The organism is Bacillus sp. RK1064, assembly GCF_051488405.1.
Taxonomy (GTDB): Bacteria; Bacillota; Bacilli; order Bacillales; family Bacillaceae; genus Bacillus.
The window spans coordinates 1-229576 of record NZ_JBPSCZ010000001.1 but is presented as its reverse complement, the minus strand read 5'-3'; the positions used below and the strand labels follow the sequence as shown (position 1 = coordinate 229576).

The 229576-nt window shown below is 41.9% G+C and carries 259 protein-coding genes, 1 tRNA gene, 2 pseudogenes, 3 riboswitches and 1 other annotated feature (1 of these 266 cut by a window edge); of the genes and pseudogenes, 47 read left to right on the top strand and 215 right to left on the bottom strand.

Annotation, left to right across the window (positions count from 1 at the left end; all coding sequences use genetic code 11):
- The 12 genes from ACSSTM_RS01310 to ACSSTM_RS01255 all read right to left on the bottom strand — a co-directional run.
- A protein-coding gene (locus ACSSTM_RS01310) for an ATP-binding protein (RefSeq protein WP_309415601.1) crosses the window boundary here: on the bottom strand, positions 1-1769 show its 5' portion. Its footprint begins 13 nt before the window's first position; the window shows 1769 of its 1782 coding nt (coding positions 1-1769); it begins with the start codon at positions 1767-1769; the stop codon falls past the left edge of the window.
- Positions 1766-2488 carry a response regulator transcription factor gene (locus ACSSTM_RS01305; protein ID WP_003215596.1) on the bottom strand — a complete coding sequence of 241 codons (723 nt, stop codon included), beginning with the start codon at positions 2486-2488 and terminating at the stop codon, positions 1766-1768. The genes ACSSTM_RS01310 and ACSSTM_RS01305 overlap by 4 nt, the downstream gene beginning before the upstream one ends.
- Before the next feature lie 87 nt (positions 2489-2575).
- Positions 2576-3754, bottom strand: a complete 1179-nt coding sequence (gene ccsB, locus ACSSTM_RS01300) for a c-type cytochrome biogenesis protein CcsB (protein WP_034661119.1) — start codon at positions 3752-3754, stop codon at positions 2576-2578.
- Positions 3738-5417, bottom strand: a complete 1680-nt coding sequence (gene resB / locus ACSSTM_RS01295; RefSeq protein ID WP_034661120.1) for a cytochrome c biogenesis protein ResB — start codon at positions 5415-5417, stop codon at positions 3738-3740. The genes ccsB and resB overlap by 17 nt, the downstream gene beginning before the upstream one ends.
- A gap of 1 nt (position 5418) precedes the next feature.
- Positions 5419-5949, bottom strand: a complete 531-nt coding sequence (gene resA, locus ACSSTM_RS01290; protein ID WP_034661121.1) for a thiol-disulfide oxidoreductase ResA — start codon at positions 5947-5949, stop codon at positions 5419-5421.
- 90 nt (positions 5950-6039) lie between these two features.
- Positions 6040-6774 (bottom strand): 23S rRNA pseudouridine(2605) synthase RluB, encoded by a 735-nt coding sequence (gene rluB / locus ACSSTM_RS01285; RefSeq protein ID WP_034661122.1) that lies wholly within the window; start codon positions 6772-6774, stop codon positions 6040-6042.
- Positions 6775-6909: 135 nt separating this feature from the next.
- Positions 6910-7446 carry a spore maturation protein gene (locus tag ACSSTM_RS01280; protein WP_106037950.1) on the bottom strand — a complete coding sequence of 179 codons (537 nt, stop codon included), beginning with the start codon at positions 7444-7446 and terminating at the stop codon, positions 6910-6912.
- Positions 7447-7450: 4 nt separating this feature from the next.
- On the bottom strand, positions 7451-8038 hold the full coding sequence (locus ACSSTM_RS01275; protein WP_106037951.1) for a nucleoside recognition domain-containing protein: 588 nt from the start codon (positions 8036-8038) through the stop codon (positions 7451-7453).
- Complete coding sequence (locus ACSSTM_RS01270; protein WP_309415602.1) at positions 8026-9177, bottom strand: D-alanyl-D-alanine carboxypeptidase family protein; 1152 nt, start codon at positions 9175-9177, stop codon at positions 8026-8028. Before ACSSTM_RS01270 ends, ACSSTM_RS01275 begins: the two co-directional genes overlap by 13 nt.
- A gap of 112 nt (positions 9178-9289) precedes the next feature.
- A complete protein-coding gene (locus ACSSTM_RS01265) occupies positions 9290-9769 on the bottom strand; it encodes a YpuI family protein (protein ID WP_309415603.1) in 480 nt (159 codons plus the stop codon).
- A gap of 113 nt (positions 9770-9882) precedes the next feature.
- A complete protein-coding gene (gene scpB / locus ACSSTM_RS01260; RefSeq protein WP_095285351.1) occupies positions 9883-10476 on the bottom strand; it encodes an SMC-Scp complex subunit ScpB in 594 nt (197 codons plus the stop codon).
- A complete protein-coding gene (locus ACSSTM_RS01255) occupies positions 10466-11224 on the bottom strand; it encodes a segregation/condensation protein A (protein ID WP_034661986.1) in 759 nt (252 codons plus the stop codon). The genes scpB and ACSSTM_RS01255 overlap by 11 nt, the downstream gene beginning before the upstream one ends.
- A 209-nt stretch (positions 11225-11433) precedes the next feature.
- On the opposite strand from ACSSTM_RS01255, the gene ACSSTM_RS01250 reads away from it, so the two are divergent.
- Positions 11434-11526, top strand: coding sequence for a YjcZ family sporulation protein (locus ACSSTM_RS01250; RefSeq protein WP_012010430.1), 93 nt, complete (start codon positions 11434-11436; stop codon positions 11524-11526).
- An 87-nt stretch (positions 11527-11613) separates the two neighbouring features.
- Positions 11614-12138 carry a DUF309 domain-containing protein gene (locus tag ACSSTM_RS01245; protein WP_034661127.1) on the top strand — a complete coding sequence of 175 codons (525 nt, stop codon included), beginning with the start codon at positions 11614-11616 and terminating at the stop codon, positions 12136-12138.
- Between the two features lie 24 nt (positions 12139-12162).
- Here the strand turns inward: ACSSTM_RS01245 and ACSSTM_RS01240 are convergent, their stop codons facing one another.
- The 7 genes and pseudogenes from ACSSTM_RS01240 to ACSSTM_RS01210 form a co-directional block, all read right to left on the bottom strand.
- A complete protein-coding gene (locus ACSSTM_RS01240) occupies positions 12163-12516 on the bottom strand; it encodes a GNAT family N-acetyltransferase (RefSeq protein ID WP_003215830.1) in 354 nt (117 codons plus the stop codon).
- 113 nt (positions 12517-12629) lie between these two features.
- Positions 12630-13094: a 6,7-dimethyl-8-ribityllumazine synthase gene (gene ribH / locus ACSSTM_RS01235; protein ID WP_060596841.1), complete on the bottom strand. Its 465-nt coding sequence runs from the start codon at positions 13092-13094 to the stop codon at positions 12630-12632.
- A 47-nt stretch (positions 13095-13141) separates the two neighbouring features.
- A pseudogene (gene ribB, locus ACSSTM_RS01230) lies at positions 13142-13747 on the bottom strand (3,4-dihydroxy-2-butanone-4-phosphate synthase); the annotation flags it as partial.
- Between the two features lie 11 nt (positions 13748-13758).
- A complete protein-coding gene (ribE, locus tag ACSSTM_RS01225) occupies positions 13759-14409 on the bottom strand; it encodes a riboflavin synthase (RefSeq protein ID WP_034661128.1) in 651 nt (216 codons plus the stop codon).
- Positions 14410-14663: 254 nt separating this feature from the next.
- Positions 14664-14805, bottom strand: a riboswitch (FMN riboswitch).
- A gap of 104 nt (positions 14806-14909) precedes the next feature.
- Positions 14910-15254 carry a hypothetical protein gene (locus tag ACSSTM_RS01220; protein ID WP_034318777.1) on the bottom strand — a complete coding sequence of 115 codons (345 nt, stop codon included), beginning with the start codon at positions 15252-15254 and terminating at the stop codon, positions 14910-14912.
- A 224-nt stretch (positions 15255-15478) separates the two neighbouring features.
- On the bottom strand, positions 15479-15712 hold the full coding sequence (locus ACSSTM_RS01215; protein WP_003215556.1) for a DUF2164 domain-containing protein: 234 nt from the start codon (positions 15710-15712) through the stop codon (positions 15479-15481).
- A gap of 220 nt (positions 15713-15932) precedes the next feature.
- Positions 15933-16514 carry a TetR/AcrR family transcriptional regulator gene (locus tag ACSSTM_RS01210; RefSeq protein ID WP_106037954.1) on the bottom strand — a complete coding sequence of 194 codons (582 nt, stop codon included), beginning with the start codon at positions 16512-16514 and terminating at the stop codon, positions 15933-15935.
- 269 nt (positions 16515-16783) lie between these two features.
- Between ACSSTM_RS01210 and ACSSTM_RS01205 the strand changes: the two genes are divergently transcribed.
- The gene (locus ACSSTM_RS01205; protein ID WP_106037955.1) at positions 16784-18046 is read left to right on the top strand and encodes an MFS transporter; all 1263 of its coding nucleotides are present in this window, start codon (positions 16784-16786) and stop codon (positions 18044-18046) included.
- A 30-nt stretch (positions 18047-18076) separates the two neighbouring features.
- On the opposite strand, the gene ACSSTM_RS01200 is transcribed toward ACSSTM_RS01205, so the two are convergent.
- Positions 18077-18514 carry a peptidylprolyl isomerase gene (locus tag ACSSTM_RS01200; RefSeq protein WP_008359679.1) on the bottom strand — a complete coding sequence of 146 codons (438 nt, stop codon included), beginning with the start codon at positions 18512-18514 and terminating at the stop codon, positions 18077-18079.
- 320 nt (positions 18515-18834) lie between these two features.
- Here ACSSTM_RS01200 and ACSSTM_RS01195 point away from each other — a divergent pair, with 320 nt between their 5' ends.
- Positions 18835-19719, top strand: a complete 885-nt coding sequence (locus ACSSTM_RS01195; protein ID WP_034661133.1) for a DUF1002 domain-containing protein — start codon at positions 18835-18837, stop codon at positions 19717-19719.
- Between the two features lie 38 nt (positions 19720-19757).
- Here ACSSTM_RS01195 and lysA read toward each other — a convergent pair whose 3' ends face one another.
- From lysA to ACSSTM_RS01080, 23 genes are all read right to left on the bottom strand, one after another.
- Positions 19758-21083, bottom strand: a complete 1326-nt coding sequence (gene lysA / locus ACSSTM_RS01190; protein ID WP_095285352.1) for a diaminopimelate decarboxylase — start codon at positions 21081-21083, stop codon at positions 19758-19760.
- Positions 21084-21198: 115 nt separating this feature from the next.
- Complete coding sequence (locus tag ACSSTM_RS01185) at positions 21199-22671, bottom strand: spore germination protein (RefSeq protein WP_034661136.1); 1473 nt, start codon at positions 22669-22671, stop codon at positions 21199-21201.
- Positions 22625-23233 (bottom strand): stage V sporulation protein AE, encoded by a 609-nt coding sequence (locus ACSSTM_RS01180; protein ID WP_034661137.1) that lies wholly within the window; start codon positions 23231-23233, stop codon positions 22625-22627. The genes ACSSTM_RS01185 and ACSSTM_RS01180 overlap by 47 nt, the downstream gene beginning before the upstream one ends.
- Before the next feature lie 6 nt (positions 23234-23239).
- The gene (gene spoVAE, locus ACSSTM_RS01175; RefSeq protein ID WP_007501045.1) at positions 23240-23590 is read right to left on the bottom strand and encodes a stage V sporulation protein AE; all 351 of its coding nucleotides are present in this window, start codon (positions 23588-23590) and stop codon (positions 23240-23242) included.
- Positions 23590-24606: a stage V sporulation protein AD gene (spoVAD, locus tag ACSSTM_RS01170; protein ID WP_095285354.1), complete on the bottom strand. Its 1017-nt coding sequence runs from the start codon at positions 24604-24606 to the stop codon at positions 23590-23592. The genes spoVAE and spoVAD overlap by 1 nt, the downstream gene beginning before the upstream one ends.
- Before the next feature lie 12 nt (positions 24607-24618).
- Positions 24619-25071 (bottom strand): stage V sporulation protein AC, encoded by a 453-nt coding sequence (gene spoVAC, locus ACSSTM_RS01165; protein ID WP_034661140.1) that lies wholly within the window; start codon positions 25069-25071, stop codon positions 24619-24621.
- Between the two features lie 20 nt (positions 25072-25091).
- Positions 25092-25508 (bottom strand): stage V sporulation protein AB, encoded by a 417-nt coding sequence (locus ACSSTM_RS01160; RefSeq protein ID WP_034661142.1) that lies wholly within the window; start codon positions 25506-25508, stop codon positions 25092-25094.
- The gene (locus tag ACSSTM_RS01155; protein ID WP_034661143.1) at positions 25498-26118 is read right to left on the bottom strand and encodes a stage V sporulation protein AA; all 621 of its coding nucleotides are present in this window, start codon (positions 26116-26118) and stop codon (positions 25498-25500) included. Before ACSSTM_RS01155 ends, ACSSTM_RS01160 begins: the two co-directional genes overlap by 11 nt.
- Positions 26119-26231: 113 nt before the next feature.
- A complete protein-coding gene (gene sigF / locus ACSSTM_RS01150; protein WP_024422864.1) occupies positions 26232-26999 on the bottom strand; it encodes an RNA polymerase sporulation sigma factor SigF in 768 nt (255 codons plus the stop codon).
- A 13-nt stretch (positions 27000-27012) separates the two neighbouring features.
- Complete coding sequence (gene spoIIAB / locus ACSSTM_RS01145; RefSeq protein ID WP_034661145.1) at positions 27013-27453, bottom strand: anti-sigma F factor; 441 nt, start codon at positions 27451-27453, stop codon at positions 27013-27015.
- Positions 27450-27803 carry an anti-sigma F factor antagonist gene (gene spoIIAA / locus ACSSTM_RS01140; protein ID WP_034661146.1) on the bottom strand — a complete coding sequence of 118 codons (354 nt, stop codon included), beginning with the start codon at positions 27801-27803 and terminating at the stop codon, positions 27450-27452. The genes spoIIAB and spoIIAA overlap by 4 nt, the downstream gene beginning before the upstream one ends.
- 165 nt (positions 27804-27968) lie before the next feature.
- Complete coding sequence (locus ACSSTM_RS01135; protein WP_376745181.1) at positions 27969-29123, bottom strand: D-alanyl-D-alanine carboxypeptidase family protein; 1155 nt, start codon at positions 29121-29123, stop codon at positions 27969-27971.
- A 157-nt stretch (positions 29124-29280) separates the two neighbouring features.
- Positions 29281-30093: a purine-nucleoside phosphorylase gene (locus ACSSTM_RS01130; protein WP_095285355.1), complete on the bottom strand. Its 813-nt coding sequence runs from the start codon at positions 30091-30093 to the stop codon at positions 29281-29283.
- 11 nt (positions 30094-30104) lie between these two features.
- A complete protein-coding gene (deoB, locus tag ACSSTM_RS01125) occupies positions 30105-31289 on the bottom strand; it encodes a phosphopentomutase (RefSeq protein ID WP_095285356.1) in 1185 nt (394 codons plus the stop codon).
- 151 nt (positions 31290-31440) lie between these two features.
- Positions 31441-32331 carry a site-specific tyrosine recombinase XerD gene (xerD, locus tag ACSSTM_RS01120; protein ID WP_060596771.1) on the bottom strand — a complete coding sequence of 297 codons (891 nt, stop codon included), beginning with the start codon at positions 32329-32331 and terminating at the stop codon, positions 31441-31443.
- A gap of 6 nt (positions 32332-32337) precedes the next feature.
- Positions 32338-32565 carry a YqzK family protein gene (locus ACSSTM_RS01115; RefSeq protein WP_024428058.1) on the bottom strand — a complete coding sequence of 76 codons (228 nt, stop codon included), beginning with the start codon at positions 32563-32565 and terminating at the stop codon, positions 32338-32340.
- A 118-nt stretch (positions 32566-32683) separates the two neighbouring features.
- On the bottom strand, positions 32684-33136 hold the full coding sequence (gene fur / locus ACSSTM_RS01110; protein WP_003215577.1) for a ferric iron uptake transcriptional regulator: 453 nt from the start codon (positions 33134-33136) through the stop codon (positions 32684-32686).
- Between the two features lie 118 nt (positions 33137-33254).
- Complete coding sequence (gene spoIIM / locus ACSSTM_RS01105; protein ID WP_034661156.1) at positions 33255-33902, bottom strand: stage II sporulation protein M; 648 nt, start codon at positions 33900-33902, stop codon at positions 33255-33257.
- Between the two features lie 116 nt (positions 33903-34018).
- Positions 34019-35149, bottom strand: coding sequence for a S8 family peptidase (locus tag ACSSTM_RS01100; protein ID WP_081311399.1), 1131 nt, complete (start codon positions 35147-35149; stop codon positions 34019-34021).
- Positions 35150-35258: 109 nt separating this feature from the next.
- Entirely contained in the window at positions 35259-35480 is a 222-nt protein-coding gene (locus ACSSTM_RS01095) for a hypothetical protein (RefSeq protein WP_003215884.1), read from the bottom strand.
- A 68-nt stretch (positions 35481-35548) separates the two neighbouring features.
- Positions 35549-36001 carry a GNAT family N-acetyltransferase gene (locus ACSSTM_RS01090; RefSeq protein ID WP_034661163.1) on the bottom strand — a complete coding sequence of 151 codons (453 nt, stop codon included), beginning with the start codon at positions 35999-36001 and terminating at the stop codon, positions 35549-35551.
- Positions 35988-37169, bottom strand: coding sequence for a TIGR00375 family protein (locus tag ACSSTM_RS01085; protein ID WP_095285358.1), 1182 nt, complete (start codon positions 37167-37169; stop codon positions 35988-35990). The genes ACSSTM_RS01090 and ACSSTM_RS01085 overlap by 14 nt, the downstream gene beginning before the upstream one ends.
- On the bottom strand, positions 37166-37723 hold the full coding sequence (locus ACSSTM_RS01080; RefSeq protein WP_060596775.1) for an NUDIX hydrolase: 558 nt from the start codon (positions 37721-37723) through the stop codon (positions 37166-37168). The genes ACSSTM_RS01085 and ACSSTM_RS01080 overlap by 4 nt, the downstream gene beginning before the upstream one ends.
- Before the next feature lie 167 nt (positions 37724-37890).
- Here ACSSTM_RS01080 and ACSSTM_RS01075 point away from each other — a divergent pair, with 167 nt between their 5' ends.
- The gene (locus ACSSTM_RS01075; protein WP_437403959.1) at positions 37891-38814 is read left to right on the top strand and encodes an aldo/keto reductase; all 924 of its coding nucleotides are present in this window, start codon (positions 37891-37893) and stop codon (positions 38812-38814) included.
- Positions 38815-38900: 86 nt separating this feature from the next.
- On the opposite strand, the gene ACSSTM_RS01070 is transcribed toward ACSSTM_RS01075, so the two are convergent.
- Together ACSSTM_RS01070 and ACSSTM_RS01065 are read right to left on the bottom strand one after the other, a co-directional pair.
- Complete coding sequence (locus ACSSTM_RS01070) at positions 38901-39185, bottom strand: LCI fold-containing protein (RefSeq protein ID WP_034661170.1); 285 nt, start codon at positions 39183-39185, stop codon at positions 38901-38903.
- 322 nt (positions 39186-39507) lie between these two features.
- Positions 39508-39732: a YqkE family protein gene (locus ACSSTM_RS01065; protein ID WP_034661172.1), complete on the bottom strand. Its 225-nt coding sequence runs from the start codon at positions 39730-39732 to the stop codon at positions 39508-39510.
- A gap of 124 nt (positions 39733-39856) precedes the next feature.
- Between ACSSTM_RS01065 and ACSSTM_RS01060 the strand changes: the two genes are divergently transcribed.
- The gene (locus ACSSTM_RS01060) at positions 39857-40789 is read left to right on the top strand and encodes an alpha/beta hydrolase (protein ID WP_034661174.1); all 933 of its coding nucleotides are present in this window, start codon (positions 39857-39859) and stop codon (positions 40787-40789) included.
- A 26-nt stretch (positions 40790-40815) separates the two neighbouring features.
- Here ACSSTM_RS01060 and ACSSTM_RS01055 read toward each other — a convergent pair whose 3' ends face one another.
- The 3 genes from ACSSTM_RS01055 to ACSSTM_RS01045 form a co-directional block, all read right to left on the bottom strand.
- Positions 40816-42078: a tetratricopeptide repeat protein gene (locus tag ACSSTM_RS01055; protein ID WP_034661176.1), complete on the bottom strand. Its 1263-nt coding sequence runs from the start codon at positions 42076-42078 to the stop codon at positions 40816-40818.
- A 305-nt stretch (positions 42079-42383) separates the two neighbouring features.
- Positions 42384-42623, bottom strand: coding sequence for a YqkC family protein (locus tag ACSSTM_RS01050; protein WP_003215790.1), 240 nt, complete (start codon positions 42621-42623; stop codon positions 42384-42386).
- A gap of 12 nt (positions 42624-42635) precedes the next feature.
- Positions 42636-42962: an iron-sulfur cluster biosynthesis family protein gene (locus ACSSTM_RS01045; protein ID WP_034661177.1), complete on the bottom strand. Its 327-nt coding sequence runs from the start codon at positions 42960-42962 to the stop codon at positions 42636-42638.
- Between the two features lie 257 nt (positions 42963-43219).
- Between ACSSTM_RS01045 and ACSSTM_RS01040 the strand changes: the two genes are divergently transcribed.
- The gene (locus tag ACSSTM_RS01040) at positions 43220-43882 is read left to right on the top strand and encodes an expansin EXLX1 family cellulose-binding protein (RefSeq protein ID WP_223249902.1); all 663 of its coding nucleotides are present in this window, start codon (positions 43220-43222) and stop codon (positions 43880-43882) included.
- Between the two features lie 17 nt (positions 43883-43899).
- On the opposite strand, the gene ACSSTM_RS01035 is transcribed toward ACSSTM_RS01040, so the two are convergent.
- Both ACSSTM_RS01035 and ACSSTM_RS01030 read right to left on the bottom strand, forming a co-directional pair.
- A complete protein-coding gene (locus ACSSTM_RS01035) occupies positions 43900-44874 on the bottom strand; it encodes a GNAT family N-acetyltransferase (protein ID WP_034661182.1) in 975 nt (324 codons plus the stop codon).
- The gene (locus tag ACSSTM_RS01030; protein WP_034661184.1) at positions 44871-45350 is read right to left on the bottom strand and encodes a GNAT family N-acetyltransferase; all 480 of its coding nucleotides are present in this window, start codon (positions 45348-45350) and stop codon (positions 44871-44873) included. Before ACSSTM_RS01030 ends, ACSSTM_RS01035 begins: the two co-directional genes overlap by 4 nt.
- Positions 45351-45627: 277 nt before the next feature.
- On the opposite strand from ACSSTM_RS01030, the gene ACSSTM_RS01025 reads away from it, so the two are divergent.
- The 4 genes from ACSSTM_RS01025 (at position 45628) to ACSSTM_RS01010 (ending at position 49243) form a co-directional block, all read left to right on the top strand.
- Positions 45628-46077 (top strand): YfmQ family protein, encoded by a 450-nt coding sequence (locus tag ACSSTM_RS01025; protein WP_034661187.1) that lies wholly within the window; start codon positions 45628-45630, stop codon positions 46075-46077.
- A gap of 149 nt (positions 46078-46226) precedes the next feature.
- Positions 46227-47459, top strand: a complete 1233-nt coding sequence (locus tag ACSSTM_RS01020) for a DNA polymerase IV (RefSeq protein ID WP_034661188.1) — start codon at positions 46227-46229, stop codon at positions 47457-47459.
- 15 nt (positions 47460-47474) lie between these two features.
- Positions 47475-47819: a YolD-like family protein gene (locus ACSSTM_RS01015; protein WP_034661189.1), complete on the top strand. Its 345-nt coding sequence runs from the start codon at positions 47475-47477 to the stop codon at positions 47817-47819.
- Positions 47820-48007: 188 nt separating this feature from the next.
- On the top strand, positions 48008-49243 hold the full coding sequence (locus ACSSTM_RS01010) for an MDR family MFS transporter (RefSeq protein WP_034661190.1): 1236 nt from the start codon (positions 48008-48010) through the stop codon (positions 49241-49243).
- 30 nt (positions 49244-49273) lie between these two features.
- On the opposite strand, the gene coaA is transcribed toward ACSSTM_RS01010, so the two are convergent.
- Positions 49274-50233, bottom strand: a complete 960-nt coding sequence (gene coaA / locus ACSSTM_RS01005; protein WP_034661193.1) for a type I pantothenate kinase — start codon at positions 50231-50233, stop codon at positions 49274-49276.
- 187 nt (positions 50234-50420) lie between these two features.
- On the opposite strand from coaA, the gene ACSSTM_RS01000 reads away from it, so the two are divergent.
- On the top strand, positions 50421-51749 hold the full coding sequence (locus ACSSTM_RS01000) for a CoA-disulfide reductase (protein WP_420734875.1): 1329 nt from the start codon (positions 50421-50423) through the stop codon (positions 51747-51749).
- Between the two features lie 64 nt (positions 51750-51813).
- On the opposite strand, the gene ACSSTM_RS00995 is transcribed toward ACSSTM_RS01000, so the two are convergent.
- On the bottom strand, positions 51814-52590 hold the full coding sequence (locus ACSSTM_RS00995) for an SDR family NAD(P)-dependent oxidoreductase (RefSeq protein WP_106037960.1): 777 nt from the start codon (positions 52588-52590) through the stop codon (positions 51814-51816).
- A gap of 12 nt (positions 52591-52602) precedes the next feature.
- Positions 52603-53553 (bottom strand): MBL fold metallo-hydrolase, encoded by a 951-nt coding sequence (locus ACSSTM_RS00990; RefSeq protein ID WP_034661196.1) that lies wholly within the window; start codon positions 53551-53553, stop codon positions 52603-52605.
- A 169-nt stretch (positions 53554-53722) separates the two neighbouring features.
- Positions 53723-53934, top strand: a binding site (T-box leader).
- 41 nt (positions 53935-53975) lie between these two features.
- Between ACSSTM_RS00990 and proC the strand changes: the two genes are divergently transcribed.
- Positions 53976-54803: a pyrroline-5-carboxylate reductase gene (proC, locus tag ACSSTM_RS00985; protein ID WP_034661197.1), complete on the top strand. Its 828-nt coding sequence runs from the start codon at positions 53976-53978 to the stop codon at positions 54801-54803.
- Between the two features lie 46 nt (positions 54804-54849).
- Here proC and ACSSTM_RS00980 read toward each other — a convergent pair whose 3' ends face one another.
- Positions 54850-55332, bottom strand: a complete 483-nt coding sequence (locus ACSSTM_RS00980) for a DinB family protein (protein ID WP_034661198.1) — start codon at positions 55330-55332, stop codon at positions 54850-54852.
- Between the two features lie 128 nt (positions 55333-55460).
- A complete protein-coding gene (locus tag ACSSTM_RS00975; RefSeq protein WP_187703956.1) occupies positions 55461-57074 on the bottom strand; it encodes a M20/M25/M40 family metallo-hydrolase in 1614 nt (537 codons plus the stop codon).
- Between the two features lie 140 nt (positions 57075-57214).
- Between ACSSTM_RS00975 and namA the strand changes: the two genes are divergently transcribed.
- Positions 57215-58231 carry an NADPH dehydrogenase NamA gene (gene namA / locus ACSSTM_RS00970; protein WP_095285364.1) on the top strand — a complete coding sequence of 339 codons (1017 nt, stop codon included), beginning with the start codon at positions 57215-57217 and terminating at the stop codon, positions 58229-58231.
- A gap of 120 nt (positions 58232-58351) precedes the next feature.
- Positions 58352-59116 carry an alpha/beta fold hydrolase gene (locus tag ACSSTM_RS00965; protein WP_034661201.1) on the top strand — a complete coding sequence of 255 codons (765 nt, stop codon included), beginning with the start codon at positions 58352-58354 and terminating at the stop codon, positions 59114-59116.
- Between the two features lie 47 nt (positions 59117-59163).
- Here the strand turns inward: ACSSTM_RS00965 and ACSSTM_RS00960 are convergent, their stop codons facing one another.
- Both ACSSTM_RS00960 and rnz read right to left on the bottom strand, forming a co-directional pair.
- Positions 59164-60471 (bottom strand): aminotransferase class I/II-fold pyridoxal phosphate-dependent enzyme, encoded by a 1308-nt coding sequence (locus ACSSTM_RS00960; protein WP_095285365.1) that lies wholly within the window; start codon positions 60469-60471, stop codon positions 59164-59166.
- Between the two features lie 139 nt (positions 60472-60610).
- Complete coding sequence (gene rnz / locus ACSSTM_RS00955) at positions 60611-61540, bottom strand: ribonuclease Z (protein ID WP_095285366.1); 930 nt, start codon at positions 61538-61540, stop codon at positions 60611-60613.
- 221 nt (positions 61541-61761) lie between these two features.
- On the opposite strand from rnz, the gene zwf reads away from it, so the two are divergent.
- On the top strand, positions 61762-63237 hold the full coding sequence (gene zwf, locus ACSSTM_RS00950) for a glucose-6-phosphate dehydrogenase (protein ID WP_106037965.1): 1476 nt from the start codon (positions 61762-61764) through the stop codon (positions 63235-63237).
- Positions 63238-63283: 46 nt separating this feature from the next.
- Here the strand turns inward: zwf and ACSSTM_RS00945 are convergent, their stop codons facing one another.
- From ACSSTM_RS00945 to ACSSTM_RS00905, 9 genes are all read right to left on the bottom strand, one after another.
- A complete protein-coding gene (locus ACSSTM_RS00945) occupies positions 63284-64006 on the bottom strand; it encodes a GntR family transcriptional regulator (RefSeq protein WP_034661205.1) in 723 nt (240 codons plus the stop codon).
- A gap of 153 nt (positions 64007-64159) precedes the next feature.
- Positions 64160-65566: a glycoside hydrolase family 1 protein gene (locus ACSSTM_RS00940; protein ID WP_034661206.1), complete on the bottom strand. Its 1407-nt coding sequence runs from the start codon at positions 65564-65566 to the stop codon at positions 64160-64162.
- On the bottom strand, positions 65550-66896 hold the full coding sequence (gene celB, locus ACSSTM_RS00935; RefSeq protein WP_034661207.1) for a PTS cellobiose transporter subunit IIC: 1347 nt from the start codon (positions 66894-66896) through the stop codon (positions 65550-65552). The genes ACSSTM_RS00940 and celB overlap by 17 nt, the downstream gene beginning before the upstream one ends.
- A 25-nt stretch (positions 66897-66921) precedes the next feature.
- Positions 66922-67254, bottom strand: coding sequence for a PTS lactose/cellobiose transporter subunit IIA (locus ACSSTM_RS00930; protein ID WP_034661208.1), 333 nt, complete (start codon positions 67252-67254; stop codon positions 66922-66924).
- Positions 67255-67257: 3 nt separating this feature from the next.
- The gene (locus tag ACSSTM_RS00925) at positions 67258-67569 is read right to left on the bottom strand and encodes a PTS sugar transporter subunit IIB (protein WP_003215713.1); all 312 of its coding nucleotides are present in this window, start codon (positions 67567-67569) and stop codon (positions 67258-67260) included.
- Positions 67570-67712: 143 nt separating this feature from the next.
- Positions 67713-68498: an SDR family oxidoreductase gene (locus tag ACSSTM_RS00920; RefSeq protein ID WP_034661209.1), complete on the bottom strand. Its 786-nt coding sequence runs from the start codon at positions 68496-68498 to the stop codon at positions 67713-67715.
- Between the two features lie 12 nt (positions 68499-68510).
- Positions 68511-69359 carry a GRP family sugar transporter gene (locus ACSSTM_RS00915; protein WP_034661991.1) on the bottom strand — a complete coding sequence of 283 codons (849 nt, stop codon included), beginning with the start codon at positions 69357-69359 and terminating at the stop codon, positions 68511-68513.
- A gap of 122 nt (positions 69360-69481) precedes the next feature.
- On the bottom strand, positions 69482-70891 hold the full coding sequence (gene gndA / locus ACSSTM_RS00910) for an NADP-dependent phosphogluconate dehydrogenase (RefSeq protein ID WP_034661210.1): 1410 nt from the start codon (positions 70889-70891) through the stop codon (positions 69482-69484).
- A gap of 98 nt (positions 70892-70989) precedes the next feature.
- Positions 70990-72246 (bottom strand): DNA polymerase IV, encoded by a 1257-nt coding sequence (locus tag ACSSTM_RS00905; RefSeq protein ID WP_034661211.1) that lies wholly within the window; start codon positions 72244-72246, stop codon positions 70990-70992.
- Positions 72247-72352: 106 nt separating this feature from the next.
- Between ACSSTM_RS00905 and ACSSTM_RS00900 the strand changes: the two genes are divergently transcribed.
- A complete protein-coding gene (locus tag ACSSTM_RS00900; protein ID WP_034661212.1) occupies positions 72353-72634 on the top strand; it encodes a hypothetical protein in 282 nt (93 codons plus the stop codon).
- 27 nt (positions 72635-72661) lie between these two features.
- A complete protein-coding gene (locus ACSSTM_RS00895) occupies positions 72662-73480 on the top strand; it encodes a membrane protein insertase YidC (protein ID WP_095285371.1) in 819 nt (272 codons plus the stop codon).
- 36 nt (positions 73481-73516) lie between these two features.
- On the opposite strand, the gene ACSSTM_RS00890 is transcribed toward ACSSTM_RS00895, so the two are convergent.
- Genes ACSSTM_RS00890 through mce form a run of 4 tightly spaced genes read right to left on the bottom strand, consistent with a single transcriptional unit; the run spans position 73517 to position 77012 of the window.
- Positions 73517-73981 (bottom strand): chemotaxis protein CheW, encoded by a 465-nt coding sequence (locus ACSSTM_RS00890; protein WP_034661215.1) that lies wholly within the window; start codon positions 73979-73981, stop codon positions 73517-73519.
- A 14-nt stretch (positions 73982-73995) separates the two neighbouring features.
- A complete protein-coding gene (locus ACSSTM_RS00885) occupies positions 73996-75117 on the bottom strand; it encodes a M20/M25/M40 family metallo-hydrolase (RefSeq protein WP_034661216.1) in 1122 nt (373 codons plus the stop codon).
- Positions 75118-75133: 16 nt separating this feature from the next.
- The gene (locus tag ACSSTM_RS00880; RefSeq protein WP_170938394.1) at positions 75134-76603 is read right to left on the bottom strand and encodes an acyl-CoA carboxylase subunit beta; all 1470 of its coding nucleotides are present in this window, start codon (positions 76601-76603) and stop codon (positions 75134-75136) included.
- Positions 76590-77012, bottom strand: coding sequence for a methylmalonyl-CoA epimerase (gene mce, locus ACSSTM_RS00875; protein WP_034661218.1), 423 nt, complete (start codon positions 77010-77012; stop codon positions 76590-76592). Before mce ends, ACSSTM_RS00880 begins: the two co-directional genes overlap by 14 nt.
- A 102-nt stretch (positions 77013-77114) precedes the next feature.
- On the opposite strand from mce, the gene prli42 reads away from it, so the two are divergent.
- Positions 77115-77207 (top strand): stressosome-associated protein Prli42, encoded by a 93-nt coding sequence (gene prli42 / locus ACSSTM_RS00870; RefSeq protein WP_149865350.1) that lies wholly within the window; start codon positions 77115-77117, stop codon positions 77205-77207.
- Between the two features lie 38 nt (positions 77208-77245).
- Here prli42 and ACSSTM_RS00865 read toward each other — a convergent pair whose 3' ends face one another.
- The 6 genes from ACSSTM_RS00865 to ACSSTM_RS00840 all read right to left on the bottom strand — a co-directional run bounded on the left by ACSSTM_RS00865 (position 77246) and on the right by ACSSTM_RS00840 (position 81778).
- Entirely contained in the window at positions 77246-77755 is a 510-nt protein-coding gene (locus tag ACSSTM_RS00865) for a L,D-transpeptidase (RefSeq protein ID WP_034661220.1), read from the bottom strand.
- A 53-nt stretch (positions 77756-77808) separates the two neighbouring features.
- Positions 77809-78762, bottom strand: a complete 954-nt coding sequence (locus ACSSTM_RS00860; protein WP_034661221.1) for an aromatic acid exporter family protein — start codon at positions 78760-78762, stop codon at positions 77809-77811.
- 120 nt (positions 78763-78882) lie between these two features.
- Complete coding sequence (locus tag ACSSTM_RS00855; protein WP_034661222.1) at positions 78883-79605, bottom strand: amino acid ABC transporter ATP-binding protein; 723 nt, start codon at positions 79603-79605, stop codon at positions 78883-78885.
- Positions 79598-80254: an amino acid ABC transporter permease gene (locus tag ACSSTM_RS00850; protein ID WP_003215691.1), complete on the bottom strand. Its 657-nt coding sequence runs from the start codon at positions 80252-80254 to the stop codon at positions 79598-79600. Before ACSSTM_RS00850 ends, ACSSTM_RS00855 begins: the two co-directional genes overlap by 8 nt.
- A gap of 126 nt (positions 80255-80380) precedes the next feature.
- Positions 80381-81145 carry a transporter substrate-binding domain-containing protein gene (locus ACSSTM_RS00845; RefSeq protein WP_095285372.1) on the bottom strand — a complete coding sequence of 255 codons (765 nt, stop codon included), beginning with the start codon at positions 81143-81145 and terminating at the stop codon, positions 80381-80383.
- A 195-nt stretch (positions 81146-81340) separates the two neighbouring features.
- Entirely contained in the window at positions 81341-81778 is a 438-nt protein-coding gene (locus ACSSTM_RS00840) for a BrxA/BrxB family bacilliredoxin (protein ID WP_034661224.1), read from the bottom strand.
- A gap of 170 nt (positions 81779-81948) precedes the next feature.
- Here ACSSTM_RS00840 and ACSSTM_RS00835 point away from each other — a divergent pair, with 170 nt between their 5' ends.
- Positions 81949-82842 carry a YegS/Rv2252/BmrU family lipid kinase gene (locus tag ACSSTM_RS00835; RefSeq protein ID WP_034661225.1) on the top strand — a complete coding sequence of 298 codons (894 nt, stop codon included), beginning with the start codon at positions 81949-81951 and terminating at the stop codon, positions 82840-82842.
- Positions 82843-82857: 15 nt separating this feature from the next.
- On the opposite strand, the gene ACSSTM_RS00830 is transcribed toward ACSSTM_RS00835, so the two are convergent.
- From ACSSTM_RS00830 to ACSSTM_RS00790, 9 genes are all read right to left on the bottom strand, one after another.
- Complete coding sequence (locus tag ACSSTM_RS00830) at positions 82858-83151, bottom strand: YesK family protein (RefSeq protein WP_034661226.1); 294 nt, start codon at positions 83149-83151, stop codon at positions 82858-82860.
- A gap of 65 nt (positions 83152-83216) precedes the next feature.
- Positions 83217-84473: a dihydrolipoamide acetyltransferase family protein gene (locus ACSSTM_RS00825; RefSeq protein ID WP_420734871.1), complete on the bottom strand. Its 1257-nt coding sequence runs from the start codon at positions 84471-84473 to the stop codon at positions 83217-83219.
- Positions 84474-84491: 18 nt separating this feature from the next.
- The gene (locus ACSSTM_RS00820; protein WP_034661229.1) at positions 84492-85475 is read right to left on the bottom strand and encodes an alpha-ketoacid dehydrogenase subunit beta; all 984 of its coding nucleotides are present in this window, start codon (positions 85473-85475) and stop codon (positions 84492-84494) included.
- Positions 85476-85487: 12 nt separating this feature from the next.
- Positions 85488-86480 (bottom strand): thiamine pyrophosphate-dependent dehydrogenase E1 component subunit alpha, encoded by a 993-nt coding sequence (locus ACSSTM_RS00815; RefSeq protein WP_060596813.1) that lies wholly within the window; start codon positions 86478-86480, stop codon positions 85488-85490.
- A 17-nt stretch (positions 86481-86497) separates the two neighbouring features.
- Positions 86498-87922: a dihydrolipoyl dehydrogenase gene (gene lpdA, locus ACSSTM_RS00810; protein WP_106031016.1), complete on the bottom strand. Its 1425-nt coding sequence runs from the start codon at positions 87920-87922 to the stop codon at positions 86498-86500.
- On the bottom strand, positions 87912-89033 hold the full coding sequence (gene buk, locus ACSSTM_RS00805; RefSeq protein ID WP_034661235.1) for a butyrate kinase: 1122 nt from the start codon (positions 89031-89033) through the stop codon (positions 87912-87914). Before buk ends, lpdA begins: the two co-directional genes overlap by 11 nt.
- Positions 89034-89066: 33 nt before the next feature.
- A complete protein-coding gene (gene bcd / locus ACSSTM_RS00800; protein WP_309415609.1) occupies positions 89067-90161 on the bottom strand; it encodes a branched-chain amino acid dehydrogenase in 1095 nt (364 codons plus the stop codon).
- Positions 90162-90186: 25 nt separating this feature from the next.
- Positions 90187-91080 (bottom strand): phosphate butyryltransferase, encoded by an 894-nt coding sequence (yqiS, locus tag ACSSTM_RS00795; RefSeq protein ID WP_309415610.1) that lies wholly within the window; start codon positions 91078-91080, stop codon positions 90187-90189.
- 125 nt (positions 91081-91205) lie between these two features.
- A complete protein-coding gene (locus tag ACSSTM_RS00790; RefSeq protein ID WP_034661239.1) occupies positions 91206-93278 on the bottom strand; it encodes a sigma-54 interaction domain-containing protein in 2073 nt (690 codons plus the stop codon).
- 149 nt (positions 93279-93427) lie between these two features.
- Here ACSSTM_RS00790 and ACSSTM_RS00785 point away from each other — a divergent pair, with 149 nt between their 5' ends.
- Positions 93428-93664: a DUF2627 domain-containing protein gene (locus tag ACSSTM_RS00785; RefSeq protein ID WP_309415611.1), complete on the top strand. Its 237-nt coding sequence runs from the start codon at positions 93428-93430 to the stop codon at positions 93662-93664.
- Between the two features lie 34 nt (positions 93665-93698).
- Here the strand turns inward: ACSSTM_RS00785 and ACSSTM_RS00780 are convergent, their stop codons facing one another.
- The 29 genes from ACSSTM_RS00780 to ACSSTM_RS00640 form a co-directional block, all read right to left on the bottom strand.
- A complete protein-coding gene (locus tag ACSSTM_RS00780; protein ID WP_034661241.1) occupies positions 93699-94436 on the bottom strand; it encodes a glycerophosphodiester phosphodiesterase in 738 nt (245 codons plus the stop codon).
- 226 nt (positions 94437-94662) lie between these two features.
- Positions 94663-95763: a Rap family tetratricopeptide repeat protein gene (locus ACSSTM_RS00775; RefSeq protein ID WP_066030680.1), complete on the bottom strand. Its 1101-nt coding sequence runs from the start codon at positions 95761-95763 to the stop codon at positions 94663-94665.
- A 444-nt stretch (positions 95764-96207) separates the two neighbouring features.
- Positions 96208-97011, bottom strand: coding sequence for a sporulation transcription factor Spo0A (gene spo0A, locus ACSSTM_RS00770; RefSeq protein WP_012010520.1), 804 nt, complete (start codon positions 97009-97011; stop codon positions 96208-96210).
- A gap of 285 nt (positions 97012-97296) precedes the next feature.
- On the bottom strand, positions 97297-98574 hold the full coding sequence (gene spoIVB, locus ACSSTM_RS00765; protein ID WP_034661244.1) for a SpoIVB peptidase: 1278 nt from the start codon (positions 98572-98574) through the stop codon (positions 97297-97299).
- Between the two features lie 198 nt (positions 98575-98772).
- The gene (gene recN / locus ACSSTM_RS00760; RefSeq protein WP_106037972.1) at positions 98773-100506 is read right to left on the bottom strand and encodes a DNA repair protein RecN; all 1734 of its coding nucleotides are present in this window, start codon (positions 100504-100506) and stop codon (positions 98773-98775) included.
- Positions 100507-100539: 33 nt separating this feature from the next.
- Positions 100540-100989 (bottom strand): transcriptional regulator AhrC/ArgR, encoded by a 450-nt coding sequence (ahrC, locus tag ACSSTM_RS00755; RefSeq protein WP_034661246.1) that lies wholly within the window; start codon positions 100987-100989, stop codon positions 100540-100542.
- A 162-nt stretch (positions 100990-101151) separates the two neighbouring features.
- Entirely contained in the window at positions 101152-102006 is an 855-nt protein-coding gene (locus ACSSTM_RS00750; protein ID WP_034661248.1) for a TlyA family RNA methyltransferase, read from the bottom strand.
- Positions 102003-103904, bottom strand: coding sequence for a 1-deoxy-D-xylulose-5-phosphate synthase (dxs, locus tag ACSSTM_RS00745; protein ID WP_034661250.1), 1902 nt, complete (start codon positions 103902-103904; stop codon positions 102003-102005). Before dxs ends, ACSSTM_RS00750 begins: the two co-directional genes overlap by 4 nt.
- 150 nt (positions 103905-104054) lie before the next feature.
- The gene (locus ACSSTM_RS00740; RefSeq protein WP_370876251.1) at positions 104055-104951 is read right to left on the bottom strand and encodes a polyprenyl synthetase family protein; all 897 of its coding nucleotides are present in this window, start codon (positions 104949-104951) and stop codon (positions 104055-104057) included.
- The gene (locus ACSSTM_RS00735; RefSeq protein WP_003215880.1) at positions 104935-105195 is read right to left on the bottom strand and encodes an exodeoxyribonuclease VII small subunit; all 261 of its coding nucleotides are present in this window, start codon (positions 105193-105195) and stop codon (positions 104935-104937) included. Before ACSSTM_RS00735 ends, ACSSTM_RS00740 begins: the two co-directional genes overlap by 17 nt.
- Complete coding sequence (xseA, locus tag ACSSTM_RS00730; RefSeq protein WP_034661252.1) at positions 105192-106538, bottom strand: exodeoxyribonuclease VII large subunit; 1347 nt, start codon at positions 106536-106538, stop codon at positions 105192-105194. Before xseA ends, ACSSTM_RS00735 begins: the two co-directional genes overlap by 4 nt.
- 70 nt (positions 106539-106608) lie before the next feature.
- Positions 106609-107460 carry a bifunctional methylenetetrahydrofolate dehydrogenase/methenyltetrahydrofolate cyclohydrolase FolD gene (gene folD / locus ACSSTM_RS00725; RefSeq protein ID WP_034661254.1) on the bottom strand — a complete coding sequence of 284 codons (852 nt, stop codon included), beginning with the start codon at positions 107458-107460 and terminating at the stop codon, positions 106609-106611.
- Positions 107461-107471: 11 nt separating this feature from the next.
- Positions 107472-107867, bottom strand: a complete 396-nt coding sequence (gene nusB, locus ACSSTM_RS00720) for a transcription antitermination factor NusB (RefSeq protein ID WP_034661255.1) — start codon at positions 107865-107867, stop codon at positions 107472-107474.
- A 211-nt stretch (positions 107868-108078) separates the two neighbouring features.
- Positions 108079-108486 (bottom strand): Asp23/Gls24 family envelope stress response protein, encoded by a 408-nt coding sequence (locus tag ACSSTM_RS00715; RefSeq protein WP_034661256.1) that lies wholly within the window; start codon positions 108484-108486, stop codon positions 108079-108081.
- A gap of 25 nt (positions 108487-108511) precedes the next feature.
- A complete protein-coding gene (gene accC / locus ACSSTM_RS00710) occupies positions 108512-109861 on the bottom strand; it encodes an acetyl-CoA carboxylase biotin carboxylase subunit (protein WP_034661258.1) in 1350 nt (449 codons plus the stop codon).
- 11 nt (positions 109862-109872) lie between these two features.
- On the bottom strand, positions 109873-110349 hold the full coding sequence (accB, locus tag ACSSTM_RS00705; RefSeq protein ID WP_034661259.1) for an acetyl-CoA carboxylase biotin carboxyl carrier protein: 477 nt from the start codon (positions 110347-110349) through the stop codon (positions 109873-109875).
- A 195-nt stretch (positions 110350-110544) separates the two neighbouring features.
- Complete coding sequence (locus ACSSTM_RS00700; protein ID WP_034661997.1) at positions 110545-111177, bottom strand: SpoIIIAH-like family protein; 633 nt, start codon at positions 111175-111177, stop codon at positions 110545-110547.
- Positions 111177-111848, bottom strand: coding sequence for a stage III sporulation protein AG (spoIIIAG, locus tag ACSSTM_RS00695; protein WP_034661260.1), 672 nt, complete (start codon positions 111846-111848; stop codon positions 111177-111179). The genes ACSSTM_RS00700 and spoIIIAG overlap by 1 nt, the downstream gene beginning before the upstream one ends.
- Complete coding sequence (gene spoIIIAF / locus ACSSTM_RS00690) at positions 111841-112473, bottom strand: stage III sporulation protein AF (RefSeq protein ID WP_034661262.1); 633 nt, start codon at positions 112471-112473, stop codon at positions 111841-111843. The genes spoIIIAG and spoIIIAF overlap by 8 nt, the downstream gene beginning before the upstream one ends.
- 13 nt (positions 112474-112486) lie before the next feature.
- Entirely contained in the window at positions 112487-113680 is a 1194-nt protein-coding gene (spoIIIAE, locus tag ACSSTM_RS00685; RefSeq protein ID WP_034661263.1) for a stage III sporulation protein AE, read from the bottom strand.
- Positions 113681-113699: 19 nt separating this feature from the next.
- Positions 113700-114113, bottom strand: coding sequence for a stage III sporulation protein AD (spoIIIAD, locus tag ACSSTM_RS00680; protein ID WP_087978339.1), 414 nt, complete (start codon positions 114111-114113; stop codon positions 113700-113702).
- Complete coding sequence (gene spoIIIAC, locus ACSSTM_RS00675) at positions 114110-114316, bottom strand: stage III sporulation protein AC (protein WP_003153142.1); 207 nt, start codon at positions 114314-114316, stop codon at positions 114110-114112. The genes spoIIIAD and spoIIIAC overlap by 4 nt, the downstream gene beginning before the upstream one ends.
- Before the next feature lie 19 nt (positions 114317-114335).
- Complete coding sequence (gene spoIIIAB / locus ACSSTM_RS00670) at positions 114336-114851, bottom strand: stage III sporulation protein SpoIIIAB (protein WP_437403958.1); 516 nt, start codon at positions 114849-114851, stop codon at positions 114336-114338.
- Positions 114845-115768, bottom strand: a complete 924-nt coding sequence (gene spoIIIAA, locus ACSSTM_RS00665; RefSeq protein ID WP_437403957.1) for a stage III sporulation protein AA — start codon at positions 115766-115768, stop codon at positions 114845-114847. The genes spoIIIAB and spoIIIAA overlap by 7 nt, the downstream gene beginning before the upstream one ends.
- A gap of 66 nt (positions 115769-115834) precedes the next feature.
- On the bottom strand, positions 115835-116116 hold the full coding sequence (locus ACSSTM_RS00660) for a YqhV family protein (RefSeq protein WP_017367580.1): 282 nt from the start codon (positions 116114-116116) through the stop codon (positions 115835-115837).
- Positions 116117-116498: 382 nt separating this feature from the next.
- Entirely contained in the window at positions 116499-117056 is a 558-nt protein-coding gene (efp, locus tag ACSSTM_RS00655) for an elongation factor P (RefSeq protein ID WP_012010541.1), read from the bottom strand.
- 25 nt (positions 117057-117081) lie between these two features.
- Positions 117082-118143: a M24 family metallopeptidase gene (locus ACSSTM_RS00650; RefSeq protein WP_034661267.1), complete on the bottom strand. Its 1062-nt coding sequence runs from the start codon at positions 118141-118143 to the stop codon at positions 117082-117084.
- Complete coding sequence (gene aroQ, locus ACSSTM_RS00645; protein ID WP_003215787.1) at positions 118140-118583, bottom strand: type II 3-dehydroquinate dehydratase; 444 nt, start codon at positions 118581-118583, stop codon at positions 118140-118142. Before aroQ ends, ACSSTM_RS00650 begins: the two co-directional genes overlap by 4 nt.
- A gap of 108 nt (positions 118584-118691) precedes the next feature.
- Positions 118692-119219 (bottom strand): YqhR family membrane protein, encoded by a 528-nt coding sequence (locus ACSSTM_RS00640; RefSeq protein ID WP_034661269.1) that lies wholly within the window; start codon positions 119217-119219, stop codon positions 118692-118694.
- Between the two features lie 222 nt (positions 119220-119441).
- Here ACSSTM_RS00640 and ACSSTM_RS00635 point away from each other — a divergent pair, with 222 nt between their 5' ends.
- Together ACSSTM_RS00635 and ACSSTM_RS00630 are read left to right on the top strand one after the other, a co-directional pair.
- On the top strand, positions 119442-120398 hold the full coding sequence (locus tag ACSSTM_RS00635; protein WP_060596827.1) for a DUF1385 domain-containing protein: 957 nt from the start codon (positions 119442-119444) through the stop codon (positions 120396-120398).
- A 38-nt stretch (positions 120399-120436) separates the two neighbouring features.
- The gene (locus tag ACSSTM_RS00630) at positions 120437-120832 is read left to right on the top strand and encodes an SA1362 family protein (RefSeq protein ID WP_437403956.1); all 396 of its coding nucleotides are present in this window, start codon (positions 120437-120439) and stop codon (positions 120830-120832) included.
- On the opposite strand, the gene ACSSTM_RS00625 is transcribed toward ACSSTM_RS00630, so the two are convergent.
- The 3 genes from ACSSTM_RS00625 to ACSSTM_RS00615 all read right to left on the bottom strand — a co-directional run bounded on the left by ACSSTM_RS00625 (position 120829) and on the right by ACSSTM_RS00615 (position 123373).
- Positions 120829-121704 (bottom strand): patatin-like phospholipase family protein, encoded by an 876-nt coding sequence (locus ACSSTM_RS00625; protein ID WP_034661272.1) that lies wholly within the window; start codon positions 121702-121704, stop codon positions 120829-120831. The two genes, ACSSTM_RS00630 and ACSSTM_RS00625, sit on opposite strands and share 4 nt — an antisense overlap.
- A 312-nt stretch (positions 121705-122016) precedes the next feature.
- Positions 122017-122451 carry a transcriptional regulator MntR gene (mntR, locus tag ACSSTM_RS00620; protein WP_003215946.1) on the bottom strand — a complete coding sequence of 145 codons (435 nt, stop codon included), beginning with the start codon at positions 122449-122451 and terminating at the stop codon, positions 122017-122019.
- Positions 122452-122536: 85 nt separating this feature from the next.
- Positions 122537-123373 (bottom strand): lipoate--protein ligase family protein, encoded by an 837-nt coding sequence (locus ACSSTM_RS00615; protein ID WP_003216009.1) that lies wholly within the window; start codon positions 123371-123373, stop codon positions 122537-122539.
- A gap of 220 nt (positions 123374-123593) precedes the next feature.
- Between ACSSTM_RS00615 and ACSSTM_RS00610 the strand changes: the two genes are divergently transcribed.
- Entirely contained in the window at positions 123594-123974 is a 381-nt protein-coding gene (locus ACSSTM_RS00610) for a rhodanese-like domain-containing protein (protein WP_024718853.1), read from the top strand.
- Between the two features lie 44 nt (positions 123975-124018).
- Here the strand turns inward: ACSSTM_RS00610 and gcvPB are convergent, their stop codons facing one another.
- From gcvPB to gcvT, 3 genes are read right to left on the bottom strand one after another with little or no spacing between them, the layout of a single operon-like run.
- Positions 124019-125476: an aminomethyl-transferring glycine dehydrogenase subunit GcvPB gene (gene gcvPB / locus ACSSTM_RS00605; protein WP_034661274.1), complete on the bottom strand. Its 1458-nt coding sequence runs from the start codon at positions 125474-125476 to the stop codon at positions 124019-124021.
- Positions 125469-126815, bottom strand: a complete 1347-nt coding sequence (gcvPA, locus tag ACSSTM_RS00600; protein WP_034661275.1) for an aminomethyl-transferring glycine dehydrogenase subunit GcvPA — start codon at positions 126813-126815, stop codon at positions 125469-125471. Before gcvPA ends, gcvPB begins: the two co-directional genes overlap by 8 nt.
- A 16-nt stretch (positions 126816-126831) precedes the next feature.
- The gene (gene gcvT, locus ACSSTM_RS00595; protein ID WP_095285384.1) at positions 126832-127929 is read right to left on the bottom strand and encodes a glycine cleavage system aminomethyltransferase GcvT; all 1098 of its coding nucleotides are present in this window, start codon (positions 127927-127929) and stop codon (positions 126832-126834) included.
- A 104-nt stretch (positions 127930-128033) separates the two neighbouring features.
- A riboswitch (glycine riboswitch) is annotated at positions 128034-128129 on the bottom strand.
- 3 nt (positions 128130-128132) lie between these two features.
- Positions 128133-128240: riboswitch (glycine riboswitch) on the bottom strand.
- 250 nt (positions 128241-128490) lie between these two features.
- On the opposite strand from gcvT, the gene ACSSTM_RS00590 reads away from it, so the two are divergent.
- The 4 genes from ACSSTM_RS00590 to sinR all read left to right on the top strand — a co-directional run bounded on the left by ACSSTM_RS00590 (position 128491) and on the right by sinR (position 131689).
- The gene (locus tag ACSSTM_RS00590) at positions 128491-130161 is read left to right on the top strand and encodes a DEAD/DEAH box helicase (RefSeq protein WP_034661278.1); all 1671 of its coding nucleotides are present in this window, start codon (positions 128491-128493) and stop codon (positions 130159-130161) included.
- Positions 130162-130175: 14 nt separating this feature from the next.
- Positions 130176-130973, top strand: a complete 798-nt coding sequence (locus tag ACSSTM_RS00585; RefSeq protein WP_437403955.1) for a YqhG family protein — start codon at positions 130176-130178, stop codon at positions 130971-130973.
- A gap of 182 nt (positions 130974-131155) precedes the next feature.
- A complete protein-coding gene (locus ACSSTM_RS00580; protein WP_003217357.1) occupies positions 131156-131320 on the top strand; it encodes an anti-repressor SinI family protein in 165 nt (54 codons plus the stop codon).
- Positions 131321-131353: 33 nt separating this feature from the next.
- Entirely contained in the window at positions 131354-131689 is a 336-nt protein-coding gene (gene sinR, locus ACSSTM_RS00575) for a transcriptional regulator SinR (protein ID WP_095285385.1), read from the top strand.
- A 67-nt stretch (positions 131690-131756) separates the two neighbouring features.
- On the opposite strand, the gene tasA is transcribed toward sinR, so the two are convergent.
- Genes tasA through tapA form a run of 3 tightly spaced genes read right to left on the bottom strand, consistent with a single transcriptional unit; the run spans position 131757 to position 133766 of the window.
- On the bottom strand, positions 131757-132557 hold the full coding sequence (gene tasA / locus ACSSTM_RS00570; protein ID WP_034661283.1) for a biofilm matrix protein TasA: 801 nt from the start codon (positions 132555-132557) through the stop codon (positions 131757-131759).
- Positions 132558-132614: 57 nt separating this feature from the next.
- On the bottom strand, positions 132615-133187 hold the full coding sequence (gene sipW, locus ACSSTM_RS00565) for a signal peptidase I SipW (RefSeq protein WP_095285409.1): 573 nt from the start codon (positions 133185-133187) through the stop codon (positions 132615-132617).
- A 51-nt stretch (positions 133188-133238) separates the two neighbouring features.
- Positions 133239-133766, bottom strand: coding sequence for an amyloid fiber anchoring/assembly protein TapA (tapA, locus tag ACSSTM_RS00560; RefSeq protein WP_034661284.1), 528 nt, complete (start codon positions 133764-133766; stop codon positions 133239-133241).
- Between the two features lie 299 nt (positions 133767-134065).
- On the opposite strand from tapA, the gene ACSSTM_RS00555 reads away from it, so the two are divergent.
- Positions 134066-134344: a DUF3889 domain-containing protein gene (locus ACSSTM_RS00555; protein ID WP_223249903.1), complete on the top strand. Its 279-nt coding sequence runs from the start codon at positions 134066-134068 to the stop codon at positions 134342-134344.
- A gap of 33 nt (positions 134345-134377) precedes the next feature.
- Here the strand turns inward: ACSSTM_RS00555 and ACSSTM_RS00550 are convergent, their stop codons facing one another.
- The 9 genes from ACSSTM_RS00550 to ACSSTM_RS00510 form a co-directional block, all read right to left on the bottom strand.
- Positions 134378-134572, bottom strand: a complete 195-nt coding sequence (locus ACSSTM_RS00550; protein WP_024718846.1) for a YqzE family protein — start codon at positions 134570-134572, stop codon at positions 134378-134380.
- Between the two features lie 58 nt (positions 134573-134630).
- Complete coding sequence (locus tag ACSSTM_RS00545; protein WP_095285386.1) at positions 134631-135014, bottom strand: competence type IV pilus minor pilin ComGG; 384 nt, start codon at positions 135012-135014, stop codon at positions 134631-134633.
- Positions 135011-135511 carry a competence type IV pilus minor pilin ComGF gene (gene comGF / locus ACSSTM_RS00540; RefSeq protein ID WP_095285387.1) on the bottom strand — a complete coding sequence of 167 codons (501 nt, stop codon included), beginning with the start codon at positions 135509-135511 and terminating at the stop codon, positions 135011-135013. Before comGF ends, ACSSTM_RS00545 begins: the two co-directional genes overlap by 4 nt.
- Entirely contained in the window at positions 135450-135767 is a 318-nt protein-coding gene (gene comGE, locus ACSSTM_RS00535; RefSeq protein ID WP_420734870.1) for a competence type IV pilus minor pilin ComGE, read from the bottom strand. The genes comGF and comGE overlap by 62 nt, the downstream gene beginning before the upstream one ends.
- Entirely contained in the window at positions 135751-136197 is a 447-nt protein-coding gene (comGD, locus tag ACSSTM_RS00530) for a competence type IV pilus minor pilin ComGD (protein WP_437403954.1), read from the bottom strand. Before comGD ends, comGE begins: the two co-directional genes overlap by 17 nt.
- Positions 136190-136483: a competence type IV pilus major pilin ComGC gene (gene comGC, locus ACSSTM_RS00525; protein WP_003217322.1), complete on the bottom strand. Its 294-nt coding sequence runs from the start codon at positions 136481-136483 to the stop codon at positions 136190-136192. The genes comGD and comGC overlap by 8 nt, the downstream gene beginning before the upstream one ends.
- 16 nt (positions 136484-136499) lie before the next feature.
- The gene (gene comGB / locus ACSSTM_RS00520; protein WP_034661294.1) at positions 136500-137540 is read right to left on the bottom strand and encodes a competence type IV pilus assembly protein ComGB; all 1041 of its coding nucleotides are present in this window, start codon (positions 137538-137540) and stop codon (positions 136500-136502) included.
- The gene (gene comGA, locus ACSSTM_RS00515; protein ID WP_034661296.1) at positions 137521-138591 is read right to left on the bottom strand and encodes a competence type IV pilus ATPase ComGA; all 1071 of its coding nucleotides are present in this window, start codon (positions 138589-138591) and stop codon (positions 137521-137523) included. Before comGA ends, comGB begins: the two co-directional genes overlap by 20 nt.
- A 177-nt stretch (positions 138592-138768) precedes the next feature.
- The gene (locus ACSSTM_RS00510; protein WP_034661297.1) at positions 138769-139641 is read right to left on the bottom strand and encodes an STAS domain-containing protein; all 873 of its coding nucleotides are present in this window, start codon (positions 139639-139641) and stop codon (positions 138769-138771) included.
- Between the two features lie 98 nt (positions 139642-139739).
- On the opposite strand from ACSSTM_RS00510, the gene ACSSTM_RS00505 reads away from it, so the two are divergent.
- Positions 139740-139810: transfer RNA gene (locus tag ACSSTM_RS00505), tRNA-Gln, on the top strand.
- Positions 139811-139865: 55 nt separating this feature from the next.
- On the opposite strand, the gene ACSSTM_RS00500 is transcribed toward ACSSTM_RS00505, so the two are convergent.
- Entirely contained in the window at positions 139866-140246 is a 381-nt protein-coding gene (locus ACSSTM_RS00500; protein WP_034661298.1) for a Spx/MgsR family RNA polymerase-binding regulatory protein, read from the bottom strand.
- A 213-nt stretch (positions 140247-140459) separates the two neighbouring features.
- Here ACSSTM_RS00500 and ACSSTM_RS00495 point away from each other — a divergent pair, with 213 nt between their 5' ends.
- Entirely contained in the window at positions 140460-140702 is a 243-nt protein-coding gene (locus ACSSTM_RS00495) for a DUF2626 domain-containing protein (RefSeq protein WP_003217440.1), read from the top strand.
- 48 nt (positions 140703-140750) lie between these two features.
- Here the strand turns inward: ACSSTM_RS00495 and ACSSTM_RS00490 are convergent, their stop codons facing one another.
- Entirely contained in the window at positions 140751-141389 is a 639-nt protein-coding gene (locus ACSSTM_RS00490) for an MBL fold metallo-hydrolase (RefSeq protein WP_420734869.1), read from the bottom strand.
- Positions 141390-141546: 157 nt separating this feature from the next.
- On the opposite strand from ACSSTM_RS00490, the gene ACSSTM_RS00485 reads away from it, so the two are divergent.
- A complete protein-coding gene (locus ACSSTM_RS00485) occupies positions 141547-141720 on the top strand; it encodes a DUF2759 domain-containing protein (protein ID WP_003217333.1) in 174 nt (57 codons plus the stop codon).
- Between the two features lie 24 nt (positions 141721-141744).
- On the opposite strand, the gene ACSSTM_RS00480 is transcribed toward ACSSTM_RS00485, so the two are convergent.
- The 10 genes from ACSSTM_RS00480 to rpmG all read right to left on the bottom strand — a co-directional run bounded on the left by ACSSTM_RS00480 (position 141745) and on the right by rpmG (position 151062).
- Positions 141745-142059, bottom strand: a complete 315-nt coding sequence (locus ACSSTM_RS00480) for an MTH1187 family thiamine-binding protein (RefSeq protein ID WP_034662003.1) — start codon at positions 142057-142059, stop codon at positions 141745-141747.
- A gap of 77 nt (positions 142060-142136) precedes the next feature.
- A complete protein-coding gene (locus ACSSTM_RS00475; RefSeq protein WP_080869494.1) occupies positions 142137-143390 on the bottom strand; it encodes an MFS transporter in 1254 nt (417 codons plus the stop codon).
- A 155-nt stretch (positions 143391-143545) separates the two neighbouring features.
- Positions 143546-144670, bottom strand: coding sequence for a M14 family metallopeptidase (locus ACSSTM_RS00470; protein ID WP_106037988.1), 1125 nt, complete (start codon positions 144668-144670; stop codon positions 143546-143548).
- 86 nt (positions 144671-144756) lie between these two features.
- Positions 144757-146676, bottom strand: a complete 1920-nt coding sequence (locus tag ACSSTM_RS00465; protein WP_034661301.1) for an LTA synthase family protein — start codon at positions 146674-146676, stop codon at positions 144757-144759.
- A 214-nt stretch (positions 146677-146890) separates the two neighbouring features.
- The gene (locus tag ACSSTM_RS00460; RefSeq protein WP_342689109.1) at positions 146891-147844 is read right to left on the bottom strand and encodes an ROK family glucokinase; all 954 of its coding nucleotides are present in this window, start codon (positions 147842-147844) and stop codon (positions 146891-146893) included.
- Between the two features lie 13 nt (positions 147845-147857).
- On the bottom strand, positions 147858-148061 hold the full coding sequence (locus ACSSTM_RS00455) for a YqgQ family protein (RefSeq protein WP_008342322.1): 204 nt from the start codon (positions 148059-148061) through the stop codon (positions 147858-147860).
- A 70-nt stretch (positions 148062-148131) separates the two neighbouring features.
- The gene (locus ACSSTM_RS00450; RefSeq protein ID WP_437403953.1) at positions 148132-149670 is read right to left on the bottom strand and encodes a rhomboid family intramembrane serine protease; all 1539 of its coding nucleotides are present in this window, start codon (positions 149668-149670) and stop codon (positions 148132-148134) included.
- Between the two features lie 87 nt (positions 149671-149757).
- Entirely contained in the window at positions 149758-149931 is a 174-nt protein-coding gene (locus tag ACSSTM_RS00445) for a hypothetical protein (RefSeq protein ID WP_017367602.1), read from the bottom strand.
- A 372-nt stretch (positions 149932-150303) separates the two neighbouring features.
- The gene (locus tag ACSSTM_RS00440) at positions 150304-150864 is read right to left on the bottom strand and encodes a 5-formyltetrahydrofolate cyclo-ligase (RefSeq protein WP_034661305.1); all 561 of its coding nucleotides are present in this window, start codon (positions 150862-150864) and stop codon (positions 150304-150306) included.
- Positions 150865-150912: 48 nt separating this feature from the next.
- Positions 150913-151062 carry a 50S ribosomal protein L33 gene (gene rpmG, locus ACSSTM_RS00435; protein WP_008360061.1) on the bottom strand — a complete coding sequence of 50 codons (150 nt, stop codon included), beginning with the start codon at positions 151060-151062 and terminating at the stop codon, positions 150913-150915.
- A gap of 420 nt (positions 151063-151482) precedes the next feature.
- Between rpmG and ACSSTM_RS00430 the strand changes: the two genes are divergently transcribed.
- The gene (locus ACSSTM_RS00430; protein WP_003217285.1) at positions 151483-151830 is read left to right on the top strand and encodes a hypothetical protein; all 348 of its coding nucleotides are present in this window, start codon (positions 151483-151485) and stop codon (positions 151828-151830) included.
- A complete protein-coding gene (locus tag ACSSTM_RS00425; RefSeq protein WP_034661306.1) occupies positions 151827-152318 on the top strand; it encodes an endolytic transglycosylase MltG in 492 nt (163 codons plus the stop codon). The genes ACSSTM_RS00430 and ACSSTM_RS00425 overlap by 4 nt, the downstream gene beginning before the upstream one ends.
- 43 nt (positions 152319-152361) lie before the next feature.
- On the opposite strand, the gene pstB (ACSSTM_RS00420) is transcribed toward ACSSTM_RS00425, so the two are convergent.
- The 9 genes from pstB (ACSSTM_RS00420) to ACSSTM_RS00380 all read right to left on the bottom strand — a co-directional run bounded on the left by pstB (ACSSTM_RS00420) (position 152362) and on the right by ACSSTM_RS00380 (position 161965).
- Positions 152362-153144, bottom strand: a complete 783-nt coding sequence (gene pstB, locus ACSSTM_RS00420; RefSeq protein ID WP_034661307.1) for a phosphate ABC transporter ATP-binding protein PstB — start codon at positions 153142-153144, stop codon at positions 152362-152364.
- Between the two features lie 14 nt (positions 153145-153158).
- A complete protein-coding gene (pstB, locus tag ACSSTM_RS00415; RefSeq protein WP_034661308.1) occupies positions 153159-153971 on the bottom strand; it encodes a phosphate ABC transporter ATP-binding protein PstB in 813 nt (270 codons plus the stop codon).
- 23 nt (positions 153972-153994) lie between these two features.
- On the bottom strand, positions 153995-154879 hold the full coding sequence (gene pstA, locus ACSSTM_RS00410; protein ID WP_034661309.1) for a phosphate ABC transporter permease PstA: 885 nt from the start codon (positions 154877-154879) through the stop codon (positions 153995-153997).
- The gene (gene pstC, locus ACSSTM_RS00405) at positions 154879-155805 is read right to left on the bottom strand and encodes a phosphate ABC transporter permease subunit PstC (RefSeq protein WP_003217329.1); all 927 of its coding nucleotides are present in this window, start codon (positions 155803-155805) and stop codon (positions 154879-154881) included. Before pstC ends, pstA begins: the two co-directional genes overlap by 1 nt.
- A gap of 79 nt (positions 155806-155884) precedes the next feature.
- Positions 155885-156802, bottom strand: coding sequence for a phosphate ABC transporter substrate-binding protein (locus ACSSTM_RS00400; RefSeq protein WP_034661310.1), 918 nt, complete (start codon positions 156800-156802; stop codon positions 155885-155887).
- 214 nt (positions 156803-157016) lie between these two features.
- Positions 157017-159152: a peptidoglycan D,D-transpeptidase FtsI family protein gene (locus ACSSTM_RS00395; protein ID WP_034661311.1), complete on the bottom strand. Its 2136-nt coding sequence runs from the start codon at positions 159150-159152 to the stop codon at positions 157017-157019.
- Positions 159153-159274: 122 nt separating this feature from the next.
- Positions 159275-160561, bottom strand: coding sequence for an MFS transporter (locus ACSSTM_RS00390; RefSeq protein ID WP_034661312.1), 1287 nt, complete (start codon positions 160559-160561; stop codon positions 159275-159277).
- A gap of 122 nt (positions 160562-160683) precedes the next feature.
- A complete protein-coding gene (sodA, locus tag ACSSTM_RS00385) occupies positions 160684-161292 on the bottom strand; it encodes a superoxide dismutase SodA (protein WP_007501264.1) in 609 nt (202 codons plus the stop codon).
- Positions 161293-161479: 187 nt separating this feature from the next.
- Positions 161480-161965 (bottom strand): DUF456 domain-containing protein, encoded by a 486-nt coding sequence (locus tag ACSSTM_RS00380; RefSeq protein WP_437403952.1) that lies wholly within the window; start codon positions 161963-161965, stop codon positions 161480-161482.
- A 143-nt stretch (positions 161966-162108) separates the two neighbouring features.
- Here ACSSTM_RS00380 and ACSSTM_RS00375 point away from each other — a divergent pair, with 143 nt between their 5' ends.
- Positions 162109-162879 (top strand): DUF1189 domain-containing protein, encoded by a 771-nt coding sequence (locus ACSSTM_RS00375; RefSeq protein ID WP_034661315.1) that lies wholly within the window; start codon positions 162109-162111, stop codon positions 162877-162879.
- Between the two features lie 54 nt (positions 162880-162933).
- On the opposite strand, the gene ACSSTM_RS00370 is transcribed toward ACSSTM_RS00375, so the two are convergent.
- Positions 162934-163479, bottom strand: a complete 546-nt coding sequence (locus ACSSTM_RS00370; RefSeq protein WP_034661316.1) for a GNAT family N-acetyltransferase — start codon at positions 163477-163479, stop codon at positions 162934-162936.
- A 189-nt stretch (positions 163480-163668) separates the two neighbouring features.
- Here ACSSTM_RS00370 and ACSSTM_RS00365 point away from each other — a divergent pair, with 189 nt between their 5' ends.
- Positions 163669-163971 carry a hypothetical protein gene (locus tag ACSSTM_RS00365; protein WP_034661318.1) on the top strand — a complete coding sequence of 101 codons (303 nt, stop codon included), beginning with the start codon at positions 163669-163671 and terminating at the stop codon, positions 163969-163971.
- Positions 163972-164076: 105 nt separating this feature from the next.
- Positions 164077-165189: a flavodoxin-dependent (E)-4-hydroxy-3-methylbut-2-enyl-diphosphate synthase gene (ispG, locus tag ACSSTM_RS00360; RefSeq protein WP_034661319.1), complete on the top strand. Its 1113-nt coding sequence runs from the start codon at positions 164077-164079 to the stop codon at positions 165187-165189.
- A 43-nt stretch (positions 165190-165232) separates the two neighbouring features.
- Here ispG and ACSSTM_RS00355 read toward each other — a convergent pair whose 3' ends face one another.
- Positions 165233-165595: a cell division protein CrgA gene (locus ACSSTM_RS00355; RefSeq protein ID WP_437403951.1), complete on the bottom strand. Its 363-nt coding sequence runs from the start codon at positions 165593-165595 to the stop codon at positions 165233-165235.
- A 139-nt stretch (positions 165596-165734) separates the two neighbouring features.
- On the opposite strand from ACSSTM_RS00355, the gene ACSSTM_RS00350 reads away from it, so the two are divergent.
- Entirely contained in the window at positions 165735-166313 is a 579-nt protein-coding gene (locus ACSSTM_RS00350; protein WP_034661321.1) for a 5' nucleotidase, NT5C type, read from the top strand.
- A gap of 106 nt (positions 166314-166419) precedes the next feature.
- Here ACSSTM_RS00350 and ACSSTM_RS00345 read toward each other — a convergent pair whose 3' ends face one another.
- From ACSSTM_RS00345 to ACSSTM_RS00325, 5 genes are all read right to left on the bottom strand, one after another.
- A complete protein-coding gene (locus tag ACSSTM_RS00345; RefSeq protein ID WP_437403950.1) occupies positions 166420-167337 on the bottom strand; it encodes an ROK family protein in 918 nt (305 codons plus the stop codon).
- 134 nt (positions 167338-167471) lie between these two features.
- Positions 167472-167900 (bottom strand): Fur family transcriptional regulator, encoded by a 429-nt coding sequence (locus tag ACSSTM_RS00340; RefSeq protein WP_012010595.1) that lies wholly within the window; start codon positions 167898-167900, stop codon positions 167472-167474.
- Positions 167878-168738: a metal ABC transporter permease gene (locus ACSSTM_RS00335; protein WP_060596671.1), complete on the bottom strand. Its 861-nt coding sequence runs from the start codon at positions 168736-168738 to the stop codon at positions 167878-167880. The genes ACSSTM_RS00340 and ACSSTM_RS00335 overlap by 23 nt, the downstream gene beginning before the upstream one ends.
- Positions 168738-169514, bottom strand: coding sequence for a metal ABC transporter ATP-binding protein (locus ACSSTM_RS00330; protein ID WP_095285396.1), 777 nt, complete (start codon positions 169512-169514; stop codon positions 168738-168740). Before ACSSTM_RS00330 ends, ACSSTM_RS00335 begins: the two co-directional genes overlap by 1 nt.
- Positions 169515-169649: 135 nt before the next feature.
- Positions 169650-170531 carry a YitT family protein gene (locus tag ACSSTM_RS00325; RefSeq protein WP_034661326.1) on the bottom strand — a complete coding sequence of 294 codons (882 nt, stop codon included), beginning with the start codon at positions 170529-170531 and terminating at the stop codon, positions 169650-169652.
- Positions 170532-170671: 140 nt separating this feature from the next.
- On the opposite strand from ACSSTM_RS00325, the gene ACSSTM_RS00320 reads away from it, so the two are divergent.
- A complete protein-coding gene (locus tag ACSSTM_RS00320) occupies positions 170672-170926 on the top strand; it encodes a DUF2624 domain-containing protein (protein WP_034661327.1) in 255 nt (84 codons plus the stop codon).
- A gap of 48 nt (positions 170927-170974) precedes the next feature.
- On the opposite strand, the gene ACSSTM_RS00315 is transcribed toward ACSSTM_RS00320, so the two are convergent.
- Positions 170975-171868, bottom strand: coding sequence for a deoxyribonuclease IV (locus tag ACSSTM_RS00315; protein ID WP_034661328.1), 894 nt, complete (start codon positions 171866-171868; stop codon positions 170975-170977).
- A gap of 9 nt (positions 171869-171877) precedes the next feature.
- Positions 171878-173197, bottom strand: a complete 1320-nt coding sequence (locus ACSSTM_RS00310) for a DEAD/DEAH box helicase (RefSeq protein WP_034661331.1) — start codon at positions 173195-173197, stop codon at positions 171878-171880.
- Between the two features lie 155 nt (positions 173198-173352).
- On the opposite strand from ACSSTM_RS00310, the gene vrrA reads away from it, so the two are divergent.
- Positions 173353-174051: a VrrA/YqfQ family protein gene (gene vrrA / locus ACSSTM_RS00305; protein ID WP_034661332.1), complete on the top strand. Its 699-nt coding sequence runs from the start codon at positions 173353-173355 to the stop codon at positions 174049-174051.
- Between the two features lie 157 nt (positions 174052-174208).
- Positions 174209-175153, top strand: coding sequence for a 4-hydroxy-3-methylbut-2-enyl diphosphate reductase (locus ACSSTM_RS00300; RefSeq protein WP_034661333.1), 945 nt, complete (start codon positions 174209-174211; stop codon positions 175151-175153).
- 39 nt (positions 175154-175192) lie between these two features.
- Here the strand turns inward: ACSSTM_RS00300 and ACSSTM_RS00295 are convergent.
- From ACSSTM_RS00295 to rpsU, 25 genes and pseudogenes are all read right to left on the bottom strand, one after another.
- A pseudogene (locus ACSSTM_RS00295) lies at positions 175193-176315 on the bottom strand (Nif3-like dinuclear metal center hexameric protein).
- Positions 176308-177024 (bottom strand): tRNA (adenine(22)-N(1))-methyltransferase, encoded by a 717-nt coding sequence (locus ACSSTM_RS00290; RefSeq protein ID WP_309415623.1) that lies wholly within the window; start codon positions 177022-177024, stop codon positions 176308-176310. Before ACSSTM_RS00290 ends, ACSSTM_RS00295 begins: the two are co-directional and overlap by 8 nt.
- 120 nt (positions 177025-177144) lie before the next feature.
- The gene (gene cccA / locus ACSSTM_RS00285) at positions 177145-177504 is read right to left on the bottom strand and encodes a cytochrome c550 (RefSeq protein ID WP_003217503.1); all 360 of its coding nucleotides are present in this window, start codon (positions 177502-177504) and stop codon (positions 177145-177147) included.
- Between the two features lie 302 nt (positions 177505-177806).
- Positions 177807-178928 (bottom strand): RNA polymerase sigma factor RpoD, encoded by a 1122-nt coding sequence (rpoD, locus tag ACSSTM_RS00280; RefSeq protein ID WP_008342392.1) that lies wholly within the window; start codon positions 178926-178928, stop codon positions 177807-177809.
- 201 nt (positions 178929-179129) lie between these two features.
- A complete protein-coding gene (dnaG, locus tag ACSSTM_RS00275) occupies positions 179130-180959 on the bottom strand; it encodes a DNA primase (protein ID WP_437403949.1) in 1830 nt (609 codons plus the stop codon).
- Between the two features lie 32 nt (positions 180960-180991).
- Complete coding sequence (locus tag ACSSTM_RS00270; protein WP_034661340.1) at positions 180992-181492, bottom strand: YaiI/YqxD family protein; 501 nt, start codon at positions 181490-181492, stop codon at positions 180992-180994.
- Between the two features lie 261 nt (positions 181493-181753).
- Positions 181754-182575 (bottom strand): pyruvate, water dikinase regulatory protein, encoded by an 822-nt coding sequence (locus ACSSTM_RS00265; RefSeq protein WP_008342399.1) that lies wholly within the window; start codon positions 182573-182575, stop codon positions 181754-181756.
- A 25-nt stretch (positions 182576-182600) separates the two neighbouring features.
- Entirely contained in the window at positions 182601-183239 is a 639-nt protein-coding gene (locus tag ACSSTM_RS00260; protein ID WP_024423017.1) for a helix-turn-helix transcriptional regulator, read from the bottom strand.
- Positions 183240-183405: 166 nt separating this feature from the next.
- Complete coding sequence (glyS, locus tag ACSSTM_RS00255) at positions 183406-185451, bottom strand: glycine--tRNA ligase subunit beta (protein WP_034661343.1); 2046 nt, start codon at positions 185449-185451, stop codon at positions 183406-183408.
- Entirely contained in the window at positions 185444-186331 is an 888-nt protein-coding gene (glyQ, locus tag ACSSTM_RS00250; RefSeq protein WP_012010611.1) for a glycine--tRNA ligase subunit alpha, read from the bottom strand. The genes glyS and glyQ overlap by 8 nt, the downstream gene beginning before the upstream one ends.
- Before the next feature lie 332 nt (positions 186332-186663).
- Positions 186664-187434, bottom strand: coding sequence for a DNA repair protein RecO (recO, locus tag ACSSTM_RS00245; protein WP_420734866.1), 771 nt, complete (start codon positions 187432-187434; stop codon positions 186664-186666).
- A gap of 35 nt (positions 187435-187469) precedes the next feature.
- Positions 187470-187613 carry a YqzL family protein gene (locus ACSSTM_RS00240; protein WP_003217288.1) on the bottom strand — a complete coding sequence of 48 codons (144 nt, stop codon included), beginning with the start codon at positions 187611-187613 and terminating at the stop codon, positions 187470-187472.
- Positions 187614-187761: 148 nt separating this feature from the next.
- Entirely contained in the window at positions 187762-188667 is a 906-nt protein-coding gene (gene era / locus ACSSTM_RS00235; protein WP_099726610.1) for a GTPase Era, read from the bottom strand.
- Positions 188660-189058, bottom strand: coding sequence for a cytidine deaminase (locus tag ACSSTM_RS00230; protein ID WP_034661347.1), 399 nt, complete (start codon positions 189056-189058; stop codon positions 188660-188662). Before ACSSTM_RS00230 ends, era begins: the two co-directional genes overlap by 8 nt.
- Positions 189059-189171: 113 nt before the next feature.
- A complete protein-coding gene (locus tag ACSSTM_RS00225; protein WP_437403948.1) occupies positions 189172-189558 on the bottom strand; it encodes a diacylglycerol kinase family protein in 387 nt (128 codons plus the stop codon).
- Positions 189536-190015, bottom strand: a complete 480-nt coding sequence (gene ybeY / locus ACSSTM_RS00220; protein WP_012010615.1) for an rRNA maturation RNase YbeY — start codon at positions 190013-190015, stop codon at positions 189536-189538. Before ybeY ends, ACSSTM_RS00225 begins: the two co-directional genes overlap by 23 nt.
- Positions 190016-192127, bottom strand: a complete 2112-nt coding sequence (locus ACSSTM_RS00215) for an HD family phosphohydrolase (RefSeq protein ID WP_370876313.1) — start codon at positions 192125-192127, stop codon at positions 190016-190018. It abuts the gene before it with no gap.
- Between the two features lie 114 nt (positions 192128-192241).
- Positions 192242-193201: a PhoH family protein gene (locus ACSSTM_RS00210; protein WP_060596660.1), complete on the bottom strand. Its 960-nt coding sequence runs from the start codon at positions 193199-193201 to the stop codon at positions 192242-192244.
- 3 nt (positions 193202-193204) lie between these two features.
- Complete coding sequence (yqfD, locus tag ACSSTM_RS00205) at positions 193205-194395, bottom strand: sporulation protein YqfD (RefSeq protein WP_106030980.1); 1191 nt, start codon at positions 194393-194395, stop codon at positions 193205-193207.
- Between the two features lie 18 nt (positions 194396-194413).
- On the bottom strand, positions 194414-194695 hold the full coding sequence (yqfC, locus tag ACSSTM_RS00200) for a sporulation protein YqfC (RefSeq protein ID WP_012010618.1): 282 nt from the start codon (positions 194693-194695) through the stop codon (positions 194414-194416).
- A 206-nt stretch (positions 194696-194901) separates the two neighbouring features.
- Entirely contained in the window at positions 194902-195399 is a 498-nt protein-coding gene (locus ACSSTM_RS00195; RefSeq protein ID WP_106036874.1) for a hypothetical protein, read from the bottom strand.
- 31 nt (positions 195400-195430) lie between these two features.
- Entirely contained in the window at positions 195431-196423 is a 993-nt protein-coding gene (gene floA, locus ACSSTM_RS00190) for a flotillin-like protein FloA (RefSeq protein WP_034661354.1), read from the bottom strand.
- 26 nt (positions 196424-196449) lie between these two features.
- Positions 196450-197763 carry an NfeD family protein gene (locus tag ACSSTM_RS00185; protein ID WP_106036875.1) on the bottom strand — a complete coding sequence of 438 codons (1314 nt, stop codon included), beginning with the start codon at positions 197761-197763 and terminating at the stop codon, positions 196450-196452.
- Between the two features lie 141 nt (positions 197764-197904).
- Positions 197905-198354 carry a GatB/YqeY domain-containing protein gene (locus ACSSTM_RS00180; RefSeq protein ID WP_060596656.1) on the bottom strand — a complete coding sequence of 150 codons (450 nt, stop codon included), beginning with the start codon at positions 198352-198354 and terminating at the stop codon, positions 197905-197907.
- A 14-nt stretch (positions 198355-198368) separates the two neighbouring features.
- Positions 198369-198542, bottom strand: coding sequence for a 30S ribosomal protein S21 (rpsU, locus tag ACSSTM_RS00175; protein WP_003152957.1), 174 nt, complete (start codon positions 198540-198542; stop codon positions 198369-198371).
- Positions 198543-198724: 182 nt separating this feature from the next.
- Between rpsU and ACSSTM_RS00170 the strand changes: the two genes are divergently transcribed.
- Positions 198725-199654, top strand: a complete 930-nt coding sequence (locus ACSSTM_RS00170; RefSeq protein ID WP_437403947.1) for a Na/Pi symporter — start codon at positions 198725-198727, stop codon at positions 199652-199654.
- A 40-nt stretch (positions 199655-199694) separates the two neighbouring features.
- Here ACSSTM_RS00170 and mtaB read toward each other — a convergent pair whose 3' ends face one another.
- The 12 genes from mtaB to gpr all read right to left on the bottom strand — a co-directional run bounded on the left by mtaB (position 199695) and on the right by gpr (position 213665).
- Positions 199695-201053: a tRNA (N(6)-L-threonylcarbamoyladenosine(37)-C(2))-methylthiotransferase MtaB gene (gene mtaB / locus ACSSTM_RS00165; protein ID WP_268495776.1), complete on the bottom strand. Its 1359-nt coding sequence runs from the start codon at positions 201051-201053 to the stop codon at positions 199695-199697.
- Positions 201053-201823 carry a 16S rRNA (uracil(1498)-N(3))-methyltransferase gene (locus ACSSTM_RS00160; protein WP_342689111.1) on the bottom strand — a complete coding sequence of 257 codons (771 nt, stop codon included), beginning with the start codon at positions 201821-201823 and terminating at the stop codon, positions 201053-201055. Before ACSSTM_RS00160 ends, mtaB begins: the two co-directional genes overlap by 1 nt.
- A gap of 23 nt (positions 201824-201846) precedes the next feature.
- Complete coding sequence (gene prmA / locus ACSSTM_RS00155; RefSeq protein WP_003217481.1) at positions 201847-202782, bottom strand: 50S ribosomal protein L11 methyltransferase; 936 nt, start codon at positions 202780-202782, stop codon at positions 201847-201849.
- 22 nt (positions 202783-202804) lie between these two features.
- Positions 202805-203938, bottom strand: coding sequence for a molecular chaperone DnaJ (gene dnaJ, locus ACSSTM_RS00150; protein ID WP_003217525.1), 1134 nt, complete (start codon positions 203936-203938; stop codon positions 202805-202807).
- Between the two features lie 165 nt (positions 203939-204103).
- On the bottom strand, positions 204104-205945 hold the full coding sequence (gene dnaK, locus ACSSTM_RS00145) for a molecular chaperone DnaK (protein ID WP_437403946.1): 1842 nt from the start codon (positions 205943-205945) through the stop codon (positions 204104-204106).
- A gap of 24 nt (positions 205946-205969) precedes the next feature.
- Positions 205970-206527, bottom strand: a complete 558-nt coding sequence (gene grpE / locus ACSSTM_RS00140; RefSeq protein WP_034661362.1) for a nucleotide exchange factor GrpE — start codon at positions 206525-206527, stop codon at positions 205970-205972.
- 63 nt (positions 206528-206590) lie between these two features.
- A complete protein-coding gene (hrcA, locus tag ACSSTM_RS00135; protein WP_034661363.1) occupies positions 206591-207622 on the bottom strand; it encodes a heat-inducible transcriptional repressor HrcA in 1032 nt (343 codons plus the stop codon).
- Positions 207623-207703: 81 nt separating this feature from the next.
- On the bottom strand, positions 207704-208843 hold the full coding sequence (gene hemW / locus ACSSTM_RS00130) for a radical SAM family heme chaperone HemW (protein ID WP_034661364.1): 1140 nt from the start codon (positions 208841-208843) through the stop codon (positions 207704-207706).
- A gap of 114 nt (positions 208844-208957) precedes the next feature.
- Positions 208958-210796: a translation elongation factor 4 gene (lepA, locus tag ACSSTM_RS00125; protein WP_024423038.1), complete on the bottom strand. Its 1839-nt coding sequence runs from the start codon at positions 210794-210796 to the stop codon at positions 208958-208960.
- A gap of 131 nt (positions 210797-210927) precedes the next feature.
- Entirely contained in the window at positions 210928-211260 is a 333-nt protein-coding gene (locus ACSSTM_RS00120) for a YqxA family protein (protein WP_034661365.1), read from the bottom strand.
- 14 nt (positions 211261-211274) lie between these two features.
- Positions 211275-212483, bottom strand: coding sequence for a stage II sporulation protein P (locus ACSSTM_RS00115; protein ID WP_437403945.1), 1209 nt, complete (start codon positions 212481-212483; stop codon positions 211275-211277).
- A 66-nt stretch (positions 212484-212549) separates the two neighbouring features.
- Positions 212550-213665, bottom strand: coding sequence for a GPR endopeptidase (gene gpr, locus ACSSTM_RS00110; protein WP_034661368.1), 1116 nt, complete (start codon positions 213663-213665; stop codon positions 212550-212552).
- A 198-nt stretch (positions 213666-213863) separates the two neighbouring features.
- Between gpr and rpsT the strand changes: the two genes are divergently transcribed.
- Positions 213864-214130: a 30S ribosomal protein S20 gene (rpsT, locus tag ACSSTM_RS00105; protein ID WP_008342485.1), complete on the top strand. Its 267-nt coding sequence runs from the start codon at positions 213864-213866 to the stop codon at positions 214128-214130.
- Positions 214131-214265: 135 nt separating this feature from the next.
- On the opposite strand, the gene holA is transcribed toward rpsT, so the two are convergent.
- A complete protein-coding gene (gene holA, locus ACSSTM_RS00100) occupies positions 214266-215285 on the bottom strand; it encodes a DNA polymerase III subunit delta (protein ID WP_034661369.1) in 1020 nt (339 codons plus the stop codon).
- A 237-nt stretch (positions 215286-215522) separates the two neighbouring features.
- Here holA and ACSSTM_RS00095 point away from each other — a divergent pair, with 237 nt between their 5' ends.
- Positions 215523-215657, top strand: a complete 135-nt coding sequence (locus tag ACSSTM_RS00095) for a YqzM family protein (protein ID WP_012010638.1) — start codon at positions 215523-215525, stop codon at positions 215655-215657.
- Positions 215658-215696: 39 nt separating this feature from the next.
- Here ACSSTM_RS00095 and ACSSTM_RS00090 read toward each other — a convergent pair whose 3' ends face one another.
- The 3 genes from ACSSTM_RS00090 to ACSSTM_RS00080 form a co-directional block, all read right to left on the bottom strand.
- Entirely contained in the window at positions 215697-218024 is a 2328-nt protein-coding gene (locus ACSSTM_RS00090; RefSeq protein WP_437404284.1) for a DNA internalization-related competence protein ComEC/Rec2, read from the bottom strand.
- Positions 218017-218586, bottom strand: coding sequence for a ComE operon protein 2 (locus ACSSTM_RS00085; RefSeq protein WP_034661371.1), 570 nt, complete (start codon positions 218584-218586; stop codon positions 218017-218019). Before ACSSTM_RS00085 ends, ACSSTM_RS00090 begins: the two co-directional genes overlap by 8 nt.
- A 65-nt stretch (positions 218587-218651) precedes the next feature.
- Positions 218652-219281 (bottom strand): helix-hairpin-helix domain-containing protein, encoded by a 630-nt coding sequence (locus tag ACSSTM_RS00080; RefSeq protein ID WP_034661372.1) that lies wholly within the window; start codon positions 219279-219281, stop codon positions 218652-218654.
- A gap of 90 nt (positions 219282-219371) precedes the next feature.
- Between ACSSTM_RS00080 and comER the strand changes: the two genes are divergently transcribed.
- Positions 219372-220220 (top strand): late competence protein ComER, encoded by an 849-nt coding sequence (comER, locus tag ACSSTM_RS00075; protein ID WP_034661373.1) that lies wholly within the window; start codon positions 219372-219374, stop codon positions 220218-220220.
- A 48-nt stretch (positions 220221-220268) separates the two neighbouring features.
- Here comER and ACSSTM_RS00070 read toward each other — a convergent pair whose 3' ends face one another.
- Genes ACSSTM_RS00070 through ACSSTM_RS00035 form a run of 8 tightly spaced genes read right to left on the bottom strand, consistent with a single transcriptional unit; the run spans position 220269 to position 225286 of the window.
- Entirely contained in the window at positions 220269-221012 is a 744-nt protein-coding gene (locus ACSSTM_RS00070) for a class I SAM-dependent DNA methyltransferase (protein WP_437403944.1), read from the bottom strand.
- Complete coding sequence (gene rsfS, locus ACSSTM_RS00065; RefSeq protein WP_003217467.1) at positions 221009-221365, bottom strand: ribosome silencing factor; 357 nt, start codon at positions 221363-221365, stop codon at positions 221009-221011. The genes ACSSTM_RS00070 and rsfS overlap by 4 nt, the downstream gene beginning before the upstream one ends.
- Positions 221366-221377: 12 nt before the next feature.
- Positions 221378-221941, bottom strand: a complete 564-nt coding sequence (gene yqeK / locus ACSSTM_RS00060) for a bis(5'-nucleosyl)-tetraphosphatase (symmetrical) YqeK (RefSeq protein WP_034661375.1) — start codon at positions 221939-221941, stop codon at positions 221378-221380.
- On the bottom strand, positions 221931-222500 hold the full coding sequence (locus ACSSTM_RS00055) for a nicotinate-nucleotide adenylyltransferase (RefSeq protein ID WP_034661376.1): 570 nt from the start codon (positions 222498-222500) through the stop codon (positions 221931-221933). Before ACSSTM_RS00055 ends, yqeK begins: the two co-directional genes overlap by 11 nt.
- A 13-nt stretch (positions 222501-222513) precedes the next feature.
- A complete protein-coding gene (yhbY, locus tag ACSSTM_RS00050) occupies positions 222514-222804 on the bottom strand; it encodes a ribosome assembly RNA-binding protein YhbY (RefSeq protein ID WP_034661378.1) in 291 nt (96 codons plus the stop codon).
- Positions 222798-223640 carry a shikimate dehydrogenase gene (aroE, locus tag ACSSTM_RS00045; RefSeq protein WP_034661380.1) on the bottom strand — a complete coding sequence of 281 codons (843 nt, stop codon included), beginning with the start codon at positions 223638-223640 and terminating at the stop codon, positions 222798-222800. Before aroE ends, yhbY begins: the two co-directional genes overlap by 7 nt.
- Before the next feature lie 21 nt (positions 223641-223661).
- Positions 223662-224762 carry a ribosome biogenesis GTPase YqeH gene (yqeH, locus tag ACSSTM_RS00040; RefSeq protein WP_034661381.1) on the bottom strand — a complete coding sequence of 367 codons (1101 nt, stop codon included), beginning with the start codon at positions 224760-224762 and terminating at the stop codon, positions 223662-223664.
- 2 nt (positions 224763-224764) lie between these two features.
- A complete protein-coding gene (locus ACSSTM_RS00035) occupies positions 224765-225286 on the bottom strand; it encodes a YqeG family HAD IIIA-type phosphatase (protein ID WP_034662006.1) in 522 nt (173 codons plus the stop codon).
- 362 nt (positions 225287-225648) lie between these two features.
- On the opposite strand from ACSSTM_RS00035, the gene ACSSTM_RS00030 reads away from it, so the two are divergent.
- Positions 225649-225789, top strand: a complete 141-nt coding sequence (locus ACSSTM_RS00030) for a sporulation histidine kinase inhibitor Sda (protein ID WP_003217327.1) — start codon at positions 225649-225651, stop codon at positions 225787-225789.
- 135 nt (positions 225790-225924) lie between these two features.
- Here the strand turns inward: ACSSTM_RS00030 and ACSSTM_RS00025 are convergent, their stop codons facing one another.
- The 4 genes from ACSSTM_RS00025 to ACSSTM_RS00010 form a co-directional block, all read right to left on the bottom strand.
- Positions 225925-226074, bottom strand: coding sequence for a hypothetical protein (locus ACSSTM_RS00025; protein ID WP_003217499.1), 150 nt, complete (start codon positions 226072-226074; stop codon positions 225925-225927).
- 78 nt (positions 226075-226152) lie between these two features.
- Complete coding sequence (locus ACSSTM_RS00020) at positions 226153-226881, bottom strand: SGNH/GDSL hydrolase family protein (RefSeq protein WP_223249890.1); 729 nt, start codon at positions 226879-226881, stop codon at positions 226153-226155.
- Between the two features lie 84 nt (positions 226882-226965).
- Complete coding sequence (locus tag ACSSTM_RS00015; protein WP_095285408.1) at positions 226966-227706, bottom strand: polysaccharide deacetylase family protein; 741 nt, start codon at positions 227704-227706, stop codon at positions 226966-226968.
- Between the two features lie 177 nt (positions 227707-227883).
- Entirely contained in the window at positions 227884-229005 is a 1122-nt protein-coding gene (locus ACSSTM_RS00010) for a Rap family tetratricopeptide repeat protein (RefSeq protein ID WP_034661385.1), read from the bottom strand.
- A gap of 234 nt (positions 229006-229239) precedes the next feature.
- On the opposite strand from ACSSTM_RS00010, the gene ACSSTM_RS00005 reads away from it, so the two are divergent.
- The coding region (locus ACSSTM_RS00005) for a sigma-70 family RNA polymerase sigma factor (protein ID WP_141227722.1) at positions 229240-229576 on the top strand (337 nt) is incomplete at its 3' end.

The window sequence follows — 229576 nt, the reverse complement described above, 5'->3', positions numbered from 1 at the left end:
TGCTTTTTTCTCGGAATATAAAAGGTAAAGTGTGTACCTGTACCCGCTTTGCTATGTGCATGAATGGAGCCTTGATGCGCCTCTACGATGTTCTTCACAATCGCAAGACCAAGTCCAGTACCAGAACGCCCTCTTGTTCTTGCCTTATCCGCTTTATAGAAGCGTTCGAAAATAAATGGCAGATCCTCTTCCGGGATTCCGCTTCCTGAATCTTTTACATCCATTTTCAGACCGCTTTCCACCGATTGAACCGAGAAGTGAACCTCTCCGCCCTCTGGTGTATGACGAATGGCGTTATCAATGAGATTCGTAAACACCTGCTCAATCTTATCCGGATCGAATACAAAGTCCGGTTCATCCACTTGAATGTCATATGTGAGATCAATTTGTTTTTCTTTCGCAATACCGAGAAACTTGCGGTAAATCTTCTCGGTCAGCTCTTCTGTATCTGTCGATTCAAGATTAAGTGTAATATGGCCAGCTTCCATTCTCGCTAGGTCTAGAAGGTCATTCACAAGACGTCCCATTCGAAGTGATTCGTCGTAGATAATTTGCGCAATCTCTTTCTTTTCCTCTTCTGAGCCTGCAATATCATCTACAATCGCCTCACTATACCCTTGCAGCATGGCAATTGGAGTACGAAGTTCATGACTGACATTGGCAATGAAGTCTTTTCTCAGCTTATCAAGTCTTCGTTCCTCTGTCATATCACGAAGGACCGCAACTGCTCCCCTGACATCCTGCTGATTATAAAGCGGAGACATGAGAAGAACCCAAGTACGTCCTTGCAGCGTGACTTCGATCATTTGCTCTTTTTCTGTGCTGACGGCTGTATGAAACAGTTCTCGCGCTTCTGGCGGCAGTTCATCTCCATCTTTGATCTTCATATTTTGCTCGTAATACCATGCCTGCAAGAATCGTTCTGCAGGAGGATTCGTCATGAGAATCGTTCCATCAATATTGATGGTGATGACACCATCGGCCATACTGCTTAAAATGTTGGACAAATGTTCTTTTTCTTGATTTAAGGCTGTGATATGGAATTTAAGCTGCTTGCCCATTTGATTAAAGGCGATGGCCAGTTCTCCAATTTCGTCTTGCGTTAATATAGGAATCTTGGTATCAAATTTCCCTTTCGCCAGATCCTGTGCCCCCTCTCTCATCTTTCTGAGAGGATAGGTGACACGTGTTGATAAGAAGAAAGCGAAGATAGTGGTCAGAATAATGGCAATTCCGGCTGCTAGGAAGATATAACGCGTCGTATGTTTCGTTGTTTGTTCTACAGCGAGTAATGATTGAGAAAGAAAGACCATGCCTTTTTTTCCGTTTGCCTCAAATGGAACACCGACGACAATTCGTTCATCTTTCTGATTGCCTGCATTTGGTTCTGCACGTTTACTGATTTTTTTACGATCTTTTAGTGCTTGATTTAAATCACTGTCCGCTTCAATTTGTTTCTTTGTAATCGCAGGAAGCTTCCCGTCTTTTTCAGACGAATACCACTCTAGCCCGTCCTCTTGGATAATCGCAATACTCGTCAATTTGTCAGCAAGCTCTGATGTAATCGACCTTGCGAGCGATTGATCCTCATGGCTTTCTAAAATGACCGCTACTTTGTTTGCCATTTGAGTTAAATCTGACTTTGCTTCTTCTACATGGTAATTCTCAATGAACTCTAAAAGAAGCACGGTTAAAATAGATAAAACGATCAGGACGAGGAAGAGAATGGTTAACCATAGCTTTCCAACGACACTTTTCCACAGTTTCATTCAGCGCCGACCTCAAATTTGTACCCGACACCCCATACCGTCACGATTTTTTTCGCAGCTTCTGGTGACACTTTATTCAGCTTTTCGCGAAGTCGTTTGACGTGGGTATCGACTGTTCTCAAGTCTCCAAAGAATTCATACTGCCATACTTCTTTTAACAGCTTCTCTCTGTCATAAACCTTATCCGGTGTTTTCGCAAGGAAATATAAAAGCTCATATTCCTTCGGCGTGAGACTGACTTCTTTGCCATCAGCCGTCACTCTATGCGCATCGTGGTCAATTGAAAGATGAGAAAACACAAGTACATCTTTTGTTGTTGTCCCAGTATTGAGATAAGACGTTTGAGAAGATCTTCTGAGCAATGCCTTCACACGTAAAACAACTTCACGCGGGCTAAAAGGTTTTACGATATAGTCATCCGTTCCTGCCTCAAACCCTTGGACGCGGTTGGCTTCTTCTCCTTTTGCCGTCAGCATAATGATTGGAGTCGCTTTTTTGTCTCGAATTTGATTACACACTTCGATTCCATCTGTCCCAGGCATCATTAAATCGAGTAAAATGAGGTCATAATCTGTTTGGAGTCCTTTTTGAATCGCCTCATCTCCATTTTCTGCTTCATCGATTTCATAATTTTCACGTTCTAAGTACATTTTTAAAAGGCGGCGAATTCTTGCCTCATCATCTACGACTAATATTTTCGTTTGAGTTGTGTGTTCCATTAGACAATCCTCCTGCTTTCTCCGTTGTTACATTCATTTTAACAAAAAGCCAAATCGATTCATAAAAAGTTGGCCTTTTTCATGTGATTAAGCGTAAGAATGAAGCCCTGCAATCACAAGATTGACAAAGATGAGATTAAACATAATGATGGCGAATCCGATGACAGCTAGCCAAGCGGACTTTTCGCCATGCCAGCCCCTGGATAAGCGAAGGTGAAGGTAGGCTGCATAAAAGAGAAACGTAATCAATGCCCATACTTCCTTCGGGTCCCAGCCCCAGAACCGAGTCCAGGCAATTTGCGCCCAGATCATTGCAAAAATCAGCCCGCCTAACGCAAATACAGGGAAACCAATGGAAACAGCCCTGTATCCAATTTCATCGACTAAATCTAGGTTCACCTGCTTCACAAGCGGTTGAAGCAGAGCGCTGAGTCGTTTGCGAATGATCAACCGAATCAGTCCATACAAGATCAGCCCCGTGCCGAATGACCATAACACCGTATTGACCTTTCTTCCTGAAAAAACAGGCGGCAAATCAACAAATGGTTCCAAACGATCTTGCGTCACAAGCTCTCCTTTATGAGGTCCAACTAGAGCTGGCAGCTCATAGACCATCACACTTTCCTCTTTATTTTTATCGACCCAATTAAATTTTGCCTCGTACCCTGTCATTCTAAAGATGGACGTGACAGCGATAAATGCAAGTGTAACAACAATCATAAACATGACGAGCTCTAAACCAAATGTCTTCTTCCCTGGCTTTGTTTGATCGACATGCTTTAATAGGAAGATGACACCTGCCACAAAGCTGATCGCTAAAATGGCTTGCCCAAGTGCTGCTGTTGTCACGTGAATATAAAGCCAATTACTTTGTAGTGAAGGAATCAGCGGTGAAATATCTGATGGGAACATACTTGCATAGGCAATAATCAATAAAGCGATTGGAAGTGTAAATAAACCAAGTACAGACACTTGATACACAAAATATAAAATGATGAATGCGAGCACAAGCATCATGCCAAAAGCGGTTGTGAATTCAAACAAATTACTGACTGGTGCATGACCAGACGCCATCCACCTTGAAATAAAATAGCCAAATTGGCTTAAAAAACCGATGATGGTGAGCGTAATGCCGATAAGTGCTGCCTTATTCCTGCGCGGTCCATCAACTTGCTTTTTTCCTTTAATGGCACCACCAAAAAAAGGAACTGCCGCTAAATACAATAGAAAAGCTGCAAATAACAGGTTTTCACTGACTGCTGCCATCTAATCCTTCCCCCTTGCTTTTGCTGATACTTGTTGTATCAGGCAGTTCTTTTTGATCAACTGGCTGTTTGATGCCACTGTCACTTAGTAACACGTTGAGATCAGACTTTAAGCCGAACCAGTTTTTGTTTGTGTGTCCTGCCACAAATACTTTTCCATCCTTTGCAGACAGCCAAATTCTTCTATGCTGCCAATACATCCCCTGCACGACACCAATCATGAAGATAATCCCGCCTACGATGAGCACCCCGAGAGTTAAATCTTTTCTAACCGTCAATCCCGTGACGTTTTTCGTTTCCACTCGATCAAACTTCATTTTATATATGTTGTTATCAGAGCCTTCTACTGTCTCTTGAATCGCCACAAAGCTTTTTTCACCTTTAGGCTTTTCAGGAGAAATCATTTCAAACACGAAAGCAGGATTATTTGGATTCCTTGTTTTCGTACTCGGCGTTCCATCATCGTCAAAATAAAAATCAGGGAGATAGCTCATCACTTTGACTTTGTAACCGCTACCAAGATCATATTCTGACTTAGGCTCCAGCAGATTAATCTTCACTGTTCCGAAAGATTTTTCTGTATCTTTACGAATCAGTTGAAAGACCATTTGATCGAGTTCATTTTGTTTAAAATCCACTTGATATAATGAGAAATGATCAAACTTGAGCGGTTCGTTCACTTTGATATCGTGTTCTGTTACCTGCTTCAGCTTGGGCTTTTCACCAAACACAACTTCCCCTTCACGTTTGTATAAAGTGGCATCGGTTTTATAACTTTTCACCACTTGACCGTCGCCAGCTCTTTCAATCGCATTCTCAAACACTTCTTTTTCATTTCCAGTTTCATAGCGGTCAATTGAAAACGCATTATTTTTCAAGAAGTATTGACCATCTGTGCCTGGGATTGGGGCCGTTTCACCTTCTCTGACCCAGAGCGTTTCATCCACGTACATGCCTGGGACAAATCGGAGCATCGATCCAATGAGAAAGATGATTAATCCAATGTGATTGACGTAAGGCCCCCAGCGTGAAAAGCGGCCTTTTTCAGCTAAAATATGTCCGTTTTCTTCTCGCACGCGGTAACGCTTTTGTTTCATTGCTCTTATGATGCCTTCATATGTATGCTGATCTAACGTTTTGTCTGTTTCACTGAACAGACGCTGTCTTCTCATAAAGCCTTCTTTTTTGATAACCCCTTGGTTCTTAAGTGCCCGATAAAGAGGAATGACCCGGTCGAGACTGCAAATGACAAGGGAGATTCCGATTGATGCGACTAAAGCTAAAAACCACCAAGAATTATAAAGATCATGGAATCCGAGTATGTAATACAGTTTACCAAACGACCCATATTGCTCTTCATAATAGGTGGAAGCAGATGCACCTGGCGGAATAAACCGCTCCTGCGGAAAAATGGTTCCTAGTGAGGAAGCAAGCAGTGTAATAATTATCAGCCACACACCCACTTTAACGGAAGAAAAAAAGTTCCATACTTTATCAACAATCGTTTTGTTGTATGTTTGCGAGCGTCTTGCACTGCCGTCATATCTCATATCAAGCAGCTTTGAAGAGTTTTTCTCTATAGCTGCAATTGGATTCCCGCATGATTCACATAAAACAGTACCGATTGGATTAATATGTCCACACTCGCACTTTACCTCTTTCATTCTATGACCCCTTTGGTTTAATCAAATTCATATATTCATAGACATTACGTTCTGTCATGGTTCCCTTTATGACTTTGATTACCTTGCCTTCAGGATTAATTAAAAATGTGGTTGGCAGCGGCGTAATATCATATGCCTCTGTCACTTGACGATCTTTGTCCATCGCAACAGGAAAATTCACGCCATAGGATTCCATAAAATTTTTCACGGCAATATTGGATTCCCCAACATTGACTGCAACAATTTCCACACCGCGATCCTTGAATACTTCATATTGATTTGCCATGTAAGGAAATTCTTGTTTACACGGACCACACCAAGTCCCCCAAAAATTAAGGAAGACGCCTTTTCCTTTTAATTCCTTTAATTCAATCCGTTCCCCATCCACTGATTGAAGGACAAAGTTTGGCGCAATAGATCCTTCTTTGACTTGATCTTGTTTGGCAAATACTGAGTTATACATGGTATAACATAGTGCAGCAAGCATCACGAGGAGAATGCCCGTCCGTATGAAAAACCGTCTTTTCTTCATCTGAAGTACCCCTTCCCCATAGACATTCAGGTAAATTATAGCATTCTCCTTCTTTTGATGCTTCTTCATTTTTTGAAGTTTATGTGAAAATTAAAAAGCGCTTTTCCCATGATCTGCAATCGCTCTCAGGCGCTTGACTTCATGCGGAGACAATTCTCTGCGGTCTCCCGGTCTCATGCCTTCAATATGAAGGAACGCATATTGCTCTCTTTTTAGCTTTAACACATCATGACCGATCGCTTCAAACATGCGGCGCACTTGTCTGTTTCTGCCTTCATGAATGGTTAATTGAACGATAGATGTCTGCTTTCGTTTATCGATAGAAAGCATTTTGGCACGAGCACGTGCTGTCTTTTTATGATCTAACATGATCCCTTTTTCTAGCTTTCTAAGCAATTCCTTTGATGGGATGCCTTTTAGCTTCGCTGCATACGTTTTATCAATTTCATATTTCGGATGCATGAGCTTATGGGCAAATTCCCCGTCATTTGTAATTAAAATCAAACCGCTCGTATCATAATCTAAGCGGCCGATTGGATAAAGGCGCTGCGGGACGTCATCAAAGAAATCTGTGACGACCTTACGTCCTTTATCATCCTCAGCAGCTGAAATGACGCCGCGCGGTTTATAAAGCATAAAGTAAACCGGTTCTTCTCTTTCAAGCTTTAATCCGTTGACTTCAATTTTATCTGAAGAGCCCACTTTTACTCCGAGCTCTGTCACTGTCTGGCCATTAACGGTAACTCGTCCTTCTTTAATTAATTCTTCTGCCTTTCGTCTAGAAGCGACGCCGGCATGTGCAATTACTTTCTGTAAACGTTCCATTTGTCTTTCACCTCATGTACTATCTTACTTGCTTGACTTAAAACAAACAAGCATTCGTGGAAAAATAAGCGATTCGTCTGTCTAATTTCAGCTAAAAAGCGATTTTCCATCCACGAAATACAAAAAAGCGCCTCATTAGGCGCCGCTAAATAACAAACTGACGATGATGACAGATGCAATGATTCCAATGAGGTCCGCTAACAGTCCTACTTTCAGCGCATCCCCCATCTTTTTAATACCGACTGCTCCAAAATAGACCGTTAAAATGTATAGAGTGGTGTCAGTTGACCCTTGCATGACAGCTGCGAGCTGTCCGATAAAAGAATCTGGTCCATATGTCGCAATGAGGTCTGATGTCATCCCGAGTGCGGCCGTGCCAGATATCGGACGAATAAACGCAAGCGGCACCACTTCTGCCGGGAAGCCGATCGCTGTAAACACGGGTTTTAACAGTCCCATGACAAAATCAAGCGCACCAGACGCGCGGAATATCGTAATAGCCACGAGCATGCCGACTAAATAAGGAATGATTGAAAAGGCAATTTGAATACCCTCTTTCCCGCCCTCGACAAATGTTTCATAGGTCGGTACCTTCTTAACGGTTCCCGCAATTAAAATTCCTGCGATGATCAGTGGGATCAAAGCCAGAGAAAGCCAGTTAATAAATGACACGAGATCACCCCCGCCTGCTTCTGCGATAGTGGAAATAGCGATCAATGAGAATGGCACCAATGCCTGAAATGAGTGTCGCCAAAATGGTTGGGCCTACAATGTCTGTTGGCTGATCTGCACCATAGGTCATTCTAATCGCAATGACGGTTGTTGGCACGAGTGTGATAGAGGATGTGTTGACCGCTAAAAATGTAATCATGGACCGGCTTGCTTCATTTTTCCCGCCGTTTAATGCTTTCATCTGCTCCATTGCCTTAATCCCAAGCGGTGTAGCGGCATTCCCGAGACCAAAGAAATTCGCCATCAGATTGGACAAAATATATCCCATCGCAGGATGGTTAGGCGGAATTTCCGGAAATAGCTTTGAAATAAAGGGACGGCACAATTTACTAAAGAAATTTAACAAACCTGCCTCTTCTGCAATCTTCATCAGTCCGAGCCAAAAAACGAGGACACTAATCAGACCAATTGAAATCGTAACTGCTTCTTTTGAGCCCTTAAATACAGCTTCGTTTACTTCCTCCATCGTTCCGTTGAACATCGCATACACAAGACCGATGACAGTGAGGAATACCCAAATTAGATTGACCATGAAGATCCGCCTATAGATGTCTGAAAGACAGACTTAAACATTTCTTGAAAGCTTTTTTGTGGCATTCGATTTCGTTTATTTTCATAAAAAATCGGTACTTGCTCGATCACCTGACCATCTAGTAAAAACGTCATTTTCCCTACAACATCCGGGATGGCTTCGGCGTTTTTTTTCCACTTTTTTTGAGGAGTAAGCATTTCCGTTTCAATTTCCACTAGCTTTTTCTCATCTTCATTTAAAAAATAGTCCACATCACGCTTGATAAATGCTTTTTTTTCGTAAAAGGTTCCTTTTAACGAAGCGAGTCTTCCTTTTTCAGCAAGTACGTACGTTTTATAGTGATCAAATGCATATTCAAACATAGAGATATGATCCTTCCAATCATCTGGCGCATTAATGGTCACAGCGATCAGCGCCGCATCCCCTTTTGCAGCTGTAGAGACAAGTGTGCGTTTTGCAAGCTTCGTATATCCCGTTTTCCCCCCAGTTGAATATTGATATAAACCAGTGAGGAGCTTGTTTTTATTTTTCCAATAGCCTTCCATCGTTTTCGCTTTATAGAAAGTCGTGCCCGCAATTTTTTGATATTGTTTATGCTCCATGGCATATTTTGTTAAAATGGCCATGTCATAGGCTGATGAATAATGATGTTTATGATCATCGAGTCCATGCGGATTTTGAAAATTTGTATTCTCCATTCCTAGTTCAGACGCTTTTTGATTCATCATAAAAATAAATCCTTCTAAGCTGCCGCCCACATGCTCTGCAATGGCAACAGCTGCATCATTTCCAGAACGCAGCATAAGCCCGTACGTCAAGTCTTCTAAACTCACCTTCTGCCCTTCTTTTAAATAGAGCGATGAGCCCTCTGCTTGAATCGCGCGTTTTGATACCTTGACGGTGTCTTTCATTTTTCCTGATTCAATGGCTAATACCGCCGTCATAATTTTCGTAATACTGGCGATTCTCCTTTTTTCATGCTCGTCCTTTCCAAATAGGACTCTGCCTGACTGTCCATCTATTAAAATGGCGCTTCTTGCACTCACCGATAATGACATATCTGCTTTGGCATGTGAGGAAAAGGGCAGTAAGAGTGTAAATAGAAGAAGGACTGCTGTTCCAATTTTTAAATAGGGCATGTTCATTCACGTCCTTGTCCGTTTTGTACAAGTGTATGCACGCCTGAAAAAGTTATGATGCCTCGTCCACAAAAAAAAGCGTCTCTATATGTAGAGTCGCTTTTTCCTCTTGCTATACCATTTTCATTTGCTGATGAGATGTCGTATATTCTAGCTCTTCTCTCATCGCTAAAAAATCTTTTTCTAATGAAGAAAATAATCGTTTGATCTCAGCGGATACTTCATGGTGGAAAACAATGCTGCTCTTTCCTGTATACGCGGAACGGCTGTCTTCATACCATGTATCCTTTTTCGGCGTGAAAAACTCTTCAATACATTGATTATAAATACGGTGAAGCGTCTGCTGCGCGGCTTGCTGCGGGAATGTCTGCTGCTGGCTGATTTTCCTGCAAACTGCCGCTGCATCCTCGCTGTACACTGCAAGCTTCCGTAATGTATTCAATATGTCACAATAATAGGCTTCCGCTTCAGGGTTTAATCGTTTCATACTTGATAAGGTAGCTTCATTCAGAAAACCATTCATTTCAGTTGCAACCTTTGATAAAAAGACGCCTGCTTGATCAACTTGAGCCTTTACATTCATATGTGCCATTTGTTTCGTGTTTACCTTCCCCTCATGGCTTTATTACCATTTTATCTGACATCAATAGATGTTAGACCTAAAATCTTTTTTATATTTTATCATACATTTTTCATTCTTTTGAACTATTTTATCTCTTCGAATGTTTGATTGAAGTTTTCAAAAAATAGATCAGCCTCTTCTTGTACACCATCTGCTTCCACATTCTCTGGCAGCGGCGGTAATTCATCCAATGCCTTTAAGCCAAACTGCTCTAAAAAAGTAGGTGTTGTCCCATAAAGAATTGCTCGCCCAGGGCCCTCGGCACGTCCAACTTCACAGAGCAGCGCTTTGGCTACTAAACTATGAAGCACCCGCTCTGATTTGACTCCTCTAATTTCTTCTACCTCACTGCGTGTGATCGGCTGTTTATAAGAAACGATTGCGAGTACTTCAAGCGCTGCCTGTGACAAACCTTTGGATGGGGTCTCGACTAATTTTTTCAAATAAATGCTGTATTCTTTTTTCGTCAGCAGCATATAAGAATCTGCATATTCAATGAGCTCAATTCCTCGTTCTTGTTTTTGATATTCTTCCTTTACGGCAGACATCATGTCGAGTAACGCTGCCTCTTCTACTTCAAGAACAGACATGAGCTGTTTTTTTGTTAAGCCTTCGTCACCTGCTGCATAAAGCAGCGCTTCTATGATGGCTTTCCAATTCACGATATCAAGCGTCATGAATCGTTTCACTCCCTATTATATAAATGTCTTCAAAGTTTCCTTCCTGCTCTAACATGATTTGATGACTTTTCATCAATTCAAGAACAGCAAGAAACGTCACGACAAGGTGCTCCTTTTGATCATGTTGAAATAGAGTCATGAAATTGGTCCGCTTTTTCGTTTTCCTTAAATGGTTCATAATCTCATTCATTTTGTCTTCAATCGGGATTTCTTGTCTTGTAATCTTAGATGGTGCTGGTTTCGTTATTTTTTTTCGGTTCAATACCTTTTGGAACGCACCTAACATATCATACACCGTGACATGTAAGTTTGTGTCCTTCACTTCCGATTCTTTTGCAAATTCGCTTAAATCACTCGGAGGTTTTGTAAAGGCATTTTGCCTTTCTTCCTCGCGTTCCTTTAGTTCTTGTGCTGCATTTTTATACTTGCGGTATTCAATCAATTTGCCAATCAGCTCTTCTCGAGGGTCCTCTTCCTCTTCGAGCAGGTCTTCATCAAATAGCTCTTCCTCTTGTTTCGGAAGGAGCATTCTGCTTTTAATACTCAGGAGGGTTGCAGCCATCACCAAATATTCACTTGCCACATCAAGTTCAAGCTCCCTCATTGTGTGGACATATAATAAATACTGCTCCGTAATTTTAGCAACGGGAATATCATAAATATCGATTTCCAACCGGTTGATTAAATGTAAAAGTAAGTCCAAAGGACCTTCAAACGAATCTATTTTCACCTGATATTCCAGCATTTTTTTCTCACCATTTCTACTGTCTTCTAAGTACCGTTTCACCGGCTAACCTTTAGTATAAGACAGGATAAAGCTCTCGTCCAATATAATTTCGACCATGATGTCCTAGGCAAAACAAGAAAAACAGTGGTTTCGCCCATACCACTCAGGGCATTTATACATAGAATACCATTGTAAACAGAACTGATGAAAAAGGAGGCCGTATCATTATGGGAGATGGCTATAACTTTGGCGGAGGTTTCGCGCTTATTGTCGTGCTTTTCATCTTGCTGATCATCGTTGGCGCGGCTTGGGTTTATTAAAGAAACAGAGCGTCCTTTCACGAAGGGCGCTCTTTCTTCTTTTCTTTTCAATATGTTAGACTGAGAGTGGAAAAGGAGATGACCACTGTGTATCCTGAAGCGTACGTGGCTTTTTTACATGAATTTCATACGACAAGAGATTATTTTGAGTGTCATGAAATTCTTGAGGAATATTGGAAGGAAGACCCGCCTGAGCAGCGCAAAGAATATTGGGTTGGTTTCATTCAGCTTGCCGTTGCTTTGTATCATCAAAGACGGGGAAATGGAAAAGGGGCAAAACGGCTCATTTCAAACAGCCTCCACTTGCTGGAAGCAAACCGGCCCGTATTAGCGAACCTCGGTCTAGATGATGAGGCGTTTCTCATACTTCTGAGAACGCTAAAGAAGAAAATGAATGAAGACATGCCCTACGAAAGTGTGTTGCTCCCGATCAAAGATCAAGCGCTTCTTTCTTTATGCCAAGAAATGGCTCAAAAAGAAGGACTGACCTTTGGACAGGAGAGCAACTTATCCCACACATTTTTGATCGAAAAACATAGACTGCGTGACCGGACAGATGTATTGCTTGAACGAAAAAAGCAGATCGAACGTAAAAAAAGCAGAGGACTGTAGCCTCTGCTTTTACATGTGTGATATTTAATTTGTTTCGCTGTGACACTTATGAAAGAAGCCTTGCGTTAATTCATTTGGAATGAGTGTTTTGGTTTTGAATACCTCTTCCACGGCTAAAACCATTTCCTTGCCGATTCCTTGATCTCGATGGGATGGATTCACACTAATATGCTCGATTTGTACTTGGTCGTCTGTTTTCAACACACCAATGGCACCTACGATATCCTCGCCATCTTTCCAAAGGAACAGCTGCCGATTTTCATCCATTTCATATGACTTCATCGTCTGCTGAAGCTGTTTGACGTCTTTCTCACCCGGCATGAAGGAGAGTAGCCCCATGGCAATTTTTTCAAAAGACCTCTTATAACGAATTAACATATATACCCCTCAATATTCAAATTATCCTAATGTCCAGCAAATGTCTCACGAATCATTTGCTCATCACACATTATAAACATTTTTATACCGTTTTTAAACTCTTTTTCACTAAATTAACGAAAGGTTCGATTGAGATTCGCCATTTCAATGGCAGCTGCAGCCGATTCGCTGCCTTTATTTCCAGCTTTTGTGCCGGCTCTTTCGATGGCTTGTTCAATGGATTCTGTTGTTAGTACACCAAAGATAATCGGTACCCCTGTTGACATGGCACTTTGAGCAATTCCTTTAGCGGCTTCATTACAAACATAATCGTAGTGAGTTGTTGCGCCCCGGATTACGGTTCCTAGTGTAATGACGGCATCGTATTTCTTTGTTTCAGCTAGTTTTTTTGCCATGTACGGAATTTCAAAAGCACCCGGTACCCACACGACATCAATATCGTCACCGTTTGCTCCGTGTCTGAGCAATGTATCTTCTGCTCCGTCAAGCAGTTTACTTGTAATAAAGTCATTAAATCTCGCGACGACGATTGCAAATTTTAGTCCTTCTGCTACTACATGCCCTTGTATTGTATTCATATGTGGATCATCCTTTTTTGTGATTTTTATTTTGTTTCGATAGTTGCTGTTTCGTTATTGTTTAAATAGGTCTGCAATGCTTCGATTGTCAGCATCTTTAAACCGTGCTGTTTTTGGATCTCTTTTAGTTCAGGGACGCGCGCCATTGTGCCATCTACATTCATAATTTCACATATGACACCCGCTGGCTCTGAACCTGCCAGTTTCGCAAGATCTACCGCCGCCTCTGTATGACCTGGTCTTTCTAGTACACCGCCCTCTTTTGCAATGAGCGGGAACACATGACCTGGGCGGGCAAATTCTTCTGGTGTTGCGTCTTTATTTAACATGGCAAGCATGGTCGCAGAGCGCTCAAAAGCACTAATACCAGTCGTCGTTGTCACATGATCAATGCTCACTGTAAATGCTGTATGGTGTGCATCTGTATTTTGTTCTACCATTGGATGCAGGTTCAGGTGTTTGGCGATCGACGTATGGACCGGTGTACAAATGAGGCCTCTTCCATGTAAAGCCATGAAGTTAATGGCTTCAGGCGTGGCATGCTCAGCAAGTGCCACAAAATCTCCTTCGTTTTCTCTGTCTTCATCATCCACTACGATAATGATTTCTCCTTGCTTAAGAGCATTTACTGCTTCTTCTACTGAATGATACATACAATCGCCTCCTAGAATCCGTGCTCTTTTAAAAATGATGGGGTCAATCGGGATGGCTGCTTATCGCCTTGTTCTTTTGTTAAAAAGCGATAAATGTATTTGCCGATCATGTCACACTCTATATTCACGATCTCTCCCATAGATTTAGTCAGGAAAATAGTTCCTTCAAGTGTATGAGGAATAATAGAGACTGTGACGTGTGAATCTTGCAAATCGAAAATGGTTAAGCTGACACCATCTATTGCGATCGAACCCTTTTGCGTGAGCATATCTGTGAGGGTCTTGTCCATCTCTAAATCATAGTAAATGGCATTACTTTTCTTTTCTATTCGGGTAATGACTGCCGTCCCGTCAACATGACCTGAGACAAAATGGCCGCCGAATCGTCCATTCGAGGACATGGCCCGCTCTAAATTCACTGGACTGCCTGATGTCAGCTGATCCAGTGATGTCGCTTTGACCGTCTCTGGCATCACATCTGCTGCGAACTGTGCTTTTGTAAAGCTTGTGACTGTAAGACATACACCATTGATCGCAATACTGTCTCCGAGGTGAACATCTTCTAGCACACGGCTGCACTTTATGACAATTTCCATGGCATCTGCTGACTTTTTACTTAATGACTGTACGGTGCCAACTTCTTCAATTATCCCCGTAAACATGTGATCCTCCCTTTCTTTTCATTTGTATTTCTCACTTTATAAAAAAGCGATGTTAGGGACATGTGATCGATTGAGCACCTTCGTCGCTTTTTAAGGTCCATACAAGGTAGATGAGGGATCACCTAATAAACACTGCATGCCGGTCTATTAACTACATGTACATACAGAAAGCCCCGGAAAAAATTCCGGGGCTTTGGCTTTTTTGCATCAGAAATAAAACTATGATCAACAAATATTTTTCGTTCATAGCTTTCTTTATCCTTCTCCCATCCAGACTTTCACTGTCGGCTTCAGCTTTTCACTGAATCAACCGTTAATAAATTAACGGGTCACGGGCTGTAAAGCATTTGCTTTATTACCGTCGGTCGGGATTTTCACCCTGCCCCGAAGGATACAATCGATATTTAGCTGTCCTTAGGGGCTATTATAGCGATCCTTGTTGTCAAATGCAACAATCAAGATTTCTCACAAAAAAGTCTCCTTATAGGAAAGGAGACTTGTTAATTAACGACTTTTACTACTTTTATAAGACCATCTATTCTTTTTTCATTACTAAAGTAGGCTTTAATACGATCGCCTTTCTTCAAGTCGGCCACATCATCTTCGAATTTCTTTCCATTAAAAATGATTTTTGTGCCGTTTTTTGCTTGACCGTAATATTCATCTCCATCAATTTTCGTAATGGTATATTCATAGATGGTATAATCTTTATCATTATTTGTTAAGCTTTCACCAATGGCTGTTGGCACATCTTCAATTTTCATGCCATTCATGTATAAATAACCTGCGCCTAAACAAAGCAGTAAAACAAATAAGACGGCAATTTTCAATTTAATTTTCCCCATATTTAGAACCTCCATCATCTGCACTTCGCCTATTTGTATGTTTTATTCCTTCTTTTGATGAAATAAAACCAAAAAAGCTGATTTCCATTAATGGTTACTTATATAACGATTGAGTTGGACCTTTGGTTCCACCTTTTCATCATTACATATGATACGAATATGCGTTCTTTATTAAGGGGGTCTCTTTCCTCTTTATCCGTTAGTAGGGCGCACACCATTGATGATCATCTTTTTTCGAGTGCGAATAGATCTTCCTCTAACAATTGCGATCTCTGAACAGCAATGTTCCGGCTGTCACGAACCCCTTGATTATAATAGTAACTTCCAAGATTTTTTGTGATAAATTCTAGTATATTAATGGCTGCTAATTCACCAATCTCTTCTTCTCGTTCTTCGGCAAAGTAACGCTGAATAGCAATCATCATTTGATTTTTTTCTTCTTTTGTTAATGGTTTCAAATTATCTCCTGCTTTCTTTCAGCATGAAACACGCTTTTTTAATTTGCATTGACATCTGTTTTTCAGTTGAATGTGGCGACACCCACAAATGCGAATATTTGTTCTCTTATCATATCACAAAATCGAGTTCTGTCCATAACTGTCCTAAAAGAAAAAGCGTGTTTTGATAGCTTGATCAAAATACGCTTTCCCTATATTGACTGTTTTCCACGTAGACTGTTTATTTCAATATGGAAAGTATCGTCGCTACAGAATGATCTACAAATGAACGCTCTGGACGAGATTTCATGAGGACGGTAAGTCCAATGAAAGAAACGACCAGTGTCTGTGCTAAAGCTTTAGCATTCAGACTGCTTTCGAGCTCACCCGAGCGAATACCTTGAACAATCCTTTCTTCAAAAATGACCGAAAGATACATCTGATGCTCTCTTGTAAGAATTTCAAATTTCTCTTCGTGTGGCGCAAGTTCCACTATTGTATTGATGCAAAAACATCCTTTACTCGGACCATCTCTATATTCCTCTTCTACTAAATCTGCAAATAATGCATGAAATGCTTTCTTTGCAGAAAGATTGCTTTGAAGTTTTGTTCGAATATGGCCAGCATGCTGCTTTGTATATTTGCGTAATGCGGCCTCAAATAATTCCTCTTTATCTCCAAAAGCTGAGTATAAGCTTGGCCGCTGTATTCCCATTTTTGCAGTCAAATCGCTTAATGTAGTGGCCCTATACCCCTTTTCCCAAAAAAGCACCATTGCCTCATCCAACGCTTTTTCCTTATCAAATTCCCGTTGTCGAACCATCAGCAATTCCTCATTTCAACAATAAAATTTCTTCACAAAGTCAGCCATCTATTTCTTGATATTATTCTCTATTTGGTTACCAATCGGTACATTATAATTTTATTTTATTGACGTACTAATGTCAAATTGCCTTACCCTTTCAAGATCAGCATCAATTAACTGTATCAAAGTCTTGACTTTAAAACGTTTTGTTGGTTATCCTTAACATGAATCATAATATACCAAACAGTATATTATACTTTTTAGTACAAAAGGAGACGATGAAATGCATGGTGAAAGAAAAAATCACTTCCATTGAACATCTTGATATGGAAACGACTCATTTACCAATCAAACCGAGATCAACGATGACTCGCTATATGGCACTGCTGTTTGCGATAGCCTGCGGGATGGCAGTTGCAAACATATACTTTGCACAACCGTTATTAGACTCCCTCGCATCCGAGTTTGGTATCACCTATTCATCCATTGGCATGGTCATTACGATTACTCAGCTTTGTTATGCGCTGGGGCTGCTACTGATAGTACCACTTGGTGATCTATTGAATAGACGCCGGCTCATCATTGGTCAGATGCTTTTATCCGTGTTGTCTCTCATTCTAGTCGGCATCGCTCCTATCGTCACCGTCCTCTTTATAGGATTAGCTGTGGTCGGACTGCTTGCTGTGGTCACTCAAGTACTCGTAGCGTTCGCAGCGACTTGGGCCGCTCCAGAAGAGCGCGGTCGTATTGTTGGCTTGGTGCAAAGTGGAATCGTGATCGGGATTCTTCTCGCACGAACGTTTGCTGGTGTACTAACCGATCTCGCCGGCTGGAGGTCAGTCTACCTAGTTTCTGCCATTATGATGCTTATCATAACTGGCGTGTTGTTCCGAATTCTCCCGGGTGATGACAGCGAAAGAGAGTCATTATCCTATGCAAACCTGCTTCGTTCAATGTTTACATTGTTCAGACAAGAACGAATCCTGCGCATCCGTGGAATTCTGGCTCTTCTTATTTTTATTGTGTTTGGTACGTTATGGACTTCGCTCGTGCTGCCCCTCAGTACCACGCCATACAATCTTTCACATACGGCGATTGGTGCACTTGGTCTTGCTGGAGTTGCCGGAGCATTAGGCGCTGCTCGGGCTGGAAGCCTTGCTGATCGGGGCTTAGGACAGTTAACAACTTGTATAGCCCTTGTCCTATTAATCGTTTCATGGTTTTTTATCTTTTTCACTGAATATTCACTTATTTTATTGATCATCGGTATTATCATTCTTGACCTATCTGTGCAGGCCGTACACGTGACCAATCAGAGTATGATTTTCACTGTGCGGCCTGAGGCGAGAAGCCGGCTTACTGCTGCTTATATGATTTTTTACTCCATCGGCAGTGCGACTGGTTCTATTGTTTCAACCAGCATATACGCAAACGATGGCTGGATCGGGGTATGTTTATTTGGTGCCTCTGTCAGTGCCATTGCCCTTTTGTATTGGATCATCACCTACCGCCTCACGGAACAAATAACCGTAAAATCAGATTTAACATAAAAAAACACCGCGATTAAGCGGTGTTTTGGATTAAGCATCGACAACTTCGACTTTTTCCATACCTTGGCCTTGTTCCATATCTAGAACAGCCTCGATACCAGATGTTACTTTGCCAAAAACAGTGTGAACACCGTTTAAATGCGGCTGAGGGTCATGTACGATAAAGAATTGGCTGCCGCCTGTATCTTTACCAGCATGCGCCATTGATAATGAACCTCTTTCGTGTTGATGTGGATTCCCTTCTGTTTCACATTTAATTGTGTAACCAGGACCACCAGTTCCATTACCGTTTGGATCGCCGCCTTGGCTTACGAAGCCTGGGATGACGCGGTGGAATTTCAATCCATCGTAGAAGCCTTCATTCGCTAATTTTTCAAAGTTTGCTACTGTACCTGGAGCAGCCTCTGGGTATAGTTCAAACTCAATTTTCTTACCATTCGTTAGTTGTATGTATCCTTTTTTCGCCATTTTTCACATTCTCCTTTCAGGTTAAACAACGCTCATTATAGCACATTTTCGGTGATGTTAAACATCCCCTGCTCTTTGATTGTGATTTACCTCTTTTCTTAGGATTGATACAATAGAAGAGCTTGATCCTTTTTTCCTATTAAATTGATGACAGACTGTGCAACATGTCTTCATTTATTAGAAAAGGAAAACATCTTAAAAAGAAAATTGAAACGTCGAATCGATTTGTTACGTCTATATGATGGAGTGCATTTCTTTACGTGTGCTCAAAAGATGAGTTTCTCTAAAAGAGGAACCCTTTCGACTTGAAGGAGGTCAACATGTTTAAAAAATCAATGCTTGGTATGATGGCAGCGCTCCTTTTCCTCATTGGTGCGCCAAAAGTCAGCTTAGCGGATGCAGCTGTCGGCGATGTCATCGTCACACTTGGGCAAGACTTAACTCCGGCTGATCGCCAGAAGGTGCTTGACGAGTTGAATCCACCTGAAAATGCGACAAAAATTGAAGTAACCAATAAAGAAGAGCATGAATATTTAGGAAAGTATATCCCTCGTTCTTCTATCGGGACGAGAGCATTATCATCTTCATCTATCACCATTGAAAAATCAGGTACTGGTCTGACTGTGGATACACATAACATCAAGACCATTACAGATGAGATGTATTTAAATGCTTTAATGACAGCCGGTGTCAAGGATGCCAAGGTTGTCGTGACTGCGCCGTTTGAAGTTTCTGGTACAGCCGCACTGACGGGTCTATTAAAAGCCTATGAAGTGTCAAGCGACAAAGCCATTCCAGAAGATGTGAAACAGGTAGCAAACGAAGAGCTTGTGACAACTTCTAAATTGGGTGACTCCATCGGGAAAGACAATGCTTCTGCCCTTATTGCAAAAATCAAGGATGACATTGCGAAAAATGGTGTCCCTAAAACAACAAAAGAAGTCGAAGAAAAAGTGGATCAGGCTGCTTCTGATTTAAACTTAAATCTAACGCAAGATCAAAAGGATCAGCTTGTTTCACTATTCGATAAAATGAAGAACATCAATATCGATTGGAGCCAAGTAGGATCTCAAATCGATAAAGCAAAAGACAAGATTACGAAATTCATAGAATCAGATGAAGGGAAAAACCTTCTTCAAAAGATTTGGGATTTCTTTGTCTCCATTTGGAACGCAATCGTCTCTGTATTTACTGGAGGAAAATAAGTCATCATAAAAAGCTGCCTGTACATCAGGCAGCTTTTTTACGTAGATGATTTCACTTTTGATTGATACGGTAAATCAAGTTTGACAATATCGGCATATGTTTCGCGTTCAACGACAAGCTGCGCTTCCCCGTCTTCTACAAATACAACAGCCGGGCGCGGGATGCGGTTATAGTTGTTTGACATACTGTAGCCGTAAGCTCCGGTACAAAAGACAGCTAATAAATCTCCTTGTGATAACTCTGGCAAATCGATATCCCAAATGAGCATATCTCCGCTTTCACAGCATTTCCCTGCAATGGAAACCGTTTGATCATGCGTTTGGCTCATTTTGTTGGCACTTGCCGCTTCATATTTCGCTTGATATAAAGCTGGACGAATGTTGTCACTCATTCCCCCATCTACCGCAATATAATCGCGAATGCCAGGTACATGTTTTGATGAGCCGATCGTATAAAGCGTTGTCCCTGCATCTCCAACGAGAGAGCGGCCTGGCTCAATCCAAATTTCCGGCATATCAAACTCATAGCGGGCTACGTTCTCTTTTACAGCTTGGATAATTTTCTCGACGTATTCTGTCGCAGGAAGTGGTTCATCTTCTTCTGTATAACGGATACCAAAGCCGCCGCCTAAGTTTAACACGGTCGAAATAAAACCAAATGATTCTCTCCATTCATCTAGCTTCAAAAAGATTTTATCTGCTGCAAGGACAAAACCAGCCGTATCAAAAATTTGTGAACCGATATGGCAATGAACGCCTAAAAGCTCGATCACTTCTGATCCAAGCACTTGTTTCACCGCTTCATCTGCTTGTCCATTGTGAAGGTCAAAGCCAAATTTGGAATCCTCTTGGCCTGTTGTAATGTAATCATGTGTATGCGCTTCGACACCTGGTGTAATACGGAGCAGCACTTTCACCTGTTTTGACAGCTCTTGACCAAGCTCTTCAATGAGCTTCATTTCGTAGAAATTATCTACGACAATACAGCCGATCTCGTGCTCTAACGCCATTTTCAATTCTTCCCTGCTTTTATTGTTGCCATGGAAATGAATTTTTTCTACCGGAAACCCGGCGCAAATGGCTGTGTGAAGCTCCCCTCCTGATACGACATCAAGAGATAATCCTTCTTCCTTGGCAAGCTGAAACATGGCGATGGAGGAAAATGCTTTACTCGCATATGCTACCTGCGCTGTTAACTCTTCTTCTATAAATGCTTTTTGAAAGCTTTTTGCACGCTCCCGTATTAAAGCCACATCATATACATAAAGTGGTGTCCCATACGTTTCAGCTAAAGAAACGGCATCAACACCACCAATTTCTAAATGACCGAGTTCATTTTGTCTGCAAGTGCCGTGTAAATACAATGTCATTCCCTCTTTCTCCGCCTCGGCTGAAAAAAGACAGCTGCGTGAGCTGCCTTTTGCCGTTTCTCAAAGTTAAAAATACAATATCACAATCTTCAGCCACTTTCAATGAGCGTTAAGAATTTGGCGGAATTTTTGATCTGTTTTGAGGGTGAACGATGCTTGGCCTTACTTTTGAGCCAGGAACAGACGTCCGAATTAACACTTGCCATAAAGCTTTCCCATTAAAAGGAAGAAACGGCCACATATAAGGCGTCTGCAATGAACGTATGGATGTTAAATATATGATTAACAACGTAAAACCAATGATGAGTCCATTCAGCTTAAAGATCGCAACGAGTGCTAGTATGATGAGTCGTACAATCTTATTGGCGACACTCAGCTCATAGCTTGGCGTTGTAAATGTCCCGATAGCCGCTAGTGAGACGTATAAGATGACCTCTGGCGTAAATAAACCGACATCAATGGCGATTTGTCCAATTAAAACAGCCGCAATCAGCCCCATGGCGGTCGACAAAGCGGTTGGCGTATGAATCGCTGCCATCCTTAAAAATTCCACCCCAAAATCAGCAAGGAATACTTGTAATATGACCGGGATATGAGAAGGTTTATTAAAGCCAATATAGCTTAAATGATCCGGCAGAAGACTTGGTTCGAGGATAAACAGAAACCAAATCGGTAAAAGAAACGTTGAACATAAAATGCCTAAAAAGCGTACCCATCTTAGGAACGTACCAACTGCAGGTGCCTGGCGGTATTCTTCTGCGTGCTGAACGTGGTGAAAAATGGTGGTTGGCGTAATGATGACACTAGGAGATGTATCCGTAATGATGATGACATGACCTTCTAGTATATGGTTAGCGGCGACATCTGGACGCTCGGTGTAGCGTACAAGGGGAAAGGGATTGTATCCTTGTTTAATAATGAATTCTTCAATCGTTTTATCAGACATCGTCAGCCCATCGACTTTGATTCCTGATACTTCTTTCTCTATAATATCGACAAGATCTGGGTCCGCAATATCTTCAATGTAGCAAACACATACATCCGCTTTCGAACGTTCGCCTACTTTGAGCATTTTGTATCTCAGTTTTTCATCTCGCACCCGTCTTCGTATGAGCGCTGTATTGACAATAATGTTTTCAACAAAGCCGTCTCTTGCGCCCCGGACAACCTTTTCTGTATCCGGCTCCTCTGGCATTCTGCCAGGATAGCTTCTGACATCAATGATAAATGCGTAGTTTTCACCTTCTACTACAACTGCCACAAGCCCCGACAGTACTTGGTCTACCGCTTCATCGAGCGTTTCAACCTTTGAGACCTGCTGATTGACTAGACGGTTCTCGACCACACGTGCCAGATCATCTGATTCAGGTTCGTTGTCATTGATTTCAATTAGCTCTTTTAATAAGTAGATGACATACTGTGTATCACACAGTCCGTTTACATAGTAAAGTTGGATTTCCTGATCGTGTATATAAATTTTCCGCACGCCAAGGTCAAAGCTGAGACCCATTCCGACATTTTCCTTGAAGTAATCTTCATTTTTCTTCGGGTCTCGGTACACGTTTACCTTGTCTTTCTTCATGGAAACCACTCCTTTCTAAAATTAATTCAACTGCTTTCATTGTGATCGGAGATCCCTTGCTCAGATCATCTTTACGTCCCATTTTGCCAATATCTCCAATCCCAACAACAAACGGAAGATGGAGCGAGTCAAGACAATACACTGTATCCCCGCTCATTTTATGAGGCTCCATTTCAGGAAGACCATGCTTGTCGACACCGTATTCTGTCAGTTCACCCTCCCGGTCAATGGAAACATGAACTTTTGTCCATTCAGCTTGATGCGTTTTGGATGCAACGGCGATCGCTCCTATGACTTCAATTTCAGGGTGACGTGCCACATGCTTCATCGCCGTCTCCCCTGTTCCTTCACCTGTCAGGCCAGAGTCATCAAACATGACAAACACTGGATCATACGGCGTTTTTAAAATCATCTGTACAAGTTCAGGCCCTGTCCGTTTGCTTGGATTTCCTTTTGAGCTGGAAATACATCGTCCACCGACTTTTTTAGCAGCAAGCTCAATGGTTTTGGCAGCATATATATCTCCGTCTGTCACTAAAATGACTTTCCGTCTTTGCCCCATATTAGGTTATCCTTTCGGTTTAAAGATAAGAGCGATAATAAATGAGAATAAAATCGCAGCTGATATTCCAGCAGAAGTTAATTCAAAAATACCGATCCCGATTCCGATGAACCCGTGTACATCTGCCTGATGCATCGCCCCATGAAGCAAGCTATGACCAAAGCTGACGATTGGTACGGTTGCGCCCGCACCAGCAAATTCAATAAATTTATCATAAATACCGAAACCGTCTAATATGGTACCCGCCACAACAAAGGTGGTCATGACATGTGCAGGCGTAAGTTTGAGTACGTCTAGTAAAAGCTGGCCAATGACGCAAATAAGTCCGCCTGCAACAAAAGCGATAAGATAATCCATTAGCTCTCTCCTCCTGCACGCTCAAATACGACACCGTGCGCAATGGTTGGAATGGTCTCTTTTTGCTGGACCATCGTCGGGCTGAGAAGTGCCCCGGTTGCGACAACCAGTACTCTTTGCAAATTCCCTGCCTTCATTTCTTGAAAGATGTGACTGAATGTCACAACAGCTGAACACGCACAGCCGCTGCCTCCAGCGAACACGTTTTGATCGGGTGTATAGATGATTAATCCGCAATCATCGTGCTTTCGGCCGAGCTGAATGCCGTCTTCTTTGAGCAGATCCTTTAAGATCGGTGAGCCAATGCCAGATAGATCACCTGTTAAAATAAGATCGTAATCGTCAACCGTTCTCCCTAGATCTTCTAAATGCTGCTTGATGGTATCTGCTGCTGCCGGTGCCATTGCCGACCCCATGTCAAATGGGTCTGTAATCCCAAGATCCATAACTCGTCCCACAGTTGCGCTTGTAATTTGAATTTGGGAGGGCTCTTGGCTGATAATAACGGCCCCGCTCCCAGTCACTGTACTTGTCGCTGTATCTGGTTTTTGTCCGCCGTATTCTGTCGGATTACGAAATTGGCGTTCTGCCGTCGCATTATGACTGCTTGTCGCAGCAATGGCTCTTTTTGCAAAACCACCATCTACTAATGCCGAAGCAATGGCGACCGATTCCATTGATGTGGAGCATGCTCCAAATAAACAAAGAAACGGGATTTTAAGTTCTCTTGCCACATAGTTTGCTGTGACGTTTTGATTCAGTAAGTCTCCTGCCAGCAAAAGATCAACATCGCTTTTTTGCAAATTTGCTTTTGATAAAGCGGTTGATATCGCATCATCCATGAGCTGCCTTTCAGCCATTTCCCAGTTCTTTTGATAACAATGCATTTCGTCGTATGTTTTATCAATTAGATGACCGATCGGGCCTTCTTTTTCTTTCGGTCCTGCAGCTGTTCCTTCTGCATTGACATAAAGCTTGTGCTCAAATACCCAAGATTGTTTACCTGTTAGTTTCACGTTTCATTCCTCCTACGAAAACGCCTTTTCCAAGATGTATCGAATGATCCCTACGACATATGCCGAGACGACACCAAAAACAATGACGTTCCCAGCAAGCTTAAACATGTTCGTGGCTACACCTAACACAAGCCCTTCACTTCTATGTTCAAGAGCAGCACTTGTCATGCTGTTTGCAAACCCTGTCACCGGGACAGCGGATCCCGCTCCAGCAAACTGGCCGATTCTATCGTAAATACCGATACCAGTTAATATAGAAGAAATTAAAATGAGGGTCGCTACGGTTGGGTTCCCTGCTGTCTTTTCATTAAAATCAAAAAAGTGAATATAGAAATTTTGCAGCCCCTCACCTATGGCACAGATCAATCCACCAACAAGAAAAGCCTTGATGCAGTTGAGGACATAAGGAGGTTTAGGCTGATACGTTTTCACCTTAGATGGATAGTTCTCTTTTAAACTCGACACGTGTTGTTCCCTCCAAATTCTTAAATATAAATCAGCCAATGAAATAGTGAACCAAATACCTTTCCTAAGACAATGGCCATGAGAAGCAAAACAATTTTCCCGTCCATTCCAATTCTTTTCGTTAATATAGGAAGTACATTTAATACTTCAGTCAGCGCAGCTGCAAGCATGCCGACGAAGATGCCCGCTAAAAGACCGATCGGAAGTGCCAGCCATTTGGATAAATGCAAATGTATTGGACTTAAGGTTGCCCAGCCGCCAACGACCGCCCCGCTGATGACAGCCGCCTCGTACCCTTGTATGAAGCGCTGCGTTTTGGTTAATTGCATTAAACGAGGGATGATGCCCAGCACTGTGAGAAATGCCACAAATCCTGCTCCTACCGTTAAACCGCCGCCAAGTCCAACAAGCACGACAAAAAGCCACTTACCGATCATGAATGTCTTTCATTGTCTCTTTATTTTCTTTGAGGGCGACATAATGATCGAGATCGAGCTGATATTTAAACATTTCCACTTCAAGCGGACTTGGTTCTTCATTTAAACGCTTTTTAAATACATGATTGAAAAATAAAATCATGCCGAAGCCTAGTCCGAAGCTATATGGAATTTGCAATAAATAAGGATGCTCAACCGTTTTTCCTGTGATCATTTCATATAGGCGGATATGAACGAGCCGCATACTGACATCCTCGTGAAAATTCATAATGGCAAGCGCCGCTCCGACAAATAACAGGAGCCATACAAACACAAATAAAACGGGAGAAAGCTGGCGTTTGCCTGTATCAATTTCGACAATGGCCTCAGCGCCTCCAACGGTTTGAATGTCGATATCTGGCCATGTTTTTTTGATCGTTTTGACCACATGCATGATATCAAGAACGGCGATGTGACGATCCTTTTTACTGACATGATATATCGGCATTTTGCTAAGCTTTTGCACAGCAAACTCATCACCAGTGATTTGGGCGATATCTTCTAAATAAATGAGCTGATCATTACCGGTCTTGATTCGATGGCGCAGCCGAAGAAAGATTTGTCCGTCCATCCAAGTCACTTCCTAAACGATGGGTTAAAAATAGTATGTGGTGAAAAATGGTTCTCATACGATAGAACTTGATTTACCGGTAATTACCACACAAAAAAAGCCAGCCGAATTGGCTAGCTGTCTTTTTGATCCATTTGCATTTGGATTTGTTTTAAAATTTTCTTTTCAAGCCGCGAGACTTGGACTTGTGAAATACCGAGCCTCTCCGCTACCTCAGATTGTGTTTGGTCTTTATAATATCTTAAGTACACAATGAGTTTTTCTCGTTCTTCTAATTCCTTGATCGCTTCTTTCAGGGCGATTTTATCAAACCATCTTTCTTCTGAATGATCCGCAATTTGATCAAGCAATGTAATCGGGTCTCCGTCATTTTCATACACGGTTTCATGAATCGATGACGGTGAGCGGACCGCTTCTTGGGCGAGGACGACATCCTCTGGTGTGATATCAAGATATTCGGCTATTTCCTGGACAGTCGGCATTCTTCCGTGAGACTTAGACAATTCATCTCTTGCCCGCCGAATTTTATTTCCAAGTTCTTTTAGTGACCGGCTCACTTTGACTGTTCCATCATCACGAATGAATCGCTGGATTTCACCAATGATCATTGGAACAGCATAGGTGGAAAACTTCACATCATATGACAAATCAAATTTATCAACAGATTTCAGCAGTCCAATACAGCCAATCTGAAACAAATCATCTGGTTCATATCCTCTATTTAAAAAGCGCTGAACAACGGACCAAACAAGACGCATGTTTTTTTCTACGAGGAGGTCTCTTGCTTGCTGATCACCGTCTTGGCTTTTTTTGATGAGCTCTTTGACTTCATCATTTGACAGCTGGGCTTTTTTTGCTTGCTTTTTTACCTCCACATCCATATGAGCAGCTCCTTTAATTACAAAGCGCTTTGCTTTTTGATAGATGCTTTGTTAAACGGATGGTCGTGCCCATTTCTGGAGATGAGTCTATCATGACATCATCCATAAAATTCTCCATGATGGTAAAGCCCATTCCAGAGCGTTCTAAGTCTGGTTTTGTGGTGAATAGCGGCTGTCTTGCTTCTTCAAGGTCTGTAATGCCCATGCCTTCGTCACGGATGGTGAGGTACACAACATGGTCATCAAGTGTGACATGGATATGCACCTTGCCATCTGGATTTCCATCATAGCCATGGATAATGGAGTTTGTCACCGCCTCTGACACAACGGTTTTGATTTCTGTTAATTCATCTAATGTCGGATCAAGCTGGGCGATAAACGCTGCGACTGTCACCCTTGCAAAGGATTCATTTTGACTTAAAGCAGAGAAGGTCAGGTTCATTTCATTCCTCATGATGCCACCCCCAATGTTTGCAATGCCGTTTGCTCTGAAGGCTCCATACGGATGATTTTAAATAAGCCAGACATATCAAATAATCGGTTCACTGCTGGCGAGATAGCACAGACGACCATTTCTCCGCCAAGCTGCTTAATTTCTTTATATCTTCCTAAAATCACTCCGAGACCTGAGCTGTCCATAAACGTTAAATCAGCCAAATTCAGCACGATGTGGCGAATGTCCTCTGTTTCCAAATAATTCGTCACCTTTTGTCTCAATGTTTCTGCGGAGTGATGATCAAGCTCTCCTGTTAACCGAATGCAAAGTACGCTCTCTTTTACTTGAAAATCAATTTCAAGGCTCATCTTTTTATTCCTCCTTGCTCTAATTTCGGATAAAGATTGTTTCTCTTTTTTATCAAGTAAATCCTTCACCATGACAAAACTAGTGACCATTCGTCACATTTAGATGTTCTTTTCTTCTTACTCATAGCAAAAAGACTGCCAATTACAGCAGCCTTTCACATTTTTTTATTTCCATTTCACAAATTCCGCCATCGCTCGTTTCAAGAAAGTCCAAACGCCTGCTTTTTCCATTCCTTCTTTAGCTTCTACAGGGCTTTCATGCAGCACTTTTCCGTCTTTTTTCAAGACAATTGTACCTAGTTCCGTTCCTTTTGAGAATGGGGCCGTGACATCCTGAGACAATTTGATTTCTTTTTTAATCTGATCCACATTTTCGCCTTTTTTCGTTAAAAGGGAGATTGGCTCAGAGGTGACAAGCTGAATTTTTTTCTTTTTCCCTTTGCTTACCTTGATCTCCGCTACGTCTTGTCCTCGTTTGTAAAGCGGGTGAGTGGTGTATTGACTAAATGCATAGTCTAACATTTTGACCACTTGAGCGTTTCTGTCTTTCGGTGTACTTGCGCCGAAGACAACTGCAATCACGCGCATGTTGCCTTTTTTAGCGGATGCAGTTAAACAGTATTTGGCTTCGCCTGTAAAACCTGTTTTCAACCCATCGACACCTGGATAAAATTTAATCAATCGGTTCGTATTCACAAGCCAGAATTTTTTATCCGTGTTTTGACGGAGATAGTCTTCGTAGACCCCTGTGAATTTAGTGATTTGTTCATATTTCAACAGCTCTTTTGCCATTTTTGCCATATCATGAGCTGTACTGTAATGGTCTTTTTCAGGAAGTCCTGTTGGGTTTTGAAAGACCGTAGAGGTGAGGCCGAGTTCTTTTGCTTTTTTGTTCATTTGCTCCACAAACTGTTCTTCAGACCCTGCAATATGCTCTGCCATGGCAACTGAAGCATCATTTCCTGACGCAATCGCAATGCCTTTCAGCATTTCTTTCACGGTCATTTCTTCTCCAGGTTCAAGGAAGATTTGTGACCCTCCCATTGATGCTGCATAATCACTTGTTCTAACCTTATCAGTCATTTTCAGTTTTCCTTGATCAATGGCTTCCATGATGAGAAGCATCGTCATGATTTTGGTCATACTTGCGGGTGCAAGCTTTTCATCGCTGTTTTTGTTGTAAAGCACTTTTCCCGTGTCACGTTCTATTAAGATCGCTGATTTGGCTTCGTGCACCAATTCTGATGTTTGTTTTTCTCCTGGTTTTTCAATCTTTTCTTTTGCTATCGCTGATGGTGAAACCATTGAGATAAGGATCATTAAAATAAACAATGCACATATATGACGTTTCAAGTGGCAGACCTCCATTATCGTAATCCTTTCTATTTTTTCCTCATACAGGCTGTTTTATTCAGAGATCGTATGATTGCCATAAAAAAACCTTCTGTCGATAAAACAGAAGGCTTCTTGAAACATGCTATGAGAGTTGTTTGACTACATCTTTTACTAAATCAAGGAAACTCGCTTTCACTTTTTCCGTTACTTCAATGACTTCATCATGGGACAGCGGCTGATCTAAAATACCTGATGCCGCATTAGAAATGCATGAAATACCAAGCACTTTGATTCCTGCATGACGCGCAACAATCACCTCTGGAACAGTTGACATGCCTACAGCATCTGCTCCAAGTGTTCTGAGGAAACGAACTTCAGCCGGAGTTTCATATGAAGGACCTGTCATCCCTGCATAAACACCATGCTGTACAGATATACCTAAGCGCTGAGCTGTTTCTTCTGCAAGTGCCAGCAAACCTTTATCGTATGGGGCAGACATATCAGGGAAACGAACACCTTGACTGTCATTTGGTCCAATTAATGGATTGGTCCCCATCATATTGATATGATCTGTAATCAGCATGAGATCGCCTGGATGGAAGGATGTATTCACACCGCCGGCTGCATTTGTCACAATGCATGTCTCAATGCCAATTTCTTTCATCACACGGACTGGAAACGTCACTTGCTTCATATCATATCCTTCATAGAAGTGAAAACGTCCTTGCATAGCACATACGACAGTGCCTTTCAGCGTCCCGATGACGAGCTGTCCTGCATGACCCTCTACTGTTGAAACAGGGAATCCAGGAATATCTTCATATTTCAATTTGATTGGATTTTCAATCTCATCTGCTAAAATGCCAAGCCCTGAACCTAAGATCAATCCAACTGTTGGTACGTTTGTCGATGCTTGTTTAATGTATGCCGCCGCTTCTGAAAACTGTGCTCCCACGAGATTTCCCCCTATTTGAGTTTAGATAAAAAGCTTGTGCCGTATTTTGGCATCGTTGACTTGAAATTGTCTGCGACTGTTGCTCCAAGATCAGCAAAGGTTTTTGCTGTTGGCAGTTCATTTGCTCCCTGATGCTTTTTGCTGTAAGCAATGAGCGGAACGTATTCTCTTGTATGATCTGTTCCGTGATGAACCGGGTCATTTCCATGATCTGCTGTGATCACAAGGAGATCATCCTCTTTCAACAGGTCAAACACTTCAGGAAGTCGTGCGTCAAATTCCTCTAGTGCTTTTCCGTAGCCCTCTGGGTCTCTTCTATGTCCGTAAAGAGCGTCAAAATCAACAAGGTTTAAAAAGCTGAGTCCTGTAAAGTCTGTTTTAAGTGTATCGACCAGCTTGTCCATTCCATCCATGTTCGATTTTGTTCTAAGAGAAGATGTGATTCCTTCACCATCATAAATATCAGAGATTTTGCCGATCGCAATCACATCGAGCCCATCATCTTTCAGCTCATTCATGACTGTACGGTCAAATGGTTTTAAAGCATAGTCGTGACGGTTTGGTGTTCTGACAAATGCGCCAGGCTCCCCGACAAACGGGCGAGCGATAATGCGTCCAACCATATATTTTTCATCTAATGTGAGTTCACGTGCAATTTCACAAATACGGTAAAGTTCATCTAATGGCACCACTTCTTCGTGCGCAGCAATTTGCAGCACAGAATCCGCAGATGTATAGACGATTAGATCGCCTGTTTTCATGTGCTCTTCGCCAAGCTCGTCTAAAATTTCAGTACCAGACGCAGGTTTATTTCCAATAATGCCTCTGCCTGTTTTTTCTTTTAGTTCATTTAATAGTTCATCTGGGAATCCGTCTGGAAAGACTTTGAACGGTGTGTCTATGTAAAGACCCATTATTTCCCAGTGTCCTGTCATTGTGTCTTTACCATTTGATGCTTCTTGCATTTTTCCATAATACGCAAGCGGTTTTTCATCCGCTGGAATTCCTTTGATTTCTTTAATATGACTCAGCCCAAGCTTCGCCATATTCGGCATATGAAGCCCGTTCATTTTTTCAGCAATATGTCCTAGTGTATCTGCACCTACATCATTAAAATCAGCAGCATCGGGTGCTTCCCCAATTCCTACTGAATCCATTACGACGAGGAAAATGCGTTTATACTGATAATCAGGCATTAAAAAGCGCCTCCTTCAATATTCTTGTCTTTTGACCTTTCAAAAAGAGAGGTCTGACATCTCAAGTATAAACCGTTTACAAGCCGGTTGACAACCATAAACGGCGCAAACATGAAAAAGCATGACACACGTTCACTGTGTCATGCTTTACTTATGCCCTTGGATGGAATTTGTGATACACATCTTTCAGTCTTGTTTTCGTCACATGTGTATAAATTTGTGTTGTTGAGATATCGGCATGTCCGAGCATCTCCTGCACGGCTCTTAGGTCTGCACCGTTTTCAAGCAGATGTGTTGCAAATGAATGCCTGAGTGTATGGGGTGTGAGTTCCTTTTGAATCCCTGCTTCGATGGTTCTTTTTTTCAAATTCTTCCAGAAACCTTGCCGCGACATTTTTTTTCCGTGATGATTGAGAAATAAGGCATCTGCCGGCTGTTTTTTTAACAGCTTGCTTCTTCCCTTTTCGATATATTCTTCAATCGCACTTGCAGCAGCTTCACCAATTGGCACAATCCGCTCTTTTCTTCCTTTTCCAAAACAACGGATAAAGCCCATTGTGAGGTGAACATCAGCAAGAGTCAGATCCAGCATTTCACTGACGCGAATGCCTGTTGCATATAAGAGCTCGAGCATCGCTTTGTCACGGTAGTCAAAGGGAGTGTGCTGATTTGGTGTATCAAGCAGCTTTTCGACTTCCCCTAGTGATAGAACTTTCGGTAGTTTCCGCTCTGTTTTTTGCGTTTCAATGTTCCATGACGGATCATCTGTTGTCACTTTTTCCCGGAGCAGAAATTGATGGAAGGAACGGATCGAGGATAGATGCCGCACTGACGTTTTGCTCGATTTCCCTTCCTCCTTTAGCTGCTTTAAATAATGAATGATATGCAGGCGCGTGACATCTTTGATATCCGTCAGCTGCTCATGTGTCATTAAAAAAGACAAGTAGTTCTGTAAATCTCGTTTATAAGAAACAATGGTATTTTCAGAGAGTCCTCTCTCTACTGTCATAAAATGAATAAAGTCGGATAATTGATCGTTCAATGATTTCTACTCCCCGTTTTGATAAAAATAAATCAATCGGTCTTGCCAGTTGTCTTGATTCGGCTGATCCATTTCCATCACTTTAATTGCTGCACCCTCTGGTTTATCATAACGATGGTAGCTTTCATATTCTGAATTTATCCATATCATAGCATAATAGAACAAGACGGTAAAACCAGTGAACAAGATGAATACTTTTATCACTTCACCTGTTGTTTTGAGCCATTTTCGCATGATTTTCATGTCCTTTCTCAAGCTTCTCATTACTTCAGCATATGCCAGGTGGGACAAGGAATATACAGCGAAAATGCAAAAAACCTCTTCATCTTAAATGAAAAGGTTCCAATTCGGATTATTTGCCGGATTCATCATCATGACACCGGTGGCAAATACCATGGAATGTCAATCTATGATCCTTAATTTTAAATTTCCAGTCACGTTCAATAATCTCTTCAACGTCTTCTAATAAATCATCTTCTATCTCATCGACTGTCCCGCATTCCATGCAGACAAGATGATGATGGAAGTGAGCGGCTCCTTCTTTGCGAAGATCATATCGCGAAACGCCGTCTCCAAAGTTAATTTTATCAACAACTTTCAGTTCAGTTAGCAATTCTAACGTTCGATAAACAGTAGCAAGACCAATTTCAGGAGACTTCTCTTTTACGAGGAGGTATACATCTTCTGCACTTAAATGGTCTTCTTCATTCTCAAGCAGTACTCTTACTGTTGCTTCACGCTGTGGCGTGAGCTTATAGCTGGAAGAATGAAGCTGTTTCTTAATTCGATCAATCCGATTTTCCATTGACTTTCCCTCCTACGCCACATTACTTGATCATTATATCAAATGATGTGCTGAGAGCCAACTATAATCATTTTAAATTGATAAATAAATTGATTATTATTTAATAACGATTATAAAATTATGAAAAAAGAACACCTGCCAGCTTTTTCATGAGCATGAAAGATACGTAAGATTCAAAAAAGGACGAAAGTGCAGCAAGCGCTAAAATCATCAGCAAAACAGATGCATACCGGGCGAACCACTGAACAGGTGCTTGACTGATGGTTTTTTTCATGAACAGCTGCCCAATGAGACGGATGGAAAACGCAATCGCACATGTACCAATCACTAAATAGGCTGGAATAAGCAATATGTTTTGCGGAAGAACCGATACGAACGAAAGGAAAAAACCACTCAGCCCCATTTGATTTACTAGAAAACCAACTGTAAACCCAACGACAATTCCTTTTAAAAAAATCATGAGAAAGATGAGCGGCAGGCCAATGATAGATATTCCTAGTATCCACATAAGACCTAAATATTTCATATGATGCAAAAAGCTTTGCAAAAACATTTCTTTTGATTCTGCTGCTTTCTCATTCGTCAGCTGACCAAAAAATTGATTTAAATAATAGAATAAATCCTCTTTCTGACTAATTGTCATACTATTAACGATGATGGCCCCAAAGATCACGCCCATTAAAAAGAGTACAGAGACAAACAAATAAATCGATAGATGGTCTTTTACGTGCTGAAGAAGATGTTCCTTCCAAGACTTTTTCCGCATGCGTCTTCCTCCCAAATAGTAAAGGTTACTAGATTCTATGAGAGAGATTACGAAACATGACAGTTTTATTGAAAGAAAAAAGAGAAAGCAGCCTAAACACTGCTCCCTCTTATCATTTATCGGGCGGCTTTTTGTACGTTCACAAGCCCGGCACCATAATAAAAAGGATCTCCAAGCTTTGCAGCCGTTTTTGAAAGTCTCTCGCGCACTTCATCGTTTGTCAAATTCGGATGTTTTGATAGAATGACAGCCGCAGCGCCCGCTACATGCGGTGATGCCATGGATGTTCCACTCTTATAGCCATATTCATTATGAGGAATGGTGCTGAGCGTTGAAACGCCCGGTGCTGAGACTTCCACTTCTTCGCCGACAGATGAATCAAAGGCTCTTTGTTTTCTTTCGTCAACAGAGGCAACCGCCATCACTGAGGCGTACTTAGCTGGATAGTCAACCGTGTTGAGAGAGCCATAACTTCCTGCATTCCCAGCAGAAGCCACAATGAGAATCCCTTTGTCGTATGCTCGATCTACCGCTTCTTTCAGCGCTTCAGATTCACTTGCTCCTCCCATACTAATATTGATGACATCCATGTCATTCTCAATGGCCCATTCAATTCCTTTAATGATCCAGCTATAGTAGCCGTCACCATTTTCATCTGCCACCTTGACCGCATAGATAGAAGCCTTTGGCGCAACACCAACGACACCTACCTTATTATCTAACGCTGCAATTGTGCCTGCCACATGCGTTCCGTGTTCATGCGGGTCAACAAGCGGATCTGACTTTGTTGGAACAAAGCTGACTCCGCCGGTGACATGTAAATCTTCATGTTTGCCATCGATGCCGCTGTCAAGAACGGCTACTTTGACATTCTGTCCGGCGTATCCCCGTTTATGTACCTTTTGTGCTTTGATGCTTTTGATGCCATATGGGATCGTTTGACCGCTTGTTTTTGCCTTTTGGTCCTCCTCAATGAAGGTCACTTCTTTTGCCTGATTCAGTTTCTCTTTCGATGCCTCATTCAAGGAAACTTTCATCATATCTATTTGCTCTATGGATTCTTTTACATGCCCACCAGCTTCTTCGACAAGCTGTTTTTGTGTATGATCTTGAACGGAAGAAGAAAAGCCGATCATGTACTCTTTTTTTGCTTGCTCCTTTGCAGAAATATGTGAGGCGCCGAACGTGACCGATGCCAGCATCATACTTGCCATACAAAGCCTTGCTCCAATTGACTTGACGTTCACAATACTCACTCTCCCTTTCATCTTTTTATCATTTAACTACATTTTCAGACAAAAAGAAACGACCGTTTGTCCTATTTTTTAAAATTTTTCCATTTATTTGAACTAGTTGTCACAAAAAAGCAAAATAAAAATGCTTATGATCCTCTTGATAGTGGTCATAAGCATTCCTTCTTTTATGTTTTTTCATCATGTGCTGCAAGGCTTCTTGTTTTGTTTTTGTCTTTCTTTCATGTGTGCTAAAGTGCGGCATGTTTCCTCTCGACAGTTCCGGGTTTCGGCTGTGCTGCCTTTCAATATGTTCTCGTTTTTTCTTTGCATTGCTTTTTCCCATTTGGCAAAACCCCTTTCGTTGACGTTATGATACACGATGTGACATAAAAAAGATAGACGTATACACGCCTATCTTTCTGTTTTCACCATATCAAGATGCGGAATTCCATCTTCATCATAACAATCTGAAACGGCCTTAAAACCAAATGATTCGTAAAACGACTTCAAGTAGGCCTGCGCCTGAATTTTGACACTTGTTTCACCTAATTCACTCAGCTTTTCCAAAGCCTTGCTGAGCAGCATTTTTCCATAGCCTTTTTTTCGGCCTGCCTGCGTCACAAGAACGCGGCCAATGGACGCCTCTTCGTACATGATTCCGCTTTGAAAAATTCGGCAATAAGCCACAATCGTGCCGTCCTCTTTTGCAGACAGATGAAGCGCTTCTTGGTCCCGGTGATCAATTTCAGGGTAAGGGCATGTTTGTTCAACAACAAACACATTGACTCTTTCCATTAAAATCAGGTAAAGATCCTCTTTTGTTAATTGGTCAAACGTTTGACATGTCCAGTTAACTTGATTCATGATTGATATCCACCTTACCGTACACTCCGCCCCCGCCAGCGATCAGTTCGACTTCACCTTTTCTTGCTTTGATGATGTAATTGGCTGTTTTTTCTGGCAGGACAGCTTTTAGTTCTTGTTCTGTTGCTTGATGAAGGATATTCATCTCTGTGTGAAACACGGCTTTTAGCTTCTCCAGCGTTTTGGCTCCGACACCCGGAATAAATTGAAGCGGGAGCTGATGAACATAAGGAGGTCTTGTTCCTTTGTCACTTTCTTGGTCAGCAAGCTCCTTTAAACGCTCACTCACCCCTTTTGTCATCCGGGTATGTCCGCATGCGTGGCACTTTTCTTGATCTAGCGCGCGAGGTCTTACTCCGCACTTCTCGCAGGTTGTATGATAGTACTTCCCAAGCCGCGGAGCGAGTCCATAATTTCCTGTAATGGCTCTTCCCTCTTTCCCTTCAAGGGCTAGTTTGAATTCGGCAAAAGAGGCATGATCCATTCGGATTTTTGTATATTCTCGCGCAATTTTCCCTAAAGAATGAGCGTCTGAATTCGTTAAAAAGGGATAACGATTCAGTTCACTTATCTGGGACGCCATTGACGTATCGCAGCTAAGTCCTAGTTCAACAGCATCAATGAGGTCTGGGTCGAATACTTCCGTTAAAGACGTGTTGACTCCTTTGCCAAATAAGCTTTTATGCGGCGTGAAAATATGAGCAGGAATAAACAAGCCTCCTAGCTCCTTGACCTTGCGCTGAAGTGTTTTCCCATCAACATAGAGGCGCTGTGAACTCAAATGCACATTTTTCATATGAAGCGCGAGCCATGCGGAGAACTCAGACATTTTGTGAAGTGTGGGCATAAATGCAAGCACGTGAATTGGACCTTTTGAATGGTCATCGTTAATTTCTAATTCACTGCCTAAAAGCAGCACGGTCTGTCCAAATGATAGACCGCCATCATTTAGTTCAGTGTACTTGCCTTCCTCTACACCCTCTATTAATTCTTCTAGGACTTCTGGAGATTGTGCATCAATCACACCAATCATCCCCATCCCTTTACTTTGCGTTGCTTCAATGAGAATTTGGTCAATTGTCAGTGACCTTGCACCTGTAATTTTAACAGCTCTGCCTGTTCTGGTTCTGCCAATATGAATATGGATGTCTGCAAAAAACTCCCTCATTTTGTTGACTTAAGTACCTCTTGCAATTGTAAGTACTGAATGGCATAGGCTGTTTTTGCATCATAAATGTGCTGCTTTTCAATGAGGTGCAAGGCTTCTTCTAATGAAACTTCCATCACTTCAACAAATTCATCTTCATCCAGCTCTCTTTTTTCTTCAAGCGGAACCAGCTGATCTGCAAGATAAATGTGGACGATTTCATCTGCGAAACCAGGTGATGTATAAAAGGCCGTCAGCTTTTGGAGCTGCTGAGTGGTGTACCCTGTTTCTTCTTCTAATTCTCGCAGTGCTGTATGTGCCGGCTCTTCTCCTGGCTCTAATTTTCCAGCCGGAATTTCAACGATGGCTCTCTCTAGTGCTTTACGGTATTGCTTGACCAAGATGATTTTATTTTCGTCTGTACGAGCAATGACGGCTACTGCACCAGGATGTTTGATGATTTCGCGTTTGCCTTGTTTTCCGTTTGGCAATTCTACATCTTCAAGAACCAAATCAATGATTTTTCCGTTATATAATTCTTTAGTCGATAATGTTTTTTCTTCAAAGTCCTTCAATTTTGTCAGCTCCTCGTTCTACTTTCACTTTTTACTTCATTCATTTTAACATAGATGATTTAGGAGAAGCGAAATGCGAACGCTTGCTTCAATGCGCCACTTGAAATCACCTAGCTTGAATTCCAGATTTTTTTCACTTAATGTGAAGGGATAGGAGTGTGATGGAATTGAAAAAAAGACGAATTGGTACCTCGGATCTTTTGGTGAGCGAGGCAGCACTAGGATGTATGTCCCTTGGAACGGAAAAAGGAAAAGCGCTCTCTTTATTAGATGAGGCTATTGATCATGGAATTAACTATTTGGATACAGCCGATTTATATGATTTTGGGACAAATGAAGAAATTGTCGGGGAAGCGATTAAAAACAGGCGGCAAGATTTGATTTTGGCCACAAAAGGCGGCAACCGCTTTGAAAAAGGCAAATCTGGCTGGGACTGGGACCCTTCAAAGGCGTACATAAAAAAGGCCGTGAAACAAAGCCTCAAGCGGCTGCAAACAGATTATATTGATTTATACCAACTGCACGGAGGCACGATAGATGATCCTATCGATGAGACGATTGAGGCTTTTGAAGAATTAGTGGAAGAAGGCGTTATTCGCTATTATGGCATCTCTTCTATCCGTCCAAACGTCATTAAAGAATACGCCAAAAAATCCAACATCGTCAGTGTGATGATGCAATATAGTTTACTCGACCGCCGTCCAGAGGAATGGTTCTCTCTTCTTGAAGAACAAGGCATTAGTGTCGTCGCAAGAGGACCTTTAGCAAAAGGGCTTTTAACTGAAAAACCACTTTCGCAAGCAAGTGCAGCGATTCAAAAAAACGGCTATCTTCAATATTCATTTGACGAGCTCCAGCAGGTCAATCCTTCTTTAAAGAAAGTCGCTTATGACCTATCATTCACAGAGCTGTCCATTCAATATTTGCTTAAGCATTCTGCGGTCAGTTCCGTTGTATTTGGCGCAAGCTCGGTGGAACAACTAAAAGAAAATGTAGCAGCGGCAAATGCACGTTCTTTAAGTGACCAAGAAGTAAAAGCATTGACTTACTATACAAAACCATCTGTGTATGAGGCGCACCGATTTAAATAACATAAAAAGAGATCGCTTTATGTGATCTCTTTTTTATCGTGTTTTTCTCTATTAAAAATGAGAAGGGGCTAAAAGCCCCTGTACTCTTATCTATTTGCACTTTCATAATACGCATAATTTCCGGCTTTGCCTTTAAGGTGAAATGTAGTACCAAAACGTTGAAAATTATTTGCAAATACGCCATTATCTGAATGCATACATAATCGATTACCTCCACCTTTAAAAGGAGTTACAGAACAATCAACAATTGTAGTCACCGACGTACGAAAATCCGCTTCCTTTGAATCATTTGTAGCAAGAGCTTGTCCAGAAACAGGTAAAAGCAATCCTAAAGATAAAGCAACTCCAGTCATTGTTCTTCTCAATTTCATGTGAATCATCTCCATTTCCAAATTTTTCAATTCATCTTCATTATAAGAAGAATGCTCCTCTATTAAAAGGGTCTTAATTACTATATTTGTAATAAAAAGGAATTTTAATAAATCAATACTCCCGTTTCTTCTATTTTGATCACGTATAAAATAGGTGATGGGATTTAGTTTTAAATCATATTTTCACGAAGCTGAAATGAAGTGAAATTCGAAGGAGTCAGAAGAGTCTGCTCTCAAATCACCTATGTTTTGAACAAGTTCATTTCGTGTTGATCAATCTCAATGATGACATGAAAAAAAGGAGCATCAGAGCTCCCTTTTTTTAGCTTTTATATTTTCTCCAGTCCAAATGACTTTCATCTAGCAGCTCGGAGAAGCTTTTATTTTTTTCTTTTTCTTTCTGCTGCCTAAGGAGGTCTTGTCGTTTTTGTTCTTCTCTTTTTTCTGTCTGGGCGGCAAGGTTCTGCTTCATTTGAAGAAGCTGCTGTTTGAGATCCTCGTTTATACCGTCCTTTAATTTCGCTTGTTCTTGATTGGTCTTTTTCATCGTGCCTCTCTCCTTTTGTCCTAAGTGTATCATCCGTTTTATTTGCTGAGCAAGAGTCACGCCAATCTCCCAACATGTGGTATGATCGTCATAGGAAAAACTTCGGAAAGGAAGAATCAGCTGGATGAAGAAATGGATCGCTATACTTGCCTTGATATTATGTCCGCTCGCTGCAATCGGTATTTTTTTCACCAATAAAATGATGTATATTCGAAAATTAACAGATGAAGAGCTCATCAAAAGAGAATCAGATGAAGGACACTATCATCACGAAGAGTTTCAACAGCTTAAAAAAGAGAAAGTGTGTATTCCTTCAGCATTTGGTTATGATCTTCATGGCTATTTTGTGCCGCACCCACATCCACATACAACACGCACCATCGTACTTTGTCATGGCGTCACAGTCAGTTTGATTAATTCCGTTAAGTATATGAAATTATTCCAAAAGCTCGGATGGAATGTGATGCTTTATGATCATAGAAGACATGGAATGAGCGGCGGGAAAACCACGAGTTATGGATACTACGAAAAAGAAGATTTAGCGCAGGTCGTGAAGTGGCTCAGACAAAGACTCGGGGAAAATGCCATTATCGGCATACATGGAGAATCAATGGGTGCAGTCACGACTTTGTTATATGCTGCAAAGCCGGAAGCAAGCGCCAATTTTTACATAGCTGACTGTCCTTTTGCTTCTTTTGAGGATCAGCTTCTCTATCGATTAAAAACAGATTTTCGTCTTTCAGGCCAATGGATTCTTCCACTAAGTGATCGAGTGTTAAAATGGCGGGATGGATACAGCATTCGGCAAGTTTCACCGCTGGATGTGATCGATCAGGTGAAAGAACCTGTGCTTTTTATCCATAGTCTTCATGATGACTATATTCCATGCGAGCAGAGTCAGCAGCTATATGCTCGAAAAAAAGGTGATAAACAGCTATTTATAGCGCCGCACGGGGCACATGCGATGTCTTTTAGCGAAAATAAGGCAGCTTATGAACAAGAAGTTCAAGGATTTCTTCAACAATTTGAATCGAATGAAGATAAAAGAGGAGAATGAACAGCGGTTCGTCTCCTCTTTTTGAGCTAACTTATGCGATAGTCACCACTGTTGTATGATGTCTGCCCGCCAGCTCCATATGACTCTCTTCCGATTGCTGCTGACTCATGACCGATAATCCTGCAGTTGCTGCCAATAAAAGAACTATCAAACTCGTTTTCATATAAATGACCCCCATTTTGAATTTTTGATATGGCTTGAATCTTCCTTTCGTAAAACCGTGTAGATGCTTCATACAGTCCAAGCTCATTGTAATAATGAGCCGCATCAAGTGCCAATTCCTCAATATCTGGGTATAAGCGCTTGTCCTCGAGCAGGTCTAATGTATCGTCTATGATCGTTATTTCTGCATCAACGTATAATGCTTTTAAGAACTGAAATTTGCAGATGTAAATTTCATCTTCTAATTCACAGGCTTTCATAATACCTTGTTGATAGAGAGTTAACGACTCTTCTATTTGTTTTTGTTTAAACAGGATTTGGGTCAGCATAAATAGTGGGTCTAGAGAGCGATTAAGATGGGTTAAATTCTCCTTTTCAAACACTTCAAGAGAGTCTTTCAGATAACGGCTTGCTTCCGCAAGATCGTTCATTTGGTAATAACAGTTACCTAAGTTGAAAAGGGCCGAACCTATGACTCGAGGGTTTCCAATTGAGCGTGCTCGATTTAGAGCATTTTTAAAGTAGGGTAATGCATGTTCATAGCATTTCAAATCATCATAGTTTGCACCGATGACAAATTCACAGTGGATGATTCTCAGCGTGTACGTTCTGTAGGCAGAGTACGTATCTAACGCTTGCAAGGCATAGTGCATCGAAAAGTGGGTTTGTTTCATGTGGTAGTATATTTCAGCTAATTTAAAGTAAAATTCTGCTCTTTCTATATCATCTGATATAAGATTGAGCTTTTTTTCTGCTGAACGGTAATAAGCAATGGCACTTAAATAGTTTTGCTGTTCAAACTCAAACATTCCTGTGAAAAAATGAACATAGTATTCAAGCATGTCCGTTAATTTCGTTTGCGAATGTTCGATCGTTTCTAGCAGGTTCTTAATTTCTTCATCATTTGAGGCTTTCTTTGCCGGTTCAAAATATTCAAGCATCACCTTATGGCGAAAATCCATCAGCTGGTAAAACAGCAACAAGTTTTGATCCTGTTCCATCTCCAGAATTTCCTGCTCGATCTCGGCCTTCAGCTTCTCTGCTTTCATGACATGAAATCCGCAAATCTGCCTATACCATTCGTTTATTTTGATTCCAACCTGAGGCGATGACAGCTTGAGCTTCAATTCACTTTAGCACCTCCCTTCTCATATACGATACATGTTGTATTCTATCACATTCCCTCGAATGGAAGAAATATGAAATGTCATTTTTCGCAAAGTTTTCGGTATCCCGCAATAAACGCTTTCATTGCCTATTTTTCGGCATTTATAACCACGGTTTTTTCATTTCTATTTTTCTCATTTTGTCGAATTGGTTGTTATAAAACGGTTTTTTTGCGTTTTAAAAGATCATTTTTCAGATTAGACATCCCTGCTGTTTGATGAGATGATGAAGGCACGAAAAAAACCCTTTTGTCAAAAAAGGGCTTTTATAATACATCTGTTACCTGTTCCATATTCTCTTTGATCCAATTGACAGCTAATTCGAGCGTTGGAAATTCTTCCGTTTCAAATGTGACTTCATCTTGAAGAAGCCAAACGTCCTTTTTCACCGAATCCATTCCACCTATTGACCAGTGCAAAAGGGTATAGGGATGATTGTTATTTAAAAACGACACCCATGTTTTATTTTGTGCCGTGTTTTGTATCACTCTAAGCTTCTGATCCACTACGTTTCCACCTTACTTTACAAGTATGCCCATTCTTGGACTGAGTATTTGCTGAGGACTTTTCAGCATCAATGTATTAGCTTTTTCATTAAAATCGATGGTCATTTCCTCATCAAAAAATACCTTCTGTGCAATGTGTATATATAGTTTTAAATGTTGGCTATTATTCAGTTGTTCCCATTCACCTGTTCTTTCACTTGTTAACCAAAGCATTGGTACGCCACTCACTGCACAGCCACAACCTTCTGAATCGTAGCGAAGCAGTAATTCCTTAGTTTCGTTTCCTATTTGCTGTTTTTCTATATATGTTTTAGCCAGTTCTGTGATGTGAATATACATGGCGAACATCCTTTTTAAATTGATGCTTACATTGTAACACATAAAACACCATAAAACATGACACACGACTAAATCCGAAAGTCATATTCTTTGAAATACACGCTCTTCTCACTAGGATTATATCTATCTATTGGCTCTTTTCGCTTCTTGTTTTTTAGAATTATACTTATGACGCTACCAATTTTAAAAGAATAAACAGGAGGTTTTAGATCGTGAAAAAAAGATTATCTCTCTGCTTCATCGGGGCACTGATATTTATGTTGAGTTTCGCTGTGCCAAACATGAAAGCGGCATCTGTCCTTGATGAAGTACGAGAAAGCTATGCGACTTATACGGGATCTGGTTACTCAGGGGGCTCCGCATTATTAGATCCTATTCCATCTGACATGAAAATTACGGCTTTAAATCCTCATGACTATAACTATAAAGGGGTAAATGCGGCTCTTGCAGGTGCTTACCTTGAAGTAAAGGGTCCAAAAGGAAAAACCGTTGTGTATGTAACCGATAAATATCCAGAAGGAGCAAAAGGAGCTCTTGATCTTTCTCCTAATGCCTTTGCCAAAATCGGTAATATGGCAGATGGAAAAATCCCAATTAGTTGGAAAATTGTAAAAGCACCGATTAGCGGAAATGTAGCTTACAGAATAAAAGAAGGCAGCAGTGAGTGGTGGGCTGCGATTCAAGTGCGCAATCATAAATATCCGATTATGAAAATGGAATATTACAAAGATGGACAATGGGTGAACATGGAAAAGACAGACTACAACCATTTCCTTGGATTTAATATGGGGTCTAAATCTCTTCCTGTTCGAATCACAGATATCCGCGGGGTCATAGTAAAGGATAAATTACCCGCTCTTCCATCTACTGCTGCTTCACAGGCCTATATTGTAAAAGGCAATGTTCAGCTTCCTAATTAACGAGGAAAAGAGGTAGCTTATTTAAGAGCTTCCTCTCTTCCTTCTCTATCCCAGTGATATGCCTCATTTTCTATTTCTTTTATGATTTCATTCTTTCCTGCCATATAGCTTTGTATATCTTCCGGATACTGATTTGCTAATTGTTCCTTGACAGACGCATACGCTACAGCTCGTTCTGGATGGGCCCTTAAGTAATCTCGAAACAATAAATGCCTTTTCACATCAGGGTGATTTCTCTCATAAACATGGACATGATGCGTACGATTCAAGCCACCCTTTTGAAAAAAACGTCTCCCTTTTATGCCATTTTCACCTAGCGCTTGATATCCAAGATGTTCAAAGCTCTCTCTTTTTCTATCGATCTCTTTTATATGACTTACTTCTATTAAGATATCAATAATTGGTTTGGCAACAAGCCCTTCAACTGACGTACTACCAATATGATGTCCTTCTATCCAGTTCTTTTGAATGATTTGCTTGAGTTGCTGCTTTTCTTGATGGAATTCTTCATGCCACTCTTTTTTGAATTCGACAACCTCAACCTTTCGCCTTGGTCTCCATTTCATTTTTGATAAGGTGAGCTCTTTTGCAACATGAATCACATCTGTTTCAAGAAATCCTAACTTTTCGTATAGCCTTTTTGCAGGGGTATTTTTTTGCCCTGTGGTCAGTTCTATAGGGACATTTTTCTCCATAATTGTGGACATAAGTTTTGTTCCAATACCCTGCTTTAGCGCTTTTGGATGTACAGCCAATCGACTAATGATCAAATAATCTTTCTGCTCTTCATAAGAGGCAACGCCTAGTAAGATTCCCTTTTGCTCAAAACCAATAAATTGCTCTTTTGCTTTCATTACATCTTGAATGGTCTCTTTTAATGGTGGGAGATCGGCATAGCCAATTTGTTCAGCTTCTTGTTGGTATGCAGCTAGTTGAATATGTAAGATCTGCTTTGCTACATCACTTATTGTTTGATCTAAATTGATAATCATTGCATTGCCTCTAATTTTTTCACAAATAAAACACGATCTTCATTTATTCCATCATAGTCTGAAAACACGGAGATTCCTTCTACAGTTTTGTCCCCTTTTTCAATTTGAAAGCCCAATTTTGCATGATAGGCAATCGATACTTTATTTACAGGTGCTGTTACCGCTTTAATGGTTGTTCTTCCTTCCTGTTTTGCCACATCATAAAAGGCTTGATATAGGATTTTTCCTATCTTTAATTTCCGATGGTCTGGATGTACACCTACAAAATGAATATACGCTTCATCTGAATGAGATTGCGATAAAAAACCGACTAAAAAGCCAATCAGTTCACCTTTTTCAACGACGACAAAACTTGTTTGCTGAAAATGTTCAAAAAATAGCTTCGGCAATTTTGCGCGCAAATCTCTGCCTCCCCACCAGCTTTGGATGACGGATGTGACGGCGTAAAAATCTGACGGCTTCACTTGACGTATCATGATGACCTCGCCCCTTTTCATTTTTGGCTTACCGCTCTTTTTTTTAAAAAAACTGTTGTTTCAATAGTCTACCTGTCCGATTAATTGTTTGTAAAGATCACGTGTCAGCCTTTTTTCCTTTCAGCTTTGTTGATTCTTCGTTCTTTCGCCGTCATCTCCTTTTAAATCTTCACACTTATTTCAAAAAGTTCACTTTTTGTGCGAAAGTTTCATTCTTTTGGTATGTTAAGATGGTTCATATAGGAAATGTAACAAATGTTTATTGGAGATGATGATATTGGTTTGGATTGTTACTTCACTTGTTGTGTTTAGTCTTTTAAAGCTTCTTGTCACTTCGCTGCCTTCTGGTGTTGTGGAACGCCTTTTTAGTCGTTATGCGGTGCATGCAAAAGTAACAAGTGATCAAACAACGATCATGTTTGAAGATCGTCCGCTCAATGATCAGCAAGTATCTGAAATTATTCAACATTTTAATGATGCGATCTTTATTGAACGCTATTATATTTATCCTGGTGATGAAGAGCGTTTTCTTCATCCGCAGGAAGGGCCGGCACCGCTTACCATGCAAACAAAGCTTGGCAAACATGATGTGACCCTTTATCTGTATCATTACGATGACCACGTGGATGTGGTGCGGCAGTTTACACATAAGCCTAAGAAAAAATTGACGGCCTATCGTTTGCGTTCTGAGCCGCTCCAAACATCCCACAACTTGGCACATGCTTAAAATATGTTGCATCAAATGAGACGAAGTGGAAGACACTTCGTCTTTTTTGTATGGATTTACGCTCTTTTCTTTGAATGATTTACCAGTATCAATTTCGCCTCCTGACGGTTACAATATAAACGGAACATATGTTCTAAGAGGTGAAAATAATGAATGAACGAGCCATTCTGCTTGTGGATATGCAATCGTTTTATGCGTCAGTCGAAAAAGTGGAGGCTCCCCACTTGAAGGATGTGCCGCTCATCGTCTCTGGAGATCCTGAGCGGCGGAGCGGGGTCGTACTTGCCGCCTGCCCGCTCGCTAAAAAACGAGGCGTACAAAATGCATCAAGATTATGGGAAGCGCAGGAGAAATGCCCCGAAGCTGTCGTCGTACGCCCCCGTATGCAGCGCTATCTTGATATCTCTGTCATGATAACAGAGCTGCTCGAACAATACACAGATCTTGTCGAACCCTATTCAATTGATGAACAATTTCTTGATATTACAGGCAGTCTGACACTACTCGGTTCTCCCCGCGAGATCGCTCAAAATATACAAACAACCATTATGAACCAGACTGGCATTTACGCACGTGTTGGCATCGGTCCTAATAAAGTGCTCGCTAAAATGGCCTGTGACCATTTTGCTAAAAAAAACACATCTGGTATCTATGAACTTCGTACAGACAGTGTTGCGGCTGATTTATGGCCGCTTCCGATTGGAAAATTATTTGGCGTCGGCAAACGAATGGAGCACCATTTAAAACGAATGGGCATCAGTACCATTGGGACGCTTGCTGCTTATCCGTTAGACCGGCTTAAAAAACGCTGGGGAATCAACGGAGAGCTTTTGCAGCGAACAGCTTTAGGGCATGATCCCTCTCCGGTCACCATTCACACACATGATCAGCAAAAAGCGGTTGGACATCATATGACTCTTCCCCATGATTATGCGTCTTTTGAGGATATCAAAGTCGCTCTTCTTGAATTGAGTGAAGAAGTGGCAAGACGTGCACGCTTTAAGCATTATCTTGGGCAAACAGTGTCTGTTGGCGTGAGAGGCGCTGATTTTTCTCATCCGACTGGATTTCATAGACAAATCAAGCTTCATTCACCTACACAGTACGGGACAGATATTGCAGACGCAGCCATTCAGCTATGCAAGCAGCACTGGGATGGCCAGCCCATTCGCAGTGTGGGTATTACTCTCTCACAGCTGCAGTCTGACAGCCAATATCAGCTGACTTTATTTGATCACCATGTTCAAAAAGACAAACTCAGCAAAGTATTTGATGCGATCCACATGAAGTATGGACCTGCTGCCCTGCTGCACGCTTCGTCACTGACAAGCGCAGGGCAGGCGTATCACCGCGCCGAAAAAATTGGCGGACATTACAAATAACGGAGGCGAACAGCCATGAATCCCAATAAATTAACACCTGGATACAACCTCATGTGGGAATCAAGCCGAATGATGCTTCCAGAGCACCGGGAGCAGCTGCTTGCTCAAAAACGGAAGAAAAAAGAGTACACCCCTCCCCCGCTGAGCACCGATCAACTGGAGGAAATGAATTTTTTGATCACACAGTCGATTACCGAGGATCAAGCGATTTACGTGACATATGCCGCAGCAGGTATGAAAGAGCAGTTTTGGGGCTGGGTAAAAGCCATTCATTATGAAACGCAGCGCATAAAAATCGTCAATGATGAGGATGTTCTCAACCTGTCCTTGCAGCAAATCGTCGCGATCGACCTTGATTAAATTTTCGCCAAATGACCGCGCGAATCAGTGACATAGAAGCACTGGCAGCAAAAAGCAAACCTCCAAATGGCGAGCCAATCTTGCTTCTTTGCCATATGGCAGATGTCTCCTCCATCAAATTGTGTATTTAATTTGCACAATTTTTCATGTATGATTGGAACATCTTACAAACTCAGGGGAGAAACAGCATGAAAAATAACTTACGTACGTTACATCCGCTTAGTTGGACGATCATCATCGGCACCATATTTGGCCGAATGGCGACGTCCATGAGCATTCCTTTTTTGGCCGTTTATTTGACACAAGTCAAAGGCGCCTCAGCGTCTTCTGCTGGATTAATCATTGCCGTTAGCTCTCTGATTGGGATCGTTGCGAGTTTTTACGGCGGATATATTTCTGATCGTATCGGCAGAAAAAAGGTCATGCTTCTATCGATCTTCGGTTGGTCACTTGTCTTTGTTGGCTTTGCATTTGCAGATGCCATTTGGGTCTTCTTTATCATGAACGCTTTAAACGGACTGTGCCGGGCACTGTTTGAACCAACATCTAAGGCGCTCTTATCTGATGTCACCCCATCAAGTATTCGGTTGTTTGTGTTTAATTTACGGTATACAGCCATTAACATAGGGGTCATCTTCGGTCCTCTGCTTGGCTTATATCTCGGGTCATCGAAAACAACGTTCCCATTTCTCGTTGCTGCCTTCATTTACTTGTTATACGGATTAACGCTGGTCTGGCAATTTCAGAAACATCCAGTTGCTGCTCCAGAAAGCACGAAACAAATTGGTGTCAAAAAAGCCCTTTCCATTATCCAAAAAGATACGGTCTTTAGCATTATCCTCATCGGCGTGACCTTATGTTCGTTCGGGTATTCGCATTTGAGCTCAACGCTGCCTCAATATTTATCCGCTTCACCTATGATTGAGGATGGTCCGAAACTGTTTGGATACCTTTTATCTTTAAATGCAGTTGTTGTCATTGTCGTACAATATCCGCTCATCATGATCGCCAAGCGCTACTCCACCATTTTGTCGCTGACCACTGGGAATATTCTTCTTGCCGGCAGTTTGTTTGCTATTGCTTTTTCACAGAGTCTCGGCATGCTTGCTTTCATCATTGTCGTGTTTACAATTGGAGAGGTTCTGCTGTTTGCGATGATGGATCTTTTTGTAGACAATGTGGCAAAGCCAGAAGTAAAGGGATCGTACTTTGGTGCGATGGGATTTTCTCAGCTCGGCAGCGTCATCGGACCATTTGTCGGCGGACTGTGCATTGACTATTTTGGCGCAGCCCATCCCTTCTCCATTTTTTCAGTCTTGTCGATGGTCACCATCGCAGGTGTCCCGTTCTTACTCATTGGATACTACCGCCTGAAAAAGCGATCCGCAGCTGCGGTCGCTGTTAAAGTCAGTGGAGATCATTAAAAAAACCGCTCTCGTTTGAGCGGTTTTTCTTTATACTCGGCGGATAGCAATCTCTTCCACCTTATGCTGATCACCTTTTTTCAAAATGAGATCGGCTCGATATTTTGTCGGTAAAATATTTTGATATAAATTAGGGCGATTGACGGTATTCCAAATCGTGCTTGCCATGTGATCTGCCTCTTCATCCGTCAAATCTTTGTATTGATGAAAGAAGGATTCAGGGTCTTGGAAAGCTGTTTCCCTTAGCAAACGGAACCGTTCTTTATACCATGATTGAATTTGCGTTTCAGCAGCATCTACATAAATTGAAAAATCAAAGAAATCTGATACAAACACACGCGGTTCATCCTTCAGATCATCCAGCGCTGGGGATTGCAGCACATTGATTCCTTCAATGATGACAATATCGGCATCCTCCACTGTTTCATACACCCCTTCAAGCCGGTCATAGGTCAGATGCGAATATACCGGTGCATGAACAGTTTGTTTGCCCGATTTTAATTCGTTTAAAAAAGACAACAAGGCTTTGACATCATAGCTTTCCGGGAAGCCTTTCTTTTCCATGAGTCCTCGATCCTTTAATTCTTTTTGAGGATACAAAAAGCCATCTGTTGTCACAAGACTCACTTTCAGCCCATCTCCAAGCCTCGATAAAAGCGTTTCAATGATACGAGCCGTTGTACTTTTCCCGACAGCCACACTTCCAGCAATCCCAATTAAAAAAGGGATTTTCGCATGATGCGGGTAGTTTAAAAAGGCATTTACATGCTGATTTTTTTGTTTTTCTGCAAAGACATGCAATGTCAGAAAACGAATAAGTGGTATGTAAATATCTTGAACTTCTTCAAGCGATAAATAGTCATTTAATCCTTGAAGTGCTCTCGCTTCCTCTTCTGAAACAGATACCGGCATATATTCCCCAAGAGCAGACCAAGCCTCTCTTGTATGGCGTGTATATAAAGTATTAAAATCTAGTCGCGTGTCACTCAAAGTCTTTCCCACCAATCTTCACTAAACTCGTAACCAAAAAGACGATAATCCGATTGTAGCTTAAAATGAAGGCGCTGTCTTTATTTTTCAACTAAAGTTTGCTTCTTTTGCGAAAAAAAGCATTAAAAAAAGGAAAATGAGGGTAAATAAGAGTATTCAGTTCGATAGATAGAAGGGAGCACACCAAATGAAATATGTGATGATTGGCGGAGATGCAGCAGGAATGAGCTGTGCTATGCAAATATATAGAGAGGATCCAGAGGCACATATTGTCGCTTTTGAAAAAGGAGAGATTTTCTCATATGGACAGTGCGGCCTTCCCTACTTGATCGGCGGTCTCATTGATCATCACAGCAAGCTGATTGCACGCAGCGCTGAAACCTTTCGCGACAAATATGGAATTGATGCTAGATGCTTACACGAAGTGACCTCCATTGACCCAAAGCAAAAAACGGTGTCAGGTCATCATACGAAAACAAAAGAACAATTTACCGAAAGCTATGACCGCCTCTTAATTGCGACAGGAGCAAGCCCCGTCACACTGGGTTTAGACAATCAGCCGCTAGAAGGCGTACACGTATTAAAAACCATTCCGCATGCGCTGTCCATTTTAGACCATTTAAAACAAAATATCACACATGTCACCATCATTGGCGGCGGGTATATCGGCTTAGAAATGGCTGAAAATTCAAAAGCGCTGGGAAAAAAAGTACATATCATTCAGCGGGGTTCAACACTAGGTCCGGGCTTTGACCCCGATATGGCAAAGCATCTGAAAGAAGAGGCGGATGCCCAAGGTATTCACGTGACACTCGGGGAAACCGTGCAGACATTAGAGGGCGAGTCACATGTAACAGCTGTTCAAACAGACAAACAAACCATTAAAACGGATATGGTCATCATGGCCATCGGCGTCACACCGCAAACATCCTTTTTAGACAAAACAGGAATCAAGCGGCTTCCAAATGGCGCCATTGTTGTAAACGAATACATGAAAACCAATGTAAAAGACATCTATGCTGCCGGGGATTGCGCAGCAACTTATCACCGCATCAAACAATCACTAGATTATATTCCGCTCGGCACAACGGCGAATAAACAAGGAAGAATCGCTGGTTTTCATATGACGGGAACAAACCGGGCGTTTCAAGGCGTGACTGGAACAGCAGTCATGAAATTTATGAGCATGACAGCGGGACGAACGGGCTTATCAGAAAAGGAAGCACAAGCAGCTGACATTCCTTATTCCACCATCACCATTGACAGTACGGATCACGCTGGATATTTTCCAGATGCGCAGAAAATGAAAGTCAAACTGATTTACAGAAGTGATGACTACACCTTGCTCGGTGCCCAAATCATCGGAAGAAACGGTGTAGATAAACGGATCGATGTGATGGCAACAGCCCTTTACCAACAGCTGACCATAACAGATCTAGAAGATTTAGATATTAGCTATGCCCCGCCTTTTAACAGTGTGTGGGACCCGCTTCAGCAAGCGGCAAGGCGGAGATAAAAAGACGGTCACAATGGCGTCTTATCTCAAAAAAAGAAACCAGCTCACGACCGGTTTCTTTTTGTTATTTTTTCATCATCGCTTTGCGTGCTGCTTTTTCAAATAAAAACGGGAATAATTGATACAATTTACTGCCAGCGTTCATCCATCCAGGCAGATTAATCTCTCTTTTTTTCGTCATCATGGCGGATACGACCTTCCCAGCCACCTTGTCCGCACTAAGCATCATGAATTCAACATTCTTCACATATTCACCGCTGCGATCGGCGATGGTAAAAAAGTCAGTGGCGATCGGTCCTGGATTCACCGTGGTGACGTGAATGCCGAGGTCTGCCAGCTCCATTCTGAGGCTGTTTGAAAATCCAAGGACGGCATGCTTTGATGCCGAATAAATGGCTGATTTCGGGGTGGCAATCTTTCCTGCTTGGGAGGCAATATTGATAATATGTCCATGTCCTCTTTGTTTCATCTCTGGAATGACCTTTTTCGTGCAGGCGATTAAGCCAAACACGTTTACTTCAAACATCGACACCATTTCCTCAATGGACGCATCTTCAACGAGATCAAACGCACCAAAACCGGCATTGTTAACCAAAATATCAACAGCCCCCACTTCTTGATATGCGCGATCAACGTCCTCAAGGTGACTGACATCTAGCTGAGCGATGTGACACACCCCGCCAGCACTCATAATCTTTTCTTTTACACCCGTCAGCTTTTCGATTCGTCTTGCTGAAATAATGATTTCTGCGCCTTCTTCTGCTGCCAAGTACGCCATTTTTTCACCAATGCCCCCAGATGCGCCTGTAATCCATATCCTCTTTCCTGTTAATCTCCCCATGCGTTTCACTCCTTAGTTTGCCCTGTAATAGAGAATTCCGTCTTTTTGCACTTCTTCAATTTGCCCGGCTTCTAAGAGGACATCCAGCTGCCCAACTGTCTCCGACATCGTTAAAAATAAGGCCTCTTCATACAGCACTGGAAATAGCTTGCGGCAAAGATGAAAGGCAGTCATTTCTTTTCGTTTGAGCAGCTGATACATCGTATTTGCCCGTTTTTCTTGTTTCTTAAATCTTTCTTCGATCAATTCATGATGAGACGTGATGAGCTCACCGTGTCCTGGATAAATCGTCTTGATTGGCAGATGCAATAATCGATTGAGTGATGCTTTATATTGAAGCAGCGATTTTTGGCGTTCCTCCCCTTCAAACGGCGCTTCCATTAACGGGTTTGAGGAAATGGTCGTCAAAAGCAGGTCTCCACCAATGAAATGGCCCGTTGTTTCATCTAGAAAGGAAAGATGAGATTGTGCATGTCCCGGTGTTTCCATCACGAAGAAGTGTTCATGCCCTTTCAACCGATCGCCTTCTTTGATGACGTCATCTACATGTGCAGTACAGGAATATGTATAAGATTGCTTCACGATTCTTTCACACTCACCTTGACGAAGCGGCACACCTAACTGCTGAAAAAAGCGTTCCATAAAAGCAATTTGACGCTCTTTAAACACAGGGTCCTGGCTAATATACGGCTCATTTAACTCGTGTCCGATCACACGGACATGAGGTTTCATCAGATTTAAAAGACCGACATGATCTGCATGATGATGGGTCAACACCACTTGATCAATATCGTCTATCGATAAACGATGCTCTTGTAATTGCGCGACAAAGGCGTGCTCCGCCTCTTCTGTCATCGGCCCGCAGTCCACTAAGGTCACGGCTTCTCCTTTTAATATATATGCATGTACATCCCCAACAGCAAACGGTGTAGGGATGGATAATTGAATGATGTCTTCTTTCACTTTTATATGTCATCTCCTGCTTTTTGACTCATGGTTCATTGTAACTCTGTCTTCTTTATTCATTGTATCTTGCAAAAGGCAGACTGTCATGCGGTTTAGGCGGTCAATTTTTTTATCTGTCCCTATTGACACAAACTTGTTCATCGTTGCATAATGAACAACAAATATAAGATGCGCGATGACAAGGATTAGTAAGCAAAATAATGATGAAAGAGAGTGAGGTCCGCCGGCTGTAAGGCCTCACCGTCCTCTTATTTGCTGAACCTGCCCTTTGAGCTGTTAGGCAAACCTAAACGTTTCCCGCGTTAAGGGACTAGAGCTGAGTATGCATGTCTGCATGCTAATTGAGGGTGGTACCGCGAAAAACCTTTCGTCCTTTTCAGGCGAGAGGTTTTTTTATTTTCTACAAGGAGGAGCAGCTTATGAGTAAAATTGGATTTATTGGTGCAGGCTCGATGGCAGAGTCGATGATAAAAGGTTTATTAAAAAGCGGCATCATGTCAAATGAAGATATTATTGTCACAAACAAAACGAATGAAAAACGTCTAGAAGAATTAAAGGTGCGTTATGGGGTCAAAACGGATTTCTCTCGTTCTTTTATTTATGAAGAAGCGGATATTCTCGTATTTGCTTTAAAACCGAAAGATGCGGAAAGCGGGATATCTGATGTGCGGCCTCATTTACATGGGCAGCTGATCATTTCGATTTTAGCTGGCATCTCCATTGAAACGATTCAGCACTATGCCGGCGAGAAGACTGCGGTGGTTCGCGCGATGCCAAATACATCAGCGGCCATTCAGCAATCAGCAACAGGCATTGCCGTAAGTCAAGAAGTGACAGAGGATCAAAAGAATAAAGCAATCGAGCTGTTTGAAACGATCGGTCATGTGACGGTATTGGATGAATCACAGCTGAATGCTGTTACAGCTATTGCAGGAAGCGGCCCTGCCTTCATTTATCATTTGATTGAAGGAATGGAGCGGGGCGCCTCGGAACTTGGGATGGACCAAGCAACAGCGAAGTTACTCATTTGCCAGATGATTGCGGGCGCCGCTAACATGCTTCAAGGCAGCGGTAAAGAACCTGCTGAACTGCGCAAAGAAATCACCAGTGAAGGCGGAACGACAGAAGCCGGCCTAAACACACTTGCTGCCTATCAATTTGAAGAGGCTGTTGTCGATTGTGTTAAATCGGCAACAAAACGCGCAGCAGAATTAAACGAAATGTTTTCAGCAAGCACGTATAAATGATAGAGAAAAGCACCTGTTTTGATGACAGGTGCTTTTTTACATACTGCTAACGTTCACTCTTTGACATAATGGCTTTAATTTGATCCAGATGATGTTGTTCATGTAAAGCGATGGTTTCAGCTAATATCTGCACTGTCATCATCCCTTCTTCAGGATGCAGACCCGATTGCTCCCATGTATCCTTTTCTAATAGATGAAGTGTCTTGCTTCTTCTCTCTTTCAATCGTTTAATCAGTGCTTTGATCTCCTGCTCGTTATACCTTTCATAGCCTCTTTCCTTCACATATATTTCAGGATCATACGATTGAAAAGGCATCTGCTCATCTGATATCGCCTGCTCTATCCGCTCTGACCAGACTTCTTCTGTATCATACAAATGCCCTGCGATTTGCTTGATCGACCACTTGCCCTCTCCCAAAGATTGATCTAGCGTGTGCTCATCACATGTTTCCACTAGCTTTACTAGTTCACGAATACTTTCCTGAAGCGATGTAATGATGTCTGTTTTTGTTAATTTTCCAGTTTCCATTTCATCCTTACAATCTCCCTTCAAATAAATGTAAGTCTTATTCTTTATCATACTCTATCTAAGTCGATGGATCGTCTATTTAAAAATAAAAGCCCTATCATCACAATAGGGCTCTTCATCACATATACTTAATGTTTCTCTAATAAAGCATGAATCGCTGATTCTAGTAATTCTGGCAAAATGCCGAATGAGAACGGGATGTGCAGCCGCTCTGTCCATTTGTGCGGGTCCTTTCCTAATGGCCCCACGTTGATAACTGGAACGTAAAGTGCTCCCTTTTCTCCTTCCGGTAAAGAATAGCCTTTTTGATAAAGCGGCATATTGGTCGTGTAATGACCTACGTCCTGTTTTTCGAGCTGTAAGTAACTTAAATCAGACAATCCAGGGAAATATTTCACTTCTTCTATTTCAAGTCCATAACTCTTTTTTGCCTCTATTTGAATCCTCTTTAAAGTTGTTTGGATATGCGGATCTTCCGTTGAGGAAACCGCAGGATAAAATGGCGGACTATAAAATAGAACAATCAGCGGCCCTTCTTCCTTACAAAGCGTCGTCAGCTCAGAGACGATTTTGGTTGAAAAATCACGATCTCCAAGCTCACCTCGATTGGCGAAAGCATAGTTAACAATGCGTTCAACCTCCTGTTTACCTGAGCGTTCTGCAGCTTTTTGATACAGCTCATGATACGTGAGAACCGTAATCTTCGTATCAATCGGTGTAAAAGGTTTAAAGCGCTGAAACTCAGCTGTTTTCTGTTTGAGATTGGCCTCGATTTCGTCTGCTGCTTGTTTCGCAGTGTCATAGAGAAGCCCGTGCAGTTCTTCACTTGAACGATTCATCATCAGCACATTAAATAAAGAAACTGCTGTGTGAGGTGTTTGAACGGAATAGGCTTCTTTTAAGTCCTTTTGCATCAAGTTGGTTGGCGGCGGCGTGACTTCTCCGTCTACTTCCTCACAATAATCACTATTCAGCTCTAACAGCCGGTTTAATTCAGATACCATAAAATTCGCATTTAAGCCTGAGAATGGCTCTCCTACATGTGTTTCAATTCCTTTGCAGAAAAATCCGGCAAGCACCTTCCCTATACTGCCTGTATACATATAATGGTGTTCATCACCTGGATACTTTTCAAACATGGGCTCACTGTTTAAGCACGCGGTATAGTGAAGGTCATGCTTTTCCTTAAGCTCCTTTAGTTTCGGAACAGCTTCAAGCATTCCTTGAGAATTCACTTCTTCATCAGGGACTGTGACGAGCAGGACATTTCCATGAAAGGTTTCTGTCATCGCTCTTTCCAGCATAGAAAGCTGTACAGTAAGACCTGCTTTCATATCCATGGCACCTCTTCCAAACAACCAGTCACCTGAAGCTAGATCTTCTCTTGCTCTTTTTGGGAGAAGCGCACTTTTTTGAGAAAATGACGCCATTAACTCTTCTGGCTTGCATGCCATGTTTTGAAATTCACCGTAATCTTCTGTATCGACGACATCGAAATGACTAAGCAGTAACACGGTACGAGAAAGCGAACTGCGCTTTACAAGCGCCGTTAAATAATACCGGCCATCTTTCATCGGATGCAAAGCCAAATGATCAGGGTTCTGCTTGAAATAAGGCCGCTCCCTCAGCAAATAATATAAATATTCAGCTAACGCGACTTCTCCAGTTGTACCCGATATGCTTTCATACTGCATAAGAGCTGTGAGCAGTTCCTTTAGTTCACTCTCTGTTTGCCATTTCATCCCTTTTCCCCCTTTGTTGTCTCTATCTCTCCATTATACAAAAACGCGTATAAAAGCTATATTCTTTGAGCACCTTTTATGACGAAAGTTTGAATGGCTGTTATAATCGGCTATACAATGCCATGAGGAGGCGAAGGTATTTGGAAACAAAACTCTTTTCACCTTGGACATTAAAAGGTGTTACACTGAAAAACCGCATCGTGATGTCCCCGATGTGTATGTATTCATCCTATGACCATGATGGGAAATTACAGCCTTTCCACTTTACACATTATATTTCCCGTGCCCAAGGTCAGGCTGGCCTGATCATGGTGGAGGCAAGTGCTGTTTCTCCCGAGGGAAGAATTAGTGATCAAGACCTCGGTATTTGGAGTGATGAGCACATTGAAGGATTTGCTTCATTAAACGAACAAATCAAAGCATACGGAACCAAGACAGCTATCCAGCTGGCTCATGCAGGGCGTAAGGCTGAACTAGGTGGTGACATCCTGGCACCATCAAGCATTCCATTTGATGAACAGTCTAAAACCCCTGCCGAGATGTCTATCGATCAAATCAAAGATACCGTTCAGGCGTTTCAGGATGCAGCTGTCCGAGCAAAAAAGGCTGGCTTTGACATCATTGAAATTCATGGGGCGCATGGCTATTTGATCAATGAATTTCTTTCACCGCTGGCAAATCATCGAACAGATGACTATGGCGGTTCACCAGAGAACCGTTATCGTTTCTTAAGAGAAGTCATCGATGCAGTCAATGAAGTATGGGACGGACCATTATTTGTCCGTGTGTCTGCTTCTGATTACACGACAAAAGGACTTGATATTGCAGATTACATTGGCATTGCTACATGGCTGAAGGAACAAGGTGTCGACTTAATCGATGTCAGCTCAGGCGCTGTCGTACAGGCGAAAATCAACACATTCCCTGGCTACCAAGTGACCTTCGCAGAAAAAATAAAAGAAGGTGCCGGTATTCAAACAGGGGCAGTCGGTCTGATCACATCTGGTGTACAGGCAGAGGAAATTTTACGAAATCAGCGTGCAGACTTAATCTTTATAGGCAGAGAATTTTTACGGGATCCATACTTTCCAAAAACAGCTGCTCAAGAACTTCGTACATCTATCGAAGGCCCGCGTCAATATGACCGCGCTTGGTAAAAGCTCATAGAAAAAAAGGTGTCTATTTTTTGAAATAGGCATCTTTTTTGTTTTTAAGAGAAACATATCAGCCTTTTGTGCCGTCTTTTAGCTAAAGAACCACTTAGAGGAGATGGAAGAATGAACTCGGCAATGATTGAAAGAATGTATCATATAGATGGACATCATTTTTATACAAAACATCGTCAAGGCAAAAGGCAAGCCACCATTATCTTTGAAGCAGGCTACGGCATTTCGGGTGATACGTGGTCGAATATGGCCCGCGATATTGATCCTGAGCTTGGGGTTTTCTTATACGATCGATTAGGAAATGGAAAGAGCAGTGACAGCAGTGAAGGAAGAACATTGCATGATCTTGCAGATGATTTAGATGCGCTGCTAGAAGAAGCCAATATTCAGCCGCCCTTTATCATTGTGGCTCACTCATTTGGCTCTCTTGTCAGCCGGTTATGGGCAAGCCGCAGAGGAGATGACGTCATTGGCATGGTGATGTTAGACCCAGCAAGTGAGGAGCAAGAACAGGTCATCCTGCCGCTTTTATCAAAGGAAGAACGCACCTTATATATGGCGCAATTCAAAGGAGAATGTACGCATGAGGACTTTCAGCAAATGCTAAGTACAATGAAAGAGGAGCAAACCCATTATGGGATGATGCCGCTCCTTGTCATTTCATCAGGTAAGAGCCGATTGTTTCATCCAGCGCATGAAGCTTGGCTCAGACTTCATAAACGGATGCTGTCTTTGTCATCCCAAAGCGGATGGATTCAGGCGCAGAACAGCTCGCACTATATTCATCATGATGAACCGCATATTGTGCAGCTTGCGATCTATGATGTATGGTGCGCAGCCAAACAACCTGTTTCCTATTATCAAACAGCCAATTAAAAACAAAAACTCCTTGACTAGTTATCAGTCAAGGAGTTTTCTTTTCTTTATGCCGTTGGAGCAGACTGACTTTTTTTAGAAAGCAGCTTTTCAATGCTGACAAGCTGAACACATAATGTAAAGATGTCAATCGCTTGCTCTAGCTCTTCAAGTGTTGGGAACGTTGGCGCAATGCGAATGTTACGATCAAGCGGGTCTTTTCCATAAGGATATGTCGCGCCTGCACCTGTCATTGTAACACCTGCTTCTTTTGCCTTTTGCACAACAGCTTTTGCACAATGATCGAGCGTATTTAAACTAATGAAATATCCGCCATTTGGCTTGTGCCATTCAGCGATGTCTTTCCCGCCAAGTGTTTCATCAAGAATGGAAAGAACGAGGTCAAACTTTGGCTTAATGATCGCTGCATGTTTTTTCATATGTTCCTTCAAGCCTTCTGGATTCTTGAAGAAACGAAGATGTCTTAATTGATTGATTTTGTCTGGTCCGATCGTTTGAATTGATAATTGCTTTTGAGTGAAGCTCACATTGTCCGGGCTAGACGCCATCAGTGCAATACCTGAGCCTGGGAATGTAATTTTAGAAGTAGACGCAAACATAAACACACGATTTGGGTGCCCTGCTTCCTCTACTGCTTGAAAGATATCTTTTAACGTATCAGGCGTATCAGTTAGATGATGGACTGCGTATGCATCATCCCAAAAAATGCGGAAGTCGTCTGCTTTTGTTTTCATAGAAGCGAGGCGGTCAACAACCTCATCTGAATACGTAATGCCATCTGGGTTGCTATATTTTGGCACACACCAAATGCCTTTAATCGCTTCATCTTCTGCGACCAATTTTTCTACCTGATCCATATCAGGTCCATCAGCCTCCATATCGACTGTGATCATCTCTATGTTAAATAGCTCACAAATGGCAAAGTGACGGTCATATCCTGGGCTTGGTGCAAGGAATTTTACTTTTGGCAGCTTTCCCCAAGGTGTTTTGCTGTCATATACGCCGTGAGTCATGGCACGGGCAATGGTATCGTGCATCATATTAAGGCTGGAATTACCGCCGATGATGATTTGTTCTGGCTTCAGATTGAGTACATCTGCAAAAAATGTCTTCGTTTCAGGAAGCCCTGTCAAGCCGCCATAGTTTCGCACATCTGTGCCATCTTCAGCAGTCATCGCATCCTTTGATGTCACAACATCGAGCATGCCCATAGACAAATCGAGCTGTTTTGGTGAAGGTTTTCCTCTAGACATGTCTAAGTGTAAGTTTTTACTTTTATAAGTTTCGTACTCATTTTGTAGTGCTGCATATAGGTCATTTAATTCTGCTTCACTTAACGCTGTAAAACCGCTCATCTTTGATTGTGCCTCCCGTATTCTTCATAGTTTCATTCGTCATTTGTTTTTTCTTCACCATTTTACCACTACCTGAAAAAGAGAGTCATTATAAATATCAAAAAAATCACACAACTTTTTTTGACGATTCATCCAATTTTTACAGCGTGCGGTCAATGGAAAAAGAAAAGAAATCATGTGCAGCTTCTGTCAGCGGGAATATATCGCGGGCTTCTTTCAATAGTTGTTTCAGTGCCTCTTCTCCTTGGTAACGTGCACTAATATGGGTCAAAATTAATCTTTTTGCGCCTGCTTCCTGCGCCGTTTTCGCTGCTTGTTCTGTCGTGCTGTGATAATAATTGTAGGCTAGATCAGCATCTTCTTTACCGAATGTTGCTTCATGGACTAACACATCCGCATCTTTGGCAAGCCTTGTTATATTCTCGCATAAACGGGTATCTCCTGAAAATGCAACGATTCTCCCTTTTTTAGGGGGTTCCAAATAATCGGTTCCATCAATGATTCTTCCATCTTCGAGTGTCACGGTTTCCCCATTTTTTAACTTCTGATACAAAGGTCCAGGTTTTACACCGATTTCTTTTAGGTCTTCGGCTTTTAATGCACCTGGTACATCTTTTTCCATTACCCGATAGCCGTAAGCTGGAATACCGTGAGATACTCGTCTTGCTTCTACTTGAAAGGTATCATCTTCAAATATGATCCCTTCATCTATCTCTATGATATGCAGCGGATATGTCAAATGCGTTTGTGTAGCTGAAAGTGCTGCGTTCACAAACGCTTTGATGCCCTTAGGCCCATAGATCGTTAGTTCATCCTCTCCGCCTTGAAAGGATCTGCTGCCAAGCAGTCCTGGGAGACCGTATACATGATCACCATGCATATGAGTGATAAATATTTTCTCGATCTTTCTCGGTTTAATCGTTGTATGTAATATTTGATGCTGCGTCGCTTCTCCGCAATCAAAAAGCCACACTGCTTTTCTTTCTTCTAAAAGCTTTAGCGCAGTGCAAGTGACGTTTCTAGTTTTTGCAGGAATGCCTGCACCTGTTCCTAAAAAGAGCAGTTCCATTACTTTTCCTCCTAAAGCCGGTATACAATATCTTCATTCATATAGAATACATGAAGACAAGGTAAATGTGAATTCAGCGGAATTTTCGAAAAAAGTCAAACGAGAGCAGAAAAAGTCGAATCAAATGTTTGCTTTACGAACAATGAACCTTTAAAATAAAGAAAATGTACATACAATCTCGGTTTTTACAACAATGCTACGAATAAAGTGAGGTACTTTTCGTGAATACAGAAACTAACAATCCAAAAGCAGTCATTGTCATTTTTGGCGCAACAGGAGATCTTGCCAAACGCAAGCTCTACCCTTCTATACATAGACTTTTTCATAGCGGAAAGCTTGGTGATCAATTCGCCGTCGTCGGTGTTGGACGCCGTCCGTGGTCTCATGAGGATCTCAGAGCTGTGGTGAAAGAATCTGTTTCTTCTGATGATGCAGAAGCGAAAATAGAGGAATTCAGTTCGCATTTTTATTATCACGACTTTGACGTATCAAGCCCTGCTTCCTATCAATCGCTTAACACACTTTTAGCAGGCCTTGAAGATACGTACAGTATCCCAAATAACCGGATGTTCTATTTAGCGATGGCACCGGAATTCTTCGGAACGATTGCGAAGTTCCTAAAAAGTGAAGGCGTATCAAAAACAACCGGCTGGTCAAGACTTGTCATCGAAAAACCATTTGGCCATGACCTGCCAAGTGCCAAAACATTAAATGAAGAAATTCGAGATGCATTCTCTGAAGATCAAATTTATCGTATTGACCACTATCTCGGTAAACAAATGGTTCAAAACATTGAGGTCATCCGTTTTGCGAATGCCATCTTTGAACCACTTTGGACAAACCGATATATCTCAAACATTCAAATTACATCTAGTGAATCATTAGGGGTTGAAGACCGGGCTCGCTATTACGAAAGTTCAGGTGCACTAAGAGATATGGTCCAAAACCATATGCTTCAAATGGTGGCACTTTTAGCAATGGAGCCGCCAATTAAGCTGAATACAGAGGAGATCCGCAGCGAAAAACGGAAAGCATTACGCGCTCTTCGTCCTTTCTCTAAAGATGAGGTCGATCAATTCTTTGTCCGCGGACAGTATGATGCTGGTACGGTTGATGGCCGCATGGTTCCTTCCTATCTTGAAGAGCAAAATGTAGACCCGAACTCAAACACAGAAACATTCGTTGCAGGGAAGCTGCTCATTGATAACTTTAGATGGGCCGGGGTGCCATTTTACATTCGTACAGGAAAACGATTAGAAAAGAAATCTACTCAAATCGTTGTTCAATTTAAAGACATTCCAATGAACCTGTACTATGGAAACGGAAATTCCATGCATCCAAACTTACTCGTCATTCACATTCAGCCAGATGAAGGCATTACCCTTCACCTGAACGCTCGCAAGCTTGATGGCGGTACGTATGCGAAACCGATTAAGCTCGACTACCAAACAAACTATAACGACATCATGAATACACCAGAAGCATATGAAAAGCTGATTCATGACTGCTTGCTAGGCGATGCAACGAACTTTGCTCACTGGGATGAAGTGGCGCTTTCTTGGAACTTTGTTGATCCGATTTCTGAAAAATGGGCAGAAAACAAAACATTAAAACCAAATTATCCTGCTGGTTCAATGGGACCAAAAGAAGCCGATCAGCTTCTAGAAAAAGACGGATATCATTGGTGGAATATATAAAATGAAATAAAAAAGAGCAGTCTCCCTCGGGGGTTCTGCTCTTTTTTTAACGTCCTGTTTTCGTAATTTCAACCGTTGAAAAGTCGAACTTATCATAGCGGTGATGACTAAAGGAGTACTCAAACGGCCGGCCTGTGTTTAAATAAGCAACCTGCTCGACTTCGAGCACAGGATCCGTTGGATCACAGCCTAAATATTGCTGGTCCAGCTCATCTGATTTAGCCGCTCTAATTTTCTTATGCGCTCCTGCCACTTTTAAATGGAGTTCATTTGATATGTAGCCATAGATCGATCCCAATAAAACCTCTTCATCTATGCCCTTAATGACATTGACCGGCATAAACGTTTTTTCTAATACATATGGCTCCTCATCCACGAGGCGGAGCCGGATGATGTCATAAACGGGTGTGGTTAAGTCAATGGATAGGTGGGCTGCCACTTCTTCGCTTGGAAAATGGACATCAAAGCGAATGATTTGGCTCGTGACGTTTTTGTCCGCCATGACTTTCGTGAATCCTTTATTTTCATGACCAGATACATTGATAGCCCCTTGGTTTAACGCTGCCTTCACAATAAATGTGCCGTGTCCTCTTTTTCTAAAGAGCAGACCTTCTGCTACGAGAAGATCGAGCGCACGCTTCATCGTCATTCGGCTGCATTGAAATTCAGCGGCAAGCGAGTTCTCATCTGGAATGGGTTGATCTTCTGGATAATATGCTGTTCCTATTCGTTTTCTGATTTCTTCTGAAATGAGTTCGTACTTTTTCATCTCACACCACCAACTGACTTGTTTTTTCATAGCTTCCTCTCATTCTACACTAAGCCTAGTGAGCTTAAAAGGTACCAGCCATTTTTGTTTCATCCACTTACCGTCACATAAGAAAAATACTTGCCCTTTTCAAGGAAAGAGCAAGTATCTTGATTAAAAACCGTTATTCTCTGATACCGATTGAAACCAGTATCCGCTTTTCTTGATGGTTCGTTTCCCGTCTTCTTGAAGATCAACTGAGACAAATCCATAACGATTTTTATAGGCATTCGACCATGACCAGTTATCCATAAACGTCCACAGATGATAGCCTTTTACATTACTTCCTTCTTGAATGGCTTGATGCACCCATTTGAGATGCTCAGAAATAAAGTCAATGCGGTAATCGTCATGAATCATTCCTTCTTCATCCTTAAACCGCTCTTCTCCTTCGACACCCATTCCATTTTCAGAAATAAAGCATTCAATATTATCATAGTCTGTTTGAACTTTTTTCAATATATCATAAATACCTTTTTCATAGATTTCCCAGCCTCGATACACATTCATTTTTCTTCCCGGCATTTCAAACGCATCAAAATAATGATTTGGCATAAATGGTGCTTTCGGATGCGGCATATGCTCTTTCGCTTTTACTCTTCTTGGCTGATAATAGTTGATCCCAAGGAGGTCGACGGTATTCTCTTGAATGAGCTCAAGGTCTCCTTCTTCAATACTTGGCATAAAGCCTTCTTTCTTTAAGACCTCTACTAGTTTTTCTGGGAATTGTCCCTTCACCGCAGGATCTAGGAAGGAACGGTTAAAGAAAGCATCAGCCATCTCTGCTGCTTCTACATCGCACGGATTCTGGCTTCTCGGATAAGATGGGGTTAGATTTAGGATGATGCCGATCTTCCCGCCTTGCTGCAGCTTTTTATAAGCCGCAATCGCCTTAGCATTTGATAAAAGTTCATGAAAACCGACCTGTACAGCCTTTTGGAAATCGACTTCGTTTGGATAATGAAAGCTATACATATACCCGCCCTCTACAGGAACTATCGGTTCATTATGGGTAAACCATTTTTTCACCCGGTCGCCAAATAATTGAAAGCACAATTCCGCATAGCTGACATAATCATCTACTACCTGTCTGTTCACCCATCCGCCTTTTTCCTGCAGCGCCATTGGCATATCGAAATGGTACAGGTTCACAAACGGCTCAATATCATGTGCAATCAGTTCATTGATCACATCATTGTAAAAAGATACTGCTTCTTCATTGACCACACCTTTCCCTTCAGGTAAAAGACGTGACCATGAAATGGACAGCCGAAATGAATTGTGCCCAATTTCTTTCATCAGACGGATATCCTCTTTATATTTTCGATAAAATTGGGATGTCACGTTTGGGCCTACACCATCAAAAAAACGAGTCGGCTCTTGTTCAAACCAATGATCCCAAATATTCGGTCCCTTACCATCTCCAGGGACACTGCCTTCTGTTTGCGTGGCAGAGGCAGAAGATCCCCACCAGAAACCTTCTGGAAATGTATATGATTGCTTGTTATTTTCCATCGACATGTATTGAGTCTCCTTCGCCTTTGATGTTTGTTGTCTTCGTTTTTTCCGTTGGGGTTATTTTTTCATTCTTCACATTCATACGGTCAATAAACTTCAGGAACGGGAACCAAATGACAAACACAATCATCAGATTAAACAGCTGAAGCAGACCGCCCGCTAGTGAATTTGTTGCCATTATTCCGCTAATAAAGATCGGCACCGTCCATGGAATATTCACGCCTGTCGGCGGCGGTACAATGCCTGTTGCCATCGCAAAATAAGAAATACATGTAATGACCATTGGCGCCAAAATCCATGGAATGAGAATAAGTGGATTCATGACAATCGGTAAACCGAAAATAATCGGTTCATTGACGTTAAATAATCCTGGTCCTAAGCCGAGCTTTGCTACTTGTTTTAATTGCTTACTTTTCAGGAAAATTAAAATCGTAAACACAACAGCCAGCGTCATACCGGTTCCGCCCATGCCAACCGTATAGATTTCGATAAACTGCTTGCTGATGATATTCGGAACCTCACCAGTTTTTGTGTAGCTCTCTAGATTTTGAATGGACAATGTATTCCAAATCGGGTCCATGACAGAGTTGATAATAATTTGGCCGTGGAGCCCAAAGAACCAAAGAATTTGTATAAAGAAAACAGCGATCAAGGTCGGTATGATACCGCTTCCAAGTCCAACAAGCGGCGCCTGAATGGCATGATAAATCAGGTCATGCATGTTTGTTTTGAAGCCTTGTGTAATGATGATATTGATCAGTAAAAAGGTTGTGAGTGTCAAAGTAGCCGGGATCAGTGCAGCAAAAGACTTTGAAACAGCTGGCGGAACCCCTTGCGGCATATTGATGACAAATTTCTTTTGGACAAAATAACGATAAATTTCAGCAGACAAAAAGCCTGTGATCATTCCTAGGAACATCCCCTTTGCTCCTAAACGATCGACTGGGATCACACCTGCAATAGATGCACCGCCTTCTTGTTCTAGTAAAAATGGCGTCAGAAGCAAGAAAGAAGCTAAAGCAATCACGCCGCCAAATACAGCTTCCACATCATAGCTTTTCGATAAATAGTAGCCAATCCCAAATACAACAAACACGCTCATAATGCTGATGGTCGCACTTGGCGCGATATTCAGTGCAGACTGGACTCCTTCCAGTGCGGTTTGACTCATGATTTTATCTAAAAATGGCAAATTCATTAGCACAACCATAATGGAACCAAAAATGGTGAGCGGGAACGCAAGCATAAAAGCATCCCGTAATACACCTAAATAGCGGTTGTTGTTCAATCTCCCAGCAATCGGAACCAAAATGGCACTTATTTTATCAAACATTGGTTTCCCCCCTTGTTTACACCCTTTATTGTTTAAGCGATTGGAAAATCGGCAGGAGCTCTCCCACAAGCTCCTTGATCGTAATGGTGGACATTAAGTGATCTTCGGCGTGCATGAGCAATAAGGAGAAAGGTGTTTTCTCCCCGCCTGCCTCTTGCTGCACGAGTTGAAAATGGATGCCATGTGCATGACGTAAATCTTCTTCTGCTTCTTTCATGAGACTAAATGCCTCACCTTCTTGACCTTCTCGAAATTGTTTAAGAGATTGAAGCAATTTGCTGCGTGCATTTCCACTGTGTAAGATCAATTGAAAACTGACTTGTTCCTCCGTGAGCCCTTCGAGTGTTTTCTTTTCCATTCTTTACGATTCCTCCATCAATGTAACGGCTTGTTCATACGCTTTTTGTCCATCGGCAAGCCCGTACGCCTGCATATCTATGACCTCTACTGCAATCCCGTATTTTGTTGCTTCTTTTTGAAGATCCCCTTTTAAAAAGCTCATTTGCGGTCCAATTAACACAACATCCGCATTCGCCATTTCTTTTCTCGCTTGATCTTGCCCAACTGCCCAAATTTCTGCCTCGTCCCCTATTGAGTCGGCATGAGCCTTCATCTTTGTAACTAGTAAACTCGTAGACATTCCTGAACTGCATGCTAATAAAATACGTTTCATTTCTCTCACCCCATTGTTGTAATAAAAGCGCTTCCATTTAATATTATATATTTTTATTTTTAAATGTCTAGACATTTCATTTTATTTGTCTGTATTTTATATAAAAAAAGAGCGTCATGTGTGTACGCTCTTTGACTTTCTCCCTATCCTTTTCCTGCCTGGAAGCCAGGATACTTTGTCATGCCGCCGTCCACATAGAGCGTCAGGCCTGTGACATAGCTTGCCTCTTTTGACGCCAGCCAGACAGCACATGCTGCCACTTCTTCCGGCTTTCCAATATAACCAATGGGGATCAATTCAATCACGCCTTTTTTCAATGCGGGATCATCGAATTTTTCCGCATTGATCGGGGTATCGATGGCGCCTGGTGCAATGCTGTTTACACGGATTTTTTTAGGGGCGTATTCTAGTGCCAGCGTTTCTGTCAGCAGCTTGGCGCCCCCTTTACTTGCTGCATAATGGACGAAATGAGGCCAAGGGATTTGCTGGTGAACCGACGACATATTGATGATCGATCCTTCTATCCCGTGATCTGTCATATACTTCAGTGCATCACGGCAGCCGAGAAACATACCTGTTAAATTGGTCGACATTACTTTGTTCCAATTATCCAGCGTCATTTCTGTGGAAGGCACTTCGTTTTCAATACCTGCGTTATTGATCATGACATCAAGGCTGCCGTACGTATGAATGGCTTTATCAATCATTGCCCGCATATCCTCTTCCTTTGATACATCTCCCTTGATTTTCACAGCCTGGCCGCCATTTTTTTGAATATCCGCAATGGTGTCATCCGGATTTTCTTGATCTGAGAAATAATTGATCACCACATTGGCTTTTTCTTGTCCAAACCGGCGCGCCATCGCTTGCCCTATTCCTGTGCCGGCTCCTGTAATCAGGACTGTTTTTCCTTCTAAATCTGGATACATTCGTTTACCCTCCTATTTTGTAAAGCCTAGCAGCACGCCGCCTGCAATGATCATCAAGCAGCCTGCAATGACAAAGCTTGTTCTGGATGCTTTCTCTTTTAATAAGTAAATGCCGCCTAATGTTGAGATGACAATCCCTGTCTGTGACATCGAAAAACTTACGGCTACGCCAATGAGCGGAATGGCCAAAAGAAGTCCGAGATTTCCTGTCGACCAAACCAAACCGGCAATGATATTTTTAAACGTATATTTACTAAACGGGTTCTGCTTTAGACTAATCGCCAAGGATGAAAGCAGCATACCGACCGATTGCGGAACGAGGGCAGACCACCCATCAATATGAAACCATCTTAAAATGACGACATATCCGACATAGCCAACCGTTGAGATGAGCAGAATAATGATCCCTTTTTTGAAATTGCCTCCACCGTTCCCGCCGCCATTCTTCTTTTGACCGAGCGATGTCATCACAACACCTGCAATAATCAGTAAAATGGCGCAAGAACCAATGAGTATGACCGTCATCGTTTGCCATTCTTTAAAAACCATGACACCAAATAAAGTAGTGCTCACAAGCTGCATGCCTGTTGACAAAGGAACCGCCTTCGAGACTCCGAGAAACGCAACACTTGAAAGCTGATTCATTTGTCCAATGCTCCAAAAGATGCCTGAAATCACAGAAACCGCAAAAATAAGCGGTGTCAGCTCTGGCATTTTGATGAAGAAGGCTGCAATTGAAAATAAAAATGCGCCAAGCGTAATGCCGAGCGTTTGCTGGTATGCATTCCCGCCAAGTTTGACACTGATCAGAACAATACTTCCCCAAAATATTGCTGGGAGAAGTGCATATAAGATGCCCACTTCTATCCCTACTTTCTTTTCTTTTTTACATAGCATCCCTCTTTTTCGCATTTTTAGCCGAAAAGATGCAAACACAAAAAAACCTTACCAATCCAATGGTAAGGTTTTTCTGACGTTCTATTTTATTTCATCCATTCCGTATGGAAGACGCCTTCTTTATCTGTGCGCTCATACGTATGTGCACCGAAATAGTCACGCTGCGCTTGAATTAAGTTCGCTGGCAGGACAGCTGTGCGATAGCTATCAAAGTAAGCAAGTGCACTTGAGAATGAAGGAACAGGAACTCCTTGCTCCACTGCAAGTGAAATGACTTTACGAAGTGATGATTGATAGCTTTGAGCAATATCCTTAAAGTAAGGATCAAGCAATAGGTTTTTCAGTTCAGGGTTACGGTCATATGCTTCTTTAATTTGTTGTAAGAAGGCTGCACGAATGATACATCCACCGCGGAAGATCATCGCAATTTCACCGTATTTTAAATCCCAGTTATATTCATCAGATGCTGCTTTCATTTGCGCAAAACCTTGAGCATACGAGCAGATTTTACTCATGAATAGGGCTTTTCTAACAGCTTCGATCAGCTCTTGTTTATTCTCTGCTGATTGCGCTGGCTTAGGACCTTCGATTAATTGGCTTGCTTCTACACGCTCATCTTTCATTGCTGAAATATAGCGCGCAAAAACAGACTCAGTAATGATTGGAAGCGGGACACCTAGATCAAGAGAACTTTGGCTCGTCCATTTTCCAGTTCCTTTTTGTCCAGCTTTATCTAAGATGACATCCACAAGCGGCTGGTTTGTTTCTTCATCCACTTTTGTGAAAATATCCGCTGTAATTTCGATTAAATAGCTGTCAAGCTCGCCTTTATTCCACTCTGAGAATACTTCATGAAGCTCCTCTGCTGACAAGCCAGCCACATGCTTCAAGATAAAGTATGATTCAGAGATCAATTGCATGTCTCCGTACTCGATGCCGTTATGGACCATTTTGACATAATGTCCTGCTCCATCTGGGCCGATATACGTTGTACATGGCTCGCCATCTACTTTCGCAGAGATCGCTTCTAAAATTGGTTTCACTAGCTCATGCGCTTCTTTTTGACCGCCTGGCATGATAGATGGACCTTTTAGTGCACCTTCTTCACCGCCAGAAACACCTGTACCAATGAAGTGGATACCACTTTCCGCAAGCTCTTGATTACGTCTTTGCGTATCCTTGTAATATGTATTTCCACCATCAATTAAGATGTCACCTTTCTCTAGGTGAGGAAGTAATGATTGAATGGTTGCATCCGTTGCTGCACCAGCTTTTACCATTAAAAGAATTTTACGCGGTGTTTCAAGCGACTGAACAAATTCTTCAATGCTGTATGTGCCTACAACGTTTTTTCCTTTTGATTCTTCGAGAAACTCTTCTGTTTTGCTGCTAGATCTGTTATAAACGGACACGGAGAAACCGCGGCTTTCAATATTAAGGGCAAGGTTTTTCCCCATAACGGCTAGTCCAACCACACCGATTTGTTGTTTTGACATAATTCTGACGTCCCTTCTAACACACTATATTGATTACTGCTAAAATGATGTACCCTTTGAAATTACCACAACACCACCTCTTTTATCAAGTTTTCAGGCTAGTCATTTCCTTTTTCGTCCTGAAAAAAGTCTTTATTAAAACTTGTTCCGCTTGTTTTGCTCTCTTTTTCCTTGATGGTCATTCCTCTTTGAACGAGTGATTTGCCATATTTTTCTTTCAGCCCTTCTAAAACGGTTTGGAGAGGCTCTTCTTTTGCATCTTCTGTATAGGAAAATAAATCAAGCTGTTTAACAGCTGCTTTTCGTTCTACAAGGTCTGTCCCCGTCACACCTAAGAGCCTCACGGGCTGGTCATTCCAATGTTTAAGGAATAATTGCTTTGCTGCCTCAAATAAGTCTTCCTTTCGATCCGTTGGATTCGTGAGTGTGACACTTCGCGTGATATTTTTCCAGCTTGCGTACCGTATCATGATGAGAAGCCGATTTGCCATCACTTCTTTTCTCCTTAATCTTGCACTCACAGATTGTGACAGCTTATCAATTAACGTGACAAGTTCATCTGGATCGTCAGAATCATGAGGAAGGGTTGACGAATTACCGACAGATTTAAATTCGTATATCCTTTCTGGGTCCACGATACCGTCATGTTCACCATTCGCCTTTTGTTTTAATCTCGGTCCATTGATGCCCAGTAATTCCTTTAGCGTATACTCATTTGCTTTCGCTAAATCTTCAATGGTATGAATGCCAATCGTTTTCAATTTATCTGCCGTTTTCTGTCCAACTCCGTGCATGTCACCCGCTGGCAGCGGCCAGAGCATTTGGGGCACATCTCGTTTACGTAAAATGGTGATGCCCATTGGTTTTTTCCAATTAGACGCCATTTTCGCTAAAAATTTATTCGGTGCAATGCCAATACTTGAAGGAAGCATGAGCTCCTCTACAAGCCTCGTTTGAATATCATGAGCCGTTTTCACCGCGTGCTCGGCATAGGGCGTATGCGTTAAATCAATATAGCCCTCATCAATGGATACGGGTTCGACTAAATCGCTGTATTCTCTTAGTATCGTAAACATCTCTTGTGAGGAGCTGCGGTACCGGTCAAAGTTTGGTGTACGGACAATCAGCCCCGGACAAAGCCGCTTCGCTTCCCATAACGGCATCGGGGGCTTTACACCTAGTGCTCTTGCCTCGTAGCTGCACGTCACAACAATCCCTTTACGCTCTTTCGCATTTCCGCTAATGGCTAAAGGTTTCCCTCTCAAAGAAGGATCATACGCCATTTCGACAGATGCATAAAAACTATTCATATCAATATGAAAAATAATTCGACCCTTCCTTTGAGAATCACCCATTTGCCTGCCTCCTACATTTATTGACTCTTGTTACTTCATGTTTGTTCCAATAGACATTTCATATAGTGTATAGTACACTGTGAGTAATGAAATGGATGTGATAATCATGATTATTGATACATTCAATGAAGTCTTTTTCCTTGTTGAATTCTTTACGATTATTCTTCCAGCGCTGACGGCTATCGGCATTGCGTTTTTATTAAAAGACTGCCGTATGAACGAACACCTCGGTGGACATCGTTTGGAAGAGTTTGACGCATCTTTATTGAACCGAACAGACTTTCTGTTTATCATATATGATCGCATTACAACTTGGATTAGTAAAGTCATTCGAATGAAACGATCATCAAATGATGATGAAGACCATTCGCTTCCTCTCTCTAATTAATTTTTTAAAAAATGAGGAGGAAACGAATTGAAACGTTTATTGACGATTTGTACGACTTTATGTTTAATGATGATTGCCTCACCTGCTTTTGCAGCGAGTGGGCAAACGAATGCGAGCTCTGATGGGTTTTTCCATCACTATTTTGTCCAGCCTTTTTCGGAGCTGATCATTTGGCTTGCGAACTTCTTCCATGATGATTATGGTTTATCGATTATGTTCGTGACCTTGATAGTCCGCCTGCTGATTTTCCCTCTTTTTGCGAACCAATTTAAGAAACAAAGAGTCATGCAGGAGAAAATGGCACTGGTGAAGCCTCAAATTGACCAAATTCAAAGCAAATTGAAGAAAACGAAAGAACCTGAAAAACAAAAAGAGCTACAAATGGAAATGATGAAAGTATACAAAGAGAACAATGTGAACCCGCTGGCAATGGGCTGTCTGCCTATGCTGATTCAAATTCCAATTGTTCTTGGCTTTTACTCAGCGATCCGCTCAACACCTGAGATCGCAACACATTCGTTCCTATGGTTTAACTTAGGACAAACCGATCTATTGGTCGCGATCTTTGCAGGCGCCATGTATTTCTTGCAATTTTATGTTACGCAAAGATTTGCGAAGCAATCAGGCACCCAGACAGAAGCTGCGCTGAAGCAAGCCAAAGTCATGGGCATGATTTTCCCAATCATGATGCTGTTTATTTCAATCAATGCACCCGCTGCCCTTCCTTTATACTGGATGACAAGCGGATTACTACTCACAATCCAAACAATTATTTTGAATGTCATGTACCAAAAATCAAAAACGAAAGCTGAGGCAAACAACCAAGCTAGCCCAGCTGCTGAATAAAAATAATCCCCTTATCATCAGATAGGGGGATTTTCTTTATGCCAACTCTTCTTTTAACCGCTCTGGCAGTTGATCGAGGTCATCAATTCTCCCAAGGAACTTATTAGGGTCCACTTGTAAAATCATCTTGTTCTCTCTCTCCACAACGCCGAAGAAATATTCGGAGGCTTTCGTGTTCATATGAAATGGCTTGATCTCGCTTAGCTCGATATCGATAATATCTTTTGCATCTGAGACAAGACAGCCAATCATTTGATCGTTTAATTCAAATAGCAACACCTTGGACTGTTCGTTCACATCAAGAGGCTTTCCGTGAAGCATCACGCCTGTGTCACTGACAGGGATGACTTCTCCTCTTAATGACATCAGTCCTTTAATTTCTTTTGGAAGGTTCGATACTTCTTGTAAATAAGGGACCTTCTCAATCGAACGAATATGCTCTACACTGATGCCAAAATCCTCTTGCCCCACTTGGAAAATAATGATCTTTTGCGTGCTCACAGAGTCTCCTGCCTTTACGATGGATTTGTCGTTTCTTCGATAATGGCGAGAACCATTTCAGCTGTTTTGACTAATTCTTCAATCGGCATTTTCTCATTTTTCGTATGAATATCTTCATATCCAACAGCTAGGTTGACAGTTGGGACGCCGTTTCCTGCAATGACGTTTGCATCACTGCCTCCGCCGCTCGTCTGTAGTTCTGATGGACGGCCAATTTTCGCAGCCGCTTTTTTCGCCACTTCTACGACTTGATCGCCGTGAGAGAATTTGAAGCCTGGATACATGATATCAATTTGTACATCGGCACTTCCGCCCATTTCTTTAGCGGTTTTTTCAAAGGCTTCTTTCATCTTCGCTACTTGTGCTTCCATTTTTGCAGGTTCTAAAGAGCGTGCTTCAGCAAGGATATCGACTTGATCGCACACAATATTCGTTTGCGTTCCACCTTCAAAACGCCCGATATTCGCCGTTGTTTCTTCATCAATTCGGCCAAGCGGCATGCTGGCAATGGCTTTTGATGCAATGGTAATCGCAGACACGCCTTTTTCAGGTGCCACACCTGCGTGAGCTGTTTTTCCGTAAATGGTTGCGCGTACTTTCGCCTGTGTTGGCGCAGCTACGATAATTGTCCCGACCTTGCCATCTGAATCAAGGGCATAGCCGTATGCTGCTGTCATCAATTTTGGATCTAACGCTTTTGCTCCAACAAGTCCTGATTCCTCACCTGCTGTGATGACAAATTCAATCGTTCCATGCGGTAAATTCTTCTCTTTCAGCACGCGGATGGCTTCAAACATAGCCGCAAGCCCTGTTTTATCGTCAGCACCAAGAATGGTTGTTCCATCTGTCTTCACATAGCCGTCTTCAATGACTGGTTTTACGCCATTGCCGGGAACAACTGTGTCCATATGAGAAGTGAAATAGATAGTATCAGCCTCTTGATTGCCTTCCAGTGTACAGATGAGGTTGCCTGCACCGTGGCCAGTTTTCGCTTTTGAGTCGTCTTCCACCACTTTAAGACCAAGCTGCGAGAATTTTTCTTTTAAGACTTCCACAATTTTCTCTTCGTGTTTTGTTTCCGAATCGATCTGAACCAGTTCTAAAAATTCGTCTAGTAAACGTTTTTCATTGATCATGATGATGCTCCTCCTCTTATAGCGGCATGTTGCCATGCTTTTTTAACGGTCTATCTTCTTCCTTCCTGCGAAGCAAATCAAACGAGCGAATCAATCGCTCTCTCGTTTCAGCCGGCATGAAAATATCGTCTATCAGCCCTGCCTGAGCCGCTTTTAATACACTTGGCTCCGTCTCAACCTCACGCGAAGCAGGATGAACGATTTCGTCTGCGAACGTTTTCCCCATGACATCAATTTCTGCCGCTGGCCATGCATAAACAAAGTCAGCGCCTAAGCCCTTGCTATTCATCGCGACATATGCACCGCCAAACGCCTTTCTTAAAATCACCGTGATTTTTGGAACGGTCGCTTCAGCGTACGCATATAAAAGCTTTGCGCCGTGACGGATAATTCCCGCATGCTCGGCTTTCTCCCCTGGTAAAAAACCAGGGACGTCGACAAGCGTTAAGATCGGAATATGAAACGCATCGCAAAATCGAATAAACCTGGCCGCTTTATCGGCAGCGTCAAGGTCAAGGCTTCCTGCCAGCACCTTTGGCTGATTGGCAACTACACCAATTGGAGCCCCTTTTAATCTGGCAAACCCTGTGACGATATTTTTTGAGAAACAAGGCTGGGTCTCAAAGAATGAGCCTGGATCGATGATCGCTGTCACCACTTGTTTGACATCATAGGTGCGTGATGGATCCTTTGGCAAGATTTTGCCTGGATCAACGGCGTCATGCTTTTGCACTTCAGTGTGCATGTCAGGCTGTTTAGTCGTTGGTATGTACGTTAAAAGTGTTCGAACCGCCTTTAACACGTCCTGCTCATCTTTCCCAGTATAGTGCACATTCCCGCTTGTCTGATGCTGAACACTTGCACCGCCAAGACGGTCAGGACAGACCGTTTCTCCTGTTGCCTTTTCTATTACTTTCGGACCTGTTAAAAACATATGAGCTGTTTGTTCTGTCATGAAGACAAAATCAGTCAAAGCAGGAGAATAGACTGCACCTCCAGCACATGAGCCTAAAATAACGGATATTTGCGGGATTTGACCAGAGTACAGCACATTCCGTTTAAAAATCTGTCCGTATCCTTCTAATGATACCACACCCTCTTGAATTCTCGCACCACCTGAGTCTTTTAGACCGATGACCGGCATCTGATTTTTAGCAGCGAGATCCATTAGTGAAGCAATTTTTTTGGCATGTATCTCGCCTAAAGAGCCCCCATGCACTGTTGCATCTTGTGCATAAACACATACTGGCTTTCCATGAATAAGTCCCGTTCCAATGACGACGCCATCACCGACATGCTCTGACATGCGGCCTGTTGCAAACCTCTGAATTTCCATGAAACTGCCCCCGTCAAGAAGTTCATGCAGCCGCTGGCGAACCGATAGCTTTCCTTTGTTTCTGTGCGCGGCTGCTCGTTTTTCACCGCCGCCCATTAATGCTTTTTCCCGCCATTTAGACAAGTCATTGAACGATTCATTCATTGCCATGTTTTTCTCCTTTCAAGGGCTCGCACAATTCGAATAACACACCAGACGTTTCTTTAGGTGAAATAAATGCAATCTGCTTGCCGCTTGCGCCCTTCTGTGCTGATTTTTGGAGAAGCTGCACGCCAAGGTGATCAAGATGGTTAAGATCTGCATGAATGTCACCTGACTTTAACGCAATATGATGGAGCCCCTCTCCTCTTTTTGTTAAAAAGGTATGTAGTTTACTGCTGTCTGACATTGGTTCAATTAATTCAATGTGCACATGATCAAGTGAAGCGAAGGACGCTTTAATCTCCTGCTCAGGAACCTCTTGTATGTCTGAAAAATGCCAGTTAAACAGCTGATGAAGGAGTTGAGATGTTTGTTTAATAGAAAAGACCGCAATGGCAATATGATCGATTTGATTCATCCGTTCACTTCCTTTGTTGATCACTTGTCGCATTTGAAAAAACCAGCTAGAATAAAGAAAGGTGCGTTCGTCGCAAAAAATCTTCGGTTATAGGGGTGCGATATGTCTCAGAAATTTATGAAATTCATGGTATTGCTCATGATTAGCCTGCTGTTAATTTCTTCACTTTTAGCAGGAGCAGCAACCTTTTTATAAGGTTTCAATAAAAGCAGACAAGCAGGTGATTCGTTCAATCAACGAATGGCCTGTTTGTCTTTGGCAAGCTTTTCAAATGAATCGCTTGATGTTGTAATCCATACTTTTGTTCCAATCGGAAGCTGGTCAAATAGAAGCTCTACATCTTGATTATGAAGTCTCACACAGCCTGCCGTGATAAATTTCCCAATCGATGTTTCGTCACTCGTCCCATGAATTCCGTACGTTCTGCCATCTGTTCCTCGTGCATCAAATCCAATCCACCTTCGGCCAAGAGGGTTATTCTTCGCACCGCCTTCAATATTCTTTTTTCTGTAATAGGGATCTTTCGCTTTGATCATAATGGTAAATTCCCCTTCTGGTGTTAAATCGGCTGTTTTCCCTGTAGAAGCAGGATATATTTTTTGGATTTGTCCTTGATCAATATAGGCAAGTTCATTTGTTTGTTTATTAATAATGACATACGGGTCTCCTGGAAGCGGGTTTTGTCCGAGCGGCCAGATAGGTGAAAGGGACATGGTCAATACGGTATAAAATAAAAGACGCATAGGCTCCTCCTTTTTTCATTAGATTGACCAATGAAGGAGGAACTCATGCGTCTCTATTCTTTCATCCCTTTAAAATAGCTTTTCAATACTAAATATTGTTCCATTTCTCCGAGGAAATGAAAAAGTGCAGCTCTTGCCTCAAACTCTTCTCGTGTTTGCGGCAGCGGAAGCTTATCGAACTCTTCTTTCATATCAATGAGACGTCTTAAAAACTTATGCGCCGTGTTCCCTGGGTGAATATGTTCGCGTAAGTCTCTGACGTATTCGGCAATCATTTGCCCATGCTCTGTTGTGATGGAAATGGACGTGATTTTCGGAAGCACACGCTCAATGATTTCGAATTGCTTTTGCCTCATATTAAAATAATGATAATACAGGTTTTCATGTCTTAGGACATGGTTTTCAACATCACGATATGCGAGAGCTTTCGCTTCTTTGATCAATTGATGTGTCTCTGGTATTTCTTTTCCTGTCCAGTCTTGTTTCCCTGTCATTAAGTATTGCTCGATTTCCTCAAAGATTTTTGCAAAGTTGGCTTCAATCTGTTCGCTGTAGCGTTTGAGCTTTTTATCGACACTTGGCATATACAAGTTCATGATAAGTGCTACGCCAACACCAATTGTTATCAGCAGCAGCTCATTCCAAATGAGGTGAAGGGTAATCCCGCCGGACATGTATAAATGGAGAATGATGACTGAACTTGTGACAATCCCTTCTTTAATGCGGAGCAAAACGGTTGTCGGAATAAAGACAAGCAGCATCAGACCAATCACAAAAGGATGATACCCAATCAGATCGAAAAATAGATAAGAAAATAAAATGGCAAGACTGCAAGCTGCAAAGCGGGCGCCTGATGCGAGGAGCGACCGTTTCTTCGTCACCTGAATACACAGGATCGTAATAATCCCGGCAGCGGAATAATTTTGAAGGCCGAGCAGTTGTGCAATATAAATGGCGATCGCTGTTCCTAGTGCTGTTTTCAGCGTTCGGTAGCCGATTTTAAACATGATGTGATTCACTCTTTTCTGTCTTGTTTCCATTCACTATTGTGAAATGATGAACTTTTTTTACTTTCCCCATTATAATCAAAAAAAGAAGGAGATGTTAAGTCGCCTTCTCTTTTTTCTTTATAATATTTTTTGTAAGAAGTCTTGCGCGCGCTGTGACGACGGCGATTCAAAGAATTGCACAGGGTTTGCATCCTCTACAATTTTCCCATCATCCATAAAGATCACGCGGTCAGCCACTTCTTTTGCAAAGCCCATTTCATGTGTGACGATCACAAGTGTCATTCCAGATTGAGCAAGCTCTTTCATGACCTCTAGGACTTCCTTGACCATTTCTGGATCTAGTGCAGAAGTTGGTTCGTCAAACAGCATGATGTCTGGAGTCATCGCAAGCGCACGTGCAATTGCCACACGCTGCTTTTGACCGCCTGACAAACGGTTCGGAAAATCATCTTTTTTCTCTAAAAGCCCTACCTTTTTCAGCAGATCTTCAGCTTGTTTGATGCTGTCTTCCTTCGATTGATTCTTCACATTCATTGGCGCATACGTGATATTTTCCAGCACGGTTTTATGCGGGAACAGGTGGAAATGCTGAAACACCATTCCGATGTTCTCACGCACTTTGAGTGCATTGGTTTTTGGGTTTGTGATTTCAGTATCCTGAATTGTAATGACACCAGAAGTCGGCTTTTCAAGCAAGTTGATGCAGCGAAGAAACGTCGATTTTCCTGAACCAGATGGTCCAATGACTGCCACAACTTCCCCTTCTTTAATGGTGGTGTCGATCCCCTTTAATACTTCATTTTTGCCAAAAGATTTTGTGAGTTTCTCTATGTTAATCATTTGATTTTAACTTCCTTTCCACCGATTTGCCGACAAAGGTGAGAACAAGCACGATGACATAATAGATAAGACCCGCAAAAATTAGCGGTTCAAGATAATTATACGTGACGGCACCTGCTTGGTAGGCTCGTCTCATGACATCTCCCAGTCCAATAACTGTCACAATAGCTGATTCTTTTGTCAGTGTAATCGTTTCATTCACAAGTGCAGGTGAAATATTTTTAAATGCCTGCGGAAGCAATAAGTCCTTCATCATTTTAGCATAAGGGATGCCTAAAGCAACGGCTGCTTCTTTTTGACCTTTATCAATCGCATTAATACCAGCACGAATAATTTCAGATACGTATGCCGCAGAGTTTAGTGAAAATGCGGCTACAGCAGCCCAGTATTGATCGATTTGAAACCCGAGAAGCTGAGGCAGACCAAAATAAATAATGAGCAATTGAAGCACAAGCGGTGTGCCTCGGAAGATGGATGTATAAAAATCTGCAAGCCAAATGAGCGGCTTAAATACACTAATTTTGCAAAGCGTTAATAAAATCCCTAAGATAAATCCAAGAAAAAGTGATACCACAACAATAGAAAGTGTGACCTTAAGCCCTTCTAAAATAAAGGGCATTTGAGGTATTACATCTTTAAAATCTAACATGACAGTCTCCTTTTTTATGCCTTCATACGAAATCAAAAAATAAAACAGGAAAAAAGTTCAACATAAGTTGAACTTTTCAGCGCTTTCTACTGAATTTTCATGAATGACGCTGATCCTTTTCCTGACTTATTTTTCATCAGCAAACCATTTTTTAATTAATTTATCAAGTTCGCCATTGTCTTGCATTTCTTTTAATGATTGATTAAATTTGGCTGTTAAGTCGCTATTTTTCTTGAATGCAATGGCTGAACCTTCGTTTGAACTATTCAATCCAAATGCTTGGAAGTCTTTTTCTTTTTTCAAATAACCAGCAGCTACTTTATCTTCAATAATGGCTGCATCAAAACGACCTGCTTTGATTTCTTGAATGATATCAGAGATTTTATTACGGTCTTCCACTTTTAAGTTATATTTCTTTTGCAAACCGTTTGCTTCATCCTGCTGGATTGAACCTAATTGAACGCCGACTGTTTTATCTTTTAAGTCTTTCTCTGTTTTCATTCCGCTAGATTTCTTTGAGACAACTAAGTTTTTAGCATTGTAATAAACATCAGAGAAATCTAATTGTTTTTTTCGTTTTTCTGTAGGGGTCATGCCTGCAAGGACGATATCAGCTTTATTTGTTTTAAGCGCTGATACAAGGCTTGCAAAATCCATATCTTGAATTTCTAGCTTGTAGCCGTTCTTTTTCGCTAGTGCTGTTGCAAGATCCACATCAAAACCGACAATTTCATCTCCGTCTTTTGATTCAAATGGCGGATAATCTGCTGATGTCGCCATCACGAGTGTTTTGTCATCTCCTGATGCGTTTGAATTATTAGAAGAAGTTCCGCAAGCTGCGAGTGCAGCTGCAAGACCAGCTGTCATAAGTAATAATAACCACTTTTTCATAAGATAATGCCTCCTAGTATTTAAAATCATGTATTGTTTTGAATATTTATTCACTACAATGTATTTTAAACACTTTCTTTTTAAGATGCAATAGTATTTTGCTAAAATTATTTTGATTCAATGGTCTTATAAAATAAAAAGCAGACCGATCTAAAGACCGGACTGCTTTTTATTTCATCATTCAAACGTCACACATTAAATTTCTTCGCAATGCTCATCGAATGCAGCTTGAAGCTTTGACACGACTTCCATTGGCTCGTGTCCTTCAATTTCATGACGTTCGACCATTTTAATGATCTTTCCATCTTTTAATAATGCAAAGGATGGTGAAGATGGCGGGAAGCCTTCAAAGTATTCACGGGCTCTTGCTGTTGCCTCTTTGTCTTGTCCAGCAAACACTGTCAGCAATTGATCTGGACGCTTATCGTAATGAACAGAATAGCCTGCAGCTGGTCTTGCAATACCGCCAGCACATCCGCATACTGAATTCACCATCACAAGTGCTGTGCCTTTTTTAGACAGTGCTTCATCTACCTCTTCAGATGATGTAAGCTCAGTATAGCCTGCCTGTTTGATCTCTTCTCTCGCTTGTTTCACAATATCATTCATAAATAAATTAAAATCAATATTCATTGTCCGTCCACTCCTTTAGCATGCCAAAACCATTTTAACAACATCATATCAAGGAAAACGCCTGCGGGCAAATGTGTTGTCTTTTCATTCCCCACTTTTTCTGAACATCGTTTATACGCCGCAAAATTGGGGAAAAGTGATGATAAAGAGATGAAAGGGAGAACTGCGTGATGGCACAATTCAAAAAAGCGATGCTCATTTATAATGGAAATGCTGGACAAAAAAACATGGAAAAAATTCTCGGTCAAACAGTACCTCTTCTTTCTCTACATATTGATGAACTCATTCTTAAACCAACAAAACAGCCAAATGATGCTTATCAATTCTGTCGTGCAATTGATGAGACGATAGAATTGCTTATCATATTAGGCGGAGATGGAACCGTGCATGAATGCATGAATGGCATCGGCGGTTTAGAAAAAAGGCCGGCTGTAGCGATATTACCAGGCGGGACATGCAATGACTTTTCTCGAACGCTTGGTATTCCGCAACAAATGCAAAAAGCCGCTCAAATAATTGTAGACGGCATAGAAAAGAAGGTCGACTTAATCAAAGCAGGAGATCGATACTTGTTAAACTTTTGGGGCATCGGGCTGATTGCAGACACATCCAACAATATTAATGACAAGGAAAAAGCTGTACTCGGCAAAATCAGCTACTTCACAAGTGCCCTGCGCACCTTGCAGCAAACAGATCCTTTTCACGTACGAATTGAAACAGAGGAGGAAAGCTGGGAAGAAGAAGCCGTCATCGTTCTTGTGATGAATGGACATTTCATCGGGACAAATAAAATTGATTTGGCCAATGCAGCAATAGATGATGGAAAAGCGGAAATCTTCATTTGCAGAAATACGAGCTTCTCTGCTCTAAAAGAAATCTTTTCTATGAACCGGGAGGAGCTGGAGGATTTCACCGGCGATCTCTCCCTCATTCAAGCGTCCAGTATTCGGATCCACACAAAAGAGGAAATGGATGCCGATACGGATGGCGAAGTGTACATGACAGCCCCTGCTTCTTTAGAAGTGTTAAAACAGCATTTGACCTTTATTGTTCCAGCAGAATAAAGAAAACGCCCGAAATCATTCTTTTTCGGGCGTTTTTTTGATATAGCGTCTGTATAAATATTCAAGTGCATAGCCAAGCAGAGTCCCGGCAAGAAGAGAAATTCCTAAAAGGCTATTCGCTGCTCCTTTAAATCCACCGACAATCAGCAAGCAATACACAATTTGAATCATTGAAACGATTGATATGATGAGTAGTAATCTTTCAGGATGATTGCGTGATTTAGAAATATATCGAAGAAAAGCGAACGCAATTGCTGTGATAAACATGAGTCCAACCGTTAAAAACGCAAAAAAGTCTAATCCAGACATATCACCGCTCCTTTCTCATTATATAGAAATCCCCCTCTCCATACCGGGAGGGGGACATTCTTGTTTTAGTAAACAGATGTCTGCTCGTCAATGCCTTCAAGGATTTGTTTTATTCGTTGAAGGAATCTGCCGCATACAAGACCATCAAGTACTCTGTGATCTAATGAAAGACAAAGGTTGACCATGTCTCTTGCTGCAATCATGCCATTTACAATCATTGGACGCTTCACGATCGATTCTACTTGTAAAATCGCCGCTTGCGGGTAATTAATGATTCCCATGGATTGTATAGAACCAAATGATCCCGTGTTGTTTACAGTAAAGGTGCCGCCTTCCATGTCACTTTGCTTCAGTGTTCCTTGTCTCACCTTGGAAGCAAGCTCATGAATTTCTTTGGCGATGCCCTTAATCGTTTTTTCATCCGCATCCTTAATGACTGGAACAAAAAGAGCGTCATCAGTCGCAACAGCAATCGAGACATTGATTGCTTTCTTTTGCACAATTTTATCTCCAGCCCACATGCTGTTCATTTCTGGGAATTCCTTTAATGCTTGTGCCACTGCTTTGACAAAGAACGCAAAGAACGTCAAATTAAAGCCTTCTTTTGCTTTAAATTGGTCCTTGAGCTGATTTCTTCTTGTCACAAGGTTTGTCACATCGACTTCCATCATCGTCCATGCGTGCGGAATTTCATGTTTGCTTCTCAGCATATTTGCCGCAATCGCCTGCCTAATTGGCGTGACTGGCAGTTCAACATCACCAGGCATTGTAGAGACGGAAGGCGCCGCTTTTGGTTTTGATGGCTGCGCAGGCTCCGGCTTTGCCGCCTGTTCATTAACAGGTGCTGCCTTCTCTTGTACGCCGCCGTTTTCAATGTGCTGAAGTAAATCTTTTCTTGTGATTCGTCCGCCTGCTCCGGTTCCTTGAACAGCCGCTAAATCAATGCTGTGCTCATCTGCTAAACGAAGGACTGCTGGAGAGTAGCGTTTCTTTTGACTTTGATTCTCTTTTGTTTGATCTGCTTCAGGTGCTTCACTTTGCTCAGGTGCCGCTTCTTCTTTCGCACTCTGCTGCGAGCTGCCCTCTACTTCAATTTCACAGAACACTTCTCCTACTTGCAGCGTATCGCCTTCTTCAGCCGATAGCTTTGTAATCGTTCCTGTAAAAGATGACGGGACTTCTGCGTTCACTTTATCCGTCATGACTTCCGCAATCGGATCGTATTTATTCACATGATCGCCAGGTGAAACAAGCCATTTGCTAATGGTTCCTTCTGTTACACTTTCACCTAGCTGAGGCATTTTCATTTGTTCAATTGCCACTTGAAACCCTCCTCTTTCTTAAAACGCCGCTAGCTCTCTCATTTCAGCTTCTACCTTATCTGGATTGACCATGAAGAATTTTTCCATTGGCGGCGCATAAGGCATTGCCGGGATTTCTGGTCCGGCTAGACGTTTGATTGGTGCGTCTAAATCAAATAAGCAATGCTCTGATATGATCGCCGCTACCTCACTCATGATGCTGCCCTCTTTTGTATCTTCCGTTAGAAGAAGCACTTTGCCTGTTTTTGATGCCGCTTCAATAATGGCTTCCTGATCGAGCGGGTACACTGTTCTCAAATCGAGAATATGCGCAGAAATGCCGTCTTTCGCAAGGCGGTCTGCTGCTTGCAGCGCAAAATGGACACAGAGGCCATATGTAATGACCGTGATATCATCGCCTTCACGTTTCACATCTGCTTTTCCAATAGGGAGTGTGTAATCCTCCTCAGGTACTTCTCCTTTGATGAGACGGTAGGCACGTTTGTGTTCAAAGAACAATACAGGATCTGGATCACGCACCGCAGCCTTTAAAAGACCTTTTACATCATAAGGTGTAGAAGGCATGACAATCTTCAAACCAGGCTGATTGGCAAAAATCGCTTCAACCGATTGTGAATGATAAAGCGCCCCGTGTACACCGCCCCCGTAAGGTGCGCGGATGACCATTGGACAGCTCCAATCGTTATTTGAGCGGTATCTGATTTTCGCAGCCTCTGAAATGATTTGGTTGATTGCAGGCATAATGAAATCCGCAAATTGCATCTCCGCAATTGGGCGCATTCCATACATCGCTGCCCCAATACCTACACCAGCAATGGCTGATTCTGCAAGAGGTGTATCCATGACGCGCGCCTCTCCGAATTGCTCATAAAGACCCGCTGTCGCTTTAAATACGCCGCCCTTTTTCCCGACATCCTCTCCGAGCACAAACACTTTTGGATCTCGTTCCATTTCTTCTTTCATCGCCAGTGTAATGGCGTCTATATATGACATAACAGGCATTTTTCTTCCCCCTTACTCCGCATACACGTAACGAAGTGCGCTTTCTGCATCAGCATAAGCAGCGTTTTCCGCTTCATCAGTCGCTTCGTTTACGATTTGCATGATTTCTTTTGTCATCTCTTCTTTCATTTCAGAAGTCATGACGTTTCCTTCGATTAAATACGTTTCATATTGGATGAGCGGATCTTTCTTTCTCGCTTCGAGCACTTCTTCTTTTTCTCGATAGCTTGAATCATCATCATCACTTGAATGCGCAGTTAAACGGTAAGAGATCGTTTCAATCAACGTTGGCCCTTCGCCTCTTGCCGCACGGTCTCTCGCTTCTTTGACAGCGGCATATACTTCAAGCGGATCATTGCCATCAACGGTTACACCAGGCATTCCGTACCCAATTGCACGATCTGAAATGCGTTCACATGCCACTTGTTTGTCATACGGCACGGAAATCGCGTACTTATTGTTTTCACACATGAAAATAACAGGCAGCTTATGCACAGCAGCGAAGTTAGCGCCTTCGTGGAAATCACCTTGGTTTGAAGAGCCCTCACCGAACGTGACAAAGCTGACAAAGTTTTTCTGCTCCAGACGTCCAGCAAGTGCAATCCCCACTGCATGAGGAACCTGCGTTGTGACAGGTGAAGATCCCGTCACAATTCGATTTGATTTTTGTCCAAAATGACCTGGCATCTGTCTTCCGCCCGAGTTTGGATCGTCTTGTTTTGCGAAACCAGACATCATTAAATCTTTGGCTGTCATCCCAAATGCGAGGACAACCCCCATATCACGGTAGTAAGGTAAGACGTAATCCTCTTCTCTATTGAGAGCAAAAGCAGCACCGACTTGCTGCGCTTCCTGCCCTTGACAAGAAATCACGAATGGAATTTTACCAGAACGGTTTAAAAGCCACATCCGTTCATCAATTTTCCTTGCTAGAAGCATTGTTCTATATATATCAATTGCTTGTTCATCTGATAATCCTAATTCCTGATGACGCATGTTACTCATCTTATTTCCCTCCTTGATTAAAAATGGATCGCCTTCCCGTCAACAGCAAGAGCTGCCTCACCAATCGCCTCTGATAAGGTTGGATGCGGGTGGATCGTTTGCCCCACTTCCCACGGCGTTGCATCAAGTACTTTGGCTAATCCAGCTTCAGATATCATATCTGTGACATGAGGACCAATCATATGAATCCCTAAAATATCATCTGTCTTTTGATCGGCAATGATTTTGACGAATCCATCAGATTCCCCGTACACAAGCGCTTTACCGATCGCCATAAATGGAAATTTCCCCATTTTCACTTCGAAGCCTTGCTCTTTTGCCGCCTGTTCAGTGAGTCCAACACTAGCGGTTTCTGGGTGAGAGTAGACACATTTAGATACGAGCGTTTCATCGAGCGGCTTTGGATCTTTCCCAGCCATATGTTCCACAGCAATCATGCCTTCGTGTGAAGCCACATGTGCCAGCTGAAGCCCGCCAATGACATCTCCTATTGCGTAAATATGCGATTCTTTTGTTTGATAATGTTCATTCACGACAATGCCTTGTTTTTCTGTTTGGATGTCCGTGTTTTCAAGACCAATGCCTTCAATATTTGGTACTCTGCCGACTGAAAGAAGAAGTTTTTCCGCTTCAAACGTCTGAATGTCTCCATCCTTTTCTGCTTGAATCGTCACGAGATTCTCCTGCTTTTTGACGGTATCTGGCAGTACTTTCGCATTTTTCACAAAGGTGATGCCTTTTTTAGATAAAAGCTTTTCCATTTCTTTAGAAATGTCATGATCCTCTGTTGGCAATATGCGATCTGCAAATTCAATCACAGTCACCTTCACACCAAAATCATTGAGCATGGAAGCCCACTCAATTCCGATCACCCCGCCGCCGACAATGAGCATTGATTGTGGAAGCTCTGGCAGTTCAAGTGCATCATCTGATGAAAGAATGTGCGTCCCATCTGCTTCAAGCCCAGGCAGCACCCGCGGTCTTGAACCTGTCGCAATAATGACCTGCTTTGGAATGAGCATTTCATTTTCATCTCCATTTGCCATTTCTACGGAGATGGTTCCTGGCATTGGCGAAAAGATAGATGGACCAAGGATACGGCCGATCCCTTCATAGACATCAATTTTTCCTTGTTTCATTAAGTGTTTGACGCCGCCTGCTAGTTTCTCTACAATCTCTGTTTTTCTTTTCTGCACATTGGCAAATTGCAAGGCAATGCCGTTTGCCTCAACGCCAAAATCAGCAGCACGTTTGACGGTTTGATAGACTTCTGCACTTCTAAGCAGCGCTTTAGACGGAATGCATCCTTTATGCAGACATGTTCCGCCAAGCTTTTCTTTTTCTACAACTGCTGTTTTCAATCCAAGCTGTGAGGCACGGATGGCCGCTACATAGCCGCCTGTGCCTCCACCAAGAATGACGAGGTCATATTCAGTTGCCATGACTTGTCACTCCTTTCTTCATTCGTTGATCATTTGGGTATTCTTTCGGTGATTCTTCTTCTTTTAAAATACGAAGTGCACCTTCTGCTAATGATTGCAGTTCATTTTCGCCTGGATACACGACAACATCTGAAATCCAGTCAATGTATCCTCTAATACTTGATGTAATTTGTTTGCTGTACGCAAGTCCGCCTGTTAACACAATGACGTCAACTGCTCCTTTTAAGACAGCACTAGCCGCACCGATTTCCTTGGCAATTTGATAGCACATCGCTTCATAAATCAGCGCCGCCCGTTCATCGCCTGCTTCGATCATGCGCTCCACTTTCACAGCATCTGTCGTGCCAAGGTAGCCCGCAAGTCCGCCTTCACCAATAATGCGTTTCAGCATTTCCTCTTGGCTGTACTCACCAGAAAAGCAAAGATTGACGAGGTCACCTGTTGGCAGGGTCCCCGCTCGCTCCGGGCTGAAAGGTCCTTCGCCATGCAGTCCGTTATTGACATCAATGACTTTTCCTTTTTCATGTACACCAATGGTGACGCCGCCGCCCATATGCGTAATAATCATGTTCAAATCTTCGTAGCGCTTCCCAAAGGAAGCAGCTGTTTTTCTTGCGACTGCTTTTTGATTTAATGCATGGAAGATGCTTTTTCTTTCAATCGTTGGCAGCCCTGAAATACGAGCAATTGGTTTTAGCTCATCCACCACAACTGGATCGACAATAAAAGCTGGGATGTTCAGGCCAAGTGCAATTTCTCGTGCAATGATACCGCCAAGATTTGATGCATGCTGGCCGGCATATCCTTCTTTGAGGTCTTGGGCCATTTGCTCATTGACTTCATATGTGCCTCCTTCGATAGGCCGGAGAAGGCCGCCGCGTGCGCACACTGCATCAAACTTTGAGATGTTCATCCCTTGTTCATGCAGCGTTTTCAGGATTGTTTCTTTACGAAATGAAAATTGATCAATGATATGTGGGAATTGCTTTAATTCCTCATCTGTATGTCTGAGTGTCGTTTCAAAAATAGATCGTTCATTGTGAAACACACCGATTTTTGTTGAAGTAGAGCCAGGATTGATTGTGAGAATACGCCATTCTTTTGTCAGCAAAAACAAAACCTCCGTTTCAACTCATTCTTCAAATTAGCGACGACTTAAAATATGTTGACCATTTTGCAGGAATTGGCTTCTTGATTTGCGCATTCTTTCAATTCGCTCCTCTGCCAATCGGTCTGCCGCTTTATAAGTTGGAATGGCATCACGGTTTGAAACTTCAATGACACTTTCAATATTTTGGTAAATACCTTCCACTTTTTTCATCGCACGATCTGCATTATAGCCATAAAGCTCATCAGCAACGTTAATCACGCCGCCTGCATTGATCACATAATCAGGTGCATAGACAATGCCCATTTCATGGATAAGATCGCCGTGATGCGTTTCTCTCAGCTGGTTATTGGCTGCACCTGCGATGACCTTTGCTTTCAACTTAGGAATCGTTACATCGTTAATCGTTGCACCAAGTGCACATGGTGCATAAATATCACATGCTTGATCATAAATATCGTCAGGGTCTACTGCTTTTGCACCAAAGTCTTCTACAGCTCGTTTTATAGAGTCTTTGTTGATATCTGTGACAATCAGCTGTGCGCCTTCTTCGTGCAGGTGTTTACACAGATTGTAGGCCACATTCCCAACACCTTGGACAGCAATTGTTTTTCCTTCTAATGAATCGGTCCCAAATGCAGCTTTGGCAGCAGCTTTCATCCCTTTATATACACCGTAAGCCGTAACAGGAGACGGATTTCCGGAAGAACCAAATGCAGGAGAAATACCTGTCACAAAGTCTGTTTCTTCATGAATAAGATCCATGTCTTCTACCGTTGTACCGACATCCTCCGCTGTGATATAGCGGCCATTCAATCCTTGAATGTAGCGTCCAAACGCACGGAACATTTCTTCATTTTTATCTTTTCTCGGGTCACCGATGATGACTGTTTTCCCGCCGCCAAGATTCAGGCCTGCTGCTGCGTTTTTATAAGTCATCCCTCTTGCTAGACGTAACGCATCTTCGATCGCTGCTTCTTCGTTTTCATACGTCCACATTCTCGTCCCGCCTAGTGCTGGCCCAAGTGTTGTATCATGAATAGCAATAATGGCTTTTAAGCCAGACTGTTCATCCTGACAAAATACAAGCTGCTCATAATCGTATCGTTCCATATATTTAAAAAGTTCCATTGTTTATTCCTCCTATGACTTCCGCTTAATTTGATGTACAGATGGCAAGTGCAATTGAATAAAGCTTACTTTCGGCTGTATCCGACCGGCTTGTTAAGGCAATCGGCGCCTTCGCTCCTGCCACCACAGCTCCCACCTTTGCATGTGCAAAGTAGATGAGAGATTTATAAAGAATGTTCCCTGCTTCAATCGTTGGCACAAGCAAAATATCTGCATGACCGGCGACATCACTCGTAATATTTTTATGAGAAGCTGCCGTTTGAGAAATGGCATTGTCTAAAGCAAGAGGCCCGTCAATGAGGCAGCCAGAAATTTGACCTCGCCTATTCATTTGTGCCAGACTTGCCGCTGTCAAAGTTGAATCCATTGCCGGGTTCACGACCTCTACCGCAGATAACACTGCCACCTTTGGCATGTCGTTTCCGACAGCTTGTGCTACTTGAACAGCATTGATCGTGATCTCTTTGAGCATATTTAAATCGGGCGCGATGTTCATCGCAGAATCCGTGACATAAATAAAACGATCAAAGCCCGGCACTTCGAATGCCGCGACATGTGATAGGACACTCGCTGTCCGCAGCCCGTACTCTTTATTCAGTACCGCTTTTAAAAGAACGGCTGTCGGGACATGCCCCTTCATCAATATATCTGCATGCTTCTCACTCACTGCCTGCACGGCAATTTTGGCTGATTCTTCAGGAGAATCCGAATGAATAATATCTATCCAGTCGTCATTGATCTCATGCTGTTTCACCAGCTCCTTCAGGTTGCGTTTGTTCCCAACCAGCAGGAAGCGAGCGACCTTTCGTTCAATTGCCATCTTGATGGCATGAAGCACTTCTTCGTCTTCTGCATGAGCCACAGCAGCAGTTTTATTTTGCAGCTGGGCGGCTTTCATAATCAGATCGTCAAGCTTCATATATGTCCACCTTTCCTTATGCTCGGTTCATGGTTTTCATATGCAAGTTCTGTGCCAGCTTGAAATGCAGCGACATAAGACATTTCGCATGAAATACATGCAATTTTTTGCAGGTAACATGCATTTTATTGCATGCTATCTTTTGCAAGTTGATATTTATCCATTTTATAGTAAAGGTTTCGAATGCTAATCCCTAACGTTTTCGCTGTTTTCGTGCGGTTGAATTGATGCTTTTCAAGGGTTTGTTTAATCAGCTGCGCTTCAAATGCCTCAACAGCATCCGAAAGTGTCTCTCCCTCAAATTGACTGACAGCCAGTTCCTGCTGCTCTTTTTCTTCCTGCTCTTCTGACTCCATGAAGGAAATATGATCTTCATCGATCCATTCTTCTTGCGGGTTCAAAAAGATCATGGCTCGTCCAAGGACATTTTCCAGTTCTCTTACGTTTCCAGGCCAGCTGTAGGATCGAAGTCTATCGAGCGCCCCTTCCGTTAAGCCGCTCACATTTCGTCCATAGTCTAAATTGATCTTCTGGATGAGACGTTTGCTTAAGGAGTCAATATCTTCAAGGCGCTGCCTTAGCGGCGGAATAGAGATCGGATATCTGTTCATGCGATAATATAAGTCCTCTCTGAATTTTCCTTCCGCCATCGCTTTTTCAATATTGACATTTGTTGCGGTGATCACACGTACATCAACAGGGATGGCTTTAGTTCCGCCTACTCTGACAATTTCTTTCTCCTGCATGACGCGTAATAATTTCGCTTGTGTACTTGGCGTCATTTCACCAATTTCATCCAAAAAAATACTGCCGTGATTTGCCTCTTCAAACAGCCCTTTTTTACCGCCGCGCCTTGCACCAGAAAACGCTCCTTCCTCGTAGCCAAAAAGCTCTGACTCTAAAAGGGTTTCCGATAAGGCCGCACAGTTGACTCTTACAAAGCGATTATATTTCCGGTCACTTTCATTGTGTATAGCGTGCGCGAACAGCTCTTTCCCAGTACCTGATTCTCCCCTGAGTAAAATGGTGGCTGGTGTTTTTGCCCCTAGCTTTGCCTGCTCAAGTGCCACAAGCATTTGCTCACTTTCTCCAATAATGTCTTCAAAAGTGTACTTTGCTTCAAGTGTACGGATGAGCTGTCTTGCTTTATTCAATTCATTGGTGAGTGATTGAATTTCTGATACGTCATGAATGACGCCGACACTGCCTTTTAGAATGCCATCAACGATCACTGGCGCTACGTTGACGATCACATCCTTCTTATTTGGTCCGACTTTCATTCTAACGCCTCGAACCGGCCTTCTCGTTTCAAGCACCTTCAAATGCATGCTTTCGCCTTCAGAAATATCCGCACCTGCTGGTTTGCCCACAACTTCTTTGTCTGTTAACCCCGTCATTTTCGTGTAAGCTCGGTTGATTAAAATTCCTTTCCCCTGCTCATCTACGACGGATATCGCTTCATCCGATGATTGAATAATGGCCTCAAGCATTGTCCGCACTTCTTTGAGGTTTGTGACTTCCTCCGCAAGCTCCACCGCATCTGTAATATCTTTGAAGATCGATAAAGCGCCCAGCATTCTTCCTGCGTCATCAATAATTGGCAAACGCGTTGTGACAATTTGTATTTGCTGATTCAGAAATTGTTTTTGATTAAATTCAGGCTCCCTCGATCTTAAAATATCGGGAAGCTTTGTGTTTGGAATGACTTCACGTATGTGACGGCCAATCGCATCTTTTTGCGAACATCCAACCATTTTGGCAGCCGACCGATTAAATAGGACGACTTCTTCATCCATATTAATAAAAATCATGCCATCGTTCGTTGCATTAAAAATGCGGTCATGTTTATAGGTTTGTTCCTTTAATATTTGAATGAGCTGATGCTTTTCTGACATTAATTCTGATATGACGTATGCCATCGAACTCGGAACAATGACAGCATGCTCTCGTTTTTCTTTCATCAGTTCTTTAAGCACAGCTGAACTGCCCGTTGTTTCAATGATGATATCAATGTCATCTTTTATGTATTCTTTCCAATCCGTTGTCGTATCGATTCCATTCTTTTTCGCTTCTACCATCCCCGGTGCCCCAAGATCAAGGTCGGCGATCGCAACGATTTGAATCATATTTGTTTTCAGCAATGTTTCAAGCAATATTGATCCACCGTGTCCTGCACCGACAATCAAGACTCTCTGCATCCCGTTACCCCTTTATATGAAAAAATTTGCACACCATATTTTTCCGTTGCAAAAAATTGCACAACTCTTATATTACCACGTTTTCCTTTCTTGACAAAATATTTTTTGAATTAGACAATGGAAGTAAATGACGTTTAAGGGGACATTTGATGGGGAGAATACTTGCATTAATGATTATTTTAATACCTGGCGCGCTTGCTGCACTTGGGATTAAGCTGCTGCGTGACACGGTTTTCGGCATCATCATTGCACCATTTCCATTTTTATGGCTGCAAGGAATTGCAGGGTTATTATTTTTAGGAGGAGGTCTTTATGTAGTCGCTGGCTTTATTTTATATAGAGACCGCAAACGCAATAAAGTGACCACCCGCTTTAAGCAGAGATAGACATGAAAAAAGACCCGCTTCTGATAGCAGGTCTTTATTTCATTTCTTCTCTTATTTTGACGGCTCTGTCAGGAAAATCAGTGAAAATTCCATCGACACCTAAGGAAAACATGCTTTTCATCTGCTTTTCACTGTTTACCGTAAACGGCCTGATCACTTGCTGAGCGGCACGGAGAGCCGACACGACTTCTTTTGTCACCCCTGCGCCCTTTATATTCGGATGATAACCTCTTGCAGGCACTGTTTTTAAGTACATCTCCGGCTGATGAATCACATCCATTGTGAGAACAGCAAGCTCAACATGCGGCATCAGCTTGTGAAAAAGAGCTAAACTCCCATGATGAAACGATGAGACAAGTACACGATCTTCTATTTGAAAGTGTTCAATTTGCTCCTTTACTTTCTCTTCAATACCAGGATATCGATAAATGGAATTTTTCAGTTCAATATTGATGATGAGTGATGATTGCTGCGTCACTAGCTCCAATACTTCGTCTAAAAGAGGAATGGATACAGCACCAGTTTCTTCATAGAAAGAATGACTCGCATCTCCTGCTTTTAACTCTTCATATGTATGGTCTTTCACTAATCCCTTCATATTCGTTGTTCTGTTCAGCTTCTCATCGTGAATGACAGCAAGCTTGCCATCTTTCGTCAGCTGAACATCGAGCTCAATTCCGTCAGCTCCAGAATGGAGTGCTTGCTCAAAGGCTATCATGGTATTTTCAGGGTAGATTCCTTTAAAACCTCTGTGTGCAAAAATTTTCGTCATAGGTCACCTCTAAGTATGATGCTTCCTTTCATTATGACGTGTCTCTTTTCATTTTTCCAGTTTGAGCACATAAAAAAACCTCTTCTGATTAGTACGAAGAGGCTCACAGATAAATTCGATCACGTAATCGCTCTGATGGCTTGCTCTGTCGTCTCTGCGTCAAGAGCAAAAAGGGAAGAAACAACTGCGACTGCTGTAACGACGGTTACACCTAACAACAACTTTTTCATAAGATAACCTCCACTTTCTTTTGAAGTATTTGTGCATCGAATTTCTTTTCAAGAAAACGAATGGCGTTTTGATAGTCATTTCGTTCCTTGAAGTATTTCGATATTTGTTCAGACAAATCCTCAAGCTCCACATATAATCTATTTTTTTCTATGTAGTCTAATTTTTCAGAGAATACGTCTGCTGCTCCACTATTTTCGCACATCAAATCCAAAATTTCAAATTTTACTATATATTCATTATTTTGGATATCGCAGCTATACTGAATACCCTCTTTAATATATTCCTTCGCCTCTTGATCTCCTAGATGAACTAAGGCATTTGCCAGAACATATAAAGATTGGATGTAATAATGGCTATTGTCACGGTGAATTTGAATGCCCATCCCTTTTTTGGCATATTGTGCGCTTTTTTCATAATCAGGCTTCGCATAATAAAGAACGGCTAAATTGTGATAGCATTTCCCAATCAGCACTTCATTGTTAATGCGTTTACTTTTCTCAAGTGCTTCTTGGTATTTTTCCTCTGCCTCTTCAAATTGAAACAAATCAATACAATTACTTGCATGTAAAATCAAACTGTCAATCGCCTGCGCTGTATACTCTTCATGCGCTTTGAACGTATCGATGGCTTTTTTGATATGATTAATGGATATGAAATTTTGTTTCAGTTCGTAATAGATTGAAGCAACCTTATGGTGAAAAGTGCCTACTTCAAGGTCTTCATTCACACGTTTTAGGCGCTGTTCTGCAATTTTGTAAAAACTGATGGCTTCATCATACTTTTTCACATATGCAGCATATTGGCCTTTGTAAAAGTAAAAATAAAAATTAATAATGTCATCTGCTTTCTCATCGAGCGTTCCGACACTCTTCATAATGTGATTGGCTTTTTCAATATTTCCAAGTAACATTTCATGTCTGCCATTAACAAGCTGATAATAAAGGAGAACTTCACGGTCTTCATCTGTATTTTTTAGCAAATTCTGAATTTTCTCTTTATAGACAGCAGATTTTTCTAGGTCATTCTGAGAAATGACCCTCGTCCACTTGCTAATTTCGTTCGCTACCTCAGCAGAGTGGATTTTCAGCTTTCCCATAACCTCACCCTCTTCTTCTCATTATTATAGCATAGTAAAAGAATGTGAAAATTATTAAATTCGACAATGGGAATATTCAGTTCAAATGGCACAATCTCTAAGAAGCCAGTGACTTTAAAACGCCAACCAATCAGGTCAATAGAAATAGAACTTTCGATCTCATTTGCTTTATTTACCAAATCCATCAGACCTTTTTCTCTCATCCTTTTCCTTACGAATGAGCTTTTTCTTCTTCTATTTGAAGACCAAACAATTGATTGGCGTAGCTGATTATCACTAATTTATGTCATCCCCATTTCTTTCATGCTTTATTTTTCATTTTATTCCGAAAATAAAGCAAGCCGAGTTTGTCCAAATGATTGTATCAATACGACCAATTTTTGACAATGTTTTTTCAAAATAAAAAAACGCCTCTTTGAAGAAACGTTTTTTTATGAAAATGAACTAGCTAGCTCTATGCTCTAAGCGCAGACGATCAGCTACCATCGCGATAAATTCAGAATTGGTTGGTTTCGCTTTAGACATGCTGACTGTATAACCAAAGAGTGAAGAAATGGAATCGATGTTTCCTCTGCTCCAAGCAACTTCAATCGCATGGCGAATCGCTCGTTCTACCCTGCTGGCAGTCGTGTTAAATTTCTTCGCGATGTCTGGGTACAACACTTTTGTGATGCTTCCGAGAAGCTCAATGTCATTGTACACCATCGAAATCGCTTCTCTTAAGTATAAATATCCTTTAATATGAGCGGGTACGCCAATCTCATGAATAATCGTCGTAATGCTCGCATCTAAGTTTTTACGTTTCGGTTCAGGTTTGTTCCGAAGGACACTGTTTTGGATAGATGAAGATCGATGGGTGACTTGTGTGCCGTTTCCACTGACTTGACGAATATGACCGACTAGGTTTTCCATATCAAATGGCTTTAAGATGAAATAGGATGCGCCCAAATCAACTGCTTTTTTCGTGACATCTTCTTGACCGAACGCCGTTAGCATAATCACACTTGGCTGTTTGGTCATGTCATTGTTTTCACGGAGGCGTTCCAGTACAGCAAGACCGTCTAAATGAGGCATGATAATATCTAAGAGGAGAACGTCGGGCTCTTTATCTTTAAATAATGTCAGACATTCCTGGCCATTATACGCCACGCCAAGTACTTCCATATCTTCCTGTCCCTCAATATACTCTGTCAAAAGGCCAACAAGCTCTCGATTGTCATCAGCTACACACACTTTAATTTTCTCCACGTTCTTTCCTCCCCAATGTCGATTCCTTTAGTCTTTTGCATTTCTCTTCTGAGTGTTCAATTCGACAAAACCATGCTATCCCCTTTAAAAAACTTTAATTTTCCGAATAATAGAGCATTATCTAGCTTTTTCTACGTTTTTCTTAACGAATCGACGATTATTGCAATTTGACAACATACTATTTTCCATTTTGTCGAAAAATCTCTTTTTCCTTATTTTATAACATGATGGCAGAGAAAGAAAGGGGAGAAAAAAACTGCCGGGAGATTCGCGGCAGTTTGATGATCAGCTTGCTTTTTTGTTTTTTTGATAAAGATCGATTCCTGCTTCTGACAGCATCCATTCAATGTGTACGCCGTACCCGCTTGTCGGATCATTGACAAATACGTGTGTGACCGCTCCAATGACCTTTCCGTTTTGGATGATGGGGCTTCCGCTCATGCCTTGGACGATACCGCCCGTTTTACTTAAAAGACGTTCATCTGTTATCTTCAATACCATCCCTTTTGTTGCCGGGAATTTCTGCGGTGTCGTGCTGACGATTTTAATATCAAACTTCTCCACTTTATCATGATCCACAACGGTTAAAATTTCTGCTGGACCTTCTTTTACTTCATTTGATAAAGCGACTGGAAGCGGTTTGTCTGATACATGATTTTCAAGCTTTTCGGTTAACGTACCAAAGATACCAAATGGGCTGTTGCGGGAGATATCCCCTATCGTTTTTCGTTCGGAAGAGAATCTCGCCAATTTTTCTCCAGGATTGCCTCCTGTGCCTTTTTCAATTGATGTCACGGTTGATCTGACAATTTCACCATTGTTGACAACGATTGGTTTTTTTGTATCCATGTCAGAAATCACATGCCCAAGGGCACCATATTTTTTAGAAGATGGTTCAAAGAAGGTCATCGTGCCGATTCCTGCTGCGGAATCTCGAATGTAAAGACCAATTCGATAGGTGCCTTCACTTGCATCTTTTGCGGGTGTTAATGTTGTTTGAAAGGTTTTATGGTCTCTTTTTATGAGTAAACGAAGCGTTTCACCTGTTTTTCCTGCTTTCTGGATAAATGGGGTGAGGTCATTCATTTTCTCCATCTTTTGACCATTGATTTCAATGATCATATCCCCTGATTGAATGCCTGCGGCTTCGCCTGGTGATTTTTTGCCGTCTGCTGTTGTGATTTGATGAAAACCTACAACGAGAACTCCTACTGAGTGGAGCTTGACGCCAATGGATTGTCCTCCAGGAACGACTTTTAATTCAGGGAGAACGTCGACTTTTGTTTTCTTAATAGGAAATCCTTTAAAATCATAAACAATTTCGGCTTTTCCCGCCTTTTGTCCTGTCACTTCAAGCTGATTCTTTTTCTCTGAAAGACTAAAGGCTTGTGAAGAAGCATTGGCTGACGCTTCTATTGATGTGTCAATTGAGTGCTTCTGTTTTTCAAATACAGCAACATTTGTTGGAATGCTGATGTATTCCTTCACTATGCTCATAAACCCTGTACTTATTAAAGAAACAAGGAGAATCACACCAATGGCTTTTCTCATCTTTTCGGGCATTCATTTTTCACTCTCCTCGCTCCTTACCCACACCAGAACACTCATGTTTTGGCTACATCTTTACTTTTGCCTTCTTCGCTAGGATTTATAACCGGCACCTATAGAAAATGATTGGATAAATTGATAAAAGAAAAAGACGATTTCACGGGTATATACAGCGATTTTGACACAATATAAAAAAGGCAGCTGGTTTTTCAGCTACCCTGTTGTTTTGACATCATTTGCTTGATGCAGCAATTCTTTTGCGTGCTGTTTTGTCAGCTCAGTGACTTCCACACCCGCAATCATCCTGCCAATTTCACTCACTTTTTCTTCATGACTTAATGGTTTGACGCTCGTCAGTGTTCTGCCAGCTTTAGAGCGTTTAGAAATGAAGAGATGCGTGTCAGCCATTGCTGCTACTTGCGGGAGGTGCGTAATGCAGAGCACTTGTGAGCCAGCTGCTACTTTGTAAATTTTTTCGGCAATCGCCTGTGCCACTCTGCCGCTTACGCCCGTATCCACCTCATCGAAAATAATGGACGTGACTTCTTGTTTGGCTGAGAAAATACTTTTCACGGCGAGCATGACACGTGAAATTTCTCCACCCGAGGCTACTTTTGATAAAGATTTCATCGGTTCGCCTGTATTTGTAGAAATAACAAATTGTGCTTGGTCGATTCCGTTTTTTCCGAGCTGGACGGGCTTTCCATCTAGCAGCGGATAGTCCGTACTGCCAAAAGGCGCATACCGAATGGAAAAAGCTGTGTCAAACGATGACTTCTCCATATACAAATCCTTTAGTTCCGTTTGAATTTGCTTCGCTAGCTTTGTGGCCCATTTTTTACGAAGCTCCGAAACGTTGAGAGCTTCCAGCAGGGCATCACGGCTCATTGCATCCAGTTTGTTTTTAAGCGTCTGCAGGTGGCTATCTCGATTTTGAATTTGATCTATTTCTTCTTCTATCTTCGCCGCATACTCCAAAATTTCCTCAACCGTTGTCCCATATTTTCGTTTTAACTGCTTCATTTCATTCAGCCTAGATTCAATAAAATCAAGACGTGCTGGGTCGAACTCTAATTGATCCAACATGCTTCGCATTTGGAACGTCGAATCCTCTAATAAGTAATAGGAGTTCGACACTTGTTCGGATAGCTTTTTCAGATCGTCGTTGATCTCAGAAACCTGCTCGAGCTCGCTTGATGACATGCCAACCCAATCAAGTCCTCCCTGCTCATTGCGCAAGGCATTATATGCGTTTTGGAGTGAGGAAAAGATTTTTTCGTAGTTGCTGATCTGATGGCGCTCTTCTTGAAGCTTCTCATCTTCTCCCGGCTCTAATTGTGCCGCTTCAATCTCCTCTAGCTGAAATTGCAGTAAATCTAACCGGTGCACCATCTCTTGCTCATTCTCAGAGAGCTGTTTTAGCTTTTGGGCTGTCTTTGTATATTGCTCATATGCTTCTTGATATTGTGACAAAGCAGGTGCAATTTCTTCTGCTCCAAATTGATCGAGCAAATGCAGATGATTTTCATCCTCCATCAATAACTGGTTATCGTGCTGCCCATGTATATCGAGCAAAAGGCGTCCTACTTCGCGTAAAAGTGAGATCGTGACAAGTTTGCCATTGATGCGGCAGATGCTTTTTCCGTTATTGTTAATATCACGGCGAAGAATCATCATTTCATCCGATGCGTCAATTCCCTGCTCTTCGCATAAAGCAAATACAGGGTGATCGGCTGGCACAAGAAAAAGCCCCTCCAGTTCTGCCTTTTTTTCACCATAACGAACAAATTCAGACGACCCTCTCCCTCCTACAAGAAGTGAGACTGCGTCAATCATGATGGATTTTCCAGCACCTGTTTCCCCTGTTAGGACTGTGAGTCCTTTTTCAAACGAAACCGTTAACTCTTCAATGATTGCAAAGTTTTTAATGGTTAGTTCTGCTAACACTCATTTGACACCTCTTTTTGTAAACCTGATTCTTTATAGCAGTTCTAAAATTTTGCTCGAAACTGTCTCCGTATCATCTGGTGTGCGGCAAATGATCAAAATGGTATCATCTCCGCAAATGGTTCCCATGATTTCTTCCCAATCTAAATTATCCATTAAAGCCCCAATGGCCTGAGCATTACCGGGCATGGTTTTGAGGACGATTAAATGACTGGCAGCATCCATTTTGATAAATGCATCCATTAAGGATCGCTTCAGTTTAGACAGCGGGTTAAACCGCTGATCCGCAGGAAGACTGTATTTATATGTTCCATTGTTCGTCGGCACTTTCACTAAATGCAATTCTTTAATATCTCTTGAAACGGTCGCTTGTGTGATGTTATATCCATCGGCTTTTAAAATATCGACTAGTTCATCCTGTGTTTCAATCTCTTGGCCCGCAATGATTTCTCTAATCTTAATATGTCTTTGACCTTTATTCATGTTTGACCCCCCTAGGCGTTTGATCTCAGTTTGTCTTTACGTTCTATGTTATATGAACCACAGTTCAAAAAACAAGCATTACGTGAGAAACGGTCAATTCTCGTCTTTTGACCATGTAAAAAGGAATAATAGCGAGCTATTATTCCTTTTGTTTCGATGATCTCATGTGTCAGCCGGCTCAGGGCTGTTTTTCTTTTCTTTCAATACCGAATGGGCTTCCTTGACGACCTTTTCAAGCTCTGAAGCCGGAAGTGCCGCATTCTCTTCTTGATCGGGATGAAGCACTAAATGAAGAAGGAACTCAATATTCCCGTCTCCACCAGTAATAGGCGAAAATGATACATCCTTTACATCATAGCCTTCTTTTGCAGCAAATTGATTCATCTCTTCGAGTACACCAAGGTGGACAGACGGATCTCGCACAATGCCTTTTTTCCCAACAAGCTCTCTGCCTGCTTCAAATTGAGGCTTGACGAGTGCAATACAGTCTCCGCCCGGGACAAGAATGTGCTTTAAAGCCGGCAGGATGAGTTTAAGTGAAATAAAAGAGACATCAATTGATGCTACTTCTGGCAACCCTTCAGTAAAATCTGCTGGGACGGAGTGACGGAAATTGGTGCGCTCCATGACGATTACCCTGTCATCCTGCCTTAATTTCCACGCAAGCTGATTGTAGCCAACATCAACAGCATATGATTTGACCGCTCCATTTTGAAGAGCACAATCTGTAAATCCGCCTGTTGATGAACCAATATCAATTAGCAATTTCCCTTCAACGGTTAAGTCGAATTCTTTTAGTGCTTTTTCGAGCTTTAACCCGCCGCGGCTCACATATTTCAGAGGGTTCCCCTTCACAGTGAGCGGAGTATCACGAGCGATTTTCTCACCTGGTTTATCCAAACGGTTTTCATTTGAGTAAACGATTCCTGCCATGATGGCACGCTTTGCTTTCTCTCTCGTTTCCATTAGTCCTTGTTCGACTAATAAAACGTCAAGTCGTTCTTTCTTTGATGTCATGATCCAATTCCTTTTCTTGGTGCTGCGGGAAGCAGGTCACGTAAAGTGTCAGCAACCTGTGCCTTCGTCAGACCAATTTCTTCAAGCAGGGCATCAACACTTCCATGCTCAATAAATTCATCTGGAATGCCCATACGTTCTACTTTGATATGTGAAGCTTTCTTATCGTGTATATATTCTAAGACGCTGCTGCCAAATCCGCCTTGGAGCACTGCTTCTTCAATCGTTAAAATCGGAATGCCTTCAGAAAGGATGTCATTTAACATCGCTTCATCAAGGGGCTTAATAAACCGAGCGTTGACGACACGAATCGATTTCCCTTCTTTTTGAAGTTCTTCTGCTGCTTGGAGCGCCATTTTAATCGTCGTACCAAATGTTAAAATCACGGCATCCTTCCCTGGACGAAGAACCTCCCAGGACCCAATCGGAATGGTTTTCAGCTGTTCATCCATTTTGACACCCAGCCCATTACCGCGCGGGAAGCGCATAGCAATAGGACCGTCATCGTACTGAATGGCTGTATTGACCATGTGCTGTCCTTCATTTTCATCTTTTGGCATCATAAGTACCATATTCGGCATATGACGCATAAAGGCAATATCAAACACACCTTGATGGGTTTCTCCATCTGCACCGACAAGTCCCGCACGATCAATGCCAATAAATACGTTGAGGTTCTGACGGCAAATATCGTGCAGCACTTGGTCATAGGCTCTTTGCAGGAACGTTGAATAAATCGCTAAAAATGGCTTCATGTCCTGCGTCGCAAGCCCAGCTGCCATTGTGGCTGCATGCTGCTCGGCAATTCCTACATCAAACATCCGCTCTGGAAATTCCTTCGCAAAGCCTTCAAGCTTTGAACCAACAGGCATCGCAGGCGTGATCGCAACAATCCGCTCATCTTCCCGTGCCAGCTTTCTGACCGTTTCACTGACGAGACCACTCCAAGACGGAGCTGCTGCTGCCGGTTTTACAAAATCACCGGTATCGATTTTGTATGGACCCGTACCGTGCCAAGTCCCGATTTTATCGGATTCTGCCGGCTGATAGCCTTTTCCTTTTTTCGTGATGACATGCAGAAGAACTGGACCTTTTGTTTTCTTTGCATATTCAAGATTTTCAAAAAGATCTTCATACGAATGTCCATCGACAGGACCTAAGTAAGTAAATCCCATTTCCTCAAAAAACATGCCAGATACAAGTAAATATTTGAGGCTGTCTTTGATCCGCTCTGCTGTAGCAGCAAGCTTTCCGCCTACGGCTGGAATGCGCTTGAATAAATATTCGAGTTCGTCCTTTACCCATTGGTATTTGCCAGCTGTGCGCAATCTGCCAAGCATTGTGTGAATCGCACCGACGTTTGGTGCGATACTCATTTCATTGTCGTTTAGGATCACTATCATATCTTTCTTTTCATCACCGATATGATTCAAGGCTTCCAGCGCCATACCTCCGGTTAGTGCGCCGTCTCCGATAATAGGCAGAATATATTCATCTGTCCCTTTGATATCCCGCGCTGCCGCCATACCCATCGCGCCAGATAACGAGGTGGAACTGTGACCTGTCTCCCAAACATCATGCTCGCTTTCATTTCGTTTAGGAAAACCGCAAAGCCCTTTATATTGACGAAGTGTATCAAACTCCGCCCCTCTTCCCGTTAACAGCTTATGAACGTAAGACTGATGTCCAACATCCCAGAGAAATTTGTCTTTTGGGCTGTCAAATACTTTATGAAGCGCAACAGTCAGTTCAACGACTCCCAGGTTCGGACCGATATGCCCGCCAGAGTTAGCTAAGGACTCAATTAAAAACATGCGAATGTCAGCACTAAGCTCCTCTAATTCTGCATTTGACATTCCTTTTAGAAACGTTGGATTTTTTATTGATAAAAGATCCAATTAGGATCAACTCGCTTTCAACAAAATTTCTATATACATATATAATGCCTTATTCCTTTGAAAACCAATGCGGAATAAGAGTTGTCTCATCATGATAAACTGTTTACAGTTTACCACAATTGCTCGAGGACCCTCAAATCTAGGCTGTTTTTAATGATCTCTTGAGGCAATCAGATCACATAAATCATGCAGCAATTGCTGCTCTAATTGAAGATTTGAGACAATTTCTTTTGCACGTGTGATGTGCTCATGCAGTTTTTCTTTTGCTCCTGAAAGCGTTAATAAAGAAGGATATGTCGACTTTTCATTTGCTGTATCAGAGCCGACCCGTTTTCCGATTTTCTCTTCGCTTCCTTCGAGATCTAAAATGTCATCACGGATTTGAAACGCAATGCCAATATGATAGCTGAATTCCCTTAGCTTTTCGATATCGTCATCTGATGCTCCTGCCAGCATTGCACCTGCTGCGACGCTGAACGTAAGAAGCTTTCCTGTTTTACGGGCGTGAATGGATTCGAGTTCAGCAAGCGATACTTGTTTTTGCTCTGCTTCCATGTCGTCAAATTGACCGCCAACCATTCCTAGTGCACCTGCTGACTTTACAAGCTCATCCACAATTCTGAGCTTTTTGTCAGCTGAGACGCTGCTAGACAGCTGTGATGTAATCAGGCGGAAGCTTTCTGTTAAAAGGGCATCACCTGCGAGAACCGCTGTTGCTTCTCCGTACACTTTATGATTTGTCGGTATTCCTCTGCGAAGGTCATCGTCGTCCATGCAAGGAAGGTCGTCATGTATCAATGAATACGTATGAATCATCTCAACTGCACAGCCGACAGGTATACCGTCTTCTTCGTTTTTACCGTAGGCATGTAATAGAGCAAGAACGAGAACAGGTCGAAGCCTTTTCCCGCCCGCTTTAAGAGAATAGAGCATAGAAGATTTCAGGTCTTCTGGAATCGTCAATTCCTGAACATATGTAAATAAATAATCTTCAATGGCCTGTTTTCGTGTTGTTAAAAATTCATTTAAATTACTTGTCACCAGCATCTGCCTCCTTCACTGAGAAGGGAGCCAGCTCACCGTCCTCTTTTAAAATGAAATCCATTTGCTTTTCAACATGCTGTAATTTTTCATGACAAAGCTTCGAAAGGGTCATGCCTTCTTGGAAATAATGAATGGCCTGTTCAAGTGGTACATCTCCTTCTTCGAGCTTTCCCACAATCTCCTCAAGACCTTTCATCGCCTCTTCAAATGTCATTTGTTCTTCTTTTTGTTTATTGGATTCTGTCATGATGATTGCCCCTCCTTCTCAATAACCTCACAAATCAGACGTCCATCCTTCATCGTGATGGTCAGCTGATCTTTCGTCTCTACTTGGTTCACACTTTTTATCAGTTCATCTTCTTTATAGGCTAAACTGTAGCCTCTTTCCATCACTTGAAGTGGATTTAATGCATTTAGTTTACCAAGAACCGATTGGAACTGCGAATGAATTGTTTTCATTTGCACATTCATGCTGCGGATGAGCTGTTCTGTTTCATTGGCGTGGCGTTTTTTCGCCTGAAGCAGCTGCTCTTTAGGATGAAGCGGCTTCAGCCTGTAAGTCTGGCGGTCTAGTTGACTGCGCTTTTGCTCAATTTGTCTCGTCAGCTGTTTTTGAAAACGGTCAAATACCAAATCGAATTGCTGCTCTTTTTGCTCCTGTAATCGTTTTGGAAAACGGAAGGCATAAGAGGATTGCAGCGCCACAAGACGGTCCTTCGCTTGTGAGGTTCGATTCTTTACGGCTCTTGTCAGCCGTATATCGATTGATTTGATTCGTTCAATTAAATCGGTCGTGCTTGGAACAGCTAACTCGGCTGCTCCTGTTGGTGTGGGTGCTCTCATGTCTGCAGTGAAATCACTGATCGTAAAGTCTGTTTCGTGCCCAACTGCAGATATGATTGGAATGTCTGATGCGAAGATAGCCCTTGCGACAGCTTCTTCATTAAAGGCCCAAAGTTCTTCAATCGAACCGCCTCCTCTTCCGACAATCAAGACATCACAGAGCTGTTTTTCATTTGCTTCCTTGATTCGTTCTACGATTGAACGGGTCGCATGTTCACCTTGAACGAGCGCCGGAAGCACAATGATTTTCGCCTGTTGATAGCGCCGATTGATGGTCGTAATGACATCTCGAACAGCTGCTCCTGTTGGAGACGTAATCACACCAACAACTTCTGGATATTCAGGAATTGTTTTTTTATAGCGCGCATCAAATAAGCCTTCACTTGCCAGCTTTTTCTTCAGCTCTTCATAAGCAAGATGAAGAGCACCAACACCATCAGGCTGCATTTCTTTTGCATATAATTGATAATTTCCGCTTGGTTCATATACTTGAATCCCGCCGCGTACAAACACCTTCATTCCGCTCTTAGGTGAAAAAGGCAGCTTAGACGCAGAGCGCTGGAACATGACAGCTTGCATGCGTGCGTTTTCGTCTTTTAAGGTGAAGTACACATGTCCTCTTGAATGAATCTTTACATTGGATAGCTCACCTTTGATCCAAATATCTTCTAAATGCGGATCAACATCAAATTTTCTTTTTATGTATTTTGTAAGGGCTGTGACCGTCACAAAGGCTTTTTCACTCATGACGTATTCCTCCTCTTCAAAAACGCACATTCATCCACCAGCAGCATGCAGGTGGATGAATGGATAAAGCTTATGCTAATGTACGTTTTGCTGATTTAACCGTATTATGTGCAAGCATCGTAATCGTCATTGGACCGACTCCGCCAGGGACTGGTGTGATATAAGAAGCTTTTTCTTTTGCCTCTTCAAAATCAACATCTCCAACAAGCTTCCCAGAATCCAAACGATTGACTCCTACATCGATAACAATAGCGCCTTCTTTAATTTGGTCAGCTTTAATAAAGTTTGCTCGACCGACGGCAACAACTAAAATGTCCGCTTTTAACGTATGTTCTGAAATATTCGCTGTTCTTGAATGGCAGTAAGTAACCGTTGCGTTTTCGTTTAACAGCAATTGCCCTACTGGTTTGCCGACAATATTGCTGCGTCCGACAACAACGACTTCTTTTCCAGAAAGATTAACACCCGTTTTGTTTAGTAATTCAACAATACCTGCTGGTGTACATGGAAGGAATGTGTCCTCCCCAAGCAGCATTTTCCCGATATTCAATGGATGGAAACCATCAACATCTTTTTCAGGTGAAATACGTTCAATAACGGCTTTTTCAGAAATATGTTTTGGCAGTGGAAGCTGAACAAGAATCCCGTGGAATTGGTCGTTTGCATTGTACTGATCAATCAGCTGAAGCAATTCTTCTTCTGTTAAAGAAGCTTCTAAATGATCAAGCTGGAAATGCATCCCCATTGCTTCTGCTGCTTTCTTCTTCCCGCGTACGTAAGAAAGTGAAGCCGGATCATCACCGATTAGAATAACGGCAAGACCAGGTGTGACACCTTTTTGTTTTAGCTCTTCTACTTCTTTTGCTAATTGCTCACGCTTTTCTTTTGCTGTTTCTTTCCCATCGATGATTGTTGCTGTCATGTCGAATCCTCCTATTGCTGCTTTAGGTCGTTTTTAATGTTTGAAAGTACACCATTTACAAATTTCGGTGCTTTATCATCACCGAATAATTTGGCCAGTTCAATCGCTTCATTCATCGAAACACTAAGCGGGATATCTTCTTGATACACCATCTCGTACACAGACAGCCTTAAAATGGCTCTGTCTACGTTTGCAATACGATCGAGTTTCCAATTCACTAGATGCTGTGAAATCATGTCATCGAGCTTGTCCTTTTGTTCAAGCACACCGAAAACCAGTTCCTCGAAAAAAGGATCTGATTCTTGTTCATCCAGCGCATGTGTAATGGCCTCTTTCGGATCAATATTGCTCACATCAATTTGAAATAATGTTTGTAGCGCCTTTTCTCTTGCAGTTCTTCTTTTCATTATTTACTCCTTTAACCACTTTATCCGCTTGTCGTTAAGCCATACAGAGATCATAACATATTTTGCCCGTGGTCGCACCAAGATCCATGCGAGCTGTGACGAAAAACGAATCAATCAACGCGTGAGATCATTATTATTCGGAAATGACCCAAAAATGGGCTTTAAAAAACCAAAGAGGCAATGCCTCCTTGGTTTCACTTGAACTCTTTTTTTACATTTCTTGATCTACTTCAGCCTCAGATGCTTTAGTATCAAATTGAATACCAACGACATGAATATTGATTTCATTAATCGTCAAGGCAGTCATGTTCAAAAGAGTTTGACGGATATTTTCTTGGACAGCAGTGGATACCTTTGGAATGGATAGGCCAAATTGAACCACACAGTATACATCGATTGTGATGCCTTCATCAGAGACATCTACTTTCACACCTTTACGGTGATTTTTCTTACCAAAGCGTTCTGCTACATCAGCAGCGAAATTGCCGCGCATTTCGGCAATGCCTTCGACTTCTGAAGCGGCGATCCCAGCAATGACCTCAATCACTTCTGGTGCAATTTGCACTTTTCCCAATTGATCTTCATCAAGGTTCATTTCAAGCAAATTGTTTTCTGACACGATCATTCACCTCCGAAAGCTATGATTATTTCATGATTTGGTATGTTTCTAAAAACTTCGTATTAAAATTACCGCTCACAAATGTTTCATGCTCAAGCAATCTTAGATGGAATGGGATCGTTGTGTAGACTCCTTCAATGACGAATTCTTGAAGCGCGCGTTTCATTCTCGCAATCGCTTCTTCTCTCGTCTTACCATATGTGATCACCTTTGCAATCATACTATCGTAATATGGCGGAATCACATAGCCCGGATAAGCGGCAGAATCAACACGTACTCCTAGACCGCCTGGCGGAAGATACATTTTAATTTCACCAGCTGATGGCATGAAGTTTTTCTCTGGGTTCTCTGCATTAATACGGCATTCGATCGCCCATCCTGCATATACGACATCCTCTTGTGTAAGAGAAAGTTTTTCACCTGATGCAACTTTAATTTGTTCTTTGATCAGGTCAACACCTGTGACCATTTCTGTTACAGGATGCTCTACTTGAATACGGGTATTCATTTCCATGAAGTAGAATTTCTCTTCATTATAATCATAAATGAATTCGACCGTTCCAGCACCAGTGTATTCAACAGCTTCTGCTGCTTTTACGGCTGCTTCACCCATTTGCTCACGGATGTCTGCATTCAGCGCTGGTGATGGCGTTTCTTCAAGAAGCTTTTGCATTCTTCTTTGGATCGAGCAATCACGCTCTCCTAAGTGAATGGTATGGCCATGCTGATCTGCAAGCACTTGGATTTCCACGTGTCTAAAGTCTTCAATGAACTTCTCTAAATAGACGCCAGGGTTACCAAAGTTTTGCGCTGCTTCCTGCTGCGTGATGGTGACACCATTAATGAGCTCTTCTTCGGTACGAGCCACACGGATTCCTTTACCGCCTCCGCCTGCGGTTGCTTTAATAATGACAGGATACCCAATACTTGCTGCTGTTGAAACAGCATCATCAAGATCTTTTACAATTCCTTGAGAACCAGGAACAATCGGAACCCCGGCATCTTTCATTGTTTCCCTTGCGACATCTTTCGTTCCCATTTTGGAAATCGCTGACGCAGTTGGCCCAACAAAGATGACATTGCATTCCTCGCAAAGCTCTGCAAAGTCTGCATTTTCAGCAAGGAAGCCGTATCCTGGATGGATGGCATCTGTCCCTGTTAATTTTGCTACACTGACAATATTCGTGACATTTAAATAACTATCTTTTGAAGCAGTCGGTCCGATGCAATATGCTTCATCAGCCATTTGAACATGAAGCGCATCGCGATCCGCTTCAGAAAATACCGCAACTGTTTCAATTCCAAGCTCTTTACAAGCGCGGATAATTCTAACTGCGATTTCTCCTCTGTTTGCAATTAATAGCTTTTTAATCATGATCGTACTCCTTACTCTGCTTTCACTAGAAAGAGGGGTTGTCCGAATTCTACAAGCTGACCGTTCTCAGCTAATACTTCGACGATTTCACCTTTTACTTCTGCTTCGATTTCATTAAACAGTTTCATCGCTTCTACGATGCACACAACTGTGTTTTCCTTCACCTTAGAACCTGTTGTCACGTATGGACCTGCTTCTGGTGAAGATGAAGCATAAAATGTGCCAACCATTGGGGATGTGATTTTATGCAGATTTTCAGACGCAGCTGCCTCTTGTGCAGGGGCTTCGGTCTGAGCTGGAGCTTGTGCTTTAGGAGCTTGTTGAGCTGGAGCTGCTTGGACAGGAGCCACTGGTGCCGCAACTTGCTGAACGACTTCTTTATTTTTCTTCAGTTTGATTTTTGCACCTTCGTTTTCGTACGTAAATTCATCAATTGTAGATTCGTCAATTAATTTAATCAGTTCATGAATTTCTTCAATTTTTAACATGGATTTGCACCCCTATGTATGGATTTATCTTTTTCTTATAGGCTAGTACTAAAAGTACATACTATAACCATCTTACAGGAGGATTTCAATGAATTCAACTACTATTGTGGCGAAGCGCCTCGCGAAAGCACCTTGGAGGGGGCGCCAAACCGCATCAAAAAACGCCCTTTTCGGCAAAGGGCGCCTGTTCATTTTTTATTGATTGGAGGGCTCAAAAGTGACAGCTACGTTATCAAGACCTCTCATTTCTTTTGTGACCATATCAATAATATCGGCCGCTTGGGACTTTGATTTTTTGTCAGAACGAACCGTGATGCTCACTTTATCTCCCTCTGCACTCACTAGCGCATCTTTATATCCTTTTGTTTTAATTAAGGTTTCGAGCTGACGCTCCGTTCCTTCTGCCTCACTAAGCGCTGTCATTTGATCATACGCTTCACTTTTTTCTTGTGCTGTTGCATCATCACTGGATACGATTTCGTTGAACTCTTCGCGCTGTTTGCTTCGTTTATCTTCAAGCTCTAATCTGTATGTTGTAAAAAGCTCATCGTCTGTTTGCTCCGACACAGCCTTTCCTTCTTCACCGCTTGTTTCGATATCCTCTTGTTTGCCATTTGTTTCTTTGTCAGTGGACTTCTCATCAGTGCCTTTTTCCGTTCCTTTGTCCGTCCCTTTTTCTGTTTCAGTCTTTTTCTCTTCCGTTCCTTTTGATTTCATATCTTCTACTGTCACTGCATTTTCACCTTGTGGAGACATGATATAGTACACACTTAAGACGACAACTAAACTTAGCATCGTTAATAGCCAAACCGTTTGTTTTTTTAACATCATTCCGAATCCTCCTTAATTTTTTTAGGGGCAACAGCCACTCTATGGCTCGGTACATCAAGCACTCGTGTAACCGCTTCAATGATGGTTTTCTTTATTTGAACGTTGTCTACTCCTTGAGCAACAACGAGGACACCTCGAATATCTGGTTTTTTCGTTTGAACCACTACAGGTGTTTCTTCATTGCCATTTTTGATGATGACGATTTCTTCTTCTTTTGTTTGATCAGTGACACTTCGCACGCCGCCTTCTTTATCTGTTTCCTCGGTCGTTGTGCTTTTATTGGATTTGTTTTTTTCAAACACTTTTAAAGAAGTTGCGTCTACATTGACCACAATCGATACATCCTCAACGCCAATGATGGTCTCTAAAATTTCTTTCAGCTGATTTTCGTATTCTTGCTCCACATCCTCAATCGAATTCTTTGATTTACTTGACGATGCCGGCTTGAATACCTCCTGCTCTTGTGAGGATGTTTTTTTAGAAGCAGGAACAGCAGCCTGTTCTTTGCTTGATGGCGGTGACAAGATCTGACTGACTAACATGAAAGATACGCCGATGATGAATACAAGCAGCAAGTAATGGTGCTTCGTTAATTTTGGTTTCCCTTCACCTTTTTCAGGCGGCTGCAAGAATGATTTCAGCTTTTGTTTCCAGTCCTTGTTATTCATGATCTGCTGCGTCACCTCCCTCAATGTTCAGCGCAATGTGCTCAGGACTCGTATTCCAAACATCAGCAAGTGTCTCTTTCACCCTCGTGATCTCTTTGCTAGAAGATTCAGCGCTTTCCTCCTTTTGCGTGGAGAGATCAATGTCCACCTTTGCCACCGTTTCTACAGCATCACCTGTGAGCGGGGAAAGAACTGCTTTGATGCGAAATTGATCCGCCTCCATATTCTGATCCAGGTGCTCCTCATCTGCCAGCACTTCTACGTGTTTCATTTCATAGCTCTCCTTCTCCAGGGGCTCCTTTGCGCTTTTTTCTAGTTGGACAGCCATTTGCTTTAAAATATATGCACGCTGAGAGGCTTGTATTTCTTTTTTTTCTAAATTCATCTGATTTTTTATTTCTTCTGACTGTGCTTCTTCCTTCCCCTTCATCAATTCCGAAAAAATTTGGTCAGGGTCTGCCCGAAATAAAGCAAAGATCGGATTGAGCATCACCACAATCAGCAGCAGGCTGACGACCATTTTGGCATACTTTTGCATGCTTGAATTGGGAAGCAGAAGATCAATGACAATCGCAAATAAGATAAAGAGAATAATACTTGTGATCCATTCCGTGAGAAAACTCAAAAGGTGTCCCTCCTTACTTCATCATCATGGTCAAGTTGCCAGCAGTGATAATGACGGTAATGCTTAAAAAAAACATGAGCGACACGACAGCAAGTGCGGCAAAGATATAAAGCACACTTTTTGAAATGACATCAAGACAGCTGATGATCGGCCCGCCTCCTAATGGCTGAAGAATGGCTGCGGCAAGCTTATATATAAGGGCTAGCGAGAGCACTTTAATCGCCGGGAAGGCGGCAATTGAAATGAGAATGGCAACGCCAACAAGTCCGACCGTATTTTTGAGTAACACAGAGGCACTGATCACGGTATCCGTCGCATCTGTAAACATTCTGCCAAGGACAGGGATGAAATTTCCGGTAATAAATTTGGCTGTACGAAGAGCGATTCCATCCGTAATTGCAGCAGATGCACCTTGCACAGAAATGACGCCAAGAAAGACAGTTAAAAAAACGGCTAACCCGCCTATCGCCACATTTCTTAACAGCTGGGCAAGCTGGGTGACCTTGTATTGTTCGGTCAGCGTACTGACAATGCTCAATATCGCAGATAAAAAGATAAGGGGAAGAACGACATATTGAATAAAAACGCCGCTCGTATTCATCAAAAATAAAATAACGGGATGAAAGAATCCGGCTGAGACAAGCCCGCCTGATGAAGCAATAAGTGCTAATAAAAGAGGAATAAGAGCAAGAATAAAACTGGTCATCGTTTGAATGGCTTCTGTTGCATAAGAAATCGCCACATGAAAGCTGTTGAGTGCAATAATGATCAGCACCATATAAACAAGAGCGTATGCGACTTTACTGACGGTGCTTTGCTCAAACGCATTCTGCAAAAGCTGCAAAAGCGAACAAAAGATGGTGAGTAAAATCAGTGTACCTAGGAGCTTTCCGTTTGCTATGACCTCGTGAAAAAGATAATGAACAAAGGCTTTCAGCCATGTTTGGGGAGACAGCTCTTTATCGCCATCAATCATTTCCTTCACTGTGCCTTTTTGGCTTTCTGGCAGAAAGCCGCCATACTCGTCCAATATGGTTTCCCAAAAGTCATTGATGGATTGAAGCTCTAATGCATCAGCCTGTCCATTCGCCACTTCCTCTGCTGCTGGTTCTTCATTTGATAAAGGTACTTTCTCTTCTGCACCTGCATGCGGAGCGATCAGCCAGAAGAAAAGCATCAGTCCCATAACAGCTGTCACCCGTTTCATTGTCATCACCTCTTTTCAATTACGTCATGGACGGGATCATACCTAAGATGGTCTCAATGATGACTGTTAAAATAGGGACTGCCATGACCAAGATGAGAATTTTGCCGCCAAGCTCTATTTTTGATGCAATGGCGCCTTGTCCAGCATCTTTTGTGAGCTGGGCGCCGAATTCTGCAATATAGGCAATGCCAATAATTTTTAAAATGGTTTCAACATACTTCATATTGACGCCGGCGCTTGCCGCAATTTTTTCAATCATCGAGATAATGGCATAGATTTGATCAATTAAATAAAGAAAAATCACACATCCTGTAAAAACAACAAGCATAAAGGCGAAGGTCGGCTTTTGTTCTTTGACGATTAATGCTAAAAAAGTAGCGATTAAACCAAGTCCAACAATTTGTATGATTTCGATTTGTAAGCCCTCCCCTATCCTTGAAATAGAAATACGGCTTTAATCTTTTTAAACAAATCATCTACAATGGTTGCCACCATAAACAAAATGTAGATAAACCCAAGCAGCGTGACCCACTGAGCGTACTCCTTTTTCCCCATTTGATCTAAAATCGTATGGAGGAATGCCACAACGATGCCTACTCCCGCAATTTGAAAAATGACGTTTACATCAACGCCCATGCTCTCGACTCCCTTCCTCTCACATCAATAAAAGAATCAGTAGTAATCCGCTTAAAAATCCGAGGCTTCTGACCATTTTTTCATTTTTCTCTTGGGCGATTTCAGCTTCCTTCTCCTCCGATTCCAAATGACCTAAAGCAAGCTTGATATACTTTTGCTGAGAAGTGACATCATGCTGGCCAAGTGTTTCTCCAAAGTGCTTCAGTGCCTCATATTCGCCTTTTTTCAAAACGGTTTTTTTCCAAACATCCTCAAGACTCTCATTCCATGCATGCCGTGCCGAAAAAGTTCCGACTTTGAGTTTTTCTGCAAATTGTTCAAATAACCGATTCACAGGAGGACCTACTTGCGACGCAATTTGCTCTGCAGCCCGCGCTAGAGGTGTTTGGCCATACATAATTTCAGCTTCAAGAGACTGGAGCGCAAACCGAAGCTGCCGAATTTGTTTCGGCCGGTCGCTATATCGTTTGGCAAACTCGAACCCTCCCCAAGTCGTAGCCGCGACAATCAAGATAGCGCCAATGAGCTTTAACATACGTCCACTCCCCGCCTCCATTTCATCTCTTGTCCGTCTTGGTCATATATCCGCCCGATCGTGCCGGGACCATTCTTGCGATTTAATTCAACATAGCGTTCAAATACTCGAAGCTCCCATAACGGCTTCAATGATGGGCGTCTATATACATCTTCAAGTGAATAGCCATGAGCCGAGACGATAATGGTGACCCCAGCATGAATCGCTTCTAAAAGTGCCTGTACATCCTCGCTTTTTCCGATTTCATCAACAATCATGACCTCTGGACTCATAGACCGAATCATCATCATCAAACCTTCAGCCTTTGGACATGCATCGAGCACATCAACCCGGTGTCCAAACTGGTGCTGCGGCACCCCTCTTATACATCCGGCGATTTCAGAACGCTCATCTATAATGCCTGTTTTTTTAGGAGGAATTGCTCTTCTGCCAGTACTAGCCAGTCTTGCTACATCTCGCAATAATGTCGTTTTCCCTGTTTGCGGTGGACCGATGATGAGTGTATTGCACCAGTGCTCGTCATATAAATAAGGAAGAAAGGGAAGCGCAATCCCAATTTTTTCTTTTGCGATGCGGATATTAAATGAAGAGATATCTCTTAATCCTTTGACAATGCCGTTTTCAACGATCACCTTTCCTGCAAGTCCCACCCGGTGTCCGCCAGATATGGTGATGTAGCCTTGCTTAAGCTCCTCTTCAAGTGTGTACATGCTGTAATTGCTCAGCCTGCCTAATAGCTGAGACGCATCTTCTCCTGTTGTGCGATAAGAAAGAAAGCGCGGTTTTCCTCTTTGCATCAATTCAATAGGACGATCCGTGCGAATGCGGATTTCTTCTATTTGATCCCATTCTGCTTCTTTTAGCAGTCTAAGTTCTTGTCCAATCGAGTGCGGGAGAATATCCAACAAACTCCGCAACGAATTCCCCTCCTTTTTTTCTTCTCTAAAATGTATGATGGGAGTCGTTAATTATGCCAAGCCGTTTCACTTATAGATCCCAACAAGAATAAACACGACACCAATGAAAATAAAGACGAGCTTGGCATAGGATAACTGCCCTGCAATTTGATAGATTCCAATCGTCATCGTGATAATAAAAATGAGCGGCCCAATGATCGCCAATATACTATTGATGACAACCGCTTTTCGAACGTCATTTGTGACTAAAATGAGGATGGCGGCCGTCAGTTCAATCGCGGCCGATAAGAACCTCATGCCTGCCATTGCAGCTACTGATGGGTGTATGCCTGGGAGAAATTGTTTCATATAGAACCTCCAGCTTTTTTTACACTATATGCTTGTCTAGCTGGAAGTAGTCTTGTTTTTCAGAAAGGAAGAGAGATGAATGAGAGAATTGAGAGAAGGTCTGCCTTTTGAGGAGTCTTACATGTTTTACAATAAAAAAAGACTGTAAACACGACGTTTACAGTCAAAGCGTGTAGACAAACTCTCGCATTCGGTGTCAGTCCTGCGCGCCGATGCTCACGAATGGCAAATTCGCTCCGCTTCGGTGCTCGTCCTTCCTAGACTTCAAAGGTTTTCTATCACGCTGAAAAGAAGACAAAGGGCTAAAATAAACGTCATTTTAGCCCTTTGTCAACAATCTAAAAAGACTGTAAACACGACGTTTACAGTCTTTCTTCGTTCATTACGCTCTTGACACGTATGAACCGTCTGATGTATTAATGACTAGTTTATCTCCTTGGTTCACAAAGAAAGGAACGTTGACGATTAAACCAGTTTCAGTTTTTGCAGGTTTTGAGCCGCCTGATGTTGTGTCACCTTTAATACCAGGCTCTGTTTCTACTACTTCTAGTTCTACCGTGTTTGGAAGTTCTACTCCAAGTGTTTCAGCACCGTACATCACAATTTGAACCGACATATTTTCTAGCAAATATTTCAGCTCATCTTTAATTTGTGTTTCACTTAGTTCAAGCTGCTCATAAGAACTTGTATCCATGAAGACATGCTGGTCGCCATTTGCGTACAAGTACTGCATTGTTTTTGTTTCAATTTGAGCTTTCGCTACTTTTTCGCCTGCACGGAATGTTTTTTCTTGAATGGCACCAGTACGCAGGTTACGCAGTTTCGAACGAACAAACGCTGCGCCTTTCCCTGGCTTTACGTGTTGGAAATCCACTACACGCCAAATACCGCCGTCCACTTCAATTGTCAGGCCTGTACGAAAATCGTTTACTGAAATCATTTTGTCATCCTCCTACATTTCACCATCATAATATGATAAGTTCTTTCGGTGAGTGGGTCAATCGTTTATTGCCGTCAGCTGTCAGGACAATATCATCCTCAATTCTCACGCCGCCGACATCCGGCAAGTAAATTCCCGGCTCAACTGTCACGACCATTCCTTCTTCTAAGACGACCTCTGATCGTGAGGAAAGGCCTGGCGCTTCATGTACTTCCATCCCTAGCCCGTGGCCAGTTGAGTGCCCGAAGTATTGACCATAGCCATACTTTTCAATGATGTCACGTGTGATGCGATCAGCTTCTTTTCCTGTTAAGCCTGGCTTGATTCTATCCACACCAGCGTTTTCTGCTTCTAATACGATATGATAAATTTCCTTTAGCTTATCGCTCGGTGTGCCGACAGCAATCGTTCTTGTCATATCAGAACAATAACCTTTATAGTAAGCACCAAAATCGAGTGTGACTAAATCACCAGATTCAATCACCTTTTCACTCGCTCTTCCGTGCGGCAGGCTTGAACGAACACCTGAGGCGACAATCATATCGAATGAAGATCCTTCAGCGCCTTCTTTTCTCATGAAAAATTCAAGCTCGTTCATGACAGCAATTTCCGTCAAGCCCGGCTTGATGTAAGTGAGAATATGATCAAAGGCGTGATCTGCAATCTTCGCAGCTTCCTCTAATATCTTAATCTCTTCACTAGACTTAATCAAGCGCAACTTTTCAACTGTTTCTGAGACCGGAACAAGCTCTATATCGCCTGCTTTATCTGCATACTGCTGGTACGTGGCAAATGTCATATGATGTTGTTCAAACCCAAGGCGTTTTATCCCAAATTCCTTTGCCGTTTGGGCTGCGGTTTCCACGATGTTTCCTTTATGTTCAATAATGTCGTAGCCTTTTACTTGGTCCTTCGCTTGCTCTGTATAACGGAAATCCGTGATAAAAGCTGCCTGGTCCTTTGAAACAACTGCAAGACCGGCTGAGCCAGTAAAGCTGGTCATGTACTGTAAATTAAAGCTGCTCGTAATGACAAGACCATCGATCTCTAATTCAGATAAAAGTGCTTTTAACTTTTCAAGTTTCATGATACTGCTCCCCCTTCACTCACTAAATAACGAATCGCCAATTTATACCCTTCTAAACCAAGACCAACGATTTGCCCTTGGCATACTGGAGCAAGTACAGAATGATGGCGGAATTCCTCTCTCTTATGAACGTTTGAGATATGTACTTCGACGACGGATAAAGAAATACTTGCAATGGCATCTCTCAGCGCATAGCTGTAGTGTGTAAAAGCACCCGGGTTAAACACGACTCCATCGTACTGATCTTCTGCCTCGTGGAGCGCATCAATCAAATCCCCTTCGTGATTCGATTGAAAGAACGTTAACTGGATATTGGCTCTTTCTGCAAACTGGAACAAATCCGTTTCTAAATCTGTCAGCGTCTTACTTCCGTAAACAGCCGGCTCTCTTTTGCCAAGCCTATTTAAATTGGGCCCATTCAGCACAAGAAAATGAGGCATACAACCACTCCTTCACCCTAATTCAATCTATATCGAGATCTGTTTCTTTTTCCTTAGAAACCTTTCGTTTCCAAAAATATTTTATCATATGAATAGGTGATTTACACTTTATTCTGTCTTTTTCCCGAGTGCCCTTGCAAGCTTCTGACTCGTTAATTCATTATATTCAAACGAAATACTGTACCCGACAAACATGCCATATAAAATATATAGGCAAAATGTCGTGACGATGGTGCTTTGCTGCAAATCTTGGACTTGCTTTACATCTGGGAAAATCGGATTAAATACGTAAAAAACGAGCAGCCATAAAAGCGCGCCATATATCAGCCCCATCCAATAGCCTTTGATTCGTTTTAAAACCCCATAATAAATAAAGGCTGCTCCAATCGATAAAACCCCTAAAAGCACAATACTAATAAAAGTGCCAAGTCCTCCCTTTTTCCACTCTCCGAGCACAAATGGCTGAAGGAGCATATTGGGACTCACCTCTGAGAAATGAAACATATGGGTCAGAAACCCGATAAAGCCCCAAAAAACACCGCCAACAAAGCCTGTCGCAGCTGCTCTTGCCAACAGCGATGACGTTTGTACAGACTGATTTTTTTCTTCTTGGTTTTTCTTTTCATCACGTTTCATTTGTGAACACCTCCAGCAAGTAGTATGTCCAAAATGTCATAAAAAAAAGGATTTCCATCCGTGAGTGTAAAATTTTTATAACAGGGTATACTGGCTAAAAAGAGCTAGATAGAATTCTAGTAGATAATCGACCTGTGCGCTAGTGATTTCCCCTCATTTCCTGTACAATAAAGGTATAAGGAAATGCATGTAAATTACAGGAAACAGGCAGGTTGATGAAATATGTCCAATCAAACAAAACGTCCAGCATATGGAGGGCAGGCAGTTGTCGAAGGTGTCATGTTTGGAGGTAAAAAGAACTATGTGACAGCGATTCGGCGAAAGGATCAGTCCATTGAGTTTTTGAAGCTTCCTCGGACCTCCAATAAACGAACCGCCTTTCTCAAGAAAATTCCCTTTGTCAGGGGTGTTGCTGCACTTGTTGAAGCAAGCGCAAATGGCAGTAAGCACTTGAACTTCTCCAGCGAGCGCTATGACTTAGATCCTTCAGAAGATCATACTCTTGAAAAAGAACAAAAAAGCTCGAAATTATCCATGATTTTCGGCATTGCTGTAATCGGAGTTCTCTCTCTTCTCTTTAGTAAATTTGTCTTTACCCTAGTACCTGTCTTTTTAGCTGAACTGGTGCGGCCCGTCTTTTCAGGGAATTTCGCACAAATCGCAGTGGAAACATTCTTTAAACTGGTCCTGTTATTAGGCTACATTTACTTTATTTCCATGACCCCTTTAATTAAAAGGGTATTTCAATATCATGGCGCAGAACATAAAGTCATAAACTGCTATGAACAGAATCTTGACATCACAGTGGAAAATGTCCAAAAACAATCACGGCTGCATTATCGATGCGGCAGCAGCTTTATTTTATTCACTGTCATTGTCGGAATGTTCGTCTATTTACTCGTACCGACAGATCCTTTATGGGTGAGAGTTCTGAATCGCTTGGCGCTCATTCCGGTTGTTCTGGGCATTTCATTTGAAGTGCTTCAGCTCACGAACAAACTCCGAGAAGTGCCTGTGCTTAAAGTGCTTGGCTATCCTGGCCTTTGGCTGCAATTGCTCACAACAAAAGAACCCTCTGACGATCAAGTCGAGGTAGCCATTGCAAGTTTTAATGAACTTCTTCGTTTAGAGGAAGCGTCTGAGAAACAAGCGTCAGATTCTGCTCATCAAGTGATCTAACTTATAAATCCGGTAAATTCCTTCGGAGGTGGACAGTTATGAATCGCCGAGTACATCCTGCTTTTACCATTATTTTCGCTTTAGGTATTTTGGGATTTGTGTATTTACTCACAACGAATCCAGGCAGACTTTTTACAATGCTGCTATCAGTTGTGATCATTGGAGCGGTTGTATTTTTCCTATTTAGATGGCTGATGAATCGAAGAACTGGAACAGAGGGCAATCTTTATCGTAAAGCAGTCAAACAATCAAAACGTCGCTACCAGCAGCCTAAACCAAAAACGAAAAGCCAGATGAAAAATCGGGTCACTCATTTGCGAAGCGTGCCGACTGACCACAAGTCTAAGCCCGTCCTTCTCAAAAAGAAAAGCCAAACACAGTTAACTGTGATTGAAGGCAAGAAAAACAAAAAGAAGAATCGCGCCTTGTTTTAAAATGTCCAGCTTTTTAAAAATTGCTCGGCTTTCTGTCTGCCTAGATCGACAAGCGCCTTTTTCTTTTCTGTCATCAGATGAAAATCAGTGGCAATGACGTGTTCTACAGGAATAAAAATAACATGACGTTCGTGTTTTGTGGCAATGTGTCTCTCGTCATGAGCACCACGCATCGTTTCAAAAAGAGCGCCAAACAGTTCAAACGCATTGCGGATGGAGTGTTGAGGGCGTTCTTTTTCGTTTGGGGTTAATGTGACACCGACGAACGGTCTTTTTTTCTCTTCCGCAAACAACCAAATTGGAAAATTGCTAAGCACTCCTCCATCCACAATGGTACAAATGCCTTTTGATGACCTTAGTTTGACAGGCTCGAAAAAATACGGCAGGCTGCAACTCATCCGAATCGCCCTTGCAACGGAAAAGCGCTCTGGATTTAAGCCGTATGAAGGAAGGTCGTCTGGCAGCACGAGGATTTTCCCATTTGTTAAATCAGAGGCAACAATTTTCAGAGAATCTTTTTTGAGATCACCAAATACGGTAACCCCTTTTCGTTTCAACACATCTGTCAGCCATTTTTCCAGCCGGTCGCCTTTGTACAGACCGAGGCGCCAGTAAATGGATACCCACCTGAGCATTTTAAACGGAATGAATTGGCATCTCCTGTCAAGCAAGTGATGTTCATCCATTTCATCTAAAAGCTCCCGAATCTCCTGACTTGTAAAACCTGCTGCGATGAGTGAAGCAATGATCGCTCCAGCACTTGTACCAGCAAGGCGGACAAATTGATATCCTCTCGCTTCAAGCGCTTCATAGGCACCCGCAAGTGCTGCCCCTTTAATGCCTCCACCTGAGAACACACCATCTATCTTCATCAAGGAGCCCCCTTTGATATCACGCTATTAATAGTGTAAGAGCATATGCTTTCAATTAGAACTTTAATCAAAAAGGACACCCATGCTGAGGGTGTCCTTTCAGCGTGTAGACAAACCCTCGCATTCGGTGTCAGGTCTGCGCTCCGGTGCTCACGAATGTCAAATTCGCTCCGCTCCGGTACTCGTCCTTCCTAGACTGCAAAGGTTTTCAAGTCACGCTGAAAAAAAAGAAGACAAAGGGCTAAAATAAAGTTCATTTTAGCCCCTTGTCAACAATATGAAAGAACACCCTTGCTGAGGGTGTCCTTTTTCTTAAGATTCTTGATTTGTTTGTTCGTTTTTCTTTTGAATCGCTTTCAGCTGAACAGATCGCTCGTCGTTTTCTTCAAAAAATTGAACGAGATCGCCGATGCGGTCAATGCTGTTCCAGCTGAGATGATGTTCAATGCCTTCTACATCATCATAAATTTTCTCTTCATCTACACCAATGATTCTTAAAAATTGCTCTAGCAGTTCATGTCTGTATACGAGACGTTTTCCAATTTTTTTGCCTTTCGGGGTTAAAATTAGACCACGATACTTCTCATAAATGAGGTATTCATCTTTATCTAGCTTCTGAACCATTTTTGTTACAGAGGAGGGATGGACAGCGAGTGCTTCTGCAATATCAGAGACTCTGGCATATCCTTTTTCTTCTATCAGCATATATATTTGTTCAATGTAATCTTCCATACTAGGTGTAGTCATAAAACCCCTCCATAATGCACCTTTACTTAATAATCATAACAATTCTACACCATCGCCCATTAAAAAACAAGGAGTGTCCACCGTCTTAACGCTTGTAATTCCACTCGTCTGAGGCATATTTCGTTTTGGCGAGATGATGAACAAACGCTAATTCTTCATCTGTCAGCTCATAAGGCACAAGCTCAATATTTAACCCTTTTTCAAATCCTCGTTTAAACGCAACACGCGCATCGTCTATTGTACAGGTTCGGTCTGAGATTTCATTGATGGCGACCGCTTTGTTTTTAAAGCTCCGCTGCATCCGCTCTCTCACACGGTCGTTTGGATAAAGAAATAAATCGAACAATTTGTCCTCATCAAGGTCAATTAAGATGGAGCCGTGCTGGAGGATCACTCCTTTTTGTCTCGTTTGAGCACTGCCTGCTACCTTTCTGCCTTCTACGACAAGCTCATACCAGGAAGGAGCATCGAAGCATACAGACGACCTTGGATTTTTTAAGCTTTCTTTTTCTTTATCTGTACGAGGAATGGCAAAATATGCATCGAGTCCCAGTTCTTTAAAGCCCTCTAAAATGCCTTCTGAAATGACGCGGTATGCCTCTGTCACCGTCGCTGGCATTTCTGGATGTTCCTCTGACACAATCACGCTGTAGGTCAGCTCCTGATCATGAAGAACCCCCCGCCCTCCAGTTGGTCTGCGGACAAACCCAAGACCATAGCGCTCGACTGCTTCCATGTTGATTTCCTTTTCAACATGCTGAAAATACCCAACAGACAATGTCGCCGGATTCCATCCATAAAAACGGATGACAGGCGGGATGAGCTTCTCACTATGCCAATAAAGCAAGGCTTCATCCATTGCCATGTTAAAGGCTGGGTCTTGATTTCCTGTATCAATGAAACACCATTTCTCTTTTTGCATATAAAAATCCCTTCTCTTTTACGTAGTCAATGTTAGATGATGGTGATGGCCACCGGTTTTCTCTCTTCATCAGTCTATCAAATAGGGAACGAATTGAAAATAATTCTTACCATTTATGATGACAAGTTTCTTTTGCTTTACTATAATAGTATTTGTCTAAAACGTACCATCAGACAGGCTACTGTGCTGATGCTCAAGAAGGAGTCGAGTTGTATTGTCAATATTCAACTATATCGTCCTCTCACTTTGTGGACTTTTCGTTCTTTATTCCATCGGCAGCTACATTTATCAGCAGCGCATTATGAAAACGCTGACGGAAGCAGAATTTATTAAAGGTTACCGCAAAGCTCAACTCATTGATGTGAGAGAGCCAAATGAGTTTGAAGGCGGACATATTTTAGGGGCAAGAAACATCCCCCTTTCCCAGCTAAAGCAGCGCAAAAATGAAATTCGTCCTGACAAGCCTGTTTATCTCTATTGCCAAAACAATTTAAGAAGCGGAAAAGCAGCTCAAACTTTACGTAAAAACGGCTGTCGTGAGATTTATAATTTAAAAGGCGGCTTTAAAAAATGGGGCGGCCGCATCAAAACAAAGAACTAACAAAAAAGACTCTGGGAGCGTGGTCCCCCTGAGTCTTTTTTTCTTTATCTTTCAAAAACGAGGACTGGATTCCGCGCGGCCTTTGTTTCGTCCATTCGTTTGACGACCGTCGTATGCGGCGCTTCCTGTACCACTTCTGGATTCTCTTCTGCTTCTTTGGCAATCTGAATCATCGCTTCGATGAAGGCATCAAGAGTTTCTTTTGATTCTGTTTCAGTTGGTTCAATCATGATACATTCCTCTACATTGAGCGGGAAGTAGATCGTTGGCGGATGATAGCCAAAATCAAGTAATCGTTTAGCAATATCGAGTGTCCGCACACCTAATTTTTTCTGACGTTTACCTGAAAGGACAAATTCATGCTTACAGTGACGGTCAAATGGCAAATCGAAATGAGCACTTAAGCGGCGCATCATATAGTTCGCATTTAACACGGCATTATCCGTTACAGCCTTTAGGCCGTCTGGACCCATAGAGCGAATGTACGCATATGCTCTGACGTTAATGCCAAAGTTGCCATAGAACGGCTTCACGCGGCCAATTGATTCTGGTCGATCATCATCAAAGTAAAAGCGGCCTTCCTTCTTCACAAGTACCGGCTTTGGCAAGTACGGAATCAAATCCTTTTTTACACCAACAGGACCTGAACCAGGGCCTCCGCCTCCGTGTGGACCTGTAAAGGTTTTATGAAGATTTAAGTGAACGACATCAAATCCCATATCCCCCGGTCTTGCTCTGCTTAAAACGGCATTCAAGTTGGCTCCGTCATAATAAAGCTTACCGCCAGCTCCATGAACGATTTCAGCCATTTCTAAAATATTTTCTTCGAATAGGCCGAGTGTATTCGGATTCGTCAGCATTAAAGCAGCTGTTTCTTCATTGACAACACGGCGCAGGTCCTCTAAATCAACAAGCCCATTCGTATCAGATGCGACGGTAATGGTTTCAAATCCGGCCACTGTCGCAGATGCCGGGTTCGTTCCATGGGCAGAATCAGGCACAATGACTTTTGTTCGCTTATGGTCTCCTCTTGCTTCATGGTACGCACGGATCATCATGAGTCCTGTCCATTCCCCGTGTGCTCCTGCCGCAGGCTGTAATGTCACAGCGTCCATCCCAGTAATTTCTTCAAGATGAGCACCCAGGTCGTGGAGTAACTCTAATGCACCTTGCACAGTGTCTGCCTCCTGTAGTGGATGGACTTGCGCGAAGCCTGCAAGGCGTGCGACCTTTTCATTAATCTTAGGATTATATTTCATCGTACAAGAGCCAAGAGGATAAAATCCGGAATCGACCCCATGATTACGTCTTGATAATGCTGTATAATGACGCATGATATCAAGCTCAGATACTTCAGGAAGCTCAGCATCCTCATGACGGATATACGTGTCATCAAATAAAGACGGGATCTCCTGTTCAGGTACATCTAAATCAGGCAGGCTATAACCAATTCTTCCTTCTTTGGATAATTCAAAAATAAGCGGCTGATCTTGTTTATTCATGGCGATCCCCCAATTCCTTAATGAACGTATCAATTTCTTCTTTCGTTCTTAGCTCTGTTACGGCGACAAGCATGTGATGTTGAAGCTCTGGGTAGTCTATCCCTAAGTCATAGCCGCCGATGATTCCTTTTTCAAGCAATCGTTTATTGGCTTCTTTCACAGGCTCTTGTAATTTGATCACAAATTCATTAAAATGGGCCCCTTCTACATCAGCAAGCAGTCCATATGTTTGAGCCTGCGTCTTAGCATAGTGCGCTTTTTGCACGTTTTGATAGGCGATGTCTTTGATGCCTGTTTTTCCGAGTGCTGTCATGGCAACGGAAGCGGCTAATGCATTTAATGCCTGATTCGAACAAATATTGGACGTCGCTTTATCTCTCCGAATATGCTGCTCACGCGCTTGAAGGGTCAGCACAAACCCACGAACACCATTTTCGTCTTCTGTCTGCCCCACTAAACGACCTGGCACTTTTCGCATCAACTTTTTCGTCACAGCAAAATATCCGCAATGCGGTCCGCCAAACGCTGCTGGAATGCCAAACGGCTGTGCATCACCAACGACAATGTCTGCCCCAAGTTTTCCTGGCGGCGTCAGTAACCCGAGTGCAAGCGGATTGCTTGAGACAATGAACAGACTTTTCCCTTTATGCGCAATAGGTTCAATGTCTTTTAACGGTTCGACGACACCAAAAAAGTTTGGATATTGCACAAGAACTGCTGCTGTATCGTCGCAGACGGCCTTCTCTAATGCTGCTAGATCCGTCTGCCCTTTTTTCGCAGGCACTTCAACAACTTCGATGTGCTGTCCTTTGGCGTATGTTTTTAGCACTGCTCTTGATTCAGGGTGAACCGTTTCAGAAACAACCACTTTTTTCTTTTTTGTATGTCCCGCAGCGAGCATCGCCGCTTCAGCTAATGCCGTCCCGCCATCATACATCGAGGAGTTAGCAAGATCCATACCCGTCAGCTCAGCAATCATTGTTTGAAATTCAAAAATGGCCTGTAATTCACCTTGCGAAATCTCCGGCTGATAAGGTGTGTATGCTGTATAAAATTCAGAACGTGAGATGACATGATCAACAATAACAGGCTGGTAATGATCATATACACCGGCACCAAGAAACGATGCATAGGAAACCGTATCTTTATTCTTTGCAGCTAATCGGGATAATTCCCTTACGAGCTCTGTTTCAGATGCGGCTGGTTTAATGTTGTATGCTCCTTTAAATCTCACTTTTTCTGGGATATCTGAAAAAAGCTCATCAATCGACTGAACGCCGATGACATCCAGCATTTCTTTTTGATCTTGCTCTGTTTGCGGCAGATACCTGTGCTTCATCCTCTATTCCCCCTCATTATTTGGCTCTTTTATAAAATGGTGTCGAGACGATTTTAGCTTTTAGACGTTTTTTGCGAACTTGTACTTCCACCTCTGCCTGAAGCTGCGCCTGAGAAGATTCGATCAAAGCAAGCCCGACATTTTTCTTTAGTGTTGGGGATTGTGTGCCCGTTGTGACAACCCCAATCTGCTTTTCTCCTGAAAAGACCGGATAGTCTGTGCGCGGAATCCCTTTATCGATCATTTCAATGCCGACAAGCTTTCGCTTCGCTCCCTCTTCTTTTTGCTTTTTGAGCGCTTCTTTGCCAATAAAATTGGCTTCTTTATCCGTTATGACAGCAAAGCCAATCCCGCCTTCTAATGGAGAGATATCCTTTGTCAGCTCCTGGCCATAAAGCGGAAGTCTTGCTTCAAATCTCAAGGTGTCACGTGCACCGAGCCCGCACGGTATTAACCCTTTTGGCTTGCCTGCTTCTAATAAAGCCGACCAGATGTGGACCGCATCTTCTGACTGGCAGTAGATTTCAAAGCCGTCCTCCCCTGTGTAGCCCGTTCTTGAAACAAGCACTTCTTTTTGAGCGACCTCAGCTTTTGATAAAAATGTAAATGGCTTGAGAGATGTCACCTCTTCATCCGCCACATCTTTCATAATGTCAGCAGCAAGAGGTCCTTGAAGGGCTAGCAAGGCGATTTGATCAGAGACATTTTGGATCAATACGTCGTTCTCATCTTGATGCTGAAGCAGCCAATCCACATCTTTTTCAATATTTGATGCATTAATGACAAGCAAATAATTGTTCTTTTCTTTTTGATAGACGAGCAGATCATCCACCGTCCCGCCATCTTCATAGCACATGGCTGTATATAGTGCCTTACCGTCTGTCAGCTTAGACACATCATTGGTTAATAACCTTTGTAAAAAAGGAAGGGCATCTTGACCTTTGATTTCCACCTCACCCATGTGAGACACATCAAAAAGCCCTGCTTTTGTTCGAACAGCTTCATGTTCTTCTTTAATGGAAGAAAATTGGACAGGTAATTCCCAGCCCCCGAAGTCAATGGTTTTTGCGCCAAACGTTTCATACGCATGAAAAAGCGGTGTTCGTTTCAACATCAATCGTTTCCCCCTTTTTTCTTTCAGTGCAGATCACAAGCTGAATTTTCAGAAAAAAATCGCAGCAAAAAAGGACAGAGCGCTCCCTTTTATCAAAAAGAAGTCTCTGTCCTTGCACCTGAAAGTTTACAGCACAACAGCATTGTGCGTTTTCCCCTTTGGTGGTTTGCTAAAAATCGATGAGCAAACACTCTCCAGAGTTGCGTCCGGTAAGAGTACTTTTGCCTGAGAGATTCACTGAAACGATTCAGCTTGCTCCTTCGGCGCCTGCCAGTGCTAAATAACCGCCAAGTCTCTCCCCATACCATCATCCGCTCATATTCTTCACATTTATTGGACATACTATCAAAATGGGTGACTTATTTTCTAGATCACTTACCAACATCCTACCATTAGAAACGGATGAAGAGCAATAGAAAAATCATTAACATTTTTTAAACAAACATTCACTATCGTTCGCTTTTATTCATATATCTAGTCTTTTAAAGACCTCTTAAAAAATGAAGCGTTTAAATACAGAACAATTTTACCCTTAACCTATTAGAAAGGCAGGCAATTACATTGAATATTCAAACGATTTTTGATCAGGAATGGGCAAGTGAATTTCAGCAGCGGCTTGCAGCAGACGGCCCCTGGGCGAACTGGGAAATGTACCGTTTAGCGACGCAGGTCCAAAAAGTCACAGCCATTGATTCATTTGAAGGACTGCAAGCTCCCGCGCACCTGCCTGCATTCACGCCTTTAAAACATCAGCTTGAAGTAGCCAGAAGAGTCGTAGAAGAGATGAACGGAAAAGCCATTTTAGCAGATGAAGTGGGACTTGGAAAAACCGTAGAAGCAGGACTCATTATCAAAGAATACATGATTCGTGGACTTGCAAAAAAAATTCTCATACTTGTCCCCGCCTCCCTTGTGTCTCAATGGGTACAGGAGCTGCGGACGAAATTTTACATTGATGCTGTTGAACAAAAAAAGAGCTACGTCTGGGAGCAGTGTGACGTCGTGGTTTCCTCCATTGATACAGCCAAAAGACAGCCGCATCGAGACACCATTTTATCAATTGCCTACGATATGGTCATTATTGATGAAGCACACAAACTGAAAAACAATAAAACGAAAAACTATGAATTTGTGAGAAATCTAAATAAGAAATTCTGCCTGCTGCTGACAGCGACACCTATCCAAAACCGTATCGGAGAAATATTTAATCTCGTTTCCCTTCTGAAGCCAGGCCACCTCGGGAATGAACATCAGTTTAAAGATGTCTTTGCCAAAAAGGATTTACAGCTTGAAGACCACGACCGATTAAAACAGCTTGTGAATAAAGTGATGATTCGTAACCGAAGGCAAGACACAGGCATCGAGTGGACAAAACGGCATGTCAAAACGATTTCCATTGATTTCTCTCCAACGGAACAAGCTTTGTATGATGAAATCTGCAAGCTGAAAGAGAACCCGTCTTATGCAAAGCACATGTTTTCCATCATGACCTTGGAACGAGAATGCTGTTCAAGCCGCGAGGCGGTCTATATGACAATTAAAAAAATGCAGGAAGATGAAAAACATATCCTTGGATTCTCTGCTATAGCGCAAATTATGGAGAAAATCAATCAAGTTCAGCAAAACACAAAGGCGCTTGAAGTCGTCAAGCTTATTCAGCAGTTAAATGAAAAGGTCATTATTTTCACCGAATACCGCGCGACACAAATTTATTTACAATGGTTTCTTCAGCAAAATGGCATCAGCTCCGTTCCTTTTCGAGGCGGCTTTAAGCGGGGCAAAAAAGATTGGATGAAAGATTTATTTAGAGAACGGGCGCAAGTGTTAATTGCGACAGAAGCGGGCGGCGAAGGAATCAACCTTCAGTTTTGTAACCAAATCATCAACTACGATCTTCCGTGGAACCCGATGCGTCTAGAACAGCGAATTGGACGTATCCACCGCCTTGGACAAGAGCGAGATGTCCACATTTACAATATGGCAACAAACGGAACCGTTGAGGAACATATCTTAAAGCTTTTATATGAAAAAATTCAGCTGTTTGAAAACGTCATTGGCGATCTAGATGATATTTTAACGCGAATAGATATCAAAGATGCCGAAACAGAACTACATCAGATTCTCTTTCAGCACGAATCAGACGGAGACATGAAAAAGAAATTAACCCAGTTTGCTTCCTATTTATCAGAAGCAAAAACACCACTTTTAGAAAAAAGACAGCAAGGCTCATAAAGGAGAGTTGATCAATGGAGCAGCGTGACATACATACCTTTCTTCTCCGTTTCTTTCAGGCAAATCAATGCGACATACTAGAAGAAAGTGCAGGACATATGACCGTACAACTAACCATCGATATGGATAAATTGATTATGAACCGCCCTTTTTATTGGCACTGGCTTGAAAAAACTGGTGGTGTACCAGAGCCGCGGCAATTGACCCTCATCACCGATCAAAAAAAAGTGGATGATACGATTGAGGGTGAATTTATCCACTTCGGCTCCCCTCGTTTATTTCAAATATTTGAAGCTGTCAAACAGCAGGGCCGTTTTATCCGTCTCTATGAACGAGTCACTCCGCTCACGAACAACCAGATCGCACTCGAGCCATGGCTTGGTCTCAATGTGAAAATTTCTTATCTCGCAGATCGAAAGAAGGATAAGCTTTTATCACTAGGACTTCATCTAATACGCGGAGAAGTCGTTGAACAATTTCAAGAAAAGCTGGAAACCCGTGAGCTGTCATCTCAAATTCCCGATTATTGCTTTACAATGAGTACAATGATCAAGCCAGAAAGCGGAGTCAAACGGCTCTATAGTCTAATGGAGCGTTACGCCCATGAGGAACCAGACAATTGGGCGGTGAGAGCTGTTCAAAAATGGAAAGAAGACACTGAACTTTTAAACCAATTTTATGAAGGGACTTCAGACACGTCTGTAGAATATGAAATAGAAAGACAAGCACTCAAAACTTTATACAAACCAAAAATCAGTCTTACGATTGAAAATGGCGGACTTTTTTACTTACAGCAAAAAAGAGGAGGTTGACCCATAGGTCCCCTCCCTTTCATGTGACATACAATTTTCGATCAGCCAAAAGCAACGTTTGTCTGTTTGTATTGGGCGGAAAAATGACGCAAGCAAACTATGAGGTCTTACCACCTGTGTCTTTCCATTTCATGCGTTAAGTGCCTGAAATACATGATTCAGTATTTTAGGAGGGTATTTGTATGGAAAAGAAAACGAACATATTAGACAGTGAATGGGTTCAATTATTACTTGAAGCTCGTAAAGCAGGGCTAACAGTTGAAGAAGTCCGTCAATTCCTCAAATCAAGTGAAAAGTCCTCTGAGTCTCACCCTCTGGTAAGAAGTCATTCTATCAAACCTTTCTGAATGTGCTATAATATCGAAAGGAAGGTGATGACATTGATTGGCCAGCGTATTAAACAATACCGCAATGAAAAAGGCTACTCACTATCAGAACTGGCCGAAAAGGCTGGGGTAGCGAAGTCTTATTTAAGCTCAATAGAAAGAAACTTGCAAACAAACCCCTCCATTCAATTTCTTGAAAAAGTCTCCGCTGTTCTGGACGTCTCGGTTCATACACTGTTACACGAAAAAGATGAAACCGAATACGATGGTCAATTAGATAGTGAATGGGAAAAACTAGTTCGAGATGCAATGACATCAGGGGTTTCGAAAAAGCAATTTCGTGAATTTTTAGATTATCAAATCTGGAAAAAAAATCAAGAAGAGGAGTAAAGCGCACATTTTAGCGCATACTCCTCCAATTGCTATGCAGAGCTTGATATCAGTCTAAAGACTGGCTTTATTTTTTATCTTCGCTGTGTGCTTTTTCGTTTTCTTTCACGTAGCCTTTTTCATCCGTATGCTTTTTGGGATTGATCGTTAAACCATTCCACTGAGTCGCTTCGAAGGAAAGATCAATTTGAATCGCATCGCCTTGGTATTTATTTTGGATATAGTGACCAGCTTTATCCTTCGTCTGGTCATTGACAAATTCAATGATCATTTCCATTTTATCGTAATCAAACGGGTTCTTTGGAATGCCGTCATACTCTGGAGCCACTGTTCCATCAACAGTTGCTACATTAATCTTCCCACTTTCATGTAAAAACTTCTCATCGACGGCATGACGAAGCTTTTCAAATGCGGTCTGATCCTGTTTTGACGTTAGTTGATGCAAGTCAAGCAGGTTTGCATGGTCTAAGATAATATTTTTCGGATAACCATTTCCACCTTCGGCTCCAACCGTAAGAACACTCACCTGAAACTGGCTGAGAAATTCTTCAGCTGTATTCTTACCGCCATTCTTCGCGGAAGCTCCGTCTTGAAACTGGCTGTAATCAAGACTCATCAGCACTTGATTGATCGCAAGCGATCCTTTATTTTCAAAATGAAATTCTTTCTTGATCCGATCACCAGGTTTTAAGTTCGCAAGGTTGATGGCGCCGGAGTTCTCTTTTGCTGATAAATCCAGCTCTCCTGTCGAGTAGACCGCGTTTGCCTTTTCTACATCGTTAAACGCCGCCCATGTCCCCCCGCCGATTAATGCAAGGCCTAAAGCCCCTGATAATACACCTAAACGAATTGATCTTTTCTTTGCCATGAATGAACCCCCTAATAAATTGTTTTATTGAAACCTAATTAGGTTACAAACGAAAATTTAAGCTTGTTCCTCTGACATATGTAAATCAGCTGTGTGTCTTCGGTGTTTTGCAGCGCCCACAAAATGAAGAGTGGAATAAACGAGCAGCATCACACCTGGTATAATGAGCAGCAACGCAGTTCCAGCTGAAGTCCCTGCATACGAAAGAAGCTTTCCTGCATAAGGAATGTTCACACCCGTATACTTCGCAGCCACCTGATCCGCTTTTACTAGCGTGCCGTCCTGATACATATTGTGGTCACCTTTCGTCTCAAAGGCTTTATTTGCTCCCTTTCCTTTCACCCCAACAATTCGGTGGGTCACATAAGACTGGTCCTGCTTCGTTTGAAACGTGATAATATCTCCTTTTTTAAGCGCCTCCGGTGAAGTCACTTCTTTTACGACAATGAGTGAGCCAGTCGAAAATTCCGGTTCCATTGATCCAGATAATACTTGCTTGAATTGATAACCGAAAATCTGTGGATCTCCCCCAGTAGTTCTTGAAGACAATACGACAATAATACATGCAATCATCACCGTGAACACCACCAGATAAAGAATACTTCCAGACATCTTCATCCATTTTTTCATGACCTCTTCTCCCCTTCGCCTATCATTGTTTCCTTTAGAAGACAGCTCCATTTAGGATGCCTTTTCTTGACACTTTGCGAGCTGCATATGTTTAGACCATATGAATGCTTCTTCAGATCCACCAAAACCTTTAGGATAATAGATTTTAAACGCATAGATTCCATTCGTTTTTGCTTTATCTGTCGTGACAGTCGTTGTTTCTTGTGAAAGAAGGGACTGTATAGAGCCTTTTTCAAGAATATGACCATCTTGTAACGGCTTCTGCTCACTTTTTACTTTATGTAATTCCCATTTCCATTCAGAGTGTGCAATAGGTTGTCCACTATTTTTTAGTGTCATGCTCAGCTTTTGAGGCGCGCAGACTGTTCCTTTGTTCATCGTTTGATCGATGAGTTCCAAATGACTTCTATCCCATTTGGTAGGCTGACAATGCTGATCCGTCTGTTCAAAATTTTCGCATGTTTTCATGACAAAGTTTGAGTGCTCAACATCGTTAAAAGAAGCGTTCGTTGTTGAGATCAAAAGAGATGTGAAAATCAAACAAATGGCACAAAAGAGTACAAAGAGCGACTGTTTCATTCATTCTCCAACTCCTTGAACAATTGTTCTTTAATAAGAACGATTACATACAGTATAAGGAAATACCTATAAAACCCAAAACGTCAAATTAGTCCATTTTGTTCGTAAACAAGAACCATTACGAGAAAATTCTTCCATTTTCTCATTCTTTCGCCGTATTCAATAATTTTTTGTGTGACATTTGTACTTCTTAAAAATTTACATAAAAGTGCAGCATTTGGTCAGAATAATAACAGGTGAGGTGATGTGAAGTGAAATATGGAAAGATGATAATCATGCTCAGTTTACTGTTGAGCCCTATGATACACGACGCCAATCCTGCGGATGCGAAAGGTTTCACTGCCGCCGCAGATCAATGGGAAACACGGGCAGTCAAAGAAGCAAAGAAACGATATCCGCTGGCACAAGTCTTATTCAAACAAAAAGTATGGGACCGTCATCGTGAGAAGGAATCTGTGAAACAGTATCATATTACGTTAAAAGACCACACCAAAGAATTTGGGGTATTTGTCACTATTTCTTATAACCCTTACTCAAACAAGGTCAATAAAGTGATTGTTGTGGAAGAATACAGCTAAAGGGGCATAAAAAAACCGCCTGCTGGCGGCTTTTTACTTTCGTCGATGTCGCTGACGTTTTTTTAACATCATTGAAAACCCAAACGGCAGAACCCCAAATAAACGCTGTGAAAATGGCGGTTTCGTTTCCATTTTCTCTTGTTTATGTTCCTTCCGTTCGTCACGTGGTGTATTCATATATTTAATGATTTCCTGCGTCATATATTTTACATAGTCATTGGTTTTCAACACATTCACCTCTTCTTTCTTCAAGTGTTACCTAGAAGAGGATCATTTTATACACTGGCTATTCAGGGTTTGCCCATTTCATGATTTCACGGGTCTTCCAATCCAGCACCAGTTCCCGCTCATCTGATAAACCATCCTTTGCTTTCACACTGACTAACATGAGGATACGCTTTTTCTTTTGATCGCATGTCATCTGCTTCAATGTCACGCGGCCTTCTTCAGTGTCAATATGGGTATGCTGCTTTTCACACAAACGATGTAATGTACGGGCAGCTTCACTCGCCCCCACCCTGAAAAGCTGCTGTTTTTTATAAAAAGAAATCGTCAGCTCTGCACTTCTCAGCTCTTTTTGAAACCCTATCGTCATTGATCCTAGGATCAAGAGAAAAAATAGAATCGCAGCCAGTACATGCGGATAGATAAATCCTCCTTCTCTTTTCACGATGTAGGAACCACCCCTTTATATATGAAAAAAACGGCTTCATACACCTTACCAGATTCATCTGTGACTTTCAGGATGGCTCTATATTGATTCGTTCTGACACGAAATTCTTTCACCTTTTGCAATAAAGGAAGATGGCCTGCTTGATCCATTCGCTTCCGAAGCATCTCTTGATATGGCTCAATCGTTACCACTCGCCCTTGACTAGATACATACTCTAACGCTTTACCTCCTTGCACCGATCTAACAGCCGTTGCACGGCTTAATTCCTCATCTAATTGCAGGACAGTCTGTTTCCACTCCATTTGTGAAAATCGGTTAATCTCTTCAAAAGGACGGGCTTTCTCAGCTGTAGAAAAGATTAGTACACAGCCAAAAGAAAGGAACAAAAATAGCTGTAATTGCCACAAAGCCTGGACAAGGGTAAAACCTTGTTCACCGTTCAGCAACATGGTGAAAGCATATGGTCTGCTTTTTTTGTATTTTGTATGATACACATCCCTTCTCTTTACTCCAATTGAATACATATGTGACGTCGCCTCGTTTCTTTTTGACAGAAGGTTTTGTACCATCTATGAACGATTCATTCATCTGTTCATGCAAGATTTGGTAAGCTTCAAGTTTGGCTCTTACTTCATTTTTCCCTATCATGATTTTTTCATAGGCTGGCATGAGCACAAGGGCTGTAAATAGGAAGATATGACAAGCAAACAGCGCCTCAATCGTACTAAACCCTCTATTGTTTTTGAACATGGATTCGCCCGCTTCCTAAATAGATCGTGAGTTTATACGTTTGACTGCCAAATTGAATGATGAGAGACCCGCCGCTGCTTGGATGTCCGTTTACATTAAAATAGATACCTTGTGGAAATGTAGAAGCCTTAATGCTTCCCTTTTGATGCTGAAAAGAAGCAATGACTTCGCCATCCTTTTGATCGATTACCTGATACGATACATGTGGCGAATGGAATTCAACATACACACGTGTTTTTTTGATAAATGCAGTATAAGCAGCCAATTGAAAATCTTGTTTCATGATGTCCACTTGTCTTTTGGCTTCAGCGCCTTCTATTAAATTTGGGATTTTTCCTCCTATGATCGACAATAGAATCGATAGAACAAGTAAGATCATTAGCTGTTCAATGAGGGTAAAACCCTTCTCATGAAAAATCAATTTATTCATGCTTCACATGGCCGTTTTGAATGACAATCGCTTTTCCATTAGGACACGTTAATCCCTTTTTGACATAGCCTTCTTTTTCTAATTCAGCTAAAGATGGTGTCTTGCCATCATGCTCTAATTCATATGCCATCACCTGTGTGCTCACCATTGATTTAAGCCCTTCACAGCCCTTTGCTTGAATCGTTTGGTGGTGACGAGTGATATTCGGAATGGTAATAAGTAAAAGAATCGAAATCACGAGCATGACAATTAACATTTCTAACAGGGTAAATCCTTTATCATTCATGTCTTTGTCCTCCTTCTTACACTTGCTCCATGAGTTGATACATTGGTAAAAGAATAGATAGATACACAATGAGTATAAGAAGTGCTGTCACACCATAGATAACCGGCTGCAGCCACGAAATCCATTTTTCAATTTTCAGCTCTGCATTCTCTAATAGAAATTGGCTGTACGTGTACATTTCTCTTGCAAGCATCCCGCTCGCTTCACCATGCTCGATGACGGCTGCAAAATGTTTCTCGAAAAAAGGAGACGAGCTTACTTGATGTGCCATGCTTTCTCCTTTTCTTAGCTCTTCAATCATCTGTTCTGATATTTCTTGAAGAAAGGGTAAGTAGCTTTGCTGTTTAAAAGCTAGCAAGCTCTCGTACATCGATAATCCAGCTTGAAGCAGTCCGCTTAACTGAAGAGAGAAAAGGTACGTATGCAACAGCCGCATTCCTTTATATAAAAAAGGAAACCTGCTTATCACCCTCAGCTTCTCAAGGGTGGACTTTTTCCTAAAAAAGACAGCATAGTATCCGGTCAAACAGATACACACACAGCCGATGAGGAGGAGAGAAACATGCAGCAATTGAAAAAGTCCAAACATACCTTGAATCAGCCATGACATTCGGGTATCCATCGAGGAGTACAAGAGAGAAAATTGAGGAATGATCATTTGCTGAACGAGTATGAGCACGACCAAAACCGTAAAGATGAGGAAGATCGGGTAACGTAACATGCGTTTAAACGTGTCTACCTGTTTGATTTTTTTCTCTAAAAACCGCGCGCTTTGTTCAAGTGCTTGTGCTAGACTGCCATGCTTTTCGGAGAAACTTAATATGGCAATGACTTCCCGCTGAAATTGGAGTCTCTCCAGCACCACATAAAAAGGCTCCCCTTCGAGCAGCCACTGAATGCCCGGTGTTAATTGCTGCTGCTGCTCATTCGACAACTGGATATTCACCATCGTTAATGCCTCAATCACTGTATATCCAGCCTGAATCAATTGAGCAAGTTTTGATAGACATTCCGCTTGGTCCTTTTTCGACCATGCTTTAGAGGCTTGCTTCTTCATAAACCCAGCGATGATAGGTGTTTTTCGATAAATAGCCTAGTGCCACTCCTTTACGAATTAATCTTTGCAGTGTTTCATATGACGAGTGAGCATATTCTCCTTTAGCCTCCTTGATACACTCACCAAGCTCCTTTCCGAACAGCAGTTCAAATACATTTGTTCGTCTGACCGGTCGATTTAATTTACAGTAAAGCTGACATGTTTCTCCGCAAAAAGGACAGGTGAGCTCGATTAATCGCTGCGCAGCAATCGCAACCATCGTTTGTTCGAGTTCATTCATTGTGACACCAAATTCAAGCATACGATAAAGGGCTCCTTTTGCATTTTTCGCATGGAGCGTACTCATCACTAAATGGCCTGTCAGTGCTGCTCTAATTGCCGTTCGGGCCGTTTCGGCATCTCTTATTTCTCCTAGCACAATCAGATCTGGATCATGTCTTAAAATAGCACGTAATCCTGCGGCATATGTGATGCCGGCTTTTTCATTCACTTGAACCTGTAACACTTCTTCATTTCTTGTTTCCACAGGATCTTCAAGTGTAATAATATTTCGGTTGAAATTCTTTTTTGCAAACTGGATTAATGAATAAAGGGTTGTTGTTTTCCCTGAATTTGTTGGACCGGTAAATAAAATCAGCCCATGCGAATGATTCAAAAATGATAATAACCTGGTGGAGGCTTTCGGAAATAGTGACAGATGTTTTATTTTTGGAACATGATCCTGCGGCAATATTCTAATCACTAAGCTCTCATCATTTACAGTTGGTAAGGTAGACATCCGAATAAACACCTGGCCGCTTCTTAGCATCACAGCTAGTGACCCATTTTGCGGCCTCCTTTTTTCCCCTATATCCATGGATGATAAAAATTTAAAATGAGCAATGAGCCGCTCGCCGCTTTTTTTATCAATGGTTCGCTGCTGAATTAAATCTGAGTCTACGCGGAAAGATACCGACGCTTCCTTTTCTTTTGGAACAATATGCACATCAGATGCTCTCATGCGGCATGCTTCTTCTAGCAGCTCTTGTCCCAAATATTCAATACCATACAAATGGTTCACTCCCTTCTCTGACCATATTGTAAGTTGGAGGAACCTGTCTGACAAAAGAGCATTTTATCATTTTAACGACTAATCATGCGAAAAAATCATCAGCTTGCGATGGAAAACGTGGTTTTTTAAAAAAGAGCATATAAAAAAACCTGACTTTTACAAGTGCAGGTTTTTTGGTCATGTTGCTTCTTGCGGCTGTTCTTCAAAAATACGAAATCCTCTTTTTTCTAAAGCTTTTGCAAGGCTGTGTTCAGTATTTACTTTTGAGAAATCAATGCCCAATTTCACGACGGTTTGAGCAATTTCTGGGCGGATGCCTGAAATAATCGTCTCGATTCCTAGAAGCTTCGCACTATCCACCACTTTAAAGAGCTGATAAGCAACCATCGTATCAACGACCGGTACGCCTGATATATCAATAAACAAATGCGTTAGACGCAGTCTTGAAGCCTGTTCTAGTACGGATTCTAGAATAATTTTGGCCCGGTACGTATCAATCTCTCCGATGAGCGGCAAAATCCCAATTTCCTTTGAAACTGGAATAACAGGAGCACTCAGTTCCTGAATCATCTCTCTTTGTGCATTTAGCTGACTCAGTGTCACACGGTCGTATTCTTCTGATAAACGCTCGATCATATTATCAAACGTGGAATGAAAATGCTGATTCCACCCGCACACATCTTGGAGCGTCACTTCAAGCTCGGTTTCTAGTATGAATTTCTCGATTCTCGAACAGAAAATCTGACGGAATATCTTAAATTGTCCAATGATTTCATATAAAGGCACCTCGTGAACGGCTCGATCACGTGCAATATCAACAGACCATTTTTTTAAATGATTTTCTACTTTGTCTGACAGCGTCACAAGCGTTGCTGCAATGGTTTGAATAAACGCTGTGTTCTGTTCCTTCAGCTTCATTTCCGTTTCCTCTGAAGCATGTTTGGAATATAATGAGCCTTCTTCTGTTCTTGTTTTCAGCCATTCTTCGGTCATGACAGGGGCTTCTTTTAGGATAAATTCATATAATTGCTTAGATTTTTCATTTTTCATTTACTTCTTCCGCTCCTTTTTCACTTAAAACTAGTGACATACAACTTTTATGTATAAATGACCGCAGATGGTGAACAATATCATTACACGTTTGATATTGGGCTATAGCCAAGTGGTAAGGCAATGGACTTTGACTCCGTGATCGTTGGTTCGAACCCAGCTAGCCCAGTTCAGCACAAAAACGAAGACGGCTGAAGAATGTTTCAGCTGATCTTCGTTTTTTATTAGGAAACCGATTGATGAATCGCTTTCTTTTTTGATATTTTCATGAGTTCCCCGGGATTATAGCCTACTACCAATTTATTTCCATCAAGGATAATTGGTCTCCGGAGCAGTTTTGGTTTTTCAATGAGAAGCTGAAGAACCTCGTTTACTTTTAAATCATTAATATTTAAATTTAAGCTTTTAAAAGCCTGGCTTCGTGTGGCTAAAATTTCATCCATTCCTTCTGTTGTTAAGGAAAGAATCTTTTTTAATTCATCTAGGGTTGGCGTTTCTCTGAAAAGGTGACGCTCTTTAAAATCAATTTGATTCGCCTTTAGCCAATGTTTTGTTTTGCGGCAAGACGTGCAGCTCGGGTATGAATAAAAAGTAATGTCACTCATTAGTCTTCCTCCTTAGGTCGTTAACCTTTTCTCTTATGGAGTAAGTACCCTCATGTATTTCGGCATAAACACGTTTTGATCACTTTTTCAAAAAAATTTTTTCTACTTGTAAAATAAATGTTCACACGTTGTCAAAAATGTAAATGTTTACATAACAAGTGGTGATCAGCTATAATATGAATCAAAGGGGTTTTTTTAAGGGGAGGGAAAGAAATGAATCGCATGTTCCGCGTGCTTGGCTTTTGGACGGGTATTTTTGCTGTCATGTTCTATTTAGGGCATATGAAAGATGCATCGTTGCTGTTCTTCGGTCAAACCGTTCTTTTTGTATTTTTATCCTACTTGAATTTATCCGAAAGAATGTATATTTACATTTTCGGAGCGTACTTGACGATTTTCTTTGCCGGATTTACATATTATTCGATCTTCATCATGGTTCCCGGTACCGGACATTAATTGAAAAAAGCGTCTCTTTAAAAAGAGATGCTTTTTTCATACCTGTGTTTAAAGAGAAAAACCATTGATAAACGGATTTTGCTCCTGCTCTGTGAGTACAGTGGTTTCACCGCCATGTCCACTTAAAATAAGAGTTGATTCTGGTAATGACAACAATTTGTTATGAATCGATTGAAGCAGCACTTCTTGACTGCCCCCTACTAAATCTGTTCTCCCGATGCCACCTTCGAATAACGTGTCACCAGAAATCACAAATCCTTCTTCCGCCGAATAGTAAGACACACTGCCTGGTGAATGCCCAGGTGTATGGAACATCTCTAATGTAAACGATCCAATTTGAAGAGTTCCTTCTGACGTGATTAATTTTTCAGCTTCTTTGACCGTAATTCCATTCCCAATCAATCGAGCTGAACCGTTTAATTCAGCATTCGTGAGCCATTCTTTTTCATTCTCATGTACATAGAGTGGCACTCCCCACTCTGCCCGCACCTCATCTGCGGCACCGATATGATCAAAATGAGCATGTGTCAGTAAGACAGCAAGCGGTGTGAGCTGTTTTTCTTTTACATAGGAAATCAGCTTTTGTGCTTCACCGCCTGGATCAAAGATTAAACATTCTCCGTGCTCATTTTTCCAAATATACGCATTCGCTTGTACATAGCCTAGTGGCATTCTTCTCCAATTCATTTTCATCACCTACTTTATTCATTCTTTTTTATTATGAAGGCTACACAATAAAAATTCAAACAATCGTCAACTTGAATCTACTCGACAAGCTTTATGAAAACGGTTAAAATGAAAAGAAAGGAAATCAAGGGGATTGATGACAAAGGGGGACTTTCACATGATGCTCGTCATTATTTTTGGTCTAGTCACGATTTTAGCTGCACTCGGGATCTATCGCTCACTTAAAAAAGTGAACGTACTTGCCATCGCTTTTGCTGGCGCGACATTTTTGGTTTTTGGATGGTTTACTGTCATGACCATCATCTATAGCGGTTATCCAACCGCACATTAAAAGCCTGCATATAGCAGGCTTTTTTTATTGATTCAAGTGCTTATTCACGCTTTCTATTTTACTTGTAAGCGTTGTGGTTTGATCCCGCCTGTCATCAATGCGGATATTGGTGGCTACGCGGTGCAATCCCTTTTCAAAAGGTGCTTCATGAATGCGCTGAATGACTTCAAATAAAACAGATAATTCACCTTCAATTAACGTATTCATTGGTGTTAATTGATAATTAATTTTCCCTTCTTTTTGAAAGCCTTCTAAAATTCTTTGTACATCTGCTACATAAGCACTGACACTTGGTGTTTCAGTACCTATTGGAATGATGGTCACATCTGCTATGGCCATGTTTCTTGCCCCTTTCCATTGAATCCTCATGTTTTCTCGTCCTCATTGTAACCTATTCACAATCCATCATGCCATGCTCACGTTGCATTTAAAGAAGGTTTGTCTCGTTCTATCGTCAAATCCGCCCTCTCTACCTTCCCAATCTTTGTGAATAGAAGCAGGCATATCCCTGACACAGCTTCAATGATGCCGCCAGCCGCAATGACATACCCAGACCCAAATAGTGTCGCCATATAGCCGCCAATGAGAGCGCCTAACGGAATCATGAAGAAGGAGATCATGTTGATAATCGCATACACTTGCGGCTGATCCTCTGCTTTTACTGACAATTGAATCATTGTATGTTCAGGCACGTTGACTGCACTAATGGCAGCCCCTAAAGCAAAGGCTGATATAAACACAAGTGGTAAAAATGCGTTCATGCCTGTGATGAAGAACGAGATTCCATCAACGATCCCGGCACCTATAAACAGCAGCCCATACCGGTTCACTTTTACCTTTGTCAAAACAAACCCCATCAAGAAGGCACCTAGTGCCGTTGTGACTTTAATAAATGAATAGATAACTGGTCCACTATGTAAATCCTCTGTTAAATAAATAACAGACAATGCTTCCCATGGTGCTGCAGCGAAGTTTGAACAGACACAAAAAATCGCCAATGGAAACAAAATATGATGCCTTTTAACAAGTGAAAATCCCCGAATTAATCTTTTTCCGTATGATAACCCTTTTTTGGCTTTATCGATGATGACTTCTGTTTCATATGTAATGATTAATACCAATAAAGCGGACAAGAGATAAAGAGGAATGATCACAAGCATTGTATATCCTACCCCTACAAATGCAATCATGACACCACAAATCGTTACCGTCACAAGCCTGACCACATGACTTGCTGATTGGATGGTTGCATTCGCTTTTTGTATGAGGTCCTCATGGACAAGCTTTGGAATAATTGATACGGACGCCGGTTCGTAGGAGCCACCAGTCGCCGAATGAAGCAGCATACAGCCAATCACAAGTGCTAATGGCGTGAAATCATAAAAGTAACTGACCACGATCACAAGGATTATCGCTCCTCTTGTTAAATCAGCAAAACACATCCAAAATTTCAATTGATGCGGCTTCATCATTGGGGTAATCAGCGGCCCAACAATGGCTTGCGGAACAAAGCTGACCGCAATAAAAAAAGCTGTTCCAATTGCCCCTTTCCCGCCTAGTACTAAAAGCCACAAGATGGTGTTGAAAGATAAACTATCAGCTGTTATTTTGCACATTTTAGAAATAAATAAGTAAGTGAAATTCCTTTTCCACAGGCTTTGAGCACTCAATGTTCGACATCTCCCTAAAACATATCCTTTTTTTTACATCCGTACTTTTCACAATAGCTCACAAGGCGGCCTCCGTCAATTGCTCTAACATTATTTTTATTGACAATAAGAAATTGATTCACGTTCAAATGTAAAAAGCACCTGACAGGTGCTTTTTAACACTTACATGCTTCCCATAACAGCCGCTTTGTTTTCTCATAGATGGAATCAAATTGATTCATGGAAAGAGGATTTTTCCCTAATCCAAGCTCGACTGTATAGCCCTCATTGTGAAATTGATAAATAAACCAATCGCGATAGCCTGCATAGCTGTCAAGATATTGAACCGGTTTATAGCCGCTTACTTGCTCGAATCGTTTGACCGTTTCTTTTGAGATGGCAGGTTCGTGGCCAAGAAAGCCCCAGTATATCTCTTCTCCTTGTGTATGGAGAGCGATCAGCCGGTCAAAGCGTTTTCGTAACGCTAGATTTGCCATCGCTTTCGCTTCAGGTTCTGTTAACGGCTCGCGCCCTGGAAAATCCCGATAGGCCGGTGCCTTAGGCTGATGACGATAGTATTCGATCTCCCAATAAGCAGGAAATTGATTGTTCAAATCCACACCTCGTATATTTGCTTTCCACTCCTGATAATCAGCATATCCACCATGTAGCGATGTGAATTCTTCACTGCTGAGACCTAGTGACTCAGGTCCATTCCGAACGAGGTCTACGCCATCTGGATTCACCATTGGCACGATGGAGAGAGCTGTGGTTCGCAGAATATGAACGGCTTCATGATGTCTTGCTTGCACAGGATCAGATGCAGCCAAACTCAGCGATTTCAGCCATTTTATTAAAACAGACGTCGTGATCCATTCATTTGCATGAAAAGAGGCATTCAAATGAATAGAATGTAAATGCTGAACAGGCTCTGTTCGGATTTCATAAATAGGTGTATCAAGCACTGAATGACCTATTATGCTGATTTGAAGAAAAGGAAATGCGGCTTTCAAGCGGCTCAGCTCTTCTTCTAATTGAGCACTATCATATTCAAAGGTTCCATTGATCCAATCATCGGATTGCTGCAGCCTGTAAGGCGCAATAAATTTCTGCAGCTCACCTATGGAAGAAAATGAATGGATGCCTTCCGGAAGTCTATATCCCGGTAAAAGAAGGTGATCAGTGCTTGTTTGATTGGATAAATGAAAAGCCGCATTCCCTATCCCTAACTGTTTTGCCACATTATCCTTTCCCGCTTCATCCAGCTGCCATTCAATTTTCCCAAACGACGTTGTCTTCATTTACATCCCTCCTCTCATACTATATGAGCCGGCAGACAAAAAAAGAAAACCTCTGCATCTAAAAATAGCAGAGGTTTTCTCATATGTTAGGACGCCTTTTTCAGCTTCGTTTCATCTTCTTTTTTGGATGGAGAATGGTCCGGGCTGTTCCGGTCATAAAATCTAAGGAGATCACCGTAGATGATTTGATCAGAGAATTGGAGCTCTTGCTTTGCCTTCTCTTCATAAGACTGACAAACGGTCTCATCTTCTCTTGGCTCACCCGTTTCTTTATTGTAGCAAACTCCATCTGTGAAAACACTGTCCTTCGTAATAAAGCTGCCATCACGAAGCACGGTAAAGTCATTCTTATCTTTTGATAAAAGATCATGACCAAATTGAATCTGTTTACTTGTATCAATTCCTAAAAGATTGAGTATAGTTGGACGGATATCGACTTGACCGCCTACCGTGTTAATTTCTTTTGGATGTTGATCTGTGATCCCTGGAATGTGTACAACAAACGGGACTTTTTGAAGCTGCACTTCTTCAAATGGCGTAATCTCTTTATTTAAAAATTGTCCCATTGCTTCGTTATGGTTTTCTGAAATTCCATAGTGATCCCCATATAAAACAAAGATGGAATTTTCGTACAAACCTGTTTCCTTCATCTTTTCAAAGAAAATCTTCAGCGCCTCATCTTGATAACGCACTGTAGGAAAGAACTTGTTTAACGTTTTGCTCTTAGAATCATATTCATCAATGAGCTTATCTTCTTCATCTAGATCAAATGGAAAGTGATTCGTTAATGTAATCAATCTCGTATAGAAAGGCTGCGGGATCGATTTCATCAATTCCGCTGACTGTTCAAAGAACGGACCATCTTTCAAGCCCCAGCCAACTGAGTTCTCTTCATTCACATCAAATGATTTAATATCAAAAAACTTATCGTAGCCGAAGCTATCGTAGATCAGGTCACGATTCCAGAAACTTTTGTTATTCGCATGAATAACAGAAGAGTGATACCCCTCATCCTTTAACAACTCAGGTGTGGCTGTATACTCATTGCTTGGGTTTGTGAAGAACACAGCCCCTCTTCCAAGTGGATAGAGAGAGTTATCAACAATAAACTCTGAGTCCGATGTTTTCCCTTGACCTGTTTGATGATAGAAATTAGTAAAGTTGTAGCTTTTCTTGATTAGTTTGTTTAAAAATGGGGTAATTTCTTTCCCATTTAATTTTTCATTGACCACAAAGCTCTGAGTAGACTCTAGGGAGACAAGAATGACATTTCGCCCTTTCGCTTGACCAAACGTCTTTTCATTACGGTCGGTTTGATTTGCGCTTACATAGTTTTCAATTTCCGTTAAGCTATTACTGTCAGCAAGGGCTCGTTGAGCAGACTGCTTCGATTGCAACACTCCATCATAAATATGGAAATTATATAAGCTAATATTTTTCACCAGCATCTCACGGTCAAATGAGCGAGTGAGCAGTTCTGGTCTTTCTGTTTCAGCCAAACCAAGGTTAAAGAAGAAAGTGGCTGCCACAAATAAATAATAAGCTGCTCGTTCTTTTCGTGAAATGGTGACATCCGTTCTAAAGGAAGGCTGCTTTTTATAGAGCCACATTAAAATCATAATATCAACGAACATCAGAAAATCGACTGGTTCAATTAAAGAGGTAATACTTGACCCGAGGTCACCCATATTGTTTGTTTGAAATAGGACGGGGATGGTTAGAAAGTCACTATAGAATCGATAAAACACAATGTTAGCTAACAAAATGAATGTCAGGATAAAGCTCATCACGATGATATATCGATTGCGATTTTTTTCTTTCATAAATAAACCGATACCGAAGATAAACAAGAGAAAGCTAAGCGGATTAATAAACAGGATAAACTCCTGCATGAAATTTTCTATTTTAATATTAAAGCTAGATTTATAGATAACATAGGTTTTGACCCACATTAACAATGTCGCAATCAGTAAAAATGAAATCGCCTTTAATCTTTTCTTTCGCATTGTAACCTCCTTATGCTCTAAGCATGCACTCAAGTTAGGGAATACCCTAATTATTGGTGCTTTTTCAAAAATAACTAAACTATATCTTATCCTGTATGTGCTGGAAAATCAATGTCTTTTTCCTCATGACAAACTTATGAATATGCTAAACATTTCAAATCATGCCCATCTATCGCTTTTTTTAATAAAAATGACATCATGATGACTTTTTTGTTTAAGACAGCCATTTGTTTTTTGCCATCCATGCACCACCGATGACTCCTGCATCGTTTCCGAGTGAAGCAATCACGACTTCGACATCATCAGCGCAAGGCGGAAATGCGTGATGTTTAACAACGTGCTCTACTTTACTGCGAAGAAGCTCCCCTGCTTTTGAAACACCGCCGCCAATCACGATTTTTGTTGGGTTTAACGCACTGGCAAGATTCGCTAAGACAAGTCCAAGATGAGTCGTCACTTCTTCTACGACACGCATGGCAAGATCATCTCCACTTTCAGCGGCCCTAAACACATCCTTTGCAGACAGCGAAGTGAGCGTGCCAAGTGAAGATGTATGCTGCTCCCTTTCTAATTTATCCTTTGCAAGCCGAACGATGCCAGTCGCAGATGCAATGGTTTCAATACAGCCTGTTCTTCCGCAGTTACACGGTGCTCCTTGGAATGGAACGGCACAAATATGGCCAATTTCTCCGCCAGCCCCAGTCTCACCTTGAACAACTTCACCATTTACAATAATACCGCCGCCAACACCCGTGCCAAGTGTGACCATCAGGATATTTTTTGCGCCATCTCCTGCACCCTTCCACATTTCACCGAGTGCAGCAATATTCGCATCATTTTCTATGACAGATGGAAGTCCTGTCTCTGCCTCCAGGTGATCTTTGAGTGGATAGTTTGTCCAGCCGAGATTCGTTGTTTTATAGACAATCCCCGATACTTTATCTACAGGCCCAGGTGCACCCATTCCAATCCCAATAAGCGCTGATTTTGGCATACTGATTTCGACCAGTTTGTGGTCAATTGATTTGGCAATATCGACTGTGATCGTCTGCCCTGATTTATCCGTAGGAATCTCCCACTTATGCTGAATTTCACCATATAGATTAATGAACGCAAGCTTAATTGTCGTACCGCCAAGATCAACTCCTACAAACCAATCCCCTGTCATATGCCCTCCACCTTCACATTGTTTTTCGATTTAATTTGGCTAGTTCCATTTGAAGAATAGTCATTGCGTTTGACCATTCGGTCCGGTCAATAATGCCCGATGTATACATTTCCTTCAGTTCATCTGCCATAAATTCTAATTCCACTTCACGATCTCCGAAATACACATAATTTCCAAATCTCATGAGCAGCTGCTGTACATCATATAACGTTTTCATTATTTCCACCATTTCTTCTCATCAACAGATAGGATAAGCGTATTCATAAATGCGCTTTCAGTCAAGTCATTCAATGTGTTTGCGTGCTTTCAATATATTGTTTCAGTTTTAAAAATTGATCATTTTTTGGATCTTGGTCTAACCCTTTCTCGATTAGATCCTCCGCTTTCGCTGTCTCTCCTTTTTCTACGTGCAACAACGATAAATGATACAGTTTATTTGGATCATCAGGATCTTTTTTAAGCGACTTTTGTAAAAATTCAATCGCTTTGTCAAGGTGGCCGAGCTGCGCTTCCGATAGTGCATATATATGGAGAGCATCAGCTGATGCATCCTTTTGGTGTACATATTCCTCTAATCGTTTACTTGCTTCGTTATAGTTCTTCTCATCAAATAGACTTGCTGCCTCACTTACTGCCGCCGCTTCCTTTTGATCGTCTGAATGAAACCCTGTATACAGTCCAAAACCGCCAATCAACAGCAGAACAGCACTAGCAAGAAACATTTTGACAGGCTGCACCTGTTTAGGGAGCCGGACAGCTAAAGCGGCTAAAAAACCGCCAACCAGACCGCCAAGGTGCCCTGCGTTATCAATACCTGATACGGTGAAGCCTATCCCTAAATTGATAAGGATGATCACAATAATATTTGTCCCCATCGTTCGAAAGAATAGCTTGCGGTTAGAAATCGCTAAATATAATAGCGCACCTAAGCAGCCAAAGATCGCACCTGAGGCACCGGCTGCGATGGCCGTATTAAAGACAAAGCTCGCAATGGAGCCAAAAATGCCGGAAATGAAATAGATGAGCAAAAATCTCCATGAGCCATAAATTCTCTCAACAGCCGCTCCGACAGACCAAAGAGCAAATGTATTAAAGAGTAAGTGCGTCAAGCCAATGTGCAAAAACATTGGTGTAATCAGGCGCCACCATTCTCCATCTAAGATCAGCCCATTATTTTTAGCACCAAACGCTGTTAAAGTTGCCGTATTGGTACTTCCGCCAGATAGTTCGAGCAAAAGAAACATCACCACTTGAACAGCGATGAGCAAGTAGGTGAAAATCGGTCTGCCATTTTGAAAAACGGCCCGTTCTCGTTCACGCTGCTTTTCCTGATCATCAAATGCCTGAAGTACGTTCACTTTAAGCCGCATGACATCTTCAGCTGTGTCTCTCTTCGCCTCTTCTACATCCACTGTCAGCGAGGTGTTCAGCCATTTTTGCAGCTCGTTTACGTCGTGTTGAAGAGTGTCTTCATTCAGTAATACAGGTGTAACCGTCACCTTTTGTTTTTTTTGCGGCTGACCGTTTAAGTCTTCCCAATCATCTACAGGATTGTCAGCTGTAAATTGGAGCTGCAAGAGATGAAGAGACCGTTTACGCATCGCCTCTCTCAGCTGATTCATCCGATACGTCTGCTCTTCGATATCTCGAACGATCTCCTGTCTAAAATTCACACCTTTTCTATATAGACGGATGAGATCATATCCTGAGTTTCGTGGTGCTTCAAAAAATATTTCATCTTCTGGATACGGACTTTGAATCATCTCGTAACCTTTTTGTCTTAATTCATCAACAACTCGCCAAAATAGACTATCTATGACATTCATTCATTCGCGCTCCATTTTTTACATTATTATAACAAGAATCGTTCTTATCCGCATTTCTGAACAAAAAAAATCCCGGCTTCTGCGGGATTAGAATGCTTGGCGAATAAATTTCGTCCGAAAATATGGGATTTTCATCAGCCACTTAATAAAAAAGTGACGCACTTGATTTTGACCTAAGATCAAATTCATCAGCCGATAACGATTTTGCACGAGAACGAATGCAAACAATGTGAACACAATGCTCCAAATCATTTTATTCATCATATTCCCTCCTATGTTCGTATCGTGGCTTAAATAGGATTTGTTTATGCATGAACCATCATTTTTATCACTTTCAATGGTTCTTTTCATTAGCCGGCTTTCACAATCTAATCCCTTGTTCTTTTGATTGAATATAATAGACCTCTTCACACTCTGATTGATAGAAACGTCATTATTCACTTCCTCCCACATATTACGGAAGTATCTTTTCTTTCCACGAAATTTTTTCAAAACGGACCTCCTAGCAAAATGCCATTACATGCTGGTTTTTAATCAATGTGAAATCATATTGCGTTTCACCCTACCGTACCTGCAACTCTGATGAAACGATCTCAACACAAAAAGCCCGATCTTTGGACAATCAGCGGACTTTTACTTTTGATATAACGTACCTTTTTCACTGACAATCATAGACACCGGTATGTCGTGTGCTTCAGCCGGCACATGCTCGATTTGCTGTAACGACAGACAAAGGGCAATGGTTACGCCGTGGTAGTCAGCTAAGTAGCGGTCATAATAGCCGCCACCAAATCCAATCCGGTAGCCTTTTTGATCGAAGCATACCCCAGGCACGATGATTAAATCAATGGCTTCTTTATGTACAGCTGCCGACGCCCGTGGGTCTGGCTCCAATAGCCCAAAGTAGCTGGATGTCATCTTTGTTTCGGGTGTATATTCATAAAACATCATCTCTTTTGTTTCCGGAAAACAGGTGGGTATACATACTGTTTTTCCTTCTTCCCACGCTTTTTCAATCAGAGGCATTGTCGGTATCTCTTTTCCTCTAGACATTGTCAAAGCGATCGTTTTCGCCTGTTTCCATGCTGGCAGCTGCAATAAGTGCTCATGAAGTAAAGCGGTGCTGCACTCAAATTCTTCAGCGCTTATCTGATCAAGCTTGGCTAATGTTTGAAGGCGAAGCTCCTTTTTCATACAGATCATCTCCCATCATAAAAAAACAGCAGGAAAATTCCCTGCTGCTTACTTTGTTTCACGATGTAAAGTTTGTTTTTTATCACGTGAGCAATACTTTTTGAATTCAACGCGATCTGGATTGTTTCGCTTATTCTTTTTAGTAATATAGTTACGCTCACCGCATTCAGTGCAAGCTAGAGTAATATTTACGCGCATATTTTTCCCTCCAAACTAAAATCAATTCACATTCAGACCTAACTATAATACCACTTCTAGCTTAGGAATGCTAGAATGTTTTTTCACCAATTTCATTTTGAGTGCATTCACTTACATATCGCATGGTTATGTCATGAAAAATCGTCTGCTCCCCTATAAAACCTTATCCTTTGTCGTACTGTATACATGAGACCCCCTCTTCTCCCCGCCGCTCTCTTTTATTTTGACAGCGAGCAAGGTTTTCATACTCGTTTTACATATAAAAAGAAAAAAGATGAAAAAAAGGTGATTTTCTTCAGCAATTCCTTTTGAAACTAGCTTTTTTATGGTATAAAAAAGAAGGGTCGAAAACTGTCTGAAACAATCTTGAAAGCCTTTTATGGCTTTCAGCATTAAAATATGAATAAAAGGTGATGAAACATGGAAATTGCAATTATCGGATTGCTTGTTGTCAGTATTGTACTGATCGCATTCTCATATTTTCAAAGAGAGCCGATTAAAGAAGTCGAGCAGGAACTTGAAACACTTCAACTATCTGCAATGCAAGAAATCTATAAACTGAAAAAGAAAATGAAAGTGCTTGAAGAAGAATTACTTGAAACAAACATCGTCGTTCGCAAGCATTCAGAAATTGATCCATCCATCGCAAGACAGATCATTTCAAAGCACCAAAATGGCATGTCTCCTGAGGCCATTGCGCGCGCTGAGCATGTATCTGTAGAAGATGTCAACATGATCATTAAAGACAACGAGAGGGTGCTTGTATGACGAAAAAAAGCATCCAAACGTTTGCAGCAGGTATGATTCTTGCAACTGGGGTTCTTGCGATTGTCTTTTTTCTCACTGGGAAAGACGAGGCAGCAGCTGATACAACAACAAAAGAAACCCTCGCACAGAAAGTAACAGACACTGACGTGAAAAACTATTTAGACTCCAAAAAAGAAGTCACTGTCAGCCGTGAAACGTACCAGCAGCTTCTTGACTATAAAGAAAAAGCGCTGAAGGCAAATGAAGACGGCGATTCTAAGAGTGATAAACAAAAGCCTAAAGGCAAATCGATCAAATTCGTGATTAAAAACGGTATGAGTACAAGTGATGTTTCAGACATGCTGGAAAAGGACGGCATCATCAACTCGTCTAAAGATTTTAATGATTACGTGATTGACGCCGGCTACCATAAAGAAATTCGTGCAGGCAAGTTCAATTTAAAAACAGGGATGACGTTCAAACAAATCGTCAAAGCCTTAACAAAATAACAATAAAAACCCCCTGGCGGCACTGACCTCCAGGGGGTTTTTATTATCCAAATCGACCAGATATATAATCATTCGTTCTTTGATCGTTTGGCTCAGAAAACATCACATTCGTATCATTAACCTCAACAAGCTCCCCCATTAAGAAGAATGCCGTTCGGTCTGATACCCTAGCCGCTTGCTGCATGTTATGCGTCACAATGGCAATTGTATATTTCTCTTTCAATTTCATAATCAATTCTTCAATCTTTAATGTTGAGACAGGATCAAGCGCTGATGTTGGTTCATCCATTAATAAGATGTCTGGGCTTGTGGCAATGGCTCTTGCGATACAAAGACGCTGCTGCTGACCGCCAGAAAGGCCTAGAGCGGGAGCACTTAATCGATCTTTCACTTCATCCCATAGGGCAACATCTCGAAGCGCTTTTTCAGCGATTTCTTTCAATTGCTGCTTGCTCTTAACTCCGTGAATTCTTGGTCCGTATACGACATTATCAAAAATTGACTGAGGGAAAGGATTCCCTTTTTGAAACACCATACCGACATTTTTACGCAACTCGACTAAATCGACACGACCTTTTAAAATGTTGTCATCTTTATACATCATATCCCCAGTGATTTTCACACCTGGCACTGTTTTGACCATAAGATTTAACGTTTTAATAAACGTTGACTTTCCGCAGCCGGATGGGCCGATAATCGCTGTGACTTCATGCTCTCTAATCGCTAAGTCAATATGCTTCAATGCATGATGCTGTCCATACCAAAGGTTCATATCATTCACACGAAACACTTCTTTTTTTGCTGTTTCAGTTGCTACTGCATTCATCAAATCCACCCGCCTTATCCAAATCGACCATTGATATAGTCTTCTGTTTTTTGCTGCGCAGGACGTGTAAAGATACGTTCTGTGGCATCATATTCTACTAGATCTCCGTTTAAGAAAAAGGCCGTACGATCAGATACACGGAGCGCTTGCTGCATGTTGTGTGTCACAATGACGATTGAATAATCATTTTTCAATTCGCCTAATAGCTCTTCAATTTTCGCATTTGAGATAGGGTCTAGAGCAGAAGCTGGTTCATCTAATAGCAAGACACTAGGTTTCATCGCAAGTGTACGTGCAATACAAAGGCGCTGCTGCTGACCGCCTGACAATGACAAAGCGGATCGGTGCAAACGATCTTTGACCTCATCCCATAACGCCGCCTTTGTTAAGCTTTCTTCAACCGCATCATCAAGCACAGATTTTCTTTTTTCCCCAGCATACTTTAACGCATGGGTGATGTTATTGTAGATCGATTTAGGAAATGGATTTGGTTTTTGGAAGACCATGCCGATTTCTCTTCTTAAATTCACCACATTAATACGGTCATCCAAAATATTTAATCCTTCGTACATGATCGCCCCTTCACTTCTCGCACCTGGAATTAAGTCGTTCATGCGGTTAATACTGCGTAAAAAGGTAGACTTCCCGCAGCCGGATGGACCGATTAATGCGGTGATTGCATTCTTCTCAATCTCGAATGAAATGTGATTGACCGCTCTTTTTTCACCATAATAAATGCTTAAATCCTGCACTTGTAAAATCTGTTCCGCTTGAAGTGGAGCCTTTTTCGCTGCAATCTCTTTTTTTTCTGCCAGCATTTGAACCATATCCCCTTCACACCTCTCTCACATTATTTTGACGTAAGCTTTTTATGAATAAATGAACCAAGCCATCTAGCTGCTAAATTGAACAATAAAACTGAAAGCACAAGTACAGCTGATGCACCATTTGCAATGGCTTCTGCATCTGGAATGATTCCTTGTGTATTGACGTTCCATATATGAACGGCTAATGTTTCTGCCGGTCTAAACACATTCAGCGGTGACGTATCAGAAAAAGGACTCCAGTTTGTGAAATCAAGGCGCGGTGTGGAGAGACCTGCTGTAAAAAGAAGGGCAGCCGCCTCACCAAAGACTCTTCCTGATGCTAAAATCGCACCAGTGATTATAGACGGAAGCGCACCTGGAATAAGGACCGTTTTGACTGTGTGCCACTTCGTTACACCAAGCGCAAGTGATGCTTCCTTTTGATCCTTCGGTACAGAGCGCAGCGCATCTTCTGTCACCCTGACCATCACCGGCAGGTTAAACACAGTGAGCGCAAGAGCTCCTCCAATGATCGTATAGCCCCAGCCTGTTAAATTCACAAACATGAGTAAACCAAACATCCCAATGACGATAGACGGAAGTGAAGACAGCACTTCAATACATGTACGAATAAAATCTGTGACTTTGTTTTGAGGTGCATACTCTGCCATATACACTCCCCCGCCGACGCCAAGCGGGACTGTGATCAGCATCGTAATAAACAAAATATAAAACGAGTTAAACAGCTGATCCCTGATGCCGCCGCCAGAGCCAATCGCACTTGAGCGAGTGGTCAAAAAGTCAAAGTTTAATTCTTTTGCACCATTGAAAATGATATAAGAAAACAAACCAACGAGGATCGCCGTAATAATGGCAGCACATAATCCAAAAACAAACGTGGCAAAACGATCGGTCATTTTGCTATTCATTAAATCTTCCTCCTAGACGACAAGTATCTAATAATAAGTATGAACATAAATGATACAACTAGAAGGACAAGTCCCATTGACCAAAGTGTATTGTTTTCAACACTTCCATACGTTGTGTGACCCATGTTTAACGTAATAATGGTTGTTAATGTACCAGCTGTATCCATAATGCTCTCTGGTAAATTACGCGTGTTTCCAATGACCATCTGTACAGCAAGGGCTTCTCCAAATGCTCTAGCCATGCCGAGCACGACCGCTGTCATTAATGTTGGCAGAGCTGCCGGGACAAGCACACGTCTAATCGTTTGCCATCTTGTTGCGCCTAATGCGTACGATCCCTCACGTAAACTTTTTGGTAGTGAACCCATTGCATCAGTCGCAATGGATGTAACGGTTGGCAGGATCATAATAGACAGGACAATCGTTCCTGCTAGCACGCTATGTCCTGAGCCGCTTGACTTGAAATGTCCGATAAACGGCACCAATACTGTAAGACCTATGAATCCGTAAACAACGGATGGAATCCCTACAAGCAATTCAATGACTGGCTGGAGGATTTTACGTCCCCAAGCAGGTGCAATTTCTGTCATAAAGATGGCGCCTGCGATGCCTAGCGGCGCTGCAATGAGTGCCGATAGGAGCGTGACGGCGATTGATCCAAAGATAAACGGAAATGCACCGTACTGCGGGTTTTCTGCTGTTGGGTTCCAATTGATACTGGTTAAGAACTCAATTGGGCTTACACCATTTACGATGAAAGATTGTAAACCCTTAATGCCAAGGAAGATGGTAATGGCGATTGATACAGCAATCATTAAGAATGCGCAAAATCTCACCAAAATACTTCCTCTTACTTCATCCATTTGCCTATTTTTCTTCGAGCTGATCAGTCGATCGCTCGCTTCTGTATGTTCTATCTGCTTCATCTTTTTCTACACTCCTATGAATGTCATAAAAGGAAAAGTGAAAAGCTCCACTTTTCCTTCATCAGCAATTCAAGACCTCTTACTTATCTGTTTGTTTGCCTGTTGCGTCTCTTTCTACTTTCATATTAGAAACTGAGATGTAACCTTGGTCTTTGACGATTTCTTTTTGTACTTCATCACTCATGAGGTAATCTAAGAATTGTTTTGCTAGACCATCCGGCTCACCTTTTGTATAAGAATGCTCGTAAGCCCAAATTGTATATTTACCGCTTTCTACATTGCTTTCTTCCGGTTTCACACCATCAATGCTAAGCGGTGTTATTTTGTCATCTGTTAAATAAGAGAATGCTAGGTATCCAATCGCACCTGGTGTTTCTGCAATCAGTTTTTTCACTGTGTTTGAAGAATCTTCTGTGATTCCTTCTGCAGGTGTTGCACCATCAAGTGCATACTTCACAAATGTTGCACGAGTTCCTGAAGAGTCAGGTCTGTTCACAAGAGTGATTTTTTGGTCTTTCCCGCCAAGCTCTTTCCAGTTTTTGATTTTACCAGTGAAGATTTTTTTCAATTCGTCCTTTGTGATGTCTTTGACACCAACTTCAGGGTTTACAGCTGCGGCCATTCCAACAACTGCTACTTTGTGGTCTGTTAAAGCTTTTGCGTCGATTCCGTCTTTCTCTTCTGCGAATACATCTGAGTTACCAATTTGTACAGATCCTTCTGAAACTTGAGAAAGTCCAGTTCCTGAACCGCCGGCTTGCACTTGAATATCGGCTTTTGGATGTTTATCCATGAATTTTTCTGCTGCCGCAAGAACTAAAGGCTGCATCGCAGATGATCCTGAGATGGTAATGGAACCTGATGCCTCATCTTTGTTTGAAGCATTTCCTTTACTGTCTTTTGAATCTCCGCTTGAGCTGCTGTTTCCGCATGCTGTGACGAATGCTAACAATGCGATAGTAAGGAAAGTAAGCAGCCATAATTTGTTCTTTTTCATTTCAAGAATACCCCCTGAATAATTTGTCCTACGAGTAATACATTAAAGGTTCTTTATTAATTTCGTTTAAATGGAATGTTAAGGTTTTGTAAATGTCGAAGTTTTGTAGAGATCTTGCGATGTTTTTTATGCATTTTGTCAATTTATCTCGAAAAATTTGAAGAAAACGTAAAAAAACGCCCACAAAAAGTGAGCGTTTTTACCTAGAAAAGGTCTAGTCATTTGTTTCTGCTTCATTTTCAATTTTATTTTTGTTCTTCGCTTGTGTATCATTGCTTTCCTGTTTTGATTTCAGCTCAAAGTACTTGTCTAATACTTGTTCACCGATATCATTTGTAATTGGATAGCGCTGGTTGTAGTCTTGATACACCCACGGTACAACGACGGAAATGGCCACTTCTGGATTATCAGCAGGCGCATACGCAACAAGAGTGGTGTTATACGTTGGTGTGCCGCGTTTGCTTTTAATTGGGCCGTCATAGAATGATTGAGCGGTCCCTGTTTTGCCAGCCGGGTTGTATTTTTTGTTGCCAAAGTTCGAATAGGCTGTCCCTCGTGGGTTCTGCATAACAAGCTTGAAGCCTTGCTGAACACGCTTGATCTCATCACTCGTCATGTCTAGCTTATTCAATACGTCCGGTTTGACGGATTCTGTTACAGCACCAATGCCGCGCTGCGGATCTGGCTCTCTCACTTCTTTAACAAGCTGCGGACGTAAACGATATCCGCCATTTGCAACCGTTGAAACGTATTGCGCCATTTGCAGCGGTGTAAACGTATCATACTGTCCAATTGCATAGTCAAGCAGGAGACCAGATTGTGTAGACGTTCCCCGGTAGCCTGTCGCTTCGTTTGGCAGGTCAATCCCTGTTTTGACACCGAGACCAAATTTACTGAAATTATAACGGAATGTATCAAAAGCTTTCGGATCGATTGGGAGCGGCTGGTTCTTACGATACTCCCCTTTTCCAACGGCAATCGCTGTTTTAAACATATACACGTTAGATGAACGCTCGAGTGCCGTTAAATCATTAATGAGTCCCATATTTTGATAGGATTTCTTTGGCGGTGACTGCGCGATATATAGCGGTTCATCGTACTGGGTACTTCCTATGTGAAGCACGCCTGTTTTATATCCCGTCAGTACAGTTGCCCCTTTGACAGCTGAGCCCATCGCATAGGATGATGTCATCGTTCCTAATGCGTAGTCATCAAATTTATATTTTCCGTTTTTATTTGAAATCTGTTTCCCCGCTACGGAGAGAACTTCTCCATTTCTCGGGTCCATCATGACTACAAACGCGCGATCAAGAAGCTCTGTGCCGCCTCTTTGTTTCGCACTTCTCAAGTTCTTTTCAACGATTTTTTCAACCGCTTTTTGCAGCTGAATATCGATGGTGAGCACAAGGTCTTTCCCGCTCTTTCCTTCTGTTAGCACTTTAGAGCTTGTCACATTGCCCTCTTTATCAGTTGTGCTCTGTTCTTTTTCCTTTTGGCCTTGCAGGACATCTTCATATTGATATTCTAGATAGCTTTTTCCTACACGATCATTTCGGCTGTAGCCGAGCGATAAATAATGTTCAAGAAGTGACTGCGGAAGTCCTTCATCACTTGAGGACACACTGCCGAGCATACTGCGGAGCAGTCCTTTATACGGATAGCTGCGTGACCAGTCTGTTGTGACATCCACACCTGGCAGCTCGTCCAAATGCTCAGAGACGTAAGCAATTTCGCTTGGCTTCACATCATCATTTTTAATGAATTGAGGCGTAAGTGCATAACCTGCATCCATCTGTCTTTTAATCGCAAGCACTTGTAAGTCTTTTTTCGTCAGTTGATTTAATTCCTTGTCCGTGATGCGTTTCAGCTGAAGCTCATATAATTTATCATCAGCGACCTTATCGTCACCCTTTAATTTCGATTCCTTTTGAACAAGCTTTTTCGCTTCATTCGGATGCGTTAAAATCCAGAAATCTTTTTTGTCACGATCTGTGATTTTTTTCGTACTCACATGAATCATATCCGCTAATTTTGTAGCCACTTTGAGCCGCTCTTCTTGTGAAGTCGTCGAGGTTCTCGTATATGTAATGGCATTTAGCGCTTTATTACTGACAATCGTATTATAGTTTCGATCGTAAATTTTTCCGCGTGGAGCAGATGAGCTGACATTCACATCTTCTTGTTTTTCTGCCTGCTTTTTATAATCTTCTCCATTGACAATTTGTACAAATCCGAGTCTCACAACAACACCGGTAAAAATAATAAACGCAGCTAAAAATAGTAAATTCAGCCGGAGTGGAAGTGTTTTGCGCCCTTCCTTTGCGTCTTTTTTGTTTTTCTTGTTTCTCATCACATCACCTTTTCTATCAAGAAAGAAATGGCACCCCTTTTTGTGTATAAAAGGTGCCATCATCATTTTAGCGGTTTTTCTATTATTTATCTAGAAATTTGATGTTCCATTGGTAAGAAATTTTACCTTTCTCCCTTAATAAGGTTCGTGTGAGAAACTGGCTTTTGACCGTCAGTCTCTTTCATATCAGCTGTTTTTTCTTTTAAATGAATATCTTTTACAAAATAATAAATGAGTGTGTGTCCCGCTCCAAGCACAACAAGAGAAGCAGGAATTCCGAGCTCATCACCCAGTAAGGTGACAGACAGAAGAAACAACACAATGGAACAAATACGGCCAGCATTTAAAAACAGCTCCCTGACCACAATATATTCAATTCGGGCTTTCCTTGCATACCTTGCATGACCGATAACATCGTATGTTAAGGATACATATGGAACAAGCAGAAGCGGGTATCCTATCGCAATGGCTACCGCATACATGAGAAGTGATACATAGGACAAGTGAAAGACGATTAAGAACAAGGCGCCGTATAAAATCAGCCCGCCAAGCATAATGGCTTTCTTTCGCCATTTTTTCTTAATCAAACGTGTAGCGAAGAAATAAGCGAAAAAGGCAACACCTGAGTTCACTAAACCAAACGTCCCGAGAGCAAGCTCACTGTTTGTTGCAATAAACACAAAGACACTGATTAAGAAGACAAAGACCCCTTCACGAAGCCCTTGAAAAAAGTGAGCTGTTGTAATCTTACGCCAATTCTCGTCGGCATGGCGTTCTTTCCATATTTGCTTGATGATAAATTTCCCTTTTGACTGCCTTCTCTTGAGGAAAAAGCTCATCACAACCGCTAGTGAAAACAAAAAAAGCGATAACGTGAAAATCACCGTATAGCCTGTATCATCCGTTAATTGAGAAATGACAATCCCCGCAATGAGAGGACCGATCATGCCAGCAGTAGATGACAGCACTCCGAGAAACCCATTAAAGAAATCTCTTGTTTCAGGCTCAGTGATCTCAAAGGTAAGTACGTTAAAAGCAAGCCAGTAAAAACCATAGCCGATCCCAAGGACACTCCCTAATAAAACAAGCCGCGCGGCCGCTTGCTCTCCTGCCATTAAGACAATTAAGTAAAAAGCGGCTAAAAAGATAACGCCGAAACGAAGGACAAAAGCCCGGTCTATTTTTTTAGCGAGCCGGCCTGCGAATAAAAACGTAATGGGCTGAAGCACAACAATAGCCAGATTGTAAATTGCAAGATCCGTGAATTTCCCAGACTGTTTCCATAAATACACGTTTACAAACGTATTTGAAAGCGCAATGGCAAGTGCATATAATCCGCCAATCGTGAGGAGGAGCATTAAATCTTTTGTAACATCCATGTCCCCGAACATTTTCTTTAATCTGCTCATATATTTCATTCTCCTTTTCTACACAATAGTCTGTCTCATCAAAAGGCAGATATGTAAAAAAAGGAGGGAAAATATAAAAAGACCTGCTTCTCTAAAGAGCAGGTCTTTTCAAATCGAATGATTTATTTAGCTTCGCTGTAAAGGCGAGCCACTTCATCCCAGTTCACAACATTCCAGAAAGCTGAAATGTAATCAGGACGACGGTTTTGGTAGTTTAGGTAGTAAGCATGCTCCCAAACGTCAAGTCCTAGAATTGGTGTTTTTCCTTCAGTTAAAGGAGAATCTTGGTTTGGCGTGCTTGTGATTTCAAGTTTGCCATTGTTCACAACAAGCCATGCCCAACCAGAACCAAAGCGTCCTGCAGCTGCTGCAGCGAAATCAGATTTGAATTTTTCAAATCCGCCTAATTCTTTTTCGATTGCATCTGCAAGTTCACCAGTTGGTGCGCCGCCACCGTTTGGTGAAAGAAGCGTCCAGAATAATGAGTGGTTAGCATGTCCTCCGCCATTGTTACGTACAGCTGTACGAATGTTTTCAGGCACAGAGTTTAGGTTAGCCACTAGCTCTTCGATTGATTGATCTTCAAGAGCTGATACACCTTCGATTGCTTTGTTTAAGTTTGTTACGTATGTGTTGTGGTGTTTTGTGTGGTGAATCGTCATTGTTTCCTTGTCGATATGTGGTTCTAATGCATCGTAAGCATATGGTAATTCTGGAAGTTTAAAAGCCATGGTTAAATTCCTCCTTAGAAATGTATGTACTGAAATGCTTCCTTAGGTCGTAAGCAAGCAATTCAACCTACTCAAAGAGTATCAAAAGAATTGGCTTGTTTCAATGTTATTGCTCATGATCTGAAACATTTCAGTGTTTATTTTGTATTTAGCCCTTTAGAAAAAGTTTTAAACTCCCTTTTTCTATTTAGCGAAGGACATAAAATAAAAAGATGCCCAGCATCAGCGCTTGAATCAATCCTTTGGCAAATACACCTGATATAAACCCGATTAATGAGCCTAATCCCACTTTCACACTCGTCTTCACATCTTTTTGATGAACAAGGAGCTCTGCAATGACACTTCCGATAAATGGACCAATGATAATTCCTGCAATGGGAATCACAAAAGGACCGGTTAATAACCCAATGGTGCTTCCCCAAATAGCTGCACGACTGCCGCCAAAACGCTTGACCCCAATGAGGTTTGAGACATAATCTGCCGCAAATAATACCGTGGTAAACACGGCTTGAATGAGCCAGAACGTCAGTGTAAGCGGCTCGAAGCTGAAAAAGAAACCATATAGAATAAATCCGAGAACCATAAAGACCACGCTAGGGATAATTGGATAAACAAGTCCAACAAACGCAATGATAAATGCACAGATAACCAGAATCCAATACAGCACGTCCAAGTTACTGCCGCCTCCTTTTTATATGCTGTATACATTATGCCTCATTCCATCTATCTTAACCAGCGATGAAGGCCATACTTGTACTTGATAGATAGACATTGATACAATATGAGAAATAGAAAAGAATGTAGGAAGTGAATTGATTGAACGTATTTAAACTATTGTTAAAAGGTATTTATTCACCAAAAGATATTGCTAAAGCACGGTTTACAGGGATTGGCAAAGCGATTTTATTCATTTTTATCCTTTCGATCATCGCAGCAGTTCCTCAGGGTTATCATATGAGTCAAGAGATCTCGAATGCGATGTCAGGATTTCAGCATGTGATCAAAAAAGATTTACCTGATTTCTCAATCGAAAAAGGAAAGCTTCAAGCGGATCAAAGTGCACCGATAGAAAAAGAAGAAAACGGCATTACGATCATCTTTGATCCTGCTGAAAAAATAAAAGCAAGTGAGCTTGAATCAAAGCAAACGGCCATCGCATTATTAAAAGAAAAAGCAGTGATCGCCATTGATGGCCAAATGACAGATATCCCATACCAGCTGCTTGGCGGAACGCTGACAAAAGACGAACTCGCCCGCGTCACAAATCAGAATCAAGCGATTATTATCCCAGTTATCTGGGTGCTGCTGTATCTATCAACTGCGGCTCTCATGTTCATTAGCGCAACATTCCTTGCGATGCTTGGTACATTTATTAAACGCATGCAGCAAAAAGAGCTGTCTTTCCAAATGCTATGGAAGCTCTCCGCTTATTCACTCACATTAACAACGGTCTTTTTCGCTATCATGAGTGCATTAAACACGCCTGTTGCGAACTCATTTTTATTAAATTGGATCATTAACTTTATCTTCTTATATCTCGTCGTAAAGGAAATACCCGCTAAACATAAACCACTTGTCAAAAGTTAATGAGTAAATGAAAGCTCCCCCAACTTGGAGGAGCTTTTTATGTATGTTCATGCTCTATGATTCATCTGGATGAATGATCGCAAACAAATAATGATCTTCCCACACACCATTAATCTTTACTTTTTTACGATTCAATCCCTCATTTTCAAAACCTGTCTTTTCAAGTACACGAATAGAACCTATATTACTCGGCTTTACTCCAGCTTCAATACGATGAAGGTGCAGTTCATCAAAGGCATAATCAATGATTAAACGAATGGCTTCTGTCATATACCCTTTACCGCCATGCTTTTCATCAAGTACATACCCTAGCCAAGCTCCTTCTACCGGGCCTCTAACGACAGAACTTAATGAGATTGTCCCAATTAAGTCATCTGTTTCATTTAAGAAAATACCGTGCATGTAGGCTTCATCCTTTGCGCACCTTTCCACACTGCGCTGAATTCGTTCAATTTGACGAGATAACGTGAAAAAATCGTCTTTAACCAAAGGTGTAAATTGCTGAAAATAGGAGCGATTCTCAAGCTCAAGTGTAAGTAGTGGCTGTGCATCTTCTTCTGTTAGCGCTCTCACATATATCTGCTGACTGATTTTCTTCATAAACTTTCCCCCTGTTTTTATTTTATCATAATGGTGATAGAAGCTTGAAAAAGCATCGCCGAGCGTAAATTCAATACAAGACTCACTAGAACGAACTAGAACCTCCCTTTTCATCTTTTCTCCTCATGTTGGTTCTATCATTTCAGGACATGCATAGACTGAAGTAAACTCTTAAAAGCGGTGAGTGAAATGCGGCGTATTATTTTTTTGCTAATCAGTTTGTTTGTCCTTTTTATTATCTTTTTTGATTTAAAAAATGGCACCATCCCTGTTGAAGAAGGTCCAGCTGTCCCTGCAAATGCCTTTCAAACACCTGAGAAAAAAGCATATAAGAAGGTCACGGTGAAACAAGGTGAAACCGTCGTCTCTATCGTCCATACAAGCAAGCCACTTGATGAAGTCATTGAGGATTTTGAAGAGCTGAATCAAGGCGTCAAAGCAAACGAAATTCGGGCAGGCAGCACATATAAGTTTCCGGTATATAAGAGATAAAACGTTAATTCCTTGTCATTCATACAAAGAGACTGTTACAATATGAACTGTAAAACAAGACGTACATGGCAAATGATTGCTTGTACACTAAGGAGCGATTGACAAGTGAGTGAAGTCACACATCGTACTAAAACGCGTCCCGTCAAAGTGGGACCTTTAACTATAGGTGGAAATAATGAGGTTGTCATTCAAAGTATGGCAACAACCAAAACACATGATGTCGAAGCGACAGTAGCTGAAATTAAGCGTCTTGAAGAAGCAGGCTGTCAAATCGTGCGTGTCGCATGCCCAGACGAGCGTGCAGCAAATGCGATTGCAGACATAAAAAAACAAATCAACATCCCGCTTGTTGTCGATATTCATTTTGACTACAAGCTTGCACTGAAGGCCATTGAAGCAGGTGCAGACAAAATTCGAATCAACCCAGGAAACATCGGAAGACGAGAAAAAGTCGAAGCGGTTGTAAAAGCAGCAAAAGAAAAAGGCATTCCAATCCGTATTGGGGTAAACGCTGGTTCATTAGAGAAAAAAATTCTTGATAAATACGGCTACCCAACAGCAGATGGTATGGTCGAAAGTGCACTGCACCACATTAAAATTCTAGAAGATCTAGATTTTCATGATATCATCGTCAGCATGAAAGCATCTGATGTCAACCTAGCTATTGAGGCGTACGAAAAAGCAGCAAAAGCGTTTGACTACCCTCTTCACCTTGGAATTACAGAATCAGGTACATTATTTGCAGGTACGGTCAAAAGTGCAGCTGGTCTCGGCGCTATTTTGAATATGGGGATTGGGAATACACTCCGCATTTCATTAAGTGCTGATCCAGTTGAGGAAGTAAAAGTAGCACGTGAACTGTTGAAATCATTTGGTCTTGCATCAAATGCAGCCACACTGATCTCTTGCCCAACTTGCGGCCGAATTGAAATCGACCTCATAAGCATTGCAAATGAAGTCGAAGAATATATCTCCACGATTAAAGCACCGATTAAAGTAGCTGTTCTTGGCTGCGCTGTAAACGGTCCAGGTGAAGCGCGTGAAGCTGATATCGGAATTGCTGGAGCTAGAGGCGAAGGCCTATTGTTCCGTAAAGGTGAAATTGTTCGTAAAGTGCCAGAAGAAACAATGGTTGAAGAACTGAAAAAAGAAATCGATAAAATCGCTGAAGAGCATTATGCAAAAATGGAAGCTGAAAAAGCAAAAGCCAACGCATAACAAAAAACGCCTGACGTCACTGTCAGGCGTTTTTCTGTTCTTGTTAAAAGAACGGGGTGATAAATATGCCAAGGATGACGGAAACAATTCCGATCCCGATTGACCATGCGCCAAGCGCATGTGCTCCTTTTCTTCTTGCAATATAACCAACGACGATTGCCGCTACTCCTAATAGCACCGGCAAGACAAATAACGAGATAATCGCAATCGCGAGTGCTGTATAGCCTATCCCCTTACTGCCTGAATCGTCACCTGCTTGGTCACGTTCTCGTCTGTCTACTCGATCTCTTGAAGCCTGATATGGCTCTGCAATTTCAGCAGCTGTTTCCTCTAGATAGCCATCATCATTACTAAAGTGTGTGTCGATTTCACGATCATTTCTTCTGAAATCTTTGTCTCTTTCCATGATCAATTCCCCCTTTTGGTTAATAGAAAGGAGCTTTTTTAGTATGAGCAAAAATGTCTGTTTCATGTTTGCTAAAACTTGCTGGAATTGTGAATTGATTATGTTACACTTTAAGAGTATAAAAATGAGGAGTGTGGGCATGTTACGTTTAGGAATTGATATAGATGGCACAGTGACGGCGCAGGATACCTTTGTTCCCTATTTAAATGAGTCGTTCCAATGTGCCATAACACTAGATGATATGACAGAATATGATTTGACGAAGCTTTTAAATATTTCTCAAGAAGAGTTTTGGGGCTGGATGAATCAGCATGAGCCTCATATATATAAACAGGCAAAGCCTGCTAAGGACGCAAAAGAGATTCTTGATCAAATGAAACATAAACACAGGCTGATCTATATTACAGCGAGAAGGCAGCATCATGCGGATATCACCTACGAGTGGTTTCACAAACATCACGTGCCCTATGATGACATTGAGCTGGTTGGCGGTCATCATAAGCTCGAAGCTGTGCAAAAGCACAAGATTGATGTGTTTTTCGAGGATCATCATGGGAATGCCACAATGATTGCAAAAGAGGCTGACATACCGGTTATTCTTTTTAACTCCCCATATAATCAAATGCCCATTGATGACAGGATTATACGCGTCAACAACTGGCAGGAAGCATCTCAATGGATTAAACAATACGAGCAGCGTTTTGAAACTGTTTATTAATACAGAAAAGCCGATACGCTAATGTATCGGCTTTTGATTGCGCACAAAGAGATAAAATGATCTTTATTTTATCTCTTTGGCTTCATTTCAGCATAGTTGAAAACCCTTAATGTATCGGCTTTTTTGATGGAACAAGCTGACCTTCTTTCATGAGAAAATGGTACAGTGCTCCCTTCATGCCTGCCTGATTCAAGTAGTGGCTCGTTTCCAGCTTCACCTGAATGTTCTTCCACGCATGCAGTGTATGTAAATGTTTCTCAATGCTTGATAGTAAATCCGGTCTTGCACTTACGCCGCCTCCAATGAGGATTTTCTCTGGATTAAGGACAGTTGCTACATTGTAAATACCAATGGCGATTCGCTTGTACCACTGATCCACCAGCTTCTCAATGGACGGATCGTGCTTTGCCTTTTCAAAAATTTCTTGACCGTCTATTTGAGTACTTTGCGGAATTCCTTGCTTTTCTTTATAGCTGCGAATTAATCCAGCCGTTGAAGCACTGCTGTTGAGTGTTGTAAATTGTCCATTTTCTGTCTCTGTCAGCATCATGCCAAATTCACCGCCGCGGAAGGAAGCCCCGCGCACAAGCTGACCGCCAGCGAAAAGACCACCGCCAACACCTGTGCCAATCGTCATACAAATAAAGCTGTCACAATCTTTCGCATGGCCACTATATTTTTCTGCAAGAGCTGCACAATTCGCATCATTTTCAACTTCAACACGAAGAGATGTTTTCTCTTCTAAAAGTGTTTTTACATTTTGACCATTTAAGGCGATGATGGCTCCTGCAAATTCTGTATAACCTGTTTCACTGTCCACAAAGCCCGGAAGACTAATGGCGATTCCGCTGACATCCGACGTTCTCTGATATTGCTTGACCACATCCGCCATAACTTCTAAAAACGGTTCAAGCTGCCGGCAGTTCGTTTGATAGTCACCGCTCGTGACCAGCTCCCCATCCTGATCCATTAATCCATGTTTTGTTCTCGTCCCGCCTACATCGAACACGACATAATACGCCACTTTTGACCCCTCCCTTTACTCCAAAAGACGCAAATTGCTGCATCGTACCTTGTTCTCATTTTAATGAAACAGCCGCCCTTTGTAAAACGTTTTCAAAAAGACAAAAGAAAAAGCCAGCTCTGCGGCTGGCTTTTTCATGAGTGAACTTCCTTCGGTTCGCAGGAAGGACACGTTCCGTAGATTTCGAATTTATGTCCGCTAATGTGATAATCCTCTAAATCGGCGTCTAGCTTGTCCATAGGACAGGCATCGATCTCCTTTGTTTTACCGCATGCAAGACAAATAAAGTGATGGTGGTGATGAGAAAATGAGCATTTAAAACGAAAAAGCTTCTCCCCTGACAATTCCGTTGTTTCTAATATACCTAAGTCTTCATATAGCGATAAGTTTCGATATATCGTATCAAAGCTAAGACCTGGGTAGTCTTCACTTAGTGCCGTCAGCACATTTTTAGCGGTCAAATATTTATCAGAATCAGAAAACAATTGAAGCATATCTTCACGTTTGCTTGTATATTTGTAGCCTTTTTCCTTTAATAAATCAAGCGCTTCTTGTACGTTCATGATGATTCCCCCTTCTGAATTTTCCAATACTAATACATCCGATTAAAATCAAAATGGACAGCATCACAATGGTTCCGCCTGGCGCTAAATCTAGATAATAGCTTAAGATTAATCCGGCCAATACAGACAATTCACCGAACAAGATCGAAAGGAAGATCGCCTGTTTGAATCCTTTGGCAATACGGATACTTGCCGCAACAGGAAGCGTCATAAGCGCGGAGACAAGCAGTGTGCCTACGATACGCATTGATGCCGCAATGACGAGTGCGACGACTAAGATAAAAATAAAATGAATCCATTTCGCTGAAATACCAGAAGCCTTTGCATGCTCTTCATCAAAAGAAAGTAAAAACAATTCTTTATATAAAAGCACGACAACTAACACAACAACGAGTGAAATCCCAACAATAATCCAAAGATCTAATCTCGAAACCGCACTGACACTTCCGAACAAATAACTAAACAAATCGGTATTAAAGCCATTCGCTAGTGAAATGAAGATGACGGAAATCCCGATACCACCTGATAAAATAATAGGAATCGCAAGCTCCTGATAATGCTTATACACGGAGCGCAGACGTTCAATAAACAATGAACCGGCAACAGAAAACGCCATCCCTAAGTACAGCGGGCTCACCCCTGTCAAGAGGCCAAACTTTTTATCAAGGAATAAGCTTGCTGCAATACCGGCAAGTGATACGTGACTGAGGGCATCTGCAATCAGCGAGAGCCTTCTCACGACGATAAATACACCAAGTAAGGGCGCAATAAAGCCGATCAGCATTCCTGCGATAAACGCATTTTGTAAAAATTCATAATGAAAAAATGGAAATAGCATTATTCATGTCCCCCATGATGGTGATGGTCGTGATGAATCACTTGAATGTCATGTCCGTAAAATTGAGATAACGCTTGATCATCCATTGAATCAAACGTTTCTGCATCCCCGTGGAAATGAAGTGTCTGATTTAAGCAAGCCACATGGGTGACTTTATCAGAAACGGTGCCAACGTCGTGTGTAACGAGAATTAAAGACATTCCTTTTTCTTTGTTCAATGTTTCGAGCAGCTGATAAAAGCCTTCTACTGTCCGCTGGTCTACACCAACCGTCGGTTCATCTAAAATGAGCAGCTTTGGCTGACTGACGAGCGCACGGGCAATAAAAGCACGTTGCTGCTGACCGCCTGAAAGTTCACCGATGTTTTGGTGCTTTAAATCTTGTATGCCAACTGAGCGAATGGCATCCTCAACTTGCCATTTGTCCTGCTTGCTCATTCGTTTGAATAAACCAATTTTCGCCGTCAATCCACTTGCAACGACCTCGTAAACAGAAGCAGGGAAACCCGTATTAAAACTATTCGCCTTTTGAGAAACAAATCCAATTTGATCCCAGTCTCTAAATTTTGACGCAGGCGTGCCAAATAGCTTTAATTCACCTTGCTGTGGTTTAATGAGCCCAAGCAGGCATTTTAATAAGGTTGTTTTACCAGATCCATTCGGTCCAACAAGTGCTAGAAAGTTCCCTTCCTCTACTGTTAAATGAATGTGATCAATGACATTTCGCTGTCCATACGAGTACGAAATGTCCTTCATTTCAATAATTGGCTTTGCCATGAATCTTTCCACCTTTAATCAATATAAAAAGAATGATTACGATTTATACAACAAAAAGAAAATGGCTTTTGCCATTTTCTCTGTCCATACATACATTTCATTATATAAAAGAAAGATTAAAAAGTAAAATAAAAGCTAATGAATGGCTGTTTTGAACTTACCGCCTTTTGTTTCATGCGTATCCATAATCGTAATAAATGCTTGACCATCAATTTCAAATACAATGGATTTTAGCTTTGTAATTTCAAGTCTTGTGACAACGGCGTAGATGACATCCTTTTCTTCATCTGTATAGCCGCCTTTCCCTCTCAGCTTTGTCGTTCCCCTGCCAAGTCGATGAAGAATCGCATCTGAAATTTCATCATAATAATCTGACACGATAATGACAGCTTTTGTTTCATCAAGCCCTTGAATGACAGCATCAATTGTTTTCATTGCCAAATAATATGTCATGACAGAATACATAGCCTGCTCTGGTCCGAAGACAAAGCCTGCCCAAATAAAAATGAACACATTGACGATCATGACAAACTCACCGACGGAGAAAGGAATTTTTTTCGTCAGAAGAATTCCTAAGATCTCTGTTCCATCCATTGAGCCTCCATTACGGATGACAAGTCCAACACCAAAACCAAGTAATAGCCCGCCAAATACAGTAGCTAAGATCGGCTGATTTGTAAATGCCTCTACATGATGGAGTGAAGATTCAATCACGGCTAAGCTGACAATCCCAATCATTGTGGAAACCAGAAAGGTTTTCCCAATATGTTTGTATCCTGATATCATAAATGGAATATTTAAAATGACAACAATCGTCGCAAAATTGATGAATGGGTTATCTGTAAAGAGATAATCCAAAATAAGCGAAATACCGATGATGCCTCCATCAATAATATTGTTTGGCACTAAAAATAATTCAATGCTGACTGCTGCGCATGCAGCTCCTACTAGAATCAGGAAAATTCTCAAAATAAAATGAGGCACTGATTCCTTTCTATGCTGTTTACTATTTGCCATACGTTCTCCCTTCTACACATGTTAAATTTTCAATGAACATTTTATTCACTTTACTATTTTATCATTTCACAGGATAAAATAAAATTTTTTGCACATTTTCCGTTTTCGCCCATACATTGTTACAGAGGGGAGGAATGGAATTGATTTTAATTCAAAAAATTGTCCTGCAGCGGCTCAATCAGATCACAGCAAATGATCTGTTAAGGTATGCGAAACAGTATGGTGTCAGTTTAACGTCAAACCAAGCTGTCGAGGTGGCCAAACTCATGAATGGGAAAAACGTCAATATTTTTAATGATGCAGAGCGTAACCGGCTTCTTAAGCAAGTGGAAGCGATTACTTCTAAACAGACAGCTCAGACTGTCAATGATCTGTTTAATCAGTTTACAAGTTAAGCAAAAAAGGGCCGCATTTAGCGGCACTTCATGATGTTGTATGCTTTTTTACTGACCCTTAATTTTATCTAGTAAGCCTTCGTCAAATTGCTTTTCTTTCAGCATCGCAATTTCGAATTTGTAAGGTGGTTTTTTGTTCTTTTTATCTTCACCTACATAAGGCGTTTCTAAGATTTTGGGCACATCTTGAAGCTGCGGGTGATGCACAATATAGTTCAGTGCATCGAAGCCAATTTCACCAAAGCCGATATTTTCATGTCGGTCTTTTCTTGCGCCTTGTACGTTTTTACTGTCATTAATATGAAGAACCTTGATTCGGTCAATACCGACGATTCGATCAAATTCTTCTAACACCCCATCAAAGTCAGTTACAATCGGATAACCAGCATCGTGTGTGTGACATGTATCAAAGCAGACTGAAAGTGCTTCGTTATGTGTCACTCCGTCGATAATTTGGGCAAGCTCTTCAAAGCTTCTTCCGCACTCTGATCCTTTGCCTGCCATTGTTTCAAGTGCAATTTGAACCTCTTGCCCTTTTACGATGACTTCGTTTAAACCTTCAATGATTTTTTGGATTCCTGCTTCTGATCCTGCTCCGACATGTGCACCTGGGTGGAGAACAATCTGCCCTGCACCTAGCGCTTCTGTACGTTCAATCTCAGAGCGAAGGAAGTCCACGCCAAGCTCAAATGTCGCTGGATTTACGGTGTTCCCAATATTAATAATATACGGTGCATGTACGACGATATCTGTCATACCATGCTCTTTCATATGCGCTTGTCCAGCTTCAATATTGAGGTCTTCAATTTTTTTGCGGCGCGTATTTTGCGGTGCACCTGTATAAATCATAAACGTATTCGAACCATAAGAGGCTGCTTCTTGACTCGCTGCAAGAAGCATATGTTTTCCGCTCATGGATACATGTGAACCAATCTTCAACAATGTTTCCCCCTACTTTCCATTACGCTTTGACTTTCTACGTTCCTGTCTCTTGATTTTGTCCATCTCACGTGTCATTTTCTTTTTATATCCAGGTTTGACGGCTTTCGGTTTTCTCACAAGACGCTTTGCTTTTTCTTCAATTTCATTAGGTGCTTTTTTACGTCTTTGACGCTTCAAGCGGTCATCTGCATCTCGCCATTCGCCATGAACAATGGTTTTGTTTTCAAACACAACGCCCATTTTCTCGATTTGAATGAGTGCATCCTCATCAGCAAGCTCATAAATAGTCATTGCAATTCCAGATGAACCAGCTCGAGCTGTTCTACCAACACGGTGAACATAAAAATCAAGATCAGATGGAAGTTCATAGTTGATCACGTGGCTGACGCCTTTAATATCAATTCCGCGGGCTGCAAGATCAGATGCCACAATATAAGTGAACTCTAAATCATCAATTTGTTTCATCACTTTTTTACGTTCGCGCGGCGTTAATCCGCCATGAAGCACTCCAACTTTCATTCCTTTTTCTTGTAGGAATGATGCGATTTCATCAACGGTTGTTTTTGTATTGGCAAAAATGATGCCTAAATAAGGCTGTACATTCGTCACCATTTCATGAAGCAGTTTTAGCTTGTCACGCTGTTTAGATGGGACTAAAATATGCTGAATGTTTTCAGCTGTAATTCGTTTTGGTTCAACATGGGCATATTTTGGATTGTCCATATATTTTTTCAGGAACGGCTTTAGTTTTTCTGGAATAGTTGCTGAGAACACAAGCATTTGCAGCTGTTCTGGCATTTGTGAACCAATACGGTCCACATCTTCTAAAAATCCCATATCCAGCATTAAATCCGCTTCATCAATGACAAGAGATGTCGCTTTGTAAACGTTCAGCGCCTGCTCATGAATGAGGTCAGCAATACGTCCAGGTGTACCGACAACCAAATGCGGCTGGTTTTTTAGCTTTTGAATGGATTTCTGCTTGTCCGTTCCGCCAATGTAAAGCTTTGCTTTCATCTCTTCTTCTGGAGAGGCATTCTTTAAAATCGTTTGGGCTTCTTTGAAAATTTGATTGGCTAATTCTCTTGTAGGTGCAGTAATCACAACTTGTACTTGCTCTTTGCTTGGATCAATTGAATGAATAAGCGGCAATAAGTACGCGTGAGTTTTTCCTGTTCCTGTTTGTGATTGACCAATCACGCTTTCTCCTTTTAACACAGCAGGGATGATTCTTTTTTGAATATCAGTTGGCTCATAAAAGCCCAGTTCATGAATAGCATCTATAATAAAAGGCTTTAATTCATATGTCGTAAATTTTGTTTCGTTCATGTTTTCACTCCTTAAGGCAATGCCTTTTTGCTCATCTCCTCATTATAGCTGATTTTCAGCAAAAAAACCATGTCCGCTTTTCTTACAGGAAACCAATTGATGCTTCCTTGCATAACCTATGAAGAGAAAGAGAATGCAGTAAGGGAGGTACAAGTATGTTAGGGCAAAGGCCTATGGGCGATTTTCAGCCGCACCGTCCCTCACGCCGGCATCTTGGAAATGGCGGACAACCCGGGATTTTTCAAAGAGGGCAGCAGCCTCCTATCGAACAGCCTTTTCAAGGGCAAGGCAATCAATTTCAGCAAATGATGCCTCGCTCCCCGTCTGTACAGGGAGGCGGTATACGCGGGATGGACGGAATTCCAGGAGGCGAGAGCCGCGCACTAGGCGGCGGAGCAGGAATGAAAGGCATGCTCGCTAAATTTCTTCCTGGCGCAGGGGGAGCAGGGATCTCTGGAGGTGGTGCGGGATTACAAGGAATCCAGAGCTTCACAAATCCTGCGACCCTCTCAAGCATGTTAGGAAATGTACAAAAAGTGCTCGGTATGGCGCAGCAATTTACACCAATGATTCAGCAATACGGTCCTTTAGTAAGAAATCTGCCTGCCATGATTAAGCTGTACAGCCAGCTCGGCAGTGCGGATGATGATGAAACAAGCGCAGATGAAGATCCTAAAGAGATCGGCAAGGAAACAGAAGTGCCGCAAGAAGAAGCAGCACGAGATGATGAAATAGAAGAAAACAAAGAACCAGAGGACATCCTCGTCAAAAAAGCAGCTCCTCACACATCACCTGCTCCTGAAGCAAAACCGAAAAAAAGACCTGGCAGCTCTGTTCCAAAACTATATGTCTAGTGATCTTTTAACGGCGAAGTGTTCACTGCGTATAACAATCTTTGATATATGCGCTTACTTTGGCTATAATGGAAGCTAGAGAATGATAAAAAGCCGTTTTTTACGGCTTTTTATATTGTTCTTCTCTAGCAGCACTTCCCTACAGGAGGACGAATAAATGAATGTAATTAAAATTTCGCCGCGTGGCTATTGCTATGGCGTTGTGGATGCAATGGTCATTGCTAAAAATGCCGCACTTGATAAAAACTTGCCACGCCCAATTTATATATTAGGTATGATTGTGCACAACAAGCACGTGACAGATGCCTTCGAAGAAGATGGGATCTACACACTGGACGGACCAAACCGCATGGACATTTTAAAGCAGGTTGAAAGCGGAACAGTCATTTTCACCGCTCACGGCGTTTCACCTGAGGTTCGTCAAATTGCAGAAGAAAAAGGCCTTATCACCATTGATGCAACCTGTCCCGATGTAACGAAAACACATGAACTCATTTCAGAGAAAACAGCCGATGGATATGACATTATTTATATTGGGAAAAAGGGTCATCCTGAGCCAGAGGGAGCTGTCGGAGTAGCTCCTGACAAGGTGCATCTTGTCGAAACAGAAGCCGACATTGAGGCGCTCGATTTAACATCAGATAAACTGCTCATCACCAATCAGACGACGATGTCTCAGTGGGATGTTCACGATCTAATGGAGCTGATTAAAGAGAAATACCCTCACGTCGAGTACCATCAAGAAATTTGTCTTGCGACACAGGTACGTCAGGAAGCTGTTTCCGAGCAAGCTGGCCAAGCTGATCTTACCATTGTTGTCGGCGATCCAAAAAGTAATAACTCCAACCGTCTGGCACAAGTGTCCATGGAGATTGCTGGAACGCAGGCTTACCGTATTGGTGACCTAAGTGAGCTCAAGCTGGAGTGGCTGCAAGGCGTAAATACCGTTGCCGTTACGGCTGGTGCTTCAACACCAACACCTATTACAAAGGAAGTCATACGTTTCTTAGAAAACTACGAGCCGGATGATGAAGCAACTTGGAAGATTGAACGGTCGGTTCCTCTTTCGAAAATACTACCGCGCGTGAAAACAAAGAAATAAAGAAAACGTCAGAGCATAGCAGCTCTGACGTTTTTTTGTTTACATAAATTGAAATGGGTTTGTGTTCGATTCAGGAAACAAAGAGCTGTACATCATACTTTTTATCTGAACATAGCGATTGAAGCTTCGCCTTTACGCCCTCTTTCATAATCTTTTCTGCATAATGCCCTGGGTCCACTACGTTCAGCCCGAGCATCATGGCATCATGGGCGACATGGAAATAAAGATCCCCTGTCACATACACATCAGCACCCATTCTTTTCGCTTGATGAATGTATTTATTTCCGTCTCCGCCAAGCACAGCCACTTTTTTCACAACAGCGTCCTGATCACCTACAAAGCGAGCACCATTTACATCCAGCTTTGTCTTCACAAATCGTGTAAAATCTCCAAGGGTCATAGGCTCTCTTAGCTCCCCTATACGGCCAAGGCCTTTTTGAATTGGAGGAAGATCTGTCGTGTGTACACTATAAGCGACTTCTTCATACGGGTGTGCTTTGATCATTTCACGAATCACTTGTTTTTCTATACTTGCCGGGAAAATGGTTTCAATCCGCACTTCTTTGACAAATTCCAATTGACCGCTCTCACCAATGAACGGATCCGCATCTTCTGATGGCAAAAAGCTGCCTGTCCCCTCATTTGAAAACGCGCAATGGCTGTAGTTGCCAATATGGCCTGCGCCCGCATTTCCTAAAGCTGTACGGATGGCTTCTTCAAATTCCTGCGGAACATACAGGGCAAGCTGTTTGATTTGATCTTCATATGTCGGGACTAACACACTTGTTTCTTCAAGCTCTAAAGCCTCCGCAAGCAAGTCATTGACTCCTCCATCAGCCACATCTAAATTCGTATGTGCCACATATACCGCAATATCATGTTTGATGCATTTCTCAATGATCCGTCCAGCTGGCTGATCTGTCGCTACATGTTTTAACGGACGGAAGATCGGTGGATGGTGAGCAATAATGAGATCCACATTTCTTTCGATCGCCTCATCTACCACATTCTCTAATACATCCAAGGTGATCATGACATTGTTTACCTTTTTATTTAACGTCCCAATCTGGAGACCGATTTTGTCACCTTCTACGGCATATGCCTTTGGTGAAAATTGTTCAAATAATTGGATGATTTCATGTCCGTTTACTGTTTTAGCCAACAGTCAAAACCTCCTTTAGAATCTTTATTTTTACATGCAGCTCTTCAAGGCGCTCCTCATTCTCTTCTGCCCGCGCTGCCTGCTGAATTTGACTTTCTATTTTCTCCATATGCTGAAGCTCTTGCATCCACTTGCGCCGGAAGACGTCGTTTTGCTCTTTCGCAAGAAACGGACCAACTAGCATGCCTGTTTCAATCGACATCCCTTCATAGGCTTTATCTTTGTCGCCTTTTTCTGCGATCATGATTTCGTATATTTTGCCATCCTCTTCTAAAATGACTTCATCCATCAATTCATACCCCTCTTGATAGAGCCATAAACGAATGTGGTGAGCATGGATATTTGGCTGAAGAATGAGCCTCTCATGGCCTGCGAGCTTATGCTTGCCATCATTTAAAATGCTTGCGATGAGTGCTCCGCCCATACCTGCAATCGTGATAGCATTCACTTCGCCCTTTTCAATAACTTCAAGGCCATTACCTTTTCTGACCGAGATCTGGTCATCTAATTCAAGTCTATGTACTTGCTGCTTCGCCGATTGAAGCGGTCCCTCTGTAATTTCACCAGCAATGGCTTTTACTGCTTTTTGATGCAGGATCGCATAGCATGGCAAATAGGCATGATCTGAGCCGATATCAGCAAAGACGGCCTCATGTGGTAAAAAGCCTGCGACTCTTTTTAATCGTTTTGATAAATTCATTTCATTCATACGTATCACTACTTTTCTTTAATGTTCATACTTGTCTATCTTATATAAATTATGGACTTTTTAAAAGTCGTTTTCAAATGAAAAAAGCTCTTCTGATGAAAAAGAGCTTTTTGCGTAACATTATTTAATTTTGGATACCCATTCCGACATTTCATCGAGCTTTTCATTCGGGATCAGCCCGCCTGGCATCCCGTTGCCGCCTTCTTGAATTTTCTTCTTGATGTCTGCCACTTCAAGCTTGTCTCCAACGCCTTTTAATGCAGGACCTGCGCCGCCTTCATAGTTTTCCCCGTGACAGCTCAAACAGTTTTGCTTATACAATTCTTCCGGCGTCGCATTCGCTGTCTCTTCTTGTTTTTGCTCCTCGCCTCCAGAGGCGATTTTGTCTTCATCTTTCAACCCCTTCATTGATAAGAAAAAAGTGAGTCCAATACCTAAAATGGCAATCAATAAGAATGGTATAAGTGGATTCCGTTTCATTTCTTTCATCCTCCCCTTTGTGAAAACCCCTTTGAGACTATGCAAACAATTCTAATTCTACTTTAATTTTACAAAAAGTAAACGAATTATGATACAAAACTTTGGTCAAGTTCACAGATTAGACAAAAATGATACAAGATGAGAAATGAAGCCTTCAGCACATTTTGATGTATTTTTTATACATCTTTTCTCTAAGAACGTTGCAAATTCATTTGTTATTCAGTAAAATATAATCAGATTGAAAAAAGCGTTTTCATTTTTGATGAAGAAAGAACGGATCTCTTTCAAGATCCGTCCAGTTTCTACTCTAAGAAGTCTTTTAATCGTTTACTTCTGCTTGGGTGTCTTAATTTACGCAGAGCTTTCGCTTCAATTTGGCGGATACGCTCTCTTGTGACGCCGAACACCTTTCCAACCTCTTCTAACGTACGTGTTCTTCCGTCATCTAGTCCGAAGCGTAGTCTCAGTACATTTTCTTCACGGTCCGTTAGCGTGTCTAATACATCTTCAAGCTGCTCTTTTAACAATTCGTATGCAGCATGGTCAGATGGAGATGTCGCCTCTTGGTCTTCAATAAAATCACCAAGATGCGAGTCATCTTCTTCACCAATAGGTGTTTCTAAAGATACAGGCTCTTGCGCAATTTTAAGAATTTCTCTTACCTTTTCTGGAGTTAAATCCATGTCTTCAGCAATTTCCTCTGGCGTTGGTTCTCTGCCTAGGTCTTGCAGAAGCTGTCTTTGAACACGGATCAATTTATTAATGGTTTCCACCATATGAACCGGGATCCTGATTGTTCTGGCCTGATCGGCAATCGCACGCGTGATCGCCTGTCTAATCCACCAGGTTGCATATGTTGAGAATTTGTATCCTTTGCGGTAATCAAACTTCTCAACTGCCTTCATAAGACCCATGTTTCCTTCTTGAATCAAGTCAAGGAACAGCATACCACGACCGACGTAGCGTTTCGCGATGCTGACAACGAGACGAAGGTTTGCTTCCGCTAATCTTCTTTTTGATTCCTCATCGCCTTCTTCGATCTTTTGAGCATACGTAATTTCTTCTTTAGCAGATAACAAATTGACGCGTCCGATTTCTTTTAAGTACATACGAACAGGATCATTAATTTTGACACCTGGTGGTACGCTTAAATCATTCAGGTCAAATTCCTCTTCTGCTTTAGCCAGCTGCTGAACATTTGGGTCTTCTGTCTCTTCGTTTTCACTGATGAGCTCTACACCCTGTTCGCCTAAGTATTCATAGTATTCATCCATTTGGTCTGATTCAATTTCAAAGCTAGACATACGCTCTGCAATTTCTTCGTATGTTAAAACGCCCCGTTTTTTACCCGTTTCAGTGAGCTTATCTCTCACCTGTTCAAAGGTTAATTCAGTTTCGGTTTCGTGGGCTTGTTTATCAGCCATTATGGATCCCTCCTTCCAAAGCTTGCAACGAATTCTAAAGTAACTTGCGATTTGCTTTCGCTCTGCTTTTCTCTCTTTATCAAACAGATGAGCAAATAGGAATAAAATAAATAATGATGAAGGCAAGATGCTTGCGGTCTTATGCTCCTCCCGTAAAGGATTCATTGCCAGCCGTAAGTCTTGTCATAAATATTAGACGTATTACTTCAGCGAACGGTTCAACTGAATAATTTCTTTTGCAAGTGTTGCCGCTTTGAAGAAATCTTTTTGCCTCTCCGCTTCTGCACGTTCTAGTTCTTTTTCCTTTATCATTGACAAATTCCGATGATTCAACACTTTTTTTACATAATCACTTAATTCAGCTTCACTTAGTTCGTCTCCAACTTGAATCATGAATATATCCGTCAGAAGCTGATTGATGACATCATCTTCTATACGGTTCATCAGATGCTGCGGCGTTGGTTCTTTGCCTTCTTCATACAAAGCATAAATGTACGTGGCCAGCGCCCTGTGAGAATCTATATTAAATTCAATCCCTACTCTGTCAAGTACTTTTCGGATCACGTCATCACTTTTTAACATATGAGCAAGCAGCATTCGCTCTGCATTTTCATATGCTGGCCGCAGACGCTTTCTTCTTACCTGTGTTGACAGATGTGCACGCCGTTTTTCAAGCCCGCTTTCTTCCTGTGTGCTTTTGGCTTCTTGCCGCTGCTGTTTTTCAAACAGCTCCAGTTGTTCTTTTAATGAATCAAGTGAGATCGAGAACTCTCCAGCAAGCTGTTTCATGTAAATCTCTTGTTCCAAGGAACCGTTTAACCGGCTAATTTCTCGGAGTACCTGCTTCATATAAGTAAGCCGGTCTCCTTCGTCAGATAAATTCTTTCCCCTACGGAAAAAGTTCATCTTAAAAGTCATTAATGTCACACTTGCATCTATGATGTCATTCCTAAATTTCTCGCCGCCATATTTACGAATGTAATCATCTGGATCAAGTCCATCTGGTATCATGGCAACGCGAACTTTACATCCTCTTTTTCCAAGCAAATCTGATGCTTTCATGGTGGCTTCATAACCGGCCGTGTCAGAGTCATAGCAAAGAATGATCTCTTCTACGTTACGTCTGAGAAGTTTTACGTGCTCTTCTGTTAGAGACGTACCCATTGTTGCAACACTTTCGCCGACACCTGATGTGACAGCTGAAATGACGTCAGCAAATCCTTCGAAAAGAACCGCCCGTTCGCGTTTTCGTATATGCATACGCGCGTCATGAAAGTGATAAAGCAGCTTACTTTTATGAAAAAGTGGCGTTTCAGGACTATTCATATACTTAGGCTGCTGATCACCAAGCGATCTTCCGGAAAAAGCGACGACTGTCCCATGATGATCATGAATGGGAAACATCACACGATCCCTAAAGCGGTCAAAAAAGCCTGTTCCGTTTTCACGTTGAATCAAAAGACCAGCCTTCTCCATCATCACAGGATCAAACCCTCGTTTTTCTAAAAACTTGGTCACGAAACCCCAAGAGTCAAGAGCATATCCGATCTCAAACTTGGCAATTGTTTCATCCGTAAAGCCTCTCGCCCGTAAATAATCGAGTGCGTTTTGACCTTCCTTTGTATTTACCAGCAAATGGTGGTAAAATTTCTTAAGAAGCTCATGCGCTTCAATCATTTTATGATCTGCAGTGTCCTCTTGCTGTGAGGAGCTGACCTGAGCATTTGCTACATGATCAGGCAAATCAATATGGTACTTATCAGCAACATGTGAAACGGCTTCAATAAATGAGTAGCCTTCCATTTGTCTGAGGAACGAAAATACATTACCTCCTGCACCACAGCCAAAACAATGGAAGATTTGCTTATCTGCTGAAACAGAGAATGAAGGAGTATTTTCACCATGGAATGGACAAAGACCGAAGTAATTTCGACCTTGCTTTCTAAGCTGTACGTATTCTCCAATCACTTCGACAATGTCTGCGTTTTTTTGGATTTGCTCCAAAAGTTCATCTGGTATACGTTTGCTCATCCTATAACACTCCGTCGTACATTATTCGCCTTTTAATTCAAAAATCCTTCATGATTCGACAGGATTTTTTGTAGCTGCGCAATAAATCGCTTTTTATCCTCTTCTAAAAGCTTTTTGGGACCTTTTCCATATACACCTTTTCTTCGCTGTTTACTGGAAACATGTCTGCGTTCCAAATCAAAATCAATTGTTTCGTTTGTGTACATCCGTCCTCTTTCAGACAGTACAATGACCTGTCTTGGAAGCAGTAAGGAGGCAAGACCAATGTCTTGGGTGACGACAATATCATGCGCGGCAGCTGAGTTCGCAATGACTAAATCCGCTGCTTCCTTATGTGTATCTACAAAGCGCCAATCTTCAAGTGGAGATCTTTTGGTTTGAAAATGCTCATATGAAGCAATGAACATCACAGGTACTTGAAATTGAGATGCGACAGAAAGGATTTCGTCTTTTACAGGACAAGCATCTGCATCGACATAAATCGCCCTCTCTTGTTTATGTTCATTCAGGTGACTAATTCTCCATCCCTCCACCTTATTCCTGCTTTAGAGAAGCAAAAAGACCATACTTTCCCCCCATATAGCAAACAACAGTAAAACTCATTTTGTCGAAAAGTTATGTTCAGAATCACTTGACTTCTGCCAATATTAGTTTATTCGTTCTTGACTTAACTTAAACCTAAAATCAATCATTTTATCACAATTTTTTATTATAATACAAATGCAGCAAATATGCCATTGTTTTTGTTTACCCGTTTCCCACCATAGGAAAAACCCAGGAGGAGCATCCTGAGTTTATTCGGAACCTCTTTTGGTCAGCATTTGATGAATGACATTTGCCGTTTCCTCAACTGCTTTATTCGATACATCAACGACTTGACAGTTAATGCGGTCCACCACTTTTTCAAAATACTCTAGTTCTTCTTTAATCCGCTCAATGTTCGCATAAATTGCGCGATCATTTAAACCTAGAGATTTCAAACGCTCTTTACGAATATGATTTAGTTTGTCTGGACTGATTTTTAGACCGATGCATTTTTTTGGATCAACTGAAAATAACTCCTCTGGCGGATCTACTTCAGGAACAATTGGAACGTTCGCTACCTTCAGCCGTTTATGCGCCAAGTATTGAGATAATGGTGTCTTAGATGTGCGTGATACACCGATGAGCACAATATCAGCCTTTAGAATGCCTCTTGGGTCTCTGCCGTCATCATACTTCACTGCGAACTCAATGGCTTCAACCTTTTTAAAATAGTCCTCATCTAATTGACGTACACGCCCCGGCTCATGTTTCGCTTCATTTCCATAAGCAGTCTCCATTTTATCGATGAGTGGTCCGATGATGTCATAATAAACGACTCCGTTTGCTTCTGCCTCTTCAATTAAGAATTGGCGCATTTCTGGCACAACAAGAGTAAAGCAGACGATTCCGTTATCTGCTTTCGCCAGTGAAATGACTTCTTTAATCGTACCGACATCCTCTACATACGGAATTCTTCTAATATTTGAATGGTCTGATGAACCGCCATCAAATTGGCTAAGTGCCGCTTTGACCACGAGCTCTGCCGTTTCTCCTACTGAATCTGATACCACAAAAATTACGCGATTACTCATAACATCCCCTCGCAGTCTTCTGTAATTAGATTATTTCATTCTCCGATAAGCTAACAAGTATTTTCGTCATGTTTGTTTTCGTAATTCTGCCGACCACTTCAAAGCCTTTATCCGTATCTTTTATAACAGGAAGTGCATCTATCTGCTTTTCAATCAAGTGCTTCGCCACATCCATAATAAAATCTTCCTTGCGGCAAACGGTGATGTTCGGCATTCTTGTCATAATAATATGGACAGGGATAGATGGAAGCTCCTGTTTTCCAATACTTGCGCGAAGGAGGTCTTTCCTTGACAACACGCCTGTTAAAATAGAGTGATCATCCACAACGAATAATGTGCCCACATCCTCTAAAAACATCGTACAAATCGCATCATAAACTGAAACATTCTCATGTATCACCACTGGAATGGATTGAAAATCTTTTACTTGAAGTTTTTTCAGCTTATCTGCTAGAAGCTGCGTGCCTGTTTTTCCTGTGAAAAAGTAGCCGACCCTTGGTCTTGCTTCTAAAAAGCCTGACATCGTTAATATGGCTAAATCCGGTCTGAGGGTCGCCCTAGTTAAGTTCAGCCGATCGGCGATATGCTCTCCAGTGATCGGACCATTCTCTTTGACAATCTGTAAAATCTGCTCTTGCCGTTTATTTAACTCGATTGTACTCACCACCTTTAAATAGAGAGAGCGAATCTTTACTTTATGTATATCATTTTCATAACTCATCATATTATAGCGCATCTTTGTCCGAATGAAACAAAAATCCACTCAAAAACCGTGAATTAAATGAGTAAAAAACGATTGCCCTTCGAAAAAGGCAACCGTTCTTAGGTATTTATTTTACAATTAAATTGTTCATATTCGCAAATGATTGAATGACTTTGGCTAGTTTGACCATTTGCGCCAAACGATTTCGCTTCAGCTTTTCATCATCCGCATGTACCATTGTGTGATCGAAATAATGAACAATCGGTGTTTTTAACGTATCTAGCGCCTCAAGTGCTGCGCTGTATTGCCCTGCTGCTACATGTTCCTTGACAGCTGTCTCTACTTGTTGATACGCCTCATATAGCTTTTGCTCATGCTCATTTTCAAACAGCTCAGGCTGAATCTCTGCATCTTCCCCTTTTTTACTGATTGAAATGACGCGTCCTAATGCTTCTGCCGTTTCTTTGAAGCTTTCTTGTTTCACGCTCTCTTCAAGAACAGCTGCTTTTTTCACGACTGCATAAGGTTCAATATTTTCAACATCCAGCACTGCATCCACAACATCATGACGGATATGCTCTGCTTGGAGGACATATTTTAAACGGTGTGTCAAAAATTCAATCAGAGCAGCTTCATGTTCTGCTTCTACTTGAGCAAGTGCCAAAAGCTCTTTAAATGAAATATTCCAATGACGATCGAGCAGGATTTGAACGATACCGCTCGCTTGTCTTCTCAGTCCATAAGGGTCTTGAGAGCCTGTTGGAATGACATCAATTGAGAAGAAGGAACAAATAGAATCCAGCTTATCTGCTACTGCCACAATCGCACCAATCAAAGTGGAGGGCGCCTCATCACCGGCAAAGCGCGGCATATAGTGCTCGTTGATACTCTTTGCCACTTCTTCATGTTCGCCAAGTGCTTTTGCATATTTCTCGCCCATGATTCCTTGTAATTCTGGGAATTCATAGACCATTTGAGTCACAAGATCAAACTTCGAAATACTTGCTGCTCTTGCCACTCGTTTTGTCGTTTCGTCATCTGCACCGACATGCGCTGCTAGACGGGTCGCAATGTCTGCCACTCTCTTTAGCTTGTCGCCAATTGTGCCAAGTTTCTCATGGAATACAACTTTATCAAGCTTCTTAATATTGTCATCAATGACTAGTTTTTCGTCTTCTTTATAGAAGAATGCAGCATCTGATAAACGTGCACGAAGTACTTTTTCGTTCCCTCTTGCGACATTTTCAAGCGCCTCACTGTTTCCATTTCTGACCGTAATAAAGTGCGGCAATAATTCCCCTTGCTCATTTTTCACAGGGAAGTAGCGCTGATGCTCTTTCATTGTGGTCACTAATACTTCTTCCGGCAATGCAAGGAATTCTTCTTCAAAGGAACCAGAAAGCACCGTTGGATATTCTACAAGATCGTTGACTTCTTCTAGAAGCTCAGGATCAACAGGAATGACCCAGCCTTTTTCTGAAGATAGGGCATTTAGCTGCTTAGTAATGGATTGTTTTCTTTTATCTGAATCTGCAATGACAAATTGATCGCGCAATGTTTGCTCATAAGAAGCAGGCGAGTCGATGGTGGCTGCCCTACCAAGGAAACGGTGTCCTCTTGTCTCACGGCCGCTTTTCACCCCAGCAATTTCAACAGGTACAATCTCCTCTCCAAATAAACAAACAATCCATTTAATCGGACGGATATAGCGTAAATCTTTACTTCCCCATCTCATGTTCTTTGGAAAACTTAATGAGGCGGCGATCTCACCTAACGCTGGCAGAAGGTCTTTGACTTGCTTTCCTTCTTGAAACTTTTGGACATGAACGTAGTCCACTCCTTTGATCTCTTTAAAATAGAGATCAGCTGTTGAGGCACCTTGTCCGCGGGCAAAGCCTTCTGCTGCTTTTGTCCAATTGCCTTCAGCATCTTTCGCAATCTTTTTAGCTGGGCCTTTTGCTTCTTCTTTGATGTCTTCTTGTTTTTCTGCGACACCTTTCACGAGTACAGCAAGACGTCTTGGTGAGTTGAATAAAGCAACATCTTCAAATGAAATATTTTGCGTTTCAAACCATGCTTTTACTTTCTCACCTAGCTGCTTTGTGCTTTCCGGCATGAAACGAGCCGGCATCTCTTCTAAGCCAATTTCGAGTAATACATCTTGTTTATTCATGAGAAGCCGCCTCCTCTTTTAGCATAGGGAATCCCAATTTTTCTCGTTCTTCATAATATGTTTTGGCTACTTTTCTGGCTAACTGGCGCACTCTTCCGATATAGCCAGTTCGCTCGGTAACAGAAATCGCGCCCTTTGCATCGAGCAGGTTAAACGTATGAGAGCATTTGAGCACATAATCGTATGCTGGGTGAACAAGCCCTTTGTCCATTTGGCTATGCGCTTCCTTCTCATAGGTCGTAAATAACTCAAACAGCATGTCAGTATTAGATGTTTCAAATGTATAAACAGAGTGCTCATATTCAGCCATTAAGAATAAATCTCTGACCGTAAATCCGTCTGTCCATTCAAGATCGAAAACATTTTCTTTGTCCTGGATGTAGGAAGCAAGACGTTCAATACCGTATGTGATTTCAACGGAAACAGGCTTACATTCTAAGCCGCCGACTTGCTGGAAATACGTGAATTGTGTAATTTCCATCCCATCAAGCCATACTTCCCAGCCAAGTCCTGCACAGCCAAGAGATGGGTTTTCCCAGTTGTCTTCCACAAAACGAATATCATGTTTCAGCGGGTCAATACCAAGTGCTTTCAATGATTCAAGATACAGTTCTTGAATATTGTCAGGTGACGGCTTAATGATCACTTGAAATTGATGATGCTGATACAATCTATTTGGGTTTTCTCCATATCTGCCATCAGCCGGGCGTCTTGAAGGCTCTACATATGCTACCTTCCATGGCTCTGGGCCAATGCTTCGCAGGAACGTGTATGGACTCATCGTTCCGGCACCTTTTTCTGTGTCATACGCCTGCATTAATACGCAGCCTTCATTTGACCAATGCTTTTGCAGCGTCAAAATCATGTCTTGAATATTCAATGATCGCACCTCCATCTTTTCTACACCATCCGCTATGATATGGCGGGTGGGGATGAGAACCCCGCAAGAGAACACAAAAACTCCCGTCTCTATGCTCGCAAGGCTCCTTGCAAACATAGGGACGAGAGTTTTTCCCGCGGTTCCACCCTATTTGCTGGTGTCGTAGCATCCAGCCGCTTTGTTTTACGTTGCTCAAGAATGCCTTTCGTTACGCCTCCATCCTTAGCTCACACCGCCCTAAGGTCGCTTTTAATGAATTCTGCGTAAGTACTTCTTTCTGTCAATGCAACATATTTTATCTTAGATGATCTTACAAAAAGTCAAGGGAGATGTCAACTTTTGTTTTCCCCGCCCATTAGCTTTTTCATGGATTCCATCTGATTCATGAATTTTTTTGATTTCAAATAAAGGCCTGAATACTCTTCATAGTAGTGATCGAGCACTTGACGAATTTCTTGTTTCGTCTGCGGTTTCACATCAACCTGACCGAGCCTTGATAAATCAAAATAATGAAATAAACGGAGCAGCCTTGCAGCTGCTGGGGATAAGGGCAGTTTATACGGATCTTTAGAAAAGCAATTTTGGCAAATGAAGCCGTTATCTCTAATAGAGAAATGAAACTGCCCTTCTTTTTGACCACAATGGACACATTGATCAAGTTCAGGCTTCATTCCCATTACTGATAACATTTTGACCTCTACGATAAATAAGATAATATCAGCATCTGTGCCTTCATTCAGATGACGCAGAGATTGATGCAGGAGCTCAAACAAATAAGGGTTTGGCTTTTTTTCTTCTGTGCCTTTATCGAGTAACTCTGTCATATATGCGGCATATGCGGTCAAAAATAAATCCTCCCGAATGGTTCGCATACTTTCAATCATTTCGCCTTGCTGGAGCGTTCCAAGTCCTGTTGATGATTGGATCAGGAAGGTTCCGTATAAAAACGGCTGGCTTATGGCTGACAGGCGGCTGTTTGATTTTTTTGCACCTCTTGCCATCACGCCAATTTTCCCATGTTCTCTAGTGAGCAGCGTGACAATTTTGTTTGTTTCGCCATAATCTGTTGTTCTAAGGACGATTCCTTCACTTTTAATGAGCATTTGTCTACACTCCGAGCATTGGAGGGGGTCAAGAATTATAAGATTGGAAAATCAAATCGTGCTATCTCTTCTTCAAGTACATCGGGTCTTTCCAGGTTCTCCTTTTCTAACTCTTTGAAAAGCAGATACGTGTCAACGCTTCCTGTTTGTGAAAATACGTTCCATGTAAAATTCAACATAAAAACCCCACCTTTCTTTATTAGAAGCAGCAACGCTACATCCAACATATTAATTTTATCTTGACCAAGCTACCTCCATTTCATGATAAACAATTTTTACTAATCGAACCGCACCATTGTCAGATTTTATGACAACAGCAGAGATTTTTTAATATTCGTCTTCTCTAAATCCGAAGTCACGAAGGTGAGTGGATTTATTACGCCAGTCCTTCTGAACCTTTACCCAAAGCTCCAGATACACTTTTGAACCGAGAAGTGCTTCAATATCTCTGCGTGCTTTTTGTCCCACTTCTTTTAATAAGCTGCCTCGTTTACCAATGACGATCCCTTTTTGTGAATCACGTTCTACGACAATGGTCGCCGCAACATGGATCTTGCCATTTTCATCTGGCTTAATGGATTCGATCGCAACTGCAATACTGTGCGGGATCTCTTCTCTCGTTAAATGCAGCACTTTTTCACGAATTAATTCAGAAATAATAAACCGTTCTGGATGATCTGTTACTTGATCTGCCGGATAAAATTGAGGGCCCTCAGGAAGATAACCTTCAATCTGCTGAAGAAGCGTGTCAATGTTGTTTCCTTCAAGAGCTGAAATTGGCACAATTTCCTTAAATGGATAACGTGTGCGGTATTCATCAATTAAAAGGAACAGCTCATCTGGGTGAATTTGGTCGATTTTATTGACGACTAGGAATACCGGTGTAGATGTTTGCTTGAGTCGTTCAATGATGAATTCATCACCCTTGCCATAGCCTTCCTTTGCATTGATCATAAACAAGATCAGGTCGACTTCCTTCAGTGTATTTTGAGCCACTCTCATCATAAAATCACCAAGCTTATGCTTAGGTTTATGAATCCCTGGTGTATCGATAAAGATCGTTTGTGACGTGTTTGTTGTTAAGACACCTTGCACTTTGTTTCGTGTCGTTTGGGGCTTATCACTCATGATCGCGATCTTTTGTCCAATCACACGATTAAGAAAGGTTGATTTTCCTACATTTGGTCTTCCAATAATTGATACAAATCCTGATTTGAAGCTTTCGTTAGTCATTTAAATCCTCCGGTGAAAATGCGCCTGGCAATAGTTCGTTTACTGTTGTTTCGTATATATGTCCTTTTAAGTTCGTTAGAATCACTGGCATATCAGGTGCACATAGCTCTGAAATGACCTGTCTGCATGCGCCGCAAGGCGAAACAGGCCGGTCTGTATCAGCCACTACCGCTAGCATTTGAAACGATGTGATGCCTTCTGAATAGGCTTTAAAAAGTGCTGTTCTTTCCGCACAATTACACATACCATATGCTGCATTTTCAATGTTGCAGCCGCCATACACTTTTCCATCATTCGACAATAATGCTGCACCGACTTTGAATTTTGAATAGGGTACATATGCAAAATCTCTTGCTTTAACTGCTTCTGAAATCAACTCTTGTTTGTTCATTCCTAGTTCCCACTTTCAGAAGAAATGGACCCACTGTCACATTTATATTTTACATAATTCACGTGACATTTTCACGCCCATTTCTAAAAATGTTAATAAATAGTAATATTGTTCTATTGCATGATCTTCGGTAAGAAGATGATCAACCCAATCATAACCGAAATCGCGGCGTAAACGCAAACAGCGCCTGCTGCAGCGTCCTTCGCTCTCTCTGCAAGAGGGTGCTTCTCTTCTGTCATCAGGTCCACTGTATGTTCAATGGCTGTATTGACAAGTTCAAGCGCAAACATCCCCCCGCATAAAAGCAAAACGATCGTCCATTCGAATGGTTCAATGTGAAACCAAAAGCCGCAGATCACCACGATGATGGCTGCGACTGTGTGAAATCGAAAATTCCGTTCATTCAAGAAAGTTCGCCATATTCCTCTAAATGCATAATAAAAACTCCGAAAAAAACGGGCAAGCGGCCTTCTCTTCTTACGAAGATCTTGAAAGGCCATAATCATCCAAGATCTTTGTCTGTTTGGCGAACATTTCTTTTTCATCTTCTTCTGTCATATGATCAAACCCGAGCAAATGAAGGAACCCATGAATGGTGAGAAATCCAAGCTCTCTCATAAAGGAATGTCCATATTCCTCTGCCTGCTCTTTCGTACGGTCCACACTAATGATGATGTCGCCGAGTACAGGCGGAATATCATCAGCACCAATGATTTCAATTTCCCCTTCTCCTTCTTCCTCAAGTGCAAAGGAGATGACATCCGTTGGTGCGTCTTTCCCGCGGTATTCTTTATTGATTTGATGAATCTCTTCATTCGAGACGATCGTCACTGATACCTCCGCTTGATCTTTGACCTCAAGGGCATCTGCAGCGAACTGAAGAAGCTTTTCCACTTCTTCAAGCTGCTCTTTTGATACTTGTCCTGTTTCATCTATTAAATCGATTAACAATGTCATTTACTTCACCTTCTGCTTCGGGGCATCTGGATATTCAATCCGAGAATGAAAAATCCCCTTTAATGTTGTACAAATCGTTTGACCAATAATATTTAATTCTTTAAATGTCAGATCACATTCACTAAATTGCCCATCCTGCATTTTATCTGAAATAATGCCTTTGACGAGCTTTTCGATTCGCTCTGGATTTGGATTATGCATCGATCGTACTGCCGCTTCAACGCTGTCCGCTACAGAAATAATTGCCGCTTCTTTTGATTGCGGTTTTGGACCAGGATAACGGAATTCTTCCTCTGTCACCTGATCATCACGCTCTTTTGCCTTATAGTAAAAGAACTTTAACAGTGACTTCCCGTGATGCTGTTCTGCAATATCGACAAGCTCTTCAGGAAACTTCTTTTCTCTCAGCATATCAGCTCCATCTGTCGTATGGGCAATAATGATATTTTTACTTAGCTGAGGAGAAAGCTTGTCATGCGGATTATCAATGTTCATTTGGTTTTCGATAAAGTATTGCGGTCTTTTCGTTTTCCCAATGTCATGATAATAAGCGCCAACCCTTGCTAAAAGACCGTTTGCGCCAACTGCTTCACATGCAGCATCCGCTAAATTTGCCACCATGACACTATGATGATATGTACCTGGTGTCTCTGTTAAAATCTTTTTGAGCAGCGGATGATTTGGGTTTGATAATTCAATCAGCTTCATTGTTGAAAGGATGCCGAACATACTCTCAAACACAGGCATTAACCCGATGACCAAAATAGATGATGCAAACCCTGACACAAACGCCATCATGAGGTTCACACCGATTTCAAGCCCTGATGGTGAGGAGTTTTGGATCAGCGTAATGGATAGAACCACAAGGACATTCACCAAAGCGACCCAAAGCCCTGCCTGCAATATTTTTGAACGTGCATTATGCTTTCTCAAAAATAAAATGCCCGCCATCCCGTTCACAAGGTAATAAGCACAGATCACATAGTTAAAGACGCCGGTTACTCCTTGATTAAACATCATACTGCCGCAAAGAGCAAATACAAGGCCAGAGAAGATCGCTAGCCGCTCATTGATAAGCAGCTTGATCAGCATCGTGCCAAGTGCCACTGGTACCACATAACCTATCGTCGTATACTTCGTTTCCTGGAAGAGACTGAATACTTCCATGATGACTAAAATAATGGTGAAAATAAGCGAGTAGAGCAGCAACGACTTATTCTTATGAACAAGCGATTTTTTCCTCGTTTCAAGTGAATGAATAATCGCTGCTAAAAACAGACCAATCAATATCATAAGACCGCTTACAGGCTTAATCAAATTGGAGCTGTTTAAGAGGCCTGTCAGTTCTAATTTACGATACACTTCCCGGTCGATAAGTTCTCCTTCTTCGACTAAAATTTGCCCTTGCTTAATCTGAACGGGCTGAATATTATCAGCGGCTTCTTGTCTTTTCTTCTCTGTAGCCACTGGATCAAATACATAGTTTGGAATGATCGCAAATTCACCAATTTCTTTTGCTGCATTTAAGTATTTTGATGGAATTGAATTATTTTCAAGCTCTGTTTTCACTTGTTTTTTCTCATCTTGTAATTTCGCTGCTGTGATTTCTTTACTCATCAGTGAATTTACCACTGTGATGATGGAATCCTTAGTAAAAGAGAGATTTTCGTCACTTGCCTGAAGCAGTGCTTTGATGGATTGGTCTGAAACAGCCTCCTGCATATCTGATGTGAGTTTTTCTTTGACACGCTTGACCATTTCTTTATCTGATGGCGGATTCTCTTTTTCATCAGCTGCTTTCTTCTCTTCTTTAATGGCTTCAAAAAGGGAGGAGATGAGGTCAACACGATTGTCAGAATACGCTTTTTTGAGTGTATATTGATCCTCTACTTGATCTGTTGCTTCTTGCTTCTTTTCTTCTGTCGCTTCTTGATCATCGACGGTTGATGGAGAATAGATGGTCTGTTCGCTCACTGAAAATAAATCTAAGTCGAGCGATTCAGGCTTTACATGGAAGAAGAGCACCACGAATAGAATGGCTGCTAAACCTGCGTATAGCAAAACATTTAAATAACGTGAGCGCTCCATTTTCTGAGGTTCTTTTTTAGACAGTAGTCTTTTGCGCTGACTGTCTTTCTGATTCTTTCTCAAGGAAAGTACCTCCTTTTTTACTTTAAACCACGATCGAAACAAAATGACCCGATGAAGACGATCGGGTCACTAAGTTCATTTTTGCTTTTCGTATGCTCCGATGATCTTCGCCACAAGCGGGTGTCTGACCACATCTGTCTGGTCTAACTCAATAAATGAAATGCCCTTGATCTCTGCAAGCATGTCCTTTGCAGCTGCAAGACCAGACTGCATGCCTTTCGGCAGATCAATCTGTGTAATATCTCCTGTAATGACCATTTTAGAGCCAAACCCAAGTCTCGTCAAAAACATTTTCATTTGGGCAGGCGTTGTATTCTGCGCTTCATCTAAAATAACAAATGCATCATCGAGTGTCCGCCCTCTCATGTAGGCAAGAGGCGCTATTTCAATCACGCCGCGCTCGATTAAACGTTCCGTATGATCACTGCCAAGCACATCATGCAAGGCATCATATAGTGGTCTTAAATAAGGATCTACTTTTTCCTTTAGATCACCTGGTAAAAAGCCAAGACTCTCTCCTGCTTCAACAGCTGGTCTTGTCAGGATAATCCGTTTCACATGTCCATTTTTCAGTGCATGTACCGCGTTGACGACTGCCAAATACGTCTTCCCTGTTCCAGCTGGTCCAATTCCAAAGACCAGGTCATCTTTTTTCATCGCCGCAGCATATTCCCGCTGGCCAATGGTTTTTACCCTGATTGACTTCCCTTTAGCATTTTTCGTAATTTCATCTTCATACATATTTTCAAAATAATTGAGCTTGTCTTTTTGCGCCATTTTAATAGCATAGACGACATCCCGTTCAGAAATCTCAATTCCTTTTCGGATGAGATGTAAGAGAGATGTAATCAGACGGCTCGCTGTTTCTCTTGATGCTTCCTGACCAGAAACATACACTTTTTCTCCGCGCGTAATAATGGAGACATTCAGCTCGTTTTCCATCAGTTTCAGATAAGCATCTTGATTTCCAAATAAAGCAATCGCTTCGTTTGGGCTATCTAATTTTTGTTGAATTTCAAGTAAATGTTCTGTCATTCTCTAGTCTCCCTGAACAATAGGTGTTGGTTGAACAATATCTTCTATTACTTGGTAAAGGATGATTAACTTAACTTTACCATTCCCTGTTGTCTCGTGCAAAACTTTTTCACTTTTCACCTCTCCTGTTTGACCTAGCTTCTCTTCTAATTCTTTTTTACCCATTTTAATCCCTGCTTGAACCGCTTCTTTATTTGTGTATGTCCGATTTATTTTTTCACTTTCGCGTGTCATTTCTTTTTCATAGGAAAATGGGAGCTGGAAGTTTAAGAAATGTAGTGGGTGAACTTCTGTTTCTGTTTTTGGCTGCTTAAAATCATCCTTTTTAAAGGAAATGCCCCAAAATGGCATTGAACCTCCAAATGCGGAGAGCTTGTGCTTTGTCTTCATTTTACCCGTAAAGACATCAAAAGATGTTCGAAGAGGGACAGAAACTTCAGAACGGTACCACGTTTCACCATAAATTTTCGCTCTAGCACCCACCGTTTTTTGCTGGTCTTCGCTGCCGATGAGGCCAGAGACGAGCATCTGCCCTTTCTTCACATGTTCGTCAACCGCGGCAAGCGGCTCCCCTTTTTCCACATACATTCTCGTGATGACAGCCTTCTTCTTGGCAACGATGTGCTGAGGACTCGTATATTTCTCTTCTTCCGGCTCATTTTTTTCCACAACTTTCATTTGAAATGTTGTACCGTTTAGTTCAACGCCGACCCATGTAATGCTTTGAATATTGGCGGTCAGTGATTTTTGAATTTTCTCAGGTGTTCCCATTAGAAACTGAAAACGGCCTTTTTGCACTCCAATCTCGTCTAAATGCTTTCTCATCTGATGTTCAGTTTCTGGATTGGCTCCTTTAATATCAATTTTCCACACCATGTTTGAAAGCGCCAATATCGTCGCTAGAAAACACACAATCCCAAGGGTAAACCCAATATTCTTCCTTGACCATAGGAGAAGAAACGGAAATCCCTTCTTTTGATGAAATGAACATGTCACTTCATGATGTCTTTGTACTTTTCTGAAGGCATGTACATCTGATAAGCGAATAAATAAGCGCACGCTGTCTTGACGGCGGCTCACTTGAAACATTGTGATCCCCTGTCTCGTGCACTCATTGATGAGCCGCTCAATGCCGTTTCCCTTGATCTCCACTTCCACTCTGCCAATAAAATAGGCGAACCATTTATTCTTCACACTTCTCCCCTCCGTCAGTTAAGAATCAATATAACGGACCTCATCGATTTTCCCTTCTAATAAGATCTCTTCTGGCAAAATCGTTTTAATCACAAAATCTTTCCCTGAAATAATGCATTGTCCTTGTTTGAGCATCAGCCTTACCTCTTGATCACTGAAAAGCAAAAGCCCTTTATGGTTCTCTATGTAAATGTGGAGTCTGCCAACCATCGTAATACGGGGAAGATCCATCATGACGTCTGGAGGGATTTCAAGTGTTCTTGTCAGCCATGCTTTAAGTCGATTTTTTCTTTTTCCCATTCAATAAGAACCCCTTCCCGCCCCATGTGTATGAGATCAAACTGAAAGATGGTGAGACTGATGAGAAAGCCTCTATATCATCCTATTCCTCAGCGGTTCAGATCATGCTAATGAATCCCGCAAAACAGCCGTTTCATCATTTTTACTGCGAGAAATCTCCATCAGGAAAAACAAAAAAGCCCCTTTATATAAAGGGACTTTCTTCTTTATCTTTTATATGGCCGTTTCATCGTTCTGTGCGGCTTTTTCGCGCGCGGCTCTCCAAATACTTCTCCAAGAAGCATGCCTTGAACAACAGTATTTTGGTTAAGCCTGTTAATGACGTACGGCTTCATTTCCGCAGCAGAAGCTTTCGGTCTGGTCAGCTGCCTTTCAAGAGATTTGAACTCTTTATTCAGCTCGCTTTTTCTTTCTTCCATTTCAGCTAGTGTAGCGGTATAACGATCCTGTAAGGACTGTGAACCTTGTTTCTTCATCCCGCCATGATCATGTACATCGCCGAAATCGTCCAACTGGTCTGTTTTGACTGGGTTCGGGCTGGTTTGTTCTGCTTTCTTTTGAGGCATAGGCTTATTCTGAGGAGCCGGCTTATGTTGCTGGTTGTTTTGTTCCTTCTCCTCTTGTTTGCCGATTTTCCCAAATACAGCAGAGATGATACCGATGATAATCGCAATTAGTAACGGATTTTCAAATAGAATGTCCATTGGGCTCCCTCCTTAAAGCGTGAGAGGATGCTTATTTGTTTTCATTATCAGATGGACCTTTTGTCATTTTACCAAATGAATCTCTCATATCCGTATCAGCATCGATATTCTTAATGTTCATGTAGTCCATGACTCCAATATTACCTTCGCGTAATGCTTCAGCCATTGCAAGTGGTACTTCAGCCTCTGCTTCTACGACTTTCGCGCGCATTTCTTCAACTCTTGCACGCATTTCTTGTTCTTGGGCAACAGCCATTGCGCGGCGTTCTTCCGCTTTCGCTTGTGCGATGTTTTTGTCTGCTTCTGCTTGGTCCGTTTGCAGAATCGCCCCGATGTTCTTACCGATATCCACATCTGCGATATCAATCGAGAGAATTTCAAACGCAGTACCTGAATCTAATCCTTTACCAAGAACCGTTTGAGAAATCATATCTGGATTTTCTAAAACCTTTTTATGATTATTTGATGAACCGATTGTAGAGACAATTCCTTCACCTACACGAGCAATGATTGTTTCTTCCCCTGCACCACCGACAAGTCGTTCGATGTTTGCGCGAACTGTAATACGTGCTTTGGCTTTTACTTCAATCCCGTCCATTGCCACACCAGAGATAAATGGTGTTTCAATGACTTTAGGATTTACACTCATTTGTACAGCTTCAAGTACGTCACGGCCTGCTAGGTCGATCGCTGCACAACGTGCAAAGTTCAATTCAATATTCGCACGTTGAGCCGCGATTAATGCGTTCACAACACGGTCAACGTTACCACCTGCCAGGTAGTGACTTTCTAATTGGTTAATCGTCACATCAAGACCTGCTTTATGTGCTTTGATGAGCGGATTGACCACTCGGTTTGGAATGACTCGACGAAGTCTCATTCCTACAAGTGTAAAAATGCTCACTCTTACGCCAGCCGCTAAGGCAGAAATCCACAGCATCACCGGTACAAAGGTGAAGAAGATCGATAGAACGATCAGACCTGCTGCGATAATCACAAATAATAGTAAAGTAGATGGATCCATTTTATTCCTCCTATAAAATCAGTTATCTATACTTTCCTCACGACAATGCGTGAGCCTTCCGCTTTGACGATTTTAACTTGTTCATCCTTGTCAATAAACGCACCTTCTGACACAACGTCAATGCGCTCATCTCCGAGTACAGCCGTCCCAGATGGGCGAAGCGCTGTTAATGTAACAGCGATCTGTCCAACAAGATCCTCTCTTGTTTCATTTGAGACATAACCGCTTTCTTTATTGGTTGAATCGGTTAAAATGAACTTTTTAAAAAATTTCATACGTTTCCCCAACACCTTTGTCAATAAAATAACTGCTATGATTGAAACAGCAGTGGCAATCAAGATGGAAATCGCCATTTCTGTAAAGCTTCCAGCTGCTAAAAATAAGCTGGCAACAACACAGATCAGTCCAATGACACCTACGATTCCCCCCGGCAAAAACAATTCCAGAATAATGAGCAATATCCCTGCTAAGAACAGGAACAACGTCTCATATCCTGCAAAACCAGCCACGAGATGTCCATAAAAGAATAAAAGAAGCGCTGTCACTCCCATGGTGCCTGGAACCCCAAAGCCAGGAGAATAGAGCTCAACAATTAACCCTAAGCTTGCGATGGATAAAAGGATTGGAATGACGATTGGGTGCGTGAGAAAGCGCGCAACCTTTTCAGCAAAGCTCACTTCATCGTATTGAACAGAAGCGTCTGCTAATTTCAGCTTCTGAAGCAAGTCATCTAAATTCTTCGCTTCACCTTCTGCGTAACCAAATTGAAGCGCTCGATCCGTATTAAAGGTGAGCAGTTCTCCTTTTGGTGCACCAGCATCCTTCGCATCTATGTCTGGATCAGCCATCGCAAGCGCATATTTCGGATCACGCCCCTGCTTTTCGGCAGCATCACTCATTTCAGCAAGCCATAGCGATTCAGATTTTTGATCGGCAGCATTGCCTTCCCCATCAATGATCGCAGCAGCTCCCATCTTTCCATTTGGGGTCATATAAATCTCGTCGGCATTTAGTGCAAGGAATGCCCCGGCTGAAAGCGCTCTATGATTCACAAATGCTGTCACAGGGATATCAGACGCACGAATGGTATCTGCAATCTCAAGCGCCGCATCGACTGCACCACCTGGTGTATTGATGTCTAGAATGATATGTTTCGCTCGTTCGGACTTTGCCTGCTCAAATGATCGTTCAATAAATTTAGAAAGTCCTTTTTCTACTGTATCTTCAATTGGGATAACATGAACTTTCTGATCTACTGATTTCGCGGTCAATTGAACCCCTAATAACAAGCATATTATAAAACAACTGAAGAGAGCAATAGAAATTTTTATTTTTTTCATCTATTTGGTGATCCCTCCTCTCTATCTTCCATTTTACCGTTCCTTTACATACGTTACAAATGTATCATAGGTTTCATTTTTATATGACAGAATGATGAAGGTATAAAAAAAGTACCCTTCTAACAATAGAAGGATACTTTTTTATTGAGACAGCTGCTCGCTGACAAGTCTGTTAATGACAGCACCATCAGCTTTACCTTTTACTTTTGGCATAATAGCGCTCATGACTTTACCCATATCAGCCTTCGATGAAGCACCTGTTTCAGCGATCGTTTCTTTCACGATCGTTTGCAGTTCTTCTTCAGAAAACTGTTCAGGTAAATAAACGTCTAAGATGTCAATCTCTTTTTGAACTTTATCTACTAAATCTAAGCGATTAGCTTTCGAAAATTCATGGAGGGAGTCTTTACGTTGCTTAATCTCGCGGGAAAGGACGGTTAGTTCCTCATCGCCGGTCAAACTGTCTTTCTTAAGCTTAATTGCTTCATTTTGGAGCGAAGCCTTTACCATACGAATGACAACAAGCTTGTCTTTCTCACGGTTTTTCATAAAAAGCTTCATATCAGTATTTAATTGCTCAAGAAGACTCATAAAATCCACCCTCTTTAGAATTTACGTTTTCTAGCAGCTTCAGACTTTTTCTTGCGCTTTACGCTAGGCTTTTCATAAAATTCACGCTTTCTTGCTTCTTGCAATGTTCCAGTTTTGGATACACTGCGTTTAAAGCGACGAAGAGCATCTTCAAGCGATTCGTTTTTTCTAACGACCGTTTTTGACATTCTCTTTCCCTCCCTCCGAATACACCAATCGACTGCATTAAAAAAAGATATACATGCAAAACATGTACCTAGACATTATAATATAAGCCTAGTGTGAGGTCAACTAAGTGATTTGGAAATATATTTTCGTCATGAGCAGGTAGACAAGTCCATATATTCATTGGTAAGAGGAGGACTTTTCTATGATGGCGATCATTTATTTTTGGGCACTTATTTTCATTTTTTTATGGTCAATGGGTTTGCTGAGAAAAGGATTAATGGCGCTTGCGTCGTCTCGTATTGAGAAATCACTTCTTCTCTTTACAGATCACCCAATAAAAGCATTCTTGGTCAGCATCGTATTTACAGGGATTCTTCAAAGCAGTTCAGCGTTTATGGTCATCGTGATCGGCTTTGTCAGTACAGGCATTCTCTCTTTTAAAAAATCCATTCCAATGATTCTTGGCACCAATATTGGCTCCACGTTTACAACAGAATTTATCGCCATTAAAATGGATGTTTTCATGTGGGTCTTAATCCTAGCTGGTCTGATATGCATCATGTTAGGCAGGAAATCTTTTAGGCATGCAGGAAAAAGTATATTTGGGCTCGGGATGATCTTTTTTTGTATTCAAGGCTTTTCTAAAATTGCAGGTATGATGACAAGTCAACCTGAGACATTGCGCTTTCTTGAAATGATGCAGCATTCTGACTGGACGGCGCTGCTTTCGGGTACCATTTTCACAGCGATTGTTCATTCGAGCTCCGTCTGTATCGGCATTTTAATGGGGTTTATGAATGAAGGAACTGTTGGGCTTCAGGAAGGCATAAGCTTTGTGTTAGGGTCAAATATCGGGACATGTATTACAGCCGTAATGGCTGCCATATCTGGCGGCTATGCAGCACGTCAAACGGCTTATGCACACGTTTTGTTTAATGTGCTCGGCGTGCTTTTATGTCTCCCATTTCTCGCCATGATGACGGAATTCGTCGCCCTTCTTGCAAACGCTCCAGCCCAGCAAATTGCGCACTTCAGCCTGCTGTTTAATGTGGCAAGCTCTTTGCTTTTCTTCCCGTTCATTCATCCATTTCACACATTGATCTTATGTCTTTTACCAAATCAGTCAAAATAAAAAAACCAGCTTGCCCTTTTGGCAGCCGGTTTTTTATTGATTATGAGGTCATTCTCACTTTGTCTGTTTTCACATCATCACTGATACGAACGAATTGTCCTTCGTTATAAGGATAACCCGCTTTCATGATTTTCACTTTGACCAAACGGCCGATCATGTCCTCTGTTCCTTCAAAAACAACCTTCATATAGTTATCTGTATATCCCACATAAAGATTGTGCTTTCCTTCTTGTTCTTTGAAGGATTCTTCCGGAATAATCTCTAGGACATCTCCTTCATAAGCTGATGCATATTCTTTCGCAAGCTGGTCAGAAAGAGCAATCAAGCGGTGGACGCGTTCGTTTTTCACATTTTCATCCACTTGATCTTCCATTCTTGCAGCTGGCGTACCTGTACGTTTGCTGTAAGGGAATACGTGTAGTTCAGAGAATTGATGGTCTTTGACAAAATTGTACGTTTCCAAAAACTCTTCCTCTGTTTCCCCAGGGAATCCAACAATCACATCAGAGGTGACAGCAAGGCCTGGCAATGCTTTTTTCAGCTTTGTTAAACGCTCTGCAAAGAATTCCATCGTATATTTACGGCGCATTCTTTTCAGGACTGTATTAGAGCCAGATTGAAGCGGGATGTGCAGGTGTCTGACAATCTTATCTGACTGATCAAGCACTTCAATCACTTCATCTGTAATTTGGCTTGCTTCGATAGATGAAATACGGATTCGTTTTAAACCGATGACACGTTCATCTAATTCTTTCAGAAGCTTTGCAAAGTTATAATCCTTTAAGTCTTCTCCGTATCCGCCTGTGTGAATACCTGTTAATACAATTTCTTTATAGCCGGCATCCACAAGCTGCTGCGCTTGGTTGATGACCTCTTCTGGATTACGAGAACGAAGAAGTCCGCGAGCCCAAGGAATAATGCAGAATGTACAGAAATTATTACAGCCTTCTTGGATTTTTAATGAAGCGCGTGTTCTGTCTGTAAATGCAGGAACATCGAGTTCTTCAAATACACGTGCTTTCATGATATTGCCAACCCCATTAATCGGCTGTCTTTCTCTGCGATATTCTTCAATGTAACCGAGTAATTTATGTCTGTCTTGTGTTCCCACGACAATATCAACGCCAGGAATCGCCATGATTTCTGCTGGAGATGTTTGCGCATAACAGCCTGTTACACAAATGACACCATCCGGGTTATGACGAATGGCTCTTCTAATAACTTGGCGGCTTTTCTTATCGCCTGTATTCGTGACCGTACATGTATTAATGACATATACGTCTGCTTTTGATTCATACTCTTTTCTTTCATAGCCTGCTTCTTTAAACAGCTGCCAGATCGCTTCTGTTTCATAGTGATTGACCTTACAGCCAAGTGTATGGAACGCTACTGTTCCCATCATGATTCACCTCTTAATAACTCTGTTTGATAAGATATAGCAGAAAGCGCGTAAAGAGGAGCTGTTTCCGTTCTTAAAATGCGTGGTCCGAGCCCGCAAGTGACTGCACCAAGCGTTTCAAGCTCGTCAATCTCCTTTTCTGCCAAACCGCCTTCAGGGCCAAAAACCACTAGCAAGGTTTGTCCGCCTTTCATCTGTTGAAGCACAGTTTGAAAGCGGCTTTGCTCTCCTTCTTTCGATGATTCTTCGTATGCAACGACACATTTATCGAATTCACCAGCTAATTGAGTCAGCTCTTTAAATGTTGATACTGGATCAACACGAGGAATGATATTCCGGTAGGACTGTTCAGCTGCTTCTTTCGCGATTTTCTCCCAGCGCTCTCGTTTTTTATGTGACTTCTTTTGGTCAAGTTTTGTAATAGAACGAGCCGCTTGAAATGGGATAAATGCACTTGCGCCAAGCTCTGTGCCTTTTTGGATAATCAGCTCAAGCTTATCTCCTTTTGGAAGACCGCTCGCAATTGTTACTTTTACCGGAAGCTCTCTGTCCTGATTTGTCCAGCCTTCAACGTGACAAATGACTTCTTCCTTTGTTATTGTATCAATTTTACTGAGCGCTTCAAAGCCGTCTGTCGTTAAGCAAAGGATTTCCTGCCCTGCTTTCATGCGCATGACGTTGGAAAGGTGATGTACATCTTCACCATTGATGACGATAGATCCCTTTGCGATCACTTCTTCTTTCGTGAGGTCGATAAAATATCGTTGCATACGTGTCCTGACACCTACTCGCTTTATTTTTTCGCTATAATGCTGACCCAATCTTCCATTGACAGCACTTCAACAATGTCAAAACCTGCTTCTTCTAGTGCTGTTTTGACTTGTAATTTCTTTTGTCCAATGATGCCTGATGTAATGAAATAGCCATCTTTCTTCAATAAGTCATAGGCTTGATCTGTAAAGCGCAAAATCACTTCTGCGAGAATGTTGGCGACGATCACATCACGTTCACCTGAAATCCCATCAAGTAAGTTGTTTTGCTTGACCGTCACTTGTTCGCTTACACCATTTAGCTCGATGTTTTGCTTCGCACTTTCAACCGCAACGGTGTCGAGATCAAAGGCTTGAATGTCCTTTGCACCAACCATCGCTGCTGCCACACTTAAAATCCCGGAGCCTGTTCCAACATCAATCACCGTATCGTTTTCCTTCACATAGCGCTCAAGCGCCTGAATACAAAGAACGGTTGTTGGATGTGTCCCTGTTCCAAAGGCCATTCCTGGGTCCATTTCAATAATCAGTTCATCAGAATGAACCGGAGTATATTCTTCCCATGTTGGAACGATGGTGAATTTTTCAGAGATTTTCACAGGATGATAGTATTTTTTCCATGCGGTGGCCCATTCTTCTTCATTTACTTCACAAATGGACAGCGTATTTCGTCCAAGATCAATATCGTATAGAAGAAGATTATTGATGGCTTCTTTGATCTCATCTACCGTTTCCATTAAAAAGCTGTTCATTGGAAGATAGGCTTTGACGATGACCCCTTCTTCAGGATAGTCATTCGGATCGAGCTGGTAGATCTCACCGTATACATTTTCACGTTCCTTGACTAAATCAAGCGGGTCCTCAATCACGACACCACTAGCACCTGCTTCATGCAAAATATTGGTGATCGGTTCCACCGCTTCATTTGTTGTATGGACGCTAATTTCTGACCACTTCAATACTACCAACTCCTTATCCGTCTTACTCGCCTTTAAATGCACGTTTCACCTTATCGAAGAAGCTCATTTCTTGTTCGTCCGGTTTATTTCCGCTCACTTCAGCAAATTTTCTAATGATATCTTTTTGATTGTCCGTTAAATTTGTCGGTGTGACGACTCGTACAACGATATGCTGATCGCCTTGGCCATAGCCGCGTACATTCTTCACACCTTTTCCTTTGAGTCTAAACTTCGTGCCAGTTTGCGTGCCAGCAGGGACTTTCAATTTCACTTTACCGTGTAATGTCGGCACTTCAATTTCGTCACCTAATGCAGCCTGTGCAAAAGTTAGCGGCATTTCGCAGTAAATGTCATCTCCATCACGTTCGAAGAATTCATGCGAACGCACATGGAACACAACAAATAGATCGCCTGGAGGTCCTCCATTTACACCTGGTTCCCCTTGACCAGACACTCTGAGCTGCTGACCATCGTCAACACCTGCTGGGATCGTTACATTGATTTTCTTACGCTTACGCACTTTACCAGAGCCGCCACATGTAGAACATTTGTGATCGATTTGTTTTCCTGTTCCGCTGCAGTAGTTACATACTCTGCGGTTGACCACTTTACCAAACGGAGTTGACTGCTCAACATTTAATTGACCAGAGCCGCCGCAATGTGAACAAGTCTTTGCTTCTGTCCCAGGCTTTGCCCCTGATCCATGACATGTTTCACATGATTCCTCGCGAGGGATTTCAATCGTTGCTTCTTTCCCAAATGCTGCTTCTTCAAATGAAAGCGTCATTGTATATTGCAGGTCTGCTCCTTGACGCGGTGCATTTGGATCTCTTCTTCTGGCTCCGCCGCCAAAAATACTAGAGAAAATGTCATCAAAGCCACCGAAGCCGCCAAAGTCTCCTCCTCCGCCAAAACCGCCGCCGCCAAAGCCTTGGTTTGGATCGGTATGACCGAACTGGTCATATTGCGAACGTTTTTGATCGTCAGAAAGGGTTTCATAGGCTTCTTTTACTTCTTTGAATTTCTCATCTGAGCCAGCTTCTTTATTAATATCAGGGTGATACTTTTTTGAAAGCTTGCGGTATGCTTTTTTGATCTCGTCTTTTGAGGCGCTCTTACTCACGCCAAGCACTTCATAGTAATCACGCTTACTCATCTCTTCACACTCCCGATTTTCTCACATAAATACGATTGTATCATTTTGATTTGACCTTTTTCAATTGCTTTCATCATTGGAAAGAAAAAAAGTCAAAGCCAAGAGATCCTGACTTTGACTTTCTGACGAGTACGTTTCAGCAGTCTTTTTCAAAAGTAAAGGTGATTATTTTTTCTCTTGATCGTCGTTTACTTCTTCGTATTCTGCATCCACTACATTGTCATCTGCTTTTTGAGCACCTTCAGCGCCGCCTTCTTGCTGAGCTTGTGCTTGTTTTGCAGCTTCTTCATAGAGCTTTGTCGTTAGTTCTTGAACGATTGTTTGCAGCTCATCTTTTTTCGCTTTGATGTCTTCAAGCTCGCCTTTTTCGATCGCAGCTTTTAGTGCATCTTTCGCGTCGTTTGCTTTTTTCACTTGCTCTTCATCGATTTTGCCTTCTAGATCTTTTAATGTTTTTTCAGTTGAAAACACTAATTGATCTGCTTCATTGCGCACTTCGATTTCTTCTTTTTTCTTCGCATCTGCTTCAGCATTTTCTTCTGCTTCTTTCACCATTTTTTCGATCTCATCATCAGAAAGACCTGAAGAAGATTTGATTGTGATGTTTTGCTCTTTGCCTGTACCCATATCTTTCGCACGTACGTTGACAATACCATTTTTATCGATATCAAAAGATACTTCGATTTGCGGTACGCCGCGTGGTGCTGGCGGGATGTCAGTCAATTGGAAACGGCCTAATGTTTTGTTGTCTGCAGCCATTGGGCGCTCACCTTGCAGGACATGGATGTCTACCGCTGTTTGGTTGTCAGCAGCCGTTGAGAATACTTGAGATTTACTTGTTGGAATTGTTGTATTACGTTCAATCAGCTTCGTGAATACGCCGCCCATTGTTTCAATTCCTAAAGAAAGTGGTGTTACGTCAAGAAGAACAACGTCTTTGACATCTCCTGTGATGACTCCCCCTTGGATCGCCGCACCAAGAGCAACCACTTCATCAGGGTTTACACCTTTATGAGGCTCTTTGCCTGTTTCTTTTTTGATTGCTTCTTGTACTGCAGGAATACGAGTTGATCCACCAACAAGGATGACTTTATCAATCTCGCTAGCAGATAAACCAGCATCTTTCAATGATTGACGTACAGGTGTCATTGTACGCTCTACAAGATCTGCAGATAGCTCTTCGAATTTAGCACGCGTCAGCGTTAATTCAAGGTGAAGAGGACCTGCTTCTCCAGCTGTGATAAATGGCAATGAGATTTGTGTAGAAGATACACCAGAAAGATCTTTTTTCGCTTTTTCAGCAGCATCTTTTAAACGCTGAAGCGCCATTTTATCTTTAGAAAGGTCAATACCATTTTCTTTTTTGAATTCAGCTACTAGGTGATCAATGATAACTTGGTCAAAATCGTCTCCACCAAGACGGTTGTCACCAGCAGTTGAGCGTACTTCAAAGACCCCGTCTCCAAGCTCAAGGATTGATACGTCAAATGTACCGCCGCCAAGGTCGTATACAAGAATCGTTTGATCTTCTTCTGTTTTATCTAAACCATACGCAAGTGCAGCTGCTGTTGGTTCGTTGATGATACGTTCTACTTCAAGACCAGCAATTTTACCAGCATCTTTTGTCGCTTGGCGTTCTGCATCGTTGAAGTAAGCAGGAACTGTGATAACAGCTTTTGTTACTTCTTCGCCAAGATAGCCTTCAGCATAAGATTTAAGGTGTTGAAGAATGATTGCAGAGATTTCCTGCGGTGTATAGTTCTTGCCTTCAACTTCTACTTTATAATCTGTACCCATATGTCTTTTAACAGACATGATCGTGTTCGGGTTTGTAATTGATTGACGTTTCGCTACTTCACCAACTTGGCGCTCTCCGTTTTTAAAAGCGACAACAGATGGTGTTGTACGTGCTCCTTCAGCGTTTGCAATAACTTTTGGCTCTCCGCCTTCAAGTACTGCAACACATGAGTTTGTTGTTCCTAAGTCAATCCCAATGATTTTACTCATAATCGATGACCTCCCATTATGTAGTTATTGATTTACTTTTACCATTGATGGACGAATAACTCGGTCTTTGAGTTTATAGCCCTTTTGCAATTCTTCTACTACGATATTTGAATCGACGTTTTCATCTTCAACTTGCATGACGGCTTGATGAAGGTTTGGATCGAACTCTTTGCCGACAGCTTCAATCGGTTCAACGCCTTCATTTTTCAACGCTTCTACCAACTGGCGGTAAACCATTTGCATTCCTTCTAACAAACTTTTCGTCTGCTCATTGTCTGGATCAATTCCAAGCGCTCTTTCAAAGTTGTCAAGAGCTGGGAGAAGATCGCTGACAACATGTTGAGAACGATATTTTTGCACGGTCTCCACTTCAGTTCGAGCACGGCGTTTATAGTTTTCAAAATCTGCTTGAACACGCAGAATTTTGTTTTCTTTTTCATCTAGAAGCTGCTGCAATTCATCGATTTTCTCTTGGAAGGCAGACTGTTCATCATGTGTTACTTCCTCAGTATCTGCTTGAACTGCTTCTTCTTGTGCTTCAACCTCTGCTTCTTGCTCAGGTGTCTGTTTTTCTTCTGACATTGTGTTCACCTCCCTCAAAAGATTCAAGAATACGAAGGGGCAATGCCCCTATCTTTTATCACCCTACTCATCATACAAATTGGAAAGTGCGTTTGACAAGTCTTTTGATACATGATGCAAAAGACTAACGACTCGCCCGTAATCCATGCGGGTTGGACCGATGATGGCAATGGAGCCAAGTGATTTTTGATCAATCGAATAAGTGGCTGTGATCAAACTGCAGTTCTCCATTGCTTCCAAATTGTTTTCTGAACCGATTTTAATGGTGATTCCTTGCTGATTTGGATGAAACAGCTGCATGACATCATTCTTTTGCTCAATCAGCATCATGAGTGAGCGAATGCGGTCGATGTCATGAAACTCTGGCTGATTCAACATATTAATCTTCCCGCCAAAGAAAAGTTTTGATTCATTTTGTGTCGATGTAAATGTGCTGCCCAGCGCATCTAAAATGTGATCATAATCTTTTAAATGTGTGCGCAGAAGCATGACCACTTCTTTATACATCCTGTCCTTCAGCTGGTCCATTGGAACGCCAGCTAATCGGCTATTCAAAATATTCATCAGCTTCTCAATATCGGAGACATCGAGATGCTCAGAGAAGGTAATGGTTTTGTTTTCAACATGCCCGCTATCTGTAATCATGATCGCTACTGCTTTGTTTGGCTGAACGGGGACAAGTTGAATTTGCTTTAATCGATTTTCACTCAGCTTTGGACCAAGCACAATCGATGTATAGTTTGTGAGATCTGATAAAATTTCCGCCGATTTTTGAACTGTTTTTTCCAGCTCAAAAATTTTCTCCTGAAAAGCCGACTGGATGAGCACAAGCTCTTTAGACGACAGTTTTCGCGGAGAGAGCAAATGATCTACATAATAACGATATCCTTTTTCTGAAGGAATTCTTCCAGATGAAGAATGGGTCTTTTCAATAAAACCAAGTTCCTCCAAATCAGCCATTTCGTTTCTAATCGTCGCAGAGCTGAATGTGATGTCCTCTTTTTTAGAAAGAGTCCTTGACCCAACTGGCTGCGCCGAACGAATAAAGTCATTAATGATGACTTGCAGAATCAAAAGCTGACGATTTGTTAACATCATCATCACCCCTGTTAGCACTCTCTTTCAACGAGTGCTAATTGTATAAACAAAATTACCAAACTCAAATTAAAATGTCAATTATAACTCACCGAGAAACGCTTGAAATACTTCATTTCCTAACAATTTCCCTTTTCTTGTTAAACGAATGCCGATGTCATCTTTTACAATGAGACCTTTTTCTTCTAATTCTTCAAGAACAGTGGAAAAAAGAGCTTCTGGTGCAGCACCATATTTGGCTTGGAAGTCGGCACTTTTCACCCCTTCGATCTTTCGAAGGCCTAAGAACATTTCTTCTTCTATCTGCTCTGCTTTTGTGACCTGATGAGTTTCCTTATACGGGAACCCAGTTTGCTCAATCAGTTCCAAGTAATGCTTCACAGGCCCTGCGTTCACATTTCGGATGCCATCTACATACCCGTGTGCTCCTGCACCGAAACCGAAGTAGTCTTCATTGCTCCAATAGGTCAGGTTATGCTGGCTTTCAAAGCCAGGTTTTGCGTAATTGCTAATTTCGTATTGCTTTAATCCATGTCGCTCCATTTCATCCATCACAAGCTCATACATTTCAGCCTCACGTTCTTGCGGCGGTAAATGCAGTTTGCCTTTTTGCATTAAGTTGTAAAAAACTGTTTTCGGCTCCACTATCAGTGAGTAGACAGAATAATGCTCTGCCCCTAATGAGAAAGCTGTCTCAAGTGAATTCATCACATGATGCTTTTCTTGATGCGGCAATCCAAACATGAGGTCAAGGCTAATGTTGTCAAATCCAACGGCTCTTGCTCGCTGAAAAGACGTGAGGACATCTTTCTTTTGATGAACTCGTCCGATTTTTTTGAGTAAATCATCTTCAAAGGTTTGGACGCCAAAGCTTAGCCGATTGACACCGGCTGCTTTTAACACATGCAGCTTCTCGAGTGATAATTCATCTGGGTTCGCTTCCACTGCAAATTCAACCAGATGTTTTGCCGGTTTTAACACTCGGTGAATGCTGTTCATGAGCTGGTCTAGCTGGCTGACGGTCAGTGATGTCGGCGTTCCCCCGCCAATAAAGATCGTCTTTAGTTCTTGCTCGCCCTTTTGCTCGATCGTGTGCTGCATCTCTTTTTCAAGAGCCGCTAAGTATTCATCGACTGGCTGCGTTTTAATGAAAAATTTATTGAAATCACAATAGTGGCAAATGTGCTCACAAAATGGAATATGAATGTATACTGCTTTCATTTGATGACACCTTCTTTACAGGTAAAGAGCCGCAGTTTATCGCTGCGGCACCTTTGTTTGTTTTCGACTATAAACGCCAAGGCTGACATTGTAAAGCAGGTTGCCTTGAGGGTGTTATTTTTTTGGTGTGCTGTCGTCCATCTTCAGCACAGCCATAAAGGCTTCTTGCGGGACTTCAACAGAGCCCACTTGCTTCATGCGCTTTTTCCCTTCTTTTTGCTTCTCAAGAAGCTTCCTTTTCCGGGAAATGTCTCCACCATAACATTTAGCAAGTACGTTTTTACGCATCGCTTTAATGGTAGAACGAGCCACGATTTTTTGTCCAATCGCTGCTTGAACTGGTACTTCAAAATGCTGGCGTGGAATGAGTTCTTTCAGCTTTTCTACGATGATCTTGCCTCGTTCATATGCGTAATCACGGTGAACAATAAAGGAAAGGGCATCGATTTTTTCGCCATTCAGCATGATATCCATTTTCACTAGAGTAGATGGGCGATAGCCAATCAGCTCATAGTCAAAGGACGCATAGCCTTTTGTGTTGGACTTTAGCTGATCAAAGAATTCGTACACGATCTCCGCCAAAGGAATTTCGTACACAATGCTCACTCGGTTTGCATCAAGGTATTGCATATCAATGAAATTGCCGCGCTTTCCTTGGCAAAGCTCCATGACAGAGCCTACATAGTCATTCGGCACCATCATTGTTGCTTTCACGTATGGTTCTTCAATTCGCTCAATCTTTTGCGGATCAGGCAGATTGGACGGGTTATCTACGACGATTTTTTCTCCGTCTGTCATATACACATCGTAAATAACACTTGGTGCTGTCGTAATAAGATCGATTTTGAATTCACGTTCAATCCGTTCTTGGATGATTTCCATATGAAGCATTCCAAGAAAGCCGCAGCGGAAACCGAAGCCAAGTGCTTGGGATGTCTCTGCCTCATATTGAAGGGAAGAATCATTTAATTCAAGCTTTTCTAGGGCTTCACGTAAGTCATTATATTTCGCTGTGTCAATCGGATAAAGTCCGCAGTACACCATTGGGTTCAGCTTTCTGTATCCTGGCAGCGCTTCTTTCGCTGGGTTCTCCGCACTTGTGATCGTATCCCCCACACGTGTATCACCGACATTTTTAATCGCTGCTGTTAAGTAGCCAACATCTCCAACAGTGAGTTCATCTGTCGGCATGGCTTTTGGTGTGAATACGCCGACTTCAAGCACTTCAAATTCTTTGCCCGTCGCCATCATTTTGATTTTCTGACCTGGTCTGACGGTTCCTTCAACAATTCGTATGTACGCAATAACGCCGCGATACGCATCGTAGAGAGAATCAAAAATAAGCGCTTGAAGCGGTGCTTCTGGGTCTCCAGCAGGTGCCGGCACCTTTTCGACGATTTGTTCTAAAATATCTTCGATCCCAATACCCGCCTTAGCAGAGGTGAGAACAGCTTCAGACGCATCCAACCCGATGACATCTTCAATTTCTTCTCTTACACGCTCAGGCTCTGCACTTGGCAGATCGATTTTATTGATAATCGGAAGAATCTCTAAGTTGTTATCAAGAGCTAAATAAACGTTCGCAAGTGTCTGTGCTTCAATTCCTTGTGCTGCATCTACTACAAGAATCGCACCTTCACAGGCAGCAAGGCTTCGAGATACCTCATAGGTGAAGTCGACATGCCCTGGTGTATCAATCAGGTGCATAATATATTCTTCTCCATCCTTCGCCTTATATTTCAGCTGGACAGAGTTTAATTTAATCGTTATGCCGCGTTCACGCTCTAAGTCCATGGAATCAAGTAATTGTTCTTTCATTTCTCGCTGAGTAATCGCCGCTGTTTTTTCCAAAATACGGTCCGCCAATGTGGATTTCCCATGGTCAATATGGGCGATAATGGAGAAATTTCGAATTCTTGATTGCCGTTCTAATCGTTTTTCTTTATCTGTCACAATCTATCACTCCTACTATAAAACGCGGGTTGCGCTAGCTTAGATTATATCAATAGGGCTGTAAAGATTCAATCGAAATCAAGAAAAGCCGCTCATCGGTCAGCGGCTTTAGTCATATGGTATTGATTTATTTATTTCCCATTCATCCAATCATAAAGAGAACGGGCTGCATGTGTCATGCCATCAGACAGCGCTTTTCCTGCCTTGGAGAAGGCATTAAAGCTCTCTATTTCCTCAAGCTGCTTTTGTTTTTCGGCAAGATCCTTTTCTGTAACAGCCGTTCCTAAGATAGAGGCTTCTCGTTCTTCATCGTCGTTCATTTGGATGGAGAACGCGCCTTTTAATTGCGGGTCATGGTAACCCTTCATTTGCAGCATGCCATTATTCGCCTGCTGCATTCCTAAAAAGACGCCAAATAGCAAGACTAGTCCTAAAATAATGGTTTTTCCAATAAATGATCCCATGCACCGTCACCACCTTAAGAGTGTTTTTTCTCATCCTTTGCTTTGCCGTTCACCTTTTCCGCGTCCCAGAAAATGTCGCTGAAGACATCAGCTGCTGCATTGGATGCATTTTTCAACTCTTCCATATTATTATCCACTCCGCCAAATTCTAAAAGTAGGGCTTTGTCGGATAAATCTTGATTATAAATTCCATTATCGCCAATTTCTCCTTTGGCAAACACACCGACACTGAGACCTTTATATTTTTTCTCCATCAAATGGTGGAACTCCGTCGCAAGCTTGAGATTTTTCTCATAGCTTTGATTCTTCTTCCCTACAACAAACGCAATTCTCGCATATTTTTTTCCTTTGATCTCGACAGTGGTGTCTTTCTTTCTTCTTGAGTCACGGTGGATATCAATTAAGTATTCGAGGTCATCATTTTTCGCTAAGGCTTCTTTTACGACCAATCTTGATTCATTATAAGATTGAGGATACTTTAATCCTTTTTGCAGGAGCCTTTTTTCAACTTCCGTTTTGTCGACCGTATTCCCGATTCCTTGCTGATCAAGCGCCTTTCCGAACATGTCGCCGACAAGGGTGACATTCACTTTTGAGTGCCGTGCATTGTTTGGATTCGTTTCTCCTTTTAAAAATGGTAAATATGATTCCGTATTATGCGTGTGGTAAATGTACACGGCTTTTCGTTTTCCTGTCGACCGGTCCGGCTCTTTCGCAGGCTTTTTCGGCACATCTTTGTCGAGCTTGTCCAGCTCTGCCAAATTTGCTTCTTTTTCATCTTGGATGACTTCACTTGGCGGCGGCGATTCCATTGGCATGTTGGTATAGTCTGTTCCTTCACCCGCTAAGATGATTTTTGTATCAAAATGTTCAAAACCTGGGAGTTCTCTCCCTAGAAAACTACGCGGGTCTTCTAAATTGATACTAGTCGCAAGCTTGAGTGACAGTCCAGAGAAATGAAACCCTTTTTGATCTTTCGGGACTGCTGAGGCGAAATATTGATTTTCCATACCCATTAATGTAGCGAAGAACGCTCCGGAAAGCTCATCTGCTACACCATATAGCGAGGCTTGCGGCCTCAGCTCTGGCTTTAAAGATGTCAACGCCCCTGACATCACAAACACCACAACAAGCGAGGCTATAAATAAGAAAATGCTTTTCACTACTTTTGTTCCATTAATCGCAACGACCAACTGTCGAGGACGGCGGGGTCTTTTTTTCATGATTTACTCCCTCCAGCACGCTTTCTAGTAATTACACTATGAGCGAGCTAGAGAAAGTAGAACCGATTAATGATTATAAGAACCCATGTTATCTTGAGAGATTTTTTGATGGAGTGCTGTATTTAATCCATTGGCGAGTACGTTTGCCATATCATCAATGAATGTATCCACTTCCTTAGGCGTGACCATTAAATTTTGCCCTAGCGGCGCAAGTACTTCATGGATCAGCTGCCGTTTCTCTTCTTCCGGAAGAGTCCCTACGATACCTAAAAATGATTGACGCGTTTCCTCATCTGGTAAGTCTTCTTCGTTTAGCACTTTTTTCTTCCCAAAAGTCAAACCAGCCGGCACAAGAGAGCGGGACGGCCGGTCATCTTTCAGTTCTCTACCAAAATGCTTTAAGACATAATCAATTGTGTCACTTGCAATGGTTACTGCATCTACCACTGTTGGAACGCCAATCGCAATCACTGGAATCCCCAACGTTTCTTTGCTTAATTCTTTCCGCTTATTCCCTACACCTGAACCGGGATGGATGCCTGTATCAGAGATTTGAATCGTGGTATTCACCCGTTCCACTGCACGAGCAGCAAGAGCATCGATTGCAATGACAAAATCAGGTTTGGACCGCTCGATTACACCTTGTATAATGTCGCTTGTTTCAATACCGGTCAGTCCCATCACTCCCGGTGATAAAGAGGACACTGGGCGATACCCTTCCTGTACATTTTCCGGCTGCAATTCAAAGAGATGCCGGGTCACAAGCAGGCTTTCAACCGTGAGCGGGCCTAGCGCATCTGGCGTGACATTCCAGTTTCCTAGTCCTACTACAAGACAGCTCGCATCAGCCTGAATGCCTCGGTCTTTTAAAAACTGAGCAAAATGACGCGCAAATACTTCGACGACTTTTTCCTGCATCTCAGAATCTTTCTCCCGAATGCCCTGCGCCTCAAGCGTCAAGTATGTTCCTGCCTTTTTGCTGGTCAGCTCCTCCCCTTCTTTCGTGATCTCCACTGTGCGTATACGGATGCCATGCTCCTCTTTTTCCTTTTCGACAATCCCTTGAATTCCGTCCTTTTTGACGACATTCGGATCGTTCTCTTGTTCTAGTATCTCTTTTGTTTCAACAGCCAAGTCTGTCCGGATTTGATAAGCACTTAAATCAAGTTTCTGTTTCTCCATAAAAAGACTCCTTCCACCAAGTAATTAACAGTAGTCTTTCCATCTCTTTAAAGAAACATTCGAGCGCTTCATCAATGAAAAATACTTTACATTTATATTGCATTCTAAAGGTGTGTTTGATAGAATACAACTTGTTCTATTGTGAAGATTTAACCTTAAGACAATTGTGTTTAGGTTGTATCTTAGGAGGTGAAACACATGCCAAATATTAAATCAGCGATCAAACGTACAAAAACGAATAACGAACGCCGTGCACATAACGCAACAATCAAGTCTGCGATGCGTACTGCGATTAAACAAGTTGAAGTTTCTGTAGCTAACAACGATGCTGAGCAAGCAAAAGCTGCTCTTTCTTCTGCTGCAAAACGCATTGACAAAGCCGTTAAAACTGGTCTTGTACACAAAAACGCAGCTGCGCGTTACAAGTCAAGACTTGCTAAACAAGTAAACGGACTTTCTGCATAATGCTTGCAACGCCTCAGTGATGAGGCAACTGTTTAACTGTACGTCCGTCCTGACCGGCTCAGCCATTAGGACAGACTGGCAATTATACATCTAAACAAAAACGACCCTCTTTTTAGAAGGTCGTTTTTTTTATGTTCAAGCGCCCAATAGTCGAAGCAGGAACAATTCTAACAATAGCTGCTTGTCTTTTTTACCGGTTTTCATTTCATAATCGATCGTTGATAGCTCTTTGACAATCTGCTTGAGCTCTTCTTCTGAAAACAGTCTTGCCTGATCCATAGCAAGTTTGACGCGGAATGGGTGGACTTTTAGATTTGAAGCAATTTGTTTTTGCCCATATCCTTGCTGAGCGAAATACTTCGTCTGCAAAATCAATCGAAATTGAGTTGATATGAGTGCTAATATTTTAATGGGTTCCTCATTTTGTTTCAGCAAATCATAAAACATCTGCATGGCCTCAGAGCGGCGTCTGTTGACAATTTGGTTAATTAATTCGAAAATATTCTGCTCTAAGCTTCTTGCAACGAGCTGATTGACATCCGCTAATTCAATTTCTTCTCGTTCTCCAATATATGTACTCAGCTTCCTGACCTCTTGAAACAATGTGGATAGACTCCCACCGCATAGCATCACAAGCTGCTCAGCCGCTTCAGATGTCATCGCCTTTCCTTCTGTTTTCACCAGTGTAATGGTGAAATCCGTTGTTTCTTTTGGGTTTAACTCTTTTGCCTCAACCATAGCCGCTTTCTTTTTTAGCAATTTGGTGATTTTCTTCCGTTCATCCAGCTTTTCATATGGTGCTAATAACACGAGAATGGTATAAGGCGCCGGCTTTTCTAAATAAGCTTCTAACACAGAAAGCTCATGCTCAATCTTCTCCTTTTTCTTTTCCGCTGTAAGAAAATAAGGATTCTTGATCACCACGAGACGCCTTTCTCCCATAAACGGAAAGGTTTCTGCATCCGTCACAGCCTGTTCAAGCGGCACCTCTTCCATATCAAAGACGGAGTAATTAAAATCCTTCGTCTCCTCGTCTACTACAGCTTGTCTTAATTTAGCTGCTGTTTCTTGCAGTAAATACGTTTCTTTTCCATATAAGCAATAAACGGGATGGATATCCCCTCTTTTTAAATTGTTCCAAACTTCAAAGACCATAAATTGAATCCCTCTCTTTCACTTCCTCCTCTATCCTAAAGTGTGTGAAGACATTAGTAAAGAGGAAGCTGAAAGTGCCGCCTCCTCATTTATAGTAAACGTCTGGTGCAAGCTCCCGGGTCAGCTCGCTGTCAGACGATATTCATAAAATGATCATGAAAATGGAAAACGGTTACTTTACCTTCTAGCAATTCCAAATGAGTTCAAGTATACTAAAATTAGCCAGGAGGGATGAAAATGAATGAATTTGAAAAAAATGTTCAAAGCAAGCGGAATGATGTGACCGACTCAGCCGTTGGTTTTATCGTCACATTCGGATTTTTCGCCTCAATGTTTATTTTGGCAACAATTATACACCTCGTTGGATCTTAACTTCATGATTGCTAAATGACTGCCGTTTTGGCAGTTTTTTTATTGATTTTGTAAGATATCATATGGAGGTTGCGTGTAAAACGTTCCTTTCTTCTCAAGAAATTCATAGGTCACACTTCCGTCTCGATCTGTGCGGTACACCTCCATTTGATGATCCTTTAGTTTTTTCAAAACTTCCTGATGAGGATGCTGATAACGATTGCGTTCACCAGCCGAAATGAGTGCATAGGACGGCTCCAGATGTCGAAGCCACTCCTCACTTGTTGACCCTTTACTGCCATGATGCCCAACCTTTAAGACATCCGCTCGCAGGTGGGGATAGGCTTCTATGATGTCTCGTTCCCCTTCTTGTTCAAGGTCTCCAGTGAACAGAAAACGTTTCCCACCAAGAGTAAAAGCCAGAACGAGTGAATCATTGTTCTTACTTGTCACCCGGTCTTGCGAAGGGTGCAGAACCTCAAATATGTGCTCTCCAACTCGGAGCTGATCTCCTCTTTCTAATTCATCAATAAATATCCCTTTTTTAGCTGCTTCTCTTAGCAGCTTTGCGTCCTCTGGACTTCGGGCAAAGCCTTTTGGTATGGCCAGCCGCTTTACTTTATTTCGGTTGATTAAACGAACCGCTTCTCCCATGTGATCTTGATCCGCATGCGTGAGAATCAGCACATCAAGTTTTGCTATACCTTTAGAATGCAGAAACGGGATCAGCGTTTGATCACCGATCGTAGATACTTTACGTCTTTTTTTCCACGGTTCCTCTTCAAAAGAAAGTCTGCCCCCTGTATCCACAAGCAGATGCCCCTTTCGATAGGGCAGTTGAATAAACAAACTATCCCCCTGCCCTACATCCAGCATCGTGACCTCCCCTTTTTGGAGAAAGTTCGGAGTAAAAAAGTGTACACTCAAAACACCAATGAAAAAAAGAATTGGCACAGAATAGGATTTCACAGAAGCTTTGCACTCCATCACAAACAGCAGAAAAACAATGGCACTCACTTCCAGAAGAATATGCCACCAAGTAGATTTCATAAAAATCAAGTTAAACCCATCAAAAACTGCCATATGTGCTGACAACTGATGACTTAGCTGGATGACCGAATCAAGCAGCTGGAACAATACTTGTCCAAGAGGGAGATAAATGATGGACAAAAGAAAAAAGAGTAAGGACAGAGGCAGGACAACCGTCGTATAAAAAGGGACAAACATCATATTCAATGGGATGCTCAGCAAAGAAAATTGCTGAAAATGATATAAAAGAACAGGAAGCGAGGCAAGCTGCGCAACAAAGGATATAAGGAATAACTGCATCACTGCACTTTTCGCTTGTGATAAGATTCTGGTCGATAACAAAATAAAGAACGTTACCACGAATGAAAGCTGAAATCCGATATCAAATAGATATAGAGGATGAAACGCTAATAAGAGTAAAAACGTTGCGCTTAATACGACAGCAGAAGGCTGTTTCATTTCTTTCGGCAGGCTCGTCATCACTAAATGGATTCCTGCCATGAGACAAGCTCTTAAAACCGATGGTGCAGCACCTGTCAAACAAGCATAAACAGGAAGAAAGCATAATAGAAGAATACGTGCTGTCTCTCTTGTCACACCGGCACGAAGCAGACACCAAAATAAACAGGCAAGAAGCGTTTGCACATGCAGTCCTGAGATCGCTAACAGATGAATAATGCCGAGCATTTGATAGTCTCTTAATGTGTCAGGATCAATCAACTCACGATCACCAAAAATAAGGGCCTGTACAATGCCTACAGAGTTTTTCGGCACATGATCTTCTAAGAATTTTAAGCCATTTTGCCTCATCGCTTGAAGATAATAGGAAGGTCTGTCTTTTTTTGTACAGCCTTTGATTGACTGCGGTAAGAAAATGGCGCTAATGCCTTTTGATTTTAGAAATTGATCATATTGAAACCCGTTAGGAATGGTTGCGTGTTTAGGCGGCCGAACATCACCTGTCATATGACAGCTCATACCTGGCTCTACATCTTTTAGCGCCTCTTTTTCACGCTCTGTTTTAATGGTATAGAAAGCGGCTAGCCGTTCATGTTCTGTTGACACAGTTGCTGAAAAACGATTGCCATCTGTCTTCGGAATACTTTCAATCACAACGGAGCCGGAAAGAAATTTTTCTTGTACAGGTTGATCCGTTTCAAAAAACTCATGAACCATAAAAATAAGAGTATAAACAGCTCCACATAGGCTGATCATGAGAAAGAGCTTGGGAATTTTTTTCAGTAGGCTGAGAAGTAATATGATGAGAAGAAAGAGAAGGAAATACATATGAAGATGATATGCAGCCAGAGCAATTCCAACAGCTGCTGAAATTGCCCCAAACGGCAAATAATTAAACATAGGAAGTAAATAATTGATTCGCCTTCTCATGCATAACGCGAATTTCTGTTTCACTAAGTCCTGATTCACTTAGCTTGCCAATTAAATCTGCAACAAAGGCCAATTTTTCTTGATTTTTTAAGTCGATGATCATTTCATCCAGTTCAACTTGTTCCGTTTGAACACCTGCCTGCTCAAATAAATCAACGGCATATGGGTGATTTTTATAATCCTTTGCATAGTACACGGTTCGAATACCTGCTTGAATAATGGCTTTACAGCACTGCAAACAAGGAAAATGCGTGACATATATTTCAGCATCCGCTGTAGGTGCACCAAATTTGGCACATTGTAAAATAGCGTTCATTTCCGCATGGATGGTGCGAACGCAGTGATGATCAATGACATAGCATCCCACATCTGCACAATGGACATCACCAGCAATTGAGCCATTATATCCCCCTGCAATGATACGCTTGTCTCTGACGATGGTCGCCCCAACAGCTAACCGCTCACAGGTGCTTCGTAAAGCAAGCAAATGGCTTTGTGCCATAAAATATTGATTCCATGAAATTCTTTCCACGAGCTGATCCCTCCAGAATGATGGTTGGTATTAAGTGTACATGCCTTCCTTCTATACCGTCAATTCTACTTCACGGTCAATTCACTTTTCAGCCGTTCAATGGTCTTCTCCCCAAAACCTGAAATGTTCCGCAAATCTTCAATTTGTTGAAATTCCCCGTGTTCCTCTCTGTACGTAATGATGGCTTCTGCTTTAGCTGGCCCTATTCCGTTAATGGTTTGCAATTCCGCCGCATCAGCCTGATTGACATTGACACCTTGACTCTTTTCTTTACCCGATGGAGCGTCAGCAGCTGCTATTTGCGTCTGCCTCTCCGCTTCTCCCTGCTTCCGGACATAAATCATCATACTGTCCTCTAATTTTGCTGCTTGATTGATTTCAATCGTGTCTGCTTTACTAGTAAAGCCCCCTGCTCTCCGAATCGCTTCTTCTACCCGTGCATCAAATTGAAACGTATAAACCCCTGGCTTTTTCACAGCTCCTTTGACCTCTACAAAAATGGGAGGTGATTCATTATCGGTCTTTTCTTGTTTGTCTTCTAATGTGACTTGTATGTCTTTATCTTCCTTCAATACACTTGGCTCTCTGCTGCTCTCCCTATTTCCTGCGAAAAGGAAGAAAGTGATGATGATCACGACCATGAGCCCAGCTCCGATATAAAGACTGTATTTTTTCAATGGAATGAGTCGCTTCACGTGCTCACGCTTCTTTCAATCATATTTTTCTATTGCTCAACATACTGTTTAGAAGATAACAGATCCTATGCGCCTAAGGAGGGAGAACGTTTGAATATCGGGATAATCGGTACAGGAAACATGGGTACCATACTTACTGAGGCATTTATTGAATCAAAGGCAGTCAATCCCTCATCCATCACCATCACAAACCGGACCATAGAAAAAGCGTTCAATATAAAAAAGAACCACCCAGAGCTTGAAGTAACGAAACAGCTTACAGGAGCTGTCATGAATAAGGATTTCATCTTTGTTTGTGTCAAGCCGCTTGATATTTATCCACTTTTAAAAGAGCTGAGCCCTCTTTTAACAGAACAGCAAACCATTGTCATCATTACAAGTCCGGTTCACCCTGAACAGCTTCAGGATATCGTTCCTTGTCAAACAGCCAGGCTGATTCCAAGCATTACGAACCGTGCTTTATCAGGAGCGTCACTTTTAACATTTGGATCGTCATGCAGTGTCGCGACGAAAACAGCGTTAAGACAGTTAGCTTCCTGCATTTCAACACCCATTGAGATTCATCATTCGATTACAAGAGCGGCGTCAGATATCGTCAGCTGCGGTCCTGCCTTTATCAGCTTTCTCGTTCAGAAAATGATTGAAGCAGCTGTCGAAGAAACAGATATTTCTAAAGAAGAAGCCACCACCTTATCAGAAGATATGCTTGTAGGACTTGGCCGTTTGATTGAAAAAAGAGTCTATACCCTTCCGACACTGCAAGACAAAGTGTGTGTTAAAGGCGGCGTCACTGGTGAAGGGATTAAAGCACTTGAAGCAGGTGTTCAAGATATGTTTCACCGCCTCTTTCAAAACACCCATGAAAAATTCGATGAAGACCTTGAAGCGGTTGCGCATCAATACCCGCCAAGTGTGTTTACTGATGATCGCAGAAATTAATCATCTCTGCAACAAGCGAAAAAAGGGTTTTAAAAAACCATCGTTCCATTAAACGATGGTTTTTGGTTTCTTAGCTGAAATGAAAAATCTTTCGGCGAATTCCCCAGGGACTTCATTTGTAAAATCAGCGGTCACTTCTATCTGTTCAAAGCCAGCGGACTCAAGGAACGCCGCATATGTCTCAAATGGAAATGTACGCTGTTCATGTGTCTCATCATAACGCTGATACACGTCTCCGTCCTTTACAAAAAAGCTTAAATCGTGAATGACCGAATACATGTCATCCCCTTTATCACTCTGCCAAATATAGCTGATCTCTTCATCTTGATCGGCATAAGTCGAACCTGGGAATACCTCTTCCATTTTATAAGGTGTATGAACATCAAAGAGTAAAACCCCATCTGCCTCTAAAAGCTGAAACATGTTTTTAAAGGTTTTTTTGACGTCATTTTCGTTTTTTAAGTAATTCAAGGAATCACAGCAAATAACCGCTGCTTGAAAGACTTGCTCAAAACCCGTAAGCTCTCTCATATCTTGATGTAAAAATTGAATGGACTGCTTTTTCGCCTGTGCTTTTTGCTGCGCGAAGACCAGCATTTCTTCACTGAGGTCAATTCCTGTGACTGTGTGGCCCTTTTCAGCTAACCGAAGAGAAATTTCTCCAGTCCCACAGCCAACATCAATAATGGCAGCATTCGGTTTGATATTCTGCTGGATCCACTGAACCCATTCATCATAAGGTGCATGTGTCATGAGCTCGTCATACACACCTGCAAACCCTTGATAAATCATGAGTTAATGCCAAGTGAAAGCGTTTCTCTCGGCGCATCTCCCCATAGCTTCTCTAGGTTGTAGTATCCTCTTTCTTCTTTGTGGAACACATGAGCAATGACATCACCAAGATCAATCAATACCCATCTTGCTTCATCAAAGCCTTCCATCTTCTTCACTTCGATTCCACTTTCCTCTGCAAGATGTTTTACTTCTCTTGCAATGGCCTGCACTTGCTTATCAGAGTTCCCGTGACAAATGAGAAAATAATCGGCAACAAGTGAGATTCCTTGCATATTAAGGGCAATAATATCCTCAGCCCGTTTATCATCGCATGCTCCTGCCGCGACGTTTAAAATTGATGATGAATCCATCCAAATTCCTCCTTAATTGTTCTTATGCACAAGCGAGTTGTAAGTAGCCAATGTATCTGGAAAGACTGGCTGATTCTTTTTCAATAAGAAGCTGATGGTGTTTTTTAGTGACTGAACCAACGCGCTATCCAAATCATGCTCTGCTAACTCTCTTACTTCTTCAACACCAGGGAAATGACGTCCTGGTTCGATATAATCAGCGACATAAATGACCTTTTCAAGTAATGTCATGTTTGGCCTGCCTGATGTATGAAATTCAATGGCAGTTAAAATGTCTTGATCGTCAATGCCTGCTTCCTTTTTAACCAGATAAGCACCAACTGGGGCATGCCAAAGCTCAGGCGAATATTCAAGCAATAGAGGGTTCATCTGTTCCTTCTGGATAATTCCCTTCATTTCTTCCTTTGGTCTAAATTTCGCATAATCATGAAAAATAGCGGCGATCTCTGCTTTTTTCACATCTGCACCGAACCGTTCCGCTAATGAAATGGCTGCACTCATGACCCCGAGTGTATGTGTATATCTATGCTCTGTTAACTGCTCTTTGACACAGTTCAATGCTTCTTCACGATTCATATAAATGATGCTCCTTTATATAACGCTCAACAGCTTTCGGTATCAAATAATCGACAGGTTTTTCCTGCTTTATTCGCTGCCTAATCAATGTCGATGATACATCAAAAGCTGGAACATCTGCAAATAAAAGAGGATATGCCGTACTTCCGGCATAACCCGGTCTTTTCATCCCAATAAAGGTGATCATCTGAAGCAAATCATCAATCCGATGCCATTTTGGCAAATACTCGACCATGTCCGCTCCAATCATAAAAAAGAACTCATCTTCAGGATGACGCTTCTTTAAAAGCTCCACCGTATCCACTGTATAAGATGGACCCTCTCGCTCCATTTCAATGAGCTCCAGCCGAAAATATGGATTTGACTGGATCGCCGCTTCCACCATTTTCACCCGGTGACGACTATCTGCTCGTTTCCGGTCTGTTTTATGAGGGGGCTTGTGATTTGGGATAAACCACATTTCATCAAGCCCCACTTGAAAACGCACTTCATTCGCCATCAGCAAATGACCATTATGAGGAGGATCAAACGTACCGCCGAACAACCCTATTTTTTTCATATCACATCCACCTTTACGGCAGCTTAATTTGTTTATTTTCCTTCGATTCTTTATAAAGGACAATCACATTTCCGATCGTTTGAACAAGTTCAGCTTTTGCACCTTTTACAAGTGCTTTCGCAACTTCCGTTTTGTCCTCATCGCAGTTTTGTAATACGCTGACCTTTAACAGTTCTCTTACTTCAAGCGCCTCGGAAATTTGCTTGATCATATTGTCATTTACCCCGCCTTTTCCTACTTGAAAAATAGGTGATAAATGATGTGCTTTTGCACGTAAAAAACGTTTTTGTTTCCCTTTTAACATGGTGTTCCTCCTAATTTCTCTATTACAATTGACTTCATTTTTCTGGCGTCAGGCGTGATGCCTGTCCACAGTTCAAAGGCTCTTGCTGCTTGTCCAACAAACATGCCGACACCATCTACTGTTTTCAAACCTAACCCGGCTGCTTCTTTGAGCAGCTTTGTTTCTATTGGATTATACACAATATCACAAACGACCGCTGTTTTTTTTGCGTTTGCTAAAGAAATCGGGGTTTCTTCAACATTCGGGTACATACCGATTGAGGTCGTATGGATGATGACATCATATTCCCCAAGTCGTTCTTCTGCTGTCTTTAAAGTAATGGCACTAGATGTGATGTTCCCATCTGCACTTTCAATTAAAGCCTCAGCTTTTTCAATGGTGCGGTTGGTGATATCAAAGCTTTTCGGTGCATAGTCAGCGATTGTCGTATAAATCGCTCTTGCTGCTCCGCCAGCACCAATCATTAGAAATGACAGCTCTGTTAAAGGCTGATCCAAGGCTTCAAGCAATGAATGAAGAAAGCCCTCTCCATCTGTGTTGTACCCGACGAGCTGACCTCCTTCAAGCCGCACCGTATTGACTGCACGCAGGCGTTCAGCTGTCACATCAATTTTATCAAGGTACTGCATAATGTCTACCTTGTGCGGAACAGTGACGTTAAAGCCGCTTATTCCTAAGGCTTTCATACCGCGAATGGCATCTTTAAGGTCTTCGTCTTCTACTTGAAAGCCATGATAATGTCCATCAATCCCAGCATCCTTCAATGCTGCATTATGAATATCCGGAGACATTGAATGACCAACAGGGTTACCGATTAATCCGTATAAAGGTTTCAAGGTCTCTCCCCCTTTGAACATTTAAATTAACGAACGTCTCATAAACACATGAACGCCTTTTGGCGCATAGACTTTGATTTGCTTCCCTGCATCATTTGCCGTTACCCATCCTAAGCCTGAAAAGACGATGTCCATTTTCGGCTGATCAATCGTAAAGGTATGCGGAACGAGCGGAGGGAAATCTTCCATCCCCTCTTTTGATGGCGGTGATAGCAGTTCCCCGGCATGTTTTTCATATAAATCATCTGCGTTCTCTAACTTTGTTCTGTGTATGTTCAGCTCATTTGGCATATAGCAGACAAATGACGTTCTGCCGCCTTTTACATAATCAAATCGAGCAAGGCCGCCAAAATAAAGCGTTTGTGCTTCATTTAATTGGAACGTTCTCGGTTTCAATTCTTTTTTCGGCGTTAAGATCTTCAAGTCATTTTTGCTGACATAGTGCGCCATCTGATGACGGTTGATAATGCCTGGCGTATCAAATAGAGCAGATCCGTCATCAAGCGGGATCTCAATGGCATCAAGTGTTGTACCTGGATATTGGGATGTGGTGATCACGTTCTCTTCGCCAGATACTTCTTTGATGATTCGATTGATAAATGTTGATTTTCCAACATTCGTACAGCCGACGACATAGACATTTCTTCCCTCACGGTAATGATCGATCGCTTCCATCACCTCAGGTACGCCCTGACCTCTGCTTGCACTGATTAAGAAAACATCGATCGGGTTCAATCCGTTTTCTTTCGCTTCCCGTTTCATCCAATGAATCAGACGATCTTTTTTCACGGATTTCGGTAAAATATCTACTTTGTTGCCGACGAGTAAAATCGGATTACCACCGACAATACGACTCAGCCCATTGATCCAGCTTCCGTTAAAGTCAAAAATATCAACGACCTTTACAATCAGAGAATCTGTCTCTCCAATGCTGTGCAATATATTTAAAAAGTCGTCTTCTGTTAAAGAAACATCTTGTATTTCATTGTAGTTCTTTAACCTAAAACAGCGCTGACAGATCACATCTTCTTTCAATAGAGATGCTGCCGGCGCATATCCTAATTGATCTTTATCTTCCGTCTGAATGGCTACACCGCAGCCAATACAAACAACCTTTTCCATTATTACTCTTCCTCCCACTGAATGTGGCCCTTACGCTTTAAGGCTCCTAAAATTCTGCGTTCAATCTGCCTGTTAAACTTGGTGAAAAATCCGTCCGAGGCAGCGACAGGGACGACCAAAATCGTATGGAAGCCATGACGATTCCCGCCTAGTACATCGGTCATGAGCTGATCCCCAATGACCACCACATCTTCTTTTTTCAATTGCATATCAGAGACTGCCTTATTAAAGGCTCTTCCCATAGGCTTTTTCGCTTTATAAATAAACGGGATATGAACTGGTTCAGAAAAAAGCTTGACCCTTTTTTCATTATTGTTCGATACAATCGTCACTTGTATCCCGTGATCCTTCATTTCTTGAAACCATTCAATTAAGCGGGGCGTCGCACTTGGACGGTCCCATTCTACTAGTGTGTTATCTAAATCGGTAATAATTCCTTTTACATTTCGTTCTTTTAGTTTTTGCGGTGAAATGTGGAAAATGCTTTTCACAAATTCATCCGGTAAGAAATACTTCTTTAGCACAATTTGCACCCTTTCTTCCATTGGTTTTTCAGCGATTGTGTCGAATCAAATCACAATTTGTCTGTCTATCGAATACAATGAAAAAGTTTTCGACATATGACGAGGACCTTCAACAGGTGTGGATAATTTTACACACATTATCCACCTATATTTCATCACGCTTTCATTCAATTATAAACACTCTACCCACAAGTTATCCACTTCACCATGTGGATAACAGAACGATTGTTCTTGTTTCCCATTCATGGTAGATTAAAGGTACTTCAGAGACATTCGATCAACCTATGATGATATGTCTTTTCCTTAAGTTTTATGCCAACTTTTTCAGGGGAGGTGTTTTTCCCATCATATGGGTTTCTAGTATGAAAAAGCTGTCAGATGATTTACTTATAGAATCGTATTATAAAGCAAATGAAATGAACTTAAATCGCGACTTCATTGAATTAATTGAGACAGAAATGAAAAGACGTTCGCTCGGGCATATGCTCTCTGTTTCCTCTTAATTCCATTTCGCAGGAACCATGCCTCCCGAGCACTCTCCTTTTTTAAACTCAGGTGACTGATATTATATCACTTGCGCTATAGGCTTACTACTATTTTCCGTAAAAAACACCCCTTCTCATCAAAGAAGAGGTGTCTTATTTGCAAGGCTGTTCATTCCAAAACCATAACCCTCCGCCTACGACCAAAATGACCACAAGGAACACAACAAGAAAAGCGTAACCGATTCCTGCTCCTTGAGCTGGATAAGGTGAACACGCAGGGTAAGGATAAGGGCATCCCCACATATCAGTTACCTCCTTCTAGGAAGATATACTGTTAGACTATGCTGGATGGATGGTCTTGTTTAGGCAGATGGCCATCATTTAAAAATGTTTGATGACATCACGCTCTTTGATTTCGTTATAAATAATTCTTGCCCCTTTTGGCGTCATATGATTGCCAGAAGGGTCGATCAAACCTGATTGAATCAGCGCATTGTCACTATCTTCACCAGCTTCTCGGATGAACGCTTTCCAATTGTCGACAAGCGGTACTTGCTGATCCTTGGCTATTTCTCTCGTAATGTCATTATAGGAATTTTGCCAAGCTCTTGCCCCGCCTCTCTCAGCAAAATAAGATGACTTATACCTAGAGTAGTAATACAAGCCCTTTTTTCCGCCTTCTACAACAGGTACACAGGTCATGAGAATCGGGGTAATGCCTTCTTTTCTACTTTCAGAAATGAAGTAGGATACATTTTCTTTAAATCGTTTTTTCGTCACGCGGGGATGTTTCCCATCTAAAATCGCCGCATCATTCGTACCGAACATGATGAGGACGTAAGTTGGTTTCTGCTTTAAAATATCCTGCTCAAAGCGAAGCTTCGCGTCTTCAGTTGTCTGCCCGCCAATGCCTGCATTCTTCACTTGAATTTGGCCGCGCTCGACGTTTTTCATGAGATTCACCCATTTTTCAGATGTTGGATAATCTCGAAAGTCCCAGTTTGATCCCCTTGTATTGCTGTCGCCAAATGCAATGACACTTTCTTGTTCTGGCTTTGAGCACCCAGCAGCGACACAAAGCAGGATAAAAAGGACAACACATTTCTTCACAACATTCACCTCCAAAAGCCCTCTTCATATAGTAAACGACAAGACTTTTGGTTTCAATGAATGACTGTTTTTGACGAATGCTTCCTATTGCAGTTGAACAGGTACATACGCTTTGTCATGATGCAGCAGTTCGCTCACTTTGACAAATTCATAGCCTCGATCCTTTAATTCAGGAATCACTTGTTTCAGTGCTTCTACCGTCTGCTTCCGATTGCCCCCGCCATCATGCAAAAGAATGATATCGCCGCCTTGAATATGATCAATAATCCGGCTCGCAATTTTGCGTGAGCCTGGTCTTGACCAGTCCTTCGGATCTTGCGTAAAGGACCACATGACCACATCATATCCTTGCTTTGACAAAATGCGGAATGATGTCTTCGTCAAGCGGCCGCCAGGGGGGCGAAATAATAAGGGTCCGCCAGGCTGAAGTGAAGCGATATGAGCCGCTGATTCTTTTAGCTCCTGCTTGATCTCTTTTGAGGATAACAGGTCAAAATACGTATGATTCATCGTGTGATTGCCAAGCTCATTTCCTTCGTCCACAATCCGTTCTGCGATCTTTGGATATGCGTGAATCCGGCTTCCTACGACAAAAAAGCTGGCATTTACTTGATGCTGCTTCAGCACATCCAATATTTGATTCGTGTAAACTGGATGAGGTCCATCATCAAAGGTGATCGCAATCTTTTTCCGTTCCGCTCTCATGTCCCAAAAGGCATGTCCCGTTTTTTCAAGATCGACTCGTTTTAATGTATATGCCTCTACTTCATTAGGAACAAAAGCACATAGCAGCAATATACACATCAAGACATGCAACCCTCTCATTTGACCGCCTCCACAGAACATTCTTACAGATTAAATTGCCCGCTTTTTGATGAATCATTCAGCATTCATAGTCACGGTCCGCATCTCTGACTTCTTTTTTGACATAAAAAAAAGCCGGCCCATCAGGCCCGCTTTTTGTTTCACGTTTGGTTTCTCTCTTCAACTGTCGAACGTTGCTTAGAATTCATACAGACACTCTCCTTCTTGGATTTGATTTTGAGCCCATAATAATTTCTGATAATACTGGTTGGACTTCTGGTATTGTTGAGAGGCTTCTAAGGCTGTCGCAATTTCTAGTGAGATATCCTCTATATAAGAGTATAGGCTAAGTTTTTCCAAATAATCAATGGTTTTTTGCAGTTGTTCTTCATTCATTCCTTGAACATATAAAGCATCCAGATACTCAAACATATGACAAAACAGCTGGTCTTCATGCTTCTTTGCAGCTAATTTTCCATCTTCTAATATGCGGCGTGCTTCCACTTGTTCATTTTGTCTAAAAAGCAGTTTTGCCAGCGTATAGAGCGTATGCGGAAGCGTGGGAAGCTGCTCTTTACAGGCAATATCAGCCGATTCCGTTAAATAGCGTTCTGCTTCCTCTCTATAGCCCAGCTCCCCATAACATTTTCCTAAATTATAAAGCGCTGAACTGTATATCCGCGGATGATCAATCTGTGATGCGAGCTGTTTTGCCTTTTTTAAATGAGGCAGTGCCCGGTCTTTTCGTTTTAGATCTTGATAGTTTCCTGAGATAACAAAAAGACACTGAATGATGCGAATAGAGTAGGCATCATGCTGATCGTATATTTCCAGCGCCTTTAAAATATGATGCATCGAGACATGCGTTTGCTTCATTATATAGTAGGCTTCTGCTACTTTAAAATGAAACTCAGCCTGCTCAATATCATCAAATACCATGGACAGCTGTTTTTCTGCCACTCGATAATATTTGACGGCTTCTAAATATTCTTTTTGACTAAACTCATGCATGCCACGAAAAAATGCATGGTAATAATGCAGCATATCAGATAACTCATGATTGGAATTTTCGATTTTATCGACAAGATTAGATACTGAGAAAGGTTGATATTTTGAAGGGTGTATATAGTCAAGCATGATTTGGTGCCGAAAACACATGAGCTGATAATAAATCAGTAAATGCTGGTCCTCTTCCATCCGTTCAATTTCCGCTTCTACTTCTGCTTTCAGGATTTCCGCATCTGGAACACTGAACTGCCGTATCATTCGATACCATTCATTAATTTTCATACCTACATGTGAAGAAAGAACCTTCCCCATGTTCCGAAAAAACCCCTTCCTTTTCGGTCTAATATTACATATTTTAGCACGCTTCTTGACCGCCAAGCACCGCAAAGAAACCGCAAACATATGAGAAGGGCAGCAAAAACAGACGAACAGAAGCCCGTTTTTTTCGAAAAAGATGATTTTTTCATCGTACAGACACAGACAATCCCCCCTTCACATACATTTGAGGATATAGGCAGTGGCCTAAACATGGTGGAGGTGAAAATCGTGGCAGGAGTATTTACAGCGATGGGATTGATGGTCAAAGAATTGGTGTTCTTAGTGTCCTATGTCAAAAACAATGCCTTTCCACAGCCCCTTTCAGGAGATGATGAAAAAAAATACTTAGCCCTTATGGCACAGGGCGATGAACACGCGAGAAATATGCTGATTGAACATAACCTTCGGCTCGTCGCCCATATTGTCAAGAAATTTGAAAATACCGGGGAAGACGCTGAAGACCTCATCTCCATCGGGACGATCGGACTCATTAAAGCCATCGAAAGCTATTCCTCTGGAAAAGGAACAAAGCTGGCAACGTATGCGGCGCGGTGTATTGAAAACG

Excerpts from the sequence above, each read along its gene's own strand:
- ACSSTM_RS01305 (WP_003215596.1), bottom strand. The coding sequence starts at position 2,488 with ATGGAACACACAACTCAAACGAAAATATTAGTCGTAGATGATGAGGCA.
- ccsB (WP_034661119.1), bottom strand. The coding sequence starts at position 3,754 with ATGGCAGCAGTCAGTGAAAACCTGTTATTTGCAGCTTTTCTATTGTAT.
- resB (WP_034661120.1), bottom strand. The coding sequence starts at position 5,417 with ATGAAAGAGGTAAAGTGCGAGTGTGGACATATTAATCCAATCGGTACT.
- resA (WP_034661121.1), bottom strand. The coding sequence starts at position 5,949 with ATGAAGAAAAGACGGTTTTTCATACGGACGGGCATTCTCCTCGTGATG.
- rluB (WP_034661122.1), bottom strand. The coding sequence starts at position 6,774 with ATGGAACGTTTACAGAAAGTAATTGCACATGCCGGCGTCGCTTCTAGA.
- ACSSTM_RS01275 (WP_106037951.1), bottom strand. The coding sequence starts at position 8,038 with ATGGTCAATCTAATTTGGGTATTCCTCACTGTCATCGGTCTTGTGTAT.
- ACSSTM_RS01270 (WP_309415602.1), bottom strand. The coding sequence starts at position 9,177 with ATGCCCTATTTAAAAATTGGAACAGCAGTCCTTCTTCTATTTACACTC.
- ACSSTM_RS01265 (WP_309415603.1), bottom strand. The coding sequence starts at position 9,769 with ATGGCACATATGAATGTAAAGGCTCAAGTTGATCAAGCAGGCGTCTTT.
- scpB (WP_095285351.1), bottom strand. The coding sequence starts at position 10,476 with ATGACGCTTGATATCGTGAATTGGAAAGCCATCATAGAAGCGCTGCTT.
- ACSSTM_RS01255 (WP_034661986.1), bottom strand. The coding sequence starts at position 11,224 with ATGCTGGAATATCAGGTGAAAATAGATTCGTTTGAAGGTCCTTTGGAC.
- ACSSTM_RS01250 (WP_012010430.1), top strand. The coding sequence starts at position 11,434 with ATGGGAGATGGCTATAACTTTGGCGGAGGTTTCGCGCTTATTGTCGTG.
- ACSSTM_RS01240 (WP_003215830.1), bottom strand. The coding sequence starts at position 12,516 with ATGTTAATTCGTTATAAGAGGTCTTTTGAAAAAATTGCCATGGGGCTA.
- ribH (WP_060596841.1), bottom strand. The coding sequence starts at position 13,094 with ATGAATACAATACAAGGGCATGTAGTAGCAGAAGGACTAAAATTTGCA.
- ribE (WP_034661128.1), bottom strand. The coding sequence starts at position 14,409 with ATGTTTACGGGGATAATTGAAGAAGTTGGCACCGTACAGTCATTAAGT.
- ACSSTM_RS01220 (WP_034318777.1), bottom strand. The coding sequence starts at position 15,254 with ATGGGGAAAATTAAATTGAAAATTGCCGTCTTATTTGTTTTACTGCTT.
- ACSSTM_RS01210 (WP_106037954.1), bottom strand. The coding sequence starts at position 16,514 with ATGGTTCGACAACGGGAATTTGATAAGGAAAAAGCGTTGGATGAGGCA.
- ACSSTM_RS01205 (WP_106037955.1), top strand. The coding sequence starts at position 16,784 with ATGGTGAAAGAAAAAATCACTTCCATTGAACATCTTGATATGGAAACG.
- ACSSTM_RS01200 (WP_008359679.1), bottom strand. The coding sequence starts at position 18,514 with ATGGCGAAAAAAGGATACATACAACTAACGAATGGTAAGAAAATTGAG.
- ACSSTM_RS01195 (WP_034661133.1), top strand. The coding sequence starts at position 18,835 with ATGTTTAAAAAATCAATGCTTGGTATGATGGCAGCGCTCCTTTTCCTC.
- ACSSTM_RS01185 (WP_034661136.1), bottom strand. The coding sequence starts at position 22,671 with ATGAAGAAAGACAAGGTAAACGTGTACCGAGACCCGAAGAAAAATGAA.
- ACSSTM_RS01180 (WP_034661137.1), bottom strand. The coding sequence starts at position 23,233 with ATGGGGCAAAGACGGAAAGTCATTTTAGTGACAGACGGAGATATATAT.
- spoVAE (WP_007501045.1), bottom strand. The coding sequence starts at position 23,590 with ATGGATTATCTTATCGCTTTTGTTGCAGGCGGACTTATTTGCGTCATT.
- ACSSTM_RS01160 (WP_034661142.1), bottom strand. The coding sequence starts at position 25,508 with ATGATCGGTAAGTGGCTTTTTGTCGTGCTTGTTGGACTTGGCGGCGGT.
- ACSSTM_RS01155 (WP_034661143.1), bottom strand. The coding sequence starts at position 26,118 with ATGGACGGACAAATCTTTCTTCGGCTGCGCCATCGAATCAAGACCGGT.
- sigF (WP_024422864.1), bottom strand. The coding sequence starts at position 26,999 with ATGGATGTGGAGGTAAAAAAGCAAGCAAAAAAAGCCCAGCTGTCAAAT.
- spoIIAB (WP_034661145.1), bottom strand. The coding sequence starts at position 27,453 with ATGAGGAATGAAATGAACCTGACCTTCTCTGCTTTAAGTCAAAATGAA.
- spoIIAA (WP_034661146.1), bottom strand. The coding sequence starts at position 27,803 with ATGAGCCTTGAAATTGATTTTCAAGTAAAAGAGAGCGTACTTTGCATT.
- ACSSTM_RS01135 (WP_376745181.1), bottom strand. The coding sequence starts at position 29,123 with ATGATCCTTATCTCAATGGTTTCACCATCAGCGATAGCAAAAGAAAAG.
- deoB (WP_095285356.1), bottom strand. The coding sequence starts at position 31,289 with ATGCCTGATTATCAGTATAAACGCATTTTCCTCGTCGTAATGGATTCA.
- ACSSTM_RS01115 (WP_024428058.1), bottom strand. The coding sequence starts at position 32,565 with ATGCGAAAATGGCTCAAAACAACAGGTGAAGTGATAAAAGTATTCATC.
- fur (WP_003215577.1), bottom strand. The coding sequence starts at position 33,136 with ATGGAAAATCGGATTGATCGAATTAAGAAACAGCTTCATTCTTCCAGC.
- spoIIM (WP_034661156.1), bottom strand. The coding sequence starts at position 33,902 with ATGCGGAAAAAGTCTTGGAAGGAACATCTTCTTCAGCACGTAAAAGAC.
- ACSSTM_RS01095 (WP_003215884.1), bottom strand. The coding sequence starts at position 35,480 with ATGGGAAAAAGCAATGCAAAGAAAAAACGAGAACATATTGAAAGGCAG.
- ACSSTM_RS01090 (WP_034661163.1), bottom strand. The coding sequence starts at position 36,001 with ATGAATCAAGTTAACTGGACATGTCAAACGTTTGACCAATTAACAAAA.
- ACSSTM_RS01085 (WP_095285358.1), bottom strand. The coding sequence starts at position 37,169 with ATGAGGGAGTTTTTTGCAGACATCCATATTCATATTGGCAGAACCAGA.
- ACSSTM_RS01070 (WP_034661170.1), bottom strand. The coding sequence starts at position 39,185 with ATGAAATTGAGAAGAACAATGACTGGAGTTGCTTTATCTTTAGGATTG.
- ACSSTM_RS01065 (WP_034661172.1), bottom strand. The coding sequence starts at position 39,732 with ATGAAAAAGACCAATCAAGAACAAGCGAAATTAAAGGACGGTATAAAC.
- ACSSTM_RS01060 (WP_034661174.1), top strand. The coding sequence starts at position 39,857 with ATGAAGAAATGGATCGCTATACTTGCCTTGATATTATGTCCGCTCGCT.
- ACSSTM_RS01045 (WP_034661177.1), bottom strand. The coding sequence starts at position 42,962 with ATGTATATTCACATCACAGAACTGGCTAAAACATATATAGAAAAACAG.
- ACSSTM_RS01040 (WP_223249902.1), top strand. The coding sequence starts at position 43,220 with ATGTTGAGTTTCGCTGTGCCAAACATGAAAGCGGCATCTGTCCTTGAT.
- ACSSTM_RS01035 (WP_034661182.1), bottom strand. The coding sequence starts at position 44,874 with ATGATTATCAATTTAGATCAAACAATAAGTGATGTAGCAAAGCAGATC.
- ACSSTM_RS01030 (WP_034661184.1), bottom strand. The coding sequence starts at position 45,350 with ATGATACGTCAAGTGAAGCCGTCAGATTTTTACGCCGTCACATCCGTC.
- ACSSTM_RS01020 (WP_034661188.1), top strand. The coding sequence starts at position 46,227 with ATGAATGAACGAGCCATTCTGCTTGTGGATATGCAATCGTTTTATGCG.
- ACSSTM_RS01015 (WP_034661189.1), top strand. The coding sequence starts at position 47,475 with ATGAATCCCAATAAATTAACACCTGGATACAACCTCATGTGGGAATCA.
- ACSSTM_RS01010 (WP_034661190.1), top strand. The coding sequence starts at position 48,008 with ATGAAAAATAACTTACGTACGTTACATCCGCTTAGTTGGACGATCATC.
- ACSSTM_RS01000 (WP_420734875.1), top strand. The coding sequence starts at position 50,421 with ATGAAATATGTGATGATTGGCGGAGATGCAGCAGGAATGAGCTGTGCT.
- ACSSTM_RS00995 (WP_106037960.1), bottom strand. The coding sequence starts at position 52,590 with ATGGGGAGATTAACAGGAAAGAGGATATGGATTACAGGCGCATCTGGG.
- proC (WP_034661197.1), top strand. The coding sequence starts at position 53,976 with ATGAGTAAAATTGGATTTATTGGTGCAGGCTCGATGGCAGAGTCGATG.
- ACSSTM_RS00980 (WP_034661198.1), bottom strand. The coding sequence starts at position 55,332 with ATGGAAACTGGAAAATTAACAAAAACAGACATCATTACATCGCTTCAG.
- ACSSTM_RS00975 (WP_187703956.1), bottom strand. The coding sequence starts at position 57,074 with ATGAAATGGCAAACAGAGAGTGAACTAAAGGAACTGCTCACAGCTCTT.
- ACSSTM_RS00965 (WP_034661201.1), top strand. The coding sequence starts at position 58,352 with ATGAACTCGGCAATGATTGAAAGAATGTATCATATAGATGGACATCAT.
- ACSSTM_RS00960 (WP_095285365.1), bottom strand. The coding sequence starts at position 60,471 with ATGAGCGGTTTTACAGCGTTAAGTGAAGCAGAATTAAATGACCTATAT.
- rnz (WP_095285366.1), bottom strand. The coding sequence starts at position 61,540 with ATGGAACTGCTCTTTTTAGGAACAGGTGCAGGCATTCCTGCAAAAACT.
- ACSSTM_RS00945 (WP_034661205.1), bottom strand. The coding sequence starts at position 64,006 with ATGAAAAAGTACGAACTCATTTCAGAAGAAATCAGAAAACGAATAGGA.
- ACSSTM_RS00940 (WP_034661206.1), bottom strand. The coding sequence starts at position 65,566 with ATGTCGATGGAAAATAACAAGCAATCATATACATTTCCAGAAGGTTTC.
- celB (WP_034661207.1), bottom strand. The coding sequence starts at position 66,896 with ATGTTTGATAAAATAAGTGCCATTTTGGTTCCGATTGCTGGGAGATTG.
- ACSSTM_RS00930 (WP_034661208.1), bottom strand. The coding sequence starts at position 67,254 with ATGGAAAAGAAAACACTCGAAGGGCTCACGGAGGAACAAGTCAGTTTT.
- ACSSTM_RS00925 (WP_003215713.1), bottom strand. The coding sequence starts at position 67,569 with ATGAAACGTATTTTATTAGCATGCAGTTCAGGAATGTCTACGAGTTTA.
- ACSSTM_RS00920 (WP_034661209.1), bottom strand. The coding sequence starts at position 68,498 with ATGTATCCAGATTTAGAAGGAAAAACAGTCCTGATTACAGGAGCCGGC.
- gndA (WP_034661210.1), bottom strand. The coding sequence starts at position 70,891 with ATGTCAAAACAACAAATCGGTGTGGTTGGACTAGCCGTTATGGGGAAA.
- ACSSTM_RS00905 (WP_034661211.1), bottom strand. The coding sequence starts at position 72,246 with ATGGGTGATTCTCAAAGGAAGGGTCGAATTATTTTTCATATTGATATG.
- ACSSTM_RS00900 (WP_034661212.1), top strand. The coding sequence starts at position 72,353 with ATGATTATTGATACATTCAATGAAGTCTTTTTCCTTGTTGAATTCTTT.
- ACSSTM_RS00885 (WP_034661216.1), bottom strand. The coding sequence starts at position 75,117 with ATGATCAATGAAAAACGTTTACTAGACGAATTTTTAGAACTGGTTCAG.
- ACSSTM_RS00880 (WP_170938394.1), bottom strand. The coding sequence starts at position 76,603 with ATGGCAATGAATGAATCGTTCAATGACTTGTCTAAATGGCGGGAAAAA.
- mce (WP_034661218.1), bottom strand. The coding sequence starts at position 77,012 with ATGAATCAAATCGATCATATTGCCATTGCGGTCTTTTCTATTAAACAA.
- prli42 (WP_149865350.1), top strand. The coding sequence starts at position 77,115 with ATGTCTCAGAAATTTATGAAATTCATGGTATTGCTCATGATTAGCCTG.
- ACSSTM_RS00865 (WP_034661220.1), bottom strand. The coding sequence starts at position 77,755 with ATGCGTCTTTTATTTTATACCGTATTGACCATGTCCCTTTCACCTATC.
- ACSSTM_RS00860 (WP_034661221.1), bottom strand. The coding sequence starts at position 78,762 with ATGTTTAAAATCGGCTACCGAACGCTGAAAACAGCACTAGGAACAGCG.
- ACSSTM_RS00855 (WP_034661222.1), bottom strand. The coding sequence starts at position 79,605 with ATGATTAACATAGAGAAACTCACAAAATCTTTTGGCAAAAATGAAGTA.
- ACSSTM_RS00850 (WP_003215691.1), bottom strand. The coding sequence starts at position 80,254 with ATGTTAGATTTTAAAGATGTAATACCTCAAATGCCCTTTATTTTAGAA.
- ACSSTM_RS00845 (WP_095285372.1), bottom strand. The coding sequence starts at position 81,145 with ATGAAAAAGTGGTTATTATTACTTATGACAGCTGGTCTTGCAGCTGCA.
- ACSSTM_RS00840 (WP_034661224.1), bottom strand. The coding sequence starts at position 81,778 with ATGAATATTGATTTTAATTTATTTATGAATGATATTGTGAAACAAGCG.
- ACSSTM_RS00835 (WP_034661225.1), top strand. The coding sequence starts at position 81,949 with ATGGCACAATTCAAAAAAGCGATGCTCATTTATAATGGAAATGCTGGA.
- ACSSTM_RS00830 (WP_034661226.1), bottom strand. The coding sequence starts at position 83,151 with ATGTCTGGATTAGACTTTTTTGCGTTTTTAACGGTTGGACTCATGTTT.
- ACSSTM_RS00820 (WP_034661229.1), bottom strand. The coding sequence starts at position 85,475 with ATGCCTGTTATGTCATATATAGACGCCATTACACTGGCGATGAAAGAA.
- ACSSTM_RS00815 (WP_060596813.1), bottom strand. The coding sequence starts at position 86,480 with ATGAGTAACATGCGTCATCAGGAATTAGGATTATCAGATGAACAAGCA.
- lpdA (WP_106031016.1), bottom strand. The coding sequence starts at position 87,922 with ATGGCAACTGAATATGACCTCGTCATTCTTGGTGGAGGCACAGGCGGC.
- bcd (WP_309415609.1), bottom strand. The coding sequence starts at position 90,161 with ATGGAACTTTTTAAATATATGGAACGATACGATTATGAGCAGCTTGTA.
- yqiS (WP_309415610.1), bottom strand. The coding sequence starts at position 91,080 with ATGAAGCTTGACGATCTGATTATGAAAGCCGCCCAGCTGCAAAATAAA.
- ACSSTM_RS00790 (WP_034661239.1), bottom strand. The coding sequence starts at position 93,278 with ATGCAGAGAGTCTTGATTGTCGGTGCAGGACACGGTGGATCAATATTG.
- ACSSTM_RS00785 (WP_309415611.1), top strand. The coding sequence starts at position 93,428 with ATGGGGAGAATACTTGCATTAATGATTATTTTAATACCTGGCGCGCTT.
- ACSSTM_RS00780 (WP_034661241.1), bottom strand. The coding sequence starts at position 94,436 with ATGACGAAAATTTTTGCACACAGAGGTTTTAAAGGAATCTACCCTGAA.
- ACSSTM_RS00775 (WP_066030680.1), bottom strand. The coding sequence starts at position 95,763 with ATGGGAAAGCTGAAAATCCACTCTGCTGAGGTAGCGAACGAAATTAGC.
- spoIVB (WP_034661244.1), bottom strand. The coding sequence starts at position 98,574 with ATGCCCGAAAAGATGAGAAAAGCCATTGGTGTGATTCTCCTTGTTTCT.
- ahrC (WP_034661246.1), bottom strand. The coding sequence starts at position 100,989 with ATGAATAAAGGTCAAAGACATATTAAGATTAGAGAAATCATTGCGGGC.
- ACSSTM_RS00750 (WP_034661248.1), bottom strand. The coding sequence starts at position 102,006 with ATGACATCAAAGAAAGAACGACTTGACGTTTTATTAGTCGAACAAGGA.
- ACSSTM_RS00740 (WP_370876251.1), bottom strand. The coding sequence starts at position 104,951 with ATGCTGGTGACAAGTAATTTAAATGAATTTTTAACAACACGAAAACAG.
- ACSSTM_RS00735 (WP_003215880.1), bottom strand. The coding sequence starts at position 105,195 with ATGACAGAATCCAATAAACAAAAAGAAGAACAAATGACATTTGAAGAG.
- xseA (WP_034661252.1), bottom strand. The coding sequence starts at position 106,538 with ATGAGTGAAAAAGCCTTTGTGACGGTCACAGCCCTTACAAAATACATA.
- folD (WP_034661254.1), bottom strand. The coding sequence starts at position 107,460 with ATGACAGCAACAATCATCGATGGGAAAGAAACAGCAAAAGAAAAGCGT.
- nusB (WP_034661255.1), bottom strand. The coding sequence starts at position 107,867 with ATGAAAAGAAGAACTGCAAGAGAAAAGGCGCTACAAACATTATTTCAA.
- accC (WP_034661258.1), bottom strand. The coding sequence starts at position 109,861 with ATGATTAAAAAGCTATTAATTGCAAACAGAGGAGAAATCGCAGTTAGA.
- accB (WP_034661259.1), bottom strand. The coding sequence starts at position 110,349 with ATGTTAAAAATTGAAGAAATTCATGAACTGATTAAATTAATTGACGAA.
- ACSSTM_RS00700 (WP_034661997.1), bottom strand. The coding sequence starts at position 111,177 with ATGTTAAAAAAACAAACGGTTTGGCTATTAACGATGCTAAGTTTAGTT.
- spoIIIAG (WP_034661260.1), bottom strand. The coding sequence starts at position 111,848 with ATGAATAACAAGGACTGGAAACAAAAGCTGAAATCATTCTTGCAGCCG.
- spoIIIAE (WP_034661263.1), bottom strand. The coding sequence starts at position 113,680 with ATGAAACGGGTGACAGCTGTTATGGGACTGATGCTTTTCTTCTGGCTG.
- spoIIIAC (WP_003153142.1), bottom strand. The coding sequence starts at position 114,316 with ATGGGCGTTGATGTAAACGTCATTTTTCAAATTGCGGGAGTAGGCATC.
- spoIIIAB (WP_437403958.1), bottom strand. The coding sequence starts at position 114,851 with ATGTTAAAGCTCATTGGCGCTATCTTGATTGTCGCGGCTACGACTTGG.
- ACSSTM_RS00660 (WP_017367580.1), bottom strand. The coding sequence starts at position 116,116 with ATGAAACAATTTCTCCCAGGCATACACCCATCAGTAGCTGCAATGGCA.
- efp (WP_012010541.1), bottom strand. The coding sequence starts at position 117,056 with ATGATTTCAGTAAACGATTTTCGTACAGGCCTGACAATTGAAGTGGAC.
- ACSSTM_RS00650 (WP_034661267.1), bottom strand. The coding sequence starts at position 118,143 with ATGAAACTTGAAAAGTTAAAAGCACTTTTATCTGAATTAGAGATCGAT.
- aroQ (WP_003215787.1), bottom strand. The coding sequence starts at position 118,583 with ATGCCTCATTTTCTTGTGCTGAATGGGCCCAATTTAAATAGGCTTGGC.
- ACSSTM_RS00640 (WP_034661269.1), bottom strand. The coding sequence starts at position 119,219 with ATGAAACGTGATGAAAAGAAAAACCAAGAAGAAAAAAATCAGTCTGTA.
- ACSSTM_RS00635 (WP_060596827.1), top strand. The coding sequence starts at position 119,442 with ATGTCCAATCAAACAAAACGTCCAGCATATGGAGGGCAGGCAGTTGTC.
- ACSSTM_RS00630 (WP_437403956.1), top strand. The coding sequence starts at position 120,437 with ATGAATCGCCGAGTACATCCTGCTTTTACCATTATTTTCGCTTTAGGT.
- ACSSTM_RS00625 (WP_034661272.1), bottom strand. The coding sequence starts at position 121,704 with ATGAAGATAGATGGTGTGTTCTCAGGTGGAGGCATTAAAGGGGCAGCA.
- mntR (WP_003215946.1), bottom strand. The coding sequence starts at position 122,451 with ATGACTACACCTAGTATGGAAGATTACATTGAACAAATATATATGCTG.
- ACSSTM_RS00615 (WP_003216009.1), bottom strand. The coding sequence starts at position 123,373 with ATGCAAAAAGAGAAATGGTGTTTCATTGATACAGGAAATCAAGACCCA.
- gcvPB (WP_034661274.1), bottom strand. The coding sequence starts at position 125,476 with ATGAATAAACAAGATCAGCCGCTTATTTTTGAATTATCCAAAGAAGGA.
- gcvPA (WP_034661275.1), bottom strand. The coding sequence starts at position 126,815 with ATGAAGCACAGGTATCTGCCGCAAACAGAGCAAGATCAAAAAGAAATG.
- gcvT (WP_095285384.1), bottom strand. The coding sequence starts at position 127,929 with ATGTTGAAACGAACACCGCTTTTTCATGCGTATGAAACGTTTGGCGCA.
- ACSSTM_RS00585 (WP_437403955.1), top strand. The coding sequence starts at position 130,176 with ATGGAGCAGCGTGACATACATACCTTTCTTCTCCGTTTCTTTCAGGCA.
- ACSSTM_RS00580 (WP_003217357.1), top strand. The coding sequence starts at position 131,156 with ATGGAAAAGAAAACGAACATATTAGACAGTGAATGGGTTCAATTATTA.
- tasA (WP_034661283.1), bottom strand. The coding sequence starts at position 132,557 with ATGGCAAAGAAAAGATCAATTCGTTTAGGTGTATTATCAGGGGCTTTA.
- sipW (WP_095285409.1), bottom strand. The coding sequence starts at position 133,187 with ATGAAAAAATGGATGAAGATGTCTGGAAGTATTCTTTATCTGGTGGTG.
- tapA (WP_034661284.1), bottom strand. The coding sequence starts at position 133,766 with ATGAAACAGTCGCTCTTTGTACTCTTTTGTGCCATTTGTTTGATTTTC.
- ACSSTM_RS00555 (WP_223249903.1), top strand. The coding sequence starts at position 134,066 with ATGATACACGACGCCAATCCTGCGGATGCGAAAGGTTTCACTGCCGCC.
- comGE (WP_420734870.1), bottom strand. The coding sequence starts at position 135,767 with ATGTTCAAAAACAATAGAGGGTTTAGTACGATTGAGGCGCTGTTTGCT.
- comGD (WP_437403954.1), bottom strand. The coding sequence starts at position 136,197 with ATGAATAAATTGATTTTTCATGAGAAGGGTTTTACCCTCATTGAACAG.
- comGC (WP_003217322.1), bottom strand. The coding sequence starts at position 136,483 with ATGAATGATAAAGGATTTACCCTGTTAGAAATGTTAATTGTCATGCTC.
- comGB (WP_034661294.1), bottom strand. The coding sequence starts at position 137,540 with ATGAAGAAGCAAGCCTCTAAAGCATGGTCGAAAAAGGACCAAGCGGAA.
- ACSSTM_RS00510 (WP_034661297.1), bottom strand. The coding sequence starts at position 139,641 with ATGAAAAATGAAAAATCTAAGCAATTATATGAATTTATCCTAAAAGAA.
- ACSSTM_RS00500 (WP_034661298.1), bottom strand. The coding sequence starts at position 140,246 with ATGAGTGACATTACTTTTTATTCATACCCGAGCTGCACGTCTTGCCGC.
- ACSSTM_RS00495 (WP_003217440.1), top strand. The coding sequence starts at position 140,460 with ATGAATCGCATGTTCCGCGTGCTTGGCTTTTGGACGGGTATTTTTGCT.
- ACSSTM_RS00490 (WP_420734869.1), bottom strand. The coding sequence starts at position 141,389 with ATGAATTGGAGAAGAATGCCACTAGGCTATGTACAAGCGAATGCGTAT.
- ACSSTM_RS00485 (WP_003217333.1), top strand. The coding sequence starts at position 141,547 with ATGATGCTCGTCATTATTTTTGGTCTAGTCACGATTTTAGCTGCACTC.
- ACSSTM_RS00480 (WP_034662003.1), bottom strand. The coding sequence starts at position 142,059 with ATGGCCATAGCAGATGTGACCATCATTCCAATAGGTACTGAAACACCA.
- ACSSTM_RS00470 (WP_106037988.1), bottom strand. The coding sequence starts at position 144,670 with ATGAAGACAACGTCGTTTGGGAAAATTGAATGGCAGCTGGATGAAGCG.
- ACSSTM_RS00465 (WP_034661301.1), bottom strand. The coding sequence starts at position 146,676 with ATGCGAAAGAAAAGATTAAAGGCGATTTCATTTTTACTGATTGCGACA.
- ACSSTM_RS00460 (WP_342689109.1), bottom strand. The coding sequence starts at position 147,844 with ATGACAGGGGATTGGTTTGTAGGAGTTGATCTTGGCGGTACGACAATT.
- ACSSTM_RS00455 (WP_008342322.1), bottom strand. The coding sequence starts at position 148,061 with ATGAAAACGTTATATGATGTACAGCAGCTGCTCATGAGATTTGGAAAT.
- ACSSTM_RS00450 (WP_437403953.1), bottom strand. The coding sequence starts at position 149,670 with ATGAATGTCATAGATAGTCTATTTTGGCGAGTTGTTGATGAATTAAGA.
- ACSSTM_RS00445 (WP_017367602.1), bottom strand. The coding sequence starts at position 149,931 with ATGAATAAAATGATTTGGAGCATTGTGTTCACATTGTTTGCATTCGTT.
- ACSSTM_RS00440 (WP_034661305.1), bottom strand. The coding sequence starts at position 150,864 with ATGAAAAAGGAGCTTCGCCTTCAAACATTAGCCAAGCTTGATCAGATA.
- rpmG (WP_008360061.1), bottom strand. The coding sequence starts at position 151,062 with ATGCGCGTAAATATTACTCTAGCTTGCACTGAATGCGGTGAGCGTAAC.
- ACSSTM_RS00430 (WP_003217285.1), top strand. The coding sequence starts at position 151,483 with ATGGAAATTGCAATTATCGGATTGCTTGTTGTCAGTATTGTACTGATC.
- ACSSTM_RS00425 (WP_034661306.1), top strand. The coding sequence starts at position 151,827 with ATGACGAAAAAAAGCATCCAAACGTTTGCAGCAGGTATGATTCTTGCA.
- pstB (WP_034661307.1), bottom strand. The coding sequence starts at position 153,144 with ATGAATGCAGTAGCAACTGAAACAGCAAAAAAAGAAGTGTTTCGTGTG.
- pstB (WP_034661308.1), bottom strand. The coding sequence starts at position 153,971 with ATGGTTCAAATGCTGGCAGAAAAAAAAGAGATTGCAGCGAAAAAGGCT.
- pstA (WP_034661309.1), bottom strand. The coding sequence starts at position 154,879 with ATGAATAGCAAAATGACCGATCGTTTTGCCACGTTTGTTTTTGGATTA.
- pstC (WP_003217329.1), bottom strand. The coding sequence starts at position 155,805 with ATGAAGCAGATAGAACATACAGAAGCGAGCGATCGACTGATCAGCTCG.
- ACSSTM_RS00400 (WP_034661310.1), bottom strand. The coding sequence starts at position 156,802 with ATGAAAAAGAACAAATTATGGCTGCTTACTTTCCTTACTATCGCATTG.
- ACSSTM_RS00395 (WP_034661311.1), bottom strand. The coding sequence starts at position 159,152 with ATGAGAAACAAGAAAAACAAAAAAGACGCAAAGGAAGGGCGCAAAACA.
- ACSSTM_RS00390 (WP_034661312.1), bottom strand. The coding sequence starts at position 160,561 with ATGAGCAGATTAAAGAAAATGTTCGGGGACATGGATGTTACAAAAGAT.
- sodA (WP_007501264.1), bottom strand. The coding sequence starts at position 161,292 with ATGGCTTTTAAACTTCCAGAATTACCATATGCTTACGATGCATTAGAA.
- ACSSTM_RS00370 (WP_034661316.1), bottom strand. The coding sequence starts at position 163,479 with ATGAAGAAAATCAGTCAGCAGATATATGTGAGAGCGCTAACAGAAGAA.
- ACSSTM_RS00365 (WP_034661318.1), top strand. The coding sequence starts at position 163,669 with ATGCGGCGTATTATTTTTTTGCTAATCAGTTTGTTTGTCCTTTTTATT.
- ACSSTM_RS00355 (WP_437403951.1), bottom strand. The coding sequence starts at position 165,595 with ATGGAAAGAGACAAAGATTTCAGAAGAAATGATCGTGAAATCGACACA.
- ACSSTM_RS00350 (WP_034661321.1), top strand. The coding sequence starts at position 165,735 with ATGTTACGTTTAGGAATTGATATAGATGGCACAGTGACGGCGCAGGAT.
- ACSSTM_RS00340 (WP_012010595.1), bottom strand. The coding sequence starts at position 167,900 with ATGAACGTACAAGAAGCGCTTGATTTATTAAAGGAAAAAGGCTACAAA.
- ACSSTM_RS00335 (WP_060596671.1), bottom strand. The coding sequence starts at position 168,738 with ATGCTATTTCCATTTTTTCATTATGAATTTTTACAAAATGCGTTTATC.
- ACSSTM_RS00330 (WP_095285396.1), bottom strand. The coding sequence starts at position 169,514 with ATGGCAAAGCCAATTATTGAAATGAAGGACATTTCGTACTCGTATGGA.
- ACSSTM_RS00325 (WP_034661326.1), bottom strand. The coding sequence starts at position 170,531 with ATGGCAAATAGTAAACAGCATAGAAAGGAATCAGTGCCTCATTTTATT.
- ACSSTM_RS00310 (WP_034661331.1), bottom strand. The coding sequence starts at position 173,197 with ATGAACGAAACAAAATTTACGACATATGAATTAAAGCCTTTTATTATA.
- vrrA (WP_034661332.1), top strand. The coding sequence starts at position 173,353 with ATGTTAGGGCAAAGGCCTATGGGCGATTTTCAGCCGCACCGTCCCTCA.
- ACSSTM_RS00300 (WP_034661333.1), top strand. The coding sequence starts at position 174,209 with ATGAATGTAATTAAAATTTCGCCGCGTGGCTATTGCTATGGCGTTGTG.
- ACSSTM_RS00290 (WP_309415623.1), bottom strand. The coding sequence starts at position 177,024 with ATGAATGAAATGAATTTATCAAAACGATTAAAAAGAGTCGCAGGCTTT.
- cccA (WP_003217503.1), bottom strand. The coding sequence starts at position 177,504 with ATGAAACGGAATCCACTTATACCATTCTTATTGATTGCCATTTTAGGT.
- rpoD (WP_008342392.1), bottom strand. The coding sequence starts at position 178,928 with ATGGCTGATAAACAAGCCCACGAAACCGAAACTGAATTAACCTTTGAA.
- dnaG (WP_437403949.1), bottom strand. The coding sequence starts at position 180,959 with ATGAGCAAACGTATACCAGATGAACTTTTGGAGCAAATCCAAAAAAAC.
- ACSSTM_RS00265 (WP_008342399.1), bottom strand. The coding sequence starts at position 182,575 with ATGAGTAATCGCGTAATTTTTGTGGTATCAGATTCAGTAGGAGAAACG.
- glyS (WP_034661343.1), bottom strand. The coding sequence starts at position 185,451 with ATGAATAAACAAGATGTATTACTCGAAATTGGCTTAGAAGAGATGCCG.
- recO (WP_420734866.1), bottom strand. The coding sequence starts at position 187,434 with ATGCTCATTAAAAGTGAAGGAATCGTCCTTAGAACAACAGATTATGGC.
- ACSSTM_RS00240 (WP_003217288.1), bottom strand. The coding sequence starts at position 187,613 with ATGTTGAATTTTACATGGAACGTATTTTCACAAACAGGAAGCGTTGAC.
- era (WP_099726610.1), bottom strand. The coding sequence starts at position 188,667 with ATGACTAACGAAAGCTTCAAATCAGGATTTGTATCAATTATTGGAAGA.
- ACSSTM_RS00230 (WP_034661347.1), bottom strand. The coding sequence starts at position 189,058 with ATGAACAAACAAGAGTTGATTTCAGAAGCAGTTAAAGCAAGAGATTTT.
- ACSSTM_RS00225 (WP_437403948.1), bottom strand. The coding sequence starts at position 189,558 with ATGGCCTTTCAAGATCTTCGTAAGAAGAGAAGGCCGCTTGCCCGTTTT.
- ybeY (WP_012010615.1), bottom strand. The coding sequence starts at position 190,015 with ATGACATTGTTAATCGATTTAATAGATGAAACAGGACAAGTATCAAAA.
- ACSSTM_RS00210 (WP_060596660.1), bottom strand. The coding sequence starts at position 193,201 with ATGACAGAACATTTACTTGAAATTCAACAAAAATTAGATAGCCCAAAC.
- yqfC (WP_012010618.1), bottom strand. The coding sequence starts at position 194,695 with ATGGGAAAAAGAAAAAATCGACTTAAAGCATGGCTGACAAGAACACTT.
- ACSSTM_RS00195 (WP_106036874.1), bottom strand. The coding sequence starts at position 195,399 with ATGGACATTCTATTTGAAAATCCGTTACTAATTGCGATTATCATCGGT.
- floA (WP_034661354.1), bottom strand. The coding sequence starts at position 196,423 with ATGGATCCATCTACTTTACTATTATTTGTGATTATCGCAGCAGGTCTG.
- ACSSTM_RS00185 (WP_106036875.1), bottom strand. The coding sequence starts at position 197,763 with ATGAAAAAAATAAAAATTTCTATTGCTCTCTTCAGTTGTTTTATAATA.
- ACSSTM_RS00180 (WP_060596656.1), bottom strand. The coding sequence starts at position 198,354 with ATGAGTCTTCTTGAGCAATTAAATACTGATATGAAGCTTTTTATGAAA.
- rpsU (WP_003152957.1), bottom strand. The coding sequence starts at position 198,542 with ATGTCAAAAACGGTCGTTAGAAAAAACGAATCGCTTGAAGATGCTCTT.
- ACSSTM_RS00170 (WP_437403947.1), top strand. The coding sequence starts at position 198,725 with ATGATGGCGATCATTTATTTTTGGGCACTTATTTTCATTTTTTTATGG.
- mtaB (WP_268495776.1), bottom strand. The coding sequence starts at position 201,053 with ATGGGAACAGTAGCGTTCCATACACTTGGCTGTAAGGTCAATCACTAT.
- ACSSTM_RS00160 (WP_342689111.1), bottom strand. The coding sequence starts at position 201,823 with ATGCAACGATATTTTATCGACCTCACGAAAGAAGAAGTGATCGCAAAG.
- dnaJ (WP_003217525.1), bottom strand. The coding sequence starts at position 203,938 with ATGAGTAAGCGTGATTACTATGAAGTGCTTGGCGTGAGTAAGAGCGCC.
- dnaK (WP_437403946.1), bottom strand. The coding sequence starts at position 205,945 with ATGAGTAAAATCATTGGGATTGACTTAGGAACAACAAACTCATGTGTT.
- grpE (WP_034661362.1), bottom strand. The coding sequence starts at position 206,527 with ATGTCAGAAGAAAAACAGACACCTGAGCAAGAAGCAGAGGTTGAAGCA.
- hrcA (WP_034661363.1), bottom strand. The coding sequence starts at position 207,622 with ATGTTAACAAATCGTCAGCTTTTGATTCTGCAAGTCATCATTAATGAC.
- hemW (WP_034661364.1), bottom strand. The coding sequence starts at position 208,843 with ATGAAAGCAGTATACATTCATATTCCATTTTGTGAGCACATTTGCCAC.
- ACSSTM_RS00120 (WP_034661365.1), bottom strand. The coding sequence starts at position 211,260 with ATGGGATCATTTATTGGAAAAACCATTATTTTAGGACTAGTCTTGCTA.
- ACSSTM_RS00115 (WP_437403945.1), bottom strand. The coding sequence starts at position 212,483 with ATGAAAAAAAGACCCCGCCGTCCTCGACAGTTGGTCGTTGCGATTAAT.
- gpr (WP_034661368.1), bottom strand. The coding sequence starts at position 213,665 with ATGGAGAAACAGAAACTTGATTTAAGTGCTTATCAAATCCGGACAGAC.
- rpsT (WP_008342485.1), top strand. The coding sequence starts at position 213,864 with ATGCCAAATATTAAATCAGCGATCAAACGTACAAAAACGAATAACGAA.
- holA (WP_034661369.1), bottom strand. The coding sequence starts at position 215,285 with ATGGTCTTTGAAGTTTGGAACAATTTAAAAAGAGGGGATATCCATCCC.
- ACSSTM_RS00095 (WP_012010638.1), top strand. The coding sequence starts at position 215,523 with ATGAATGAATTTGAAAAAAATGTTCAAAGCAAGCGGAATGATGTGACC.
- ACSSTM_RS00090 (WP_437404284.1), bottom strand. The coding sequence starts at position 218,024 with ATGTTTAATTATTTGCCGTTTGGGGCAATTTCAGCAGCTGTTGGAATT.
- ACSSTM_RS00070 (WP_437403944.1), bottom strand. The coding sequence starts at position 221,012 with ATGATTTATCAAGGGTTTGCAGGTGTGTATGACGAGCTCATGACACAT.
- rsfS (WP_003217467.1), bottom strand. The coding sequence starts at position 221,365 with ATGGATTCATCATCAATTTTAAACGTCGCGGCAGGAGCATGCGATGAT.
- yqeK (WP_034661375.1), bottom strand. The coding sequence starts at position 221,941 with ATGAATCGTGAAGAAGCATTGAACTGTGTCAAAGAGCAGTTAACAGAG.
- ACSSTM_RS00055 (WP_034661376.1), bottom strand. The coding sequence starts at position 222,500 with ATGAAAAAAATAGGGTTGTTCGGCGGTACGTTTGATCCTCCTCATAAT.
- yhbY (WP_034661378.1), bottom strand. The coding sequence starts at position 222,804 with ATGTTAAAAGGGAAACAAAAACGTTTTTTACGTGCAAAAGCACATCAT.
- yqeH (WP_034661381.1), bottom strand. The coding sequence starts at position 224,762 with ATGGAAAAGGTTGTTTGTATTGGCTGCGGTGTAGCCATTCAGACGGAA.
- ACSSTM_RS00030 (WP_003217327.1), top strand. The coding sequence starts at position 225,649 with ATGAAAAAGCTGTCAGATGATTTACTTATAGAATCGTATTATAAAGCA.
- ACSSTM_RS00025 (WP_003217499.1), bottom strand. The coding sequence starts at position 226,074 with ATGTGGGGATGCCCTTATCCTTACCCTGCGTGTTCACCTTATCCAGCT.
- ACSSTM_RS00015 (WP_095285408.1), bottom strand. The coding sequence starts at position 227,706 with ATGAGAGGGTTGCATGTCTTGATGTGTATATTGCTGCTATGTGCTTTT.
- ACSSTM_RS00010 (WP_034661385.1), bottom strand. The coding sequence starts at position 229,005 with ATGGGGAAGGTTCTTTCTTCACATGTAGGTATGAAAATTAATGAATGG.